Raw genomic sequence first — 226,456 nt, forward strand, 5'->3', positions numbered from 1 at the left:
ACGACTTAGGTGCATCGCCTTCCTGCGCCAGACCGAACAACATGCGGCTAGTAGAGAACACCCCGCTGTTGGCGGAAGAGGCCGCGGAGGTCAAGACCACAAAGTTGATTACGCTGGCGGCCGCTGGCAGGCCAATCAGTACGAACAGCTCAACGAACGGGCTCTTGTCGGCAACCACTGAGCTCCATGGTGTGACCGACATAATCACGATCAGCGCGAACACGTAGAACATGATGATACGGATTGGAATTGAGTTGATGGCGCGTGGCAGCACTTTTTCAGGATCTTTGGTTTCAGCCGCAGTCGTCCCCACCAGTTCGATGCCGACAAAGGCGAATACCGCGATCTGGAACCCAGCGAAGAAGCCACTGATGCCTTTCGGGAACATGCCACCGTCATTCCACAGGTGCGAGAACGATGCGACGGTACCGGTAGGCGACTGGAATTGCATGGCGATCATGACAAGTCCCGCAACGATCAGCCCAACAATGGCGACGATTTTGATCATCGCAAACCAGAACTCCATCTCACCAAACATCTTCACCGTTGCCAGATTCAGGCCCAGCAACAGCAAGATGCACAGCAACGAAGCGATCCACTGTGACAGTTCGGGGAACCAGAATTGCGCATAGGCGGTTATTGCCACGACGTCTGCAATACCGGTGACGACCCAGCAGAACCAGTAGGTCCAACCGGTGAAGAAACCAGCCCAAGGGCCGAGCAAATCGGCGGCGAAATCGCTGAAGGACTTGTATTCCAGATTGGAGAGCAGCAGCTCGCCCATGGCTCGCATCACGAAGAACAGCATAAAGCCGATAATCATGTACACGAAGATGATAGAAGGCCCGGCCAGACTGATGGTTTTGCCGGACCCCATAAACAGGCCTGTACCGATAGCGCCACCAATGGCAATCAGTTGAATATGTCGGTTAGTTAGGTTTCGCCGTAGATGATCTTCTGATTCTGGCGGTGCCTCTGCGGCTATTTTAGATTGATCTACCATCTTATGATGTCCTGTTTTACCTGTCATGAGTGAAATTGCGAGCTCTGAAGTGGCTCTTTTTTATACGATTATCCGGTTTTCCCGGCTTTAGTAAGGTAGTGCAATAACGCCACCTTTGTGCAACATGTTTACAACATTTATGCGAGGGATAAAAGTCGATTGTTCTTTACACTGCGGAGGCAAATCGGACGTCTTGGGGGCGGAAGATTACTCTGGCTCGTAGCAGATTAATAGCCCTAATGTGGCTTATCTCATTGATAAAACAAGAGGTTAAAAATATCGCATGAAAAAAACTAATGAGTGTAAGCGTTTGACATTCGGGGTGTGGAGGCGAATAATTTAACCCGTTGGGTCGTTAGCTCAGGTGGTAGAGCAGTTGACTCTTAATCAATTGGTCACAGGTTCGAACCCTGTACGACCCACCAACAAATCATGCAGTTAGCGTGTTTTCTTCCTTTCTGATTTTTCTTTGTGTGTCCTAATTGGGATACGCTTCGCAAAAATTGCATAAATCTAGCGTGAATATTCAGTTAAGTGATCTGGCGCAAGCCGGGTCTGTCTTCGCCCATTTCTATCGACTTCCTACCGCCGATTTCCTACAAAATTGATAATGAAACTTCTGATGGGATGAACCTGCCGGTTCGGCGTTCCGAGGGGCGCGAATTGGTTTGGTACGGGTTATACCCTGTCAATCAAGTGAATGTGTTCGCGGCTTTCATGGAATAGCCGTCGACAAAGAATACGGTAACAGTCTCGGTCGAATTCATCGGCCGGGAAACTGAGCTTTTCAGCTTCATGCAACGATGCCGCGGTACCGAGGTAGAACCAGTTACTGATTATATGGAAGGCCTTGAGTTGGCCTTGCCGTTCCTCGATGGCGATTCTCCCAGGGTATGGCCAGTGTCGTACCTGGGCTTGCTCCAGGGCACCGATCAGCCTGGTCTGATGGGCTTGTGGGGTTTCCTTCCCGCAGCATACGCCTGCGCACTTGCCTAATTGGTGGCGAAAACAGGGTTGACCGGGGCGGCCTTTTTCAATATCCAGATGTGTCAGGCAAAGTCGTTCCTGATCGGCAATATCGAGCAGAAAGTCGATGGCCGCCGTGCGCCGCAGAAACAGGCCGTATAAGTTTGGCGTTCGGGAAAAGTCCAGCGCATCGCTGTAAACGATACGCGTTTGGGAGTCTTGCACTTGTAACGCACAAAGCCGGCGAATTTTGCGCAGTCGCTTGTTGTAAAGTGGACTTTGTTGTTTGACCAAAGATGATTCAAGCAGTAGCGCACCAATCTCACCCACTGTCTCGATGCAGGTTATGCGACGGGTGGTGGCAAGTAATCGCGCTTCCCGCGGATTACGCAGGTGAGACTGAACACGGCGGCGAATATTGACGCTTTTGCCTATGTATAGCGGATGCGCGCAGTTGTCTCCGTGAAAGAAATAGACCCCACAGGTTTGTGGCAGATTGGCGACTTGTTCAGTCAGATGTTCAGGGTATTGATACATGGGCTATCAGGGACTCACCGTTTATGCAGACGTGGCGTTTCACGCCAACGTTAATATTGTCTCATTATAAGCGTATCACCTGCTCAGGTTGTGCTAAGAATCATCCCGAAGCGTATGTGCTTAACTACGTGGCCATCATCAATCATGCCGTTGACCTGTTCTGTAGTGACGACCACAAGAGGCAATAGCTTGCCGTCAGGCGTAAAGGGACGGTATCTGTCGCTGCGCTCATCACACTGAGATGCCTATTTTTGCTTTCAGATCCGTGCTTTATCTCGAAGTTGAGATTTGTTATCATTTGCACGAATTTTACCTATAGGGATATAGATATGCGTAAATCGCTACTCGTTGCTCTGGGCGTGATTGTGCTGTCAGGATGCGCGGACCAGAAAGATGATTATGAGTCGTTTAACAAGGTGTCTGCAGACCCGTTGAGCGGTAAAGAGTGGAAAGAGTTTGTCGCCCCTCTCTCAGTGAAAACGCAATCGCCGGGTGAGCGGGAAATGAAGCGCGCTATCCGCCAGAACTGAATGAGAATAAGCCCACCTGAGTGGGCTTTTGCTTTTTAGCCAGGCAATCATACGTCATAGCCAGCGAATTGGCGTCGTCTGCTATACCTTGGCCCATAAATCGGGCTGCCACAGGCTGTTTTAAAAGGAAGGGAATCGTGAGGAAAACACATTTAGGGTTTGACGTTAGCGTACCGGCATTAGTTTTCGTGATGGCCTCGCTGCTGTTGACGGGGTGCTCTAAGACCAGCGCGATTAAACAGGGGCCATCTGGAGACGAGGTCGATGCGCTTTTTGCTGGCTTGGAAGGTAAAGCAACGCCTGTACCTGGTGACGAGATCAATGCGTATCTCACGCAGATACGCGCGGCTATTCAAAGCCATTTCCACTTTGCCGATGCTTACGCCGGTAAGAAATGTTCTTTAAGAATTAAACTGGCTCCGAATGGAATGCTCATAGATGTTCAAGCCGAAGGCGGTGACCCCGCTCTTTGCCGCGCAGCGATAGTGGCAATCACAAATGCCAGCTTTCCCAAACCCCCTTCACCCGCTGTTTATCGTGTCGTTAAAAATGCCGCGTTGGAGTTTCGTCCCCAATAACCGGAATGGCGACAGGATTGTGGCAGCAAGGCGCTTTCCATCTCTTTGCCGTTCGACCATGCTTCCTTTAGCCTAGCCGCAGCCGGTTTCTCTGATGGGGCATTAGTCCTGGGCGATGAGAGCCGCCGGGTATTACGGCACTTAAAATAGCTGCCCTACAGACATCAAGGCGACGGACCAAACCCCGGCAGACAGCGCACTGGCGCAATAGACCTGCTTGCGTGGCAAAGAGATCATACCGGCGACCAAAGGTACGGTGTAGCGCATCACAGCTAAAAAACGCGATACAAACAAGAGCGGGATCCCATTCTTTTGTAGCGCGGATTTCGCTTTGTGCACTGCACAGTGGTAACGGGCCGGCAGCCAGTTTCCGCTTCTACGATGTTGAAGCCATGCGCCGCAGTGGAAGGATAAAATGGAGCCGAGTAGGGCACCGAGGGTAATTGCCGCCCAGACGTGAGTGTCGGCCAGTACCGGTTTACCGGCGACAATACCCAGCATCAGCGTCACTGAGGCGGGCGGCAGTACCGAAGAAATAAAAATGACCGACTTACCCAAGGCAAACAGGAAAATGAGCAGCAACAGGAAGCCGGGTTCTGGGCCATATTTGGCGAGAGTGGCGCTTAATGCCTCCATGGAAGACCTTCATAAAATGTGCCTGAGGGTCAGTGTCCCATTAACCGCTTCAATATAAGCTAAATCGAATGGCTTCAACGCCCAGATTATCTACTGATCTGAGCATGGCTTCTGGTGTTGTTCGCGGCCCATCCTTTTAAGGCGAAGATCAACGCGGCGCACAGCAAAGAGAACATTGCCAATACGATCAAGCCTGCATGCGGGCTATTGAAACGCAGTTCCGCCTCAGTCCGTATTAACGGTGCCAGGAAGCTGAACAGTGCGCCCAACGTGGTGCAAAAACCGATGCCGGCCGCCAACGCCGGGCCTGAAAGGATCTGTGCAGGCAGGGTCCAGAATATCGGTTGCACCGCCAGAAAGCTGACGGCGCAAAAACACAGCGCAATAATGGCAAGAATCGGACCGGCATAGGAAGAGACAACCAATCCCAGCGCGGCAATGAGCATGCAGCCGATGGCGATGGGTAAACGGCGAGCGGTTTTGCGATCGGCATACCGCGGGATGTAATAGACCCCAAATGCTGACACGGCCCAGGGGATTGCCGCTACCAGCGATGCTTTAAACCCAATATTGGTGCCCATTAGCGAGGCCACTTGCGAGGGCAGGAAAAACAACAGGCCGTACACGCCGACCTGAATGGTGCCGTAAATAAAAGCCAGGTGCCAAACCTTGGTATTCCTCAACGCATCCTTCACACTGCTGGTCTCGGTATTTTTTTGTTCCAGGGCTAACTGCGTCACCAACGCCTGCTTTTCTTCCGGAGTCAGATAGCGTGCTGTGGCTGGGCTATCGTCAAGATAGAAATAGGCGAAGATCCCCAGGCCAACGGCCGGCAAACCTTCCAAGACAAACATCCAAAACCAGCCTGGCTGCCCGAGTACGCCATGCATTTCAAGCAACGCGCCAGAAATCGGTGAGCCCAGGGTCAAGGCGGCGGGAACCCCGAGCACAAAGATACCTATCACTGAGGCTCGGATCTTGTTGGGGAAATAAATGGAAGCAAGCAAAAGGATCCCGGGGTAGAAGCCCGCCTCGGCCAGCCCCAGCAGGAAGCGTAGGGCGATAAATTGGTATTCGTTGCTGACGAAACCCGTGCAGGCTGACAGCCCCCCCCATACCGCCGTGGTGGCGCTGAGCCAAACCTTCGCACCCAGCCTATTCATCAGCAGGTTGGCTGGAATACCGAAGATGGCGTAAGCCGCGAAGAATATCCCTGCACCCAGTGCGAAGGCGGATTGTGACAAGGCGATATCAACCGACATCGCGTCTTTGGCAAAGCCCACATTCACGCGATCGATAAAGGCGACAAAATACAAAGAGAACATCAGGGGGATCAATCTGCGCCAGGTCTTCTTGATGGCTGAGTTGAGCGCGGGGCTGGTGTAGGTCGTATTGTTCACTGGGTTAAACCTCTCAAACAGGTTGAACGACGGAGAGCGACGCAAGACCGGCAGCTTTCTTGCCTCCATTGCCACTGCGGGAGCATTCACTGTCGGTATTCAGTTTTTGCCCAAAGGCCTAAAGGACTAATGGTCAGGCCTTTGTGGGCAAAAAAAATCGGCGATAAACGCGATCCTGGCCATGCGACTAGGGAAGAACTCTTGCGGACACCAAAAATTGACAATTGGTTAACTTGAAATTCACATATGGGCGGGGATGATTCAAGCCTGGTGATGAAGATCTGTGCGCGCAATCACTGAATGCCAAACTTTGCATTTAATAAAGGCAAACTCTGTTCTGCGCAGGTAGAGTGACCCCACATGATAGATATGCTGAAGGGAAAGGGCGACATGCTAAAGGTAATAGCAGAAGATTTTATCAAGCTCGATTGTGTAGACACGGTGATGCCGCTGTATCAGGAATTGGTCGAGAAAACCCGGCAGGAACCACGTTGCCTTTCCTATGAACTGTTTATTGATCATCAGGATCCGGGACATTTTATTTTCGTTGAGGAGTGGCCCGATCAAGCCGCGCTGGATACTCATTGCCAAACTGAACATTTCAAACGATTAGTGCCGTTGATCAATCAGCACCAAAGCAAACCTTGTACCTTTCTATTTATGCAGCCTTTCCCTTCAGCGGAGCATTGAAAGACCAAAAAATCCCCGCAGAGCGGGGTTAATGGCTTCTCAAATGCGGTCTTGTAGTGATTAAAAATTAGACGATCAATGGCGGGCCTACTCTAGGAATGCTCTCAAAAGAAAAGCTATCCAGCCAGTTTGACGGTATTCATTTTTCTGACAGAGGCGTCACGATTTTTTCTTTCTGGAAGCAAAACTGTATTAACAACAGGGCGAAGATCCCCAACGGCAACGACAATAGCGGCAGGCAGTAAATCGGTAAGGTATACAGCGTCAGGCCACCCAACATACTGCCTGCCGCAATACCGGCATACAAAACCGAACTGTTTAGTGAAACGGTCAACGCACCAACAGGTTTTGACAATGACAATAAGTGATGTTGAATGGGGACCAGATACATCCAGCCGCTAATGCCCCACACCAGGAAAATCGTGAGTACCCACCAAGGGGACGTGGCGTAAAACGTCAGCAGGAATAGCGAACCGGTTTGAACAGACACCGAAAGCAGCAGCACACACTTACTGCCGAAGGTATCGGTCAACAGGCCGGAAACGATGTTGCCGATGACTGCGCCAACCCCGAATACCAGCAGCGCGAGGGGCAAAACTGCCTCCTGGCCCAACTGCGTGTCTTTTAGCAATACGCTCACATAGCTGTAAACAATGTGCTCGGAACAAACGGCGAAGAAGGTGATCACTAAGGTTGTCAGTACTGCTTTTTTCCGCAGTGGGGCAAGCCGTTCTTTCAGCGTATGTTTACCCGGCGCCGTGATGGTATTGAGTGTCAGTGAAAGGCCCAGCAGCGAGAAAGCACCGAGCAGTGCGATCAGCAAAAAGATCTCTCGCCAGCCGATCAGCGTGGCCAAGAAGGTTCCAAAAGGAATGCCCAGGGCGATAGCCAGCGTCATGCCGCCATAAACGATCGCTATCGCCAGCCCACGGCGCTTTTCCGAGACGAGTCCAGCCGCAGCGGCGGCGGCCTGTGGCATATAGCAAGCTGCCCCTAGCGCTGCCAGTACGCGCCCTGCACACATTTGCAAAAAGCTGTCGGCATCAGTGCAGACCAGATTTCCGGCGATAAATAGCCCCAGAGCCAACTGTAAAACAGGCTTACGGTTGACGTTGCCCAGCAGCCAGGCTGTCAGAGGAGCAAACATCATGTAAGCCAGGGAAAAGACCGTGATTAATTGACCTGTCTGTGCGGGGCTCATTGCAAAGGTGTCAGATACCTCATTAAGTATGCCGGCGACGATAAACGCATCGGTACCTATGGCAAAGGTACCGGTCGCCATCAGGCACAGCATCAGGAAATGGCCATTATAATCTGTCATGGTAGCGGGCCCGATTCAGATGATTGCTGCTGTGATTGAAAAGTTGTGTTTGTACGTCATTCAGTACCCACGAATAAGAGATATCTCTGCTTATGGTGCGGGTCATTGCGAATAACCCTCTGCCATAAAAATCGCTGTGAGTTTTTTTATGTTTGCAAAGGCTGAGCCTTTTATTCGGGTTTAAATTTTTCCGGGTGTTACTGGCAAAAGTAATGGGGGGAGGACATTGGTGTCCACTGGTAGAAATGACAGGTTAACAACACGGATTTTTTTGTTCTCTGGGTAAAACCAGCAAGCAGCGGGTTTAACGTGGTTATATATTCACCCATGTATGGCATCGTTACTTTTAGTTATAGCCAGGGTGTTTATATTATATGAAACGGTCGTTGTCGCCCTGATATAGTGAACCTCACTTACTGATTGGCCTGCACTGTGCGCTGGAGAACCGCTTTATGGACACTCACATTCAGCCTTTGATGGATGATCTGCTCAGCAGCCTGTCTGACCGCGAGGTGTTTTTAAGTCGGTTGGCACCTTGCGCTCAGGCGCTGGGTTTTGAGTACTTTTCTTATACGGTCTTTTCCTGCTATCCGGCCAGCCGGCCAAAAATGTTGATAGAAAGCAATTACCCCGAGCCATACCTGGAGGACTACCGCAAACTGCGGGTGTACCTGCAAGACCCGATGGTTGAACGGGCTCACCACTCTACGCTGCAGTTTTATTGGGACGAGCAGTTCTATCAGAATAAGCCGGAGCTGTGGTGGCGTATGGCGCAATTCGGTCTTCGCGAAGGTTGGTCGCAGTCGATCAAGGATTGCTATGGTCGGCTGGGTATTCTCACCTTTGCCGGTAAAAAGATCCCTGACCAGTCACCGCAGGCCGGCGCACGCCACGAAACCTTTTTTCTGTGGCTGGCGCAGATTGCCCATAAAACGCTGCGTGAAGCATTAATATCGGTGAACGACGAGGCGATAAAAGACGTACTGACGCTGCGCGAGAAGGATATTTTACGCTGGTGCAGTGAAGGAAAAACCTCGGAAGAAACGGCGTTGTTAATGGGGTTGAGCGAGCGGACGGTGAATTTTCATATCGGCAATTCTATTAAAAAACTGTCGGTGGCCAATAAAACCGCCGCCACGGCGAAAGCGGTGTATTTACAGCTGATTTAGCCGACGCTGAAATAATTATTTGGCTAGCCGTTAGGGATGTTATGTTTATATTCTGTTAAACAGAGAGTCATTCCCTTTCGTTTATACTGCCGATCACAAAAGCGCGAGAAAGCGGTTCACCCTTATCCCTCTCGGCAGTACCCTGTAGGCACTGCGGTTACATAGAAGGGATGTGATATGTACAAGACAATATTAGTGCCGATAGATATTGAAGAAGACCTGCTGACCGAGCATGCGCTGAAGCATGTTGAGTATCTGGCGAAGCTTTCTGGTGCCAAAGTGCATTTCCTTCATACGTTGCCGGATGCTTCGGCGTTCGTCACTGCGTATTCGTTTGGCATTAAAGAGTTTGAAAACCAGGCGGAAGTGAAGGCCATCGATAAGCTGAAAAAAATCATGTCGGAAGTCGACATTCCGCTGGAGCGTCTGGATTATACCGTCAGTTTCGGTTCTCCACGCGATCAGGTACTGGAATTGGCGGAGGAAATTGACGCTGACCTGATCATCATCGGTTCGCGTCGCCCAAGTGTGAAAACCTATCTGCTGGGTTCCAATGCCGCGGCCATTGTGCGCCATGCCAACATCTCCGTGATGGTGGTCAGATAATCTTTTTATTCAGGCCCGCAATTCACGGTGCGGGCCTGCATCATTCAGCGGCAGAGAGCCACAATGTCGTCATACAGCGTCTGCGGTAAGGTAATGCCATGCTGCTCACTGTATTGTCTTTGTTGAAAACGCCGTTCCCCTGGAATACGTGCCCCTTGCTCGTTCATATCAGCAAATAACGCCTCCGCCCGGGCTAAATGGGCTGTTTTGTCTGTACCCAAAAAACGATCGGGATCCATCGCGATAATAAGCTCACCCCCATAGGGCGACGAACCGGTCTGCTTATCATAGGCCAGCGACTCTTTACTGGTCATATCACCAATCAGTGGCCCCGCAAGCAGTTCTACCATCGCCGCCAACGCCGACCCTTTATGGCCGCCAAAGGTCAGCATCGCGCCTTGCAACACGCTGGCGGCATCGGTAGAGGGTTCCCCCTGTTGGTCTATGCCCCAACCTGGCGGTAGCGGCGTACCCGCACGCCGATGCAGTTCAATTTCCCCGCGTGCAGCCGCACTGGTGGCCATATCAAAAATAAACGGCGGCCGCTGTGGCCGAGGCCAACCGAAGGCAATAGGGTTGGTGCCAAACAGCGGCCGGGTTCCACCCGCAGGCGTGACCCAGGCATGGCTGGGGGTACAGGCCAGTGCCACCAGCCCCTGATCGGTTAATGGCTCGATATCCGCCCACAGCGCGGAGTAATGCACACAGTGGTTAATCGCCAAGGCGGCGATGCCGTTGGTGCGTACCTTGTCGATAAAGGTTGGCAGTGCCGTACGATAGGCCAGCAACGAGAAAGCGTCGTGGGCATCCACGCGCAAAATTCCCGGGGCCTGATCGATCAGCGTGGGGGTGGCGTCGGCAGAGACTTTACCTGCCAACAGCGAACGCACGCAGCCGAGCACTCGGTACAGGCCGTGTGAGGCGCAGCCGTCACGTTCACCGGCAGTCACGTTCTGCGCGACGGCATCGGCATGTTCGGCGCTGAAGCCGTTGCTGTGCAATGCACGCAGTGCAAGATGATAAGCATCGTTTAGCGACAGGTGTTGGGTTTGCGTCATCAGATATTCCCTCCGCAGTTACTCTTCTTCATCGCCGGTAAAATTCGCCTGAGGTAAACAGGTATAGGCTCCCCAGTAATAGATAACTAACGCAATGACCGCCACAGTGAGGGTGTCCCACGGGTGGCCGATCGCGTTGATGCCGCCAAAACTGCCGAGGTAGGACGCGATAATAATCAGCGCATAGAAGGCGATCAGCCACAGTGAGGACCAAACTTGCTGCTTCAGGCTGACGGCGTGGGTTGGCACCTTGTTTTTGAACAGGATATAAACCACAAACATCAGGATTTGCAGGCCGAGTAGCCAGGAAACCGTGTCCCAGCCGGACCAATAGACGATTAACGCCGAGATAATAAAAGATACCGGGCCAAGCACGCAGAACCCACGCACGAAGAAGGGGCGCGGCAGATCAGGCGCGTTGCGGCGTAGGCCTGCGGCGGTAACAGGTGCAATGGCGTAACTCAGCACCAATGCGGCGGACACTACGCCGATCAGCCTCTCCCAAGAGGGGAAAGGCAGCGTCCAGAAGATCGACAGCGCAAAAGTCAACCACAGTGCGGGACGTGGGATGCCGGACTCTCCGTCGACGCGGGTAAAGATCTTAAAGAAGGTCCCGGCGCGCGCCCAGCCGTACACCACGCGCGGCGTGGCGTTCATATAAATGTTGCCGGTGCCGCTCGGCGAGATAATCGCGTCACTTACCACCAGAAATGCCAACCAACCCATGCCCAATGTGATAGCGATATCCCGGTAGGGCAGTGAAAATTGCTGACTGATGCCGGCCCAGCCACCGCTCAGCATTTCGCTGGGGATACTGCCGAGGAAGGCCACTTGCAGCAGTACGTAGATAATCGTGGACAACACCACCGACAGGATCAGTGCGATAGGGATAGTGCGCTGCGGGTTTTGCACTTCGCTGGCGACCGAGATAATGGGCGTCAGGCCTAAATAGGCGAAAATAATGCCGCCGGCTGAAATGGCCGCTTCCACCCCGGCAGAGCCGAAGGGAGCAAACCCCTGACTGTGCAGGTTTTCAGGCTTGAAGAAGCTGAACAGCACCACAATCACCAACAGCGGCACCACGAATTTAATCACGCTGATCAGATTGTTGGATTTCGCAAAGGTTTTGACACTGTAGTAGTTCAGGGCGAAGAAAAAACACAGCAACAGCAGTTGGACCAGCCAGCCGATCAATGTCGGGTTGCCCGAGCCGGGTTGGCTTAGAAAAGGAAACCAGGCGGCGGCATACTGGCGGGCAGCAACAATTTCTATCGATATCAGGCTGGAGAAGGCAATTAGGGTAATAAATCCCAGTAAATAGCCCATCAGTTCCCCGTGGGAGAACACCGGGTAACGAATAATGCCGCCGGCGCGTGGAAGTGCGGCGCCGAGTTCACAATAAACAATCCCGAGCAGTAAGACGGCCAGGCCACCTATCAGCCAGGAGTAAATACCGGCTGGGCCGGCGATGGAGGACACGTGGCTGGCGGCGAACAGCCAGCCTGAACCAAATATTGCGCCCAGGCCGATAAACGTTAAGTCGGTGAGCGTAAGCTGCTTCTTGAATTTGCCTTGGGTTGTCATGGTTTTACCCTTTTGTTATTAGATGGCATGCAGATGTGGTCTGGCTAATGGTTGGCGGATGAGTGGACTGGGTCACGGGTGTAAATACCGTTAACCAGCCGCAGCAGGCCAAGCGGATTACTGTCTTGTAACGGCGGTGGCAGCAGTGCCGCAGGATAATTCTGTAAGCAAACCGGGCGCAGGAAGCGTTCAATAGCCAGCGTGCCCACAGAGGTGCCGCGTGCATCGCTGGTGGCAGGATAAGGGCCGCCGTGCACCATGGCATCACACACTTCTACTCCAGTCGGATAGCCGTTGAACAGCACACGTCCCGCTTTGCGCGTCAACTGTTGCGCCAGCGGTGCGGCATCATGTAAATCGCCCTCGTCGGCCAGCAAGGTGGCGGTTAATTGCCCTTGCAGGCTATCGAGCGCGGCAGTCAGTTGTTGGTTATTTTCCACCGTTACCACAATGGCCACAGGGCCAAACACTTCCTCCTGCAACAGCGGGTTGCCGCTCAGCAGCAAGTCGATATCAGCCTGGTACAGCTGTGGAGCCGCCAGATAAGGTCGTTCCTCGCGGTTGCCGGCAAGGTGGCGAATGCCTGGTTGTTTTTCGAGTGCAGCCAACCCGCTGTGGAAATGTGTCAGCGTGCCGGCGTTCAGCATGGCCTGCGGCGCGGCAACGTTTACCTTCGAGGCGAGTTCCTGAATAAATTGATCAAATGCTTCTCCACGTGGGGCGATGATCAACCCCGGTTTGGTGCAGAACTGCCCACACCCCAAGGTGAAGGAGGCAACCAGTTCGTGCGCAATTTGCTCACCACGGCGGGCCAACGCCAGCGGCATCACGATCAGCGGGTTGATGCTCGACATCTCGGCAAATACCGGGATAGGGTGCGGGCGGCGCATGGCGAGATCGAACAGGGCCCTGCCACCCCGTAACGAGCCGGTAAAGCCCACCGCCTGGATGGCTGGGTGCTGGACCAGATCGGCACCGATGCGGTCGCCGTAAATCATGTTGAAGACGCCGGCCGGGATGTTTTGCTGTTCTCTTGCCCGTTCAATTGCCTGCGCGGTCAATTCGGCAGTGATCATATGGCTGCTGTGCGCTTTGAACACCACCGGGCAACCCGCCGCGAGTGCAGCGGCGGTATCACCACCGGCAGTGGAGAACGCCAGAGGGAAATTGCTGGCACCAAATACGGCCACCGGACCGATGGCGGTTCGATACTGCCGGAGATCGGGGCGTGGCAACGGTGTCCGCTGCGGCAACGCGCTGTCTATGCGCACGCCATGCATATCCCCACGGCGTAGCAAGGTGGCAAATAGCCGCATCTGGCCGCTGGTTCTGGCCCGTTCGCCACTGAGGCGAGCTAATGGCAGCGCGGTTTCCTGCATGGCGAAGGTAAAGAAATCCTCACTCAGTGCATCCAATTGGTCGGCAATCGCCTCAAGAAAATCGGCGCGGCGTTCGGCGCTGAATTGTGAATAAGCCGTGAAGGCTTGTGCGGCTGCGTCGGCAGCCGCAGCGGCTTCTGTGGCGCTGGCTGAGAAAAAAACATGACCGGTCGGCAGACCGTTATCGGCACGCAGGCTGATAAGGTCGGCCTCACCGCTGGCGTAGCGTTGGCCGCCGATAAACTGTCTGCCGCTGAGGGTATAGGCGTTGGGCATGGGTTCCCCCTGTTTAGCAAGTGGCTAGGCCCGGCAGTGAACCGGGCGAGTGAGAGCGGCGATTAAAGACCGACATTCGGCAATGCTGGGCGGTTTGCCAGCGCTTTTTTGACCACCGCAGTGACGTCGGCAAGCGTCTCGCCTTGCAGCGCTAAACGTGGCGGACGGGTGATAGCGCTGCCGCGGCCGACTAACTCTTCACACAGCTTGATGCACTGCACCAAATCCGGTCGCGCATCCAGGTGCAGCAACGGCATAAACCAGCTGTAGAGCGCCAGCGCTTCCTCAAAGCGTTTTTGCTTCGCCAGGCGGAATAGCGTTTCGCCTTCGCGTGGGAAGGCGTTAGACATTCCTGAGATCCACCCTTCGGCGCCGACGGCGATGCTTTCCAGTACGACGTCGTCCAAGCCTGCGAACAGCACAAAGCGGTCACCGACCTCATTACGCAAATCGATAAAGCGACGGGTATCACCGGAAGAGTCTTTGAAGCACACGATATTTTCGCAGTCGACCAGGGTCGTCAGGATGTCGGGCGTCACGTCGTTTTTATAAATGAGAGGATTGTTGTAGACCATGATCGGCAGATCGGTGGCGGTGGCAACGCTGCGAAAGTGTGTGGCGGTTTCATGGGGTTTGGCAGAGTAAACCAATGCCGGCATGACCATAATGCCGTCGACACCGACCTTCTGAGCTTCACGCGCCATATTCTTCGCGAAGGCGGTAGTGAATTCGGCGATGCCGGCAATGACGGGCACTTTGCCCTGTGCAGCATCACGTGCGACTTCAATGACTGACAGTTTTTCCTGCATTGTCAGCGAGGTATTTTCACCCACGGTGCCGCAGACCACCAGACCCGAAACGCCGTCCTTGACCAGGTTTTTGATCACCGTATGGGTGGCGTCGAGATCCAAAGAAAAGTCGCTGCGAAACTGAGTGCTGACCGCCGGGAATACGCCGCTCCAGCTAATGGCTTTATGGCTCATAGTGTTTGTCCTGTCGTCCAAGTTTGTTAATCAATGGTGAATTATTGGTAAAATCCAATCACAGATTGACCTGTATTGTTCGCAGGGGCTTGACGGTTTTCGCCGAATGCCATGACGAAATTGGCACAATTGGACAGAACATCAGATAGCCAAAACCCTGACGTTTACCACGCCTAAAAGGAAGAGGTTATTGATATGAGTCAATGCGTTATGGTGCGAGCGTGATGCGGAAATCGCGAGGTGTGGAGCCGGTCATCGCCTTGAACTGGCGGCTGAATGCGCTGTGATCAGTGTAGCCGCACTGCAAGGCTATGTCGGTAATGGGCAGATCGCTGGCCAGCAGTTCGGTGGCTTTTTCCAGGCGTACTTTGTGGATCATCTGGCGTGGCGTGAGATGAAAAATGCGTTTGCAGTAACGTTCGATCTGCGCCACGGAAAGCGCAGTGAGCGTCGTCAGTTCTTCGAGAGCAATTGGGCGGGCGTAATGCTGACGAATATAGACGTCTATGGCGGCTAAACGTTGATAGGCGGGGTGATTCGCTTTGGCCTCTTGCAGGTCATGCGATATGCCCGCCATGCCGATGATTTTGCCCTGAGTATCATACAGCGCCAGCTTTTGCGTCAGGCACCAGCCGGTTTCACGGCCACTGTACAGGTGCATTTCCAACTGATCCTGGATCATAACGCCATGGTGCAGTACACGCCGATCTTGCTCGGTATACCCCGAACCGAGCTGCGCTGGGAATACGTCCGCCGAGGTTTTACCCAGAAGCGGCGTGACGGTTTTAAATCCACAACGTTTAGCCAGTGTCAGGTTGGCCAACAGATAACGTGCCTGCACGTCTTTGATAAAGAACACGACGTTGGGAATGGCGTTGAGCAGCGGCACGATCAATGCCAGTGAATTCAGCAGGTCATGCAGGGTATTCGGGCGCTGTTGTGCCAGGCCATCGCACCAGCGAGACAGTTGTTCAATGGCAAAGACGTCCCCTTCCTGTTCGTCAACAAGGGGTCGGGGAGCAGTGATAACCGGATGGTCTTGGGCTAATCGCATAGCAATACCTTTTCCCGTCGAGTGACTCAAATCTGAGGCGGCCGGGCAGGCCATTTTTGAAGCGCTTAATCAATATTAACTTTCTTATAACTTTTCAAGCGTAGCTGCCAATTATGCGGAACACCGCATACTTTTGCATGCCACTGAGCGGGCATCCGGTAATCCGCCAAGCCGGAAATTGTGCTGATTTCTGCATTCCCCGCGCCGAAATGCATCAAGCCGTCATCAGCATATTCGGTCAGGCTAACGCTATCGGTAACATTTCATTAACCCAGGAGACTCCGATGGCTCTTACTTCGCAATTCACCCGGCTGCGCGCGATCGATTCCCATACTGGCGGTGAGCCAACACGGCTGATCGTCGATGGATTCCCCACATTGGGCACCGGCAGTATGGCGGAGCGCAAGGCACTGTTTGCCCAACAGTATGACGACTGGCGCAGCGCTATTATTCTGGAGCCTCGCGGCAATGACGTGCTGGTGGGGGCTTTACTGTGTGAACCCTGTTCACCACAGGCAACGGCAGGGGTGATTTTCTTTAATAACGCCGGTTATCTGGGGATGTGCGGTCACGGCACTATCGGACTGGTGGCCTCGCTGGCCTATCTGGGGCGGATTGGCGTAGGGGAGCACCTGATAGAAACCCCGGTGGGTACGGTGAATGCCACGTTGCACGCGGATGGCAGTGTAACAGTGGAAAACGTGCCCGCTTACCGATATCGCCGACAGGTTGAGGTTGAGGTGGCGGGGTACGGAACGGTGGTTGGCGATATTGCCTGGGGCGGGAACTGGTTTTTTCTGATCGGCGAGCATCATCTGGCTATCAATACGCAAAACCTGGAGGCCCTAACGGCCTTTTGTTGGGCTGTGCGTCAGGCTTTGGAGCTGGCGGGGATTTATGGGGAAGAGGGTGGCGTTATTGATCACATCGAACTCTTTGCCGCCGATATGCAGGCTGACAGCCGCAACTTTGTACTGTGCCCGGGCAAGGCTTATGACCGTTCCCCCTGCGGTACTGGCACCAGTGCAAAGCTGGCCTGTCTGGCCGCTGACGGAAAATTACAGCCAGGAGAAATTTGGCGTCAGGCAAGTGTGATTGGTAGCCAATTCAGCGGCTATTACCAGCATAACGGCGATCGCGTGACGCCGTTTATTCGTGGGCAAGCCTATGTGTGTGCTGACAGCCAACTGTTGTTAGATGAGCGTGATCCCTTTATTTGGGGGATCCGTTAATGGTTGCCTGCAGGCGTGCCGAGGCGATTGTGGTGGGAGCTGGCATCATTGGTGCTGCCTGCGCCTGGCAGCTGGCAAGGCAGGGGGTTCAAGTCCTGCTGGTAGACAATCAGCGTGCGGGTGCGACGGCAGCAGGCATGGGGCATCTGGTTTGTATGGATGATAACCCGGCGGAACTGGCCTTAAGCGCCTACTCGCTGCAACTGTGGCGCAGCGTGGTGGACCGGATGCCGGAAAGCTGCGCCTGGCGCGGTTGTGGTACGTTGTGGCTGGCAGAGCGGGACGATGAAATGGCCATTGCCGCAGGCAAGCGGCAACGTATGGCGGAATATGAGGTCGCCAGTGAAACATTGAGCTCCACTCAGGTTGTGGAGCTGGAACCTATGCTGCGTGCCGGGTTGGCGGGGGGATTACGCGTGCCGGGTGACGGCATCGTGTATGCCCCTAACGTTGCCCGGTGGTTAGTCGCTGACGCCGGGTCTGCGGTCAGGGTGATCACGGGTGAGGCGATCGCGCTGGAAGCGCAGGCCGTTGTGTTGGCCGGCGGTGAACGGCTAACGGCGCCGGTTGTCGTACTGGCCAGTGGCCTGCAGGCCGATAGGCTGTTGGAACACCCCTTATTACGTGCGAAGAAAGGGCATCTTGCGATCACCGATCGTTACCCCAGACGGGTGCGTCATCAATTGGTTGAACTGGGTTATGGCGCCAGTGCCCATGCCAGTGATGGCACTTCGGTAGCATTTAACGTTCAGGCTCGCCCAACAGGCCAGTTGTTGATCGGCTCGTCACGCCAGTTTGATGTCCCTGACAGCACTATCGATATGGCATTGCTGGCCGCCATGTTGGCACGTGCCAACACCTTCCTGCCTGAACTGGCTCAGATGAACATTATCCGCTGCTGGACCGGTCAACGCGCCGCGACTGCCGACGGCTTGCCGCTGCTGGGCCCGCATCCTCAACATCGCTGGTTATGGTTAGCGTTAGGTCACGAAGGGCTGGGTGTCACCACAGCGTTGGGTAGCGCAGCACTGATCGCGGCGCAGATCCATAATCATCGACCGGCCATTGATGACACGCCTTATCTGGCATCGCGCATGTTTCGGAAAGAGGTGTTGTCGGTATGAACAAGAAACAGACTCTACTTACGTTAACCCTTAACGGTGAAACTCTCTGCGTGCCGGAGGGCATTACCGTGGCAGCTGCGCTCAGCCTGAGTGGACAGGATGGGTGCCGTTTTTCTGTCAGCGGCCAATTACGTGCGCCGTTTTGTGGCATGGGTATCTGCCAAGAGTGTCGTGTCACGGTGAATGGGCTTCGGAGGCTGGCGTGTCAGACACTGTGTCAACCTGGAATGCATATTGAAAGGACAGAGAATGAGTGAGCTCACGTGTGATGTACTGATTGTTGGTGCTGGTCCTGCCGGGTTAGCGGCGGCTTGCGCTGCGGCAGAGAGTGGCCGGTCAGTGCTGGTGCTTGACGACAACCTCCGTCTGGGTGGGCAAATCTGGCGCGATGGCCCGAATGTAGCGCTGCCTACGCTAGCGCAGCAATACCGTCGGGCCGTTGAGGCACAGAGTAATATAACATTGCTTAATGGTGTCAAAATCGTAGCCCAGTGTGGGCCGCAAAGCATTCTCTACGAAGATGCGGCGGACAGTGGCATCGTGGAGTATCAAAAACTGATTTTGTGCTGCGGCGCTCGGGAACTGTTGCTCCCGTTTCCCGGTTGGACGTTGCCGGGCGTGACCGGCGCGGGCGGCCTGCAGGCGCAAATTAAGCAAGGGCTACCTATTAAAGGAGAGCGGGTGGTTATTGCGGGTAGCGGCCCATTGCTGCTGGCCGTTGCCAACAGTGTTGCCAGCGCAGGGGGGGAAGTGATAATGCTGGCGGAGCAAGCGCCCGTCTCGCAAATAGCGGCTTTTGCCGGCGGGTTATGGCGTTGGCCTGTGAAGTTACGCCAGTCTTTTGCTCTCGCCAATAGCCATTATCGTCCAGGCTGCCATGTGCTGGAGGCGTTAGGTGAACAGCGGCTAAAAGCGGTTAGGATTAAAAAAGGCGGGCGCGTGGTGACACTGGACTGCGAACGTTTGGCCTGTGGTTTTGGGCTGGTGGCGAATATCGAGCTGGCGATGCTATTGGGATGCCGTATCGACAATGACGTTATTGCGGTGGGCGATGACCAGCAGACCAGCCAAGCGAATATTTATGCAGCCGGTGAATGTACCGGTATTGGCGGCAGTGAACTGGCGCTGGCTGAAGGCGCCATTGCTGGATATGCCGCAACCGGCAATCTGGAGAATATGCAGGCATTAACGGCACAACGTGCCAAGTGGCAGCAATTTTCTGATGCGGTGGCGCGAGCCTTTGTGCTTAATCCAGCATTGAAAGCGCTGGCGACACCCGAAACATTGTTGTGCCGTTGTGAAGATGTGTCGCTGGGGGAGGTTAGTGGCTTGCCTGACTGGACGTCGGCCAAGTTGAGGAGCCGCTGTGGCATGGGGGCCTGCCAGGGCAAGATCTGTGCGACAGCGGCACGCCACGTGTTCGGCTGGCAGTTTTCAACGCCGCGCATTCCATTAACACCGGTAAGGGGGGCAACATTGGCGCGCTTGGGAAGGATAAAAACCGACGGATAAGCCTGCTACACTCAGACAGAGTGAGCGGAAAAATCGGGCGGAGAACGGATGACAAATGCACTGATTACACTGGGGCTGTGCCTGCTGCTAATGCCGCTGTTGTTGTGGCTGATTGGCCGGGCATTATCAGCGGCAAAAGATAAAAAGCCGGAAGGGGACAAGCGTAAACCTAGGTCCGGCATGCCGCACGGTGATGATGAATAATCTCCGGCGGCACGCGCTATCGGTGAAGGCGCCATGCCAACCCTGTCATTGGCATTCCTAATACTGTGGCCAATAATACGTTTTCTCATGCCAGCCTTTGCCGTACATGCAGGCTTCGATGGTTGCCGAACGGGCCCCCTCATTACGATCATTTTGCACCGTTTTAAACGAGGGTTGTTTTTCGTAGCGATAACCTGCCGGGCAGTTCTTCTTATCTTTCTCGCAAGTCTGATAGGTGTTTTCGTAGCTAAATTCAAAATCTCTCACCACGTCGGGTGGAAAACGCTCGAAGCCGCGCCCTTTACATTCGGCATATTCAGCATCGCGAGTGGCAGCGCCTGCACCCGCTCTTTCCCACTGTGTACAGGCATTCAATGCCATTAATGGTAATATAATCAAAAATCTATACGTCTTCATGGTGTCCCTGACTCTTCCTTTCGTCCTATACGCACTCCCTAGGAATTTTCCTAGCAGAGGAAGGGAGGAGTGTAATAAATTGGTGCCAAAAAAGGAAATGATAATAGTTATTGTTTAGATGAGGTTGATGTAGTCTGCCGGCCTGGATGGAGGCTGAGAAATTCACTGATGATTGAAATAATAATTAATTGTGATAATACACGCGCTAAGTTTTTTTTCGGGTTTTATATTCCTGCATTTTTAAGATATTTACCCAAGGGTTTTTCTTTATTCTTGGTTAAGAAAGGATATTTAAAGTATGCAAAATTGGTTGCAGGGTATTTATATTGCTTTTTATGGGTTTTCACAGTTAAAACTATTATTGAATTTTCAGGTAATGCGATTGCAATCCATGTGTAAATTTTCTAGATTCAGGATCGATAGATGATTGTCATGATAATGAAGACATTAAAGGGAGTTTTATTTTGGCGAATAAACCTGAAGTGCCTAAAGACAGTGCTGGTTTACCTTCATTATCAGATAATTATGATGGGTTGAGAAATCTTTCAGATGTGGGTGATTCATTGGGCTATGGCCGTACGCGTTTTTATCAGTGGTGTCGAGGACGGGGCTTTATCACCCTGATGAATGCACCCTCTCCGGAGATGATCAGTTCCGGTTATATGGTGACTGAATTATCGGAAAATGGGTATTCGCGAGTTTACGTGACAGATGAAGGCTTTAACTATGTGAGTGGCGTTTTTCAAGATGACATTAAGAAACGCATGGTTAAGCTTTAGATTATCCATAAAAATCCTATCTATTTCAATATAATAACACCAGAATATTCTTATGTTTCCGGTTGTTATACATAGAAAAATGTGGGTAAGCGGAGATGACCCTCTTTTCTATCCTCCCCAGCGCATTGGAAGTTATCTTATTTTTCTACCAACAGCGCTTCAGTGCTACGGCCGGCGGTTATTCTCTTGCTACTATGAGGATCGTTTTTTTTCAGGAGCTCAGGATGAAGCATTACGCCGCTTTACTCGTTACGGCCATGTTGTTGTCTGGCTGCGCCACCCAAAGTGTTCCATTACAACAGGCGGAGTTACCACCACCTAGCCGTTTGTTGCTTTATCAGAACGTGCCGCAAACGCCATTTGCAACGGTAGTCGTTGTTCGTGACAGCGGAATGCTGGCAGGGAGTTGCCGTACCGGGGTGTATATCAACGGAGAGTTTGCTGCATCACTGGCGGCCAAAGAGAAGGCCGAGTTTCGGATACCCGTAGGTAATAATGAAATTAGCATTGGGCAGGATATGATCGAAAATAGCCTGTGCATTTGGCGCGATACCAACGGCCGCTTACCGATGACGTTACGTGCCGGTGAGAGCCGTTATTTCCGAATCGCCGGCGATATGCAACGCGGATTTGTCCTGCAGGCCAGCAAGCCATGAATCTGGCGGGGGCCGTCAGCGCCCCTGCCACCACCCCCATAGGCTAACCAATAGCCACGCTGCGGCGATCCAACACAATACGGCAGCCAGCAGTGCCCAAGACAGCTTCATGCTGTTGATAAAGCAATACAGTGAGATCAGGTAGACCAGATAGGGTAACACGGCCCACATGCCGAAAATCAGCGTGGTTCTCAGGGCTTCTATCGAACGTTCGCTGCCGACAATGTAATGAGCAATCAGTGCAAAAGTGGGGAACAATGGCACAAGACCGGCAATATAGTAACTGCGACTTTTGGCAAGCAGCGCAATGAATACCACCACCAACGCGCCGATCAGCGCTTTAACCACGATGCCCATATGTCTCTCTGGCGTAAATAAAAAACACATTGCCTGAAATAACCAAGGGAATCAATTCGTCGGAAACCGCAGAGGGAGCGGGCCCGCCCTGACGGCAGGCCTGAAGGAGACAGATTATTGACGGTAGGCGTGCTTAATCTGCTGAATGCTGTTTTTAAAGATTTCGGCCTGGGTCGGATCTTCGATTTGTGCGATAAAGCGTTCCATGTTGATAATGACTTTCCCGGCATCAGCCTGGCCGATCGACTTCAGGATCAGCGTCAGCGTGGCTTTAAGACAGGCGACTTCTGTTGCCAGCGTTTCCGGGTTTGCAGACGTAGTGAAATCAACGTTGCTCATTTTCTCTCCTGATTTTTGAGGCCGAAGCCTGAAACAATATGCATTTTTGATGCGCACCCACACCGGCTTCATTCACTCTGGCGTGCAGATGCGTCTTTAACTGGGCGCGGAGTATAGCATAGCATGCAGAAATGCATCTGCACTGATGGGGCTGTGCCAGCACGGGGAGGAGGCTGCGGGATCGGGCTAAGGTGTCACTGTCGCCATATTAGGGCACGTACTCATTAGTGATTAATGCATCGGCAGCTTGCTGCCAGACATCAGGTTTGTTGGAGAATAATAGGTTAGTTATTTTTCCAAACTTAATAAGTATTTGATCGCTAACTCGCAGTTAACGTGCACAAGTTATTTAAAATATCAATGCTTTCTACCTGCCGTGTGTTGCCCGTAAGATAAGGAAATAATGTCTTCCATCGTGGTTACCCAAGGGGCAGATAAATGAATGGTTGCTATTTTGTTCATTTTCAATGAATTACAATGGTATTGTATTCGTGTTAATATTATCAATGTTGCGATTGCTTACACTGATTTTACCTGTAGTTAACCTTGGGTTCTGTATCATGGGGCAAAGGTATGCACCGTAATATTTACATCGCCTATTTTCATCGGCAGGCTGGCTTTTATCGGGCTGCGTTAGGGACTAAAATTCAAAAGTCAGGCCCACTGCGCAAAGTTAATCGGGAGTAAGTATTAATCTGTGTTCATTCTTGTCTGAAAAACAAGTAATATCTCAGGCTATAACAGAGGCTGATTGCGTTACTCCCTTCTTTTTGGAGATTTTTCCTTGATTAGCGTTCTTCTTGTTGATGACCACGAACTGGTGCGCGCAGGGATACGACGCATTCTGGAAGATATCAAAGGTATAAAAGTTGTCGGTGAGGCCCAGTGCGGTGAGGATGCCGTTAAATGGTGCCGTGGCAATGCTGTAGATATCGTTCTTATGGATATGAATATGCCGGGTATTGGCGGGTTGGAAGCCACGCGTAAAATTGTACGTTATGCGCCCGACGTTAAAGTCATCATGCTGACTATTCATACGGAAAATCCATTGCCTGCCAAAGTAATGCAGGCGGGCGCTGCGGGTTACCTGAGCAAGGGGGCGGCCCCACAGGATGTCGTCAATGCTATTCGTGCCGTGCAGGCCGGGCAGCGATATATCGCGTCCGACATCGCCCAGCAGATGGCTCTGAGCCAGCTGGAACCGCAGACTGAGACGCCGTTCAGCTGCCTGTCTGAGCGCGAACTGCAAATTATGCTGATGATCACCAAAGGCAAAAAGGTGAATGAAATCTCAGAGCAACTGAGCCTCAGCCCTAAAACAGTGAACAGTTACCGTTACCGCATGTTCAGTAAGCTGAATATCAGCGGCGATGTCGAATTGACACACCTGGCTATCCGACACGGATTGTTCAATGCGGAGACGTTGTTAAGCAGTGAGTGACCGTTTTGATGCCAAAGCATTTCTAAGCACCGTAACCAGCCAACCTGGCGTCTACCGTATGTATGACGCTAGTGGCACGGTTATCTATGTCGGCAAAGCCAAAGACCTGAAAAAACGCCTCTCCAGTTACTTTCGCCAGCAGGTTGGTAGCCGCAAAACGGAGACGTTGGTTAAAAATATCGCGCAAATAGACGTAACTGTTACGCATACCGAAACAGAAGCGCTGTTGCTGGAACATAACTACATAAAGTTATACCAGCCGCGATATAATGTTCTTTTGCGAGACGATAAATCTTATCCGCTGATCTTCCTCAGTGCGGACAGCCACCCGCGGCTGGCTGTGCATCGTGGTGCCAAACACGCCAAGGGCGAATACTTTGGCCCATTCCCCAATTCCTATGCCGTACGCGAGACGCTGGCGCTGTTGCAGAAACTGTTCCCGATACGCCAATGTGAGAACAGCGTGTACCGCAACCGCTCACGGCCTTGTCTGCAGTACCAGATCGGTCGATGCCTGGGGCCTTGTGTCGCCGGGCTAGTCAGCGAGGATGAATACCAACAGCAGGTGGACTATGTGCGTCTGTTCCTGTCGGGTAAAGATCAGCAGGTATTGCATCAGTTGATTGAACGGATGGAAAACGCCAGTAAAGCATTGAACTTTGAAGACGCCGCGCGCATACGCGATCAGATCCAGGCGGTTCGGCGGGTAACTGAACGTCAGTTTGTTTCTGGCAATAGTGACGATCTGGACGTGATCGGCGTGGCGTTCGAGGCAGGTATGGCTTGCCTGCACGTGCTGTTTATTCGCCAGGGCAAAGTGTTGGGCAGCCGCAGTTATTTCCCGAAAGTACCGGGCGGCACCGAAATGAGCGAAGTCGTACAAACATTTGTCGGCCAGTTCTATTTACAGGGTAGCCAGATGCGCACCTTGCCGGCGGAGATTCTGTTGGATTTCACCTTGCCGGAAAAAGACCTGCTGGCTGAGTCGCTCTCTGAACTGGCGGGTCGTAAGATTCAGATCCAGAGTAAACCGCGAGGGGATCGTGCGCGTTACCTTAAACTGGCGCGTACAAACGCGGCGACCGCGCTGACGACCAAACTTTCCCAGCAGTCGACGATTCACCAGCGGCTTGCAGAATTGGCTAAAGTGTTGAACCTGACCGAGATTAACCGCATGGAATGCTTCGACATCAGCCATACCATGGGAGAACAAACGGTCGCGTCCTGCGTGGTATTTGATGGTAATGGGCCGCTGCGTTCTGAATATCGGCGCTATAATATCACCGGTATTACGCCGGGGGATGACTATGCCGCGATGGCGCAAGTGCTGAAACGCCGTTACGGTAAGGCGCTGGAAGAGAAAAAAATCCCTGACGTTATCTTTATTGATGGTGGTAAAGGGCAACTGGGCATGGCGATTGATGTGTTTAACTCGCTGAATGTGACCTGGGATAAGAACAAACCTTTACTGATTGGCATTGCTAAAGGCGCCGATCGTAAAGCCGGGTTAGAGACGTTGTTCTTTGTACCGGAAGGCGAGGGCATTGCTCTGCCGTCGGATTCGCCGGCGCTGCATGTGATCCAGCATATCCGCGATGATTCGCATAACCACGCAATCACCGGACATCGCCAGAAAAGGGCAAAAGTAAGAAATACCAGCGCGTTGGAACTGATCGACGGTGTTGGGCCAAAAAGGCGACAGGTGTTGTTGAAGTATATGGGCGGACTTCAACCATTATTGAACGCCAGCGTGGAGGAAATTGCAAAAGTGCCGGGTATTTCACAAGCATTGGCAGAAAAGATCTACAATGCATTGAAACACTGAGGGCAATGTAGCAACATACTCTTAATTTCCACTCCAGCCAGATAGTTACCCTAGCATTATGCAATTGAATATACCGACTTGGCTTACTCTGTTCCGCGTAGTTCTGATCCCATTCTTTGTACTGGCATTTTATCTGCCATTCACTTGGGCTCCGATGCTATGCGCCGTTATCTTTGTGTTTGCTGCCATAACCGACTGGTTTGATGGTTTCCTCGCCCGTCGCTGGAAGCAAACTACCCGTTTCGGGGCGTTCCTTGACCCGGTGGCAGATAAGGTGATGGTGGCTGTGGCACTGGTGCTGGTGGCGGAACATTACCACACCTGGTGGATCACTCTGCCTGCGGCGACCATGATTGCCCGTGAAATTATTATCTCGTCACTGCGTGAGTGGATGGCGGAGATTGGTAAACGTAGCAGCGTGGCCGTATCCTGGATTGGTAAAGTAAAAACCATGGCGCAAATGATGTCGCTGGTTGGATTGTTGTGGCGTCCAGATCGCTCCGTTGAGTATGTCTCTTTTGGTTTGTTGTACATCGCAGCGGTGCTGACTTTCTGGTCAATGTTCCAATATTTGAACGCTGCCAGGAAAGATTTGCTGGAACCCTGATCAAAGCGGTGCAAAAATCGTCAAACAAACGTAATGAGACAACAATTTTATTGACTCATTACGTCAGGTAAGTAGAATGCATCGCATCAGACGGCAGCAGTGATTTGCCGAAAGATAGCAAAAAAATCAGTAAGTTCTGATTGATGCGGGAATAGCTCAGTTGGTAGAGCACGACCTTGCCAAGGTCGGGGTCGCGAGTTCGAGTCTCGTTTCCCGCTCCAAATTTGATAAAGCTGGTGTTTCACGAGCTTTAGCCTGAACAAGGCAAATAGAATTTAGGCGCGTTAACAAAGCGGTTATGTAGCGGATTGCAAATCCGTCTAGTCCGGTTCGACTCCGGAACGCGCCTCCAATTTTCCCGAGCCCGGGTGGTGAAATCGGTAGACACAAGGGATTTAAAATCCCTCGGCTTATGGCTGTGCGGGTTCAAGTCCCGCCCCGGGTACCAGGAAAATAAATTCAAGAATAACAAGCAATAAGTAGTAATGTCGTGACCGCCGGAAGGCGGTTTTTTTGTATCTGAAATTCCTCTTCATCATATCTCTTCATTTTCTCCTGTATGATTCCCCGCTGACAAAGCGCCAGATAGGGTTTGATGCATAAACCACCGTGGTGGCTATCGGCCATTTCATCAGCATTTCTATCGCCGGCTTACAATGCCGATCGATAAGCTTGTGCAATCTGCAAAAGAGTCATCATGTTAATTGCACTGATACGCAGATTTTTACATGAAAGTAGGCCATTTTTTAAAGACGGCCGGCGATAAGTGATCTATAACCAAATAGCGCAAATGAGAAGGAGGATGGGATGAGAGGGGGATTATTTTTGTTGGCTATTTTAATGCTATCCGGCTGCTCAGGGCCTTTGGGGTCAATCTTGGGCGTGATTCCCCAGCATTCTGACATTTGCCCACAGGGCAGAAACTCGATTACGGGTGAATGCCGTTAGTTATCAGGGTTTAAGATGCCGTATCTAAAAGGGTTTACCCGCTTCTGGCCTGCATGGTTTGGTCAACGCGTACATCTGCCCAACTCACAGCGCTGCCAGGATGCGGTTAACGTGACATAACGCCTGCCACACTCCGTTATGAAGACCCTATCCGGTTATGTAAACCGGATATTGCCTTTCAAAGCGTCAGATCTTAACTCCCGGCACCCAGTAGTGAAATATCACCCGCGCTACAGTTCGCCACTAACATCATGACTACGACGACGAGAATAGAGATGATGGTGCATAGATCCGACTTGCGCATGCTTCTCCTTAGCGGCCTGTTACCCCGATAACTTCGATTGCTGCTCTGTGCAGCTTTTGGCTGTAGTCATCGGGTTGTTTCTCGATCTCTTTGATCAGATAGGCGAGAATACTTTGCTTGGTGATGGGTGTGTTAGCGGAAAGCACATGAATGACACTTTTACCGACCAGATGATATATGTGCTCACGGTACGTCTCGATATCTTTATCGCAGAGACCGTAAAGGGAATAATCGATCATAGAATTTTACCGCTGGTGAAATTTAAAATGCCAGCCGAAGCTGGCAGAGAAGCCATATAAAAAATAAAGTCCTGCAAATTCCACTTAGGTTGATATCTATGTGGAAGGTTTACGATAACGTAGTAAGAATATTCCCATCAATAGGCAACGGCAATCCAGATGGTTAATTAGGAAAATCCTCAGGTTATGGGCATAGTGCGGGCTGTGCTGAAGGAGGAACCGAATGGTAAAGGGAGGCAGATTTAATCTTCCGTCTGCGAACTCAGGCTCTCAGGCAGTAGCTGCGCCAGCAGCAGATCGAGCGTTAACATTAGTCCATAACGTGCAGCGCTACCGCCACTGAGTGGCAATACTTTGTCGGCGAATCCAGCCAGCGTGCTGCCAACCGGGGCCAAGGCGATACGGTAAGCGCCAGTAGCGCCGGCCAACTTCGCGGCGTTAAGCAGATCAGCGTTTTCCCCACTCATTGACAGCAGTACAACGCATTGTTGCGTACTGAGCGTGGAGGCCGTCATACGCATCAGCGCGGCGTCCTGGCAGGCAAAGGCAGGATAGCCGAGTCCGACCAAGCGTTGCTGCAATTCATTGACGTAGAGTGCCATGCTATTTACACCAAAAATATGCACGCTTTTGGACTGGCTTAAGTGTTGGCTGGCTTCGATCAACGCCGCATGCTCTACCTGCTGCAGCTGTTGATGGAGCGTGGTTTCTATGTCATTAACGCGTTGCAACCACAGGCGTGGTGGCCCATTAGGCGCCGTTTGTGCGGTTAAATAGCGTGAGCCGCTTACGCTGGCCTGCGCCAATTTCATTCGCAAATCGCGAATATCATCGCAACCAATGGTTTTGGCAAAGCGCGTGATCGTTGCCGGACTGACCCCTGCCTGGGTGGCAAGTAGCTCGATGGTGGCGGAAGACGCGAAGGCGACATCGTCCAAAATGGTTTGCGCGACCTTTGCTTCCTGCTGGCTGAATTGATTTTGGCGTGCGCGGATCTGATAGACAATGTCACCAATATCTTCGCAACCAATGGATTTGGCAAAACGACTGAGCGTTGTGGAACTGACGCCCGGTAGCTTACCGATGCCGGCGGCTGATGCGAAAGCGATATCCATGCTGCCCAATACAGGTTGAGCCACCGCGGTAGCGGCGCTTGCTGGTACGGGTTGGGTGCGCATCAAAGAGACAAAGTCGTTAAGATCCTGGCAGCCAAGGGACTGAGCAAAATGCGCGACGATCTCGGTACTGACACCGGCACGTTCGGCCAGCTGCTCAATGGTTGCCGTTGACGTGAATCCGGGATTATCCAGGATGGTTCGGGCAATTTTCGCCTCCTGGCGATTGAACGGGCTTTGGCGAAACTGAATGTGGTAAACGAGATCCATGACTGCAGTGTCCCTTCTGTTATGCCAATCGGCGATCTGTGTTCCAAACTAGCCTGTTTTTCGCGCGGCATAAAGCCATAACCAGAAGAATAAATTAATGAAAATAATTTTCAATTCATCCTGTGTAAAAACGAGATGCTTCTCTCATCGTTTAGTTGCCAATAATTTATCTTGCTGTTTTTAAAGGTTAAATAGGATTTATGGATTTTGTCTGCGAATAAAAGTCTATCGTCGATCACAGTGTTGAAAAAAATTTTCATGATAATTTTTAGTTAACAATTTGTTTTTTAAAGATTAAGTGAAAATCATAATCAAATCGTATGGATCTAAGGTATTTACAAGCGTGTTACAGCACTGTTTTATATTTGCACAGCCAAGGTGGCTAGTCACAATCGAGGCACCCAAAAATGCAAACAATCGTCTTATGCTGCGCTGCAGGAATGTCTACCAGCATGCTGGTACAAAAAATGAAAACCGAGGCACAAAAGCGTGCTTTGGATATTGAAATTGAAGCCGTACCCGTAGCGGATTTTGAACGCATCGTTGAAAGGGCGGACATTGTACTGTTAGGGCCACAGGTGAAATATGAACACGCGCGCCTTTCGGAACTGGCTGCCCCATTAGGCAAAACCGTTGCGGTTATTGATATGTTGGATTACGGCACCCTGCGTGGGGATAAGGTGCTGGACAAGGCACTGGGCCTGCTGGGCTGATAACACCCTGTGGGGCATTGCCCCTCAAACCCTATTTTTGATTATTTTACAGCGGATTATTTTATTAATCCGTCGGGGCTTGCTGTGCCTGGAATCAGGCCAGGGGAGGTAATGATGGATTTGGAAACGAGTGTTATGGAACTGCTGGTTCATGCCGGGAGTGCACGCAGTTCTCTGCTGTCGGCATTGCAACTGGCACGCCACGGTGAGTTTGACGCCGCGGATGTCAAGCTGGAAGAGGCGAAGTCCGGCATCGGCCGGGCGCATAGCATGCAGACGGAACTGATAGGCATGGACGAAGGCTGTGGAAAAATACCGGTCAGTTTAATTCTGGTGCATGCGCAGGACCATTTGATGAACGCGATGCTGATCCAGGATCTGGCCACTGACATGATCGAGCTTTATCGTCGTTTACCTCAAGGGGCAGGCAATGACTAAAATAACCGTAATTGGTGGTGGCAGTAGCTATACGCCAGAGTTGGTCGAAGGGTTGATCGCGCATTATCAGGATGTGCCATTGACCGAACTGGCGCTGGTGGATGTTGAATCCGGTCGGGAGAAAGTGGGCATCATTGCTGAACTGACCAAAAGAATGTTCAAACGTAACGGGTTGGAACAGGTGGTCGTTTCGGTGCATTTTTCGCTGGAGCCGGCCATTCGTGGTGCCCGCTTTGTGTTAACTCAACTGCGGGTGGGGCAATTGGCTGCCCGCGCAGCTGACGAACGCCTGGGGCTGAAATATCAACGTCTTGGACAGGAGACAACGGGCGTCGGTGGTTTTGCCAAAGCGCTACGGACCATTCCGGTGATGTTGGAGGTGGCCCGCACGGTGGAAGCCGTTGCACCGGATGCCTGGATCATCAACTTCACCAATCCTGCCGGGATCGTCACCGAAGCGGTATCACGCTACAGCAAGGCGAAGATCATCGGCGTGTGTAATGTGCCGATCACGATGCACCACATGATTGCCGACATGCTGAAAGCGCCGCACGATCAGGTGGATCTGCGTTTCGCCGGGTTGAACCATATGGTGTGGGTGCACCAGGTGACGCAAAGCGGCAAGGATGTCACCGCCGACGTATTGAACATGCTAAGCAATGGCGAAACGCTGTCGATGAATAACATCAAAGAGCTGCCGTGGCCGCCTGCGTTTTTACAGGCTCTGGGGGCGATTCCCTGCCCATATCACCGCTATTTTTATCAAACGGCTGGAATGCTGGAGGAAGAGATAGCCGCAGCTGCTGCGCAAGGGACCCGGGCTGAGCAAGTGATGAAAGTTGAAGCGGAGTTATTTGCTTTGTATGCCGACCCCGCATTGGATAAGAAACCCGAACAACTGAGATTCCGTGGTGGTGCGTTCTATTCTGAAGTGGCGGTCGAGTTGATCCGCGCCATTCATAACAACAGCGGTAAGGTGCTGGTGGTGAACACCCGCAATAACGGCGCTATTCAGGGTTTGCCGGACGATGCGGTGATTGAAACCAACTGTGTGATCGATGCACAGGGCGCACACCCACTGAGTTTTGGCCCGATGCCGCTGGCAATGAACGGGCTGACTCAACAGGTAAAAGATTTTGAACGGCTGACAATTGAGGCCGCCGTGCATGGCGATCGTCAAAGTGCGCTGTTGGCGTTGGTCGTGAATCCGTTGATTGGTGGTGTCGGCATTGCACAACCGTTGTTGGATGAGGTGCTGAGCCTGAATCAAGCCTATTTACCGCAGTTTAATTAAGTCGAAATTCCATAATAACAATCACGACAGAGCCGGCTTTGCCGGGCAGGGGGGATGATGGCGGGTTTAAATAGCATTCTTGAACGTTACGTATTGCCTACGGCGTTAAAAATCGCGGGGCAAAAACACATTTTGTCGGTGCGGGACGGCATAATTCTCAATATGCCCTTTATGTTGATTGGGTCATTCTTTCTGATCTTCGCCTATTTGCCGATCCCCAGTTATGCCAATCTGATGGGGGAGATATTCGGCGCGGCCTGGCGCGACAAATTGCTGTACCCGGTTAAGGCAACCTACGACATCATGGCGATTATCTCCAGCTTTGGCATCGCCTACCGGCTGGCGGAAAAATACCGCGGCATGGACCCGCTCAGTACCGGTGCTGTTTCGCTGGTGGCGTTCATCATGACCATTCCCCAGCACACGTTGTTTGCGCCAGTGAAAGGCGCGGCCGAGCAGATCGTCAAAGGCGTGTTGCCGATGAATTTTATCGGCAGTCAGGGGTTGTTTGTCGCGATTGTCGTCGCGTTGCTATCGACGGAAATCTACCGTTTTGTGCATAACCGTAACCTGGTGATCAACATGCCGGAAGGGGTTCCGCCCGCGGTGGCCAAATCCTTCTTGGCACTGATCCCAGGTTTTTGCGTATTGGCGGTGATATTGCTGTTGCGCCTTATCGTTGAAGCCACGCCGTTTGGCGATATCAACACCATGATCGCTACGCTGATCGGGATTCCAATGCACCACGTGGGCGGAACACTGCCGGGGATGATTTTCTCGGTAATCCTGATTGGTCTGCTATGGACATTGGGGCTGCATGGCGACGCCATTGTATTGGTCTTTATTCAGCCGGTGTGGCTGGCAAATATGTCGGAAAATCTGGTCGCATTTCAGAACAATCAACCGATCCCACACATCATTACTCAGCAATTTTACGATCTGTGGATTGCCCCCGGTGGGACAGGAGCCTTATTGGGATTGGTGATCTTTATGCTGGTGCGCAGCCGTAGTGCGCAGATGAAACAGTTGGGAAAAATTGCTGCGCCAGGTTGCCTGTTCAACATCAGCGAACCCATGGTATTCGGTATTCCGTTGGTGATGAACCCGTATTTCTTCCTGCCCTTTATTTTGACGCCGGTAGTCTTGGTGATCGTGACTTACAGTGCGATGGCAACCGGGCTGGTAACGCCCCCAGTCGGTATCGCGTTGCCCTTCACCACGCCAATTTTCATTAGCGGTTATTTAGCGACCGGCGGCCATATATCGGGAACGGTGATCCAAGTCGTGAATCTTCTTATTTCAATGGCGATTTACTACCCGTTCTTCCGTGCCTGGGATAAGCAAAAATACCGTGAAGAAAACCATGCGGCTGCGTCGGTGCAAAGTACCGTGGCGGGTGAACAAACCTCGACACCGTAATTATGCATACCCGTCAGGGAGGCCATCGCCGCTTTTGTAGAGAGTGAAAAAAGTGGCGTGCCATAACACCAAAACCGCCGCCAGGCGGTTTTTTACTTGGCAGAGCGGGCGATGAAGCGTATTAGCGGAGGCTTTCGAGCCAGTGGAAAATGCGTGCAAGGTTGAGGGTAATATCGCCGATGTTAAATATCGCACCTACCCATACTGCAATCATGACAGCCACACCAATGACAACCGGCAGATCCATTTTATTCATTGGCTATCGTCTTCAATGGGTTAACAAGTTTTCAAGCCTAGCATTAATCGCTTCGGGGATAAAACCTCAGTCTAGGCTTGCCTGGATTTGGCATACCAAAAAAAGCCACCCGAAGGTGGCTTATCCAAAGAACGTTGTTTAGTCCAGTTTAGGGTGCTGGTCGATCAACGTTTGTCTTTTCTTTTCCAGTTCGGCGATCTGCTCATTGATGTCATCGACTTTCTGTTCGATGTTGTCGTAGTTCTCTTGCAGCAGCTCTTTGGCTTCCGACCGGTCCGATGCAGCCGGTGTGGCGCCGCGAAGCGGTTTATTGGCTGTTTCCTTCATGTACAACCCGGTGATCAGACCGATCACCGCAACGACCATCAGGTAGTAGGCCGGCATATAGAGGTTACCGGTTGATTCGACTAACCATGCGGCAGCCGTTGGCGTTGCACCGGCAACCAGTACCGAGATGTTGAACGAGATCGCCAGGGCGCTGTAGCGAATATGCGTCGGGAACATCGCAGGCAAGATAGAAGCCATCACGCCAGTGAAGCAGTTGAGCAACACGGCCAACACTAATAGGCCGACGAAGATCAAGCCAATTACACTGCTGTTGATCAGAATAAAGCACGGTATCGCCAGCGCCAACAGGCCGATGCTGCCGCCGATGATAAACGGCTTACGGCCGATGCGATCGCTGGTCAGGCCGATGACCGGCTGTACAAACAGCATACCGATCATGACGGCGATGATGATCAGGACGCCGTGGTCTTCCGAATAATGCAGATTATGCGACAGGTAGCTCGGCATGTAGGTCAACAACATGTAATAAGTCACGTTGGTTGAAATTACGATACCGACACAGACCAGCAAGCTTTTCCAGTGCTTGGCGGCAATCTCCTTGAATGAGGTCTTCGGTGGATTTTCGATGGCGTTGCGATCTTCCTTCTCCATCTTATCCACATGCTGCTGGAACGCGGGGGTTTCTTCCAACGCATGACGCAGGTAGAGGCCAATTAAGCCCAAAGGCGCAGCGATAAAGAACGGAATGCGCCAACCCCAATCGAGGAAATTAGTTTCACCCACGATGCTGGAAATCAGCACTACAACGCCTGCACCCATGACAAAGCCGGCAATGGAGCCGAAATCAAGCCAGCTTCCCATAAAGCCGCGCTTTCTGTCCGGTGAGTATTCGGCAACGAAGATGGCTGCACCAGAGTATTCGCCGCCCACTGAAAAGCCCTGCGCCAGCTTGGCCAGCAGCAGTAAGATCGGGGCCCAGATGCCGATCGACGCATACGAGGGGATCAGACCGATACAGAAAGTACTCACCGCCATAATAATAATGGTGATGGAAAGGACTTTTTGACGCCCGAACTTATCGCCCATGGCGCCAAAGAAGATGCCACCGAGCGGACGAACCAGGAAGGGGACAGAGAAGGTGGCCAGTGCGGCGATCATCTGTACGCCGGGAGTGGCGCCAGGGAAAAAGACTTGCCCAAGCGCGTAGGCCACAAAGCCATAGACGCCAAAGTCGAACCACTCCATTGCGTTGCCTAATGCAGCCGCGGTAATGGCCTTCTTGAGTTTGCTGTCGTCAATAATGGTGATGTCATTAATATGCATCGGTTTATGTCGTTTTTTTCTTAACTTCATATAATCATCCCTTAATCAATTTTAGTCGTACGTAAATTCGCAATCCTTCTGCCCAGTTATCAATTTGGCTAATCTAAGTGCTTTGCACAGAGATCGGCTATTGCCATTTTTTGTGTGACACGAATCACGTAATATCTCAATTTTCACCGAGAATATGTCATTTAGGTGACTAATTATTTTGCATGTATAGCTTAACGTTATATCTTGCAGCGATCAAATTTAGCAGTTTATCTTATGTATTTGCACCGAATTAGTGCATAAATCGATTAACTAATGTGCTGATTGGCGTTTTTTTGTCTGATCGTGGATGCGTAAAGTATAGGAAGAATTGCGAAAAAAACTGGCCATGTTTATGTATTTGACGGGCGTGGAAAAAGGCCCGGCGGAATGCCAGGCCGATGTGTTATTGCGGGGAACCCCCAAATTCCAGATAAAGTTGCGCCAGGTTTTGGTACTGGTCAAAGCGGTTTTCATCCAGAGCTAGCTCCGCCAGCCGGCGGCGGTTTTGCGCATCTAGCCAGAAATTGATAGGGACTGCCCCTTGCCGGTAACGGCTTTCATTGAGTTGTTCAGATTTACGTGCCAATGCCAGCGCAGCGCGAAGATGCTTCTCTTGCGCGAGTAATTGCGTTCGTAACGAGAGGGCATTATCGACGTCAGCCATGGCTTTATAGAGAGCCTGTTTGAACTCAAGGACTTGCAGTTCATAGTCGCTGCGCGCAATGTTGATGTCGACGTTCATTTGCCGCCATTCAAGGAAAGGCAGCGACAGACCAGCCCCCACGCTGGCAAGCGGATTGCGCAAAAATTCCAGCAGGGCGCTGCTGCTGGCGCCTAAAGAACCTGTCAGGCTAAACGCCGGATAGTACTGCGTGCGTTTTATGTCGACGTTGGCCAGCGATTCACGCAAGCGAAGTTCTTTGGCGCTGATGTCCGGGCGATGCTGCAGGACGCTGGCTGGAATACCTGCATTGATTTGGGGCAGCGGGCCGGTTGGCAGACGCGTGGGTTCAACCAATGCGCTACCCGGCGGTGCGCCTAACAGAAGCGTCTGTTCGTTCAACGCTTGCTGACGTTCACGCAACAGGGCCAAATGGGTGCTTTCTTGATTGATTAGGCTCTGCTCGGCATCCACGACGTCCAACGAAGAGACGCTGCCCGCATGGTAGCGTGCGTTCGCCAATTGCAGCGTTTGTCGGGAGTACGCGATGCTTTGTTGGCTGACGCCGATCCGTTGATTGATAAAGCCGATACGCCAATAATTTTTACTGGCGCTGGCGAGCAATGCCAAGCGTGCGCTTTGTAAATCCTGTTGGGTTGCTTGGCTTGCCCATTCTGCGGCATCCCGTTGCCGTGCCAATTTACCCCACAGATCCACTTCATAGCTGACACCAAGGTTAGCGCTGCTGCTTTTGTTCCAGGCAGATGAATCGGAAAGAGCCGTATTTGCGCCGGTATTGAGTGACGCGTTCACGCTCGGTGCCGTGCTGATATCGACGCGCTGCGCTGCCAACTGGGCACGGTAAACACGTAACGCAGCCGCAGCCACGTCGTTGTTGCTTACCATCACCTGTTGTAGCAGGCGGTCTAGCTGGGGATCGTGAAAATCCTGCCAGTCAAAGGGAACCGGTGTGGCTGCATCGGTTCCTGACTGCCAGTGAGCGGGGTAGTCCACCTTTGGTGGCTGATATTCACTTTTAAGCGTGTTGCCGCAGCCAGCACTGACGAGTGCTGCGACACATAATGCCAGGGGGGATAAAATTTTCATAAGTTACTCGCTGGCCAGTGAAATGACCGGATCCATCCGCGCCGCTTTTCGGGCAGGGAGATAACCAAAAATCATGCCGATCAAGGTGGAGCAGAAAAAGGCAATGGCGGCAGCCTGCCAGGAATAGATGGCGGTCAACATGCCACCTGCCAGCAGGGTAAACAGCGAGCCGGCGGCGAACGACAGTAAAATACCCAATACGCCGCCGATCAGGCAGACCAGCACAGCTTCGATCATAAATTGCTGCATTATGTCGCTACGTCTCGCCCCTACCGCCATACGCACGCCGATCTCATGTGTCCGTTCGGTTACTGAAACCAGCATGATATTCATCACGCCGAGGCTGCCGATGATCAGTGAGACGGAAGCAACCATCAGAATCAGCAGATTCAAGGTCATTGACGTGTGTTCGATCGATTTACGGTATTTATCGAGGTTGAACAGCATAAAGTCTTTGGCACCGTGGCGCTGGGTAAGTAACTGTTCAATGGCACTGACGGCGGCTTTATTGGAGACATCATCTTTCAACCTAATGCTGATACTGCTTAGCGTCGGTTTACCCACCATGCGGTACATCACAGTGGTGTAAGGCATCCAGACTCTGATGCGGTTTGGCGCGTAATCCTGGTTGCTTTGGACTACGCCAACGACCCGTGCGGGCACTGAGCCGAGAAACACGATTTGCCCCAGTGGCTCTACGCCGAACTCACCAAACAGTGAGCGGCGTGCGTTATCGTCAATGATCACTTCCTGTAACGCGTTGCGATCGTCCCGGAAAGTGCTGCCTTGTATTATCGTCAAGCCGTTAACGCGGAAGTAATCGCGCCCTACGCCGTTGATCGAGGCCGTGGCCGATTTGCTGCGAAAACGAATGCTGTCAGAAGCCGTAACCTCAGGGCTGACGCTGTCGACAAAGCTCTGGTGGGCCAGTGCGTCGGCGTCGGCGGGCACCAAGGTACGGATGCTGTCGATGGCGCCATCAAAAAAATCGCGCCCTGGATAGATGCTGACGACGTTAGTGCCCAACCCTTTGATATTCTCCAGCGTGCGTTGTTTAGCGCCTTCGCCCAGGGCAACTACCGTGACGACTGCGGCGATCCCGAAAATGATCCCAGTCATGGTCAGCGCAGTGCGCAGGCGATGGGCGTTCATTGCTTTGAGTGCCATGTGCAAGGATTCGCGGGTGCGATCGAGCAAGCTCTGCCAGTAACCTTGCGCCACTGGCTGGCTTTTTTGCAGGGAGGGCAGAGACCCTGGTGATTTACGGCCGCTGTCGGCGACGATCTCGCCGTCCTGCAGTTCGATGATACGTTGCGCATGCTGAGCCACTTTCATATCGTGGGTTACAATGACAACCGTATGGCCGCGCTGATTAAGTTCGCTAAGGATTTCCAGCACTTCCAGCCCGGATTTTGAGTCCAATGCGCCCGTGGGCTCATCTGCCAGGATGATTTCCGCACCGTTGATTAATGAGCGGGCGATGCTCACACGCTGTTGCTGGCCGCCGGAAAGCTGGCCAGGTTTGTGGTGTTCACGGCCTTCTAACCCGAGTCGAGCCAGCAGTTGTGCTGCGCGTTGGCGACGTTGGTCGCGTTTGCTGTTGGCGTAAATGGCAGGGATTTCAACATTCCCCAACGCGCTGATATCCGGCATCAAATGATAACGCTGGAAAATAAATCCGATATGTTCACGGCGCAGTTTGGCCAGTTCGTCTGGTGACAGGTGAGCGGCATTATGGCCATTGATGTAATAGTCGCCCTGGTCCGGCACATCCAGACAGCCAATGATATTCATTAGCGTTGACTTGCCTGAACCCGAGGCACCAATGATGGCGACCAACTCCCCGGCAGCGATCTTCAGGTTGATGTTTTTCAGTACGGTGAGTGGCTGACTGCTATTGGTATAGGTGCGGCCAATACCTTTCAACTCAATGATGGTATTCACAGTGATAGACCATCCTCGTCAGCTTTGGCACTTTCCTGTGCCAGCACGACGTTTTCACCGGCCGTCAGCCCGGACAAGATCTGAATATCAACGTTATTGGTAATACCGGTTTTTACGTCACGCATTTCTAACCGGTTATCACGGGTCAGTACCTGTACTTGCTGTTTTTTGTCGGCGGTTTTATGTACTGCCTGAGCGGGTATCAGTAATGTGTTTTTTGCTTCGCCCAGCAGTAACGAAACCTGAGCTGTCATGGCAATCCGTAGACGGTTGTCTGCGTTGGGCACGTCCAAAAGCGCGTTGTAATACACCGATGCATTGGATGCACCTGAGCCTGATGCGGAACTGCTGCCGGAGAGCGAGTCGTCTTTCATTACCGACTCAGGGGCCAACTCGACAGTTCGCAACGTGGCGTCATAACGCTTGTCTGGTTCGGAAAAAATCGTGAAGTAGGCTTTCTGTCCCGGAGATACACGCGTAATGTCGGCCTCGGAAATCTGCGCCTTGATGGTCATCACATCCAATTGGGCCAGTTTAACGATGGTCGGGGCGCTCTGGTTGGCATTCACCGTTTGCCCCTGCTGTGTAATTACCGCAATCACGATACCGTCCATCGGCGCCAGAATCCGGGTGTAGCTCAACTCCACCTTTTTCTTGTCCACCTCAATCTGTGCTTGCACGATGCGAGCATTCAGCGCGACCAGTTCGGCGCGGGTGGCGGCGAGGGTCGCCTCTGCCGTTTCAAAATCTTCACGTGAACCCGCTTCATCATCCAACATGCGCTTTTGGCGTTTAAAGCGAGACTCGGCTTGTTTTAACAGTGCCTGTTTGGCCAGCAAATCAGCCTTGGCAACGTTGAGTGCGGCTTCGGCGTTGCGCAGATTATTGCGTTGCGGCAAGTCATCAATGTCGGCGATGGGTTGGCCTTTGGTGACTCGCTCGCCCAGTTTAACCTTCAGGGATTTGACCTGACCGGACACCTGCGCACCCACGTTAACCCGCTCGAAAGCATCCAGCTTACCTGTGGCCAGTACGGCATTTTCAATATTGCCCTCACGTACGGGAGCGGTGACATAGGCAGCCTGAGAAGGGTTTTGCAGCGAGAACAGCACAACCAGGATAATGACGACCAGCAGAATACCGGCGAGGATAAACGCCAAATGGCGTGGTGTGACTTTCATTGTGTTATCCATAACAGAGGAAACGATGGCTCCAGAAAACCTAATAGTCGCATCCAGCGCTTTAACTAACAATAAACACGCGGCAGTCGATACTGCAAAAGTTTCACTTATTAACTATCGCGGGATGAAAGCAATAGGCAGGCATGAATATAAAGTGAGCGAAATTTTAAGAATTCTCTGTAAAATCAGTCGGTCATGCCTAGATAACTTGAATCCACAGCATTAATATGGATAATGACGCCCCGAAGCGAAGGAATGCGCTATTAACTCAGTTGGCAGAGTGATTGGTTTTATCATGCTTATTTGGCTACAAAATTGATAGACGCGGGTTCGAGTCCTGCATAGCGCGCCAGCTTCCTTCTAAGGAATTGCTATCGTAAAGCGCACCCGGGTTGATTTGCACTATCGGCTCCTTGTTGGGATTTTCGGGTGCGCTTTCCCGTAACCGTTTCTCTTCCTTTCTTTTATCTTCTTCTCTTGTGATCGATCTTTGCTAGACTGAGATCAGGCAGGTATGCTGCCCGGTAACAGGAGATCGCTATGTCTGAGTCCGATCAACTGCAGGAATTATTGCAACGTGTAGCGGCACTTGAAGCCAGAGAAAAGTCGCTAACGGCAGCTTCCAACGCTTATCAAGCGATCATCACCACCATGCTCGGAAACCTGGAACCCCAGGAGCGGGACAAAATTATTGCGATGATCGATCAGGCCCATGAGCTTGCTTATGCTCGTGCGATTCAACGGTGCAACGAGCCGCAAAAACAAAAAATCAAACAAGCTGATGATATCGCCCAGCGGATGTTTATGTTCGCCCAAGGCAAAAACTCTCTGCAGCGCTAATTGCCATAGGTATAACAGTTGCCGATTTTAAATTGCATAACTGATCTACCTGGGCAAACTGTACTTGTGTTAGTTTGTGGGAAGATTATTGCTATCAATAATGCCCCCCAGGCATAAGGTTGTAACGATGGACGCGATTAAGAGCATCTTGGTAAAAGAAATCGAGCGGATAAATCGACAGGAAGGGCGCGACGGTAAGCTGCGGTTTAACAGCGAATTTGCCCGCGATCACCGTTATCTGTGTCTCGCCATGTTTGCCGGTTATTTCGCTGTGATCGCCGTGATGTACCAAGTCCCTTATATGGGCTTCATTTCGTTTTTAGCATTCACTGCATTTGTTTTGTTCATGTTCGCGATGCTGCTGATTGAAATCAAACCGGTCTATCGTTTTGAAGATATCGGGGTGTTGGATCTGCGCGTATGCTATAACGGCGAATGGTATTTCACTCGTGCGCTCTCTCCGCAGTCGGTGAAGGCCCTGTTGGATGAGCCGATGATCGGTGCGGCGATGAAAACGCGCATGCAGGAAATCATCGCCAATAAAGGCGAGATCGATTTTTATGACGTTTACGATCTGGCGTACTCAAAGAAGCCGCAGGATGAACAACCGCAGGTGGCCGTGCTTAACTGAAGGGTTTCAGACTGCGTAGTTGTCGATTATACTCACGCTTTGAAGCCTGGTTAGCCTGTGGAGTTTACGATGAGTGATGATATTTTCGATTTTGATATCGATGCAGAATTAGCGCAAGCAGAAGAAAAAGCGGCGCAGAAGGCGAAAGAGCTCCCCGAGATCCTTGAGGATGAAGCGGACTGCGAAGGTTGTAAGATCTGAGCGCCATCGCCAATAAAAAAACCGCTGCGGCGGTTTTTTTTATGTCTAAATCGAGATGTTGCAGACAAAAAAAAGCCCGTTTCAGGCGGGCCAACACTTAAGAAGTATGAGGGCTTATTGTTATTACTGTCTGCACTGAGCATACGCGCAATGGTCTGCAAGAGATGTCGATATATTGTAACAAAATGGTTGTTGCTATGTGTCGCTGTTACTTGCGCCAGGCTAATGGTTTAATCCAGCAAAAATCCCCAAACCAGCAGCACTGCCACGATGATCAGGCAGAGCGCAGAGACGGTAACCAGTATTTTTCCTAGAATATCTTTTTCTTGTTGCTGCTGTGCCACGTTACAGTTATCCAATTAAGAGTCTATGGATCAAATCGGCGATACCCAGGTCCAGCACGATGATCGTCAGTGCAATACCCAGCATAGCCGATAGAAATTGAGTTTTACTGTTCAAATCAATTACCCATCACCGCGATGCGGCGTTCCCAGAGTAAAAGGTTAAAACGTCGGGCTGAACGCCCAGTTTTGATAATCACAGAGTTTAAGAACCTTTCTCAACCTATAAGTTCCGTCTGTTTTGAGGTGGCCGCTGCGGGTAGTGAGACGCAACGGCCTATGTTGCTCAAGGATCAGTCAGTAACAATTCTTACGCCAATCTTACTGATGGCATTGCCATCCATTTCAGCAATGGTCCAGGTCAGGCCATCCCATTCAACCTGATCGCCCACCACGGGCTCACCGCCAATCAGTTGAATCACGAATTGGCCAAGCGTTTGTTGCTCATCCACACCTTCATGCAGGTTAAGCCCATACACTTGCGAAATGTCGCTTAGGCGTGCGTCCGACTGCAAGATAAAGTCGCCGAAGAACCGCTCATCCAGCGTCACTACTGGCGCCTGGCTGAACAGTTTCCCCAGGACGGGCAAATCATGTTCGTGGCCGATAACGCACAGAATGTCATCCTCACGCAGCCGTGTACTGCCGCTAGGGTGCAACAATTCCTTCCCGCGGAAGAGTGCGGCAATACGCGTGCCGGGGGGCATTTTAAGTTCACGCAGCGCTGCGCCGACGCACCAATTTTCTGACGAGAGTTGATAAACAAACTGCTCCCACTGGTTTTCTGGGTGTACGTCTAACCCAACCCGGGAAATCGGTGCCAGTGCGGGTGGGACGATCACCTTGGCTTTTCTCGCAGCGAACGACAGCGTTGTGCCTTGCAGCAGCAATGAAACCAATACGACAAAGAAAGCCACATTGAAGAACAGCTGCGCATTGGGCAACCCAGCCATCATTGGGAAGACGGCAAGAATAACCGGTACGGCGCCGCGTAGACCGACCCAGGAGATAAAGCTGCGCTCGCGCAGGGTAAAGCTGCGGAACGGCAGCAACCCGATAAACACCGAAAGCGGCCTGGCGAACAAAATCATCCATAGCGACAGCAGCAGGGCAGGGATGGCGATAGGCAACAACTCGTGCGGGTTGAGCAGCAGGCCCAACACCAGAAACATGCCGATTTGGCTCAACCAAGCCAAGCCGTCAAAGGTTTGGACAATGCCATGCCGGTTGCGGATAGGACGATTGCCCAACATCAGGCCGCACAGATACACCGCCAGAATGCCGCTGCCGTCCAGTGCCGTTGTCAGCGCAAAGATTAAGATGCCGCCGCTCACGGCGAGCAATGGATATAAGCCTTCTGCCAGTTTGATATGGTTGATTAACGTCAGTAACAGCCAACCGCCGCCAAGACCAAATACGATCCCCATACCAAACTGTTGCAGTAGGTGGAGAGGGAACATCCAGCTCAGGGTGGTTTCGCCAGCGGCGATCATCGCAATCAGGGTGATGGTAAGAAACACCGCCATTGGGTCGTTGCTGCCAGATTCAATCTCCAGCGTGGCACTGACACGTTCGTTAAGCCCTTTACCGCCCAGCAATGAAAATACCGCAGCGGCGTCGGTAGAGCCGATAATGGCGCCAATCAGCATGCCCTGCAGCAGATCGAGGTTGAACAGCCAGGCGGCAGCGAGGCCGGTCAACCCCGCGGTGATCACCACCCCGATGGTCGCAAGAGAGAGCGCGGGCCAGAGTGCAACACGGAATGAACTGACGCGGGTACGCATCCCCCCGTCCAGCAGAATCACGGCGAGTGCCAGGTTGCTGACGAGATAGGCCACAGGATAATTACTGAATACGATGCCGCCCGGCCCATCGACACCTGCCAACATGCCTATGGCCAGGAAGATGACCAGGATGGGAATACCCAGACGCGAAGAAAATGAACTGAGAAGAATACTTGCTCCCACCAACACGGCACCGATGATGAACAAACTGTTAATGGTGCTGGCATCCAAAATAACGTTCTCCTGCAGGCTGGGGAAAAGGCGTTGCGCGCGGGCGCAGATACCCCATGATGATAGCCTGTTTTTTGGGTAAAACGCCAAGGCTGATTAGGAAAAGATTTTGCATTTATTGTCATTTAAGAGGGGAAGCATGAGGAAGGGCAGAGAAATGGGTGAACTTCTTACTTTTACCTATATTTATCAGAACACTGTAGTTCTATGCGTTCAATAATTCTGCTTTCTGTAGCGGTAGTGAGCAGGAAAAACCATTAAACCCCCGCGAGGAGGCTTAATGGTTTGCAGGCAGGGTGTCGTTAATGATCGAGTGATTGCAGGGCTCGCTTGATCAGCTCAGCCGCCAGTTTTCGTTCTGACTCTGAAATGCCATCAAGGTTGAGGCTGGAGAGCTCAGTGACCAGAATACTGCGATCCTTGCCGCTGATTGACGAATCCAGTGCGGAAAGTAACCGACCAAGGATTTTCAATAGGGTGGCATTTTCCGGTACGGCTTCCTGCGCCGAAGTGTCTTTATCATCAGTCATTAAAAAATCCTCTCTGTCGTGACGGAAGGGCGATACTGCAAGCTTTGCCGCGATAACGGCAATGCCGTCCCTCAGGGTTCATTGAGCCCAATCGCTACCGTAAGGCAGGGATGTGGATTTCCACTTATGCGTTGCAGTTATAACAACTAGCAACAATATGCTCCAGCATAACTTTGCCTTAACTTTCGCCATGGGTGTGAGCAATGTGTGCTCAGTATCGGAAATGGAGGGCCGCTCTGGCGTGGGAGAAATGATAGCGGTTCTGATGTACAGCGATATGACAGTGAAGGGCCCGGTAAGCCGAAACGATTACCGGGCGGTTGGCTTATTGCGGCTTACCGGAGAACAGGAAACGAATCAGCGGAATGCGCTTGTGCAACTCATATAAGGCGAAGGCGCAGGAGAAGACAAACACCAATCCTGCCAGAAAACCCAGTAGGTTATTGTTGATATGCGGCGTCACAAAAGCGCCATATATCAGAGTCAGCGGATGGTGCACCAGATATATAAACAGCGATGCATTGACCAGATAAGTGATTCGTGGCGAATGATAGTTCAACAGGTTATGCCCGAATGAGAAAATCACGTTGGCCATCAGGATCCCCAACAGGGTTTTGATCAGCACTTCCAGCTCGAACATATAGCTACTGTGGGCCAGATACTTCTGATTCAGCATGTAGGCTATGAACAACAGCAGGGAGCCCAGCAGCGACCAGGCCGAAGGTTTGAGGAAAATCTCTTTAAGCCACACGTACTTAAATGCGTAAGCGCCAAGGATAAAGAACGGCAGGTAGAACATCGTCTCCATCACCACGAAATTGAACATGCCGTTGGACAGTAAATGAGGGGCGACAATTAAAATAATACGGTGCGCGGCCGAATAGCATAACGCATAAATAAGAAAGAACAGTGAGATGTTTCCTAATCCAGTCATTTTATTTATGGGATAGGGAATGACCTGCGTTTTTTGCGCCTTGATCTTTTTGAAAAGATAAAAACAGGCGGTGGTCAGTAATGACAGCGTTAATAAAAACCACAGGTGAGAAATCAGTTCCCAAACCGTTACATTTATTTTCTGGTAGAGCGAAAAGTTGTCCCAGCCGTTTAATTTATCGGTGAAATATTTCAGCATGAAAAATTGGGGAACAGTTATTAACGGGATCGAGCTCAGTAATGGGATTGCGACGCGTTCCAGTCTGACCTTCAACCACTTATGGCGCTCATAGCGTTCATATAGCATGTAGGAGAAGTAGCCTGAAATCACGAAGAACACCTGCATGCGGAAGGCATGAATGAAGTCGTTCAGCACTGTCAGCGAGAATGAGGGCGTAGCGCTGTTTACTGCCCAGGCATGGCTTGAATAGATCAAGGAGAGATGAAAAGGGATGCCGAGCAACATCAAATAAGCCCGGATTGAATCGAGGAAAAACTCGCGTTGGTTGCTGCCGTTTGTCATATGTTACCGCTGGTGATTTTATCGAGAGGTCATTAACACGCTTAATAAGTCGGCAATGGTTAAATCGCAATCCCAAACCCTACTATACCGTTTCACATTTTTCCATAGCGTCTTGTTGCGCGGCTTGCTACGCTGGTGTTTAGTCAGCTGCTTAAACAATGAGCCATAAACATGAACCATCCATTTATCATGTTGTCGGAAAGCTGAATAATCCATTAATATGGATTTAAATGATTTGAGCACACGAATAGGGGGGGATGTGCTAGTTAATATATTATCCAAAAAGCCACGCGCCGCGAGCGTACGTTGGTTAGGTGCGACCGTTTTGTTCACGCTGTTTACTTCGCAAGCATGGGCTTTTTCTATCGATGATGTTGCCAAGCAGGCGCAGGATCTGGCAGGGAAAGGCTTTGAGGCTCCGAAGAGCAACCTTCCTTCTCAATTCCGTGAGATGAAATTCGCGGATTACCAGCAGATTCAGTTCAACCACGATAAAGCCTATTGGAACAAACTGAAAACCCCTTTCAAGCTTGAGTTTTATCATCAGGGGATGTACTTCGACACGCCGGTGAAAATCAACGAAGTCACCGCAACAAGTGTAAAAGAGATCAAGTACAGCCCTGACTACTTCAACTTTGGTTCGGTGAAGCACGATCCGGATTCTGTGAAAAACCTTGGCTTTGCTGGTTTCAAGGTGATTTACCCGATCAACAGTGCAGACAAGAACGACGAAATTATGAGCCTGCTGGGCGCGAGTTACTTCCGCGTGGTGGGTAAAGGGCAGGTGTACGGGCTGTCAGCGCGTGGCTTGGCGATTGATACTGCGCTCCCTTCTGGCGAAGAGTTCCCGCGTTTCCGCGAATTCTGGGTCGAACGTCCTAAGCAAGGCGACAAGCATCTGGTGATTTACGCGCTGTTGGATTCGCCGCGTGCCACCGGGGCTTACCGTTTTGTGGTCTATCCGGGCCGCGATACCACTGTGGACGTCGAGTCTAAAGTGTTCCTGCGCGACAAGGTCGGCAAGCTGGGCATGGCACCGCTAACCAGTATGTACCTGTTCGGGCCAAGTCAGCCGTCGCCAACCCTGAACTACCGTCCGGCATTGCATGACTCCAATGGTTTGTCGATCCATGCGGGTAATGGCGAATGGATCTGGCGTCCGCTGAATAATCCGAAGCACCTGTCAGTCAGCACTTATCAGGTCGAAAATCCTAAAGGTTTCGGTCTGCTGCAGCGTGGTCGCAATTTCAAGGATTACGAAGATCTGGACGATCGTTACGATCTGCGTCCAAGTGCCTGGATTGAGCCGCGCGGTGACTGGGGCAAGGGTAAAGTTGAGCTGGTGGAAATCCCAACGGCGGACGAAACCAATGACAACATTGTTGCCTTCTGGACGCCGGACGTCTTACCGGACGCTAAAACAGCGTTGACCCTGAGCTATCGTCTGCATTTCACGCGTGATGAAGACAAACTGCATTCGCAGGACATTGCGTATGTTAGCCAAACCATGCGTTCTACCGGTGACGTGAAACAGTCCAACCTGATTCGTGAACCCGATGGTAGCGTGGCCTTCCTGGTTGACTTCGTTGGCCCAGTGCTGAAAGGCCTGGACGGCGCTACACCGGTTGCCGCTCAAGTGAGTATCGGCGATAACGGGGAAATGGTAGAAAACAATGTCCGCTATAACCCAGTGACCAAAGGCTGGCGTTTGACGCTGCGTCTGAAAGTTAAAGACGACAAAAAGCCGGTAGAAATGCGCGCAGCGCTGGTCAATGGTGATAAGACCCTGTCTGAAACCTGGAGCTATCAGCTACCTGCCAATGAATAAGCCTACTCAACGTGCCCAGGATTATCTTGCGGCAATGCCTCTGACCGCTGAGCGGTCAGAGGCGCTTAAACCACAACCGGGTGCGGATGACGCTCAGGCACTGGAGGCGCTCCATCGTAAGATGGGCGCTACCGATGCCAACGTTGATACGCTGTCGGCGGATGACGTGGCGTTGGCCTCGGTCAAGGCGCGTATTGAAAGCGCCTGGCCGGATGCGGTCCGCGACGACGATTTTGATACCGATGTGGAAGGGCGCAGCATTCTTAAGGCCACGCCGCCGATTAAACGTACCAGTATGTTCCCCGAAGCGTGGCGCACGAATCCAGTGGCGCGTTTTTGGGATTCTCTGTTAGGTCGTACGCCGCACAATCGTCACGCGACCAAGGAAGAGGCCGACGCAGAAAACCGCTGGCGTGTGGTGGGGTCTATGCGCCGTTATGTGCTGTTGGTACTGATGCTGGTGCAGACCGGTATCGCCACGTGGTACATGAAAACCATCTTGCCGTATCAGGGCTGGGCGTTGATCGATCCAATGGCCATGTGGGATCAGGACCTGATGCAGTCAGTATTGCAACTGCTGCCTTATGTGCTGCAAACCGGCATTTTGATCCTGTTCGCTATTTTGTTCTGCTGGGTTTCTGCGGGGTTCTGGACTGCGCTGATGGGCTTCTTGCAGTTGCTGATCGGCAAAGACAAATACAGTATCTCCTCCACCATCAAGGGCGATGAGCCAATCAACCCGGCGCACCGTACCGCCTTGATTATGCCGATCTGTAACGAGGACGTCGAACGTGTGTTCGCCGGCCTGCGTGCGACCTATGAGTCCGTTGCCGCCACCGGTCAGCTCGAACATTTTGATATCTACGTGCTGAGCGACAGCTACGACCCGGATATCTGCATGGCGGAACAGAAAGCCTGGATGGAACTGTGCCGTGACGTAGACGGCCATGGTCGTATCTTCTACCGCCGCCGCCGCCGCCGTGTGAAACGCAAAAGCGGTAACATCGACGATTTCTGTCGTCGCTGGGGCGGTGAGTACAGCTACATGGTGATTCTGGACGCTGACAGCGTGATGAGCGGTGAGTGTTTGACCGGTCTGGTACGCTTGATGGAAGCTAACCCGAACGCCGGTATTATCCAGTCTGCGCCGAAAGCGTCGGGCATGGATACGCTGTACGCTCGGGTGCAACAGTTTGCTACCCGGGTTTACGGACCGCTGTTTACGGCAGGCCTGCATTTTTGGCAGTTGGGTGAATCTCACTACTGGGGTCATAACGCGATTATCCGCGTGAAGCCGTTTATTGAGCACTGTGCGTTGGCACCGTTGCCGGGTGAAGGCTCTTTCGCCGGTTCTATCTTGTCGCATGACTTTGTAGAAGCTGCGCTGATGCGCCGTGCCGGTTGGGGAGTGTGGATCGCTTATGATCTGCCGGGCAGCTATGAAGAATTGCCGCCAAACCTGCTGGATGAACTGAAACGTGACCGCCGCTGGTGCCACGGCAACCTGATGAACTTCCGTCTGTTCCTGGTCAAAGGCATGCACCCGGTACACCGTGCAGTGTTCTTGACTGGCGTGATGTCCTATTTGTCGGCACCGCTATGGTTTATGTTCCTGGCCTTATCTACCGCATTGCAGGTGGTGCATACCCTGATGGAGCCGCAGTACTTCCTGCAGCCACGTCAGCTGTTCCCGGTATGGCCGCAGTGGCGTCCTGAACTGGCGATCGCCCTGTTCTCTACCACGCTGGTGCTGTTATTCTTGCCTAAGTTGCTCAGTATCGTGCTGATTTGGGCTAAAGGGGCCAAGGAATACGGCGGTGGTGTACGTCTGTTCCTGTCAATGCTGTTGGAAATGCTGTTCTCGGTATTGCTGGCGCCCGTACGTATGCTGTTCCATACCGTGTTTGTGGTCAGTGCCTTCCTCGGTTGGGAAGTGGTGTGGAACTCGCCGCAACGTGACGATGATGACACGCCATGGAGCGAAGCCTTTAAACGTCATGGTTCACAGATGCTGCTCGGTCTGGTCTGGGCTGGCGGTATGGCTTGGCTTGATCTGCGTTTCCTGTGGTGGTTGTCGCCGATTGTCTTCTCCCTGATCTTGTCACCGATCGTTTCGGCTTTGTCGAGCCGAGCAACCTTGGGTATCAAGAGTAAGCGTGCCAAGCTGTTCCTGATCCCAGAAGAGTACTCGCCGCCGCGCGAACTGCTGGCGACGGAAGCGTATCTGCAGCTTAACCGTGAACGTGCGCTGGCGAATGGCTTTATGCATGCCGTGGTTAACCCGTCATTTAACGCGTTGGCGGCTGCGCTGGCGACCGCGCGTCACCACTTGCGCGGTGCTATCGAGCGCAATCGTGAAGAACGGGTGAATGAGGCATTGCAACTGGGGCCAGAGAAATTGGTGAAGGGCAAACGCCTGGAGCTGCTAAGCGACCCTGTTGCCCTGTCGCGGTTGCATCAACGTGTCTGGTTGTTGCCGGAGGGTGTCGCCTGGCGTGAACACTATCAGCAATTGCCACACAACGAAAAAGCTCATCCGGTTGGCCAGCGTTAAACGCTGAATCGGCTGTCTCAACGGGGAATACGCATAGCGTGTTCCCCGTTTTTTTTGGCTTGTCGCTGACGTAATGCTGATAATCTGAAAGGCAAAAACTATGTTAAAATTTGCTCCGGGCGTTGTTTATTTTCGGAACAACCAGGTCTAAGAGTCAATGTGGTGAATCTCTCTTCTTTTCTTCGGGTGGCATTATTGGCAACGGGTGTGACGCTGTTAAGCGGCTGCGGCAGTATTATCAGCCGCACAGTACCGGGCGCCGGGCACGGCCATCAATACTACCCGGGTGTGCAATGGGATCTGCGCGATACGCCCTGGCGCTATGTCACGGTGATCGATGTGCCGCTGTCGATGGTGGTGGACACCTTTATGCTGCCGTTTGATGCACAGCACGGGCCTTACGAATAAGGTTAGCTTTGAGTGGCAAACACCAACAGTTGATACCCTTGCCGGCCGCACTGGAATGGGGCCAGCACCGTCATTTTTAATCCCTGCTGATGAGCCGCCAACGAGTGCGGGTTGTTGTCGTCAATAAACAGGGCGCCCACATCAAATCTCTCACGGGTGTGCGTTTTGACGGCGGCGAACAACTGCTTCAGTACACCTTTGCCACGCCAGGCGGTATTCAGGCACACCGGGCCGTACATAAATACCCGCTGTTCACTCAACGGTCGTCCGTTGAAGGACTCGCCGGCAAGTTTTTCCAGCATTGCATCCACTACCGGCGGTCGCGGCTGTGCGTCCGTGGTCATCAGACAGACAAAACCGGCCAACGCCCGATCTTCAACCGCGACCAGAATACCGAGCCCCTGGTTAATGCGCGCCAATTGCGCTTCGTTCATGTTAGAAACAATAAAACCCTGACGCTTTTGGCTGTCGCTTAAATTGGCCGGGATATTTTGTGTTTGCAGCTGCAGAATGGCGGGGTAATCTTCGGGGCGTGCCTGACGGATAATCATAATGCCTCTTTGAAAATTATGGGGATTATGGGCGGGATTTTGCTTGCTCCCGCCCGTTATTATTCAACGTTCGTCCCACTCATCGGCCGCGGTCTGGCCCTCTTCGGTATCCAAGGGTGGGTCGAGTTGGAAATCACCTTCTTCCCACTCGTGCAGCGTATTTTCGTCTATCCATTCGGCGCTAATCTCGACTTCGTCATAATCACCGTCAAAAATGGCTTGGGCAGCGGCACCACTGCGTAATGTCAGACATTCAACCGATTCGCCTTCTTGCTCGAAAAACTCGGCCTGCCACATGGTCTCACCATCCAACATCACGTATTTTTGCAGATTGAACTGCTGCGGTACCGGGGGTTCATCATCGTCTCCCCCTTCTGCTGATTCAATAAATTCCTCGCGTGCTGCTTCAATCGCGTCTTCCAGGGTTGCATACAGGCTCATATTCTTCTCCCGTCCCATGAGGTTAATAAAGGATCTTTAAGGGCGCAACGCGCCATGGCTAACATCAGAATTAATTGTTGCCGCACTGGCGCAGGATGCAAATTTTTTATTGTCCGTTTTGCGACGAAGGTTGTCCGCTGAGCTGGAGCAGGGGATCACCCGGCGGGAAATAATACGCTATTGCTTATGACAGCCCAGGAGATCGCCATGTTAACCAATCCATCAATCAAATATCGCCCATTCCCTCCGGTGACGTTACCTGACCGCCAATGGCCAGGGCGTACCTTGCAGCAGGCTCCCCGCTGGTGCTCCAGCGATCTGCGTGACGGCAATCAGGCGCTGGCGGAACCCATGGATAATGTTCGCAAACGCCAGTTCTACCAGTTGTTGTTGGCGTGTGGGTTCAAAGAGATTGAGGTGGCATTTCCTTCTGCGTCACAAACGGATTTTGATTTTGTCCGTTCGTTGATTGATGAACGACTGATCCCGGATGACGTCAATATTCAGGTACTGACTCAGTCACGAGATGATCTGATTGATCGAACTTTTGAGGCACTGCGTGGCATCCCGCGCGCCATCGTTCATTTATATAACGCTACTGCGCCGATGTTCCGCGACATTGTGTTCAAGCAGGACAAGGCGGCGACGGTTGCGCTGGCGGTGAACGGTGCACTGCGCATCCGCCAGCAGTGCGAGCTGCAGCCGGAAACGGCCTGGTCTTTTGAGTATTCGCCGGAAACGTTTTGTTTTACCGAGCTGGAGTTTGCGCTGGAGATTTGTGAAGCGGTTGCTGATGTGTGGCAGCCTGGCCCAGGGCGGCCCATGATTATCAACCTGCCGGCCACGGTCGAAGTGAGTACGCCGAATGTTTACGCCGATCAGATTGAGTGGTTTTGTCGTCGCTTCAGTCAGCGTAACAGCGTGACCATCAGCGTGCATCCGCATAACGATCGGGGGACGGGGGTGGCCTGCGCCGAACTGGCGATGCTGGCCGGTGCCGATCGGGTGGAAGGTTGCCTGTTCGGCAACGGTGAACGCACCGGCAATGTCGATCTGGTGACGCTGGCACTCAATCTGTATACCCAGGGCATTGCGCCGGGGCTGGATTTCAGCCAGTTAAAGCATGTTGTTGAGGTGGTCGAACAGTGTAATCAGTTACCGGTACATCCGCGGCATCCTTATGCTGGCGAGCTGGTTTTCACCGCCTTTTCCGGTTCACATCAAGATGCGATCAAAAAAGGGTTTGCTGCCCAACAGCATCGACAGGACGGTCTGTGGCAAGTGCCTTATCTGCCGCTTGATCCGGCGGACGTCGGTTGCAGTTATGAAGCGGTGATTCGGGTTAACAGCCAATCAGGCAAAAGCGGGGCGGCTTGGTTACTGGAACAAAACCATGGGCTGTCGTTGCCGCGTGGGTTACAGATTGATTTCAGCAAGGTGGTGCAGCAAGCGACGGATGGCAGCGGCAAAGAGATGACCACTGCCGAGCTGTGGCGCTTGTTTCGTATCAACTATGGTCTGGTGGAGCAACCGCGTTTGCAATTGCTGAGCTATCAGACGGAAAGCCACGGCGTCGAGGCCTACAGCTTTAGTGCTCGGGTGTTGTTTGACGGGCATCAACAACGGTTACTGGGGGTTGGCAACGGCCTGCTGTCCAGTGCGGTGGATGCGTTGCGCCAACGGTTTGGCTTGAGTATGGCAATAGAAGACTACCATGAGCACACGTTAGGGCATCAGAGCCACAGCCGTGCGGTTGCCTATATTCGCTGTACTCTGGCGCATGGCGAGGCCGCTTACGGTGTGGGAATCGACGTCGATTCCGCCAGCGCCTCGCTGCAAGCGTTATTCAATGTTGCGGCGCGCTACCTGGTGAAGTAAGCGCTGGGTGCAACGCCCAATACGCGGCGAAACATGGCGCTGAAAGCACTCGGGCTGTCGTAGCCTAAATCCAGCGCCACTTCCAATACTGAATGCCCGGCAGCCAGGGCGTTCAGTGCGGCCAGTAAACGTGCACGGCGTACCCAATCGCCAAAGCGCAACCCTGTCTCTCGTTGGAATCGGCGCGACAGTGTGCGGCCGCTGACGTTGATGTAACCGGCGGCGTGCTCTAATTCCCAGGGGTGTGCCAAGGATTGCTGAATATGTCTGCACAACGACAGTAAAGCTTCACTGCGGGGTTCTGGCAAATTCAACGGCAGAATCGGCAGGACGCGCAACTCATCCAGAATCAGCTCCATGATCCGCTCCTCACGACCGCCTACGGGATAATCCACCGCAATATCCATCGCGCAGATAATCAGCTCGCGCAGCAGCGGTGAGATTTGTACCACCTCGCAGCGTGCAGGGAGATCGGCGCGTGCCAGCGGATCGACCAACAGGGCTCTTGCCGCCACTCTGCCGGTGATGCGTAGGCTGTGTTCAACCCGTGCAGGCAACCAGACACCCCGCCCAGGTGGCACCACCCAGCTTCCCTGACGGGTATTCACCTGTACCACGCCGCTAAGACTGTGAATTAATTGCGCACAGTCATGGTAGTGAGGCGGTTCGAAGTCGCCGTGTTGATAATCTTTGGAGACCGGCACAATTGAGCGATTGGCGGGCACAGCGCCATGGAAAAGCAGCATTATTGGGGCATCCCGATACGCGGAGAAATGATAACGGCAGCATGCCATGCTGAAACATTTCGTACCAGCCTATGGCAGAGTGATAAATTATAGTATATAAACATATAATATATAATTTAGTATATTGTTTGGGGTGAAGCAATGGATATCGGCAGTATGCGACAGGCGGCGGCACAGGCAGGAACGCTGCTGCGGGCGCTGGGTAATGAGGACCGTTTGCTACTTCTTTGCCAGCTTAGCCAGGGTGAAATGTCGGTAGGGGAATTGGCGCTGGCGCTGGATATTCGTCAGCCAACCCTTTCGCAGCAGCTTGGTGTATTGCGGCAGGAAGGGCTGGTGTCAACGCGTCGGGAGGGTAAGCAAATCTACTACGTCGTGAGTGATGAAAAAGCCTTGGCGGTGATCCATACGTTGTATCAGCTCTATTGTCCGCAACCGGGAGAGTCACGATGAGCATCGATTGGCAGCACTTTACGCCAGCGTCATCCCTGATTGGGGGGGGCATTATCGGTATTGCGGTGGCACTGCTGTTGCTGTTTAACGGCCGTATTGCGGGTATCAGTGGGATTACCGGTGGCCTGTTGACACCTCAAGGCAAAGAGAAGCGTTGGCGGGCCGCATTTCTTATCGGGTTACTGATTTCTCCCTGGCTGTACCGTATGGCGGTACCCTTACCGGTAATGCCGATCAGTGGCAGCAGTTTATGGCTGATTTCTGCGGGATTGCTGGTTGGTTTGGGAACGCGGTTGGGCGGTGGCTGCACCAGCGGTCACGGTGTTTGCGGCACGGCAAGATTAGCGCCGCGTTCGCTGGCGGCTACGGCGGTATTTATGCTGCTGGGCTTTATTACGGTATGGGCCGTCCGTCATTGGGTGGGGGCTTAACCGCATGTTCAAACTCCTGTTTGCTTTACTGAGTGGCGCTATTTTCGGTCTCGGTTTGATGATTGCCGGGATGGCTAATCCGGCCAAAGTAGTGGCTTTTCTCGATATTACCGGTCAGTGGGATCCGTCATTGGCTTTGGTCATGGTGGGGGCGATAGCCGTGGCGGCACCCGCATTCCTTTGGGCGCGTCGTCGGCAGCATGCTTTACTGGGTGAGGAGATGCAGATTCCCACCAACAGACGCCTGGATCGTCGTTTACTGATCGGCAGTGCGTTATTCGGGATTGGTTGGGGAATGGCGGGCATTTGCCCAGGGCCGGCCTGGGTACTTGCCGGAGCGGGATCCTTGGCTGGGGTGCAGTTTGTTGTGGCGATGTTGGTGGGAATGGCCCTGTATGAAACGATGATACTACGGAGAAAATAATGGCAACAGCTAACGTGGTGCTGCGTATTGCACGTCCGACCGACAGGTTACAGGAGATAGCGGCCCTGTACTGCCAAGGGCTGGGTTTCGAACGGCTGGGTGAGTTCGAGGATCATCAGGGATTTGACGGCGTGATGGTTGGGCATCCGGAGCATGGTTACCACCTGGAATTCACTCACCATCGCGGTGTCAACGTGGGGCAGGCGCCGACGCAGGACCATCTGCTGGTGTTTTATTTACCGGATGAAAAGGCGTGGCTGGCAGGATGCCAACGTATGTCGGCCGCCGGTTTTAGGCGCGTTGTGGCATATAACCCCTATTGGGATGTCAACGGACGGACATTCGAAGATCTGGACGGTTATCGGGTAGTGTTACAACAACGGGCGTGGGAAGCATAAAAAAAGCCAGCGCACCGGGCGCTGGCTGAAGGGTTAAGCGAAACCGTTATCAGGCATTGGTTGCCGGTTTCTGTGCGCTTTTACCCTGGGTATTTTCCAGCATGCGACGGATCGGTACGATCAGCAGCGTCAATACTGCGGCGCAGATCAACAGCGCAATAGAGCAGCGGGCAAACAGGTCAGGCAGCATTTCCAGTTGGTCGGCTTTTACATGGCCACCAATCAGGCCTGCGGCCAGGTTGCCCAGCGCACTGGCACAGAACCACAGGCCCATCATCTGGCCGCGCATTCTTTCTGGCGCCAACAGCGTCATGGTTGCCAGCCCGATTGGGCTAAGGCACAGCTCACCCAGCGTCAGCATCAAAATACTGCCAACCAGCCACAGCGGGGATACGCCTGCGCCAGCATTGCCCAGCACGTTCTGTGCTGCCAGCATCATCAGACCAAAACCTGCCGCGGCAAACAGAATACCGATAACAAACTTGGTGATGCTGCTCAGGCGCACTTTATTGCGTGCCAGAGCAGGCCATGCCCAGCTAAACACCGGGGCAAGCAGAATAATGAACAGCGCGTTGATTGACTGGAACCACACCGCAGGGATCTCGAAGTCGCCAATCATACGGTTGGTGTAGTCGTTGGCGAACAAGTTGAACGATGTTGGTTTCTGTTCGAAAGCGGACCAGAAGAACGCCGCAGATACCAGCAGAATAAAGCACACCAGCAGGCGCGCGCGTTCTTTGCGACTAAGGCCGGCAAACACGAACAGGTAAATAAAGTACAGGGTTACCGAGGCCGCAATGACGTATACCAGCATGCTGGCTACGGCGACAGGGTTAATCACGATGATGCCTTGGGCAATCAGGGTAACAACCACGGCGACGCCGATGGCCAATGCAATCAACCAGGCACCAACGCCATTTTTCTTGGTTACAGGGCTATTCCAGGTTGAGTCCAGGCCAAATTCGCTGTCATAGCGTTTCATCGCCGGTACCGCAAAGACGCGGAAGATCACCAGTGCCACCAGCATACCGATACCCCCGATGCCGAAGCCCCAATGCCAGCCGTGCGAACGGATCAACCAGCCAGAGATCAACGGGGCGATAAACGAGCCCATGTTGATGCCCATATAGAACAGCGAGAAGCCACCGTCACGGCGATTGTCGCCTTTTTTATACAGGGTGCCCACCATCACCGAGATACAGGTTTTAAATAAACCGGAACCCAGCACGATAAACATCAGACCAATGAAGAACAGGTTATTGCCCATGATGGCGGACAGGGCGATCGACAGATGACCAAGAGCGATCATAATCGAGCCGTACCAGACGGCTTTTTGCTGGCCAAGCCAGTTATCTGCTAACCAGCCGCCCGGCAGGGCGGCAAGGTACATACTGCCGGCGAAAATACCCACAATTGCCGAGGCATTTTCACGTGCGAGACCCATACCCCCGTCATAGACCGTCGCGGCCATAAACAGGATCAGTAATGGGCGAATACCGTAAAACGAGAACCGCTCCCACATTTCTGTAAAGAATAGGGATCCCAGCGGATAGGGATGGCCGAAGAATGTCCGACTTTCTTGTTTATTAACAGAGGATTGCATAACGTCTTCCCAATAAAATGCGCTGCATTGATGCAGCTTATACTGTGGTATGTATGTGTATTTAAGGAAGGTGACCCACCCAGTGCGGATTACCCGACAAAACCGCGGCCGCAGCGCCCGTTAACCGTGGAAAGCGCGTTGGTCTTTTTTCACTTGGCCAATGGTTTACATTGGGCGTGATATTATTTAACCATTTGATAACTGGATGATGGTTTTGTCTAGTCCCTGTATCCCATTTTTTAGATGAAAAGTCGACAAACATCTACTTTTCTGGTTTTTATGTTGGTTGGGAAGTGAATGTTATTGACAGGCGGTTTATTGCGCTAAAAGTTTATTATTTGTTTAAAAACAAATAATTAAAACGTGATTGTGTTTGTTGTCGTTGCAGAAGAGACTGCATGGGGTATCAATACTAAAAGTAGGGTAAACGGGCCATCGACCCATTTAGGTGAGGGAGTTGGTGATAAATACAGCTATTGCTCTTCCTGCAGGGTATCTTCTCTCATTCGTGCCGGACGCCGTTGTAAACACCACCAGGAATAAATGGCGTTGAATAGCACCACCAAAGCAGTGACGCAAAATACCGTACGGAAGCCATAACTGGCAGATACTGCTGCCCCTAACAGCGGACCGCTGACGTTGCCGATGTCGCGGAAAGACTGGTTATAGCTAAATATCCGTCCGGCGACCTGGTTGGTACAGTTGTAGATCAGCAGTGTTTGCACAGCCGGTAATAGCGCGCCGTCGGCAGCGCCAAGCAGGAAGCGTAATACACCCAACTGCCATGGCGTTTGCACAAAGGCCATGGGGATCAGCAACAACACCGAGACGATCAGCATAACGACCAGAATGCGTTCTGGACCGATCCTGTCACCGAGTTTGCCCAGCCGGGGGGCACTCATCAGCGCGGCGACGCCCGGCACCGAGGCGATCAAACCGCTGACAAAGGCCAGGTTATGGATATTGCCAGCTAAATCGCGGACATACAGCGTCAGAATAGGTGCAATGGACCCGGTGGCAATTTGAATAATCATGGTTGTGACAAACAGACTGAGGATCAGCTTGGGGCTTTTCAGCGCAGCGAACACCTGCCGGGCGTGCAGCATGTCCTTTTTCTGCACTGGGGTGAATTGTTCTTTTACGCACAGCAGCGTCAGGATAAAGCAGACCAACAGCACGGCAGCAGTGATATAGAACACAGGCCGCAATCCGTACTGATCGGCTAACAGACCGCCGATCAGTGGCCCAATCAATGCACCGCTGACGCCGCCTGTCGATAGCGTGCCCAAGGCCCACCCGCTGCGATTTCTTGGTACCTGCGTGGCAATTAGCGCGTTAGCATTGGGAATAAAGCCGCCGAGGAGACCCAGAACTGCTCGTAGCGCCAAAAACTGCCATATATTCTGCGCCATTCCCATCAACAGCATCACAATCGACATCCCCAACGCCGAACGTAGCAGCATGAGCTTACGCCCACGGCGGTCAGCCAATCCCCCCCAGAATGGGGAGGCAATTGCAGAAAACAGGAAGGTAATACTGAATACCAATCCAGACCACATATTCAGCGCTTCGTGACCGGTTACACCAAGGGTTTCCACATAAAGCGGAAGGAAAGGCATGATCAGGCTGAATGCGGCGCCGGTGAGGAAACACCCTAGCCAGGTGACAAAAAGATTGCGTTTCCAGTTGATGGGGTCTGGTGCCGAAGCCATAAGTGCCTGCTGCTGAGGAGGACGCTTTGCTTTTGTGTGGAGGCAAGGAGCAAAGCAAAAAAGTTAGCCTGGTAAGTATGCGCTTAATTATAGACGGCATCAATTGATGTGGTGGGGGATGCGAGGAAAATGAAATAAAGTTTTAAAAATAGCGTATTGGCAATATTCCGCGCTGTGCGCGCGGAAAAAGTCTATTTAAAGCCCGGCGAGTTGTTCGAAACCCTTGGACGTGGTCGAGAGGGCGACATCGGTAATCTCATAGTGGGCAACGGCATTGAAGGGATCTTGCGCCACAATGGCATCCAATTGCGAACGTTCGATGCCTTTCACCAGGATTACACCGCCGGTACGTGGGTTCTTGCGGCCGGAGGCGATAAAGGTGCCGTCCTCGAAATATTTCTTCAGCCAGGCGACATGCCCTTCAAGGTGACTGTCCACTTCTGCTATCGGGCGGTGGTAGGTGAGGTTAACGATGTACATAACAACTCCAGGATGAGCGACAAAGGCTTACCATCCCACCGTTGCCGACGTTTCTCAAGATCTGCGGTATAAAAAACCCGCCAAACGGCGGGTTAGGGGTCAATAGAGAGAAGGTTCGCCTTCCGGCCGGGTTTTGAAGCGGCGGTGTAGCCACATGTATTGATCCGGCGCCATCAGGATTTCCTTCTCTACCACTTTATTCATAAAAGCGGCAGCTTCGAGCTCATTATCCAGCGGGAAGTTTTCCACCGCCGGCTGCATAATCAACTCATACCCTTTTGCATCGGGTAAGCGGCGTGGAGTAAAGGGAATAATGGCAGGTTTACCCATCCGTACCAACACGTAGCTACCCGTGGTGGTGGCGGCTTTTTCCACGGCGAACAGGGGAGCAAACACGCTGCTGCGTGGGCCGTAGTCGTGATCTGGGGCGTACCAGATGATGTCACCTTGTTTCAGCGCCCGGATCATGCCTTTGACGTCTTTACGGTCCAACATGGACTTGTTGGAACGCATACGCCCCCAGGTCTGCAGCCAGTCCATCAGTTTGTTGTCATGCGGCCGGTAAACCCCGATGCCCGGATTGTGAATACCAAATATGCGGGCACCCAGTTCCAGCGTCAGAAAATGCAGACCGATCAGCAAAACCCCCTGATGGTTATCTTTCGCCTTCTGAATATGTTCCAGTCCACTGACCTGGAACCAGCGCTCGATTCGCCAGTTTGGCCAAAACCACGCCATACCAGTTTCAAATAGCCCCATACCGACAGATTCAAAATTCTGCACAACCAATGCATCGCGCTCTGCCTGCGGCATGTCTGGGAAGCACAGCACCAGGTTACGCTGAGCAATCGCTACTCGGCGCTTAAGAAAGCGCATGGAGAAACGACCCAGCGAGGTGCCAAGGCGATAGATGACGGGGTAAGGCAGCAGGACCAGCAAATAGAGCAAACCGATGCCGAACCAGGTAAGCCAGTAGCGTGGGTGCAATAAAGAGCGATTAAAAGAAGGAACTTGAGTCATGTGTTCTCAGCTTAGAAGCAGTCATTTGACAATAATAACAGAGTAATACCAGGGGCCATCACCCAAAGGCAATTTGCCAGGCATTCTTTTTCTGCCGTTTATAACCAACTATTGTGACATTTTTCTCACGCAACGTGAAAAGGCACCGCATTAAAACATCATTTTCGGTGATGAATCGATATCAATTGATGAATAATCCGACGATACCGCTCGAAAGGACAAAGCCTGTCAGCGACAGATGCGTATCATCCCGCGCAATTATTTAGGGGGTATTATGTTGGCATCATGGATAAGTGTAGGGCTGCTGGTCACGGGAACGCTGTTGGGCAGCCTTGGCGCACACCTCCAGTTTAACCCTTTGCTGGTCACGGCAGGAATCGTCCTGTTGGCGGGAATAGTGACTTCCGGGTTTACTGAATGCCGGGGTGGCCACTGAGCATCCACCCCGGATTTATCAGGCGTTTTTAAACAGACCTTTCAACACATGTGGTTCTGAACGCCAGTATTGCGGTGGTGCACTGACTTTCTCACCCAGTTTCGCCGCGGCATGCCATGGCCAGCGTGGGTTGTAAAGGATGCCACGCGCCAGTGCGATCATATCTGCCTGCCCGGTAGCGACAATCGCTTCCGCCTGTTCTGGCTCGGTGATTAGCCCTACCGCAATCGTCGGCAACCCGGTTTCCCGCTTGATGGTTTCGGCGAAAGGGACTTGATAATTAGGTCCAACCGGGATTTTTTGCAGCGGTGACGTCCCCCCGCTGGACACATGAATGTAGTCACAGCCCAGCGCTTTTAGCGCTTTTGCCAGCAGCACCGACTGCTGCTCATCCCACCCTCCGTCAACCCAGTCACTGGCAGAAATACGTACACCGAGCGCCTTGTGCGCCGGAAAGACTGCACGCACGTCGTTGAAAATCTCCAGCAACAGGCGCATGCGATTTTGCAATGAGCCACCATACTGATCGTTGCGCTGATTGGACAGCGGTGAAAGAAACTGATGCAGCAGATAGCCGTGCGCGCCATGCAGCTCAATCAGTTCAAAACCGAGTCGGTCCGCACGTTTTGCCGACGCAACGAACTGCGCTTTGAGTTGTTCAATCTCTTCCAGACTCATTGCCACCGGTTTTTCATCCTGTGGGGCAAAGGGCAGGGTCGAGGCAGATAATGTTTGCCAGCCTCCGTTTGCGGCGCTGAGTTGTCCACCGCCAGCCCAAGGTACGGCACAGGAGGCTTTGCGCCCTGCATGGGCAAGTTGAATGCCTAACGGCATGGTGGCGTGTTTTTTTACCGCGTTCACCACCTCAGCCAGTGCGAGTTCGGTGGCGTCATCCCATAAACCGAGATCGCTGGGCGTGATACGGCCTTCGGGAGCTATCGATGTGGCTTCCACAATCAGCAGGCCGGCGCCGGATAATGACAGGCTACCCAGATGCATGGTATGCCATTGTGTTGCTTTGCCGTTGTCGGCTGAATATTGGCACATTGGCGCGATAATAATACGGTTGGGCAAATTCAGTTTCCCCAGCGCAATCGGGGTAAATAACTGACTCATAATGTCCTCCAGGTCCGTGGTAAATAGGGTGGGTAAGATCTCCTTAGGCTTATCGGGATTCGTGAACAACGTCAAGTTTTCGCCCTCAACAGCGCCAGCGGGTTAATGCTGTGTTGAGCCGATTTTTCGGGTATTATGTGCGCCGCGCGTGGGCCAGCGGCCTGCGCGCGTTCAAATCAGTCACCTCCCGAAAGACAGGAAAGTACACCATGCCAGTGTTACATAACCGAATTTCTAATGAGGAACTGAAGGCGCGCATGCTGGCGGAAACCGAGCCGCGCACTACAGTTTCTTTTTATAAATATTTCACCATCGACGATCCTAAGGCGTTTCGTGACAGCCTGTATGTCCAATTCGACAAGCTAAAGGTCTTCGGCCGCATTTATGTGGCTAAAGAAGGCATCAATGCGCAGATCAGCGTGCCGCAAAATAAGTTTGAGGCGTTTAAGGCCGCGTTGTTTGCTTCGCATCCGGCACTGGACCAGGTTCGGCTGAATATTGCCCTGGAAGACGACGGTAAATCCTTCTGGGTATTGCGCCTGAAGGTGCGTGATCGCATTGTCGCTGATGGTATTGATGACGAAAGCTTTAACCCGGCTAACGTCGGTGAGTATTTGCAGGCCGATCGCGTTAACCAAATGATTGACGACCCGGATACGCTGTTTGTGGATATGCGTAACCACTACGAATACGAAGTCGGCCACTTTGAGAATGCCATCGAAGTGCCTTCAGACACTTTCCGTGATCAATTACCAATGGCCGTTGAAATGCTGCAGGACAATAAAGACAAAAATATTGTCATGTACTGCACCGGCGGTATCCGTTGTGAAAAAGCCAGTGCCTATATGTTGCATAACGGCTTTAAAAACGTCTATCACGTAGAAGGCGGTATTATCGAGTACGCACGCAAAGCAAAAGAGCAGGGGCTGCCGCTGAAGTTTGTCGGCAAGAACTTTGTGTTTGACGAGCGTATGGGCGAGCGGATTTCTGATGATGTGATTGCCAACTGCCACCAGTGCGGTGCTGCCTGTGATACTCACACCAACTGCAAGAATGATGGCTGCCATTTACTGTTTATTCAGTGCCCGAGTTGTGCCGCTAAATTTGAAGGTTGTTGCAGCGAGATCTGCCGCGAAGAGCTGAAGTTGCCGCGTGAAGAGCAGCGTGCACGCCGTGCCGGCCGTGAGAACGGCATCAAGATTTTCAATAAGTCGAAAGGGTTATTGCAGACCACGATGCATATTCCTGCACCGGAAGAAGATAAAGGCTCAGCCAGCTGAGCCCTAACAAGCGCGGCAGTCTTGCCGCGCTTTTGCATTACTTCGCGCGAACGCCTTCCACGGAAATAATCAGCTCTACGTCCTGAGACGCCGGGCCAAGATCGGTAGTGATGCCAAAGTCTTTCAGTTTGATCTTACCGTTGGCTTCGAAGCCTGCGCGGTATCCACCCCATGGGTCGTTACCCTGACCGATCAGCTTGGCGTCCAACGTAACCGGTTTGGTCACGCCGTTCAGTGTCAAGTTGCCGACAATCGCATAGCCTTCGCCGTTCTTTTTCACTTCAGTGGATTCAAATTTGGCCTGTTTGTTCTTTTCCACATTCAGGAATTCTGCACTGCGCAGGTGTTTGTCACGCTCAGCGTGGTTGGTATCGACGCTGGCAGTGTTGATAGTGACGTTCACCTGGTCTTTGGACGGATCTTTATCGTCGAAAGTGAAACCACCGTCAAAATCCTTGAAAGAGCCGTACAACCAGCTGTAACCCAGGTGCTGGATGCGGAATTCGATAAAGGCGTGCTGACCTTGTTTGTCAATTTTGTAGTCAGCAGCCAGTGCGGAACCGGCGCTCAGCAGCAGTGCGCCTGTCGCCAGGCCCAGTACGGTTTTCTTTAACATAGCAATCTCCATAAATCCAAAGGTTAATCGGCGCTGCTACCCAGCATCCGTTTCAAAGTAACATCACGATCAACGAAGTGATGTTTAAGCGCAGCCAAACCGTGCAGCACTGAAAGCACTACCACGGCCCAGGCCAGGTAAAGATGAACAGTGCCGGCGGTATCGGCCTGTTCCGCCATGCCAGTGACGGTGGCAGGGACGTCGAACCAGCCGAAAACGCTGATAGGCTGGCCATCGGCGGTAGAAATCAGGTAGCCGCTAATCAGGATGCTGAACAGCACCACGTAGAGTGCCAAATGCGCCAAGATTGCACTAACACGCGTGAAGCGACTGTAACTGGCCAACGGTTTAGGGGGCGGTGAAACAAAGCGCCAAATCACTCTGATCACCATGATGACAAACAGCAGCGTGCCGATGCTTTTATGGATTTCCGGTGCCTGGTGATACCAGACATCATAATAGCCAAGCGTGACCATCCATAGACCAAGGGCAAACATGCCGTACACCGTCAGCGCAACCAACCAGTGGATCAGCACTGAAATATGGCCAAACCGGTTCGCGGTATTTTTCCAGAGCATCGCGTTTCCTTACATTCCTCATTTTCTGGCTGCAATAATTAAACTTTAAGAAACATAAAATCAATAATAAATTTAACTATGTTACTTCTTATTAATATCAATCAGTGGATTTGGTTAAGATAGCGATAAGTCAATCAGTGAAATAGTTGGAGTTAATAGATGCTGTGGTAAATTAATTTTTTGTTATGGTTTGAAAAATAACGAATTTATTTATTATTGTCAGCTTTTGTCATTTTGCGTAAATATGCTGAGAGGTTTTGACAAATAAACCCTAGTCAAGATTGCCAACTATTTCCAGGTGATGTTTTGAAAAAGGGTATTTTCTATCCAACCTGCAATACCCGTGCTGCGCTGAGGCAGAGTTTGCTAACATAACGGGTATCGGGTGGTCCGTCGGGCCAGCGCTATTAACGCAAGGAAATGTCATGGGCCGAACAGAGTCGACCGATCGCAGCCTGCGCCTGGCCATTATGCTGGCGATGGTGGTGATTATTCTCGCGGGTGTCAAAGCCGCAGCGGATGTCGTGGTGCCATTCTTACTGGCGGTATTCCTCGCTATGGTACTGAATCCGCTCGTGACGCAGCTTGAACGTTGGCGGATACCGCGTGTGTTGGGCGTGACCTTGTTGGTGGTCGCCGTTGTCATCATATTGATGTTGTTCATCGGAATATTGGGTGCCTCGCTAAACGAATTTGCCCGCTCGTTACCGCAGTACCGCGGCATGATGATGGAAAAGCTGGGAGAGCTGCAGCATTACGCAGACCGCGCCAATATCACTATTTCTACCGAGGCAATGTTGCAGTATGTCGATCCCAGTGCGGCCATGAATATGGTTACCCGCCTGTTGAGCCGTTTTTCAGGGGCAATGACCAATATATTTCTGCTGTTGATGACAGTGGTATTTATGCTGTTTGAAGTACAACTCTTGCCTTACAAATTACAGCAAGCGCTCGACAAGCCGAGTGAAGGTATTGCCAATATTCAACGTGCACTGGATGGTGTTACCCGTTATTTGGTGATCAAAACGGTAATCAGTTTGGCAACGGGCGTTATTGTCTGGGGGTTCCTGGCTGCGGTCGACGTGCGTTTTGCGTTTATCTGGGGACTGCTGGCGTTCCTGCTAAATTATATTCCCAATATCGGCTCGGTGATTGCCGCTGTTCCTCCTTTGGTCCAGGCTTTGCTGTTTAATGGTTTTGGCGATGCACTGGTGGTGGCTGCGGGTTTTATCGCCATCAACCTGGTGATTGGTAATATGTTGGAACCGCGCGTTATGGGGCGGGGGTTGGGGCTGTCGACGCTGGTGGTCTTCTTGTCTCTGATTTTCTGGGGGTGGCTGATGGGGCCAGTGGGGATGTTGCTGTCGGTGCCACTGACCATTATTACGCGTATCGCACTGGAGACCACCGAAGGCGGGCACAAATTGGCTGTAATTCTCGGTGATGGGCAGCCAGTAAAACAGGTTACTCCGGAGTAAAGAAGATTTTCCCCTGCGTTTTGCTGTCGGCGGCATGCTGCAGCGCCAGTTTATAGTGCCGTAGGGGATAGACTGCTGCTGGGGGCTGCAGGGTCAGTTGGCCGCTACGGACCAAATGAAAAAGCTGCTGGAATGCAGCTTGCCACTGAGTCAGTGTGGCTTGTGCATTCCACTTGCGTAGATGAAACAGTGAGGTACGCAGCCGCAATTGCTGAGCAATGCGTTGCCAGTCAACCTGTTGGCCACTGAGTAACCCCAAGGCGACAAAATCACCGGAAGGGCCCACCGAACGTGCCAGCTGTAAACCCTCCTCACCACCAACACAGTCGATCGCTGCCTTCGCGGTATGGCCGGTCAGTAGCTGTAACTCATATTGCTGCAACAAACTCTTTTCGTAGACTCGCCATGCACCGGCATTCAGTAACGCCTGTCGATGTGCCGTATTGCGTACGACCACAATCAATTTGATACCGCGCAGCGCGGCCAATTGGCAAAACAGAAAGCTTATTGCCGATCCCCCAGCGTTTAGCAACAGGATGTCGCCAGCATTCAGTGACAGCCACTGTGTCAGCAATACCCAACAGGTGAGTGGGTTGATATAGATTTGTGCTGCACTGGCATCATCAATATCATCCGGCACCCAGACGACCCTGGCTTGTTCAATCGTGACACAGGTTTGCCAACTGCCATCACCCATGAACGCCAGCGCCCGCCTATCGGTAGAGTGACCATGAGAATCGATAGCAACGCCCATGCCTTCGTAGCCGGGTACCTGAGGCAAGGCGGTACGGTGTGCATACTGGCCGTGGATTGGGATCAGATCAGAGGGGTTGATCGGTGCATAATGCATCCGTAAACGCAGGCGGTTGGGCTGGTGCGCAGGAAGACGAGTGTGTTCCAAATCAATGACTTGCTCGGGGCTGCCAAAACGGCTAAAGCACAGGCGCGGAAGGGGAGATGGCATGCGTTTAAGCGATAAAGAAGAAATAGACGTCCAGCACCAATAACACCAGCCATAGACAGAGATACAGCACCAGATGTTCGCGCACGTTGTTGACGATCGCCGACAGTATTTTGTTTAACATTCTTAGAGGCCACAAGGTAAGGACGGGCAGATTATAGTATTTTTGCGGCCGGCGTTCATACTGTCGAGAGAACAAAACGTGGGACAGAGGCATACCTCAAGATTAACAGCAGCCTGCTATCGCAGGCTTTGGTTACACCGCCATCAAAGACAGTGGCATAGCGCTCGAAGGCACGCTTGGCGGATAGAAGTAGCGCAGCACGTTATACAGTGAATAAAATTCCAGCCGGTTACGGGCGTTGATTTTCTCTGTGATATGACGTTTGTGAACGTAGACCGTATGCGAACTGATTTGCAGTTTTTTCGCGATGCGGTAATTGGGCATTTCAGCCATCCAATGCTTCATTACCGTCAGCTCCTGTGGGCTGAACAGCGAATGTTCAACGCTGCAGTCCATCAGTGACACCGGCTTTTCGCGCATCATGCGCAAGGTCACCGGCAGAGTGGCTTTATTGAACAGGAATGCGTGGTCGGCGATACGCATCGGCGTTTCGCTATAGGGGTAGGGGGTATCCAGATAAATAAACAACAGTGCCGATGATGTAGCATCAATAAAGGCCTGAAGTTGGGCGTCATCTTCGCTATGGCGGCACTGTTTGGTCAGGTTCACCAGAATGTGGCTTGGCCGGTAGTGATCCAGCAGGGGGGTCGCCTGTTCAAGGCTGTGGCAACATTTTACCTGGGCGAAAACATTGTCAGTAAAATAGTTATCTATTCCGACCCGAGTGAAGCAGCATTCGTCCACGACAAGCAGTTTCATGGTGACGTCCTTGTTGATCGAAGAATTACTATGGCATATCAGCTGTAAAATAGAACTTACACCACAGCGGATCAATTCGGAAATCCGGATACTTACGACAGAAATTTCCGTTGAAATATTTTTTACATTAAATTTCAGATTGTTATGATAATTCTTGGTTGTAACTTAGGCACTCAACCGCCGCCCGCAGCGGGTGGCGGGCGCGATTGAGTGAAGCGAAGGGCTTAATCAAAGCGTTTTAATGAGAAGGGCAGGATGTCCACCGGGGGCGTTTTATCTTCGGCAAACAGTGCAGCAATTTCACCCAATACGCTGGCAAACTTGAAACCATGGCCGCTCAGGCCAGTGATAACCATTAAGCGATCGCAGCCTGGCAGCGTATCGATAATAAAGTCCTCATCTGGGCTCATGTCATAACTGCATGCTTCACCGTGTAAACATACCCCTACACCTGGCAAGAATTGGCGCAGGAAATGGAAAACTTCGGTACCGTCACTGGCAAAACTGCCAAAAGGTTTACGCTCTTCAGGCTTATCTATAGGTTGGCCACCATCGTGTTTACCCACCTTCAACCCGTCGTTATCGGCAGGGAAACCATAGTAATGGTTGCCGTCTTGCGCTTCGACAGTAAAGGCTGGGAACCGGTTATTGATGCTGTAACGGCCATCGGCCTGATGCCAGGAAAAAACTTTACGCAGCGGGGTAACTGGGAGCCGGGGTAGTAGCGCGTTTACCCAGGTACCGGCAGTGACTACGGCCTTGCGCCCCTGAAAGTGGCCTTCAGCGGTAATGACTTCAACCCCACCGTCGATAGGCTGCACTGCACTGACTGGGCAATTGAACAACTGACTGCAACCGGCGTCTTTCGCGAGCTTGATCAGGCTGGCGATGGCTTTTTCCGAGCGCAGGAACCCTGCATCCGGCTCAAATACGCCGACGTAGCCCTCAGGTGCATTGAATTCCGGCCAGCGCTGGTTTATCTCTTCCGCACTCAAGTTTTGCGTATTGAGTCGGAATCTTTGCGCGCTGTGCTGGGCATTACGAATAAATTCTGATTGCTCCGGCCCCATGTTCAGCACACCGCAATCCTGGAACAACTCTTCACCCGTTTGTTTAATCAGTGCGTTCCATAAGGCTTGGGCACGCAGAATCAACGGAACATATTTTTCGCCTTCGCCGTAGGCATGACGGATGATGCGCGTATCGCCGTGGTGGCTGCCGTTACGGTGTGGGGGCATCGCACTGTCTATCATTAATACTTTAAGGCCGGCCCGTGTCGCATAGTAACCCGCCGCTGCACCTACCGAACCGCTGCCCACAACAATTAAGTCATATTCCACGTGCCATAACCTCTCTGTGACATCTCTCTTATGCCGTCATGATAAAAGGTTGGGCGTCGCAATGCACTTGTTGCACGAGTTACAGGCAAATAAAAAGGCGCCAGGGATAAATACTGGCGCCTTAGGTTTTTGGGTAGAGTGAACTAGTGTTTTTTACGATCAAGGTCCTGGTAATCCGTTGCTTCAATCTTGGCGATGCCAGCTTCTAAGATATTGATTAATTGACGTGCGACATCTGTGGTTAGCCAAAGCGTTCTGTCTACTTGGGCGTCTTCGGGTGTCTGGTCTAGTGAAGACAGGTAATGAAGGCGTATCATCATGGCGTCATAAACGTCGACAGTACTGATATCCCAACCAACAAGCGGGTGTGTCTGAATTACTTCATCATTTCTGTCCATAAAGACCCCTTATTGAGTAGTGACTACCGTGAGTGACTAACGAGGATCAATGCGGCCCATCATCATGTGAGCAATTACAGTATACGCATCTGGTTTCGGTGGTGGAGCTTTTCCCACCTTCTTTTGCAAAATAAATATTTATTTGAGTGATTATTCTACAGGTTCGCTCGCGAAAGAGGGAAGACCGGGTGCTATGTAAGATCAGGTGGGGGGGCGTTTCCGTGTAGCCGTTTTTCTAACTCGGAGGCCAGATGGGCAAAGTGCTGCTGTGTTTCGGCATCGCGATTTTGATTTTGCGATTCCAGCTTTAGGCTGTGGATTAACAATTGATTGGCTTTGTCATCAAGACCAAAGGCCAGATAGGAGAATGCCACTTCCAACACGCTTAAACGTCGTTTTTGATCGGCGATCAGTGCCAGCAACTCGCCAAACGTCATCGCTTCTTCGTTTCTCACTTTGTCTGGGGCCATGTCAAATACCTCCTGTTAAAGCATTCAGTACAGACCAGATAAAGGGTTTCTTCCAGCAAAAAATTAAACCCCCTTCGCCAGGCTTCAAATACAAAAAAGCCGGAGAGCGACCCCCGGCAAAAACTACATTGCAGTATTATTCTGCGCTAAACCAATCGTCAGCACTTTCCCAGGTTTCCTGGAGGATGTCTGCGATCAGGTCTTTATCTGTTTTGAGACCGCCAAGTACCGAGAGCCCGTTTGAGCCGGCATAACGTACCTGAACCACGGTGTCTGGAAATTGGCGATTGACTCGCTTGCTCAGTTCGCCGGTCAGAGCCTCTATGGCCCCTGACGGTAGTGGTTTGGTTTTATCTATAGTGACTTCAACACGCATAATTGCCCCCGAAGCGATTTACTGGATATTTATACAGTTAACCGAGGCCGGGGGCAAGAGGCTACGTTAAAAAAAGATGCTTACGCCTTCACTGACCAGTTCAGGCTCTCTCCTGCCAGGAAGGGCACTACCGTTTCGTCACCCATGAGGATCTCTTCCGGCTGGGTGGTCGGGACGCGTTGCAGCTCGATAAAATCGGTATTGACCGGCAAACCATAAAAACGCGGGCCATTCAGTGAGCAGAATGCTTCCAGATGCTCTAGTGCGCCCAGTTGTTCAAATACGCTGGCGTAGGCCGGGATGGCGTTAGGGGCATTGAATACACCTGCACAGCCACAGCTTGATTCCTTACGGTGTTTGGCATGCGGGGCAGAGTCGGTGCCGAGGAAGAAGCGATCTGAGCCGCTGGCAACCGCTTTGCGCAATGCATCCTGATGAATGTTGCGCTTAAGGATTGGCAGGCAGAACAGGTGCGGGCGGATGCCACCAACCAACATGTGGTTACGGTTAAACATGAGGTGCTGTGGAGTGATAGTGGCGCCAAGGAATCGATTGCCTTCCTGCACATATTGGGCCGCTTCTTTGGTGGTGATGTGCTCGAAGACGATTTTCAGTTCTGGGAACTGTTGACGAATTGGCTCCATAACCTGCTCAATAAAACGAGCCTCGCGATCGAAAATATCAACGGCGGCATCGGTCACTTCACCATGAATCAACAGCGGCATGCCGATTTTCTGCATTTGTTCGAACAGCGGGTAGATAGCTTTCACATCGCTGACACCGTGGCTGGAGTTGGTGGTGGCATTAGCCGGATACAGCTTGGCGGCAGTGAAAACACCTTGTTCGAACCCCGTGACCAGTTCTGTGGCGGCCAGCGAATTCGTCAGGTAGCAGGTCATCAGCGGGGTGAAGCTATGCCCCTGAGGGACTGCTGCCAGAATGCGGTCGCGATAAGCGCGGGCGGCATCGACGGTCGTAATTGGTGGAGCCAGGTTCGGCATCACAATCGCCCGGCCAAAGACCTGACTGGTATAGGGCAAAACCGTTTTCAGCATGTCATCATCACGCAGATGGATGTGCCAGTCGTCAGGGCGGCGGATTTTCAGGGCTTGAGGTTGTGCGGTCATGTTGCAAGGCTCCGGCGGTTAGAAACGGGTCTACATAAAAGCGAATAATGGGGGTTATTCACGCCGGGGTGTAAGGATAAGCTGAAAGCGCTTGCGATGCATCTGTTTGTTCACAGCAAGTTGAAATCAATTGGCTATCAGGCGCATAGTGAGAAGGATTTTAATGGTTCCCGGGTGCAAACTGCCGGGTAATCAAGGTTATTCATGTGGAATGGGAGAAAAAAATGGAAGTGCGAGTAATTGCGACCCTACAGGCGAAACCTGAATTTGTATCTGCAGTGAGCGATACGGTACATGAGATTATCGAACCAAGCCGTCGGGAGTTGGGCAACCTGCAATATGATTTGCACCGCGAATTGGAACAGCCAGGCACCTTCGTATTTTTTGAACGCTGGGCAAGCGAAGAGGCATTGGAAAAGCACAATGCCACCGAGCATTTTAAGCAATTCGTCAGCCAGCTTGATGGCAAACTTGATTCGCTGGATATCAAACGCTTGAAGAAAATTGCCTGAGCCGATTTTGTTGCAATAAAAAACCCGCCTTATGGCGGGTTTTTTGATCGGAGCAGATTACGTTAATCGTTAACCGGCTGCGGTTTGGTTGCCGGTGCGGTGGCTTGGTTCGCCGCCGCATGGCCACCAGCGGAACCTTTACCTTCGAAGTTGAAGGTAGGACGCTGCCAATCGCTGTGTTGCTGCTGTTCCGGCACATAATCCGGTGCAGGAGCCTTGGTCATTGGTGCCGTTGCGATATGCTTGTACAGCGGTGCGGGTTGCTGCTGTACAACAGACACTTTATCTTCAACAACGGTTGGAGCAACAATGGCCTGCACAGGCTCGACAGCGGCTTCCGGTTCTGCGACCACGGATGCCTGCTCGGCAACAAACGTGTCTTCAGTAACGGTTGTCACTGCGGTGTCCACAACGGGCGTTTCTTCCACCTCTGGGGCAGTTTCAACTGTTGGCGCTTCTTCAACCACTGGAGCGGCCTCAACCACTGGCGCGACTTCAGCTGCAGCCGTTTCTTCTACGGCCGGTGCCTCAACCACAGGTGCTGCGGTGATTTCCTCAGCCTGAGCCGTGATAATCGGCTTAACGGTTTCAACAACCGGTTGGGTTTCTGCTTCAAGTGCTTCAACTGCAACGTCTGGCGCACTAACGGCTTGTACGGCGGTTTCAACGACCGCTGGTGCGGTTACGCTGACGGCTTCCGGTGCCATGACATTGTCAGTAGCGATCTCGATAGCTTCCGCCTGAACTTCAGCTTCTTCAATCACTTGCGCAGTCTGTGTGACAGGGTAACTTACCCAGACCTTGCCTGAGGCCATTTCCGGAGAGGCGAAAGCCCCAGCCAATGGCATTGGCGACTGAGTAGGGTAACGCTCATCACGGTAACGGCGACGACGTTGACCACTGACGCGCAGGTGGCGCGGAGAACGGCGTGAGCGGCGTGGCATGCCGTTTTCGCCGTTAGCGCGGTTATCACCTTGTGCATCATCTTCGGCCTGCGCCTCGAGGGTTTCAGGCAGCAGTTTAACGCTGTCTTCAACCTGGGCAGGCTTCACGTCCTGAGCTTTTGCTACTGGCGCTTTGGGTGCCAATAATTCTTCCGCTGCGCGATGCAGTTCTTCTTCCGCAGACAATACACGAACTTTCTGTGGCAGATTACGACGCTGACGGCGCTGCATGTTCTGCATCTGACGTTCTTCGAGATCTTCGTCATTGCTGGTGCTGGCCGTGGTGGTCTCTACGCTTTCAAGCGCGGCCACTTCCTGCTGAGCCTGACGTTTTTCTTCCTGACGACGACGCTGACGCTCGGCACGTTGATCACGGCGTTGTTGCTGCTCTTCACGCTGTGCTTTTGCGGCCTCTTCAGACTGTGGCTCATCGACCGGTGCAGTGGCTTGTGGCGCATTGCGGCGGTTGCGGCGCTGTTCATCACGTACTTCACGTGTTTCGCGGCCTTCGCGGTTGTCACGTGGTTCGCGATTTTCACGCGGTTCACGGTTATCGCGATCACGGTTGTCACCACGTTCTTTACGCTCGCCACGTTCTGGACGATCGCCACGCTCACCGCGTTCTTTACGACCAGTACCTTGACGGCGTTGACCGCGACGATCCTGGCGGCGGTTTTCACCGTTACCTTCTTGCTTCGGCGCTTCAACAACGGGTTTGGCTTCGACAACAGGCTGTTCTTCACCAGCAAACAGCGCTTTCAGGCCACCGAACAGACGGCCTAACAGGCCCGGTTTTGCAGCAACTGGCGCGGCTTGTTTGGTTGCAGTAACGGTGGCGGTAGACTTCGCCACTGCCGGTTCTTCAGCCGGTGGTGGTGCGTCAGCAGCCAGAGAGAACGAAGCCAGCGCTGGCTGCTCTGGGCGTTTACGCTCCATCGGAGCATCTTCCAGCGGCTGAGCCATTTCTTCTTCGTGCAGTTTCGGCAACAGGTAGCTCAGGGTTGGTGTCTCTTCACCCTTACGCACGCGCAGCACAGAGTAATGCGGGGTTTGCATTTGATCGTTCGGCACGATGATCGCTTTCACGCCACCCTGACGTTTCTCGATCGCGCTCACCGATTCACGCTTTTCGTTCAGCAGGTAAGAAGCAACCTGAACTGGCACGATAGCGTGAACTTCTTTGGTGTTTTCTTTCAGCGCTTCTTCTTCGATCAGACGAAGAATGGACAGAGCCAGTGATTCGTTATCACGGATGGTGCCGGTGCCGTTACAGCGTGGGCAGACGTGATGGCTGGATTCGCCTAACGACGGGCTGAGGCGCTGACGCGACATCTCAAGCAGGCCGAAACGGGAAATGCGACCGATTTGGATACGCGCGCGGTCTTGACGAACGGCATCACGCAGGCGGTTTTCCACTTCACGTTGATGACGAACCGGGGTCATATCGATAAAGTCGATAACGATCAGGCCGCCGAGGTCACGCAAGCGTAACTGGCGAGCGATCTCGTCCGCGGCTTCCAGGTTAGTGTTGAACGCCGTTTCTTCGATATCGCCGCCACGAGTTGCACGCGCGGAGTTAATATCGATAGCGGTCAGTGCTTCCGTGGAGTCGATAACAATCGAGCCGCCGGAAGGCAGGCGCACTTCACGCTGGAAAGCGGATTCGATTTGAGATTCGATTTGGTAGTGGCTGAACAGTGGGATCTCACCGCTGTACAGTTTGATTTTGCTGCTGAAATCCGGGCGACCCAAGGCAGCAATGTGCTCTTTGGCCAGATCGAGAATTTTGGGATTGTCGATCAGGATTTCGCCGATGTCTGGGCGCAGATAGTCGCGGAATGCACGCACGATGACGTTGCTTTCCTGATGGATCAGGAAGGGGGCAGAGCGGCCTTCAGCGGCTTTTTTGATGGCTTCCCAGTGCTTCAGGCGGAAAGACAGATCCCACTGCAGCGCATCGGCAGATTTACCAACGCCTGCGGTACGAACAATCAGACCCATGCCATCAGGCAGTTGCAGGGACGAAAGCGCTTCTTTCAACTCGGTACGGTCGTCACCTTCGATGCGGCGTGAAATACCACCGGCACGAGGGTTGTTCGGCATCAGTACCAAATAACTGCCCGCCAGGCTGATGAAGGTGGTTAAGGCTGCGCCTTTGTTGCCACGTTCTTCTTTATCAACCTGAACGATCACTTCCTGGCCTTCGCGCAGCACATCTTTGATGTTAGGGCGACCATGAGAAGAGTAGTTACTTGGGAAGTATTCGCGGGCGATTTCTTTAAGAGGGAGGAAACCATGTCGTTCGGCGCCGTAATCAACGAACGCTGCTTCAAGACTTGGTTCTATACGAGTGATTTTACCTTTGTAAATATTCGCTTTTTTCTGTTCATGACCCGGACTTTCAATATCCAAATCATACAGCCGCTGTCCATCTACGAGGGCAACACGCAACTCTTCCTGCTGAGTTGCGTTAATCAACATTCTTTTCATCTTAACTTACTCGTTATTTTTACATTATCGACAAAGCTGCGGGCAAAATAACCTCATGGCCGGATTAAAACCGAAAACCCCGTGTCTTCTCGCAAAGTCGTCAACCTCACGGTTGTCGCCTGCATAGGGGCGCATTATCTCGGTAAGCCTGTATTTCTTTGTGAAAAACAGCACTTTTACTAGGGGAATAGCCTCTGATTTACGTCGACAGATCTGATTCCGTTTGCCGGCCAAGCTGCAACCCGCAGCCCGCTAATTGTTTGATTTCACATTACGTCTTACGCCATTGCTGCGTTTTTGTGCCATCAGACAAATTTTATAATTCCACAGTTTTCCCTGTTTAACGAGAATCAACGTGGAAAGTAAACACATTATTCCACTGCTGATACGGTTATAGCAAGGTGACTTTTCCTTAACTGCGGAAGAAATCGCAAACGTTCAAACCGGCTTGCTGCCTTATTGTCCGCCAAGGTTTCCCCCACAGTCAGAGAGACAGTTAAGCACATAAAAAGAAGTGGCGCTATTTACGCGCTCTATTTAGAATCCTGCTCCATGAAAACGAACATTCCTGCAGTACAATTAATCACGATTTCCGATGACGAAGCTGGTCAACGAATCGACAACTTTCTGCTTGCTCGCCTCAAAGGCGTGCCGAAGAGCATGATTTACCGCATCGTGCGCAAAGGCGAAGTACGGGTCAATAAGGGGCGCATTAAGGTTGAATATAAACTGGCGCCTGGCGACATCGTACGTATACCGCCAGTGCGGGTAGCCGAGCGTGAAGATACCCCCGTTTCCGCCAAGCTGGACAAAGTCGCCGCATTGGCAGATTGCATTCTGTATGAAGATGATCATCTGTTGTTGCTGAACAAACCCTCAGGTACTGCCGTACACGGTGGAAGCGGCCTGAGTTTTGGCGTGATCGAAGCGTTGCGCGCGTTGCGTCCTGAAGCGCGCTTCCTGGAACTGGTGCACCGATTGGACCGTGACACCTCGGGTGTATTGCTGGTGGCGAAAAAACGTTCTGCATTACGTTCACTGCACGAACAGTTGCGGCTGAAAGGGATGCAGAAAGATTATCTGGCCTTGGTACGCGGTCAATGGCAGTCGCATTGCAAAGCTGTTCAGGCACCCCTGTTGAAAAACATTTTGCAAAGTGGCGAGCGCATTGTGCGTGTCAACAGCGAAGGCAAACCGTCGGAAACGCGCTTCAAGGTGGAGGAACGTTTTGAGCATGCAACGCTGGTCAAGGCTAGCCCAATCACTGGGCGTACCCATCAGATTCGTGTTCATGCCCTGCATGCCGGGCATCCGATAGCCTTTGACGATCGCTATGGCGATCGTGAGTTCGATCGCCAATTGGCAGGTACCGGGCTTAAGCGTCTGTTCCTGCACGCGGCTGCGCTACGTTTCGAACACCCGGGCACCGGCGAGACGATGCGTATCGAAGCGCCAATGGACCAAGAGTTACGCCACTGCCTGCAGGTATTGCGCAAGCAGTCAAAAGCCCAGTAAACCGTGTTTTATGCCAGCGGGTTGATACCTTCAGCCCGCAGCATCTCTAACAGTGAGATCAGTGGCAGACCAATCAACGCATTCGGATCCCGTCCTTCCAGTTTGTCGAACAATGCAATCCCCAAACCTTCGCTTTTAAAACTGCCTGCACAGTTGAGCGGTTGTTCAAGGCGCACATAGGTGGTGATTTCAAGGTCGCTCAATGTACGAAAATGCACATGGAAAGGTTCGCATATTGCTTGCAGGTGGTTATTGCGGCTGTTGTATAACGCCAGGCCGGTATAAAAGGTGACCGTTTTGCCACTGGCCTGACGCAACTGTGTGCGGGCGTTGTCCTCGGTGTGTGGTTTTCCGGTGATTTTTCCATCGAGCACGCAGACCTGATCGGAACCGATAATCAGAGTGTCAGGGTAGGCGAGGGCCAATGCTTGAGCCTTCGCGGCCGCCAATCGTAGCACCAGCGCCTCTGCGGTTTCTCCGGCCTGCGGGGCTTCATCGACGTGCGGTGCGGCACAGATAAAAGGCAGATGCAGCTTTTCCAGCAGCATCTTGCGGTAGCTCGAGGTGGAGGCAAGGAGTAGTCTCTGCATAATTTTTTTCGTAAACCGTAGCGTAAATAGAGTGGGCATTTTAAACTGTCCGCCGCTGAGGAAGCGAATATTGGTGAAAGGTGCCGTTTTACGGCCTTTTTCTTTGACTCTATGTCGTTACAAAGTTAATATGCGCGCCCTATGCAAAAGGTAAAATTACCCTTGACCATTGATGCGGTACGTACCGCTCAGAAACGATTGGACTATGTTGGTTCCTATTCGCCTGAGCAGGTTACACGTGTCGCCGCCTCTGTGGTCAGTGTGGACAGTGATGTTGAGGTCTCGTTATCTTTTAATATCGATAACCAGCGCCTCGCGGTGATAACAGGGCATGCGGACGTCCAGGTAATGCTGATGTGCCAACGCTGTGGAGTTCCGTTCGAGCATCATGTACACACAACATATTGTTTTAGCCCGGTCGTCAATGATGAGCAGGCTGAGGCATTACCGGGAGCGTACGAGCCGATCGAAGTCGATGAGTTTGGCGAAGTCGATCTGTTGGCAATGATTGAAGATGAAATTATTCTTTCACTGCCTGTCGTCCCGGTACATGAATCTGAACACTGTGAAGTGTCCGAAGCGGACATGGTCTTTGGCAAACTGCCTGCAGAGGCGGAGAAACCAAACCCATTTGCCGTATTAGCCAGTTTAAAGCGTAAGTAATTAAGGAGTAAGGTCCATGGCCGTACAACAAAATAAACCAACCCGTTCCAAGCGTGGCATGCGTCGTTCACACGATGCCCTGACCACCACCACTTTGTCTGTTGATGCGACTTCCGGTGAAACTCATCGTCGTCACCACATCACTGCCGACGGTTTCTACCGCGGTCGCAAGGTTATCGGCTAAGTAGCGGTACCTTGACTCGTCTAACCCTGGCGTTAGATGCAATGGGCGGGGACTTCGGTCCCTGCGTCACAGTGCCTGCTTCATTGCAGGCACTGGCCTCTAATTTACAGCTTCATCTTCTGCTGGTCGGCAATCCCGACACCCTCTCTCCTTTACTTGCCAAAGCCGATCCAGTTCTTCTGGAACGTTTGCAAGTCGTGCCCGCTGAATCAGTGATTGCCGGCGACGCCAAACCCTCACAAGCGATACGCGCCAGCCGTGGTACTTCTATGCGCGTTGCGCTTGAATTGACCAAAAATGGTGATGCGCAAGGCTGTGTCAGCGCGGGTAATACAGGTGCGTTGATGGGGTTGGCGAAAATGCTGATTAAGCCGCTGGACGGTATTGAGCGCCCTGCACTGATGACGGTGATCCCGAATCAGTTAGGCGGTAAAACCGTCGTGTTGGATCTCGGTGCCAATGTCGAATGCGACAGCACCATGTTAGTCCAGTTTGCGGTGATGGGCGCGGTGATGGCCGAAGAGGTCGTGGGGATTGCGCAACCACGCGTGGCGCTGCTGAATATTGGTGAAGAAGAAACCAAAGGCCTGGATAATATCCGCGAAGCGGCCGCCGTGCTAAAAAATACGCCGGCAATCAACTATATTGGTTACCTGGAAGGCAACGATCTTCTCACCGGTAAAACCGATGTGATGGTTTGCGACGGCTTTGTGGGTAACGTCACCCTGAAAACCATGGAAGGGGTGGTAAGAGTCTTTTTATCGCTACTGAAGTCATCCGGAGACGGTGGCAAACAGGCGTGGTGGTTAAAATTGTTAGGCCGTTGGTTGCAAAAGCGGGTGGTAAAGCGGTTCGGCCACCTGAACCCCGACCAGTATAATGGCGCATGTCTGTTAGGATTGCGCAGCACCGTAATCAAGAGCCACGGCGCTGCGAACCCACACGCGTTTGCAGTTGCAATCGAACAGGCTGTGCAGGCGGTGCAGCGGCAAGTCCCTGACAGGATTGCTGCGCGCCTTGAAGCTGTATTACCTAAGAGTGACTGATCGTACATGTATACAAAGATTCTCGGTACGGGGAGTTATTTACCCGTACAAGTGCGCACCAACGCTGACCTAGAAAAAATGGTGGATACCTCTGACGAGTGGATCGTCTCACGTACGGGTATCCGTGAACGCCGTATCGCCGCTGCTGACGAAACCGTTGCGACGATGGGCTTCCATGCGGCTGAAAAAGCGCTGGAAATGGCTGGTGTGGCTAAAGAAGATATCGGGTTGATCGTAGTGGCTACCACTACCTCGAGCCACGCATTCCCAAGTTCTGCCTGCCAGGTGCAGCAGATGCTTGGCATTAAAGACTGTGCCGCCTTCGATCTGGCCGCAGCCTGTGCCGGTTTTACCTATGCGTTGAGTGTCGCCGATCAGTACGTTAAGAATGGCGCGGTTAAACATGCATTGGTGATCGGCGCGGATGTGCTGTCGCGCACCCTGGATCCGCAAGATCGCGGCACTATCATCCTGTTTGGTGATGGTGCAGGTGCAGTTTTGCTGGGGGCCTCAGAAGAGCCTGGCATTCTTTCGACCCACCTGCATGCCGACGGCAGCTACGGTGGCCTGTTGACGTTACCGTTCAAGGATCGTCAGGAGCAGGACAAACCGGCTTACGTCACTATGGCCGGTAATGAAGTATTCAAAGTTGCGGTTACCGAGTTGGCTCACATCGTTGATGAAACGTTGCAGGCTAATAATCTGGATCGCAGCGCGCTGGATTGGTTGGTACCACACCAGGCCAATTTGCGCATTATCAGCGCAACGGCGAAAAAACTGGGTATGGGGCTGGATAAAGTGGTAGTGACGCTCGATCGTCACGGTAACACTTCTGCCGCCTCTGTCCCTGCAGCGCTCGACGAAGCGGTGCGTGATGGGCGGATCCAGCGCGGCCAACTGGTGCTGTTGGAAGCCTTTGGCGGCGGCTTTACCTGGGGCTCGGCGCTGGTTCGTTTCTGATTAACAGGAAGAAAAAATGACGCAATTTGCTTTTGTTTTTCCAGGTCAGGGGTCACAGACTCTTGGCATGCTGGCCGATTTGGCCGCTGAATATCCGATTGTTGAAGCGACCTTCAACGAAGCTTCTTCCGTCCTGGGTTATGACCTGTGGCAACTGGTGCAGCAAGGGCCAGCGGAAGAGCTGAACAAAACCTGGCAGACGCAGCCGGCACTGCTGGCCGCCTCCGTGGCAATTTTCCGCGTCTGGCAGCAACAGGGCGGTAAAATGCCTGCAATCATGGCCGGCCACAGCCTGGGTGAGTACTCGGCGCTGGTGTGTGCGGGCGTGTTGGATTTCCAGGCGGCAATCCGTCTGGTTGAGCTGCGCGGCAAACTGATGCAGGAAGCGGTACCGGAAGGCACGGGGGCGATGTCCGCCATTATCGGTCTGGACAACGCCGCGATCGCCAAAGCCTGTGAAGAGTCTGCCCAAGGGCAGGTTGTGTCCCCGGTGAACTTTAACTCTCCGGGCCAGGTCGTTATTGCCGGCAATAAAGAGGCGGTTGAGCGTGCAGGGGCTGCTTGTAAAGCCGCTGGCGCCAAACGTGCATTGCCGTTGCCGGTGAGCGTACCTTCGCACTGTGCACTGATGAAACCGGCGGCGGACAAACTGGCCGTTGCGTTGCAAGAAATCACGTTCAGCGCGCCGCAGGTTGCAGTGGTGAATAACGTCGATGTGCGCACCGAAATCGATCCTGAAGCGATCCGCAGTGCGCTGGTACGCCAGTTGTACAGCCCGGTACGTTGGACCGAGAGCGTTGAGTTTATGGCAGCAGAGGGCGTTACGTTGTTGCTAGAGGTTGGCCCGGGTAAGGTTCTGACCGGCCTGACTAAACGTATTGTTGACACCCTGACAGCAGCGGCCGTTAATGACACCGCCAGCCTGTCAGCGGCGCTTGAGCAATAAAGAGGAAAACAATGAGCTTCGAAGGTAAAGTTGTTCTGGTCACCGGCGCTAGCCGGGGTATTGGCCGGGCTATTGCAGAAACGTTTGTGGCACGCGGCGCTAAAGTGATCGGCACCGCCACCAGTGAAAGCGGCGCTGAGGCTATCAGCAGCTACCTGGGTGCAAACGGCAAAGGGTTTGCGTTGAACGTGGTTGATGCTCAATCTATCGACAGCGTTCTGGCATCTATTCGTGCTGAATTTGGCGAAATCGACATTTTAGTGAATAATGCCGGCATTACGCGTGATAACCTGCTGATGCGTATGAAGGACGATGAGTGGCAGGATATCCTGAACACCAATTTGACTTCCGTATTCCGTCTGTCAAAAGCGGTAATGCGAGCTATGATGAAAAAGCGGTTTGGCCGGATCATCACCATCGGTTCCGTAGTTGGTACCATGGGGAACGCAGGGCAGGCTAATTACGCGGCGGCTAAAGCCGGTTTGATTGGCTTTAGTAAGTCTTTGGCACGTGAAGTTGCTTCACGTGGCATTACAGTCAACGTCGTGGCACCTGGCTTTATTGAGACGGACATGACACGGGCGTTGACAGATGATCAACGTGCAGGCATTTTGTCATCAGTTCCAGCCAATCGGCTGGGGGATGCTAAAGAAATCGCCAGCGCTGTTGCATTTTTAGCCTCTGACGAGGCTGGCTACATCACCGGTGAAACGTTACATGTCAATGGCGGCATGTACATGATTTAAAAAATGCGAAAACTATTTGCGTTATTTGGGGTAAAAACCGCAGAATAGCGTAAAATCGTGGTTTGACCAGCCGGGATTTAGTTGCATCTTTTTCAACATTTTATACACTACGAAAACCATCGCGAAAGCGAGTTTTGATAGGAAATTTAAGAGTATGAGCACTATCGAAGAACGCGTTAAGAAAATCATTGTTGAGCAATTGGGTGTTAAACAGGAAGAAGTTTTAAATAACGCTTCTTTCGTTGAAGATCTGGGTGCTGATTCTCTTGACACTGTTGAGCTGGTAATGGCACTGGAAGAAGAATTCGACACTGAGATTCCAGACGAAGAAGCTGAGAAAATCACTACTGTTCAGGCAGCTATTGATTTCATCAACGCTAGCCAGCAGTAAGAGAACATATCTAGGCGGTCACTCGACCGCCTAAGTTTTTTCTATCCCTAGTGTTATTTTTTCCCTCCTTGGAGGACAAACGTGTCTAAGCGTCGAGTAGTTGTGACCGGACTGGGCATGTTGTCTCCTGTCGGCAATACGGTAGAGTCCACATGGAACGCTCTTCTTGCCGGTCAGAGTGGCATCAGCCTGATCGACCATTTCGATACTACTGCCTATGCAACGCGTTTTGCTGGCTTGGTAAAGAATTTTAACGTTGAAGATTTCATCTCCCGCAAAGATGCGCGCAAGATGGACGCCTTCATCCAGTACGGTATCGCTGCCGGCATGCAAGCTATGCAGGATGCTGGGCTAGATATCACCGAGGCTAACGCCACCCGCATTGGTGCCGCTATCGGCTCCGGTATCGGCGGCCTGGGTTTGATTGAAGAGAATCACAGTTCACTGGTTAACGGTGGCCCACGGAAAATCAGTCCGTTCTTTGTGCCGTCAACCATCGTTAACATGATTGCAGGCCATCTGACTATCATGTACGGCATGCGTGGCCCGAGCATTTCGATCGCCACCGCCTGTACTTCAGGTGTGCACAACATTGGCCACGCTGCGCGTATCATTGCTTACAATGATGCCGACGTGATGCTGGCCGGTGGGGCAGAGAAAGCCAGTACCCCATTAGGTGTCGGCGGCTTTGGCGCAGCACGCGCGCTGTCGACTCGTAACGAAGATCCTCAAGCCGCTAGCCGCCCTTGGGACAAAGACCGTGACGGTTTTGTTCTGGGTGATGGCGCTGGCATGATGGTGCTGGAAGAGTACGAGCATGCTAAAAAACGCGGCGCCAAGATTTATGCTGAAGTTGTTGGCTTTGGGATGAGCAGTGATGCTTATCACATGACGTCACCACCTGAGAACGGTGCGGGCGCTGCGCTGGCAATGGAAAATGCGTTGCTTGATGCCGGTGTGACCACGTCACAAATCGGTTATATCAATGCGCACGGTACTTCAACGCCGGCTGGCGATAAAGCCGAAACGCAAGCAGTGAAATCGGTATTTGGCAGTGATGCACAGCGCGTGTTGGTCAGCTCGACCAAATCGATGACCGGCCACCTGTTAGGTGCTGCGGGTGCGATTGAGTCAATCTTCACCGTACTGGCATTGCGTGATCAGGCCGTACCACCAACCATCAACCTGGATAATCCAGATGAGGGTTGCGATCTGGACTTCGTTGCACATGAAGCGCGTCAGGTGAGTGATATGCAGTATACGCTGTGTAACTCCTTTGGCTTCGGCGGCACCAACGGTTCATTGATCTTCCGCAAGGTGTAATACCTCTGCTGGCAGTCGACAAAAAGCCCGGTTTTTTAAACCGGGCTTTTTTTATGGCGCAGAAACGCGACTCGGAAAACTCTGCTTGCCGGTACCTTTGCTCAATAGCAAGCTGCTGCTAACGACATCGGTGCCTGTTATTCTGTACAGAAAGCTACAGTGGCCAGGGGGAGACTATGTACTGGATTAATGGACATCAGCACGATGCGCTCGCGCCAAGCGATCGCGGTTTGCAGTTTGGTGATGGCTGTTTCACTACCGCTCGGGTGACGGACGGCAAAATCGACTTATTGCCTTGGCATATCGAACGCCTACAGCTGGCGGCGCAACGGCTAATGTTGCCTGTTTGCGACTGGGATGCATTAGAACGTGAAATGGTGCACGCCGCAGAATCTATTTCTCTGGGTGTGGTCAAAGCGATACTGACGCGAGGCAGCGGTGGGCGAGGTTACAGTCCACAAGGGTGTGAAAATCCCACGCGTATCGTCTCCCGCAGCACTTTCCCTTTGCACTATCTGCAATGGCGTGAACAGGGTATCAGCCTGGCGCTGAGTCCGGTCGCACTGGCGCGCAACCCGCTGCTGGCAGGGCTGAAACACCTAAATCGTTTGGAGCAAGTGTTGATCCGCACGCATCTTGACCAGACGGCTGCCGACGAGGCGCTGGTGCTTGACACTGCGGGTATGCTGGTGGAATGCTGTGCGGCTAATTTGTTCTGGCGTAAGGGAAAAGCGGTGTTTACGCCAGATTTGAGTCAGGCCGGCGTGGCCGGGCTGATGCGTCGCCGGGTCATTGAGTTGTTGGCGGACAGTGGCTACAGGTTGCATTGCGTCAGCGAGCCGCTCGAAACGCTGGCCGACGCGGATGAAGTGCTGGTGAGCAATGCATTGATGCCATTGTTGCCGGTAAATATCGCGCAATCATGGCGTTATCCGTCACGCGAACTCTATGATTTTTTGCGCCCACATTGTTAACGATGGCTGATTGATGAAGAAAAGAAAGCTGAAGTTCGTTTCTATTACGCTTGTTCTGGTGTTAGGCCTGCTGTTTTGGGGGTATCAGAAGGTTGAACGTTTTGCTGATACCCCGCTGGCCATCCAGCAGGAAGCCATTTTTAAATTGCCGGCGGGCACCGGACGGGTTGCATTGGAAGGGCTGCTGGTGCGCGATAAGCTGATCCGCAATGGTACGTGGTTCCCGTGGTTGCTACGTCTGGAGCCACAGTTGGCGGAGTTTAAAGCCGGAACCTACCGTTTTACGCCGGGGATGACCGTGCGCCAGATGCTTAAATTGCTGGCCAGCGGTAAAGAAGCCCAGTTTAGTGCTCGCTTTATTGAAGGTTCTCGCCTGCGTGACTGGCTGACGGTGCTGCAACAGTCCAAATACCTCAAACATACGCTGGCAGGGAAAAGTGAGGCGGAGATCGCCGTGGCTTTGGGGATGCCTGAAGGCAGCAACCCAGAAGGGCGCCTGTACCCCGATACCTACTCGTACACCGCCGGCATGAGTGATTTGGCCTTGTTGAAACGTGCCCACCTGCGAATGACCAAGGCATTGGACGAAGCCTGGCAGGGGCGCGATACCACTCTGCCGTACAAAACGCCTGAAGACCTGCTAACCATGGCCTCAATCATTGAGAAAGAGACGGCTGTGCCGGAAGAGCGCACCAAGGTGGCCTCGGTGTTTATCAACCGCCTGCGCATTGGCATGCGTTTGCAGACAGATCCAACGGTGATCTACGGCATGGGCGATGGTTATAATGGCAACATTACTCGCAAAGATTTAGAAACGGCGACACCCTATAACACTTACGTGATCAACGGATTGCCGCCAACGCCGATTGCCATGCCGGGCCAAGCCTCGCTGGAGGCCGCGGCCAACCCGGCGAAGACGCCCTATTTGTACTTTGTTGCCGACGGCAAGGGCGGCCATCAATTTACCACTAACCTGGCCAGTCATAATCAGGCAGTGAAAGCCTATCGCCAGGCGTTAAAGGAAAAGAATGAAAAGTAAATTCGTGGTTATCGAAGGCCTTGAGGGCGCGGGTAAAACGACCGCGCGCGACACAGTCGTTAGCGTATTGCGCGAACATGGTGTCAACGAGATTGTCTTTACCCGTGAACCTGGCGGCACACCGTTGGCAGAGAAGCTCCGCGACCTGTTTAAACGTGGTGTGGACGGTGAGCTGCCAACGATCAAGGCCGAAGTGCTGATGCTGTATGCGGCCCGCGTACAGTTGGTGGAAACGGTAATCAAACCGGCGATGGCGCGTGGCGCGTGGGTCGTTGGCGATCGACACGATTTGTCTTCGCAAGCCTACCAGGGCGGCGGACGCGGGGTTGACCAACAATTGATGGCCTCGCTGCGCGAGACGGTGTTGGGGGATTTCCGCCCAGACTTGACGCTTTACCTGGATTTACCGCCATTAGTGGGCTTGCAACGCGCGCGCGCGCGCGGTGAGCTGGATCGTATCGAGCAAGAAGCACTGCCGTTCTTTGAGCGTACCCGCGCACGTTACCTGGCGTTGGCTGCGCAGGACGAGTCCATTGTCACTGTTGATGCTTCTCAATCGTTAGAGCAGGTAACCGCGGCGATTCGGGGTTGTGTCAGCCAATGGCTACAGCAGCAGGAAGGCGCGTAATGAACTGGTACCCGTGGCTGAATACGCCTTACCGGCAGTTGGTCGGGCAATATGCTGCCGGGCGCGGTCATCACGCATTGCTGTTACATGCTGCGGTAGGTAACGGTGAAGACGCATTGGCCTATGGCCTGAGCCGCTGGTTGATCTGTCAGCGCCGTAACGGTGAGAAAAGCTGCGGTGAATGCCATAGCTGCCGGCTAATGCTTGCAGGGAATCACCCGGACTATCACGTGTTGACGCCAGAAAAAGGCAAAAGCAGCCTGGGGGTGGAACCCATCCGTCAGGTGATTGAGATTCTTTATTCCCATGCGCAGCAGGGCGGAGCCAAGGTTATCTGGTTACCGCAGGCGGAGTTACTGACGGAAGCTGCCGCTAATGCCTTGTTGAAAACGCTGGAAGAACCGCCGGAAAAAACCTATTTCCTGTTGAGTTGCCGTGAGCCATCACGTTTGCTCGCGACGTTGCGCAGCCGTTGTTTGTACTGGCACCTGGCTAGCCCAGATGAGCAACTCAGCCTGCAATGGCTCAACCGCCAAACACCGGGTAATCAGGTTGATCTCCTGACTGCCTTACGTTTGCACGATGGCGCGCCGCTGGCTGCTGAACAATTGTTGCAGCCGGAACGTTGGCAGCAACGTGGAGCACTGTGCGCCGCGCTGCGTACAGCACTGCCACAGCGTGACATGTTGTCGTTGTTGCCGGTGTTGAACCACGAAGACGTCGCAGAGCGGCTACACTGGTTATGCGCGTTGCTCGTGGATGCCATGAAATGGCAGCAAGGTGCAGCAAGTTTCGCACTTAACCAGGATCAACAACCGCTGGTGCACCAACTGGCCAGTTGCTTGAGCAGCACCTCGCTGCAGCAAGTGGTGCAACAGTGGCTTAATTGCCGTCATCAGTTGCTCAGCGTGGTTGGCGTTAATCGCGAGCTGCTGCTGACCGAACAGTTACTCAGCTGGGAGCAAATGCTCGACGTGACCGGCTATTCTCATCCTCATTCGCTGTAAAGAGCTAAAAATATTATGTTGTTAGTAGATTCTCATTGTCACCTTGACGGCCTGGATTACCAAACACTGCACCAAAACGTAGATGACGCGCTGGCAAAGGCCAAGGCGCGCGACGTTGGCTATGTGCTGGCTGTCGCGACTACGCTGCCCGGCTATCAAGCGATGACGCAGTTGATCGGCGCACGCGACGACGTGGCGTTCTCCTGCGGTGTACACCCGCTTAATCTTGAAGGCGGTTATGATTACGCTGAACTGCGTCGTCTGGCGGCGGCAGAGCAGGTCGTAGCACTGGGTGAGACTGGGCTGGATTACTTCTATCAGAAGGACAATCTAGAACTGCAGCAAGCGTCGTTCCGCGAACATATTCGTATCGGTTGCGATCTGAATAAACCGGTCATTGTGCATACCCGTGATGCGCGTGAAGACACGCTGGCGATCCTGCGGGAAGAGAATGTCCAGAACTGTGGTGGTGTGCTGCATTGTTTCACCGAAGATTGCGCTACCGCAGAAGCCTTGTTGGATCTGGGGTTCTACATTTCATTTTCTGGCATCCTGACCTTCCGCAACGCCGAACAGTTGCGTGATGTGGCGCGTTACGTACCGCTGGACCGCATTCTGGTGGAAACCGACTCCCCGTATCTGGCTCCTGTGCCGCATCGTGGCAAAGAGAACCAACCTGCCTATGTGCGCGATGTGGCTGAATACATGGCGGTATTGAAGGGCGTGAGCCTGGAGACGCTGGCCGAAGCTACCACCGCCAATTTTTCACGCTTATTTCACATCGACCTCTGATCTTTGGCCTAGGCTATAGCTGTAGTCATCGAATCCGGAATTTTTTTTAAGCTCGTAATTAATCATCGAAACGGGTAATGTTCCCACCCGTTTTAGGACGAGGTGCGGGCGTTTTTTCCTCTTTTTTGCCAAAAAATAGGCAATTTAAGAAAAACACCCGGTTTTGTTCATCGAAACGTGACTGTCATCAAACATTGCGCAGCCTATTTATTTTACTCTGCGTAAAAATTCAAGGGGTGCTCAGACACCCTGAATTGCAGGGGTTTTTTCTCCCCCCCTTGCAACGCGAAGAATCGCGGAAAGTAGCAAAGCACTATTACTCAGGAGCACACTCAACTATGTTCAAGAACGCATTTGCAAACCTGCAAAAAGTAGGTAAGTCGCTAATGCTGCCGGTGTCCGTATTGCCTATCGCAGGTATCCTGCTGGGCGTCGGTTCCGCCAACTTTAGCTGGCTACCTGCGGTAGTCTCCCACGTGATGGCGGAAGCCGGCGGTTCCGTTTTCGCCAACATGCCGTTAATTTTCGCCATCGGTGTTGCCCTTGGCTTCACCAATAACGATGGTGTATCCGCACTGGCTGCAGTGGTGGCTTACGGCATCATGGTGAAAACCATGGCGGTGGTTGCACCTTTGGTGCTGCACTTGCCGGCTGAAGAAATCGCGGCCAAACACCTGGCAGATACCGGTGTACTCGGGGGGATTATCTCCGGCTCCATCGCGGCCTATATGTTTAACCGCTTCTTCCGCATTCAATTACCGGAATATCTGGGCTTCTTTGCCGGTAAGCGCTTTGTGCCGATTATCTCCGGCCTCGCGGCAATCGTTCTGGGCGTAGTATTGTCCTTCATCTGGCCTCCAATCGGTACGGCTATCCAGACCTTCTCCCAATGGGCGGCGTATCAGAACCCCGTAGTGGCGTTTGGTATCTACGGCGTGGTTGAACGTGCGCTGGTGCCATTCGGTCTGCACCACATCTGGAACGTACCGTTCCAAATGCAGATCGGTGAATACACCAACGCAGCAGGTCAGGTGTTCCACGGCGATATCCCACGTTATATGGCGGGTGACCCGACTGCGGGTAAACTGTCTGGTGGCTTCCTGTTCAAAATGTACGGTCTGCCTGCTGCCGCGATTGCCATCTGGCACTCAGCCAAGCCGGAAAACCGCGCTAAAGTCGGCGGTATCATGATCTCCGCTGCGTTGACCTCGTTCCTGACCGGTATCACCGAACCGATCGAGTTCTCCTTCATGTTCGTTGCGCCGATTCTGTACGTAATCCACGCCATTCTGGCGGGTCTTGCGTTCCCGATCTGTATCCTGTTGGGTATGCGTGACGGTACCAGCTTCTCGCACGGTCTGATCGACTTTATCGTACTGAGCGGCAACAGCAGCAAAATCTGGCTGTTCCCAATTGTGGGTATCATCTACGGTCTGGTGTACTACACCATCTTCCGCGTGTTGATTGCCAAGCTGGATCTGAAAACCCCAGGTCGTGAAGACACGGCTTCTGAGCAGGTTACTCAGGGCGGTTCTGAAATGTCTGCGGCGCTGGTTCAGGCCTTCGGCGGTAAAGAAAACATCACCAACCTGGATGCCTGTATCACTCGTCTGCGCGTTAGCGTGGCAGACGTGAGCAAGGTTGACCAGGCTGGCCTGAAAAAACTGGGGGCTGCCGGCGTTGTTGTCGCAGGCTCTGGCGTTCAGGCTATCTTTGGTACCAAATCTGATAACCTGAAAACGGATATGGACGAATACATCCGTAACCATTAATTCAGGCAGGGGAGTTTTAAGGGAGGCGAAAGCCTCCCTTTTTTATTGGTTTTAATATTGATTTGTAAGTGTTTTTTATTTTTATTGTCCACATTAAGACCTTTGTTTTCAGGCTGTGGATCTCTACAGTCATGAAAATAAATGATAAAACCCCGCGCATAGGCGGGGCGGGTCACAGTGATAGATTGAGTTGATCGCGCCCATAGTGGGATGTGGGGAAGGCGTCCTGCGGGATAAAGTCGGGCGGTAACACATCACTAGGGCCGCGCTTGGTTACCAATTTTTCAACGCTATTTAGTGTCGTGAACGTGATGCTACATTCGAAATTCTGACATTGGTGATATTGCCGTATTGTCATTTCACTGAGACGGCGACTGGTACGCGTGCGAGCGACGGCACCGCAGATTGGGCAAACAAACATGATGGCCTCCCATGGCGGGAGTTGAACTCCCTGACATTATGGCCGTCATTATCCACTTTCTGCAATCCATTCGGGTATTTTTGCTTCAAACTCAAGTCGAGTGGTAAAGCCGTTTCCATCAATAGAATGACTTGCCCTGGCGATAATCCAATCCTGATTATCGATATCCGTTTTAAATCCGGTAACAGTGCCGTGCATTTCAGGGTATAAATCGGCACGGCCGTAGGCCAGCGTGAGAGTAAATTCAGCAGCCCCGCGTTTTAGCTGTTGCCACTTTGCAGCAGCGGCTCGTTTTGCGGCTATTTCGTTATTGTAGGTTTTGCGCAGCACATAAACATTACCGTCCTCGCCGTCAAGATAATCACCTTCACGGTTGCTGCTACGTTCCACCTTCTTTTTCTCAGGTTTGCGTTTTTTTACTGTGACTTTCTTCTTTTTCCCAAACTCCAGATCCAGCCAATAAGCGCGCACCCCCGTATAGGCGTCGCGGTCTGCGATACGGAACGAATGGCGGTCGCCGCTGCTGCGGGTGATGGCGAACGAAGGTAATGCTTTACCGGTTGCACTGATGCCGCCACCGGGCAAGATAAACAGCAGGCTGCCGTTCTTCACCGTGGCGATGGCACCCAGCATTTCAGCCATGCGCGTCAGGAAAGACATATCACTTTCTTGCGTCTGGTCTGCGTGGTCGATCTCCAGTCCTATTAGCGACTCGGATATGATCGGTTTCAGGCTATACCGTCTGGCAATAGCAGACACTACTCGCTCGACCGTAACGTCATGCCAGGACACCTCACGCTTAACGTTAAACTCATCGCGAAAATCTGCACTGCGAGCGGTGATCGTCATGGTGTCTGGCGGCCCGGAGTGCGCCACTTCATCAACAATGAAAACGCCTTTGTAGACCAATGCCTCACCATGCCAGCCCAGCGATGCGGAAAGCTCAGCACCTCGCGGCGGCAGTTGGAGTTGGCCGTCACTGTCATCCACGGTGATCGTTAATTCATCCGCCTCAAAGCCGCGGTTGTCCGTCATTTCCAGTGACATTATCCGCTCATCCAATACAGCTAACGCCTTTCCGCCCAGCAATACGCCAAATGCTGGCACGCGGGACAACTCAGCCTGGTAATCCTTAATCGCCCCCGTTCCTTCATCCAGTAGTGATTTTGCCTTGTCGATTGAGTCTGTCATCAGTGCCATGGTTTACCCCTCTGACGCTGATGGTTTCATGCGCGCGCGATGGGGAAAACCGCGCGTTGTTGTCGCTGATGTATGACAACCGGCGTCACGTGTCGGGCCGACATTTTTCGGCGAATATTGCCCTGAACTCACAAGCATGATGGCGGTACAGTATGACCGACAATTTTTTTCATGGTGCACGCGTCAAGGAAAACACCGACCTGCAGACTGCGATCAATGACGTTGATTCAACGGTCATCGGTCTGGTCGCAGTTGCGGAAGATGCTGACGCTACCACTTTCCCCTTAAACACGCCGGTTTTGATCACGCGGGTTATCAGCGTGCTCGGCAAAGCAGGTAAAACCGGTTCCCTATACAAATCTCTGAAAGCCATTTCCGACCAGGTGAGCACGCGGGTCATCGTGGTGCGCGTGGCTGCTGCCGGCACAGAAGAGGGTGCGCCTACGCAATCCCAACTGATTATCGGCGGCTCCCAGGCTGACGGCAGTTATACCGGTATGTTTGCATTGCTGACCGCCGAGCAGAAAGTGGGCTACCGGCCACGCATTCTCGGCGTGCCAATGTATGACACTCAGGAAGTCACCGCTCAACTGCGAGTGATCGCCAAGCAACTGCGGGCGTTCTCCTACAGCTATTGTGATAGCTGCGAGACGATCGTCGAGGCAAAAGCCTATCGCGAGCAGTTCGCAGAGCGTGAAGGCATGTTGCTCTGGCCTAACTTCATCGCCTACAACCAGCTGTCCGGCGAAAATGAAGAGTTTCCGTCTGTGGCTTATGCGCTGGGGCTTCGGGCCAAGATCGACAATGAGCAGGGCTGGCATAAGTCACTGTCAAATGTGGCGGTCAGCAATGTGCTCGGTATTTCCAAAGATGTTTTCTGGGCGCTGCAGGCGGAAGATTCAGACGCCAACGAGTTGAATGCCAACGAGGTCACCACGCTGATTAAGCGTGACGGCTTTCGATTCTGGGGCAACCGCACCACGGATACGGAAAAGTACATTTTTGAGGTGTACACCCGTACCGCGCAGATCCTGGCAGATACGATTGCGGAAGCGCAGTTCACTACGGTGGATACCCCGCTAACGCCAGCCAACGTCAAAGATGTGGTCAGCGGCATTGATGCCAAGCTGCAAGGACTGGTCACCGCCGGCAAACTGATTGGCGCCGCGTGCTGGTTCGATATCGTGGATAACCCAACGACAGGTATTCGTCAGGGTAAGGCGGTAGTGCGTTACAACTACAGCCCGGTGCCGCCGCTGGAAGATTTGACCATGATCCAGACCTTCACCGATCAATACTACGAAGCGGCCTTTGCGTCGCTGGGAGGGGCATAAGTGGCTATCCCTAAGAAACTTCGGCTGTTTACGGTGTTTATCGATGGCACCAATCACATCGGCAAAGTTCCCAGCGTCACCTTGCCAAAGGTCACCCGCAAAACTGAGGATTATCAGGGCGGGGGGATGCTGGGTGCGGTAGCGGTGGATCTCGGCCTGGATGGCGGCGCCCTGGACGCATCCATGGTAGTCGGCGGCGTTGTTGAGGAACTGATCCTTAAATACGGCGGCGATATTGACGAAATGCGTCTGCGCTTTGTTGGCGAAATCTACAGCGGCGGTACCAGTTCGCTGATGGAAGTCGAGATGCGCGGCCGTATCACCGAAATTGATCCCGGTGAAGCCAAGCAGGGCGACGATACCAACCACACCTATGCCATCAAAAACACCTATTACAAGCTGTCGGTGGATGATAAGGCATTGCTGGAAATTGACTTGCTGAACTTTATCTATAAGCGCAACGGGGCAAACCTGTACCCGGACCGCATCACTTCAGCGCTTGGTATGGGTAGCTGATAGCGCCGTCTTAGTCCTTAACTTATTTTGAAGGCGGCACATGCTGCCGCCTGGAGAACTTTACAATGTCAGTCACTCTCACCACCCCGATTAAACGCGACAACAAAGAAATCAGTACTGTCGTTATTACCGATACCATCAAGCAGGCAGGCTCCCTGCGCGGTCTGCGCCTGGTCGATGTGCTCAACTTCGATTATGACGCTATTTCAACACTGTTAACCCGCGTGACCTCGCCGGCTTTGACCTCGCTGGAAATTTCCACGCTGGATACAGGCGATTTTGTTTCGTTCATCGAAGAGTTGACGCCTTTTTTGACCAAAGCGGCGCCGTCCGTACCGGGCGTGGCGGAGACGGAGAGCAAGTAAGGGAACCTCTGTTTTCAACCGTTGACGATCTTATCGCTGACGTAGCTGTAGTTTTTCACTGGCCGCCCTCCGAGATGTACGGCATGGAGCTGCGCGAGCTGATGGCCTGGCGCCAGCGCGCCGCCATCCGCAGCGGCAACCATGACGATGAAGACGAAGAGGACGACCATGGATCTTAGTATTCGCGTCGCGTTCAGCGCGATCGACAAACTTACCCGCCCGGTTAACGCCGCCAGCAAAGCAGTTGGCGGCCTTTCTGACTCCCTCAAGAAAACCCAAAGTGCCGTTAAAGACCTGGACAAACAGGCTGCCAGCTTCGATCGCCTACGTACTCAGGCCAACGACACTGCGCAAAAAATTAACCGTGCGAAACGCGAATTTACCGGCCTGAATCAAGTGGTGCGGGAAGGCGGACAACTTACCGACGCCCAGGCGGCGCACCTGGAAACCCTGCGCGGCAAACTCTCCCGGTTGACGCAAACCTACAGCCTGCAGACCGCCAAACTGCGTGATGCCGCTCAGGCGGTGCGTCAGCACGGCGTAAACCTGTCGGCCGGCAGCGGAGCGGTGCAAAGTGCCATCCGGCGCACTGAACAGTACAACCAACAGCTGGAGCGCGAACGGCACCAACTCGCCGCCGTCACTCAGGCGCAAGCCAGATATTCCCGCGCTAAAGATACTGCTGGCAAGTTGCGTGGCTCAGGCATGGGAATGGCTTTAGGCGCCACGGCTGCAGGCTATGGCGGCGGACGGTTCCTGGCACCGGCCGTGGGTTTTGATGCGGAAATGTCGCGCGTTCAGGCGCTAACACGGCTTGATAAAAATTCCTCACAGTTAGGCGATTTGCGCGCCCAAGCTAAAAAGCTTGGCGGTGAAACTGCGTTCACTACCCGCGATGCCGCCAGCGGTCAGGCATTCCTGGCAATGGCAGGTTTTACGCCGCAGGCAATTCAGGCTGCGTTGCCTGGCGTGCTCAACATGGCGTTGGCTGGCGGTATGGATCTCGGCGAGTCCGCGGATATCAGTTCGAACATCCTTTCTCAGTTCCGCCTTGATCCTAAGGAAATGGATCGCGTCAGTGATGTGCTGACGGGAGCTTTTACCCGCACCAATACCGACTTGCAGAACATCGGCGAAGCGATGAAATATGCCGGTACGGGGCTGTCTAACCTCGGTGTCAGCGTTGAGCAGACCACGGCCATGATCGGTGTGATGGCTAACGTGGGCTTGCGGGGAAGTATTGCGGGTACGGGCCTGCAAACGACCTTCTCGCGTTTGGCTGCCCCTACGGGGAAAGCAAAAGCCGCGTTGAAAGAGCTGGGTGTTACGGTTGCTGATGCCACCGGTAAGATGCGACCGGCTGAGGTTGTTCTGTCCGACCTCTACAAAAAAATCAAGAAATACGGCGATACCGATCAGCTCTCCTTCTTCAAAGATATTGCCGGTGAAGAGGCCGCAAAGGCATTCCAATCGCTGGTACTGTCTGCCGGCAGCGGCGAACTGCAGAAGCTGCTGAGTGATTTGAAAAAGGCTCAGGGCGAAGCGTTGAAAGCCGCGAAGGTGATGGCTGACAACCTTGGTGGTGATCTGAAGAACCTGGATTCAGCCTGGGAAGGGTTCCGCATTCAGGTAGAAGAAACTGCTGACGGACCGCTGCGCAAGCTGACGAAAGGGCTGAGTGAGGCGATTACCGCTGCGAGTGAGTGGGTGAAATTAAACCCACGGTTGGCGCAGTCGATTCTGTTGGTTGCCAGCGCGCTCATTGCCCTAGTAGCTGCGTTGGGGATCGCCAGTATTGCGACCGGCTTACTCATTGGCCCGCTGGCTAAGTTGCATCTTGGTTTTACGGTACTCACTGGCGGACGGGGCCTGAAGGGGACTATCGATATGTTCCGCGGACTCGGTGGGGCGTCCGGTGTTGCTTTGACCAAAATTGGCGGTTGGTCTCGCATATTGGGCTCGTTATCGGGTGGTTTCCGCGGTTTGACAGGTCTGCTGATGCCGCTACGCGGTATGTTGATGGGCATTTTCCTGGCCCCGGCTGCTGCTCTCGGCTCGCTCACGAGAGGCGTAGCCGGCCTAGTCTTAAGGTTGAGTGGCTTGCCGGCTATTTGGGGGCTGATCACCGGTGCCGTTTCTGTTTTGGGTGGGGTGCTGTCCTTCTTACTTAGCCCGATCGGATTGGTGGGAGCCGCTTTCGTGGCTGCTGGCGTGCTTATCTGGCGTTACTGGGAGCCGATCAAAGCCTTTTTTGAAGGTTTTGGCTCAGGGGTTATGGAGGCGCTGGCGCCACTGCGCGAGGCATTTGCCCGAGTTGCACCGATTTTTGGTGTGATTGGTGATGCAATTGGGCGTGTGTGGAATTGGTTTACCAAGCTGCTATCACCGATGCAGGTCAGCAAAGAGACGCTGGATAAATGCGCCAGCGCCGGAGAGACGTTTGGCCGGGTGTTAGGTACTGCGCTGCAAGTTCTGTTGTATCCGCTCACGAAGCTGATGGATGGCGTGGGGTGGTTGCTGGAAAAGATGGGGCTGATCCCAGATGCAATAGAGCAGGCGCGACGCAAAGCTGAAAGCTTACGTAACCAACCTGTGATGTGGGAGTGGGATCCCCAGCAGAAAAAAATGGTTAAGAAGGGGTGGAATTGGGCGGGCCCGGGTCTACCTACGGGGGCGGCCACAACAGATCCTAAGCTGGGGACACCGCCGCCCGTATTGACCGGTGACACTGGCACGCAACGCCGACTGAATGAAATAGCCGGCAGCACCAAGGCCACCGCGGACAATACCAAAGCCGCAACGAAACGGATCGGCCCTGGGGATATTGTCTTTAAAAATCTTCCGCAGGCACTGGCGCTGCGTGGGGCGTACCAAGAGGCGCGCGTCATGCCGCAGCCTGTATCACGTGTTGCGGCGGCCAGCGGCGGGGTGCTCTCGGTACCTGCTGCGACGCAGCCGGCCGCGATGACGCCGGTTTCCGCGTCCGGTGGTGGGGCGCCCATCTTCCAATTGATATTCAACGATGTGGGCAAGCGTTCGGATCAGGAACTGGAACGCATCGCCCGTAATGCTGTACGAGACGCGATGGCCAGCACAGCCAGAGGTAACCGCGGGTCATTCCGCGATCGAGATTAACGGAGGACAAAATCATGATGATGGTTTTCGGGATGTTTGTTTTTACGCTGCGCACGCTCCCGTATCAGCAATTGCGCCATTCACAGGAGTGGCGCCACGTGAAGAACGAGCGCATTAACCAGTCAGCCGCCTGGCAGTACATTGGTTCGGGAGAGGAAAGCATTACGCTTGACGGTGTTTTATACCCTGAAGTCACCGGCGGTGGCGTATCGCTGTATACGCTGGAGACTATCGGCTATGCCGGGCGCCCCTGGCCGCTGATTGAGGGTGACGGCCGGATCTACGGTATGTATGTCATGACGCGGCTGGAGCGAGGGAAGTCAGAATTTGACCGCTATGGAAATGCGAAAAAAATTGAGTTCACTATCAGCCTGAGCCGGGTCGATAGCGATTTCAGGGAGAAACTGCAAACAACATCCGCCAGCGACGTGCTGGGCGATCTACGCACCAGCGCAACCAAGGCGATTAACTCAGTGTCTGATTCGGTAAATGGTCTGTTCGGCTGATGCATAGCGCTGAATGACTGTACTGCAGGTAAAGAAAAAGCCCCGCGAGGGGCTTTCTTGTCGTTGATTAATGGGCTTTTACGCCACTCTGCGCCAGCACATTTGAAACATATGGCTTTCCACGATACTGATTGCCTGGCCTTGGCCTAATCGTTCGGTTTCTCCTGATACGGGGTGGCTATGTGGGCCTAATTCCATTTCGTGATTATGCTCGCCACCCTCATCGGTATCACCTTCTGCGTATGGGTCGAAGAACACACGGTTATTGCCCCCTAGCTCGTAGTTACTATTGCGTTGAGGTACACCGTGATGAACGTGCTTGCCGCCAAGTTTTGTTCTTTTCGTTCCAAGGTCGGTTTCACTAGCCGTTCCGGACACTTTGACTTTCTCGGCGGGCAGGTTAGATCTCGCAAGGGTTACTGTATCGCTGCCGCCGATTTTCCCGACGTTTGATCCGTCCCTTTTAGCAATGCGGACTGTTCGATCTTCGCCGGTATACTCCCATGTTGACCAGCTCCACAGCGTGTTAGGGTTCACGTTCTCGAAGAAAAACAGACTGAGTCCGATGGGGTGTGAAATCTCCCACGCCTGGCGCACGGCAGCCGCGATGGCGGCTTTAATTGCTTTCGGCGTTGCGGCCAGTTTTTCACTGTCGCTGTTTGTGGCACTGCTCAGTTGCGTGAACCCTTTCCCTTTCAATGTCGCATCAGGGTGATTTGTCGACTGTTCATGCTGACTTAATGCCTCATCTGTATAGTCTTTAGTCTCATTTCCTACCTTGATGACGTCTTCTACGGTGGCAACAATGATGCCCGGATCGGCAATAAGCTCTACGCTTGACGTACTGCTAACCGCAATCCACACCCGCAAGACGCTGACTCTCCCGGAGCCTTCTTCCAGCAATGGCTTGTAGGTTTCTGGCATGTTCGCCATCACAATGCAGGTATCACTGTCATCGAATATTGCAATTTCGCGCATGGTAAATCCGCCCACATTCGGGGGAATTATCATCTCGGCTTCAATAATATTTTTATCACTATCAACAATTTTTAGGCTGTTTAAATGAGAGCGATAGCATTCATTTATCAGCCCTTCATGCCGTTTTTCTGGCATAGACAAATTACCGCCACTGTCCCCTACTGCCATTTGTGTGAAAGTGACCTTATTCCCGTTGAGGGCAGCGTCAGCGATTTTCTCTTCCCCGGCAGAGGTGATCAAAGCGGTGTATTTTTTTTCCATGGTGCGCTCCAATATCCCGTTTAGGGGTTAACTCAATAAGTCTTTTATTTCATCATCCGGCTCCGGAAGATGGGCGCCCATGCTTTTCATCGCCTTCTTCATGACGGTTGCCGTGGCGTAATGAACAGACCAAAGCAGCTCCGTAATCCGTAGCCTGTACTCGGCACCGGCGGGACGGTATGCCTGAATTAACTCTCGACCGGCCTCTACGCGCTCTTTGATAATGAGCTTTTTCTCTGGCTCAGCCTCTGAAACAATCACGCCATTTTCTACAACGGCCGCTCTGGCAGGCTTGATGACAGAAATCTCGTCCTCTGCCTCCCATTCACGCCAGATTTCTTGCTCCTCCGGCCACGCGTCATGACCAAATGAACCGTATTTTTTCCATTCATCCTTTCCGACATATTTGTCAAATATTGCGATGCAATCTTGCACAATGGGGCCTGCATGCCAGCGGGCCTCATCGCCTTCTTCTTCAACGCGCGCAATCCATTTCCAAAATCCCGGCAGCTCGCCGATAAAGTAATACGCCAAGATTTCTTGCTCGTTAAACACCCGTTTCCCGTATTTTAATGTCCCATCGGATACTGTGGTGGGGGCATTTTGGAAATAACCGCCGCGCCACGGGTAGGCTGGCGTGCCGCAATCCAGCTCTTTTGAAATACGGTTGGTGAATCCCGTCGGTGTTAACATGACACCCGTAGTGAGGTTGTTGAGGTAAACAACGTTTGCATATCCCTTCAACGATGAACCGCGGCTGTCAAAACCCCAGCGTCGTATCGCATCCTCCAGCCTGCCATTATCTGGCACTGTCAAAAAATTAAAGCCTTTAGCATCTTCTTCACGGATTGCCACGAACAGACTGTCAGTGCCCGGACCTCGTACTCTCCCCATATACGGGAATGATCCGTTTATCATTCTGTCGGCCGCGTTAGGGTCGTATAGCGCCGGTTTACAGTCCGCCATTGTTGGATCGGTAAAATTACCAAATGGGCCGCCACGGTTGCTGAAAATAAACGTGGCGGGAACGCCCAGACGCGGTGGTACGGGCGCGTCAATAGTCATTGTGCCGTTGTAGTAAATTAAATCACCGTGAACATGCCACCAACTGTCGTCGGTGCATTTCAGTATGAAGTCCCCTTCACAGGTCATGGTTCCGAATGAGTTATCGCAGGTGAGGTTTTCTATATCCAATAACTTGCAACCCGGCCCACCAAAAGCACGAATGTCGAAACGGCTGTGATAAATATGTCCCCGGCGTCCAGCAGGGATATCTGATTTCATGCCAGAACCGCTATTGATTGGGTTGACCGGGTCTATATACATCTGCATTTGACACGAAATAAACTCAGTGCCATGAAATGAATTATCGCCATCCGTTATTTTGAATATCGCAGAATGTCGGCAGTTATGTAAACGCCAACCAATAAATCTATTGAATTCCGTAAAGCTTTTTTCCCGCTTATTATGAAACATGACTGCCGCATACATGTCTGTCGCAATGCAGTTATAACTCAGCGTCCCGCAAGAATCCCGGTTCTCATAAGCAATACCCATTCCGCGCGATGACGGGTGCGCGATAAACGTAATGCCATCGATGCCGCGAGACGTAAAGGAGCCGGAACCGCCTGTATTTACGATGCAGGTAGTCTCAGCCTCGGGAGATTTAACGAAAAACCGCGCCAGACCTTGCCCCACCGACACCAGCCTGACACCCCGTGCACCGGCCTGTGAGTTGTCGCCTTCGAAATCAATACCACCGAGATTTATGGGGCCGGATTGGGTTCTGTCGAGGAAATAATCATACCCTGCGGGGACGTGGACTTCTAAACAACCATTTTCCTTTGCTTTTTCTACTGCATTAATGATGGCCGGTAAGTCGTTAGTCCCGATCCCTGTTTCAGGGTTGTAGTCTCCCCGCGCACCCTCGGCGAAGATGCTGACATGCTTAATGGCATCACCGACGGTGCCGCCCCGCTCAAGGGCAACCATATGCCCCCCAGTGTCGCGGCTGCCCCGAGCCAGACTCTGACGCAAGGGGGCATCAGACGTATACGCCCAGGCCCCGGCACCAATGCCGCCTGTGGTTTCCGGCGTTGAAAAAGGCGGGATGACTTTTGGCACCGCCCCGGTCCAGACCAATCGGTAATTCCCATGGATAACTTCGTCCAGGGGCGATTCAATAATAGCGCCGTCAGTGAAGTATTTATTGGCGCTGACCTTTCCCGATAGCGCATCGTCAATTTCTTCCGTTTTTCCCTTCAAGAAATCCGTTCTGCTTTCGAGTTGTTTTATCGGGCGGTTACTCGCGCCATCCTTCCCGCCCAGGACTTTCTCAGCGCGTGAAATCAGATTGATTGATTCTTCCCATTCTGGTGTTTTATTAATGTCTGACATAAAACTCTCTCTTAGTAATCGAAATTACCGTCATGAAATATCATTCCGTCATATATCGTGTTTATTTCTGGCGAATAATCCGGCGGATAAACAGTGATAATGTCGCCACACGTGTGGGCCGTACCGATATGGGCGATTCCGCTGGTTCGTGCTGTAATACTCATTTGCGACATATGGCGACTCACTGGTTTTGCATCGGCAACGAGGCGGTTTAATTCAGCCAGCGTTTTTTCGGTGATCCCCACCTCATTAACGTCCACGTCCAGGCTGAATGTTCCAGGCTGACCGTCGGTGTCAAACCATTCGGCGAACGTGGCGGAAAACCCCATGCTCTCGATAACGCGGCGAACTGCCGCCCTGGTACCCTTGCGCCGATGCAGCCAATATGATCGCTGTATTGCCTCAATCTTCTTTGCCGCCGGCCAGTTCTTATCCCAGCGATCGACCGATAGCGCCCAGGCCAGATAAGGCAGCACATCCACCGGACTTTCGGTTGGCGTCCAGAGTGTGCGCAGCGCAACGGTGATCGCCGACAGCCGCGCAGTGACGGTTTCGCTGTGGCGCATCCAGTCGCTGGCTGACGGCGGAAGCAGGGTGTTACTCATCTGTTCCGCCGTTCTCTACCGCATAGCCGACGTTGCGTGCTGCCTGTATGTCGGAGATCGGTAGGTCAGCAGTTGGCGAGCGCAATATCACGCGCTGCACCCCTTGCACATGCAGCGAGGCGGAAATCGCTGAACGAGCCACATCCCGGCCGATCTTCTTGTCGTTAGCGGTAAGGAAGGCACGCAGCGACGCCATGGCGGCGTTGATGATGGGTTCTGACTCTGGGCCTGGATACAAAAACAGTTCAGCATCAATCAAATAGTCGACGATATCCGCACTGCGCACCGTTACGCGGTCGCCCAGCGGGCGTACTTCTTCGTCGTTGACGGCGGCCGTTACCGCTGCCAGCAGCTGCGGCGAGGCCGTACCGTCGCCATCGGTCGACAGGATGGCGATCACTACGTCCGCCGGCGCCGGACTGGTCGCCCTGGCATCGGCAACTTTACCGCTGGCGCTACGGGCAAAATATTCATAGGCGGCTGACGGCCCGGCGACGCTCATCCCCTCAAATGCCGATTGTGCACGTAGACGCAGCGCCTCATCACTTTCCATTACTGCGTCGGCGGTATCCGTTTCGAGGGTGATCGTCAGGCGTTTGGTGTCCAGGTTAGCGGCCAGATTGTCCAGATCTGTACCTTCGGCATGGCTTAGCATGCAGGCGGCGGCGCCCTCGTTGATGCGGCGGCGTAATAACAATTCACGGTAGGCCATTGCCTGCGCGATCACATTCAACGGTTCGGATTCCAGCGACAGGGCCGCGACGACCGATGCTTGCTGCTCAGCAGGGAAGGCGGCAACCATGACCGCCTTCACGTCGATAAGGATCGTCTCGAAATCGAGTTCCTCGATAATTTCAGGCGATGGCAGCTGTGACAGGTCAATCGTTGGCATCGTTGATACTCCTTAGCGTGACCGTGCCGGTGCTCTTTTCCATGTTCTCCGTCAGCAGGCCAGACATTTCGGCGGTGACGGCACCTGTCGGCGAATAGGTGACGTTGACGGTGTTCAGCGCTAAGCGTGGCTCCCAGGCTGCCAGTGCGATCACCACCGCGCTCATCAATTGCAGTCGAGTGACGTCATTCTGCGGGGCGTCAAGTAGATCAGGCACCAGTGAGCCATAATTGCGGCGCATCAGGCGTGAACCGATGGGGGTCAGCAAAATGTCATTCGCAGACTGCCAGACGTGATCCTCATCGGTCAGCGTGCCGGTGCCGGCAGCATTCATGCCGCGATATTTCTCGGTCATCGGGTGCCCTCCGTCCAACTTCCGCCACGTTCAACAGCGCCGTGATTATGATCGTCGACCTGCACGCCGTTAGAAGTGAAGGTGCCGCCGCTGTGGCTGAAGTTGCCGCGCATCTCGCCGCCTTCGGTAACGTCAAACTGTCGGGTCTTCAGCAACTGGGTACATTCAACGATCGGCGAATCAAGCGTTATCTTGACCTCGGCCGCTACTTTGGCCGTCTTGATACCGCTGACATCCAGCGCGCCGGCGTCCGCGTCATAGCGAAACTTTGCGCCATCCGGTGCAGTGATCACCATTTCATTTCGGGAGTTACCGGGAGCGGGGTGATCGTTGCTGTACAGGCTGCCGCCGATGATGGCCGTTTCCGGGTTACCGCCGATGCAGACCAGCCAGACCTGCTCACCGATGGACGGTGGCACCCAGATGCTGAAAGCGCCAGCGCGCTGTGCGTTCCAGCGCAGCCAGGTGGTATCCAGTTCGCCACTGGTAACGCGTACCCGCCAGGTGTCCTCGTCGATCTCGGCTACCACGCCGAAGCGGATCACGTTTTCCAGCAGGCGGATTAACTCGGCGATACCCACTATTTTACCCCCAGCGAGTCAATGACCGAACGGGCGATCGCCATGCGGTCGACCTTGGTCAGTCCCAGCAGTTCACGCCGCGGGTAGGTCGCCACCGCCCCGGATTTGTTCACCCGGTCGCGCAGGCCGTACTGGTGCGTGCGGGCAATACGGGCGGCAACACCGGTATAGCCCACCGTTGCGCCACCGGCATCGGCGCGCGCCTTCAAGAACCGGGCAGTACGCAGGCGCCGAAACATTGGGTCAGCCTTGGTGGTGTCTTTGCGGGTCCGATTAAAGTTGATATCGAGATAACGCTCGATATCCTCACGATAAAATGAGCGAATAGCACCGCGGCCCTCATCGAACCCGGTCAACATGCGGCCTCGACTGCCTTTTGTGGCTCGCCAGTTTCTGAGCCGGCGCGTTTCACCGTTCCAGATGAAGCCGATCCCCGCCTGGGAGTGCAGTACTTTGCGTCGGCGTTTCTCGAATTTCGAGCCGTCTGGGTTTTCCTGCCGTGCGATGCGGCGTGACTGGCTTTGGCGCAGCATGCGGCCCACCTCGCGCGCCGTGCGCAGACGGCCGGCGGGTGACATTCCGCCGAGAATGTCGGCGAACACCTGATCCAACTGGTGAAACATCGCAGCATCCGTCATGGCACTAACTCCCCACCTTGCTCAGGATCAAAGACCATTTGCCAATCTCCGCCGCCGAAGCGCGGCTTGCTTTCAGCCAGGTGCTGTGCAACAGGCTTGCCGTTCTCGATGGTCACCATGACGCGCTCCCAGACCGGCACTTTCAGCAGAATATCGGCGCTGTCGTCGCTCACGATATCGGCGTCGAATTCAATTTTTTTGTTGCTGTCCGGGTTCAGCAGCAGGTCGGGCTGGTTTTCCCACACCCAGGCCAGTAGCGGCAGCATCAGGTCATCCAACTGGCCGGGGAAGTCCATTGCCAGCACCTGAATGGGATACAGGTACATAAACGAGCTTTCCCCGGTGGCCTGGATCTCGATATGGCCTTTTTCCACCCACACGGTGAACTGTTCAGGATTGGCCTTGCACCATTGGTTACTGGCGATCAGCGCGTCGCGTAGCAATTCGGCTTTTTTCACTTGATCCCCCTGGCAATGCGCCTCAATTCCAATTCACGTATGGCTGCCTTGTCGGCGTTACAGCTGTCCAGTGCATCCAGCAGCGCATCAGACCACGGCGCAAGGCTGCCGTAAGTCATGGGTGACGGTGCTGCAGGTGCATCAGTGTTTGCTGTCCGGCTTGCCGGCAAAGGCTCCTGAATAATCTGCGGTGCGGACTTCGGCGGCGCGCTTTTGCAGGCTGCCAGCGACAGCAGCAGGCACAAGAGTAGTGGCGCACGTCTCGCCGGCCAGCGCGGTCTTGATGGTTTCACGTCGTTGCTCTCCGGTTGCGCCTCGCTTCTCGCTCAGCTTTTTCATGACCGCCTCGATATCACTGACGTCCGCGCGCAAGGCGCGAACCTCGGCCAGTACATCACCGGCTTGATTAAGGGCGCGCTCTGCATCGGCCCGGCCTTGCTCGGCCAACTCCCGTTGATGCTTTTGCCAGCCCAGACCGGCCAACGACGCCAGAAACAGCAGAATTAATATCGCTACTGTCTTCATTTGGCGGCCTTTAGTGCGGGGTCTGACAAGCACCAGGCTTTAAACTCTTCGCGGCGATTCACCAGCCCCTGAAGGCGCTTGCCGCCGGAATTCACAAAATCGGTCAGCCGGTCGCATACACCGGGCCAGTTCGCGGCTTGTGCGTATTTCCACAGAGTGGTGCGCTGCTTTTTGCCCTGACGATCGGTAAACCAACTGATCCCGGTGCAGCCGACGTTAAAGCTGACGTCGGTCAAGGCATCAAAAACAAACTGCGGGGCGGCGGCACCGTTCAAATTGCTGTTGATGCACTTTTCCGCCCGTACCAGGTCATTCACCCAGCGTTCGGCGATCTCTGCCTCCTGGTACTCGCGATTTTCTACGCGGGTCGTTGAACCCATGCCGATCGTGAGCACACCGGCGGGGCAGTAGTAGGGCGTTTTGCGGCAGTCCTCGTACTTCGCCATTTTCAACTGCGCCGCCTGGCTGGTGCGTACCTTCTCGGGCCACAGCGCACCGGCCAGAGCGATGACAGCGCCAACGCTGCAGGCGATAACACGTTTTTTCATCGGGTGCCCCCTTTCAGCGAGGTGATGAGTTCCTTCACTTCCTTCCGGTTCTCGGCGTCACTGCGCACCGCGGTGATCAACTGTGCCAGTAAGGCGTTGGTCGTTTCCTGCGTGCGGGCAACGCGACGGCGATGGATCTCGCCCAACGCGGCAGCGATCAGACCAATGACCAGCCCACCGGCCGCGAGCCATTCGCGCTGTGTCATCACACCGACACCCATTAGCAGGGTCGACCAGGTGTAGATAATCCAATTCCAGATACGGTCGATCACGTCCATAGCTGCACAGCCTCCTGTTGTGCTGACCGGTCGATCTCCGGCAACTCGACCACCTGGCCGGCGGTCAGGAATATCTGGCCGGCAATCCCTGGATTGGCAGCCAGTACGGCTTCGGTTACGCCCTGCGTGGTGCCGTAATGGCGCTGGCACAGTAAATCCAGCGTGTCGCCCTGCATTGCTCGCACTTTCACTAGAATGCCTCCGCGTAATTGCGCACTTCGTCGCGAATATCGGCGATAGCCCAGCGCGCATCGCGCCACAGATCAGCAGCCTGCAGGGTAAGTCCGGCGGCGTGTTTTTCGCCGGCGTCGCCGGTAGTGTCAACGTCGCGGTAATTCTCAATCAGATACGCGCGGGTGAGGCTGTACACCGCACGGCGATAACGGAATACCTTGATGCTTTCGCCATTGATTTCATCGGATGGAACGGCCGCCAGTGACGCATAGCCGGCTTTTAGCTGGACGGCTTGCCAGCGGGTCAACTGGCCGATCACATGGGCCACACCCTCGATCACGGCGTGCTTCAATCGGGTGGTGGTCACCGCGCCGTTGATGCGCATTTCCATGCGCACGGCTCTGAGTGTGATCTCAGGCCAGAAATGGCCGGCGGTGACCTTCTCGCCGTTATCATCGGTATCTGGCACATCGTCAGCGGCGGGGGTGACGGTACGCCCGGCAACAAGGCTCATGGCCCAATCTCCTCAAAAGGTGGCGGTGAGCGAGTGGAGAAAAGCACGCGCCAGGCACGGCAGATCTCCACCCGCGCCGCCAGCGCACGGGGCGCAAGTCGTTTTATTCAGTGGTTGGCGTCTTGGTTTTCTTTACTGGCGCCTTACCGGTTGTCTTCTTAGCTGGCGCTTTGCTCGGGGCGCGGCGTTGTCTGCTGGGTTTCGTGGCCACCGCAGTCGGTTCTGACGATGCTGCAGCGTCGGTACCTGGCACGGCGCTGGTATTACCATCGCCTGTTGCTGCATGAGTATCAGCGCCAGTTGTGTCAGTACCTTCAGCATTGCTTTCCCCTTCGCCGGCGGTTGCCAGACTGGCTTTTTTAACCAATCGCGCCAGGCGTTCGATCTCTTTTTTCACACCGGCGCCGGCGTCCAACTTAATCGCCTGGCGCAATAAACCCAGCGCGATAGCCTGGTCGGCTTCGGTGCCGCTGCGCAGTGCGAAACCGCGAACCTTGAACAGCTTGGCAAGCACCTGATCCGGCATATCCTTGCCCTCGACAATCTGTGCAAGGTCATCCAGCACTGACAGGTAAGGGGTCAGGTCTGCGGTTTCGTCGGCCTTCACCTGCACCAGAATGGGATCGCAAAGCTCTTCTACCAGTGCGGTGGCCGCAGTACGGCGGAAACGGTCAGGCATCGCGAGGTTGTGCGCGATGACATAGCGGCCAATGCGTACAGCAAGCGGATAATCAGCCGTATCAATTGCCCAAATCATGAGGGTGACGATCACTTCATCCTGGCGGCCGCTGTCACCCTCAAGGGTGCCGTCGATCCAGCCTTCGTAATGCGGCAGTAATTGCTTTTTCATCGCCGCTTTCGCCTGGTCAGACTGCACTTTTCTCAGTGCACTCTGATCCATACGCAGACGGTGAAGAATTTGTTCGTGCGCGGTGCGGGCGGCATCCGTATGTTCTTCGGTCTTGCCGTGGCGTTCCGCCATGACGCGTTGAAAATGTTTTTGTGCCGGTGTCAGCATTATCCTGTCCCCGAAGTGGGGCGGGCAGGTGCCCGCCCGGGTGATTAACCGCCGCTCGCAGGTTGCGCGAAGGTGATGCCGTCGATAAAGGCCACATTGCCGTAGTCCTCAATAACGAAATCGTCATTTGATGACTGGTAGGTCGCGACGCGGTTGTACTCCGGTTCTTCTTTGATGGTGCGACGCAGACCACCGCGCTGGTAATAGATCGACAGGTTTTTAAACGGTGTGATCAGGATGCCGTTGACCGGGAAGAACGGCGCAATGAAGGTGGGCATGTTCCCGACGCGCTCCTGCGCCACGATCAACTGACCGGCCAGCATTTCGGTGTTCGGGTTGGTCTGGCTCATGGCGTTGATTGCCGGGAAGTTGCTGGTTGTCAGCAGGTCGCCGGCCAGGATCACCACGTTATCCGGGTTACGCTTGTGCCATTCATCCATCAGGCTGTTTTTGGCGTCATAGACCGCGGCGGATACGTTGCCGTAAGTGCCTTTGGTGATGATCTTATTGTCCTCATCGCGTGAGGTGACCGTGATATCAGAAATCACGCGGTGCGGCGCTTCCCTGCGGATCTTCTCAAGGAAACCGATGCCGCAATCCTGCAACAGTGGGTTGGCTGCGCGGTCTGACGGGTCGACGTAACTGGTGCCGTTGAAACCGATCATGATGCGGTCAAGCGACATCTGGCGTGCCATCGCCGAGCTGATCAGCGGCTGGAAGTTCGGCTGATGTGCCCAGGCGTCCAACTGTTCGTAGCTGATGCCGTAGTCATAGTTGACCTTGCGGCACATGTAGTTGAACGGCTCCATTTTGTCGTTGGCGACAGGATTACGGCGGGCGCTCGTGCTGTTGCTCACCCCGGCCAGTGGGCCTTTGCTGCCGATAAGCACTTTCTGCCCGATCTGCTGGGTGACGCCGAACATATTAATTTTGCTCAGGAAGGAATCACTTTCCTGCGCTGCAGCTTCCAGTTTCTGCTGTACCGTTGGGTCAACAGCAAACTTTGCGGCGACAGCTGCCGGCGATACGCGGTTTAGCTGTGCCTGCCGGGCAACGTACTGATCAAACAGCTCGCGGGTAATATTTTCCATGCTCTATTTCTCTCGTTGTGATTATCAGTCGTTGGCTCAGTAGTCAGCCAGCTGAGCGTTGTTGCCACCACTGGCAGGCGGGCGTCGGCTGTAGTTGCCGTCCGTGCCTTCAACCTTCTGCTGCAGTGCAGCAAGGTCAGAGGTCAGCTTCTCTATAGCCTGTTTGTTGCTGGCTGCCGTTTGCTCGGCGCTGCTGAACTGGTCGGACAGATCGGCCTGGGATTGCGCCACCACCTCTACCGCCTGATGCACCTGACTGAAACGCTCGTCGTCGGTTTTCTTACCCTTGCCGAGGATGCCCATGACGCGGTTAAACCATTGCTTCCCTTCTTCACCACGCTGAGCGTTGAGTTCGATCACTTCCGCCTCAATGGCTTCGGTGAACATCGGCGGTTCTGCCTGCTGATTGTTGAAAGCCATCACCTGTGCGCGCTGCTGCGCTGCAAACTTCAGGCGCTCAGTGCCGAGGCTTGCCGGGGTGTCGGTCATCGCCAGCCCCACTACATAGGCTTTGCCGTTGAGAGCAAATTGCGGCGCCAACTCAATACTGGAGTAGACCTTTTGCCCCTTATCGGTCATCTGCACCATGCGATCAGAGGCTTCAATCTCTGCATAAAGCGCGGTGCGCCCGGCCAGCGCTCCTTCGGAAATGTCTTCGGTACTGAGTGCCGCTACATCCCCCATCGCACCAAAATCGCTACCTGGATAGGGCGATAGATAGTGCTCAATGTTGACGCGTGCGCCATATACCGCCGGGTCGTAACTTGCTGCCGCGTCGCGAAGGTGCTGCGGTTGAATTTCGCGGCCATCAACGGTGTTTCCGGAGACGGCAACACGGAATTTCTTACGTGGTTTTGCTGTGCCTGCCATGTTCGTTTACTCGCTCGGTTTCTGAGTTCCCGGTGATGATGGCAGGGCGCCCGGCTCCCTCTCAACGCGTTGTTGTTGTCGGAGAACGCTGACAGCCGGCACCGCAAGAAAGCCCCCACGCGCGCGGGTTAACCTCCCCGGCAGGACATGGGGGAGACTATGACGGTTCAGGAAACATTCACCCGACATCGGGCACGGCAGCTTTACTGGCAGGGGTATCCGCCGGCTGAAATCGCACGCCTGATGGGCATCAATCAAAACACGGTCTATGCCTGGAAGAAGCGCGACGAATGGGATGAAACGCCACCGATACAGCGTGTCACCACCTCGCTCGATGCACGCCTGGTGCAACTGACCGGCAAGGACAAAAAGAGCGGCGGTGACTTCAAGGAAATTGACCTGTTGACGCGCCAGCTGAAGAAACTGGACAACGGCACGCCGGCCACGCAGCCGAAGAAGAAGGTGCGCAAGAAACAAAACTTCTTCTCTGAAGCGCAGATCGCGCAGCTGCGTGAAAACATTCTGGGTTCGCTGCATTGGCACCAGCGAGGCTGGTATGACAACCATCATCACCGCAACCGTATGGTGCTCAAAAGCCGTCAGGTGGGGGCAACCTGGTACTTTGCCCGCGAAGCACTGGTGCGGGCACTCTCCGATGATGTGAAGTACAAGCACCAGCTCAACCAGATATTTCTGTCAGCCAGTCGCCGGCAGGCGTACCAGTTCCGCGGTTTTATCCGTTCTGCAGCAGCGGAAGTCGACGTCGAATTAAAAGGCGGCGACATGATCCAGCTTGCCAATGGCGCGGAGCTGCACTTTCTCGGCACATCCGCTGCGACGGCGCAGTCGTACACCGGCAACCTGTTCTTTGATGAGTTCTTCTGGGTGGGCCAGTTTGCCAACCTGAAGAAGGTGGCCGGCGCCATGGCGACGTTGAAAGGGCTGACGCGTACCTACTTTTCCACGCCTTCGGCGGAAAGCCATGAGGCTTACCCGTTCTGGACGGGGGAGGCATTCAACAAGGGGCGTGCAAGCGGTAAGCGTGTGGAGTTCGACACGTCCTGGAAGACGCTAAATAGCGGCCTGATGTGCCCGGATAAAATATGGCGCCAGATTGTGACCCTGCAGGACGCTATCGATCACGGCTGGGATTTGACGGATATCGATGAAATCCGCGAAGAGAACAGCCCTGAAGAGTACGACAACCTGTACGGCTGCCAGTTTATCCGCAACGGTGAGGCCGCCTTTGACTACAACATGCTGCTGACCTGTGGCGCCGACGGTTATGACGACTGGCTTGACTGGAAACCCTACGCCATGCGGCCCATGGCCGATCGCGCGGTATGGATTGGTTATGACCCCAACGGCGCCAGCGGGAAAGGGGACAGCGGCGGTATTTCTGTTAATGCGGTGCCGTTGGTCAGCGGCGGCAAGTTCCGCACCATCGAAACGCAACGTATCCGGGGCATGGAGTTCGAGGCGCAGGCCAATCTAATCATTGGCATGCTGGATCGCTACAACGTGCAACATATCGGCATTGATGGGCAAGGGATCGGTGAGGCTGTCTGGCAACTGGTCAAGAAGCGGTTTCCGGCGGCGGTCTGTTACCAGTTCAACCCGGCCAGCAAGCGCATGCTGGTACTGAAGATGCAACAGATAGTCCGTGGTGGTCGTTGGGAGTATGACCGCGGTGAGTATGACCTGATCACTGCCTTTAACGCCGTGCGTAAAGTGGTCACCCCCGGTGGGGTAATCACCTATGACACTGACCGCAGTCGCGGCGTGAGCCATGGCGACCTGGCCTGGGCGACCATGCTCGCAATCATTAACGAACCGCTGGGACAAGATGGCGGCAGCAACATGACGGTTATGGAGTATTAACGTGAGCAAAAGAAAATCACCACTGACGCGCCAACAGCCCGCAGCAGAAACGCAGACGGATCTGGCAGCCGAGCTGCAAAAAGTCCCTGGCCTGAGTACCTTCTCGTTTGATGGCCCCTGGCCAGTATCATCGTCCTATGATCTGCTGGACTCGATGTATTGTGCCGACAACGGCCGCTACTACGATACGCCGATCAGCTGGTACGGACTGGCCCGACAGTTCGGCCATGCTAGCTGGCATCAGTCGGCGCTGATCTTCAAACGCAATGTGCTGTCCGGTTGCTTCATCCCGCACAAGCTGCTGTCGCGTCAGGCGTTCTCGGCCTTCGCCATGGATTGGGTGGTGTTCGGCAACGCTTATCTGGAGTTGCGCCGCAATGTGCTCGGTGGGCCGCTGGCGCTGCATCACACGTTGGCGAAATACACCCGGCGTGGCTCCGACCTGGATACCTACTGGTTTATCCAGGCGGGTCTGGATGATTACCAGTTTCCGACTGGCGCCGTCTGCCATGTGATCAACCCGGACATTCACCAGGAGATCTACGGCATGCCGGAGTACTTCGCCGGCCTGCTGTCCGCTAACCTGTCTCACTCGGCTGACACTTTCCGCAAGCTGTACTACGACAACGGCAGCCATGCCGGTTGCATCGTCTACGTCAACAGCGCTATCGCTGACCAGGAAAGCCTGGACAAGCTAAAGAAGACACTGACCGACACGCGGCGGGGTGGAGCATTCAAAAACATCCTGCTGCACGCGCCAAACGGCGGCAAGGACTCGGTGCAGATCCTGCCGTTCAGCCAGATCTCGGCCAAGGATGAGTTTCTGGGCGTTAAAAGCGCTACGCGTGACGATATCCTCGCCGCTCACCGCGTACCGCCGCAGCTGATGGGCGCCATGCCGGAAGGTAACGGCACGTTTGGTGATGTGGAGAAGGCGGCGAGAGTGTTCGCCATCAACGAGCTGACGCCGATCATGGAAGCCATGAAGCATGTCAACGACTGGATGGGGGAGGAGGTGATCCGCTTCAACCCGTATGCGTTGCTGAACGCAGACTAACCCCATCGCTGCAGCATGGCCGCCGCCGTCTACGGTGGCCACCTCCCTATTGTTCGACCTCATTCCATCCGATCTAACGCTGGCATTCACAGCATCAATCTTTTTGCCGTCACCAGCCGCGCTATGTGGCCCTCTGGCGTGCTCGTAACGTATCACAGCGTCTACGCACCATCACAGTGCGCGCTTCACAGCGGCCCGCTCATGAAGCACATAGCCCCCTCCCCATGACCCAACGCGCGCGCTTACTCCCCCGCCTCGCCTGCGCGCCTCACACCCTCTTTTTTGTGCAAAATCCAAAGTGGCTCGAAGCCGCATCAGTACTGGCGCAGGTTCGCAATGGGGAAGGTCTAATTATTGTGCAAAACTGTGCACGCTTTTGCATTGCATTATTGGATTAATTTGATATGGTTTCGTTGGTAATATTCGCTAAAAACATAGATATTATTGAGTCATAATCAATGACTAAGAGGTCAGGTCTGCCTCGTAATGCTTGTTTCACTTCTTCATCGTTAGTATTTTCCATATTCCCAACTATTAGTATCTTTACTGGGTTGTTGGTTCTTACTCCATATTTTTCTTCGGCATGTTTCGCGTTTTCTTCAAACGTAAAATATTCCGCATAATTATCTAGTTGGGCTATCCCTTCGTTTACAGCGTCAATAAATCTTCTTCTGCGACGTTCTCCTTTTGTTAGATTCTGCTTATTGACTAATCCTTTTTTTAAATCACATATATCGTAAAAACCATCTTTTCTTTGAAGAAGAAAATCTGGGTTAATTGATTTGTCAGTATTATCAGGTGTTTTTTCTATCCAATTCAAAGTTGGTTCATATATTGACCTGGTGTGCCCAAGAGTGTTTAAGATAATGTCTTTATTTTCGTTAAGATAATCACCAATTGTAGTTTCATGTATTTCATTTCTTAGTATCATATTGTGCAGGTATGATATTTTTATACCTTTAAGATCTATGTCTTTGTTTATTTTTTGAATGCCAAGGATGGGATCTCCATCACTTGGGAATTCTAGGTATTCACTCAGGCTTTGCTGTAGTTCGTCTTCTGTTATTTCATTTCCGAATATTAGCATTTCATATATGTGTCGTGCTCTTAAAATGCTGTCTCTACATGTAACTATCACCGTGTTTGATAATCTTGCTGTTAAGAAATCATCATTAAATGAAAATGTGTTTTGTACATCTCGGTTTCCAAATATCTTTGTTTTGAACTTTTCTGTTATAGGGAATCTTTCTAATTCCTCTTCATTTGATTCATCGACGTTTGCGATAAATATATTTATCAGTCCACTTCCTTTTCTTGCGAATTTAAATTTGGCATTGGAGTTTTCAATTTTTTCATAATAACTAACCAATTTTTCAAAACTTAATTTAGAATATTTTTTTATTTTTAATGGGAAAGTTTTTTCAGATGCCCCGACTAATTCAACTGAGAATGCCTCGTCAGTTTTTGCGCATAAAATAGTGGTTGGGTAGAAAATTCCACCACGGCTTCCGTCTTCTGCGGCTAAATATCCATTATTATCAGCATCTCTGACATTTTTAAAATGCTGGTCTAATGCTCTTTTACATATAATTGCGAATCTTTCAATTTCCATTCATCGTTACCCCGGTGACAGTATATATGGTGCGTGGAAATATTCATGTTGGCAGAAAGAATCAAGCAATGGAAGTTTTATATGAGCAATGCTAGTGTTTTACGTGCAATTTTAATTATAATTATTCGGTGTGTTATTACTTATTAATATATGCATAATTAACACGATAGTGGTTGACGGTTTTCTTGCGGAGATTTTGGAATGCTTGCTTAAATCGTGAAATTAGCTCACTGGAAGTTTTCTCATTTGTATGTAACACCTGATACAACACACCATCCAGCCCGGCACGGTAACACTTGTCTCCGATATTGACGGTTTCTCCCAAAACCAGACGGCGTAGTGCTGCGCGACTGATATTGATCCCAAGTGTGTAAGCGTAGTCATCCAGCTTTTCGATCAGTTCGTTATGCCGCGGCGACAGTGCGCGTTCTCCCTGTGTGGGTTGCCGGTTTTGCGGCCTATCGCTTAGTGTTTTCTGGCCCGGGTTTCTCAACCGCTTCAGTAACTCGCGCCGTTCCTTGTATCCCAATAACTTAAAATTGACGCTTTGGGGCTCTTCATGTGTGGCAATTCCCGCCCCTGAACTGTTCGGATATTGTTCAATGGGACAGTTATTGCCACTAGTCCAAGGGGCGGAAGGGCCGCCCTGACGGTCAAGGTCAACCCCGACGCGATCGCCGCCTATGGCGTCGGTCGCTACGTTCGGGGCGTTGCTATCGGTCTTGCGTACCATTTTCCAATCACCGACATGGGTGCAGATACGGGAGTTAGTGCCCAGGCGCGGTGACCAGATGCCATAAATTTGCGTGCAGTGATCGCCGTAATCGTTTGGTGTTTCTGATGAGGTGTAAGCGGTGCGGACAATGTGGTACTTGCGCGGGATCAGTACACCACCTTGCTTGCTGATGTATGTGGCGAAACAACCGGCATCGGCAGCAGATAACACATCGTCAACGGCTTTGTCGTTGATACGCGGGGTCTTACGTCCGGTCACGCCCTTGCGCGACATCTGCCCGGCGAGCAACCGCAGTTCGCGGTAAGCCTGGCGGGAAGGAATGCCAAAAAAGCGGAACTGTTGCACGCGGTGAAGCGATGCCCAGGCGGTGACGTTCTCCACCGTATCTTTAAGGGATTTACCCGTTTCTTTGCTGACGGTATCTTTCAGCCCGCGACCGTCGATATTCTTGCTGACGTACTTGGCTATATAGCTGGTCGGGCTGCCTTTGCTTTTGGTGATAAGCTCAACGTCAAAGCGCGGTTTGATGTTTTTACCCAGGCCCGACCCAAGCTCAGCTCTATCTATACGAATGGCGAAATTTCGCATGATAGAGGTGATCTTCTTGCGGTCCTTTTTGCGCATGAAGCAAAGCAGGTGCCAGTGGACTGTGCCGTCGTGGTGGGGTTCGGCTACGCGAAGGCCATACCAGCGTAAACTCTGACGGTGCAATGCCTTGCGGATACTGGCAAAAAGATTTACCAGGTAATCACTGGTTTCACGCGGGGTGGTGTGATTCCACTTCGGATTGGGCATGCCACTCGATAGGGTCGCGTGATATTTCGATGGGCACGTGATCGTATAGAAAACAGCACAATCACCGCGTATTTCCGCCAACTGCTCCAGCCCTTTGGCGCACGCCATCATTTCGTTGCGGCGATGCTTTGGATTGCTGTTGCTGGCGGTGATCACGTCTTCCATGGACAGGGTGACACCATCTTCGTTGACCAGCTCATGCGCCTTGAAAAATTCCATTGCTTTGCGGCGCTGCTCGCGCTTGTGCACCAGGGCATCCTGGCTGATGTAAACGGAAGAATGCTTGTGTACCAGGCAAACGGCGCGAAGTTGCGCTTCACGCCATTCGCAGCGCAGGTGCCATAATTTGCGATACCACCAATTTGCGCAGCGAAGACGGGCCAGTGCGCCGGGGATCAGATGGTAGGGGATTTCTGCCCTACGGGTGCCTTCATGCAGCAAGACATGATATGCGGGCGGTTGTACAGAAAGCCTGGCCGCTTCATTGGCAACCAGACGATAGAGATGCAATAAATCGTCCTGCAGAACATTGTCTTCATCAATGACGATCTCGGCATACAGCTCGATGAATCGCATATCCATATACGCGGCGACCTTCACGGCCAGCCCTTTAACGTCATCTTGCAGCAGCTCCGGCAGATCTAGCAGGGCGTCCATGCCTTCGTGACGGGCCATATACCTATAACCAATAGTTTGCTGGCGGTTACGTACCGCCTCCAACCGTGCCAATTCGCTTTTGACGATATCACGCAAAAACGTATTGGCCCGATCGTCGCCATGCTCCCGGCGAAGGTAATCAACCCGTTGCTGCAGCGGTTGCCGGATAAACTTTGGCTGAGCACTCAGGTCAGCCTGCGCGGCCAGCGCCAGATCAAGTCGCTGCATTTCCTTAGCCAGTTTGACCTGGCTAAGGCGTTTATCCTGCATAAAGTCGCGCAGCTCTGGATCGCGCTCTTCGGTATTAAAGAATTTACTCCAAGCTGCCTCGGCCACGGCTTTTTCGTGTTCGGCAAGGTGGCGGCGTTCGTGAGCGTAAAGCGCGATGATGGCGGATAGTGATTGCGGGTCTGGTGTTTGTTGGGATGTCTCATTCAGACGAGGGTTAACTGCTGGGCGCGGTGCGTTCCAGGAGAAGGAAAGATTTGAAGCAACCGCACCGCTGCCCGGATAGGGTAGCGGCGGGGATGGCTGGCGTCGTCCGTGTGCGTTATTCGTCACTCGGAGTTACCTGTCCCTATCTTTTGATACCAGCCGATACCGGTATCTTGTGATCTCATGGTTGCGATGATCTCGCCAGCGTTTGCACGGCTGGCAGCTTTAGCGCTGACCGACCGGCGGGCAGTGAGCGTGGTGATAGCAAAATCGGAGTACAGCGCCTTGGCTGTGTCTGTCTCGCTGTTCGACGCTACGACGTGGCGGCCGCGTTTAGCGGCGATGCGCAGCATGCGGGCCAGCTTTTGCTGCTGCTCATTGGTAAAGCCGTCGGTGTGATAATTGGTGAAGTTGGCGGTGGCGCTGGCTGGGATGTAAGGCGGATCGCAATAAATCACGTCGCCGGCCTGGGCCATCCTAATCGCTTCCGGGAAGGTACAGCACAGGAAAATCGCTTTCTTTGCCTGCGCCTTTTCCGCGAAGGCTCTGATCTCGTCCTCTGGAAAGTAGGGCGCCTTTCGATGACCGAACGGCGAATTAAACTCGCCGCTCAGGTTATAACGGCAAACACCGTTGAAGGTGTGGCGGTTCAGGTAAAGGAACTGCGCTGCACGGTAGATGAAATTGCTATCACAGCGCAGATTGAAGTCAGCGCGCACGCCGTAATAGCCCTCCTGATCCTGGTGTGCGTTGAACAGATGGCGCGCTTCGCGGATCAGCACCTCAGGATGGTTTTTGGCGACGTTGTGGAAGTTGATCAGATCGCTGTTGATATCGCACAGCAGATAACTGTCATAGTCGGTATTGAGGAATACCGCACCGGAGCCGACGAACGGCTCAACCAGCCGTTTTCCTTCCGGCAGATGTTGGCGCAGTGTGTCGATGATACGGGCTTTGCTGCCGAGCCATTTAAGGGCGGGCTTGTTCATGGGTTACCTCTGATATGTCGTGCTTTGGCTTCATGGATTTCCTGGCAGGTAACGCAGCGCGTTACGCCATGAACGAGAGCGTGGCGTGCTTCTGGTATCGGTGCATCGCAGGTTTCGCAAGTGAACGCAGAAGGCCCACATGGCTGTGGACGAGCGCTGGCGATTTGAGACTCAAGAACCAGTTGATGCCGCTCCTGAGCTATGTCGATTTGATCGGCCATTGTTGTTCCTAGTCGTAATTGCGCTGTTCTGGCGGCAAACACTGCCGATTGAATGCACGGCAAAATTTGCAATAGCGGTAGATAACCCAGCCAACCAATCCCACGGAGATAACTGCCCAAACAGCAGCGAGTGAGAAGAAGAACGCCATCATTGCGTTGTCTCCGGCTTGGTTTTGTTGGAGGAGGGGCGGCGAAGGTTTATCCAGTCTTTCAGCGCACTGAATACCTGGTCGCGGGAGGCTTTATCTGCCGCAAGGCGGTCAAGTTTGCTCTCTAACAGCTCGAGTAATTGCAACCGTTCAGAACTGCGTGCATTCATAAATGCTGTGTGTAATTCGTCATCGTGCATAATCCCTCCTGAATTTAGGGTGTGAGAATCCCGCCACCTTGAAGCGACATTTTGTAGAGAACGTTATTTTTATATTCCAGTGAGCACGCTAAGTACTCACTGGAATATATGCCGGTTTTTAACCATGCCGGCTCATGGGAAGGGCAATCTATTTATCTGCTCTATTGCAGCCCATGCTTTTATAAGGACGCGACCAGATTTCAGTGATTGCCCTGAATGCTCCGGGATTACGCGCCCGGCCGCGTTGTGGTATCTTCGCCATGCCCACCACGTTCTGGCAGGAACATGGGCATGACAACCACCCACCACAAGAAGGAGCCTCTATGGGCGACAACGACAATTCGCAATCTCGCGATAAATCCGATGACTTCCACGTGTTGCATAAACCTGAGCCACCGGAGGATGATGACGAGGAGTAAATATTTATGGCACAACAACCGACTGAATATGCTTTGCGTTTCCGCATTTGGTACAGCTATTGGCTGGAGGTGATGACAGAAACCATTAACCGCAGAATTGATCTTACGGCTAATGCTGTGATGCTTATTCTTGGCGCTGGTATTTTTGCTAACAGTGGGCTCAGTCAGTTGTTTGGCGCTATAGTTGCAATTATTAGTGGTATTCGAGTTGCCTTTCAGCATGGAAAGAAATCCGAAGCTGCGCGTCAGCAGGCTAAGCGATATCTTTCGCTTATTAACGAAATGCATAACCTCAGTGTTGATGAGATGAATGCGCGCGTTAATATGCTCGAAGAGTTTGACAGTAATGCTCTCTCCAGCCTTTTTAACCCGGCAAGAAATCGAGCTATGATTTCGCTTGGTAAAAAGAAGCATCATGAAAAACTCTCCATTGTTGAACGTCTCGTTTCTGCTCTTGCTGGCGGCGTACCGCGTTAAACCTTTCCCCATTTGAGAGCGCACCCCGTGACGCCAGTCACCCACCGTTAATGGAAGGGATGCACTCTCAGATGGGCCGGGTTAACCCGGCTCATGCAGATAATCTAGGTTGCGGAATATCACCGTTATTGCAGCGCATGATCAAACGATCGATAACTGCGGCTGCAGGGCCATCGCCAGCGGCTTCTGCGGTGCTCAGTAAACCGGTCAGGCCAATACACAGGCGGAAAGCGTAATCGTTCAGTGATACCTGGCGAACCTCTGGCGCGGCGGCGGTCGCCATCTGCAAGTTGGCCGTTTTGGTGTGGTAGTGCTGCAGGAGCTCCTCAATGAGGATCTTGTAAGGCTGTTTCATTTTCTTCCCCGAGCTTTGACCATGTTGTCGACTGTGCGCATGGCTTCCGCCAATGCGAAATCACGACCGAAATAATCCCCGTTGCTCATCAGCTGGTAGGCCGTGCGGTTCGTTTCGCTATGGCGTGGGCACTTATGGATAGTGAACCCGCGGTAGACGAACGTGTGCTTCGAGAGCTGGATTAGGGCACGCGGCTGAATCTCCGTCATGAGCGACCTCCTCAAGAGCCCATATGCGCGACAAACTTCTCCGCGTGACGTTTGGCATTCAGGTAGATGGCGTAAAGATTGACCCGGCGCTTGGCGCCTGGACGAGCTTGTAAAATTGGTAGGGCGCCGGTGTCTGCCTGAGTGCGGATCGTCTGCGGATTCTTACCAATGCGGCGCGCGTAGTCAGAGATAGATTCCTCTAGCAGGTCACCGAATGGGTAATCTGCAGGTAATTGATTTTCCCTCACTCCAATCACCTTTTTTTGTCGGTTTTTGTTCATAGTGATACCCTTTAAGATCACGCAATTTTCGTTGTTTTAGGGTGCTTGTAAGTACCTTGAAACTGATTATGGGGTACTCATGAGCACCGTGTCAATGTCAGTTGGCGAAAAAATCAGAGCCATTAGGGAATCAGAGAAACTAACGAGGGATGAATTTGGTGCTGCTTTAGACATTCCGGTTGGTACGTTAAAGCGATACGAAACAAATCGAATAGGCACTATTGGCGGCGATGTGTTGATGAAAATCACCCAGCATGTTCAGTTCAAAAAATACACGATGTGGCTGATGACAGGGGATGTCGCGCCGGAAATCGGACAGATCTCTCCTGCTCTCTCCCCTGATGGGCACGACAGCACATCCAACCACCAAAAAGGCCAGAAGGCTGGTTAACTGCTTGGCGTATAAAGAATTCGTGGGGTAAAGGTGGGATTTGTGCTGAAAGGAGTCTCTGGGGATGAGCATTAAGTCTCTTGGCGCTGACGGTTACATGGTGGATGTGCGACCACAAGGTAGAGACGGGAAGCGCGTTCGCAAAAAGTTTAAGACGAAATCTGAAGCGCAGCAGTACGAGCGTTGGATTATCGCGACGCAGAACAACAAAGAGTGGCTTGATAAGCCTGCTGATCATCGACCATTAACCGACCTGATCGACCTGTGGTGGAGCCATCATGGCCAGCATTTGAAAGATGGAGTGAAGAGGGCGCAGAAATTGCGTGTCATGGCGAAGAAAATGGGGCTACCCAAAGCGAGCCAGATCACTCGCACTTTCTTCGCCGACTACCGGGCGCTGCGGTTTGCTGAAGGCAAGAAGGCCAAAACGGTCAACCTTGACCAAGAAATGCTGGGTGGCGTGTTCTCCGTTCTCATCGAACTGGGGCATTACCACGGCGAGCACCCGCTCAAGGCCATGAAGAAAATGAAGCTGCCGGCGCAGGAAATGGGCTTTCTTACCCAGGCAGAGATCGCCGTACTGCAGGCACGGCTCGATGGCGATCACCTGAAAGCTGTCCGTCTTTGCCTGGCGACGGGCGCCCGCTGGGGTGAAGTGGTGAAGCTACGGAAGGAGGAGGTGATCGGCAACAAGGTCACCTACCTGAACACCAAGAACAATAAGAACCGAACGGTGCCGATCTCGCCCGAACTCTGCAAAGAAATTACCAACGGCGTGAAGTCGGGACAGTTGTTCAAGGATCTGAATTATCCCTATGTCCGGCTATGCGTGAAGGAAGTCGCCCCTGGCCTGCCGGCGGGGCAAGCAGTGCATGTGCTGCGGCATACGTTCGCCAGTCATTTCATGATGAACGGCGGCAATATTCTGGCACTACAGCGGATTTTAGGACACTCAAGTATTTTACAAACAATGGTTTATGCGCACTTTGCGCCGGACTACCTGGAAGATGCGGTGAGATTTAACCCACTTGTAAACGTAAAGGCGAGCGTTACCCATGCCTGATAATATTGAAGTGCCTAAAGAAGGCTTGTATGTATCCACAACTCCGGATGGAGAACGTTTGGTTGTTGTTGATGTAAACGTGGTACAGGATGACGATGATGAAGAAGGGGATGAAATCTTTTTCTTGGTAACATTCGTTAATGAAGGTGATGAGAACGATATGTCAGCGCCAAGCTGGGAATTCGACTCCACTGAATGGCGGGAACATGTTGCGAGAGAGAAACTAGAATTTGTTGGCTAAGGCGTATTAACTCAGAGTTGAGCTGACACATACCCTAGTAGCACACAACCAAATCCGATAGTTCGCTCTGAGCTAGAAGCGGGCGTTCGCAAAGAATCACTTACATCGCTATGTATTGTTCAGCGAAAAGCGCGGCAGATTAGATCCACAGATTTCCTCTCTACTCTGGTACTTCACTGTGAAATTTCCCCTTGTTTCATAGCAGTGGTATCCTGTTGCAGGGCATTTCTGCTTCACTAGACGACTCTGATGTTGTTCGGACCAAGTTTGAATATTGTGATTCAGATTAAATGGATAGATACGAAAATGTTATATAAATATGTTGGGAACAATGATGTTGAAAAGGTTATAGATTATTTAAAGTGCTTTGTTGAACATGGCACTATATTTGCGAGTCGGCCTGTTTCTTTTAATGATCCGGCTGAATTTAAGATAATATTTGATTTTAATGCCAAAGTTGAAGTTATAAAAGAAAAGTATTTTTTAGATAACCAGAACCATTCAGATGTCGATTTTAAGAAATGGAATGACAGTTTTGATGAACAAGCTAAATGGTACATGGGATATTCAACTAGAGAAGAATATCTCACTCACAATGGCACGATCTGTTTAACAAGGGATAGTGATAATTATCTTATGTGGTCACATTATGCCCATTCTCATACAGGGTTCTGCATTGGGTTTGATGACCGCATCGTTAGTTGTATTGATGATTGTGCCGTTTTTGGTGACGTCAACTATACCAATTCGATTCCAAAATTCAATTACTTCACTGAGGATTTAGTGAAGTTTTCAAAAGCAATGTTCCTCCATAAAGGGTTGTCATGGGCCTATGAAAAAGAATTTAGAATTATTACGAATGAATGGGGCCCAAAGAACTTTGATAAAACATTAATTAAAGAAATAGTGATAGGCTGTCGAGCGCCAACAGAGCTTCATGATTTTGTTTGTGAATTAATTGGTGCTGGTATTAAGGTGAGTAAAATGAGGCTATCCCACGACACTTACTCTTTGAAAAAAACTCCATTGAAGAAAGGTTTTTATTTTCAAGGAGACGCTTAAAAGCGATGCGTTTATTCCCACAAATTAACACAAGCAAAGTTAGCTATATCCTTTTTGGTATTTATCAATAAGAACGAGGAGAGGGCTACTCAGATGAGCGAATGGGGGGCATTTCTTCCATTGTGATACAGTGAAAACATAATCGATTCATAACCGATGTATAAAAAGGCGAATATTCATGGCTCGTACTTATCCAACAGAATGGAAAAAGTTTTGCAGAACAATAAGCACACCCATTGGCTTTAATTATTACACCAAAAATATTAAAAAAAATGTCTCTTTAGGTGATTTCAATATGTTTTCGGCTAGGTATTCTTTGGCAAAAGACTTCATTGGTATAGATATTCAAAATGCTACTATGAAAACCAAGCTTGGTTATGAGGCATTAATGAATGCTCTACTTGTTTGGAGTGTTGTGGAGTATTACTATATAATATTTAAAACACAATCCAATTCACATTATGATCTTTTGACATATAATAAAAGTGAACTAACTGCCATTAGAAATAAAATTAATGCAATTGGATTTGACGTGGAAAAATTCTATAAATTCACAAAATTGCATTGTGACTCTAAGCATACACTCAATATAGATGAGTTCTTAAATAATCGCGATTATAATCCCGTAATGCTCTTATCAGCTATTCGCCACGTATTTTCCCATGGGAAATTAACCGCTAACGTGAGTAATGTTAAGTCTGCATCAGTAAACTCAATCGTCAATATCCTAAAGACATGTATTTTAAGTAAAATAGACGATGACTTTTCATCGATAGTTAAATCCCATCCGAATTATTTAATCGCATAGTATTGATTAAGAAGATTGCAATACTTTGATTAAGTGATTATGGCTGATTTTTAGCATTACGTAATTTCAATTAACTTATCGCTCTGAATGCTCGATAAGGTCCTACCTGGCATAGAGCATGATCCACAAATTGCCCCAAACGTCCACGCAGCATCCATTTTAAGCACGCAGTTACAGACATCTAACTCACTGATATTACTGTAACTGCTTGTTTTTGTTAGTGCTGAAATGGCGGCGAAAGCCTCCCTTTTTTATGGGTGCGGATTTACTTTGCTGCGTGCTTTTGCAAAAACTGTTCAAACACCGCCAGGGTGTCGCTAGAAATGTGATGCTCAATCCCTTCGCTGTCCAGCTCGGCGGTTTCATTCGGTACACCAAGACATACCAGCAGGTCGACGACAATCCGGTGGCGACGGCGTACCTTCTGTGCCAGCTGCTCGCCTTCTTCCGTCAGAAAAACCCCCCGATAAGGGCGTGACTCGACTAATCCAGCGCTTTTGAGCCGGGCGATGTTCTTGATCGCCGTCGGGTGCGAAACGCCGAAGCGTTTGGCGATGTCGGTGGTTCTGGCTTCGCGGGTGGTCATCAACAAGTCGGCAATCAGCTCGACATAATCCTCTATCAGCGCATTGGATTGCGCCTCACGAGCGCGGGTGAAGCGCAGGGCATGTTCAGCCTCGTCCGGCATTTCAGCCACCACGGGGCGTTCGGCGTCATCTGGTGCGCTTGTAGCCATATTCTGAGACGTCCTTTAAACGTTAAACCAGTAAGTTGCAGGTTACTGCAGTTCCGCCATACGTTAGTCCAAAGGCGACGCATTATCAATTCGGCGGGCGTATTCGCTGATAATAAGAAATATTTGTACACAAAGGCAGTGAATCTTCCATTTTGCATAAAGTGTAGCCGATGCTACATTGCAGTGAGTGTTGGGTGAAAAATAACCAGAAAAAGATTGAGGGTAAACCATGCGTGATGCGGCAACCACCACATCGTTAACCGAACGAACCAATACGGCGATTGGTAACGCACTTGCCGGGCGCAAGCGTGGAGCATTCACGCCGCTACTGTTCGCTGGGCCTGCTGTGATTGCCTCTATTGCCTATATGGATCCCGGTAATTTTGCCACCAATATTCAGGCGGGTTCGAAATACGGCTATAGCCTGTTATGGGTGGTGGTGATGGCTAACCTGATTGCCATGCTGTTTCAGGCGCTCTCGGCCAAGCTGGGTATTGTCACCAACCGTAATCTGGCAGAGATGTGCCGCGATCAATTCTCACGTCCGGTGGTGATCGGTATGTGGCTGCTCAGTGAAGTGGCCGCGATGGCCACCGATCTGGCGGAGTTCCTCGGCGGGGCTATCGCGCTTGCCTTGCTGTTTCATATGCCGTTGTTGCCGGGAATGGCGGTGACAGCGGTTATCACCTATGCATTGCTGATGGTCGAGAAAAAAGGTTTTCGCCCGGTAGAACTGATGATTGGCGGTCTGGTCGCGGTGATTGCACTGTGTTATTTGGTTGAAATGTTTATTGTGCCGGTGGACTGGGCGGCAGCCGGTATTGGTATGGTAACGCCGCAGTTGCCGGATGCGCAGGCATTGACTATTGCCGTCGGTATTATCGGTGCCACGGTGATGCCGCACGCTATTTTTCTGCACTCGGGCTTAACCCAGCACCGTGCGCCTGCCAGCGACAGTGGCGAACGGCGCAAATTGCTGCGCTTTTCGAATATTGAAGTGGTGATTGCACTGTCGATCGCGGGGCTGGTGAATATCGCTATGGTCATTATGGCCTCCAGCGCTTTCCATGCCGGTAATAGCGACGTGGCAGAGATAGGAACGGCTTACCATACATTGACCCCATTGTTTGGCGCTGCCGCGGCTGGCATCTTCCTGATGTCGTTGATTGCCTCCGGCATTTCCAGCTCGGTGGTGGGTACCATGGCGGGTCAAATGATCATGCAGGGGTTTGTGGGCTTTAGGATCCCTGTCTGGGTACGCCGTATGGTAACCATGATCCCGGCCTTCATTGTGGTGGCATTAGGCGTGAATGCGACAGACGCGCTGGTTTACAGCCAGGTGGTGCTGAGCCTGGCGTTGCCGGCACCGATGATTGCGTTGGTGATGTTTACCCGTCGCCGCGACATTATGGGCGAGTTTGTTAATAGCCGCCTGACCAGCCTGGTGTCGGTCATAGGTACAGTGATTATTCTCCTGCTCAACCTGGTTCTGCTGTTGCAGACGTTTGGTGTCGCCATCCCCGGTCTGGGGTGATCGATAAGCCGTGCAGCTTATGCTGTCACGGCTTGCCGCCTTTCTTTATCACGCTATCTCCCAGTGTGGCGTTATTTGGACGTTGGGTTTTGGCCATTGGTCAGTGCTTTCTCGTCGTTAGAAATACTGCCGCTATTTGCGGCCCATACGCCTTCCTGGGTTTTGGTGACCTTCTGATGTGCTGCATTCAGGTTCTGACCTACGGCGGCAATGTGATTGGATTCAACACCGCCGGTGTTTTCCCCCCAGGGAATGGTCTGATCATTGGCTTGAGCGATGCCGCCCAGCGCCAGGGGCATCAGCAGTAGCATGGCATTAATCAGGTATTTTACTCTCATCGTCTCAGTCTCCACTTTGTGCTCTGCACCTGACTGGCGGATGCATGGCACTATCAGGAACAAAAGTAAGAGGGTGAGGGATAGCTAGTGTCAGTCGGTTTTTGGCTGGCGAAAGGGATCCACAATACGCCCTGTTTAATCAGTGTAGGCAGCGCCGCCAGCCAGGGTGACAGCGCGAGTGTAAGCAGGATCCGTAATTGCTTTCGGGGTATGTTTGGTTGTTTCAAGTGAAATAATTAGCAAGAAAGCATTTGTGTTAATGGGCGATCCCCCCCGAATGTTCGCATGACGTAATTACAAATTTCCCACGCCACCGTCGATCAACAATTCACTGCCGACCATAAAGGCGGACTCATCGGATGCGAGGAACACTGCCGCCTTTGCCAATTCCAGCGACGTGCCCATACGACCGATGGGTACCAATTGGCGGATCTCGTCACGTAATGCCTGTTCATCGGCATCCTTCAGGCCGAGCTTACCCAGTGCCGGCGTTTCTGTTGGACCGGGGCTGAGGCCATTGACCCGAATGCCGCGTGGGTGCAGTTCACCGGAGAGGGTTCTGGCCAGCGACAGCAGACCAGCCTTGCTGGCGGCATAGACGTTACTTAACGGCAGGCCGATATGCGCACTGACCGAGCCGCACAGAATAATTGACGCGGGGTTAGCCAACTGCGGCAACAACGACTGGATCAGAAAGAAGGGCCCTTTAAGGTTAATGTCCATCACCCGTTGATAACTCTGTTCATCCCATTCTTGCAGAGGATGGTGGGTGACGTCGCCTGCATTGATGTACAGCACATCGAGGCGTGGCCAGTGGTTGGCCAATTGCTGCGCTAAAACCCGCTGCTGCTCAATATCTCCTGCATCACTACGCAACAGCAGTACCTTGCCCAGCGCTTTTCCTGCTGCCTCTAGGCTGTTCTGGTTGCGTCCGGTGATCGCTACGGTGGCGCCTTCAGCGATAAACTGACGCGCAGTTTCCAAACCAATGCCGCTGGTACCCCCGGTGATCAATGCGTACTTGCCTTTAAGTCGTGACATAACGTACTCCTGTTTATTGTCGGCACAGGCATTATTTGCGTTATAGTATCTTTTGCATAGTAGGCACCTTTTGGATACTAAAGGACAAGGTGGGATGAAATGACCAACGCAGAGCTGTCGACGGCGGAAAAAAATATAGCGGCATTGCCTACAGCGGGTGAACCTTGCCCAATGGTCGGCTTCGTGAATCTGGTCGCGGGGAAATGGGCTATTCCGATCCTCTACCGGCTGATACTGATTGATACCCCAATACGTTTTAGCGAACTGCAGCGCGCAGTCGCACCTATCGCCCAGAAAGAGTTGACGCGTCAACTGCGGCAGTTTGAGCAACGTGGTTTGGTCACCCGGCAGGTGTTCCCGGAGGTTCCGCCACGGGTTGAATATCAAATTACGCCACTGGGTAAAACGTTGCGTCCGACACTCGACTCTCTGGCCAACTGGATGCGCACCCACGCACCACAGCTGATTGACGGCTAGTCACCAATCCCCGGCGGATTGATGGCAGAACGTGGAACTTTCTCATCATGTTCACCCCAGCGATCCAAAACCTGGGCATATTCACCGCTGACGATCACACCATTGATGGCTGCGTTGATTGCGGTAACCAGGCCATTATCTTTTTTAGTGGTCACTGCCACATAGGCGACGTTCGGGCCGATGCCCACCATTTTCGTCCTGCCAGTCAGTGCTGCTTTGTAGGCTCCGGTGGAGTGGGGGCCAAAGAACGCGTCGGCGCGCCCGGACTGAATGCTCAGATTGGCGGCGGCGTCATCGGTGACATAAATGGGCTGTACCGGGGCCAGGCCATTAGCCTGATTCTGCTTATCCCAACCCAGTAAGATATTTTCCTGATTGGTCCCTGAACCGACAATAATCCGTAGCCCGGCAACGTCCGCAGGTTGGTTAATGGCGCTGATTTTGCTGGTGGACTTCACGTAAAAGCCCAGCGTATCTACGCGATAGGTGGCGAAATCAAACTTGGTTTTCCGCTGCTTGGTCACGGCAATATTGAAAATTGCAGCGTCATATTTACCTGAGCTGATGCCGAGCGGCCAATCTTCCCAGGAGGTCGGTATCAGGTTCAACTCTAGCCCCAGGCTGTCTGCTACCAGTTGCGCGATGTCCGGATCGCTGCCAATCAACGTTTTATTGTCTTCAGCAAACAGCGCCAGTGGGGGGGAATTTTCAGACGCCACTGCTATGGTTAGTTTGCCCGGTACGGCAAAATGATAATTGGCTGGGATCAGCGCGACGGCGGCCGGGTTTTTCTCCGCACGCAAATGTTGCTGGTTGGCTTGTAGATCAATAATGCTTTTGGTCTCAGCCGCAGAATGACCGCATATCAGCAATGCGCTCAGTGCCAGGGTTTTGAATCGCATGTTGTCCTCTATCCTTTTTTAATCATAGAGTTACTATTCGCGCCGATGGCAGGCAAGTAAAGCAACAATAGTGAATATCGAAAGTGAAAAAAATCAGATGATTGCCGCCGGACGGTAGCAATAGAGGGAGGATTATCCCGAAAGGTTGTCTGATTCTGCATCACTCAACGCGGAAAGTGCGCAATCAGGTTGAAAGCAGTAGAATTTGTCACTCATACTGCGTACAGCTTATTTTCCTCTACAAGGAACGCCAGATGGCCGAAGAAACGATTTTCAGTAAAATTATCCGCCGCGAAATCCCCGCTGATGTGGTCTACCAGGACGAACTGGTCACCGCTTTCCGCGATATTTCACCTCAGGCTCCGACGCATATTCTGATTGTACCCAATGTATTGATCCCCACCATCAACGATGTCACCGTTGAACATGAGGCTGCGCTGGGTCGTATGATTACCGCCGCGGCGAAAATTGCAGAACAAGAGGGCATTGCCGATGACGGCTACCGCCTGATTGTTAACTGCAATCGCCATGCAGGCCAAGAGGTCTATCATATTCATATGCATTTGGTCGGTGGCCGCTCGTTAGGGCCTTTGTTGTCTCGCTAATCGAGGAAAGTCATGCGCTATAGCAAATCCCTGCGTCTGATGGCGCTGGCGTTGCCCGCTGTCATTTTGATGGGTTGTAGCAGCCCACGCGGCATCGCGGTTAACGATCGGCAGACGGTAGTCATGGATTCGCCGGTGCTTACCGCAGGTATTCTGGCCGACAACCCGTCGATTTCGAATGCCTCCGGGCGCGTGATGGCCACGTCGGAGCTCAGCAACAGCCAACCTACGCCAGTGACGGTGCATTATCGCTTCTACTGGTATGACGATCAGGGGCTGGATATCCGGCCTTTTGAAGCGCAGCGCACCATCACTATTGCACCAAATTCAGACGCCACCATTTACTCACTCAACGGCAATCTCGATGCTAAACGCGTGCGTCTGTACCTATTCTTATAAACTCTTGGTTCAGTGGAGAGATAAATGAAAAAGTATCTATTTGTGGCACTGGCCGCGTTGATGTTAACCGGCTGTCTGTCGCGCCCGCCGGAACCCGAACAACCTCAACCGCCGGTAACGGTTGAGCCGGTGACGCCGCCCGTTGTTGAGCCGCAACCCCCCGTCACAGAACCTGTGCCTCAACCGCCGAAAATTCAGCAGCTCGATTGGCTGAGCAGTGTGCAGCCGCTGGTAAATCAGATGCTGAAAGCCGACGGTGTCAACCCAGGTAGCGTGTTGCTGCTGGACAGCGTAAAGAACAATACCAACGGTGCATTACAGACCGCGAAAGCCACATCTGCTTTGCATAAAGCGTTGGCGTCGAATCAAACGTTCTCCATCGTGCCAGAAGCGCAGTTGGCGACCGCCAAACAGACGCTGGGCTTGTCGGCGGATGATAGCCTGGGCTCACGCAGCAAGGCCATTGGCCTGGCGCGTATCGTCAGTGCGCAATATGTCCTGTATAGCGACGTCAGCGGTGATGTGAAGTCTCCGACTCTGGACATGCAACTGATGTTGGTACAAACCGGTGAAATCGTCTGGTCAGGTAATGGCGCAGTCACACACTGAAGCCGCACTGCGGAAACTGATTGAAAGCGAGCTGCCGGCGGTGAAAACCGCCGGTTGTCGTTTTAGCCCAGTGCAGGGGCTGACGGGCGAAAGTTGGCGCATTGAAGGTGAAGGTGTACAGCTTCTGGCGCGTCAACAAAGCGCAGAGAAAAGTGCGCTTGGCGTGAGTCGCCGGCGTGAGGCACGTATGCTTCGCCGTAGTGGAAGAGGGATCGGTCCGCAGGTTTTAGTGCAAAACAATCAGTGGATTATCCTGCAATGGCTTGATGGTGACGTTGTCACAAGTGCCGCTTTCAGTCAGTTAAATGAGCGTGGAAACCTGGCGGAATTGATGGCAGATTTGCATCGTCAGCCGCTCAGTGGCTACACGCTGAATCTGCAGCGACAGTTTGCCCGTTATTGGCAACAGTTGGATCGCCGACGCTTAACGCCCGCTTGGTTGCGGCTGCATCAGCGCTTTCTTCATTGCTGCCCGCCGACACCCTTGAAATTGGCACCGTTGCATATGGATATTCATCCGGGCAATCTGATAACACAGGCCGCAGGCCTGCGATTGATTGACTGGGAATATGCCGCTGACGGAGACATCGCGCTGGACATCGCTGCGCTGTTCCGCGGTAACGCCTGGTCGTCAGCCAGCCAACAGCGTTTTTTACAGCGTTATGCGCAAATCGGTTATCTCAATTTACGGGTGCTGAGCGCGCAGGTGCAACGCTGGCTGCCGTGGGTAGATTATCTGATGCTGTTATGGTTTGAAGTGCGCTGGCAACAGACCGGCGATCCTGAATTTTTGCGCTGGGGTACCGTGCTACACCGGCGTTTTTGTTTAACATCCCATGTTCTATACCTAGAATAATTGGCGTTGCGTTGAGGCGGCCGGTCTGTAACACCCCAGGAGCACAGATAACTCGGCGACGGGGGCGCACAGGCGCAGCCAACAAAGGTGCAGGTTCAAGTATGATAGGTATAAATGAATAATGAAGTGAGGTGGCCGTGGGCCCAGTAATGTTAGATGTCGCCAGCTATGAGCTGGATGCAGAAGAACGTGAGATCCTAAAACATCCGCTGGTGGGCGGTCTGATCTTGTTCACCCGTAATTTCCATGATGCCGAACAGCTGCGTGAATTGGTACGCCAAATCCGTGACGCTTCCCACGATCGACTGGTGGTGGCAGTGGATCAGGAAGGTGGGCGCGTTCAGCGTTTCCGCGAAGGTTTCACCCGGTTACCGGCGGCGCAGTCGTTCGCGGCACTAAACTCAGCCCATGAAGGTGGTCGGTTGGCGCAGGAGGCCGGCTGGCTGATGGCGGCGGAAATGATCGCGCAGGATATCGATATCAGCTTTGCGCCGGTGCTTGATATTGGCCATGTCAGTGCAGCGATTGGCGAACGTTCGTTCCACAGCGATCCGCAGCAGGCGCTGGTGATGGCCGAACGTTTCATTTTGGGCATGCACAGCGCCGGAATGAAAACCACCGGTAAGCATTTCCCAGGTCATGGTGCGGTGAGTGCGGATTCGCACAAGGAAACCCCCCGCGATCCGCGCCCGTTGGCACAGGTCCGTGAACATGATATGTCGATCTTCCGGGAGTTGATTAACCGTCAACTGTTGGACGCCGTGATGCCGGCGCACGTCATCTATACTGAAGCAGACCCGCGCCCAGCCAGCGGATCGCCTTACTGGCTAAAACAGATTTTGCGCCAGGAATTGGGCTTCGACGGTGTTATCTTCTCGGATGATTTGTCGATGGAAGGCGCGGCGATTATGGGCAGCTATGTCGAACGTGGTCAGGCAGCATTAGATGCTGGCTGCGACATGATCCTGGTATGCAATAACCGCGCAGGGGCGGTTAGCGTGCTGGATAACCTGTCCCCGGTCAAAGCAGAGAGAGTGAAGCGGTTATATCATCGCGGTCAGTTCACCCGTCAGGAGCTGCGCGATTCTGCGCGCTGGCAGCAGGCGCATAAAGAGCTGAATGCGCTCAGCGAACGCTGGGAGGAGCACAAACAGCGTAATGCGGGGTGAACCCAGGGCGTCGTAATACGGCGTAAATGATGAGGGCTGCGGCGCGGCCCTCAGCTTGTTGCGAGGATCCACATGATTATCTATTTGCATGGTTTCGATTCCACCAGTCCCGGCAATCATGAAAAGGTGTTACAGCTGCAGTTTATCGATCCGGACGTACGCTTTATTAGCTACAGCACCTTGCATCCACGCCATGACATGCAGCATCTATTGAAAGAAGTGGACAAGGCAGTTCAACAGGAAGGCGACAAACATCCGCTGATCTGCGGTGTCGGTTTGGGCGGATTTTGGGCCGAGCGCATTGGCTTTCTGTGTGGTATCCGCCAGGTGATCTTCAACCCCAATTTGTACCCTGAAGAGCATATGCAAGGCAAAATCGACCGGCCGGAAGAGTATCGCGATATTGCCACCAAGTGCGTGGACGATTTCCGGGAGAAAAACCGCGATCGCTGCCTGGCAGTGCTGTCTCGCCACGACGAAGTGCTCGACAGCCAGCGTAGTGCTCAATTGCTGCACAAGTATTATGAAATTATCTGGGATGAACAGCAGACCCACAAGTTCAAAAATATCTCGCCACATTTGCAACGTATCAAAGCATTCAAGACGCTGGCGTAACAGTTTCATAACGCCTGAATATGCCGCAATGATTGCTTTTTACCAGCAAAAATTGCGGCATCTCTTTGCCAAAATACCGGTTTTTGCCCCATAGGCGACAAAATTTAAAACTGTGACCCAGCGCTAACTATTTGAATCACAATCCTCAAAATCCCCCTTCGTCCAGCCTTTAACCAAAAAAGTTTGATGTACATCAATTTTGGTATGACCAAATAACCTCACATGCTATTCTGGCTTCAGATAGCAGGTTTATTTTAAGCGAACCCTATGTATTCTAAGGATATTATTTATTTACCCTTGGATAACAATTGGTTCACATTTAGGGGGTTATTTTGACAACGCCAAAGAAAAAAATCGTCATTGTGGGCGGTGGTGCCGGTGGTCTGGAACTGGCGACCAGCCTGGGCCATAAACTCGGTCGTAAGCACAAAGCAGAAATCACGCTGGTGGATCGTAACCACAGCCATCTGTGGAAGCCTTTACTGCATGAAGTCGCCACCGGTTCCCTTGATGACGGCGTCGATGCGCTGAGCTACCTGGCGCACGCACGTAATCATGCTTTCAGCTTCCAACTGGGTTCGCTGACCAATATTAACCGTGAGACGAAAACGATCCACCTGGCGCAAATCTGCGATGAACAGGGCGGTGAATTGGTGCCGGAACGCGAGTTGTCTTACGACATCCTGGTCATGGCGCTGGGCAGTACCTCGAACGATTTCGGCACGGCTGGCGTAAAAGATCACTGTATCTTCCTGGATAACCCTCACCAGGCGCGACGCTTCCACAACGAGATGCTTAACCTGTTCCTTAAGTTCTCGGCGCAGCCGGGGCAAAAAGAGCGGGTAAACATCGCTATCGTCGGTGGCGGTGCCACCGGTGTTGAGCTGTCAGCCGAACTGCATAATGCGGTGAAGCAATTGCACAGCTATGGTTTTGAAGGCCTGGACAACAGCGCGCTTAACGTGACCTTGGTCGAGGCGGGGGAACGTATTCTGCCTGCATTGCCGCCACGTATTTCTGCTGCGGCGCATCAGGAATTGAACAAGCTGGGTGTACGCGTACTGACCAACACCATGGTCACCAGCGCGGACGCCAAGGGTCTGAACACCAAAGGTGGCGAATTCATCGACGCCGATCTGATGGTGTGGGCTGCCGGTATCAAGGCGCCAGACTTTATGAAAGACATCGCCGGGTTGGAAACCAACCGTATTAACCAGCTGGTGGTAGTGCCAACGCTGCAGACCACGCGTGATCCGAACATTTTCGCCATCGGTGACTGTGCTTCCTGCCCGAAAGAGGGCGGCGGTTTCGTCCCGCCACGTGCGCAATCGGCACATCAGATGGCATCACGTTGCTTTACCAACATTCTGGCGCTGATGAATGGCCAGACGCTGAAGCCGTACGTGTACAAAGACCACGGATCCTTAGTGTCTCTGTCCCGCTTCAGTACCGTTGGCAGCCTGATGGGCAACCTGATGCGTGGTTCAATGATGGTGGAAGGCCGCATCGCGCGTTTCGTCTACATCTCACTGTACCGTATGCACCAGGTCGCTTTGCACGGCTACATCAAAACCGGTCTGATGATGCTGGTCGGTGGTATTAACCGGGTGATCCGCCCGCGTTTGAAAATGCACTAACAGCTTTCGTTATCGACTCTCACCCACGCCGGTTCGCCCGCGTGGGTTTTTTTATGGTCTCTTTCCGCGAAATAGGGCCGTTATGGACTGATTGTTCAGAACAATGTCCTGCATCAATAGGTAAAATTCTTAAGAATCCTCCTAAACACCGGGGGTAACCGTGATTTCCGGCATTTTTGGTCATATTGTCTTATTGCGAGGGTCTGGAACATTGTGCAGACTTTATCTCGTTTACAGACGGCGCGTCGCGCACGCCGTAAACCGGAATACCACGTGCCGCCAATGCGCAAAATAATAAGCGCGGTGCAATGTCGGTAAAGTCCCCGGTACAAATGCGTGGTAACACTTTCAGGAGGATTTCCTGTGAACAAGTCAATGTTAGCTGGTGTGGGTATTGGTATCGCTGCGGCTCTGGGTATTGCTGCGGTAGCCAGTCTTGATGTTTTCTCTTCCGGTCCGCAATACGCGCAAGTCATTGCAGCAACGCCGATCAAAGAAACCATCAAAACTCCGCGTCAGGAATGCCGTAATGTGACCGTGACTCACCGTGCGCCAGTGCAGGATGAAAACCGCCTTGCCGGTTCCGTGTTGGGTGCGGTAGCGGGTGGCGTAATTGGTCATCAGTTCGGTGGTGGTCGTGGACGTGATGTTGCGACGGTCGTCGGCGCGCTGGGCGGCGGCTACGCCGGTAATCAGGTACAGGGGGCGATGCAAAATAACGACACCACCACCAGTACGCAACAGCGTTGCAAAACGGTCTACGACAAATCACAGAAAATGCTGGGTTACGATGTGACCTACAAGATCGGTACTCAGCAGGGCAAGATCCGTATGGATCACGATCCGGGCACCCAGATTCCGCTGGATAAAAGCGGCCAGCTGGTGCTGAATAAAGCCTGATCACAGTTTACGAATTAAGCCCGCGTGCAGTGTTAGTTCTGATCGTTTAACGCAGTTAAGCGAGCGGCATTAATATTGACGCGGGTTTCTGCTATTTATTGCCCGCCGTTTTGCCATCAGGCCAATGCCGACGCTATTCTCAGCACTAATGTATCCGTGCGATTTATCCGGGCATACCTTCAATAGTGCAACAGTGTTTGTTATATTATTGTGCAGTTGAGTGGGTGTGGTGGCGTCATCTCACACTGACCCAGTCCAAGCATTTAGTCTCCCGGAGACAGAGATAAAAACATGTTAGATTTTCGCTTTCCGACTGCAATGCAAATGGTACTTAGCGTGGCCGTGGCTGAGAAGCTGGGCGTGCGTGCGACCAGCGCGGTGCTTGCCGCCAGTCTGGAAGCCAACCCCAGCTTTATCCGCAAGCTGATGGTGCCCTTGACCAAAAATGGCATCATTGTTTCGACCCTGGGGCGTAACGGCTCGATTCACTTGGGCCGCCCGGAGGAGCAGATCACCCTGCGGGATATCTATCTGTCAGTTATCGATGATAAACGCATCTGGGCCGCCCGACCGGAAGGGCCGGCGCGTTGCCTGGTCAGTGCCAACGCCTGCTGGTATTTCAAGTCGGTGGTGAACGAGGCGGAAGAGGCATCGCTGGACGTACTGGCACGCCACACGGTGGCAGATGCCTTGGCCGAGCTGGAGCGGGGCGATAAGCGAGCCTGCGCGGCCTATGCAATAGAAGACCTGAAAGACGCAGAGACAGCGGAAAAATAGTCTGAGGTATACGCGGTATAAAAGAATAAGACAAAAAAAGCCCGGTTTTTTAAACCGGGCTTTTTTTATGGTAGTGGCTGGCGAATTAGCCTGCCGCTTGTTGCCGCGTTTTACGCGTCACCATACGGCGCAACGTAACGTAGAACACCGGGGTCAGGAACAGCCCGAACAACGTGACGCCCAGCATGCCGGAAAACACCGTGATACCGGTGACGCCACGGACTTCAGCACCGGCTCCGTGTCCCATGATCAGCGGGATAGTCCCGGCGATAAAGGCGATGGAGGTCATGACGATCGGCCGCAGTCGCAGGCGGCAGGCTTCCAGCGCCGCCTCCATAATGCTTTTGCCTTGCAGCTCCAGCTCGCGGGCGAACTCGACGATCAAAATGGCGTTTTTACAGGCCAGCCCCATCAACACGACTAACCCCACCTGGACGAATACGTTATTGTCGCCGCCGGTAAGCCAGACGCCGAACAGCGCCGACAGCATGGTCATGGGGACGATCAAGATCACCGCCAATGGCAACGTCCAGCTTTCATACAGCGCCGCCAGCGCCAGGAATGCCAACAGCACGGCCACCGGGAAGACAATGATCGCCGAATTACCCTGAGTAGACTGCTGATAGCTCAGATCGGTCCACTGAATATTCATGCCGTTCGGCAGGAGTTTGTTAGCCATCACGGTTAATTCACTCATCGCCTGTGAAGAAGACAGCACGCGCGGATCGGCGTCACCAATCAGATCTGCCGCCGGGAAGCCGTTGTAACGGATCACCGGATCAGGGCCGTAAGTGGTGCTGATGCTGACCATACTGCCGATGGGCACCATTTCGCCCTTGTCGTTACGGGTGCGGAGGTTGGCAATGTCTTCCACGCTGTCGCGGAACTGACCGTCAGCCTGCGCCATAACTTTCCAGGTACGGCCGTAACGGTTGAAGTCATTGATATAAGACGAGCCGAGATAGGTTTGCAGTGTGCTGAACAAGGCGTTGAGTGGAACCCCTTGGGCTTTGGCTTTATCACGGTCAATTTTCGCATCCAGCTGTGGAACGTTGGCCTGATAAGACGAGATCGGGAACCCCATGCCCGGTGTTTGCATGATCGCGCCTGACATCGTATTAACCGCGGTTTGCAAAGCCCCATACCCCAGACCGGCACGGTCCTGAATATACAGCGAGTAACCCGAACCCTGACCAATACCGAGGATCGGCGGCGGCATAATGGAGAACGCAAACCCTTCCTGGACCTGCGAGATCTTGGCGTTAATCTCGGCATTAATCTGCGCAGCACTCCGCGTTCGGGTGCTTAATGACTCCAGTGCAAAGAATACGGTGCCGGTGTTAGGCGTATTGGTAAACTGCAACGCATTGAGCCCTGGGAATGACACCGCGTCCGTTACTCCGTCAACACTGAGGCCAATGGCGCTCATTTTGCGAATCACGGCATCAGTACGTTCCAGTGACGCTCCCTCCGGCATTTTCACCCCGCCAATCAGATAAAGCTTATCCTGAGTCGGAATAAAGCCGCCGGGCACAGTTTTAAACATGACCCCAGCAGCACACAACAACAGCACATACACCACAAATACCGCGCCACGTTTGCCCAGCGCACGTGAAACGCCACGTTGATACCGCTGTGAACTATTGGCAAAGAAGCGGTTAAAAGGACGGAACAGCCAACCAAACAGCCGATCAATCAGGCGCGACGGCATGTCTTTCGGCGCGCCGTGCGGCTTCAGCAGCAGCGCTGCCAAAGCCGGCGACAAGGTCAGCGAGTTGATCGCCGAGATCACGGTTGAAATGGCGATAGTGACAGCGAACTGTTTATAGAACTGCCCGGTGACGCCAGACAGGAATGCCATCGGCACGAATACGGCGCACAGAACGACGGCAATCGCAATAATCGGGCCGGATACTTCACGCATTGCCTGATGCGCTGCTGCAAGCGGCGATAAGCCTTCTTCGATATTACGCTCGACGTTTTCCACGACCACGATGGCGTCATCGACCACGATGCCGATAGCCAGGACCAGCCCGAACAGGCTCAGGGTGTTGAGCGAGAAGCCCAACAGATAAAGCGCGGCGAAGGTACCGACGATAGAAATGGGTACCGCCAGCAGTGGAATAATGGATGCTCGCCAGGTTTGCAGGAAGAGAATCACCACCAGCACCACCAGCAACACCGCTTCGAGCAGGGTATCTATCACTGAGCTTATTGAATCACGCACGAACACGGTGGGGTCATACGGTGATTGCCAGCTCATCCCTTCAGGGAAACGGGTCGACAGTTCGGCCATTTTGGCTCGCACCGCATTGGACAATTCGATAGCATTAGCTCCCGGTGCCTGGAAGATGCCGATCCCGACTGCGTCTTTATTATTCAACTGAGCACGTAGCGCGTAGCTGCCTGAACCCATCTCAATGCGCGCCACGTCGCGCAGACGAACCACTTCGCCGTTATCGCCGTTCTTGAGGATAATATTGCCGAACTCTTCTTCGGTCTGCAGGCGGCCTTGCGCATTAATCGAGAGCAAATAGTCGCTGCGAGTCGGCATAGGTTCTGCACCCAGTTGACCCGCGGAAACCTGCACGTTTTGCTCTTGCATGGCGGTGACCACGTCAGACGCTGTCAGCCCGCGTGAAGCGACTTTGTTTGGATCCAACCAGATGCGCATGGCGTATTCACCCGCGCCGAAAATCTGCACCTGCCCGATCCCCGGTAAACGGGCCAGTTCATCCTTGACCTTCAACGTGGCGTAGTTGCGCAGGTAGAGCGAATCGTATTTGCCGGAAGGGGAGACCAGATGCACCACGAGCGTCAGAGCCGGTGACTGTTTCTGGGTGGTTACCCCTTGGCGACGCACGTCTTCCGGCAAGCGCGCTTCGGCCTGCGCCACACGGTTTTGTACCTGTACCTGTGCCTGGTCCGGATCGGTTCCTGGGCGGAATGTCACGGTGGTGACCAGAACGCCGTCTGACCCTGCCACTGACTTCATGTACATCATGTTTTCGACGCCGTTGATCGCCTCTTCCAGTGGGGTGGCGACGGTTTCGGCGATCTCTTTCGGGTTGGCGCCGGGGTATTGGGCACGTACCTGCACGCTTGGGGGCACGACATCCGGGTATTCACTGATCGGCAGCAGAGGGATAGCGATAACGCCGCCGACAAAAATCAGGATCGACAGCACCGCCGCAAAAATCGGTCTATCAATGAAAAAACGGGAAAAGTCCATGGCTCAGGATCCTCTGCTGGGGCTTAGTTAAGCGCGGAGGCGTTGATCGCCACAGTTTTTGCATCGACCGGCATACCCGGCATAAACACTTTTTGCATGCCGTCGACAATGACCCGGTCACCTGCAGACAGGCCCTTTTGCACAATGCGCAGTCCGTCAGCGACCCGACCGATTTCAATATCGCGACGCTGTGCTTTACCGTCTTTATCGACGATATAAACAAACTTGCGGTCTTGGTCGGTCATCACCGATTTGTCGTTAATCAGCATGGCGTTGAACTCGGCACTGCCGGGCATCTGTACGCGTGCAAACAGCCCAGGGGTAAAGCGGCGTTCGGCGTTTTCCAGCAGGGCGCGCATACGGATGGTGCCGGTACCGGCATTAAGCTGGTTGTCGGTGAAATCAACGGTTCCTTGATGCGGATAGCCGTCCTCGCCCACCAACCCGACCTTCACCGGCAGTTTTTCCGCGCGTCGGCCATCATTCTGGTAACGCAGAAACGTCGCTTCATCCACGTCGAAATAGACATAGACCTTATCGAGTGACACCAATGTCGTGAGTACGCTGGCACTGTCGCCTGCGGTGACCAGATTACCTGCGGTGATCATCGCGCGACTGGCACGGCCGTCGATGGGCGCTATCACTCGGGTAAAGTCGAGGTTCAGCTGTGTCATATCGAACTGCGCCTGTGCCGCTAATACGTTGCTTTGTGCTTGAGCGGCTGAGGCTTTACGTTGTTCCCAGACTTCAGTCGAAATCGCTTGGCTGCCAATCAGTTTTTCGGTGCGGCCGGATTCGCTGCGTGCCAGCGCGGCTTGGTTACGTGCTCGCACAAGCTCGGCCTGGGCTTGTTCACGTGCAGCGCGGTAGGTGCGATCGTCAATGGTGAATAGCACCTGGCCTTTTTTCACTTCATCGCCTTCGGTGTAATTAACCTTGTCGATGTAGCCAGAGACACGTGGTCGCAGCTGTACACTTTGCACCGCCTCGATCCGGCCGTTAAAAGCATCCCACTGGCTGATGGGCTTTATTACCACGTCGGCAGTGCTGACGGCCGGTGGTGGGGGAGCCGCATTGTGAGCGACGCTGTTATCACATCCGGCCAGCAGTGCAGCCATCAGTGCAACGGCTGATAGATGTGCGCTGAAACCGAAACCGCGCTGGGGGCTGCGGGGATGGAGCGATGAAGCAGGCTGGCTTGGCATTATTTTTATTTCCAGTAGTAAGTGCGATCAGGCCACACACCCGGCCCTGTTATCCGGGTAACGTCCTGGCCTGAGACCGGCGGCAGAGCAGTTGCACCCGTCCTCGGTACAACGGTTAGGTTTTGAAACACATTGTTGTCACATTAATGTATTAATATCGGGTACATTAATTGGCTGGATTATAGAAGTGCCCCTTCGTTAAATGCAATAATAAAAATTGCATTTAGTGCGAAACTGCTGCAACGTATCCATATCGGGCAGCGGATCTACCTGCCAATGTCATGGGAGCGTCAGCATGAACAGCACGGGTTTTATTACGGATTTGATTGAGTGGATTGATAACAATCTGGAAGAGAAGCTGGATATCAATACTGTGGCGGGCCGCGCCGGGTATTCCAAATGGCATTTGCAGCGAATGTTCAAACGCCAAACCGGCTATGCGCTGGGGGAATATATCCGTATGCAGAAGCTGAGGGTCTCGGCAGAGCGTCTGGCTAACAGCGGGGAGCCGATCGTCAGCGTGGCGATTTCACTCGGCTTCGACTCGCAACAATCTTTCAATCGCAGTTTTAAACGCCACTACGGTCAAACACCGGGTGACTGGCGCCGTGCCGTGATGCAGCCATCTATGGCGGCTAGCCGCACGCACTGAGGCAGATTGCAGACAAAAAAAGCCTGGACGTTAATCCAGGCTCTCTCTTTAAAATATGGCGGTGAGGGAGGGCTTGATTCGCTGCGCTCACCCTGCGGGCCGCCTTTGGCGGTCCAAAACGCATGCGTTTTGTCGAACCCTGTCGAGGATTCTCGCCCCTCCCGGTCCGTATAACATGCAAAAAAAAAAGCCTGGACGTTAATCCAGGCTCTCTCTTTAAAATATGGCGGTGAGGGAGGGGTTCGAACCCTCGATACACTTACGCGTATACACACTTTCCAGGCGTGCTCCTTCAGCCACTCAGACACCTCACCGTATTTTGTCGTTGCGTACTCACTGCTGCAACGGGGCGGTACTATAGGGAGAGCGAGCGATCCGGTCAAGCAGAATTTCTGCGATTCGGCGCGTCCGCTTAACCTGTGTTCGCTTTGCTGAAAACTGCGGCAAACCGCATGTGCGGAGGATCCCCCGTCAGAATTCCCTGTAATGCAGACAACAAAAAAAGCCTGAACTTTCGTTCAGGCTTTCTCTTTAGATTAGCACGGTGAGAGAGGGCTTGATTCGCTGCGCTCACCTTGCGGGCGGCCTTTGGCGGTCCAAAACGCATGCGTTTTGTCAAACCCTGTCGAGGGTTCTCGCCCCTCTCGGTCTGTATAACATGCAAAAAAAAGCCTGGACGTTAGTCCAGGCTCTCTCTTTAAAATATGGCGGTGAGAGAGGGGTTCGAACCCTCGATACACTTTCGCGTATACACACTTTCCAGGCGTGCTCCTTCAGCCACTCAGACACCTCACCGTTTTACTTCATCGCTAACGCATTGCGTTGTCGACGGGCGCTAATGTAGGAGAATCTGATCCCAGCGTCAACCCTCTTGTGACATAACCATGACTGTTTAGCTAAACTTGCAGCAATTTGCTGATTTCCCGAGCGATAGACAGTCGGATGGCACAGATTTTCAAGATGATTACGGGGCTAAATTATCTTTAAGACTATTATTTGTACATTTCACTGTGGGTTAGCTCAATATACCAGCAATGGCATTAGCTCTGGTGCTGATATATGCATTAATACTGGATTATTAGTCATATGTGTCGCTAAATGGAAGGGTGCTGACGTGGGGTTTTGGCAAGGAATATCACACCCCGCGCAGGTTGCCGGGCATTGCACTGGCGATAACACAGACAGGGACTGATCTATCAAATAATAATGCAGCAGAGGTTCACTTTGACTTCATCGGACTCCACAACGGCGGCGCCGCAGCGTCATGCCATCCCCCCGGGTGCCGGGGCACTGTTTTTTATCCAAATCTTCGCCACGCTGGGTTTTGCCGTGTTGTACTCCACGCTGGTGCTTTATGCCACCAAGCGTCTGGGTTTCAGCGAAGGCAACGCCAACGCCATGATGGGCGTATTTGGTGCGTTCAACTATGGGTTGCATATGTTTGGGGGTTACCTGGGCGGGCGTTTCCTCAGTAACCGCAACTTATTCGTGTTGGGTATGGTGCTACAGGTGATCGGCTGCGCGTTGATCGCAGTGGCAGGCGTCTGGGGCCTTTACTGGGGATTGGCGATGTTCCTGACCGGCAGCGGGCTGAACGTCACTTGCATTAATATGATGTTGACCCAGCGCTTTAAGCCGGACGACGATCGACGTGAAGCGGCCTTTTTGTGGAACTACGCCGGGATGAACCTGGGGTTCTTTGTCGGCTTTACCGTAGCCGGCTATTTCCAACTGACCGAAAATTATCGCGCGCTGTTCCTGTTTGCTACCCTGGGCAACGCGGCGGCGATTATCGTTGCCGTCAGCCGCTGGCGCATCCTGGCCGATCTCAACACGCCACTGCACGATGCCACTCGTTCACAGTACCGCTGGCGCATGTTGGTCGGGTTAGCCGTGTTGGTGCTACTGGTGCCGATCATCCGCGTAATGCTGACCCATGCGGAGTTCAGTGGTCATTTTGTTATTGGCCTCGGTGCGTTGATTTTCCTGATGCTGGGTGTGGTTACGTTACGTCATCATCCGCGTGATGAACGTCGTCGGATGACTGCATATCTCATTCTGGCGCTGGGTTCTCTGGTCTTTTGGGCGCTGTATCAGTTGGCCCCGATGGGGTTAATGCTGTTCTCCGAACACAATATCAACCTGAACGTTTATGGTATTCAGGTGGCACCTCAGTGGATTCAGAACATCAATACGCTGGTGATCGTGGTGGGCGGACCCTTGATGGCCTGGTGGTTTAATCGCCTGCGAGCACGTGGTTGCAAGATTGATATCCCAATGCAGTTCTCCGGTTCGCTGTTCTGCATCGGGCTGGGCATGCTGGTGCTGCCGCTAGGCATCAGCCTGGCCGGTGGTGATGGGTTGGTGGCATTTAAATGGATTGTCATCAGCTATGTGTTGCAGAGCATTGGCGAACTGATGATTTCACCGATCGGCTACGCGATGATCGGCAAACTGGCGCCACCGCGTTATCAGGGCGTAATGATGGGATGCTGGATGATGGTTACCGGTGTTGCCTCGGTATTGGCTGGTTACGTCTCCGGACTAATGCCTGAGAACAGTGGCAGCACCCCTGCGCTGACCAACCCCGGTTACAGCGAGGTGTTCAGCGCGTTGGGTTGGGGAGCCGCAGGCGTTGGGGTGGTGATGTTAATCTTGATCCCACTGTTACGGCGGTTAATACGGCACGACGCTCCTGTTGCAGCCTGAGATCCCGCAGTCTAAAAAACAGCCCCACTGGTCGGGGCTGTTTTCATTTTGGGCTTTAACACTTGCATCTGGCAGCGAATCGCGGAAGTCTGGTTGCAAATACATAAAAACAGACAGGAGCTGTGCAGATGGACATCCTTTTTTATCACCCTTTCTTTAATGCCCAGGAATGGATAGCAGGTATATCGCAACGTTTGCCGCAGGTGAGGGTGCGCGCCTGGCAACCGGGCGACGATCGCCCGGCGGATTACGCATTGGTGTGGCGACCGCCGCACGAGATGTTGGCTCACCGTGGAGCCCTAAAAGGGGTCTTTGCCCTGGGGGCGGGCGTCGACGCTATCTTGGATCAAGAGCGCCAGCATCCCGGTACTCTGCCGGCAGGTGTGCCGCTGGTGCGTCTTGAGGATACCGGCATGGCACAACAGATGCAGGAATATGCACTGAGTTACGTGTTGCGTTATTTCCGCCGTTTTGACGAGTATCAATTGCTGCAGCAGCAGCAGGAGTGGCGGCCGCTCGATCCTCATCAACAGGATCACTTCACTATTGGCATCCTCGGTGCCGGGGTGTTGGGGAAAAGCGTGGCGCAGAAGCTGACGGCGTTTGGTTTTAACGTGCGTTGCTGGAGCCGCAGCCCAAAACAGATCGACGGCGTGCAGAGCTTTGCTGGAACAGAGCAGCGCGCCGCGTTTTTAGATGGTGTGCAATTGCTGATCAATCTCTTGCCCAATACGCCGGAGACCGCCGGGATCCTCAATCAACAACTGTTCGCGCACTTGGCTCCAGGGGCTTATTTGATTAACCTGGCTCGCGGTGCGCATCTGGTTGAAGATGATTTGTTGCAGGCGCTGGAGCAAGGTCAACTGGCCGCCGCTACGCTGGATGTGTTCGTCAACGAGCCACTGCCACAGACGCATCCGTTCTGGCGTCATCCGCGTGTCACCATTACCCCGCATATTGCTGCCATCACGTTGCCGGAAGTGGCAATGGATCAGATAGCGGCAAACATCCTCGCGCTTGAGGCCGGGCAAGTGCCTGCCGGGTTGGTGGATGTGGAACGTGGCTACTGATCTTTCGGTGATGCACCTGCTAAGCTAAATATAAGAAACCGCCGCCTGCTGTTGTACTCCAGGCAGGCCGCCCAGAAGGAGAAGCAATGTACCCCGTTGATTTACATATGCACACCGTCGCCAGCACCCACGCCTACAGCACGCTGCATGATTACATCGTCGAAGCCCAGCAAAAGGGCATCAAACTTTTCGCCATCACCGATCACGGCCCGGATATGGCCGATGCACCGCATTATTGGCACTTTATGAACATGCACGTGTGGCCGCGTCTGGTGGATGGCGTGGGCATTCTGCGCGGTATCGAGGCCAACATCAAAAATCTGCAGGGCGATATCGACTGCACCGGTCCGATGCTGGATAAAATCGACGTGATTATCGCCGGTTTCCATGAGCCGGTGTTCGCACCGCAGGATAAAGCGGCCAATACCGAAGCGATGATTGCCGCGATGGCACAGGGAGATGTGCATATTATCAGCCACCCCGGTAACCCAAGATACCCGATTGATATTGCGGCGGTGGCGGCGGCGGCGGCGAAGTACGACGTGGCACTTGAGCTGAATAACTCGTCGTTCACCCATTCGCGCAAGGGCAGCGAAGACAACTGCCGTGCGATTGCAGCCGCGGTGCGTGATGCCGGCGGCTGGCTGGCGTTAGGCTCGGATTCACACATAGCTTTCTCGCTCGGCGGTTTTGAACACTGCGAGCGCATTATTGCTGAGGTGGAATTCCCGCAGGAACGTATCCTTAACGTCAGCCCACGGCGTCTGTTGGACTTTCTCGAGCGGCGTGGCAAGCCGGCGATTGCGGAACTGGCCGATTTGTGACATCGTCCCGGCAAATTTTTCCGTATTGTATAAGGCATTATCATGAATGAGTTTTCCGTTGTTTGCCGCGTGCTGGGTACGCTGTTTTACCGTCAGCCGCAGGATCCGCTGTTGGTGCCGCTGTTCACGCTGATCAAAGAAGGCAAACTGAAACAACACTGGCCGTTGGAGCAGGATGAATTGCTGGTACGTCTGCAACAAGGTTGTGATGTCAATCAACTGTCCACTGATTTCAACGCGATGTTTGTCGGCAGTGAATGCAGTGTCTCGCCTTACCGCTCTGCCTATGTTGAAGGGGCGTCTGAAGCAGAAGTGCGTACATTCTTGCAGCAACGCGGTATGCCGCTGAGCGAAGCACCCGCTGATCATTTTGGTTCTTTGCTGTTGGCGGCTTCCTGGTTGGAAGATCAGTCACAGGAAGACGAAGTGCAGGCGCAAATCACGTTGTTTGACGAGTACCTGTTGCCGTGGTGCGGTCGTTTCCTCGGCAAAGTAGAAGCTCATGCCACCACCGGTTTTTACCGGACGTTGTCGCTGTTGGCTCGCGAGTCTATCCAGGCAATGCGTGACGAACTGGCAGAATACGAACAGGAAGACGAGCAGCCGGGTGAAGAGGACGAACAGCCTTAACACCCGCTGGCCGGCTTGCACTTAAGGGTGAAGCCGGCTTTTCCTCCCTCGCCAATGTCTTGCTACACAGGTTTTCATCCCCCATACGTAAATTGACAAAAAATCCCCTAATCTGACGGTTTACCGGCGGTCTGGGCTTCATATGCCTGCGCCTCGTTTCCTACGCAAAGGGGTGATTATGAAAAATAACTGGATGCAACAGATCCAATCGATGATTGGGCAAAAGGCCGGTTCAATTGGCGGGTCAGAAGGTATCGGCAAACTGCTGGCCCCAACCGCGTTGGGGGGCCTTGTCGGTGTCTTATTGGCGAATAAGTCTTCACGCAAGCTGGTGGGGAAATTCGGCAAGAACGCGTTGATTATTGGCGGCAGCGCAGCGGTGGGGGCGGTGCTGTGGAATAAATACAAACAGCGGGTGAAAGAAACGCATCAGAGTGAACCGCAGTTTGGTTTGCAGACCACGCCGGTGGACTTGCGCGCCAAGCGTTTGGTGCAAGCCTTAGTATTTGCCGCCAAGAGTGATGGCCATATTGATGCGGAAGAAAAACTCGCCATCGATCACAGCCTGGAACAATTGCAGGTAGGCGAGGAAGCGCAAAAATGGGTGCAAGAAGCTATCGATCAACCGTTGAACCCGGACCTGATCGCCCAAAGCGTGAAAAATGAAGACGAAGCACTAGAAGTGTATTACCTGAGCTGCATGGTGATCGACGTCGATCACTTTATGGAGCGCGGTTATCTTGACGCTTTGGCGCAGTCGTTGAAGATCCCGGCGGATGTTAAGCAGGGCATTGAAAACGACGTGAATGAGAAAAAACGCGAGCTGGCATAGCGCCGCTTGGCAAGCCGGGGGGAATCGTGTCACTCTTGCCGTAATCAAGGTAAGCGGATGATTTAGCAATGATGACACCCCCTAAGGCAGAGAAACGTCCTTATCCTATCACTACGCACGGCGACACGCGTGTTGATGACTATTATTGGCTGCGCGACGATGAGCGCGCAGACCCGCAGGTGCTGGATTATCTGCAGGCGGAAAATGCCTTTACTGACGCGGCATTGAAACCGCAACAGGCGTTACGCGAAACGTTGTATGAAGAGATGGTGGCACGTATTCCTCAGCAGGAACATTCGGTGCCTTACGTCAGACACGGCTACCGCTATCAGACGCGTTTCGAACCCGGCAATGAATATGCCATTTACGTCCGTCAGCCCGAGGCAGAAAACACACATTGGGATACGCTGATTGACGGTAATCAGCGTGCCGAGCAGCGCGAGTTTTATACCTTAGGTGGGCTGGAAGTCAGCCCTGACAACCAACAGCTAGCGGTTGCAGAAGATTTTCTCTCTCGTCGACAGTACGACATTCGTTTCAAAAACCTCAGCAACGATACCTGGGCTGACGAAGTGTTGGAAAACACGTCCGGTAGCTTTGAATGGGCCAACGACTCGTCCACCCTGTATTACGTGCGTAAACATGCCAAAACGCTGTTGCCTTACCAGGTCTATCGTCATGTGGTTGGTACGGATCCGCAGCATGACACGCTGATCTACGAAGAGCTGGATGACACCTTCTACGTCGGGCTGGAAAAAACCACCTCCGAACGTTTTATTTTGATCCACCTCAGCAGTACCACCACTTCGGAAATCCTGCTGTTGGACGCCGATCGCGCCGACAGCGCACCGCAGGTGTTTGTGCCGCGCCGTAAGGATCATGAATACGGTATCGATCACTATCACCAGCATTTCTATATCCGTTCTAACAAGGACGGCAAAAACTTCGGTCTGTATCAAAGCGAACAGGCAGACGAAGCGCAGTGGCAGACGCTGATTGCCCCACGCATTGAAGTGATGTTGGAAGGCTTTAGCCTGTTCCGTGACTGGCTGGTGGTGGAGGAGCGTAGCGAGGGCCTGACTCAACTGCGCCAAATTCACTGGCAGAGCGGTGAAGAGAAACGTATTGCCTTCGACGACCCGACCTACACAACCTGGTTGGCGTACAACCCTGAGCCAGAAACCGAGCTGTTGCGTTATGGCTACTCTTCGATGACCACACCGACCACGTTGTATGAGCTCAATCTCGACAACGGTGAGCGCGTGATGCTCAAACAGCAGGAAGTGAAAAACTTCACCCCGGAAAATTACCGCAGTGAGCGGCTATGGGTGAAGGCGCGTGATGGTGTCGACGTGCCGGTTTCACTGGTTTATCGCCACGATAGTTTTGTACATGGTAGCAACCCACTGATGGTGTATGGCTACGGCTCATACGGCAGCAGCATGGATCCCGCCTTCAGCGCCAGCCGGTTAAGCCTGTTGGACCGCGGTTTTGTCTTTGTTCTGGCACATATTCGCGGTGGTGGGGAACTGGGGCAATTGTGGTATGAAGACGGCAAACTGTTCAAAAAGCAGAATACCTTTAACGATTTTATAGACGTGACAGAAACGTTGATCGCCCAAGGTTACGGTGACGCTAAACGGGTGTTCGCCATGGGCGGCAGTGCGGGTGGATTGTTGATGGGTGCAGTGATCAATCAGGCGCCCCAGTTGTTTAATGGCATTGTGGCGCAGGTGCCGTTTGTCGACGTGGTTACCACGATGCTGGACGAATCTATTCCGCTGACGACCGGGGAATACGACGAATGGGGCAACCCAAATGAACCCGCGTATTACGACTATATCAAGCAATACAGCCCGTACGATCAAGTGAAGGCGCAGGATTATCCGCATATGCTGGTCACCACTGGGCTACATGATTCCCAGGTACAGTATTGGGAGCCGGCCAAGTGGGTTGCCAAGCTGCGCGATCTAAAGACCGACGATCGCCTGTTGTTGCTGTATACCGATATGGATTCAGGGCACGGCGGCAAGTCTGGGCGTTTCAAGGCCTATGAAGACATTGCGCTGGAATACGCCTTTATTCTGGCGTTGGCGGAGTAACCTTCAGGCGGGCAGCGAGTGCTGCCCGTTTTTTCAGCCGATCAGATAGTATTTCAGCGTGTGCTTCATGTCTGGGCTGAGATCTTCGATGGATTTCAGCATCCAGCGCAAATAGCCTGGATCTTCCTGCGCGATCCTGTCTATTTCCTGCCCACGATACTTACCGAACTTAAATTTCTTCAGCAGCACCGGCTGTTCAGTGATTTGCGCCATTTGCTCCGGCGTCCAACCTGAATCCTTGATAATGCGTTGCAGCAATGCGGCGGTCACATAACAATCATACAGTGCCCGATGTGGGTACAATGTGGTGTCTTGCGGCAGTTGCACGTCCAGGTTCAGCGCATAGCGCAGATATTGGTTGCCGTATTTGATGTCTGGGTACAGAGTCCGCGCCAGCTTCATGGTGCATATCCAGGCACCGCTCATTTCCGGCAGTACGCCGCGATCAAAAGCCGCATTGTGCGCAACATAGTAGGAACTGCCCAAATAGCGCCCGATTGCGACTGCGATACGCGGTTTCCCTTCAACCATTTGCTCGGTGATATGGTGAATGGCCATTGCATCAATGCTAATGGGGCGGTCGGGGCTGACCAGGTCACTCATTGGGTTGGCGATTTGTCCGTCGATCAGATCAACAGAGGCCACCTCTACCACGCCGCCTTCCAGCCCGCAGGTTTCAGTGTCTATTACACGTAAATTCATGGTTTCCTCAGGGTGACTGCACAGGTTTAGCTTAACTGCCAGACGCGGCTATGCCAACCGTTGAAAGGGGGCAGTTTCAGGCAATAAAAAACCCGCCATGGCGGGTTTAACTACGGTTAGAAGTTCGCTTACTCGCCGGAAGTCTGGCCTTTCTTAGCGCGTTTGTCTGCGCGTTTCTCTGCGGGGGTTTTCAACGGCTTCTTCTTCGCATTTTTTTTGCTATCCATTCCCTTACTCATGATGGCCTCTCAGTTACCTATGGTTGGGTGGGTTGCTCAACCATTAACCTCCTTATGCCTAATGGATGCAAGCATGAAAGCAGCTGATTTAACTAATTGGTTGTTTATCTGCGTAATTTTGTTTCTGATGAAGGGCTGCTTTAAAATTATGGTATGTTATAATATAACAATTAAGTAATAGCCGGAGAGCGCAATGAACGTTGTGACCTTGTTAAACCCGCAGCAGCTTTTGGCTATGCCGGAGTCTGATTACATGAATCCGGCGCAGCGGGCATTTTTCCGCCAGCGCTTGCTGGACGAGCAACAAAAACTGTTGCAGCACATTGATGCGCTGAAGCGGGATATCGACAGCGGTGAAGTGTCCGGTGACGAAGCAGACAAAGCTGCCCGCGAAGAGGATTTGCGGCTGTTATTCCGCCAGTTGGATCGTGAAAGCCGTCTGCTGCCGAAAATTAGCGCAGCGCTAACGCGTTTGTATAACGGCGAATACGGCTATTGCCGTGAAAGCGGAGAGCCTATTGGTTTGGCACGTTTGTTGTTGCGGCCAACAGCGGAACTAAGCATTGAAGCAAAAACTGCGCAGGAAATGCGCGAACCGCATTTGCGTAAAAGAGGTTAAGTTTACCTCTGGTTCTCTACGACCTGCCGTTATTTTGCCGGCAGGTCGTATTCATTTTAAGCAAACGAACCATAACTTGTTGGGTAGGGTAGGAGTTTTCGGGTTTTACCGTTGACCAAATGGGCGGCTTCAGCTTTTATGAGGGGATGACCCACTGAGAGACGGAAGCGCCATGGAACAATTACGAGGTTTGTACCCGCCGTTAGCAGCATATGACAGCGGTTGGCTGGACACTGGAGATGGCCACCGGATCTACTGGGAGCTGAGCGGAAACCCGAACGGCAAGCCAGCGGTCTTTATCCATGGTGGCCCGGGCGGCGGCATTTCGCCTTATCACCGCCAGCTGTTCGATCCCCAGCGCTACAAGGTGTTACTGTTCGATCAGCGCGGCTGTGGCCGTTCCAAGCCGCATGCCAGTCTGGATAACAACACCACCTGGCATCTGGTGCAGGACATTGAACGGCTGCGCGAAATGGCCGGTGTGGATCAATGGTTGGTCTTTGGTGGTTCATGGGGTTCTACGCTGGCTTTGGCCTATGCGCAAAGCCATCCACAGCGTGTCAGCGAAATGGTGCTGCGCGGTATCTTCACCCTGCGTAAGCAAGAGCTGCATTGGTATTATCAGGACGGCGCTTCGCGCTTCTTCCCGGAAAAATGGGAACGCGTGCTGTCGATTCTTTCAGCGGAAGAGCGCAAGGACGTGATTGCGTCTTATCGCCAGCGCCTGACGTCAACGGACCCTCAGATCCAACTTGAGGCGGCCAAGCTGTGGAGCGTGTGGGAAGGGGAGACCGTCACCTTGTTGCCAAGCAGTGAGTCGGCTTCCTTTGGTGAGGATGACTTTGCGCTGGCCTTTGCCCGCATTGAAAACCACTATTTCACTCATCTGGGTTTCCTGGACAGCGACGATCAGCTGCTGCGTAACGTCCCGTTGATCCGCCATATTCCAGCAGTGATTATTCACGGCCGCTACGATATGGCCTGTCAGGTGCAAAACGCCTGGGATCTGGCGAAAGCGTGGCCAGAAGCCGAGTTGCATATCGTCGAGGGTGCGGGGCACTCCTTTGATGAGCCGGGCATCCTGCATCAGCTGATGTTGGCGACCGATAAGTTTGCCGGCAAATGACCAAAAGCCCGCCATAAAGGCGGGCTTTATTATTTGGATTTCGGTTCGTACGGCAGACGTGAATACTTGTGTGATTCAACACGGTAGTGCGCCACGCGTTCGCGGAAATAGTCACGCAGATGCGCTGGCTGCTCGCGTTCGACCATTTCCGGGATTACCGGCATGTTATAGCGTTCTTTGAACGCCACGCCAGACGCCGCGAGATCAACGTTCACCTTGTCCATCTCTTCTTTGGAAAGCTCTGCCAGATTGTAACCCACCGTATTCTCCTTACTTGTTACCGCATTGGATCAGCGCAGAAGGTAATGCACCGAGAGGCACTTGGCAAGCCCGAAGCGCAGAGGGGGATATCCGCAGATAATAACGTAGGATACGGAAGGTTATTTATTGCACCAATGGCAATGCAATCTATTTATTTTTTCAAATAAGAATGATTCGTTTTTTGATTAAATGTACGGATGTAAATAGTTATCATAATAATTTAAACATATAACAGAAAATAAATTAACACGTTGATTTTTAATCAATTTAAAATTAAATCCTTGATGATGTAAATCAAGTGTTTTTATTTTGTTTTTACCAAGGCATAATGCGGAAAAATTAAATTGATACCTGCAAAATAAAGGAATGATTATGCTGACGCCTGAAATGACCAAGAAGCTGAATGAGCAACTGAACCTGGAGTTCTACTCCGCGAACTTGTACCTGCAAATGAGCGCATGGTGCAGCGATAAAGGCTTTGAAGGCGCCGCTGCATTCCTTAAAGAACACTCTCAGGAAGAGATGCAGCACATGCAACGTCTGTTCGAATACCTGAGCGACACAGGCGCTTTGCCACTGCTGGGTACCATTGCTGCGCCGCCTGTTGAATTTGCATCCCTGGCTGATGTATTCCAACAAACTTACGAGCATGAGCAACTGATTACCCGCCAGATCAACGAGCTGGCGCACGCGGCAATGTCTGCGCATGATTACTCTACCTTTAACTTCCTGCAGTGGTATGTTGCTGAACAGCACGAAGAAGAGAAGCTGTTCAAATCCGTGCTGGATAAACTGGCGCTGGTGGGCAATAGCGGCAACGCACTGTTCTTCATCGATAAAGATTTGAAGAAAATGGGTGCAGCTGGCGAGAACGGTAACGGCCAGGTCTAATTATTGTTGTTAAAACCGCGTCCCGGTCTGCCCGGTGCGCGGTTTTTTTATGCCCTGTAGTTGTCGTGGCTTTACAGCGATATGTGCTACTGGATCGCAAAATGCCAGTGTTCTGCTCGACTTGCTGAATGGCACTCGTTATCATTTGACGTGATACGCTACAGGGATGGTAGAGAGTTAAAACAGTGGGTTATCATAATCCTATTCTTCTTCTGTTTACCCGTGGCGCAATCATCTGCGGTGGGTTGGGGCTGCTGATACATCGCCCATGCGGTTAGCCTTAACCCTTATTACCCTCGATTATTGCTTTAAGGGATATCACTGTGATCGGTAAAATTCGTTCTTCTTATCGCCTGCTTTCCACCATTTTTGTGCTGTTTGTTGGTTTGTCTTCACAGCAGGCTTTAGCACATGCTCATTTGAAAGTTGAAACACCGGCAGCAGATGCCAGCGTGAGTCCGGCACCGAAAGTGCTGACGCTGAACTTCTCTGAAGGTATTGAGCCTAGTTTTAGCGGCATTAAAATCACCGGGCCGAACAACGCTGAAGTGAAAACCGGTAAATTGCAGCTCGACGCGAACAACAATACCCAGGTTAACCTGCCTATCGAAGGTGAGCTGGCTGCCGGTAAATACAACGTTAATTGGCACGTAGTCTCGGTCGACGGTCATAAAACCAAAGGCCAGTACAGCTTCACCGTAAACTGATCCATGAGTCTGGCGACCCTGTTTGTCCTGTGTCGCTTTGTGCACTTTGCGGCGGTGATGCTGATGTTTGGCACCAGCCTATTCACCGCCTTATTGTCGCCGCAGCGCCTTTCCCCGTATCTCACCCGTGATGTGCGTCCCTTGTTGGTCTCTTGCACCTGGCTTGCCGGGCTTTCCGCCGTGGCATTATTGGCTATTCAAGCCGGGCAGATGGGGGACGGTTGGGCCGATACCTGGCGCCTGGAGGTTTGGTGGGCGGTGCTGGGTACGACCTTCGGCGAAGTCTGGCGATGGCACCTGGGCATTTCATTACTGGCGCTGCTGAGCCTGTGGCTGGCAGAACCGCGTCGTACACAACTCTTGGCACTGCTTTCTACATTATTACTGGTTAGCATGGCGTTTATCGGCCACGCGGCAATGCATGAGGGAATACTCGGTGTCCTGCACCGTTTTAACCACGCATTGCACCTGTTGGCAGCCGGTTACTGGTTTGGCAGCCTGCTGCCGTTGTTGGTCTGCCTGCGTTATCTGGCCCAACCGCAGAGCCGCAGCGATGCCGTCACCACGCTGATTCGTTTTTCACGCTGGGGCCACCTGGCGGTAGCGCTAGTGGTGTTAACCGGTGTGATTAACAGTTTGATTATTCTCGGCAGTTGGCCGTTGAACGTGGACTCCCCATACCAACGCCTGCTGTTGTTCAAAACCGCATTAGTGGCGCTTATGGTGATGGTCGCACTGGCTAACCGCTATGCCATCGTCCCAGCGATGAGCAGCATGCCACGGCTGGCACAGCGTGGGCTGGTACTCGCCTGTTGGACTGAGGTGGGGTTGGGGGCGGGTGTACTGCTGCTGGTCAGTTTATTTGCAACTTATGCGCCGGTGTAACATTCCGGCTTGCCGGATGCCCCCCAACTGCGGGAAAATTGAATCAAATAGCAACCTTAAGGCCATAACATGAAATCGGTATTACTTGGCATGACGCTGCTGGCAACCGCGACCGGTGCGCTGGCGGCAGACCAACTGGTTAACATCACCAAACTGGAATACGGTAAGCAGTGGGCGTTCACCAAAGAAGAAGTGACGCTTCAATGCCGCAGTGGCGGCGCACTGTTCGTACTCAACAACAGCACACTGATGCAGTATCCGCTCAATGCGGCCGCAGAGGCGCAGGTGAAAGCAGGGCAGCAGCGTGCCCAGCCGCTGGATGTCATCCTGCTGGATGACGCCGCCAACCCCGGTAAGAAAATGAGTGTTGAGCCGTACCGTGAACGTGCCGAGAAGCTCTGCGCTAACTAATCGCTTATCACACAATGGCTTAGTTTGAGACAACTCTGTGGTGAAAAATTGTGCGGAATTAATTTCTTCATGAAACTATCACCGAGCCTGTGCTGGCTGGCAAAAATAGCGCGGTAAGCTACTCTTAAAGTGCACGGCTGAACAAGCTTTGCACAAAATGCCAACTTTTAGCGCACGGCTCTCTCCCAAGAGCCATTTCCCTAGACCGAATATAGGAATCGTATTCGGTCTTTTTTTGTGTGCTTGATTTATAAGGTAAAATTTCACCCACCCACGAAAATACACGAAATTTCCACGAAATCCTATATCCGGTCTTTTAGACAAATACGTATTCCTTTCCCCTGGGATCGAGATATTTCTTCGTCATGAGAGCTGATTTGTGGCCCAATAGGCGCTGCGCAAACTCTTCCCCTTTTTCCATACTGTATAGCCGTGACGCGAGACTGCGGATCTCGTGAAATGTTGGTGGATTGTCACCAAGATCCAACGTTGAGGTATTCCTGGCTTTCACAAACGCTTTGGTTAAAGCGTCAGGGTGCAACGATGTATCACCTTTCTTAGAACGCCGCGTGATGTTGATAATGTAGTTTGAAGCATGCGAGGCTCGGCAGCGCTCTATTACATCCCCCAAGCGAAGATTTGCCGCTTCAAGATGTGGGCTTAAAGGGATGGCAATGCGCATACCTGTTTTACCCTGTTCGACATGCAGTCGATCGTCGGTGATGTCTGTAAAACGCATGAGAACAACATCCTCTCGCCTTTGGCCGGTGATAAGTGCTATCTCCATGGCAAATCCCACCCATTGAGGTTGCTCACTCGCTGCTAAATATATTTTTGTGTACTCATCATAGTTTAGACGTTCACGCTTAACTTTAATGCGAGGGGCTCTAGTTGCTTCCACAGGATTTGTTTTTATTCTACCTTCCACGATTGCCTCCCTAAATATATCCGATAGAACTGAACGCATTGCCGTTGACATTGATTTTTTACCCTGAGAGTTAAATGACTCCAAATACTCAGCTATCTGGCGAGTGTCTATTTCTGGCAGCAGACAGTTGCCCATTAGTGACCTAATGATTTTTAACTGGTTAGTTCGAATTTTTATAGTGTTTGGTTTTAACTCTCTCCGGCTAAGTATTACCTCGTACCTATCTAGCCACGCATTAAGTGTTGAAATGTCTTTACGGCTTTTAAGGCGATCTATGAGTGCGTTAGGCAGATAGTTTTGCTCAAGGTAGTTGTTCGCTTCGATTGCCTGTGCAATGGCATCCTTTCTTGCAATTTGCCCCAAGGGAAGCTCTCGCTGCGTGATAGGGTGGCGCCAGTAGAACGATTTATACTTCTTACGATAAGTGAGATTCTTAGGTAAGTTAGCGTCGTATTTTTCTGGTCTTTTCGCCATTGATTATTCTCTCTATCAGCGTTGGAACTTCTATTGCTCCGGTTTTCTGCAATGCCCTGGCAAGATTAAATGACTTGGGTTGTATATAAATCGCATTCGGTTTCACCCGATATTCTCGCCCATGCTTTTCCGGCGCCGGGTAAATGTTGCCACTACGAGCCCAGCGGCGTAATGTTTTTATTGATGGCTGTTTGCTCTCATAGGTTTTTTCACTCCATTCTTCTAGTGTGAGTAACTTTGTCATTATATTCTCCTCAAAAGAGAAGGGCGTAACACTGTTACGCCCTTATTATGGTTTATCTAATGTGATTAGGAAGGGGCTATGGTCGATCGCGTGTGGGCTATACTTTGCCTATTATCGCAATGAGGTTTTTGTATGTGTGGTCGATTTGCCCAAGTACAAACAAGGGCTGACTATCTCGATGATTTGGCTTCTGAGCCCGAGTATGCAGATGCTCTGGATACTGTGCCTATTGGCCGCTATAACGTAGCGCCTGGTACCCATGTACTGCTCATCAATCAGCGCGATACCCTGCTCCATATGGATCCGGTTCTATGGGGATATGGCCCTGATTGGTGGCTTGAGATGAAGCGCCCGCCCGTAATCAATGCTCGTGTCGAAACGGCGGCAGGGAGCCGGATGTTTAAGCCGTTGTGGGAGCATGGCCGCATGCTGGTTGCAGCCGATGGCTGGTACGAATGGAAGAAGTCACCAGATGATCCGAAGAAGAAACAGCCGTACTTTATCCACGCTGGTGGGCCGATATTCTTTGCGGCTATCAGTCGATTTCATACCAGAGAGGCTGAGCAGAACGACGACGGCTTTGTCATAGTAACGGCGGCAAGTGATTCCGGGTTGTTGGATATTCACGATCGGCGGCCGGTAGTTTTGCCGCCGGCGGCTGCCCGCGAATGGCTAAACCCCGATACCTCTTCTGCGCGTGCCGAAGAGCTCGCCACTAGCGGCGCCACCCCTGCCGATAAATTCTCGTGGTATCCGGTTTCAAGGGCCGTTGGCAGCATTAGGAACGACAGCGCGGATCTCATAAAGCCGATCGATAATCCGCTGCTGTGATGTCAATACACGCGGGCGCGTGGAAGGTCTGACACCCGTGTTGTATATGCCGGCGAAAGCAACTCCCGCTTCATAGACCATGCTTGGTGATTACCCTGGCCGGCAAACCAGACCTTCGCACGTCCGGACTTGTTGATGTGGTCTAAAACCGTCATCAGCCGTTCGCTATTAGGTCGTGGCTGGAATTCATCAAACAGATTCAACTGGGCAATGCCTTGCGAGTAGAAATCCTGCAGCATAACGCCTGCTTTCTGATACCGGTGACCCGGTTGCCAGATGGCATCCAGACACCGAATAGCCGCGGCGATAATGTCCCGGGTATCTTGCGTCGGGGTGATGAGCTTGATGCTTGCCGTATTGCCGTAATACTCCTCGTTGATCGAGAACGGACTGGTTTTAACCCATGCATTGATATACCGGCAGTATTGGCGCTCTTCACGCAGTTTCTCCGCCGCGCGCGTCGCGTACATGCAGATCGCTTGATGCATTGCATCATATTCAGTGATGCAGTCACCGAACGACCTACTGCAAATAATTTGCTGTTTCGTCGGGGCGAACTCCTCAAGCGAAAGGCATGGCTCACCACGAAGTTCACGCACGGTGCGCTCAATCACGACACTAAAATTTTTGCGGATCATCGTCGTACTTGCATCAGCTAACTGCAGCGCTGTTTCTATCCCCATGAGCTGCAGTTTTTTCGATATCCGTCGGCCAATGCCCCAGACCTCCGCCGTTGGCACTAACGCCATTAATTTTCGCTGGCGTTCATGGTTAGACAAATCAACCACGCCCCCGGTTTGAAGCCATTTTTTAGCTGCGTAATTTGCCAATTTCGCGAGGGTTTTGGTTTGGGCAATTCCGACGCCCACCGTCAAGCCGGTATCGCGCAGCACTTTTGCGCGTACTTTGCTGCCGAAAGTTTCCAAAGCGATGCAGTTTCTGACCCCTGTCAAATCGAGAAAACTTTCGTCAATTGAATAAATTTCGACACGTGGCGCCATCTCTTCGAGCACAGACATCACGCGCATCGACATATCGGCATACAACTCGTAGTTGCTGCTGAATGCGATGCCACCGGCACGCTCAAAGTTTCGCTTAATTTGGAAATAGGGTTCTCCCATTTTGATCCCTAACTGCTTAGCTTCCTTGCTGCGAGCAACAACGCAACCATCGTTATTGGATAGAACAACTACGGGGCGGCCACGCAGGTCGGGCCGCCACAGCGTTTCGCAGCTTGCATAGAAGCTGTTTACATCTGCCAGGGCATACATTATTTCAGCCTTGTGATCGTTGAGACGACAACACCGACGATATCCAGATCTTCGCCGCCATCTGGCAGGGGGATCGGTTTGAACTTCGGGTTCATGGGCTCAAGCTGAGCGACGGGGTGCAGGCAAAGGCGCTTGACGGTGAATTCACCCGCGATGCTTGCGATCACTATGTCACCGTGGCATGCACCGATACTGCGATCGACAACGAGCATGGAACCATCGGTGATCCCGGCTTCGAGCATGCTTTCCCCGGACGCAATCAGAAAGTAGGTCGCTGACGGGTGACTAATGCAGTAGTCGTTGAGATCGATCCGTGCGTGCACGTAGTCCTGTGCTGGGCTGGGAAAGCCTGCTGGGACAGTGTCGTAGTAGAGCGGAGTGAACTGTTTCTCGGGTGTTGGTGTTGGGAAGAAGTGTTTCATGGTGCATTTCTCTATACTGTTTTTATATACAGTATTATCCCATTTTAGACGTTGCAACCATTAAGAAAGGGCGGGATAGAACGATCTAAAGCTATCCATTTGTTGAGCAAGATGATCCTCTCGGAATAATTTTACTTCGCTAGCTGGGGATACACACAAGCCGTGAGTCAGTCTCTTAAGTAAGGTCAAAAAGCCGGTACAGGTTTTTTGGTTTTTATAATCAACTCAATATCTTCGTCTTTTAGGCTAGCGCTACCATCGTCTTGAGTTGCTAAGTAATAGGTGTTTCCATTCACACTTGTAAATTCTGATATAGAAAAAGACTCATATAGATCAATTGGTTCAACAGGATCTTTACTTTCAGTATTACGTCGTCTTACAAGATTACCTGTGATGAAGGTAGCTATACCGTCTTGCATAGTACCAGACAAGATGCTTCCTTTATGACCAGCACCATAGACAATAAAATCCATAATCCTTCCTCCTTATATTTTGTTTACATCTAAACCAGCCTTGACCAACCTATCAACAATGTTGCGCATTTTGCCAATTTCAGCAGTATATGTTATTGATATTCCTAGTTCTTCACATATTGCTTTTCGGTCAATACTAGATAAATCTTGAGCATATTTGAGGAACTGGAGATGTAGTTCAGCCGTTTTTTCACCAAGCGGAGCTTTGCTTCTGGCGGATTTTATTGCTTTGTAGATTTCTTGTTCTTTCGTCATAACTTACTCCTTTATAAGAAAATTAAAGCTTGAAATGGCTACGTCGGTAGGTACAATATAACCACAGTTTTTTCTTCTTAGGCAATCATAAGGAGGCTAATTTTGGCCAAATTTTTGAATTGCTCCGCGGAACCTGTTTAGCTTTTTAAAGGTTCCCCTTCCCGGGGAAGATATCAAAAGAAGTACAGAGAAGGGGGCGCGAAAGCGTTCGTCAGCAAACTGGGCGCCGGAGAAATCCGGCGTTTTAATTTGTCCAGTTACATCATGACGGATATTTTACGAATTTGCCGTTCAGTCGTTTCAACAGTCAATTTCGCATTCAATGTTCTCGTCGATTTCAATATTTGATGCTTCTTCATTGAGTGTATCTCGGGCCTAACTCTACAACTGCTGAACCAACAGCTAAATTCTGGTGACCAGCCGTCGATCCCGTATTCGACCTTTGCGTTGTGTTCCGCCATTTCCGACACCATGCAATCGGCGGTAATGACAGCGGTACGCCGGATGTAGCTTTTGAGGTCTCGTTTGCGCCAGCACGGAGAAAGCTTGGAATCGCAGAGCGGTTCTTTCCAGCGCTGGATGCGGTGCCCTTTCAGTGTTTTGCTCATTGTTCCATCCCCGGTATCAGTGCTACGGTCTCGACCGGTTGGCAGGCGTAATCCGCTGTGGGCAACTTTTGATCTTCGATATCGAGATGACAGTTCACCTCGTCTGGGTATACCACGCCTTCAAAGCGGTAACACTCAGGCTGCCCGCTCAGGCAGAGCAGGAAGAAAAGTCCGTACATAGGGATCCTTAGCCGCGCTGGTATGCAGCGAGAGGGGAGTTAGTAGAGGTAATTTCCGATGGAGATGGATTTGATACCGAGCTTCTCAGCGATGTGGCGGGGGCGAACAACATCACTAAGCTGATTGCCGACAGAGTGCTGCAGCGTGTTGCTGCGCAGCGCCAGCGCCGCTTTGACGCTGAAGCCGTGAAAACAACGGAGGCTTAGCTCAATCACGTCATGGTGAAGGCCGGTTTCTATGACTTAGTCGCCAATCCGGATGGCGGAACGCTAAAACAGCGTTGGAGCATTACCTTCGTCAATATGAGCCAGGAGAAATTCGACAAGGTTTATAGCGGAGTCACCGGTGTCATCTGGAACGAGACGCTGCAGCAGCATTTCACCGATGAACGTGAGATGGATTTGCTAATTAGTCGGTTATTATACTTCTAAGTTCAAACGTTGAATGATATATTTACGAATGTGGATTTGTATAATTTTATTTTTTTTCTAGTAATCTTATGTTATTACCAGTTGATTGGATAAAAAATGGATGCTTTTGATGATTTTCTAAAAAACCTAAAAAATATTCTTACTAGTGTTGAGGATATGTGTTCAAAAAAATTATCACAGGATGAAATAAATGATGTCGTAGCTGTGCTCTCTGGTCGAAAAGATAATGTTCCAGATGATGCTCTGTTTTATACTTATTTTTTGTATTGTGGTAGAGTGCTGTCATTGTTATATGAGGCTCGCCCTTCAGTATTTGCGAGGCAAATGGAGTTCACAAGAATAAGCGTTAATAGTGAAAATTATGAATTGAATTCCGAGCTGTTAGAAAAAAATCCAATAAATGTCTTGTTTTATATGGTAATGATACTGGTTGAGTATTTTTCATTTACGGCAAATTCATCTTTAAATGAAACCTCTCGAACTAAGGATTACATTGAGTGTTTGCCTTCGATACAAAGCAGAATAAGTGAAATAAGCTTGATTGCCAATGATATATTTGGCTGGACTGGCATAAGGCTTAGCTATCTTGGTTTTGTTTTGATAGCGGACATAAATAGATATAAAATATCAAAAATTTCTGATGAATATAAACGGCTCGAAGATTCGAATATTAAGAAGTTGCTCGAAGACACCGTGAAGGCTGAGAGAAGTGTTAAAGAGTGCTTGAATAATCAGAGTGCATTTTTACAAGAGATCTCTATTGTAAATGATAAGCTGTCTGAACATAAGTCACAATTTAAATTTGTTGAATTAGGTGCTGCTTTCGAAAGTATGAGGAAGATAAAAGGTAATGAGAAGAACTATGCTTATGTTCGATTGTGGTTGGTATTAATCGCGCTGTTAAGTATACCAGTAATTCTTATTTTTTATCATGAGATTCCTGGTGAAGTTAAATGGAAAGATTTTCTATTTTATATTCCATTCGTAACATTGGAAATATTGCTATTTTATATAATGAGGTTGTTCTATTTGGAAGTCGGTTCAATTAAAGCTCAGATGCTTCAGATCGACATGAGGTTAAGTCTTTGTGAGTTTATTAAGAGTTATATTGAGACGAGAGAGAAAAATACAAACTCGGCTGATTCATGGGCGAGTTTCGAGAGCTTAATATTTAGTCCGATTCAAATGAAATCTGAAAATATACCATCAGTTTTAGATGGAGCTAATGCTGTCGCAGAGGTTTTAGGCAAGGTTATGCCAAAAAAATAGGTTTTCATGATGGCTTAGGTGATGTAGAGAAAGTAGTTATGAGAAAATCACCAGCATTTAGAAATAGAGCCCTGCGCGATTCAGCACGGGGCCGCTGCTGCACGCTGCTGGTCCCTGGCATTTGCAATGGGAACCCGGAAACAACGGTTCTTTGTCACCTCCCCAGTAGCACCCACGGCATGGGATACAAGAGCGATGATTACTTTGCTGTGTTTGGCTGTTCCAGTTGTCATGACGTTATTGATGGTCGGATACCGTATGACTGGCAGCCAGGCGAACTGGAGTAAACTTATCTGCATGCACTTCATCAAACGTTAAGAATATGGTTTGATATGGAGATACTTTATTTGAATAGGGATAACAAGTAGTGAATATTGAAACAATTATAGTTAGCGCACTAATAAGTATCGTTATTGCGTGGTTAACTATGAGACTTGCGTTATACAGATTTTATCGTGAGAAATGGTGGGATAAAAAAGCAACTGCATATCTTGAACTAATTGATGTCCTTTATGATTTTAAAAAAGATTATGAGATAGTGTATCAAAGTGCATTTGCTGAGAGATTTTTAGATCAAGACCCTAATCTTGCTTTCGATATTCTGAGTAGTGAAAAAGAGAAAAATTTTTGGATTAGAACGGAGGGTACACACGAGAAACTCAGTAAGATAATAGGGTTGGGACCATTAATATTTACTGAGGCAGCGTTAGAAAAACTTTCTGCATTTGACGAGCGAGGAGAAGAAGTAGCTAAGGCTTTTAATGATGATGAATTTGATAAATTAGATGCATATCAAGAGATAAGTGATAGTGCAGATAAGTTATATGATGACTTCAAAAACATTGCTCTTGTAGAGTTAAAGCTAAAGCCTAGGCATAAAGTTATATTAGAAAATGTCTGGGGTTGGATGCGTATTCAATATGTTCGCGCTAAAGATGATTACAATGCAAATTTTAAATAGCATTGACGCTATTTTAGCCGTAGGAACTAAAGCGAAGCTGGAAGTCCGCGGCGGGAAAATCAAGAAAGTGCGACGCCAGCCAGAGCTGGAGGAGCAAGCGGCGTTGATTGAATGGGCAGATAAAACGGTTATCGATGACATACGGATCGGGGATTACCTGATCCATATCCCCAATGAGGGAAAACGCGGGCCAAAGGCGGCAAGGGATGCGAAACGACTTGGGCTAAGGGCTGGGGTTCCTGATTTATTTCTGGCGCTGCCACGTGGAGGCTACGCGGGGTTGTGGATTGAGATGAAGTCAACAGAAGGGACCGAAACTAAAGAGCAAAAAGATTGGCGAAATAATTTGTGCAGTGCAGGGTACAAATCATCGGTATGTTTTGGGTATGATATGGCAGTGCAGTGTATTACAGATTATTTAGTTGAGTGATACTTAGCTATGAAATAATAACAGAATCATTAAAATAACAACAGAAGGCCTACATGAGCGAAAGCAACAACTTAGTCAACATATGCTATGAGGGGACTTCCGGCTCTAGCGATATTAGAACTTGTTATATTGAAGGGATTTTGCACTTCTCTCTTAAGGATATTCTTATAGTTCTAAATAAAGAGAATAGAGAGTTGGGTGATAGTAATCCGACAAGACACATACCTACTTTAATTAAATCTCTGATAGTAGATCTTGATACGGATGAGTACACCCCCATGCCTGCGGATAAAGCGGCATTTGATGAAGATAGGGAACTATTCGTTACTCAGCCAGGTTTAAACAGAATAATGGGGAATGATAAATCCAAAGCGGGGAGAAAATTCCAACGTTGGTTATATCATGAAGTTGTTCCATCATTGACGAAGCATGGTTTCTATCCGCCGCCACAAGCACCTCAAGGTTCTGCCTTATCGCAAACTGCGGAAATTATGGCGCAAAATGCTCGAGTATTGGCAGATACAATTCGTCGTCAAGATGAGTTGGAGCAGGTTGTTTCTGGCGTGAAAAGTGAAATTAAAGATGTTGCGAGTAGAGTGCAAAAACTTGAAGGCGAGTCAGATTCTGAATTTATTTCAACAGTTAGGCAATGGTTTGAAAAAAATAATTTAGACTTATCATCTGAAGATGAGTTGTCTGTTGTTGCATGGTGTGAAAAATTAAGTATTCAGGATGCAAAGCCTCAACAGCCTTGTCCTTCAGGCGAAAGGATTCGCACTAAATTCTATCAGATTGTAATTGAGAAAGCGAAATTAATGTTGGAAAACAGGCGGACTTAAAAATATTTTTATTATAATTTTATTTTTGTTTGGTTGTGATTAATTAGATGATGATGTCTTGAATTAAAAAGGTGATTGCATGTCAACGAGACTCTTTTTAAGTTGGTCGGGGGAACGCAGTAAGTTAGTAGCAGATCTTCTCGATGAGTGGGTTCAATGTGTATTACAAGCTTGCGAACCTTGGATGTCAAGTAAGGATATCGATAGAGGAGCTTTGTGGTTTACAGAAATTGCAAGTCAACTCCACACATCAACTCTCGGCGTGGTCTGTCTTACAAAAGAAAACAAGGAAAAACCATGGATTCTATTCGAGGCAGGCGCATTGGCAAAAGGACTTTCTTCTAGCCGAGTTTGCGTTTTTCTAGTTGACCTTGATCCAACAGATGTTGGAAACCCACTGGCTCAGTTTAATCATACGCTCCCAAATAAAGAGGGTGTGTATAGTTTAATTCGAACAATAAACTCATCATTGGGTGAGTTGATGTTGAAGGATCATGTGCTGGATAAAGTATTTGAAACGTATTGGCCGCAGTTTGAGCACGAATTCAATGAGGTAATTACTAGTACTCCAGATGCAGGTCAAGTTGCTGAACGTACAGAAAGTGATATCCTTAGTGAGGTTTTACAAACTTTAAGGTCTGTTGACAGAAGGGTTAGGGAACTTGAAAAACCAAAGAGTAGTGTTTTTAAATTTTCTTCTTCGGACGAAAATTCAAAGTCAAGTGACCCATACATAAAGAGTATAAATAAAATTATTTCATCCATGAGCCAGGAAGAACTCAAGGACTACATTAAAACTAACGGAAATACAGTTTTAAATGTAAAGTTTAAAAGCGATAGCCTAGATGAGGGTAAAGAATAATTATCTAAATTTAAAATTAATAAATTTATGAGTTTTTTGTAATTATAACTACACACCCTATTTATTTATATAAATGTCTATAAAATGAGTCCTGTGAACAAATCACAGGACTGACCAAAATGACCAACGCAATAGAACAACTCATAAAAATGCACGATCCGCGTTGTGTAAGTGCGGAGTCAATGAATGTAGGTCGTGGGCGTACCTCACTGACCAGGGAGCAGATTCTCGGAGCATTCGCCGCCGCGCAGCACCAGCATTCAGTCGGCCTTGACCTGCTGATGACGAAGTACCGCAACGAATTCAAGGCGGAACAGCGGCTACGCGCAGCGATCAATAAATGGGTGAATCAGCGCCCGCATCCCGAGCGCGCGGCTGCTGCATGTCAGTTAGCCCTGAGTATGGTACTCGAGCGTAAGCTCCAACAGGTTGCGCTGTTTACTGCAGCGAACCGCAACCGCTCATTCGTGAACGTGCTGACTGAGCAGCAGGAAGCGCCGAAGGCCGTTAACCCGGACAAGAAAGGCAGCATGCAGACCAGCTTTACTGCGCCTGTCGTCCGCATTACCGATCTGCAAAAACAGAAGGGTGATGAAGTTGATATGCAGATCGTCCATAAGCTGAGCAAGCGTCCGACCAGAGGACATGCAGGGCTTCCAGTTATGGAAATCCAAGAAGCAGGATGGCACTACTCCAGCAGCACCTGCCGCCACAACTCCACAGGGCTAGGCGCCGTCACAACTGCCCGATAATTCGTTTGCTGCAGGGTATCTGAGAGAGATGCGTCAGCAGTCGCAGCGGCAACAACAGTAAACATCAGGCGATGCATAAGCGTATTTAAATACTGCGCTTTTGCATTTTACGGTCATTTATTGGCGTATCCATCTGTTTTATTTGAATTAATTAGGTTGTAAATTATTGTTTCCTTAATGGTTAAGGATGCTTGCCATTGCTGAAACAACAAACTTTTCCGTAGTGTCGTTGACAGGAATGCAATAAAATAATACTGTGTTTACATACAGTTAATTGAAAAAAATCACTTAGATTCAGATTGATATGTTAAACCTCTGCTGGGGAGATTTTTGTGACACTGGGCAATGAAGATGCATTAGCCAGCTTAGCTGCACTTTTGGAATTACTTACACACTGCGATGAAGATACGAAAATTGAAACCGTGCAGACAACTGCGTTGCTCGGGTGGACTTTATTACAGCAAATAACTTTAGGAAATAAACAACCAATGAACTCTAAGTTAAAGTAGAGGGCTATTGTTGACGATTTTAAAATCGAGAGGTAATGTATATAATTATTTTAACTTAGAAAATAGATATTTTGAGATATAATTATGAGTGAAATAGTTTCAAGAATTAAACGTTTGCTGAGTGATGATTCCGTAATGCCTATGTATCTTATGACTGGGGATTGGGGAAGTGGAAAAACGTACTTTATAAAAAACACATTAACTGAAGAAATTAAAAGTGAAGGAAAAAATATAAAGTATTTGTCTGCATATGGGATTGAATCACTGTCTGATTTTAGAGATAAATATCTTTCAGTATTCATTACAGGTGAGGAAAGTTCGGCTTCATTTGGCGGGAGTGCACTCGACACCGCTTTAAGTATTTCATCGGAAATAGATAGTAAAGCTTCAGGTGTTTTTTCCTCGTTGGTGAAAGGATTTGGTGGAGTAGCAAAAAAAATAGCGATTAATAACTTGCCAAAATCAGTTGTAATCATAGATGATATAGAAAGAATAAAAGATAAAGATTTAATAAGTAAAGTTTTAGGTGAGCTGTTAAGCTTTGCTGAAGCTGGTAAGACAGATATTATCGTTGTATCCAACACAGATAAGTTAAGCGAGAATGTTGACGACATAGAGAAAGTATTCTCCGAGGTGATTACATTTAATCTCGGGTTTAAAGAGTCTATAGGAATAGCATTTGAGAAAAGTAATCTTAAGATAAAAGAGTTTGATGAAATCCTTAATTTATCTGTGTTGTTAAATGCAACTAATCTTCGCGTTTCTATAAAGGCAGCTAGACGGTTCAATGAAGTAATACAGAAAGTGTTATTGTGTTCAGAGATTAATCATGAATTAGCAAGAATTATTTTACTTAAAGCTATATTTATAATATGTCATGGTCATTATTCATTTTCATTTGATAAAAACAAAATAATTAAGTTATTTAATGTGTTCGACGGGAAGGATTTAACGGGAAATGAAAAGGTCATCCACTCAATAGTTAAAAATAACATTAGAACACCACCAGATGATTTAGTGTCTTATTGCTGTGGTTTGGGTTGCGATATTTTAGACCTTAATATCATCGACTATTTGCCAGTGTTAAATAAACCTGAGGATTACTTATCAAGTTGGCAGGATTTTTCTTTGAATGATGAAGAGTATATTAAGGCAGTGGATATATCAAAGGAGTACTTGTTCGGCGAGGGGGTTAAAGACCCAAATAAATGGGTGCGCCTGGCTGAGTTTATATATTACAAGGGTAAGAATGGGTACTTTGAAATTCCGGAGGGGACGGTAGATAAGTATATAGAACGTCTTCTTTTCGTAGTTGATAACGGTATCTTTGATAAAATAAGTAGGTTTTCAGAAATATATATATCACATAGTGTATGTGATGATATGAGACCGGTTTGTGAAAGGTTAATTACTAGGTTAAATAAAGACAGGGACAGATATAGTGTTGAGGTTCTAAAGGAAAGAATGAAAGCTTCATTCTCTTTAGTGAAAGTTGAATTAACTAGCGACTACTCTATTAAACCTATTTTAAATGAGATCGGAGCTGAGTTTGTTTTTGACTGTATAAAATCCTGGGGATATGAAGATTTATTCTCCATGCAACCATTTCTTAGAGCAAGGTATAATCCTGGAAATATAATGGATTACTTGTCTGATGAGGTTGTTTTTTTGAGCGAGTTACGCTATCTAATATTTAATTATAAAGCGTCACTAGAGAATGGTAGGAGTAAAGGTTATCTCAATGATATATGTGATGTCATAATTATTATTTTAAGAAATATTAATTAGTAAAGAAAATTTAAATATAGGTTTATTTTTTATTGTATTGATGTAAGTATGGGAATGATGCCAAGCCTCGCTCTAACCAGCGGGGCTTTTTTTATGCCTAAATTCTGGAGCCTCAAATGGCCTACGATCCGCAACAACAGCGACCTGAAGAGCAAGCATTAAACAACAACCGCGAAGCGCTGAACATCAGGCAGCCAGGTGAAATTGGCAGCACTGGTTTTGACTGGGAGCAGGTGCGTAAAGCGCGCGAGGCCTCCGGCCGAAAATCGATAGTTCCCGATCCAAGTGTAGGTATAAAAGATTTGGGACTATCAGCAGTATCCGCGCCATTTGACGCCGTTAGCGGCTTAACTCAGTTTGCTACCTGAACTCATTGCCGATCCGGTCGCGGTGATGCGATCTGCCACTGAGGGGGATGCTATCGTCTCATTGGTTGAGGCCAAGGATGTTTACGGTAACCCAGTGATTGCAGCCATTCATCTTAATGGGAAGGGCGCTGGGTTTGCTGAGATCAACAAGATTGCGAGCGTTTACGGGAAGGACAATAACGTAGCGTTACAGCGTCAGTTGGATAACAACCTGCTGTACCTGAATAATGGAAAAGCCGCTAAGTGGCTTCATGCAGTCGGGCTCCAATTGCCCGAGGCGAACACCCTTAGCGGCTCAAGTAAAAATATACTCTCTCCAGATGATATCCGCAAGAACACCGCGCTGTACTCCCGTACTGGTGAAGCCGCTATGGACGAGATCACCAACAGAAAAATGGGGTTCAACGTCGAAAAAGGGAAGGTCGAAAAGGCCAAAGACTTTTACGGCATGGTGAAGTCGAAGGACAGAACGGAGCTGAAAAGCTGGCTGCAGGAAATGGGCCGAAAACTGAACACCAAAACCTTCGACGGTATGGCACCGCTCAAGTATGCGGAAGACGCTGATGGCAAATCAGATGCCCGATCATCGGCATACATTGGCGCGCGTATGGCTGCCGGCGCTGGTTCAGTCACTGCGGCCACTCTGGAACATGGCCTGCCTAAATACAATAAAGCTGATGGTGTTGTAGAGCGGCAAGCGGGAACAGGTAAAGAGGATTCACTTATGGGTATTCTTGATGCCCTGGGTAATCATCGCGAAAACTTCCTGAAATGGATTGCCGGCCACCGGTCTGAGCGCCTGATGGCTGAAGGGAAATAAAACAACTTTACGGCTGACGAGATCGCCTACATGAAAGGGCTGAGTAAGGGCAATGAAACGCTGTTCGATGCCCAGAAGAAGAAATATGACGCCTTCATTAAGTCGATTCTGGATCTGCAGCAGGATATGGGCCTTATTGATCCGGAGAGTCGAGCCAACTGGGAAAGCGCCTGGTATCTGCCGTATTACCGTGAGGCGGAAGACGGCGAAGTGAAGGGGCCGTGGAGTACGAGGGGCATCGCCAACCAAAGCAGTACCGTCCGCAAGCTGAAAGGTAGCGAACTGACGATCAAGGATCCGATTGAGAACTTGTTCAACTACGTGGCCAAGTCAGTGGACGCATCGATGAAGAACGAGGCGATGCGCCGCGCCGTGGTTAACCTGGTTGACACCAACATGCTGGAGGTGATCGAGTCACCGAACAAAATGGACTTCGAGCGGATCGGCAAGGATGTGGTGAGGGTATTTACCGACGGTAAAGAGCAACTGGTGCAAGTTAATGACCCTGAACTTTACCGTGCATTCACCATGATCGACTTGGAGCGAAGCAGTTCTGCATTTATGAAAGCGGCGCGCCAAGCGAAGAAGGTGCTGACGATCGGCACAACCAGCATGCCGGACTTCATCATCCGTAACTTCTTGCGTGACTCCCTCCATTCGTGGGCTATTAATAAAGACGGTTTTAAGGCCGGTATTGATTCTTTCTCCGGGTTTAAAAAAGCACTTAAAACCGATGATAGTCTTATCGATATGATGTTCGCCGGCGCTACGTTTGGTGGCGGATATTCCAACGTCTATGATCCAGCTTCAACTGCGTGCTCAATCCGTGGCGTGCTGCGCTGTAAAGGGTATACCGACAGCCAGATTAAAGAGTTCGAGTCGTCCATTGTTAAAAGTGGCAACGATGTCATGGATAAATTGGGATCTGGGCTTGAAAAGTATCGTCACCTCAGTGAGGCGGCGGAGAACGCCAACCGTCTGGCCACGTATGAGGCGGCAATAAAATCGGGTAAGGGGAAGGCACAGGCGGCATTTGAATCGCGTGATTTGATGGACTTCAGCATGATGGGTGACAGCAAGATCATGATTAACCTCAGTGACATGTTGCCGTTCTTTAACGCCCGCATGCAGGGGTTGAGTAAGTTGGGCAGGGCGATTAAAGAGGATCCGCAATCGGTTCTCAAACGAGGTGGCATGATTACCGCCGCTTCACTGGCACTGCTGGCGCTTAACTGGGATGACAAGCGCTATGAAGAATTGCCAGACTGGGATAAAGACACCTATTGGCATTTCTTCCTTCCAGGTGGGCTACATGTGCGCTTACCTAAGCCGTTTGAGATAGGACTTTTGTTCGGTACGTTGCCGGAGCGGCTTGTTCGAACTTTCGGTGGACAAGATACCCCAGGTAAATTTGGTAAGCTGGTGGCCCACAACTTCATGGAGACAATGGCCTTCAACCCAATCCCACAGGTAGCAATGCCGATCGCCGAGGCGTATGTGAATTACGACTTCTTCAAAGGTGGGCCGATTGAGAACATGGCGGACAGCAACCTGATTGCTGGTGCCAGATATAACGACCAAACCAGCCTGCTGATGCGTGAAATCGGTGAAGCCACAAACTTATCCCCGAAGATGCTGGATCACATCATTCAGGGATATACCGGCAGCCTGGGCGCGTATGTTATGGGGGCGACCAATATTATGATGCGTGGCATGCAGGGTAATGGAGAAACGGCGTCTATGCGACTGGACGAAATGCCGGTAATTAAATCTCTTTTGCGCGGTTATGGTGATGATCCGGCAAAGTCTACTCAGTTCAGTGAGGACTTCTACCAGATGATGACGCAGGTGAATCAGATCAGTAGCACCATCAATTCTTACCGGAAGCAGGGGCGAATTGAAGATGCTCAAGAGCTGCAGGCGGAAAACAGGGAAAAGCTGTCACAACGGAAGGTGTTAACGGCGACGCAGACAGAGATCCGCCAGTTGAATAACCGGATTGAGCTGGTGCGTATTGATCGTATTCTGACGGCAGAGCAGAAAAGGGAAAGGGTTGACCGCTTTATGGCTCAACGAAACAAACTGGTGCAACAGGCGGTAGAAAGGGTGAATCCATATTTCAATTAGTGATGAAGCGTGCATTCCAGTTAGATAAAGGGTTGAGCTAACGTTGGTTCTGACATTTAACTTTTTAGCAGCATACAATAAGCACGACTCACAGATGTGACTTGTTTTTCTTTACTTTCCCTTGTTATGGAATGATGATGGTTTGATGAAAAATAACGTTAAGGTATCAATAGATGATTGACTTACCTGACAACAAAGAGCGTCAAGAGCAATTTATAGCGATCATTTTGTTGAATGAAGCCCGAGGCATGATGTCTGATCTCTCGGTTCAACCAGGACTGATGTTCGCTTTTATGGAAATAACAGAGGAAGAATATGAGAGCTGCCTGAATTATATATGCAGAATATTATTTGCTTGCTATAGAAATGGTGAGCTGAAATTCATAATTAACTGTACTGGTCAGAAATTAAACGGATACGCACTGATTTTCGAACATCCTGATCCATCGTATTCATGGTATTGCCACAAGATTTATGTTTTTGAAGAATTTCGTAATCAAGGGATTGGTAAAATATTGATTAATGGGCTGCTGGATGAATCACAAAATATTACTTTGTTATGCAATCCTAGTCTTGTTTCGTTCTATGAAAAATCAGGAATGAAATTCGCTGGGACGTATAAAATACCAGAAGATACAGTTGATTTTGAATTTACAAAAGAAATGTATAACGGATTAGCGATAATGAATGGAACAGGTGTGTCTGGACCAGCACCCATTTTCATGTTAAATGACAATGATGTAAAGAAAATGTTGTCGATTATTGGTAAGATATAATTCACTCTAGAGTGATAAGGAATCTAAATGGAAGATACACTAGAAAAATATTACGCTAGTTTTACGGAGAAATCGCTTAAGGAACTTCATGAGGGGGCGACCCGTGCTTACGATAATGATCGCAATTTGACTCCGCAACAAAAAGATAGTGCCAGATACTTCGGTAGTCCTTTTGCTTATTATGGCACTGATGAAGAAAAAGACTGGCCTGAACATGTGGAAGCAATTGAGAATGTTATGAAAGAGAAGGGTATTTCATTTACAAGAATAATTCGCTAGCTTGGCGGTTAACAGTTATCAAGTGCTGGCGTGAAAGGTATTGGCGTTGACTACTATTATGTCCAGTGCCTATACCTTTGTTATCACATTTTGTAATAAATGTGTTTTTATCCCATCAATAAACGTGAACGTATGCCCGAATGTGTCAATATGGATAAATTGGTTTTTTAAATAAAAACGTCTTCGAAACGCGTGGGCGTTTTATTTAATTAAGAATTTATAAAAATTAAGAAGGATTCCATGCGGAAATAGTAATGCTCAAACTATGCACACTATTCATATCAAACTACGATCGGATTTAATTGGTTTTTTTAGTACAAATTCAGGTCATATAAAGACTGAATACCGAATTATTTTGGGGTGTTTATTGATGAGTCTAGTAAGGTTATGTTCAGTTCATGTTTGCTTTATAGCATTCTATAGGCCGATAATTGATCCTTATTTTAGAGACTGACAGATAGCAGCGAAGATGAACAAAATAGTGATAAAACCAACGATTCCAATGATGATACTGGTATTGCTATTCAGTTCCATTCGGCCTTTCCCTGCTAGTATATAGACAGGAATGAGGAAGGGGATGCAGAACGCTGGGTGTATCATCACCATGACGGCGGCAAGAATTAGGCAAATAGTGAAGGCAGTTGAGGTCATTTTTCTTCCGAATTATCCACGAATATAAACGAAATATCAGGTAAATGTATGATCTTTAAGGGCCAGCATGGAGCGTGTTAAGCTGTTTTTTTGATGTAAAAATCATGCATTTAATTGATTTTAAAGGGAAATATACATTTTTAGCGGCTTTAGGAATCGCATTCGGTTTTTTTGTTTATCGTTTTAAAACAGTGAGCTACACCTAAATAAATCACTTATCCCACTTCCTGTTCTACCGTATTACCCCCTTTTTCTACCTGTGTAGTCACTCCCTTGGCCGAATTTGGCTAGCGGGTTTAATGCAATGCGTCTTACCAACGGTCCGTCGCGAAATGGGCGTAGCGCATCGTTACCCTGATACCCGAGAGGCAAGCAGTGCGTGACGTAGGCAAGGGGAGTGAGGCCATGCGTGGGATGCATTAAGCCCTACTGACCGAAATAGGGCTTGCCGTTCTGGCAGAAACTTTCTGTATTATTGATGACTATCAGCGGGCAGCCGCTCCGGCCTTAAAAGGATAGACGGCAAACAAGGCGGTCACCGCCTGCTGAATCTGGGCCTGGGTGGCGGGTTGTCCGTCGGAACTGAGCGTATTGCTGGCTGAACCGCGCCAAACCAATTGTTTTCTCTTGCTGTCCACCAGATCAACCGTCAGCGTACCTTCGGTATAGCTCCAGATGCTTTGATTATAACCCCCCCAGCCAGCATAACCTCTGCGGCCAACCGGCACGGGAGTATCGTTCACCTGCACTTTGTTTTCTTTCATTGTGCTGCTGTAGACCAATAAATCAGGGGTTGCGCTGGGTTGATAACCGCGCAGCTCCATCTGTTGTTTAAGCGCGCTTTGAATGTATTTACCGGTCAAGGTTTGGTATTGCCCCGCGTTTTCGGTGGCAAAACCGTAGGTATGATATTGGGTGAAGTTAGCGCTGTGGTCGTAGTCACTGGTCACTTTAGGTTGACTGGCACAGCCCGACAAGAAAGCCACCGAGCTCGCGATGAAAACATAAGAAAGTAAACGCATAGAAAACCCCTTTGGGATTATTGATTTCATAACGTTAGACGCAGAAGCTGCGGTTGGCAAATGGCGAGCTGACGTCATTTTTGCTGCAGCACAAGGCAAAAAGAGAGCAGGTTCACTATTGCTAATTTGTTCCGCTACAGTCAGTGGACATACGCAACCTATTCGCAATTCGGAACACGCTGATGGCGTTGGTAGCAGTCGTTTTGTTATTATCGCCGCACCTAAAGACTTAATGGTGTAGTACATTGAGAATCAAAGCGTTGTTATTGGTTGCCCTGGCCGGTTTGGCTGGCTGCAGCCAGGAGGGAGCGACAGTGAACCAACCCGTGAAGAAAGACGGAGACCATACGGAAGTGTTGCTGGTTAACAGCGCGCTGGTCAATTGTACGGGCGTTGCCCCAATGAAGTGCATGCAAGTGCGCCATTCCGCACAAGAGCCGTGGGGCTTGTTCTATACCGGGATTGACGGTTTTACTTTTGAACCGGGCTACAACTATCGCCTAAAAGTGCAGGTGACGGAGGTGGAAAACCCGCCTGCTGATGCCTCTTCACTGCGTTATACGCTGCTCGAGCAGTTGGAAAAGAACAAAGCCTGATTGGTTTTTAACGGGCCGGGCGCGCAATTGCCTGGCCTTGAGGCCCACCCTTAATTCCTCGCGCTTATCCCCATTTTCCTGTCACATGGGCAAGATTTTCACCGCTGCAACTGGTCTGTTCACTGTACTTGTTGCGATTCTGTCATGCGCCCAGCTTAAGTATATTGAGAAAATCAGGTATATTGTCCTTCGGTTTTTAGCTACCAAGAAAAAATTACTATGATTATCAAACCTAAAATTCGTGGTTTTATCTGCACTACCGCTCATCCGGCAGGTTGTGAAGCCAATGTCCGTGAGCAAATCGCCTACGTTAAATCACGTGGCGAACTGAAAAACGGGCCGAAAAAAGTGCTGGTGATCGGTGCTTCCACCGGTTACGGCTTGGCGTCACGTATCAATGCCGCATTCGGCAGCGGTGCGGCCACCATCGGCGTATTTTTTGAAAAGCCAGGCAGTGAAGGTAAAACCGGTTCTGCCGGTTGGTACAACTCTGCTGGTTTTGACAAGGCAGCTAAAGAAGAAGGCCTGTACGCGAAGAGCGTTAACGGCGATGCGTTCTCCAATGAATGCCGCCAAACGGTTATCGATCTGATCAAACAGGACCTGGGCCAGATTGATATGGTGGTTTACTCGCTGGCTTCGCCGGTGCGTAAAATGCCAGAAACCGGTGAAGTGGTGCGCTCTGCGCTGAAACCTATCGGCGAACCGTACAAATCTGTAGCACTGGACACCAACAAAGACGTGCTGGTTGAAGCCGTGGTTGAACCGGCCAACGAGCAAGAAATTGCTGATACCGTCAAAGTGATGGGCGGTCAGGACTGGCAGCTGTGGATGGACGCACTGGAAGACGCCGGCGTGCTGGCAGACAACGTGCAGGCAGTGGCTTACTCCTACATTGGTACTGACCTGACCTGGCCAATCTACTGGCACGGTACCTTGGGTAAAGCAAAAGAAGATCTGGATCGCGCAGCTCAGGCTATCGATCAGAAACTGAAAGCCAAAGGCGGCGCGGCTTATGTTGCCGTATTGAAGTCAGTGGTGACTCAGGCTTCTTCCGCTATCCCGGTAATGCCGCTGTATATCTCTATTGTGTTCAAAATCATGAAGGCACAAGGGATCCACGAAGGTTGCATCGAGCAGATCCAGCGCCTGTTCGCCACCAAGCTGTACAGTGGCACGGCACCGGATACCGATGAGCAGCACCGTCTGCGTCTGGACGACTGGGAACTGCGCGACGACGTGCAGAACACCTGCCGTGAAATCTGGGCACAGATCAATGACAGCAACATCAATGAGCTGACCGATTACCTGGGTTATAAGGCTGAGTTCCTGCGCCTGTTCGGTTTTGGTCTGCAAGGCGTTGATTACGACGCTGACCTGAGCGGTGAAGTTAAGTTTGATGTGGTTGAGTTAGTCTAAGCCTGTCGAGTATTGAGAAAAGGCCGGGAGATTTCCCGGCTTTTTTATTTGTAAACCTTGAGGAGTATTTGGCGGTAGATGAGTGCGACCTGAGGCGTTCGTGCGGCAGATTTCATCGGTTGTTCTGTTTATTTTCAGTTTAACGCTTTCCCACAGTATTTATAATCAATGCGGATCGGCCTCGTTCCAGCACGGCTGAATTAGCGTTAATAAACTAAAAAAAGTGATTTTCTATTTACTGTCACTGACGGTTGCGTCTATTTTAAAGGAGAACATATGATATTACGCCAGTGGATCCCTGGGCTATTAATCACCTTGAGCGGTTGCAGTGCTATTGAGCCTGGTATATCTCATACCGGTTGGGAGCAGCCTTCACCGGCGACACGGGAACAAAAGCAGCGCATCAGCGCCGGTGAGCCAGCCAGCGCGGTATTAAACCAGGGGCAGCCGAGTATTGGTGGAACGATAGACTGGTCAGCATTATGGGATCGTTAAGCAGCTAAATATATTTTATCTACCGATTATGCGCCTCAGTATCTTCTATTTCATTAAGGTTTAGTGTTTATCGCGTAATCTATTTTTTGACAGTGGGTTATTTAATTATCAAGGGAATTCTCATGGATGAAATGAGAATGCGCCTCCCCATAGGCATACATGGAGTTTAATATTTTGAAATTGTCTTCTGTGATGACGGCGGTATTAACGCTGCTGGCGTCTTCCTGTTGTTATTCGTTTGTCGACAGGCGCCCGCCAGCTTTACCCTCAGGAGAAAGTGACGTTACCGTTGATTATCGGCAGCGGCTAAATCGAGTGATGCGACATGTGTGGCATGTAGAGCAAATACGCATGGAACAGGCGCAGCTTGCGATTTTGCGCGCTCAGCGAAAAGCGTTGGAGGCTACCCGTCAGCAACGGGAGTGCGTAACGGCCTCGCTCGCAGAGCATCACGCGCTGGCAGATGTGTCGTTACCTGCACAACCCGATTAAATCTTAGGAATGCATCAATGAAACGGATTTTTCTTGCCTGCGTAGTGCAATGCTGTTCTTTCTCCGCACTGGCGTTGGTTGATTTGCAGTATCACGGCGAACAACCGTCGGATAATAAAATCTCTGAGAGTTATCAGCAAAAGCGCAGTGTGCTTAAGCACAAAATATGGAGTGCCGAGGCTGTGGCGCAGGCCAATGACGAGGCGATTGCGAAGGAACAAGCGCGAGCAATTGCGGAACATGCGAGCCGGCAGCAGCATAACACCCACTATGGTGAATACCGTTGTGGCAAAAACAAACAGCAGCATAGCAAACGTTGCTACCTGCCGGGCGGTGGGATGAGTTTCCCCGGTTTTAAAGGGTATCGCTAAAGCCTGCTGCGGGGGCTGTGCCAGTTGGTGCGGCCAACGGCCCATTACTCCCCGGCCTTTGCCGGGGATATTGTTAGCGGCAGTACTCTTTCAACATGGCAATCGCGTCTGGCTTTAACTGGTAAAGATAAACCGGCCTGCCGGTGGTGCCATAGAGGATCCGGGTGCCAAGAATGCCGCTCTCCGCCAAATAAATCAGGTATTTTCGACAGGACACCCGCGAGATGCCGATGGCGTTAGCCAGGTTATCGGTAGAAAACTCCCCGTCGTGCTGCTGTTCAATCCATTCGCATACCGTACTCAGCGTGATGCTGGTTAATCCCTTCGGCAGTTTTTTGCTTTCGCCGCTGTTGGGCTGACGGCGCAACAAACTGTCGACATCCCCTTGTGAGAATTCGCGCTGTGCCAGGATCTGCGACTGCTGTTGGTAGTTGCTCAGCGCCTCTTTGAAACGACTAAACTGGAAGGGCTTAATCAGATAATCCACCACGCCGTAGTGCAAGGCGCGTTGTACGGTGTCCACGTCGCTGGCGGAGGAAATGATGATGACGTCGGTTTTCTCACCCAGTTCGCGCAGGCCGGGCAACAGGTCCAGTCCATTCTCTTGCTGCATATAAATATCTAACAGCACCAGATCGATACTGACATCGGGGGAGGCCAATAGCGCACGCGCTTGCGCTAGCGTAGCGACCGTCGCCTGGCAGTGAAAGCCGCTGACCTGGCTCAGGTAGTATTTGTTCAGCTCCGCCACCATCGGGTCGTCGTCAATAATCAATACGTTAATCATGGTTCAGCCCTTGGCTTGATAGGGAATATGTACAAAAAATTGGGTCAATTCACCCGGTTCAGATTCGAAATCAATGCTGCCGCCCAGTTTCTCCAGGCTGCTGCGAATCAGCGCCAGACCGATGCCGCGCCCCGGTCCTTTGGTGGATACGCCTTGTTCAAAAATGCGTTCGCCGAGTGCAGGATCGATACCGGGGCCGTCGTCACTGACGATACAGTGTAAGTGATTATCATTGTGATGAAAGCTTAGGTTGATCTCATGCCCTTCAACGCCATCGATAGCGTCAATGGCATTTTCAATCAGGTTACCCAGTACGCTGATCAGTACGTGGGTCGTTTCCGCATCGTCGGTTTCGGGCAGCAGGCTGGTTTCATCAATGGTCAACTCAATACCGGCTTCATGGGCACGGCTGATCTTGCCAATAAAGAAGCCTGCCACTTCCGGCGACTGGATTTTCCGCAACAACGCGCCGATCTCTTCCTGATAATTACTGGCGGTGTTGATGATGTAGTTTTCCAGTTGCTGATAGGCCTTCATATGCAACATACCGAGGATCACATGCAGTTTGTTCATAAATTCATGAGATTGCACACGCAACGCATCGGCGTAGTGCGCCATGCCACTCAGGCGTTGCACCAATTGGCTGATCTCGGTTTTATCGCGGAAAGTGGCGATGGCGCCAATCACTTGGCCTTTGACGATCACCGGCACGGTGTTGGTTAACAGTTCACTGCCGTTAAAGTTGATCTGTTGGTCACGCAGCGGTTTGCCACTGGCCAAAACTTCCGCCAGATGCAGTTGAGCAGGCCAATACCGGCTGGCGGATTCCAGCAACAGGTTCTCGAATGGCCCGCTTTGGCGCAGAAGGCGCTTGGCTTCGTCATTAACAATGGTGATGCGTGACTGGTTATCGACCGCGATGACGCCTTCTTTAATCGATTGCAGCATGGCGTTGCGTTGCTCGAACAGGTTAGAGATTTCGTAAGGTTCAAAACCGAGCATGATGCGCTTCAGCGCCTTCACCAAAAAGAAGGTGCCGAGCGTACCGACCAGCGCGGCGAAGGCGATGGTCCAGTAGATTATCCAGCGGCTTTCGCCCACCACTCGGTGTACGGTGTCGAGCGCAATGCCGAGCGCCACCACGCCAATCTGCCGCCGTTCGCTGTCATAGACGGGGGCGAACACGCGCAGTGAGGGGGCTAATGCTCCGCGGCTGATAGCGCTGTTGGTTTTGCCTTGCAATGCAGGTTCCAAATCGGTCCCGATAAAATGTTGACCGATCAGCCAAGGCTTGGGGTGTGAATAGCGGATGCCCTTCATATCGACCACCACCACAAACAGCAATTCGTTTTGCTGGCGCACTTGCTCGGCAAAACGCTGGATTGCGCCGCTGTGGTCCTCGTGTAACAGGCCATCAATGACGTTGCTGGACAGCGCCAGGGTTTCGGCGATTGCCATTGCCTTCTGGCGTTGCTGATCCTGCCCCTCGTGATTCATCTGCACAAAAAACAGCGCATACACCACCAGCAATACCGAAGCGATGATGGCAGACACCATCAACGTGAGAGTAGTACTGAGCTTCAACGGTACCCGTTGTTTTGGCATAGCGGTTCTCCGAATGGGTATATCAGGATAATAGCGAGGAATGACGTGCAGGGCAGCGACCGGCAGCAGGTTATAACATGCTGCCGCCGGGTGAGGGATTATTTTAATTACAAAAGCCGGGTATCAGGGCTGATGATAGATTTCCAGTGCCTGTTGGCCGCTGGCACCCTGATGGATGATTGCCATAAGTGCGCTCACCACGTTGGACGGGTTGCTGTGCTGATACACATTGCGGCCGTAAACCATACCGGATGCGCCCTGTGCCATTAACGCGGCGGATTTCTCCAGCACCGCGCCCAGTTCGCCTTTACCGCCGCCGCGCACTAATGTCGGGCAGCGTGCCGCCTCAACGATACGATGGAAATCCTCCACTTGGTCAGTGGGATCAGCCTTGATGATGTCGGCGCCCAGTTCGCGTGCCAGGCGCACCAGCGGAACCATTTTTTCTACGTCGCCCAACGAGCCATAAGCCGAACCCTGACCAGCGGGGGCCATCACCAGGGGTTCGATCATCAATGGCATAGCATAGCGTTCACAGGCATGACGCAGGCGACCAATATTGTCTACGCACTGGCGGAAAATGCCGGGTTCATCGGGGATGAGGTACAGGTTAACCACCACGGCAGCGGCATCCATTTGCAATGCCGCAAGGATGGGCGCCTCGGGGTTATGCAATACCGCCCACATTTCACGGTGGCGTGCGGCGTTATAAGCGTTACCCACGTCGGTACGCATCACCAGCGCCGGTTTATCACGTTGCGCAGACCGTTGCAGCAAATCCGCTTGGCCATAGTTGACCTGAATGGCGTCTGGCCGGGCAACAATCAGGCTGTCCATCACGCGTTCGATATCTTCCAGACCGATTAAAAAATCGGGCTCATTGGCGATGCCATGGTCAATCGCCACGTCCAGGCACTTGCCGTTATTAAACAGCCGGTTCATCCGTACCTTACTGCTGAGCTGCATGTCAGATCCTCCTGAAAATACTGTCCATTCAGTATTGTCGAGTAACGCGGGGGATGAAACAGCGGATCCACAAACTGCGCGCTTGCTCGCATATTTTCGAAGAAATCGCGCCGCCATTTTTCATCGCTGTGGGGCTTCTGCGTAGCCTAACGCACTAAAGGAACGATCGCGCTGATGGCTTTTGCGTCATTTGTTAGATCCGTGTCATGTTTTTGTTACTTGGTTATTCCAAAACGCATGTTTCGCTTGTTTGGGTTAAAAAGTTTCAATAATCTAAATTATGAAATAAACATTTGATTGCGAGGTGGGAAGATAAACTCCCCTTAAGAGTGTTTGTTTTAACGTATTGTTTCTAATCTATTTTGAGACGTAGATCAAAATTTTACGCACCGCTTGGATACGGCGAAAATGCGATAAATCTGCCGTATCAAAGGGATAACATCGACCGGATTGTTGTTTGAATGTAAAAAATATTTTTCATTAGCTGTCAAATCAACAGGCCTCTTCACTCTAACAATTAAAGGGTACAGAACATGAAGCTGAAGAAACTGATCGTCACCTCGGTATTGATGTGCATGTTGCCGGCCACCGTATTGGCTAAAGACATCAAAATCGGCGTTTCAATGGCTTATTTCGATGACAATTTCCTTACCATCCTACGCCAGTCAATGCAGAACAAAATGAAACAGGACGGCAATGTCAGCGGTCAGTTTGAAGATGCTAAAGGGGACATTGCCCAGCAGATCCAACAGATCGAGAACTTTGTCAGCCAAGGAGTCGACGCCATCATTCTCAACCCGGTCGATACCCAGGGCGTGAAGCCGATGATCAAACTGGCGGAAAACGCCAAGATCCCGTTGGTGTTTGTTAACCGCCGTCCGGAAGTCACGCTGCCGGCAGGCATGGCCTACGTCGGTTCAGACTCCAAACTGGCCGGTAAGCTGCAGATGGAAGAGTTGGCCAAGCTGATGAACGGCAAGGGCAATGTGATGATCCTGATGGGTGAACTTTCCAATGAGGCGACCCGTGACCGCACCCGTGGCGTGGAAGAAGTGGCGGCCAAGTACCCCGGCATCAAAATCCTCGACAAGCAAACGGCTAAGTGGGGCCGTAAAGAAGCCGTCGACATCACCACCGACTGGGCGCTGACCGGTCAGAAAATTGACGCTATTGCCTCCAACAATGACGAAATGGCGATTGGTGCGATCCTCGCGCTGAAGCAGGCGAAGAAGAGCGGCGTGCTGGTGGCCGGCGTTGACGGTACACCGGACGCGCTGGAATTCATCAAGAAGGGCGATCTGGCGCTGAGCGTATTCCAGGACGCCAAAGGGCAGGGTGAAGGTGCGGTGCAAACGGCCATTCAGCTGGTGAAAGGCGAGAAAGTGGAAAGCAACGTACTGATCCCGTATCAGCTGATTACCAAGGCCAATTATCAAGAATTTGCCGACAAGAACAGAAAGTAAGCGTTAAGACAGCGCGGTTATACCTGATGAATTTCAAGCTGCAACTGGGGTAAGGAAAAGCAGGCAACAACACTGCAGCTTGAAGGCGATGGGTATATATCCTTTGCCGTATTTACCCGGCAAACGGCGGTAAATACGGCAGGGATGCATTGACGAACGGCGGAGGTTATTTGTATGTATCCTTATGTTCTTGAGGCTGAAGGCATCAGTAAGCAGTTTCCCGGCGTGAAGGCGCTGGATAAAGTCTCAATTAAAATCAAACCAGGCAGCGTACACGCGTTAATGGGCGAAAACGGCGCGGGTAAGTCCACGCTGATGAAATGCTTAATCGGCATTTATCACCCTGATGAAGGCACGATAAAAATAAAAGGCCAGCCTGTGACTTTCAGCGATACGCTGCAGGCACTGCATTCGGGTATTTCCATGATTCACCAGGAACTCAACCTGGTGCCTTATATGACGGTGGCAGAAAACATCTGGTTGGGGCGCGAACCGGCAAAGCTTGGGTTTGTGAATCATGACCAACTGAACAAGAAAACCCGCGAGTTGTTGGCCCGACTGAACATCAAGCTCAAGCCGGAAATGCTGGTGGGTGAATTGAGCATTGCTAACCAGCAAATGGTCGAGATCGCCAAGGCCGTTTCCTACAACGCGGATGTGCTGATCATGGACGAACCTACGTCGGCGCTGACCGAGGGCGAGGTCGTACACCTGTTTGCCATCATTCGCGAACTGCGCGAGCAGGGCAAAGGCATCATTTATATCAGCCACAAGATGGACGAGATTTTTGCCATCACCGATGAGGTGAGCATTTTCCGCGACGGTACGTTTATCGCCTGCGATAAAACCGAAAACCTGACTAAACAGTCGCTGATCACCATGATGGTTGGGCGCGAACTGACCCAGATGTTCCCCAAATTTAACAACAATATCGGCGAGGAAGTGCTGCGGGTCGAAGGGCTGCGTCGTGCCAACTGGTTCCATGATATTTCGTTCAGCGTTAAACGCGGCGAGATCCTCGGTGTTGCCGGGTTGGTGGGGGCCGGTCGTAGTGAGGTCATGGAAAGCCTGTTCGGTATGCACCCGGCGGACGGCGGCAGCATCTTTATTGAAGGCAAGGCCACCAAGGTGGATTCCCCGTCCCGCGCCATTGAGCTCGGGTTAGCGTTTCTCACCGAAGACCGCAAGAAATCAGGGCTGTTTCTGGTGCTGTCGGTGGTCGAGAACATGAGTATCGTCAACCTGTCGGAATACATTGGCAAAAATGGGTTTGTCAGCCATGTGCAGATGGCCAAAGACTGTATGGAGCAGATCAAAAAGCTCAATATCAAAACCCCGACCATGGACCAAATCATCAATAACCTGAGCGGCGGCAATCAGCAGAAAGTGTTAATTGCCCGTTGGCTGCTGGCACAACCGAAAATCTTGATCCTCGATGAACCTACGCGCGGCATTGATGTGGGCGCGAAGGCAGAAATCTATCGTTTGATCAGTGAGCTGGCGAACCGTGGCGTCGCCATTATTTTGGTGTCATCTGAATTACCGGAAATTCTCGGCATGAGCGATCGGGTGATGGTGATGCACGGTGGCCGTATTACCGGCATTTTGGATAAAGACGACGCGGATCAGGAAAAAATCCTGGCGCTGGCCTCTGAATAACGCAAAGGTGAACCACCATGAGTAATGTAAAAGTCGAGAAGCCGCTTGCGGGTAAAGCGCCACTGTTCTCTGGCCTGAGTGGCAAAATGCCGAAAGACACCGGTATCTTTATCGTGATGATCGGTATTGCGTTGGTGTTTGAAATTCTCGGTTGGTACATCCGTGACCAATCATTTCTGATGAACCCTAACCGCCTGCTGCTGATTGTGTTACAGGTGGCAATTATCGGTATTATCGCCGTGGGGGTGACTCAGGTCATTATCACTACCGGTATCGATCTCTCTTCCGGTTCGTTGATTGCCTTGACCGCCGTGGTCGCGGCCAGCCTGGCGCAAACGTCCGACAGTATCTCACCGATGTATCCGGCACTGCTTGATCTGCCCGCTGCAATCCCGATTGGTGCGGGGATCGGCGTGGGTATTCTTTGTGGCTTTATCAACGGATTCCTGATTACCCGCACCGGTATCCCGCCGTTTATTGCAACCTTGGGCATGATGGTGTCGGCACGTGGTCTGGCGCAGTACTACACCCAGGGTAACCCGGTCAGCTTCCTGTCAGACGGGTTTACGTCCATCGGCCAAGGTGCGATGCCGGTGATTATCTTCCTGGTGATAGCCGTGATCTTCCATATCGCCTTGAAACACACCCGTTACGGTAAATACATTTACGCCATTGGCGGCAACATGACATCCGCCAGAGTGTCCGGTATTAACGTCAATAAATACCTGGTGATGGTCTATACCATTGCCGGGGGGTTAGCGGGCCTGGCGGGCGTGGTCTTGGCGGCACGCGTCAGCAGCGGTCAGTCGAGCATGGGCATGTCTTACGAACTGGACGCTATCGCCGCAGCGGTGATTGGCGGCAGTAGCCTGATGGGGGGCGTCGGGCGTATTACCGGCACACTGATCGGCGCGGTCATTCTTGGGCTGATTAAAAGTGGTTTCACCTTTGTCGGCGTGGACTCCTATATTCAGGACATTATCAAAGGCGTGATTATCGTCGCTGCAGTTTCTATCGACATGCGGCGCAACCGCAAAAAACACTGATTGCCGTAAATCCCCGCCGGAGCAATTTGCCCGGCGTTTTTTTTTTACCTCAGGGGAATCGCCATGAAATACGTAAAAAGAATCGTGTTGGTCGCTGCGCTCAGTTGTTCCACGTCGGTGTTGGCCGAAACCATTGGTGTATCGATGGCCTATTTTGACCAAAACTTTCTGACCATCATTCGCCATTCGATCGACAAAGAAGCCAAGGTACGCGGTATCAACGTGCAATTTGAAGATGCACGTGGCGACGTCGGCCGCCAAACCGATCAGGTGCAGAACTTTATTAGCGCCGGGGTGGACGCGATTATTGTCGATCCCGTTAACTCAGCAGGCACGCCTGCTATCACCAAAATGGTGACTAAAGCCGGTATACCGCTGGTGTATGTGAATCGCACGCCGGGTGACGATAAACTGCCGTCTGGCGTGATGTTTGTTGGCTCTGATGAGAAGCAGTCCGGTACATTGCAGATGGAGGAGCTGGCGCGGTTGGCAAACTATCAGGGTAACGTCGCCGTGATGATTGGCAACCTGACCGATGCCGGTGCGCTGCAACGTACCAAGGATGTGGAGCAGGTGGTGGCGAAGTACCCGAAAATGAAAGTTGTGCAAAAGCAGAGCGCCAACTACTCGCGCAGTGAGGGCATGGATCTGATGCTCAATTGGATCACCAACGGTGAGCCTATCGATATTATCGCGGCCAATAACGACGAGATGGCGATTGGCGCGATCATGGCGTTACAACAGGCGGGCAAAAAGGACAGTAAGGTGTTGATTGGCGGCATAGATGCGACGCCAGACGGCTTGAAAGCGTTGTCTTCCGGCAAGATGCAGGTAACGGTATTTCAGGATGCTGTCGGCCAAGGCAAGGCCTCGGTTGACGTGGCACAGCGCATGATTAAAGGTGAAAAGCTCGATCCTTACTATTGGATCCCGTTCGAGCTGGTGACCCCAGCCAATATGCAGAAATACGTGGCGAAGTAACCGCGGTTTTACAACGCTGAAAGGGCGCTGCATGCAGCGCTTTTTTTTCGCGTCAATTGTATGTCCGCTTACAGCGAGCATCACATAACCTATTCCCCCACAATGTGGTCTCCTGACTTGATGAGGATGATAAATGAACACATTGGGCGGTAAGGTAGCGATTATCAGTGGTGCCAGTTCGGGCATCGGTAGGGCCGCCGCGTTGCTTTTTGCCCGGATGGGCGCCTCGGTGGTATTGGGGGCTCGGCGCGAGCAGCAGCTTGAACAGCTGGCGATGGACATTCGGTACGAGGGTGGCCTGGCCGAGTGGGTGGCAGGGGATGTCAGGGATGAAGCCTTTGCTAAAGCCTTGGTCGATACAGCGGTCGGCACGTTTGGTGGTTTGGACATTGCCTTTAACAACGCCGGTACGCTGGGGCCATTGCGCCCATCATTGGCGTTAAATGCGGATGAGTGGCACGAGGTGATCGAGACCAATTTGTCCAGCGCCTACTATGGCGCCCAATATCAAATCCCCGCCATGCTGGCCCGCGGGGCAGGGTCGATGATCTTCACTTCCACCTTTGTCGGCCATACTGCGGCCTTCCCTGGTACTGCTGCTTATGCCGCCAGCAAGTCGGGCCTGATTGGTTTGACGCAGGCTCTGGCGGTGGAGTTTGGTGGCCTGGGGATCCGGGTTAATGCACTGCTGCCCGGCGGCACGGATACCGCCATGGGGAGGCAAATGAGCAATACCCCCGAGGCATTGAGGCAAGTGGCTAACTTACATGCGCTTAAACGATTGGCCACCCCCGAAGAGATCGCCAGGTCGGCGCTTTATCTGGCCTCTGACGCGTCGTCATTTGTCACCGGCACCGCCATGCTGGTCGATGGCGGCGTATCCATACATCGCGGGCTTGGTGGGTGAAAAGTGAACAAAAATAGGGGGCAAAATCCCCCATGATGGTCACCATGGGGGGAGGTGCAGATTACCAGCCTTTAACCGCGTCGCCTTTGTAGATGTCGACAGCGCTGGCGGCAACTTCATCGGTCTGGTAGGCCTTGACCAGATTTTTCACGTTTTCATTGTTCTGATTATCCACCCGGCTGGCGAAGATATTGACGTAAGGCGAGTTCTTATCTTCGACAAACAACCCGTCTTTGGCCGGTGACAGGCCGATCTGGCTGGAGTAGTTGGTGTTGATAATCGCCAGCGCAATCTGTTTGTCATCCAATGCCCGCGGCAATTGCGGCGCTTCGATCTCGACGATGTTCAGTTTCTTCGGGTTGCTGACGATATCCAGCGCGGTTGGCAGTAGCCCAACGCCGTCTTTCAGCACGATCAGCCCCTGTTTTTGTAACAGGAGGAGCGATCGCCCAAGGTTAGTCGGGTCATTCGGCACGGCGACTTGAGCGCCGTCTGGCAGTTGGCTGATAGCGGTGATTTTTTTCGAGTAACCGGCAATGGGGAAAACAAAGGTATTCCCCACTGCGACCAGTTTGTAGCCGCGCTCCTGGCTCTGCTTTTCCAGATAAGGTTTATGTTGGAAGGCGTTGATATCAAGATCGCCATTATTCAGCGCTTCGTTGGGCAGCACGTAATCATTGAATGTCACCACTTCTACATCCAGATCGTACTTCTGCTTGGCAACTTTTTGCACCACCGCCCACAGTGACTGATCGATACCTGCACTGATGCCGACTTTGATATGGTGATCGTCTTGTGCCGTCGGCCCACAAGCAGTCAGCAGGAGGGTGCTGGCTATTGCCAGCGCCGCGGTGAGTTTTTTCAGAGTCAATGTCATTTCCCAGAGTCCTTGTCAAAATAGCCTGCTGGTTATCGCAGGCTCAATAGTGGCTGTGACTCTAGATAATCACCTGGCTAAAATAAAATACTGATTCACTATGATTAATAGCGATTTGCTATGAGCCGCATCAGGCTGTGTCAAACTTGCGCAAACCGCCTGAGTTCTGTGTCGATATCCTGTTTGTGCCCTTGGTAGTCAGTTTATTTTGACGCAGGTTCCACCGGCTCATTATGATGACGGAAAGCCCTCCTGGGGCGCAAATAGCCAAAGGAAAATAAAAATGCAATTTAACATGTGGCGCAAGGCGCTGCTGCCATTGGTGGTTTTGACTTGCGTATCAGCGATTCAGGTTCAGGCGGCGGAAACCGTGGCAGAACCGATCCCTAAAACGTTGTTGGGCAACTGGCACGTCAGCAAGATCTTGCCGACGCAAACGGTGGGGTGTTGGGACGAACAACAGGCGAAAAGCCTGATTGGCGGCAAAATCAGCTATAAGACCGATGGCTTCAATTGGAATGGCACCACGCTGAAAAGTGATGGTGCTACCGTCAGCACGGTAGAGGCGCAGGAGTTTGTCGAGGACAACTCCGGCAGCAGTTCTTATATCGACTTCCCAATGCTGGGGATCAGTACACCTGCGGTTGAGCGGGTCGTTATCCAGCATGCGGATACTGCGATCAAAGGCATCACCGATCAGGGCACTGACGGTGTCCCGGGGGACAATGTGCTGGTGAAAGACGCCAACACGTTGATCTTGTCGGTATGCAATGTGTGGTTTGAGGCACAACGCGTACGCTGAGCCTGCCTGGCCCCGGTAAAGGGGCCATTCCACCGCAATATCCTCGCTCATCCCACAGGGTTCTGAACTAAAATTATCCATAACGGGGCAACATAAGTGTTGCCGCGCAAGTTGGGGTCTCTATGAATCAATGACAGGAGGCGCTATGTGTTACCAACATATTGTGATTGCCACCGACCTGAGTGATGACGGCAAACGGCTGGTGGAAAAAGGCGCGAGGCTGGCCGACGCGTTGCAGGCAAAACTTTCTCTGATCTACGTCGATGTTCACTATGATACCTACCACGCGGCGATTGGCTTTTCAGAGAGAAATTACGATGGGGTGTCTTTTGAAGACAAGATCAAAAAAGAGATGGAGCCACTGACCCAAAACGTGAACTACCCCATCAACGAGGTGATTATTGGGCGCGGCGATTTCATTGAAGAATTGAAGAATGCCATCGTGGATAAAAACATCGATCTGGTGATCTTCGGCCATCATCACGACCTGTGGAACAAGCTCTTTTCCTCCACCCAGCATGCCATCAACCAGTTGAACCTTGACGTACTGGTGATCCCGATTAAGTCATAGTCTTCATACCCTGCCAGTCGCCTGTTCTGGCAGGGAAACGGTGGGTTTACTGAGTGAAAAAGTCGTTATGCCGCATTGAGAGCCGTGCCGAGTGGGGCGTAGGTGTTGAACGCACCGGGATTTTTCATCAGCTTCACTGCGACACGCGCCGCGATCATCGTTGTTCAGAGCAGCCAGCGTTTCTTCATGTTGTCCGCGCATTTTGGTCTGCTGTCCTGTTGTCAGGACAACTGTGAAAGCCATCTCTTTTCTGCGGGATGGCTTTTTTTCAGACTGCACCACAAATCGATTAAACTCTACCAACCAAACAAAAGTTAGTCTCTTAAGACAAAAACGCTATCCATTTGTTTTACTAGAATTATTGTCAGAATAAAATACTGTGTTATGGCTAATGATTATTTTAGGCTACTTCCTCCCCCCAAAACCGCATTTATAATTTGATGACTATCACAGAATTACTGCTGAAACTTCATTCATCCGCATTACGATCGCCTTCCCAAATCCTCGTTAAAGATATGAATCTCACTTTACTGAATTTCATGGTCGTTATAAAACAAACTCATGTTTAAAAACAAACAAGTGTCCAATATGACCAGCAGAGAAAAACAGATATTGCATATTCTGAGACGTGATCCTTTGATCCCACAGCAGGAAATTGCCGATGTTTTAGGTATTAGCCGCTCTGGTGTCGCCGGACACATAATGAACTTAATTAATAAAGGATATATAAAAGGCAAGGGCTATATATTGTCGGAGCACAGTTATGTGGTCACCGTCGGTTCGACAAATATGGACGTCTGTGGTTATGCCGCATCTAAATTGGTTTATGAGGATTCTAATCCAGGAAAAATAAAATGTACGCCAGGCGGTGTAGGCAGAAACATTGCACAAAATATCGCGTTGCTAGGCCGAGAATGCCACCTTATTTCCGTTGTCGGTAATGATTTTTATGGTGAAACATTGTTGGAGCAGGCAAAGCTGGCGGGAGTGCATATCGATAACTTCCATAAATTGCATGGCGAAAATACCTCAACCTACGTTTCTTTGCTCGATAACAGCGGAGAAATGCTGGTAGCCATTAATGACATGCGGATCCTTGAAAAACTCACGCCGGCATTATTGGCCACCTCTAAAGATCTGATCCAGCATGCGGGAGTGTTGGTAGTGGATTGTAATCTCACGGAGGATGCGCTGGCTTGGTTATTCGGCCATTCCGGCAGCGTACCGGTATTCGTTGATACCGTATCGGCATTTAAAGCGCCCAAAATCCGCCGTTGGCTCTCCCATATTCATACGCTCAAACCGAACCGCCTCGAAGCCGAAATCCTCAGCGGCATGCCCATTCACGGGCCACAGGACGCGCACCCGATTGCCCAATGGTTCCACCAACAAGGGGTGCAACGATTGGCGCTCAGCATGGGGCCCGAGGGCGTTTATTACAGCGAAATCGACGGGCAAAACGGTTGGTCACGGCCATTGGCCGTCAACATTGTCAACGTGACCGGTGCCGGAGACGCCATGATGGCGGGCCTGGCCCACTGCTGGCTGGAAGATATGACGCTGGCAGACAGCATTCGTTTTGCCCAAGGCTGTTCGGCATTAACGCTTTCTTGCGAGTTCACCAATAACCCTAACCTGTCGAATGGCAGCGTTCAAAAACTGTTGGAGCTACAATCATGAAAAACACCCTTATTTCCCATGACTATCTGGATATTTCGCCGGAAGTTGCCGAGGCCTTGGCCAATAAGCGCCCGGTTGTGGCTCTGGAATCCACCATCATCTCTCACGGCATGCCATACCCGCAAAACGTACAGACTGCGCTGGACGTTGAGCAAAAGATCCGTGACAACGGCGCGGTGCCCGCCACGATTGCCATTATCAAGGGCCGCATGAAAGCGGGGTTAACCCGCGAGGAAATCGAACTGCTTGGCAAAGAAGGCCATAAGGTGGCGAAAGTCAGTCGTCGTGACCTGCCATTTATCGTTGCTGCCGGTAAACAGGGTGCGACAACGGTGGCCTCCACCATGATTATCGCCGAGATGGCGGGTATCCACGTTTTTGCTACCGGTGGCATTGGCGGAGTACATCGTGGTGCTGAGCACACTTTTGATATTTCAGCGGATCTACAGGAACTGGCGCGCACTAACGTTGCGGTGATCTGCGCCGGCGCCAAGTCCATTTTAGATTTAGGGCTGACCACAGAATATCTTGAAACGCACGGTGTGCCGCTGATTGGTTATCAGACCCCAACGCTGCCTGCGTTCTTTTGCCGCACCAGCCCTTTCAGCGTGAGCATTCAGTTGGATGCTCCGGCGGAAATTGCCCGGGCGATGGCAACCAAATGGCAGGCGGGCCTGGAGGGCGGCATGGTGATTGCCAATCCGATCCCTGCGGAGTATGCGGTGCCGGAAGATAAAATTAACGCCGCCATTGAGCGGGCAGTGCGTGAATCGGTTGAACAGGGCGTTCAGGGGAAGGACAGCACGCCATTTTTACTGGCCCGGGTGGCTGAACTGACCGGTGGCGACAGCCTGACCGCCAATATTCAATTGGTGTTCAACAACGCCAAATTGGCAGCGCAGATTGCGTGCTGTTATCAGAAGGAAGCGGCCTAAGACATTGTGCGGGGATAGGATTGGGGCGCTTCACCCCGCTTGAGTGAATCGGGGCGAATTTATTCGCCCCTTACAGATGCGGCATGTATTGCCGTTAGCAACGCTGCGGCTTGAAATACACCGGATACAAAAGGATGGATTTATGGACTTGCTGCGCAGTCTGTTTGGTATCTGTATTCTTCTCCTTATTGCGTTTGTTTTTTCCAACAACCGAAAAAGAATCAGCCTAAGAACCGTAAGCAGTGCATTAATACTGCAAGTGCTTCTCGGCGCGATAATGTTGTATGTGCCCGCCGGTAAGTGGGTGATTAATGCGATTGCCGGTAGCGTCAATAAAGTTATTTCGTACAGCGATGCGGGCAGTGCATTTATTTTCGGTGGCTTGGTTGGGCCGAAAATGAATGTTTTGTTTGACGGCGCGGGTTTTGTTTTCGCTTTTCATGTTCTGCCGGCAATCATTTTTATTACTGCGCTGATCTCTATTCTTTATTACCTGGGCGTGATGGGCTGGGTGATTAACCTATTGGGTTATGTTTTCCAGAAAATGCTGCGGATCAGCAAGGTCGAGGCTTTTGCCGCGGTAACCACCATTTTTTTGGGGCAGAACGAGCTGCCGGCTGTCCTGAAGCCTTTTATTAGCAAGATGAACCGCAATGAGCTGTTTACCGTGATTTGCAGCGGAATGGCGTCGATCGCCGGATCGATGCTGGTGGGCTACGCCGGCCTTGGCGTACCTATTGAATATTTACTGGCGGCTTCGCTGATGGCGATCCCCGGAGGGATACTGTTTGCACGGATGCTGAGCCCGGCAACCGAGGTGTCGCAGGTCGAGTTCAGCCAAATGTCATTTAGCGAAAAACGTCCTGCCAGCATTATCGAAGCGGCGGCCGGCGGCGCAATGCTCGGGCTGAAAATTGCGGTAGGTGTCGCTACCGTGGTGATGGCATTTGTGGCGTTAATTGCGTTGATTAATGGCCTGATTGGGGGCGTGGGCGGCCTGTTGGGCTGGGAACACCTGAGCCTGGAAAGGCTGTTCGGTTATCTGTTTTCTCCGTTGGCATACATCATGGGGGTTAATTGGGACAACGCAGGCTTGGTTGGCGGCCTGATTGGGCAAAAGCTGGCCATCAACGAATTTGTCGCTTACGTAAATTTTTCTGCCTACCTTAAAGACACCGTTGCCGCGCTGGATCCAAAAACTGTCGCTGTGATTTCCTTCGCGCTGTGCGGGTTCGCCAACTTTGGCTCGATCGCCGTGGTGGTTGGGGCATTCAGTGCGGTAGCCCCTGACCGAGCTTCGGATATTGCCAGCCTGGGGCTGCGCGCGTTGCTGGCCGCCACATTATCTAATCTGATGAGCGCCACTATCGCCGGGTTGTTTATCGGTTTGGGGGCGTTGACTCTTGCAGGATGATTTTTGCCTGGTTTAACCATCAGCCGTTATCTTGCGCTGTAAACTTGCGCATTAGATAAGTGAGTACTAATGTTTAGTCATGAATGAAAATGACATCTTCAAAGCGCTGGCGGATCCCACCCGGCGCACCATCTTCGAGAAACTGGCCGCTGGCAGCATGAATGCCAGCGCGCTGCGTGAAGGTATGCCTATCAGCCAATCGGCGATGTCACAGCATTTGGCGGTGTTGCGGCAGGCTGGTCTGGTGTGCGAAGCGCGCCAGGGCCGTTTCGTCAATTATCAGGTGGATCCACTCGGACTGGCACTGATAGCCCAGTGGCTGGATAAATACCGTGCCTTCTGGCCGGCACGTATCGACAGGTTGAACGTGTTGTTAAAGGAGATGGACCAATGAACCCGACCGATGCCAACCCGCAGTCACTGGTGCTGGAATACCGTCTCGATGCACCGGTAGAGAAGGTCTGGCGGGCGATTGGCATCCCGGCATTGCGCGAACAATGGTTACCGAATACTACATTGGCCGATGCTGAACCTGTTGCGGTGACACCGGGCAAAGAAATCAGTTACCGGATGCGTGATGACCAACCTCCGTTCCTCGAAAGCACCGTGACGTTGCAAATTCAGCCCACCGCGGCGGGTGGCAGCCTGCTGCGTGTTATTCACCGGCTAAACGACGACCGGTTAACGGCAGCGAACGACAGCGGATGCCACCTGATGCGCGCTGCCTGACGTTCAATTTATCTTTCCAATCTGAAAACAGGAGTTCACCCATGCGTGAATCGATGCTGCTCGTCCCTATGGTGGTGGAACAGACCAGCCAGGGAGAACGTTCGTTCGACATTTATTCGCGCTTACTGCGTGACCGTATCGTTTTCATGAACGGCGAGGTAAACGATCAGGTGGCTGAAATGCTCTGTGCTCAGCTGCTGTTTCTTGAGGCTGAAAATCCAGAGAAACCGATCAATCTGTACATCAATTCGCCGGGCGGCGTGATCACCAGTGGTTTTGCCATTTACGACACCATGCAATACATCAATGCGCCAGTGCATACGTTATGTATGGGCACCGCGCGTTCGATGGGATCATTGTTGCTGATGGCGGGGGAAGCGGGGCATCGCATGGCGCTGCCCAATGCTAGCTTGCATGTGCACCAGCCACTGGGAGGTTTTCAGGGGCAGGCGTCAGATATTCTGATCCACGCTGAAGAGATGAAGCGCACCAAGCACACCGTGATCCGGCTGTACGCCGAACACTGTGGCCGTAGCTATGAAGAGGTCGAGCGTGTTCTCGATCGCGACCGCTTTATGAGTGCTGATGAGGCGGTAGAGTGGGGGTTGATTGATAAGGTGCTACGCGCTCGCGGATAACGTGTTCAGCAGACGATCAAGAGCCTGTTGATATTGCTTTTGTAGTGCCTGGACTTGTAGGGGCTCGCCGCGAACCGAAACAAGGGCCAAGCCACTGCCATGCGCGTGATCAATCAAAATATCGCGCCAAAGAAGGGGATCTGTCGTGATCTTGGCCAGCAAGGCCATGAGGCGATCGGTGATCTGACGGGTTACCCCGGCAAAGGCTTCGGGTGTAGCAAAAATCGCCAGCGTTAATTGGGGATGGTGACCCACAGCACGGTGGTAGCGAGTGAGCAAAGTGCGAATTTCTGCCTGATGATCTGGCAACCCGTCCAATCCTGCCAGCGTTTCCGCATAAACGCGATCCGACAAGGCGCGTAGCAGCCCGGCAAGGTCACCAATGTGGTGATACAGGCTCATTGGTGTGACGCCAAGCCGGGCGGCGAGGGCACGCATCGTCAGCCCTTGTCCGCCACTTTCATCCATCAGGCCAAGAGCGGCATTCAGAATGTCATCTCGCGCCACCCCTTTGCCGTTGGTCGGCCGTCCGCGTGGGCGCGTCACTGGGGTAGCACCCTATAGTGGGACTGCACCAGGCCCGAAGGGAAGCTTCGGCTTGATACCAGTGCTAAACCGATGTCTTGTGCCATATCGCCGAACAACGGCCGGCCCGAACCCAGTAGCACGGGAACGGTGGTGATCACCATATCGGCGATCAGCCCCTCGCGCAGGAAGGACTGTATTAATTGCCCGCCATCAACATACACCCGATGCACTCCCTGCTCGGCCAATGACTCAAGCGCGTGCTTTGGCGTGAGAGTGGAGAACCGGACTTTGCTCTCCAGAGCCAGAGGAACCGGTTCTTTGGCCAGCTGTTCGGACAGCACGAGTACCGGGAGGTTATAAGGCCAGCTATCGAAGGTGAGCACTTTTTCATAAGTGCCTCTTCCCATCAGGATCATCTCTTTGTCAGCGATAAAGTCGTCGAAACCATGATCTTCGGCCGAGGTGTCGCGTTGCAATAGCCAGTCGATGTCGCCATTTTGCCGTGCGATAAAACCATCCAGACTGCATGCGATGAAAACGTGTGCGGTAACCATTGAGCGCTCCATATTTATACGCTGTATATTATTGCGCTGACGTGGCTCAAAATCAATATCATCGGTTAAAACAAAAAATCCACGTTGGGGGGTGGATTGAGATAACTGACGAACTCTCAATTTCCGTACTCGCAGAACTATGCAGCAAAAATCGTAAAGCAGAGCAGGGGATGGTTGCCGCCTGTGGTTGTCATTCTGATTGCGCGTTTATTGTCGGGCGCTCAATTTACATGCTGACAATGCTGTTCGTTCGATAAGGTTTTATGTTCGTCCAGCTATGCAGCATTGCGCGTGATCCACGTAATCTCCTCCCTGAATTTTACTGACACCGAGGAGAATGACTAATGAAACGCTTTGAAAATAAAGTAGCCCTGGTTACAGGCAGTTCAAAGGGAATTGGCGCAGCGATTGCTAAACGCCTGGCGGCAGAAGGCGCCGTTGTTTTCATTAACTATTCCCGTGGGCAAGACGATGCCAATAGATTGGTTAAAGCGATCAATGAGCAAGGCGGCGTCGCTTTCCCGTTGCAGGCTAACGTCGGTATCGAAGCCGAAGTTAACGGGTTGATTCAAGAAATTGTCGAGCAATATGGCCGGTTAGACGTATTGGTCAATAATGCCGGGGTTTATGCGACGAACAGTCTGGAAGCGTTCAGCGATAGCGAATATGAGAGACATTTTAATCTGAATGTGAAAGGGCTGATTTATTGCTGCAAGGCGGCGGTCGCCGCTATGCCTGAATCTGGCGGCAGCATCGTCAATATTAGCTCTAGCGTAACTTCGTTTACGCCAGCCAATTCGCTGGTGTATACCGCGTCAAAAGCTGCGGTGGATTCAATCACCAAGACATTGGCTAATGAACTCGGTGGGCGAAATATTCGAGTCAATGCGGTCAATCCGGGGCTGGTTATAACCGAAGGTGTGCATGACAGCGGCTTCTTTGACACCGGGTTTAAAACGCACATTGAGTCAATTACGCCGCTGGGCCGGATTGGCACGCCTGAGGACATTGCGCCGGCCGTGGCTTATCTCGCGTCGGATGAGGCGGGTTGGGTGACGGGTGAGAACCTGATCGTCGGCGGCGGCTTACATTAATGCTTGTTGGAATGAATATGAAATTGAATAAAGCCTACGGGCCCCTGATTAACAACGTATTTGAGCTGGATGGCGCAGACATCCATCCTGTCATTTCGCCCTCGACTGGAGAACGTCTGGCGGATTTGCACTACTGCAACGAACAGGATGTTGAACGCGCCGTCCTGGCGGCACAAGCCGCTTTCCCAGCATGGAAAGCGTTAGGGCAACAGGCCCGCGCACGCCTGGTGCTGCAACTGGCGGATATGCTGGAAAGCGACATGGAAAGAATGGCACACATCGACGCGCAGGATGTGGGCCGTTGTATCAGTGAAGTCCGCCGTGATTACCAAACGGCGGTCAGGCACTATCGCTATTTTGCTTCGGTGATCATGGGGCATGAGGACACCGGAAGGGGGATTGCAGATGGCTACAGCCTGGCGAAGCGCGAGCCGCTTGGCGTGTGTGGACAGATTATTCCCTGGAATGCACCGGCCATTATGGCGGCATTCAAATTGGCACCGGCGTTGGTGACCGGTAATACGGTGGTGCTGAAGGCCGATGAAAACGCTTCGCTTTCGACCCTGGAACTGGGAAAGATGATTGCCAAGATTTTCCCCGCTGGCGTCGTCAACATCATTACCGGGTTGGGGAGCGTGGCGGGGGCGGCGCTCACCGGCAATAAAAAGGTGCGCAAGCTATCTTTCACCGGCAGCACGGAAGTAGGCAAGCTGGTCGCCAAGGCGGCGGCTGAACGGCTGGTGCCTGTCACGCTGGAACTGGGCGGCAAGAGCCCCAATATTGTGTTCCCTGATATCAGCGATATTGATGCGGTGGTGGATAACGTGACGTTCGCCGCCATCCACAATAACGGGCAGTCTTGCCTGGCGGGAACACGGCTGTTCGTTCATGCAGATATTTACGACAGTTTCTGTGCCAAGCTGGTGGCGTCTTTTGAACGCGTTCGTATAGGTTCGCCTTTAGAGGAGCACTCTCGCGTCAGCTGCCTGGTTTCTGAAAAACAGGGCATGCGGGTGCTCGCTTATATACAAACGGGCCTTGATGAGGGCGCAACGTTGCTAACCGGTGGGAAACGCCGCATCGTAGCCGGTTGCGAGCAAGGGTACTTCATCGAACCTACGATTTTTTCTGCGCAAAATACGATGCGTATTTGCCAGGAGGAAATTTTTGGGCCGGTACTGACGTTGATCAAATGGTCTGATTACGAAGAGATGATCGCGCAGGCTAACGATAGCGAATATGGCCTGGCATCAGGGATCTACACTACCAGTCTGAAAAACGCCATGGATACCGCCGACAGGCTGGAAGCGGGCTCCGTTTGGATCAACCGTTATTCAAATATTACCGATGGCACCGCCTTCGGCGGCTACAAGAACAGCGGGATTGGTCGAGAGTTTTGCAAAGAAACGCTCAATGCCTACACGCAAATTAAAACAATAACGTTGCAGACGGATCTCCCCGCTGTCTGGTTTGCAGAAAAAGCATAACAGCATAAGAAATGCACAGGGATGTGCCGCCGTTGGTTCGTCAGGGAACATGGTTACTGATGTAACTTCTTGGCGATTCCCCCATGCTTTTTTTGAACGCGGTGCTGAACGCGCTTTCCGATTCGTATCCCAGATCAAATGCGATTTGGGATATTTTTTCTTTATTGGTCACCATTCGCTCGATGGCCAGGCTAAACCGCCAGACGCGGATATACTCGTTGACGCTATAGCCGGCCAGCCTTCTGAACTTTGTGGTAAAGGCGGTGCGTGACATGCCGGCAACTTTGGCGAGATCATCCAGACGCCATTTCTTTCCCGGCTGATCGTGTATGCAGGTCAGTGCCAGTCCGATATTTTTGTCAGCCATCGCATAAAACCAACCCTCGCCACGGCCAAGCGCGCCTGAGGACAACAGCACTCTCAACGCCTGTGTAAAAATGATTTGTAAAAGATGTTCTGTGATTAACTCTGCACCGGGGCCCGGCTTTTCTATCTCCGATGACAGTCGGGTCAAGAAATCCTTAATGCCCTCGTTTTCTTCTCTTTGCGTTTTGATCACTATGGGTTCAGGAAGACTGGTAATAAAGCGGAAGGTGTCGTTGATTTGGAATACGAATCGACAACCCACAAATGAGAAAGCGTTCCCTCCATTGGTAAAGTAAGAGGATCTGTCCTTCATCACGTGGATTTTTCTTATATCGATAGACGGGGCATTGGCGTTATCGAAAATACTGAATTCTCGTCCGCTTGATAAAATCAGCACATCGCCTTGGTCAATTTGATAAGTGGCTGTATCCCCATCCATTTTGATGAAAAACGAGCCGCTCTTGGCAATGTAGATCTTCATGCCGGAATATTCTGGAAACAGCGCTTTGGTATTGATAGCCATGTCAAAAGTGACAATTTTCTGACTGCTTATTTTTAGCCTGGAAACAATATCGGATAACGGATCCATCATTACCTGCTCTGATAAAATTTATTATTGGAATAATAGCTATTTTGGACATGTCTGTACATACCGCCCTGCGGCTGTCGTGGGTGAATACATGGTGTGTGTTGGCGGCCGTCTTTCAATAGGCTATTTGGCTTTAATGTCCGAATGATAAGAAAAAAAGTGCGGGGGCGAAAGTTCACGGTCTTGTAGGGTGTTACCCTTTGGGTTTTCAATGACGGTGGTATTATGACTTACTCTCAGATAACCCGAGGCCATAAGGGCATATTGGCGGCGCTAACGGCCGCTTTGTTTTTTATCTTATTGAACAGTGGCTCTCCTACGCCGTTATATCCATTATATAAAGAAACCTTTGAACTGCGTAATATCGACCTGACATTCATTTTTTCTTCATACGGGTTTGGCGTGCTGCTGGCACTGTTTCTATCACGGAAGCTCAACATAACCGGTAAAAATGCCAAATTAATGCTGGTTGCCTCGCTGATGGTTGTGGTGGTGCCAACGCTGTGCTTTTCATTTGCCGGTTCGTTACACGCGCTCTGCGCTTTCAGGTTTATTTCCGGTTTGGGTGCTGGAATGGTGACGGCGATAATTAACACGCTGTTGATTAAGTTCAGCCAGGGTGACAGTGCAAAACGCGCCGCACAACTGGGCAGTTTGGCGTTGGTGACCGGTCTGGCGTTGGGGCCGATGATCAGCAGCGTTTATTCTCAGCTGGCGTTTTATCCCCTCGCATCGCCGTCGGTGACCATCGCCACACTTGTTTCTTTATCCGCTCTCGCCATCGTTATTTTTTGGCCGAAGCATACGCCACCGAGCGCCAGTGCAGTGGGGGCGAAAGCGACAGAAAATAATGACGCTGACTTTAGTAAAACCCGCTTTTACCTGCTTGCGTTGTGTGTATTCATCTCTTGGTCCTATGCCGCATTAATCCTTTCTCTGGGGCCGACGACGGCAATTGATGTGTTCGGGCTTCAGTCATCCGCTTACTTTGGCTATATCGCCACGAGTTATTTGTTGGTTGCCGGCGTGGTGCAGTTGACGCTCCCGCGTTTTTTGAAGCCTGAGTTCTCTTTGATACTGGGGCTGATTGCGCAAGTTTTCTCGATGGTGATTATGACTATGGCTTTGGAGGACGGTTCTGTTTTGAGTGCCGCAATCAGCCTGGCGTTGTCCGGCTTTTCGTATGGCGCGGTTTTTGTGGGGGGCGCCATTTTGGTGAATAAAATGTCTTTGGCGGCGCCGGATTGGCATGCGGTATCAAAGTTTTACTTTATCGTTTATTTGTTCAATGCCACGCCTTTGGCTGCAGGTTGGCTGGCGGATAAAATGGGTGTTTTTAGCGCGTTATTAGCCTCTATTTTCCTTTTTATGGCGATATATGCCGTGTTTTCCGCACTCGCATTGTGGCTGCTTTTATTGAGAAAGGCATGACATGTTCAAGAGCTGATACCCGGTGTTCGCGGATATTGTCAGGCGATATGAAAAGAAAAAACCACGCCGGAGCGTGGTTTTTTGAGTTTGAGGCTGGGGCTTAGACGTTGAACAAGAAGTTCATCACGTCGCCATCTTTAACGATGTAGTCTTTACCTTCTGAACGCATCTTGCCGGCTTCTTTGGCACCTTGCTCACCCTTGTAGGTGATGAAGTCTTCAAAAGCGATGGTCTGTGCGCGGATAAAGCCTTTCTCGAAGTCGGTGTGGATCTTGCCGGCCGCCTGCGGTGCGGTGGCGCCAACAGGGATGGTCCAGGCACGAACTTCTTTTACACCGGCGGTAAAGTAGGTTTGCAGGTTCAGTAGCTCGTAGCCGGCACGGATCACGCGGTTCAGGCCCGGCTCTTCCAGGCCCAGTTCGGCCATGAATTCTGCGCGGTCTTCGTCTTCCAGTTCGGCGATGTCTGACTCTACCGCGGCGCATACGGCAACCACTACCGAGCCTTCGCCCGCCGCGATTTCACGCACTTTATCCAGGTATGGGTTGTTCTCGAAGCCGTCTTCGTTGACGTTGGCGATGTACATGGTTGGTTTCAGCGTCAGGAAGCTCAGGTAGCGGATCGCTGCCTTATCTTCTTCGGACAGATCCAGCGCACGCAGCATACCGGCGTTTTCCAACTGTGGCAGGCATTTCTCCAGTGCGGCCAGTTCGGCTTTCGCGTCTTTGTCGCCGCCTTTCGCCTTTTTCTGCACGCGGTGAATAGCACGTTCGCACGTGTCGAGATCCGACAGTGCCAGCTCGGTGTTGATGACGTCGATGTCATCAGCCGGGTCAACTTTGTTGTTTACGTGAATGATGTTGTCATTTTCAAAGCAACGAACCACATGGCCGATCGCTTCGGTTTCACGGATGTTGGTCAGGAACTGGTTGCCCAGGCCTTCACCTTTGGACGCACCTTTAACCAGGCCCGCGATGTCAACGAATTCCATGGTGGTTGGCAGAATGCGCTGAGGCTTAACGATCTCGGCCAGCTGGTCCAGACGCGGATCGGGCATCGGTACCACACCGGTGTTAGGTTCAATGGTACAGAACGGGAAGTTGGCTGCTTCGATACCCGCTTTGGTCAACGCGTTGAACAGGGTGGATTTGCCTACGTTAGGCAGGCCGACGATACCGCATTTGAATCCCATGTTGTTCTCACCTTAAATATCTTAACTATCAGCCGGTTAGGTTTAACCCACTGCATAAAGGACGAAATAATGGCGCCATTATACACGTAATGACCGTTTTTCTCGATCTGGCTGTGTATCACAGGAAAATGGGGTGATGCGGCCGGTGAGTGAGTGACGTTCGACTACGCCTGGCCTGTTTTTTAACCGGCAATCAGCCTTAACAGGGGCCTGTCATCGGTTGTGTTGGCGGTGCCAAGCGGGTTCCGCCTTGTAGATGGGCCTTGATTTGCCAAAATTGGCATTGCGGAATGCGGTGTTTCCTGAGCATTGGCCTATTAGCGTGCTTTGTTGCATTTATCGTTGGCCCGTGGTTTTGCAATCACCGAATACAGCTTACACATAACATTTATGAGAGTCGTTGGACGTTTTTCGTTATCTAATCAAGTTGTTTTTTAATTATTAAATATCGCCTGCGGTGTTATTTTAAATTGAATTTATTAATTTTTCTTGGTCAGTCATCTTGATTTTCATATCACGAATGGGTTCTGTATTTTTATATTTCCGTTGTTGCCGTTATTACTGTCGTCATTTTCTTATTCATTTCCGTTGAAAGTTAGGGGGCGGGTGATGAATGTGAATCTATTGGCTGCCTCAGAGGGTCCTTTCTGCACGCCTGAACCCCAGGATGAAGGATTTGGCTTGAGAATTCAGTTGGCCGTTTTCATCAGCACACGCAATTCAATGGGCCGCAAAACGGACGACGCCATGGCGTTTTTTTCGCGAACGGGCGGTGAAGTGTGGCAACCCAGTCGGTTTTTATTGAGATTTAGATCACATTTACACATACTGACACTTCTGATTAACCTACAGGAAACGTGTCGGATGTACTTCTTGCCCAGTCCACCCTGAGTTACTCCCTCCTGAGGTTAGCCGCGCCATGCGGTTCTGCTTCCCGTGCTGCGGGAATGTGTTTTATCTGTCAGAAGTGATTATTCCATGTTTAACCTGAACAATTTCAGGCTGTCAGCCGTCAAGAACGAGGTTCTGGCGGGCTTTGTCGTGGCAGTTTCAATGATACCTGAGGCGGTCGGCTTTTCGCTGGTCGCCGGGCTTTCCCCCATCGTCGGATTGCACACCGCGTTTATTATCGGTCTGGTGACCGCACTGTTTGGTGGCAAGCCGGGCATGGTTTCGGGCGCAGCGGGTTCGATAGTGGTTGTATTGATGAGCCTGGCTGCACAACAGGGTATGGCCTATGTGTTGTGGGCGACGATTTTCGCCGGGGTTATCCAGATTCTGATCGGCGTGTTCCGTCTTGGTAAGTTTATACGGCTGGTGCCACTGCCTGCTATCCACGGCTTTGTGAATGGCCTGGCGATCGTCATCATGTTGGCACAATTGCATATGATTGCAGGGCAGGGGCTGCTGATGTACGGACTGGTGGCTCTGGCGATCCTGGTGGTGGTGTTATTCCCGCGGTTAACGCGGGTTATTCCAGCCTCGTTAGCGGCGCTGATTGTGGTTTCGGCTCTGGCTATTGGGTTTAACCTGCATACCCTGCGGGTGGGCGATCTGGCAGATATCTCCGGGGCGTTGCCGCATTTCAGCTTGCCGATGGCACCGTTCAACCTGGAAATGCTGAAAGTGGTATTGCCGTACGCGGTGGTTATCGCACTGGTGGGATTGATAGAATCGCTGCTAACCATGACAGTGCTTGATGAAATGGGCGGGAAGAAAGGCAACGGCAACCGTGAGAGTATCGCCCAAGGCGCAGGCAACGCGGTATGTGGCCTGTTTGGCTGTTTTGCCGGTTGCGCGATGATTGGTCAATCGATCATCAATTTCACCTCTGGCGGTCGCGGGCGCATTTCTGGTGCCGTCGGTGCGGTGCTGTTAATCCTTTTTGTCGTCAGCCTGTCGGGCTATATCGGCCTGTTGCCGGTAGCGGCACTGGCCGGAGTGATGCTGGTGGTGTGCTACAACACCTTTGAATGGAGCTCGCTGCGCCGCTTACGCCGAATGCCGAAAGCGGATGCGTTGGTGATGCTATTGGTCACCCTGATTACTATCTTTACCGATCTGGCGATGGCGGTGATCAGTGGGGTGATTATCTCGGCGTTGGTGTTTGCCTGGCAGCAGGCGCGTATTCGTGTGCGTCAGCATCAGGTGGAAGGCGAGGTTGCGGTATATCAGTTGGACGGTCCGCTGTTCTTTGGTTCCACAGCGGCCTTTGCCGAACTGTTCGAACCCAAAAACGACCCGCAAAATGTGGTGTTGGATTTTGCCGGTACCCGAGTGATGGATTCCAGCGGGGTTGAGGCGATTGATAAGCTGACGGCGCGCTATTTGGCGGCGGGGAAATCGATTCGGCTACGTCATTTGAGCAGCGACTGCGTACGCCTGTTGAAACAAGCTGGCCCGTTTTGCAGCCACGAACTGGACGATCCCCAATATTACGTGGCTGAGGAGGGTTACCAAACCGATGACGCGAATGTTGGCGAAGAAACCTTCAAATTGAGAACCTAACGCAGCCAGCAGCGGGCGCGATGCCCGCTGCAATTGTTCACTATCAGGCCTGCGCCTTGAAGCTGTGCAAGCGGCGAACGGTTTTTTCCAATCCGTCCGTCAGCAAGAGCTCGGTGCAACGCGCCGCTTCATCGATCGCTTCATCAATCATTTTTTGCTCGCTGGCCGGTGGCTTGCCAAGCACGAAACCCACCACTTTGTTTTTATCGCCCGGGTGACCAATACCGATGCGCAGGCGGTAGAAATTCGGGTTATTGCCAAACTTGTTCTGAATATCCTTCAGTCCGTTATGGCCGCCGTTGCCGCCACCCAGTTTGATTTTTGCGACACCGGGTGGAATATCCAATTCATCATGTGCCACCAGGATTTCGTCTGGCTCAATGCGGTAGAAATTGGCCATGGCCAGCACAGCTTTGCCGCTGAGGTTCATAAAGGTGGTGGGCACCAGCAGGCGTACGTCATTGCCCGCCAGATTCAGACGGGCGGTGTAGCCGAAGAATTTGCTCTCTTCCTTCAACTGCTGATTATGGCGCTGGGCCAGTAAATCGACGTACCAGGCACCGGCATTGTGGCGCGTCTGGGCATATTCAGCGCCTGGATTCGCCAGGCCGACTATCAATTTAATACTGCTCACTGGGGGATTCGCTTTGATCGACTTATTGGAAAGGGCATTAGTCTACCCGTCCACACACCGAATGACAAAATCCTGATGCATACTCAGCACCGATGTACGGTTATCGCGAGAAGAAAGATTAATTCATTAGCGGAACCATTCAATTTGTTAGCTAATGACTCGTATAGGGTAAAGATTTGTCATGTTTTCTTTACCATTTGTGATCACTTCCTCAATCATCTTGCCGGGGCAGAGGCTATACTCAACTTATCAAAGTGGGTTAACCAGTTAATGAGTTATCCCAGTTGGCAAATGGCACTATGGAGGTGGCATATGAAACGCAGAAACGCGGACAGAATGGGCAACTTTTTTATGGGGCTGGGGCTGATCGTGATGGTCGGCGGCGTCGGATACACCATTGTTGCTGAAGTATCTCAGTTCAATTTACCGCAATTTTTCGCCCATGGCGCAATCATGAGTATTTTCGTGGGGGCGTTGCTATGGCTGGTCGGTGCCCGTATTGGCGGTCGTGAGCAGGTGGCTGATCGCTACTGGTGGGTAAAACACTTTGATAAACGTTGCCGTAACGATAATCATCGTCCGTCACATTGATTAAAAAGATAAAAGGGAGCTAGCATTAGGCAAAGGACACCTGCCACGCATTAAGGTCTAAGGTCATGTTCGACTACCCGTAGAAAACCCGTTGCTGCATATGCACCAACGGGTTTTTCTTTTTCTGCTGTCGGGCAACTCATCAAGACGATGCGGCAGGGGGCCGCACCGAAAAGAGAAGTGATTAATGCTCGAACATTGCAGAAATTGACTCTTCATTGCTGATACGGCGGATGGCTTCAGCCAGCATGCCAGACAGCGTCAGAGTACGTACGTTTTTCAGTGCTTTGATTTCTGGTGACAACGGAATAGTGTCGCAGACAATCACTTCATCGATCACCGAGTTGCGAATGTTTTCCACAGCGTTACCGGAGAAGATCGGGTGTGTCGCGTAGGCAAATACGCGCTTGGCACCGCGTTCTTTCAACGCTTCAGCTGCTTTACACAAGGTACCACCGGTGTCGATCATGTCGTCGACCAGCACGCAGTCACGGCCTGCCACGTCACCAATGATGTGCATCACCTGGGAAACGTTCGCACGTGGGCGGCGTTTATCGATGATAGCCATATCGGTATCGTTAAGCAGTTTGGCGATAGCGCGGGCGCGCACTACGCCACCGATGTCTGGGGAAACCACGATTGGGTTTTCCAGATTCTGTTGCAGCATGTCTTCCAGCAGGATCGGGCTACCGAACACGTTATCTACCGGAACATCGAAGAAGCCTTGGATCTGTTCAGCGTGCAGATCCACCGTCAAAACGCGGTCAACCCCTACACTGGAGAGGAAATCGGCTACAACTTTGGCCGTGATTGGCACACGAGCAGAACGCACGCGGCGATCCTGGCGGGCATAACCGAAGTAAGGGATAACAGCAGTAATACGACCTGCGGAGGCGCGACGCAGGGCATCTACCATAACAACCAGTTCCATCAGGTTGTCGTTGGTAGGGGCACAGGTGGACTGGATGATGAAAATATCACCGCCGCGTACATTTTCGTTGATTTGCACGCTCACTTCGCCGTCGCTAAAACGACCTACAGCGGCGTCACCAAGGCTGGTGTACAAACGGTTGGCAATACGTTGTGCTAGTTCCGGGGTGGCGTTACCAGCAAAAAGCTTCATATCAGGCACGAGAAGAACCTCAGGCATGCGTCCAGAGAAGATATTATCATTCGGCCTCCGCTAAGGGGCAGTTAGCGACGCCGGCGCAATATCATACGGGTGTGTAAAAAAACAATTTGAACCGCAGCGGCGCAGGGATTACAGGGCCAGGTGTGAACGACTCTGCGCAGCGAAACGAGAACTACGGCTCAATCTGCCCGGAACGAATGCGATGTAGTGGAGAGACGTTAACGCCACGCGCTACAAAACCACGTATCCACTCCGGGGCTTGATTTAACACCTGACGGGCGGCGGTTTCTGTGTCGAATTCAGCAAACACACAAGCACCTGTGCCAGTCAGGCGTGACGGCGCGTATTCTAACAGCCAAGAAACAAGCTGTTCAACCTCGCGAAAACGTTTTCTTGCTATTGGTTCGCAATCATTTGCGTAAGTTGCCTGTAACAGCACATTTAACGGGCGAACCGGGGTGTCTCTTTTTAAATCGGCATCACCAAAAATGACGGGGGTAGGGATGCTGACGCCCGGATGGGCAACCAAATACCACTTTTCTTGCGGGTTCGCCGGTTGTAATTGTTCACCAATACCTTCGGCAAACGCGGCATGACCCCGAACGAAAACCGGCACATCGGCACCGAGGGTCAGCCCCAGTTCCGCTAATTGGTCATCGCTCAAGCCGCAGTGCCACAGTGCGTTCAACGCCACCAATACCGTGGCTGCATTGGAGGAGCCGCCGCCGAGCCCGCCCCCCATCGGCAGGCGTTTCTCGATGCTGATGTCGGCACCGCGCGGGGCGGTGTTCAGTTCGTGGCGATCGCAATACTGCTGCAATAACCGTGCAGCACGGACGATCAGGTTTTGTTCGTCCGGCACGCCTTCGACAGGCGTCAGCAGGCGGATATGTTCATCCTGCCGCACGTCGATGGTCAGCGTGTCGCCGTAATCCAAAAATTGGAACAGCGTCTGCAGCAGGTGGTAACCGTCGGCGCGTTGCCCTGTGATGTATAAAAACAAATTGAGTTTAGCGGGTGCTGGCCACTGACGGATCATTTGAGTGTCCAATTATCCATTTTCAGCTTGATGCGTTGGTCACCCTGTTTCAGCTCGAGGCGGCTTGGTAACTGTGGTGTGAGGCTGTTGTTGTAATCCTGGTAGTCCACGGTCCAGGTCTGGCTGCCTTGCTGGTAACTCAGCGAGTTCAAACGGTATTGGTCATCCAGCTTGAAGTCGTTGGCTTCACCTGGCAGACCGAGCATCCATTGGCGCAGGTTGTCCAGCGGAATGGCCATGCCGGTCAGTTTGCGGATCATCTCTTCGGCATTGTCACTGACATAGCGTTTGCCCTGGTTATCCGTCAACTGCACCACGTTTTTCTGTACGTTGAGATCAAGCTCAGTGCTGCCAAGCGGGTTGGTCAGCAGCAGGCGATAACGTTCAGGCGAATACTGTTGCCAGAAGAAACGAGCGTAGACTTTTTTCTGGTCTGACAGATAGGCAAAAGAACCACGGGTCTGATACTGATCAAGCTGTTGCACCGCTTGTTCATGGGCTCGCCACTGCGGCGACGTTGGGCTGGTTGCCGGGCCGGACGGTTTGGTGGTGGTACAGGCAGCCAGCACCAGGCTGGCCAGCGGGATCAGGCGTAGCAAACTAACTTTGCGGATTGGCATAACTTTCTCTTGTCCTTTTGTCCTTACGGGCACGCACAGCGAAACCGTGGTATCACCGTTTACGCTAGCGGGGCTGCGCAGGCGAGTCAATTTTTTGCTGCATCGCGTTGAATCTTCCCGGCTTTGTCACGGCGATGTGGCTCGGGGTTATGCGCAGCGTTTGCTATTAAGATTAACACAATCACTCAACCCTGCCGCTGCGAACACAAGAATATCTCTGGGCAGCCGATCGCTTGTCGTTGGCGTTTAGTTGATGTCGTGAAGGGTATGATGTGAGTGTTTATCGCCGGGAGGACACACGAGTATGAAGCTTTCAGTACGGATTATTATTTCGTTGTTATGCTTTGCGGGCTCTGCATTTTTCTACCTTCAGGCTAAACATGTTTTTTGCCAACAGGTCTCATTCCTTTTAGATCCTAGCTTTCGTTGCGGCACTTTGGGCTGGTAATCACCGGATGTTTGATCGCTACCGGTATACTCAGGGTGTATGTTTTACCGAATACTGTGCGCAATATCGCATGCTGCACTAAAATTCAGTATGATATATCGTCAAATTGTTATTTATCCTGCTGTATTTATTATAGATTAATCAATTGGTGCTGACTATTTCAGCGATTGAACGGAAGATGCGGTTGTGACTTTTATTGATCCCGCGCATCAAGTAGAATGCCGTTCAACGAGAACCCGTACCAAAAGAAGTATTACTCGAAGCAATGACCCTGCTGGCGTTAGGTATAAATCACAAAACCGCTCCGGTTTCTCTGCGTGAAAGGGTGACCTTCTCTCCAGAGTCAATCGAACAGGCGCTGACCAGCTTGCTCCAACAACCGTTGGTGCAGGGCGGTGTCGTGTTGTCTACCTGCAACCGTACCGAGCTTTACCTTAGCGTGGAACAACAGGAACATATTCACGAACAGCTGGTTGCCTGGCTGTGTGAGTACCACCATCTGCGCCCGGAAGAAGTGAGTAAAAGCCTGTATTGGCACCACGGTAATGACGCAGTTAGCCATTTGATGCGTGTGGCCAGTGGGTTGGATTCGTTGGTACTGGGTGAGCCGCAGATCCTCGGGCAGGTAAAAAAAGCCTTTGCTGAATCACAACGCGGTCAGTCACTGTCCGGTGAGCTTGAACGTCTGTTCCAAAAATCCTTCTCTGTTGCCAAACGCGTGCGCACCGAAACTGAAATTGGTGCCAGTGCCGTATCCGTGGCTTTCGCCGCCTGTACTTTGGCACGACAAATCTTCGAATCGCTTGCTGAACTGAATGTGCTGCTTGTCGGCGCAGGCGAGACGATAGAGCTGGTGGCGCGTCATCTGCGCGAGCACAAAGTACGGCACATGATTATCGCTAACCGTACCCGCGAACGTGCCCAACTCTTGGCGGATGAAGTCGGCGCAGAAGTCATTACGCTGCCGGAGATCGACGAACGTTTGGCGGACGCCGACATTATTATCAGTTCTACCGCCAGCCCGCTGCCGATCATCGGTAAAGGGATGGTGGAGCGGGCGCTAAAAGCGCGCCGTAACCAACCGATGCTGTTGGTGGATATTGCCGTACCTCGCGATATAGAACCCGAAGTGGGCAAACTGGCTAACGCCTATTTGTACAGCGTGGACGATCTGCACGCCATCATTCAAAGCAATCTGGCGCAGCGCAAGGCCGCGGCAGTGCAGGCGGAGTCGATCGTTCAGCAGGAAAGCACCAATTTTATGGCCTGGCTGCGCTCACAGGGCGCGGTGGAAACCATCCGCGATTACCGTTCGCAGGCCGATCAGATCCGTGCAGAAATGGAAACCAAAGCCTTGGCTGCCATTGCGCAAGGCGCCGACGTGGAACAGGTTATTCACGAACTGGCCCACCGGCTGACCAACCGCCTTATTCATGCCCCTACCAAATCCCTCCAACAGGCCGCCGGCGATGGCGACGTGGAGCGGTTGCAATTATTACGCGACAGCCTCGGGCTGGATCAGCATTAGTTTTCTCTTTTAACAGGGTTTAATACCACGCATGAAGCCTTCTATTGTTGCCAAACTGGAAGCGTTACAAGAGCGCCATGAAGAAGTGCAGGCGTTGCTCGGCGATGCCGGCGTTATTGCCGACCAAGATCGGTTCCGCGCGTTATCGCGCGAATATGCACAGCTGACCGACGTTAGCCGCTGTTTCCTGGAATGGCGTCAGGTGCAGGACGACCTGGCAACGGCGGAAATGATGCTGGACGATCCTGAAATGCGCGAAATGGCGCAGGAAGAGCTGAAGCAGGCCAAGGCGGCGACGGAAGAGCTGGAGCAGCAGTTGCAACTGCTGCTCTTGCCGAAAGATCCCGATGACGAGCGTGATTGCTTCCTGGAGGTCCGTGCCGGTACCGGGGGTGACGAAGCGGCGATCTTTGCCGGCGATCTGTTCCGTATGTACAGCCGTTATGCCGAAACGCGTCGCTGGCGTGTCGAGGTCATGAGCGCCAACGAAGGTGAGCATGGCGGGTATAAAGAAGTGATTGCCAAGGTTTCTGGCGACGGCGTTTTCGGCCAATTGAAATTTGAATCAGGTGGTCACCGCGTGCAGCGTGTACCGGAAACCGAGTCGCAGGGGCGAATTCATACCTCTGCCTGTACCGTGGCTGTCATGCCGGCCGTGCCGGAAGCGGAACTGCCAGAGATCAACGCGGGCGATCTGAAAATCGATACCTTCCGTTCTTCTGGTGCCGGCGGCCAGCACGTTAACACCACCGACTCGGCAATCCGTATTACTCACTTGCCGACCGGCATTGTGGTGGAATGCCAAGATGAGCGTTCACAGCACAAAAACAAAGCCAAGGCGATGTCGGTGTTGGGCGCACGTATCCGTGCTGCCGAGATGGCCAAGCGTCAGCAGGCGGAAGCATCAACGCGCCGTAACCTGTTGGGTAGCGGCGACCGTTCCGATCGCAACCGGACCTACAACTTCCCTCAGGGGCGAGTGACCGACCACCGTATCAACCTGACGCTGTACCGTCTGGATGAGGTCATGGAAGGCAAGCTGGACATGTTGATCCAGCCGATTGTGCAGGAATACCAGGCCGACCAGCTTGCTGCGCTGTCCGCAGAGCCCGAGTAATGGATTATCAATCTTGGCTGAGGGCGGCGGTTGCCCGTCTGACGCAAAGTGAAAGCGCCCGGCGTGATGCCGAAATCCTATTGGGTTTTGTGACGGGCCGGGCCAGAACCTTCCTGATGGCGTTTGGTGAAACGCTGCTGACGCATCAACAGCAGGAACAGTTGGAAAGGCTGCTGGTGCGCCGTGAACGCGGCGAGCCGGTGGCGTATCTGATCGGCGAGCGGGAGTTTTGGTCTCTGCCGCTGTCGGTATCCCCCGCGACCCTGATCCCTCGTCCAGACACCGAATGCTTGGTAGAACTGGCGTTGGAGCGTCTACCACCGTCCCCTTGCACCATCCTCGATCTCGGTACCGGCACTGGCGCCATTGCGCTGGCGTTGGCCAGCGAACGCCCGGACTGTAGCGTGACGGGCGTTGATTTGCAGCCTGAGGCGGTGGCGCTGGCACAGCATAATGCGCAGAAGCTGGCGATCGGCAATGTGCAATTTCTTCAAGGCAGTTGGTTTGCGCCCCTGACAGGCCAAACGTACGCTTTGATTGCCAGCAATCCTCCGTACATTGACGCAGCCGATCCACACCTGGCACAGGGCGACGTGCGTTTTGAGCCTAGCAGTGCGCTGGTCGCACAGCAGCATGGATTGGCAGATTTATCCGCTATTGTGCAACAGGCGCCACTGCATTTGCAGCCACAGGGCTGGCTTTTGCTGGAACATGGCTGGCAGCAAGGTGAGAGCGTACGAGCGTTGCTGCATGCCGCCGGTTTTATTTCGATCGCCACGCGCCGTGATTACGGTGACAACGATCGGGTGACGTTTGGTCAATGGCCGCAGCAGTAACTGAAAACCAACAAAACGCTGGCCTCTGGCTTTCACGGTATTACCTGGCAGCAAGTTTCGATCGTTTCCTGATGTTGGCTCAGGCAAGTCACCGGGATGCGTGAATGTAGATAACAACGCCGCAGCGTGAAAGACGGCGGGTATAAGCACACAGCGAATAAATAAAAGGAAGCAATATGGCAGTCTACTCGGCGTTAAAACATCTGCATTTGTTGACGGTAACCATCAGTATTGTCTTGTTTGTATTGCGTTTCTTCTGGAAGTGGCGCAATTCAGCTATGATGAACAAGCGCTGGGTGAAGATAACACCGCACATAAATGATACGGTGTTGTTCGTCAGTGGCATTGCGTTGGTCGTGATGTTCAAGTTTTATCCGCTGTTGGGTATGGACTCATGGCTGACCGAAAAGGTGTTTGGCGTTATTATCTATATCCTGCTTGGCTACGTCGCATTGGGCAAAAAGACCAAAAGCCAGAACCTGCGCACACTGGCGTTTGTGTTGGCGTTGGGTTGTTTGTACCTGATAATTAAACTTGCCACGACGAAAATACCGTTTCTGATGGGATACTTATGAGTAGCATTGCTGATTTTGAATTTAACACCTCGCTGCTGAGCGAGGGCGTGATCCTGGTATCGCAGTCCGTACGGCGTGATTTCCCCGCCGTCGAGGTCGAACGTAAGCTGCAACAGCTGGTCGACGACGCGCGAGCGGCGGTGCCGCAGGATCTCAGCCAGGAACAGCAACTGGACGCGCTCATTGAATTGTTCTTCAAAACCTGGGGTTTTGGTGGTGCCAGCGGCGTGTATCGTCTGTCTGACGCTATCTGGCTGGATAAAGTGCTGGAAGGACGGCAGGGGACGCCAGTTTCACTTGGCACCATTTTCCTGCATATTGCCGCGCACTTGGGTTTACCGCTGTTGCCGGTGATTTTCCCCACTCAGTTGATCCTGCGAGCAGACTGGCTGGATGACGAAATGTGGCTGATTAATCCGCTGAACGGCGAGACGCTGAACGAACACCAACTGGAAGTGTGGATCAAGGGCAACCTGGGTCTGGCCGCCGAGTTGGAAGACGACGATCTCGATGAGTCAGAAAACGTCATGGTGGTGCGTAAGATGCTCGATACGCTGAAAGCTGCCCTGATGGAAGAAAAACAGATGGAAATGGCGCTGCGCGCCAGCGAAACGGTGCTGTGCTTCGATCCTGATGATCCTTACGAAATTCGCGATCGCGGGCTGATTTACGCCCAATTGGAATGCAACCATATCGCCATTTCCGATCTTAACTATTTTGTCGAACAGTGTCCTGAAGATCCGGTCAGCGAAGTGATCAAAATACAGATCCACTCGATTGAACCGAAACAGGTTACGCTGCATTAATTCATTTGATTTAACATCAACAAAGGCGAAAGCATGAAACAGAAAGTGGTTAGCATTGGTGACATCAACGTAGCGAACGATCTGCCGTTTGTGCTGTTTGGCGGTATGAACGTGCTGGAATCGCGCGATCTGGCGATGCGCATCTGCGAACACTACGTCACCGTGACGCAGAAACTGGGTATCCCTTACGTTTTCAAAGCCTCTTTTGATAAAGCCAACCGTTCTTCTATCCATTCGTACCGCGGTCCGGGCCTGGAAGAAGGGATGAAAATCTTCGAAGAAATCAAAAAAACCTTCGGCGTGAAAACTATCACTGACGTGCACGAAGCTTCACAAGCGCAGCCCGTGTCCGAAGTCGTTGACGTTATCCAGTTGCCCGCTTTCCTGGCTCGCCAGACCGACCTGGTGGAAGCAATGGCCAAGACCGGCGCAGTGATCAACGTCAAGAAGCCACAGTTCGTTAGCCCTGGGCAAATGGGTAATATCGTCGACAAGTTCAAGGAAGGCGGTAACGATCAGGTGATCTTGTGTGATCGCGGCAGTAACTTTGGCTACGATAACCTGGTTGTCGACATGCTGGGCATCAACGTGATGAAAAATGTGACCGGTGGTCATCCGGTGATCTTTGACGTCACCCATGCGCTGCAAACGCGTGATCCGTTTGGCGCAGCTTCCGGTGGCCGTCGTGCGCAGGTTGCCGAGTTGGCGCGTGCGGGTATGGCGGTTGGCTTGGCGGGGCTGTTCATTGAAGCGCACCCAGAGCCAAACAGTGCCAAGTGTGATGGCCCGTCTGCGTTGCCGCTGGACAAGCTGGAGCCGTTCCTGGTGCAGATGAAAGCCATCGACGAGCTGGTGAAGAGCTTCCCAGAGCTGGATACCAGCAACTAAACGTGCTCTTTGCAGGGGCGTAGCTGCTGTGCCCGCTATGGTTTAAAGCCCGACTTGTCGGGCTTTTTGTTTTGTTAGGCTACGTGTGACGCCAATGCTTCAGGTAGCGTTGCGTAGAAATGCAGTCTCCCCTCAATGGGTTGTACCCGCGCCCGCGCCAGCGTTTTCAATGGTTGGAAAGGCATGTCGGTGATCGCCAACTGCTTGCCTGGCGGCAGGGCCTCGATAAAGCGCTGTAGGGCATCCAGGCCACCGGCGTCCAGCACCGGTACGGCATCCCACTGCAACACAATCACGTCATAGCTTTCGCTGCGCACCAGGAGTTCATTAAAAATGCGCTCGGCGGCGGCGAAGAACAACGGGCCATTTACGCGCAGCACCAGGCGGCCGTTTTCGGCGCTCAGTTCGCTCAGGCGGGTCATGCGTGCAATACGTCGCATAAACAGCAGGGAAGCCAGCACTATGCCTACGGTGATGGCAATCACCATGTCAAACAGTACGGTCAGTGACATGCACAGCAGCATCACCAGAATGTCATCTTTCGGTGCCCGTCGAAGCAGATAAACGACCTTATGCGCCTCGCTCATGTTCCAGGCGACCATCAGCAGCAGTGATGCCATGGCGGCCAGTGGCAGCCAGGAAAGCCAGGGTGCCAGCACCAGCAGTGCCAGCAACACCAGCAGCGCATGGATAATGGCAGATACCGGCGAGGTGGCACCTGCGCGCACGTTGGCCGCAGACCGCGCGATGGCGGCGGTTGCGGTAATGCCACCAAAGAAGGGGGCGATGATATTGCCGGCACCCTGACCAATCAATTCGGTATTAGAGTTGTGTTTCTTACCGGTCATACCGTCCAGCACGACGGCGCACAATAAGGACTCAATGGCGCCCAACATGGCCATAGAAAATGCCGCTGGCAGCAGAGCGGAGATGGTTTGCCAGCTTAGGGCCATGGGGTTGCCGTCGCCCGCAGGCAGATCCCAGGGGAGCATCAACTGCGGCAGGATAGGTGGGATGCCCTGGCCCTGAGTACCGTCGGCCAACAGGTAGCTGAAACGTGAGCCGATAGTGGCTACGGGGTGGTCAAACATCGCCAAAACGCCCATGACTGCCGTACCTGCCAGCAGGGCCGGCAGATGGCCGGGTACCCGCAGACCGAGTTTCGGCCAGAAGATCAGGATAAGCAGGGTCACTGCACCGATCAGCGTATCGCCAAGGTCCAACGTAGGCAACGCCTGCAACAGGGCGTAAACCTTACCCACATAGTGTTCAGGTACCACGGCCAATTGCAGACCGAAGAAATCCTTCACCTGCATCGTCGCAATGGTAATGGCGATGCCGGAGGTAAAGCCCAGCGTCACGGACAGCGGTATATATTCAATTAACCGGCCGAAACGGGCTAATCCCATCAGCACTAGAAACAAGCCGGAAAGCAGCGTGGCGATTAACAACCCAGAGAGCCCGAACTGCTGGGATACGGGGTACAGGATCACCACAAAAGCGGCGGTAGGGCCGGACACGCTGTAGCGTGAACCGCCACTGATGGCGATCACAATCCCGGCGACGGCCGATGTGTAAAGCCCGTATTGAGGGGGGACGCCGCTGGCAATGGCCAGCGCCATCGCCAACGGGATGGCGATAATGCCGACAGTAACGCCGGCAATGGCGTCTTTAAGCAGGCGTTGCAGAGAGTAAGGTTCCCGCCAGCAGGCATCTACCAGCGCGCTGAACGGCCGGATGCCGTTAATTTCATGCGTTTTCATCTAAGGTGCAAACCAAGTCTATAAAAGAGAACGGAATGGCGGGCCGGAAAAGGTCCGTCTCGAATAGCTGATAGACACCATACGCCTGTTATGGCAATGATTCATAGATGTACATCAATGCCGTGCTAAAAATCGGAGTTATACTCTTTTAGAATGCCGATTAACACCCGATAGTAGACTGGCCGTGGCTTAAACGGCCAGTCTAAATTGAATAATGCTATTTTTACCCCTTAATGCACGGCGGGCAAGGATAACCCAAGAAAGCGGGCTAAGGTGCCAACCAGCAGATTATGGTCTTCCAGCTGTGGTGCGCCAGAAATGCTGATGGTACCGATGCAGCCGAGACCCGTTAAATTGACGGGGAAGGCACCGCCATGAACCGAATAGTCGCGAACACTCAGCCCGTATCGTTCTTCCAGTGTTGATTGCCGCTGCTGCAAACGCAGGCCAATAGCATAAGAGCTCTTGTGAAAATGGTTTACCACGTTGCGTTTACGCCGCACCCAGTCTGCAATATCAGGGGTAGTGCCAGGCATGGCATAGTAAAAGAGAGTCTGCCCCGCCAACTGGATTTCTATGGCGATCGACAGACTGCGTTGTTCTGCGGCGGATTTCAGTGCGGAGCCCAATTCCCAGGCAGTATTATGATCAAAATGGTTAAAGGCTAACGCCGTTTCCTGTTCAGTAAGCGCGTGCAATTCATCATCAGTATTCATGGTTTTCACCCCCCTCATTTGGTCGCTAACAGACTATCCTGAACCGGACGCAGGGGATAGATACCTTGGAAATAACATAGAACTGCTAATCTATTATTAATCTGTGTAATATCTCCGATGCTGAGCTGGATGAGACAGGGATTGGTTCTCAACATTTATTGTTTAATCACCCTGTTATTCTCGTGGAGCATAGCGAATATTTATGACTTACGTTGTGTCAATTCCCGCCTTGTATAGTGACGCCTGCATTACCTATGCCACACTGTCCATCAGCTATTTTGCTCTCAGCAAGAACGCCCCCTTTTCCTACCATTCCGAGCTGTGGAAACGCCTGCTTTTTGGCGTGCTGGCTGGCCTGGCGGTTTTTTTTCTCAATCAGGACAAGTTGGAGTTGGTCGGTGACGTGCATTACAGCTTCGCCATGATCCCGATGATATTAGTGACGTTTTATGGTGGTGCCGTCAGTGGGCTGGCCTGCTATCTGATGTCGCTGGTGTTGAGTGGGGGTTTTACCGTTGATAACCTGTTTATCGGCTCGATCATTCTTCCATTAATGCTGTCGCGCGTTTGGTTGAGAAAGACGAATCGGGTGTTCTATCTCACCATTTGCATCATTGCACTGTATCGCATCGCGGTAGTCTGGTTTTTTGTGGATATGTGGGAACTGTGGCCAGACGTATTGCTGTACCAGGCTATTTCTGCCCTGTGTTTGGCCATTTGCTACCATGCGATCAACTTCAAGGAACGGCACATCCACGCGTATTTCTCTATGCGTGATAAAGCCACCACCGACAGTCTTACTCATCTCAGTAACCGCGCCAGTGTGGACTACCGACTGATGTTACAACACGTGGAGCGTCGTCCCTGTGGGTTGATGATCCTCGATTTGGATGATTTCAAACACATCAACGATACCTATGGCCATTTGGTTGGGGACATACTGTTGGCGCGAGTGGGGGCGTTGTTAAAAAACAGCGTACGCAGCGACGATTTCGTCGGCCGTTATGGCGGTGAGGAGTTTATTGTTATTACGGCCAGCTACGATCCGGCGACGATTGGTAGGGTAGCGGAGCGTATCCGACGTAGCGTTGAGGCCACCGCGTTTGTACTGGACGACGGTGATGAGGCACACATCACGGTGTCTATCGGTGCGTCGTTGTATCTGCCCGGTATGGTGGTTGATAAAGCGATTGAGGTCACGGATGAAGCGCTGTATGACGCCAAACGCAGGGGGAAAAATCAGGTGGTGTGCAGCCGGCTGATGCAACTCTCACCGCTTGGTGCGGGTTTCCGCCACGAATGATCCCCTCCTGATATTCACAGGAGGGGAGTGATTCAGGCTGCCAAGGTATGCTCGCGGAACGCGGTCAGTAACTCTTCGGTAAACTTCAGGCGTTTCTGACGGTCGGCCAGGTCCAACATAAACTTCAGCTTGGTTGGTCCATCCAGACGATAGATTTGCGGATGACTCTGTAGCAGACCAATCAAATAACCCGGGTCAACCAGGTTTTTCTCACCAAACTCAATAAACCCGCCGCGTTCATTACCTTCTATGCGTTTGATACCCAGTTTTTGGGCGTGTTGACGCAGAGCCGCACATTGCAGCAGGTTACGTGCCGGATCGGGGAGCAGACCGAAGCGGTCAATCAGCTCCACTTTCAGCTCTTCCAGTTCACCGTCGTTTTTCGCGCTGGCAATACGTTTATAGAACGACAGGCGGGTGTTAACGTCGGGGATGAAATCATCCGGCAGCAGGGCAGGCATACGCAGCTCCACTTCGGTTTGGTTGCTGGTGAGATCTTCCAGCGAAGGCTCACGCCCATGCTTAAGCGCATCAACCGCACTTTCCAACAGTTCCATATACAGTGAAAAACCGACGGTGGTCATCTGGCCGCTTTGATCTTCACCCAACAGTTCACCTGCGCCACGGATCTCAAGATCGTGAGTGGCTAGCGCAAAGCCGGCACCCAGATCTTCCAGTGACGCGATGGCCTCCAGGCGTTTATGGGCGTCGGTGCTCATGGCTTTTGGATTTGGCGTCAGCAAATACGCGTAAGCTTGATGGTGCGAACGCCCGACGCGGCCGCGTAGCTGGTGTAACTGCGCAAGCCCAAAGCGATCCGCACGCTCAATGATAATGGTATTGGCGCTGGGGATATCGATGCCGGTTTCAATAATGGTGGTACAGACCAACACATTGAAACGCTGGTGGTGGAAGTCGTTCATCACGCGTTCCAGGTCGCGTTCGCGCATCTGGCCGTGACCGATGGCAATGCGCGCCTCTGGCACCAACTCTGCCAGTTTTTCTGCTGCCTTTTCAATGTTTTCTACATCGTTGTACAGGTAGTAAACCTGGCCTCCGCGCAGCACTTCTCGCAGGATGGCTTCGCGGACGACCAAACTGTCGTACTCGCGGACAAAGGTTTTTACTGCCAAACGGCGGGCAGGTGGGGTGGCAATAATGGACAGGTCACGCATGCCGCTCATGGCCATATTCAGCGTGCGCGGGATCGGCGTGGCGGTCAGCGTCAGGATATCCACATCGGCACGCATCGCCTTGATGCGTTCTTTATGGCGAACACCGAAACGGTGCTCTTCGTCAACGATAAGCAGCCCCAGATCTTTCCAGCGCAGTTCACTTTGCAGCAATTTGTGGGTACCAATGATAATGTCAACTTTGCCATCAACGGCGTCGTCCATCACTTGCTGCTGTTCTTTAGCGCTGCGGAAGCGTGACATCATCTCGATGCGGATTGGCCAGGTGGCGAAGCGATCGCGGAAGTTGTCAAAATGCTGCTGCGCCAGCAACGTTGTCGGCACCAATACTGCAACTTGTTTGCCGTTTTCAACGGCCAGAAACGCGGCGCGCATTGCCACTTCGGTTTTGCCGAAGCCGACATCGCCACATACCAGGCGGTCCATCGCCAGGGGTTGGCACATGTCGCTCAGTACGGCGTTGATCGCCTGCTCCTGATCGGGTGTGGTTTCAAACGGGAAGCTCTGACAGAACAGCTGATATTGCTCACGGTTATGTTTAAACGCGAAACCGGTTTTAGCCGCGCGTTGGGCGTAGATATCCAACAGCTCTGCTGCCACGTCCCGTACCCGCTCGGCCGCTTTCTGTCGTGCGCGCGACCAGGCATCACCGCCCAGTTTATGCAGCGGGGCATTTTCGTCTGCGCCACCCGCATAGCGGCTGATCAGATGCAATGAAGAAACCGGTACGTACAGTTTGTCTTCACCGGCATAGGACAAGATCAGGTATTCGGCCTTGATGCCACCGGCCTCCAGCGTGGTTAACCCCACGTAGCGCCCAACGCCATGCTCCAGATGTACCACCGGTTGACCCGGGTGCAGTTCTGCCAGGTTGCGGATCAGAACGTCGGTATTAATGGTCCGTCGGTTGTCCTGCCGACGGCGGCTGACGCGTTCGCCGAGCAGATCGCTTTCGCAGATCAGGGCCCGGTTACGCATACCGTCGAGGAAGCCGCGTTCGGAAGCCCCGACCATCATGTAACGGCCGGCCGGCTCGGCCTGATCGAGATGCTGGATCAACGAGGTGCCGAGCTTGATGCGGCCTAGCAGGTCTTGCAGCGTTTCCCGGCGGCCTTCACTTTCCACTGAGAAGATAACGCTGCCGTCAAAGCTTTCAATAAAGCGGCGCAGATTGTCCAAGGGGGCTTTCTGCTGGGCCTGCACCGCCAGATCCGGCAGGGCGCGGTAATCCAGATTGGTGTTACCGGCCTTGGCTGGCAATTCCTCGGTTTTTAGCGCCATGCGCGGCCAGGCTTTTAACTCGCTAAACAATGCATCAACCCGCAGCCACAGGCTGTCCGGCGCCAGCAGCGGGCGCATCGGATCGACACGGCGGCTCTCGAAACGTTGGTTAACGTCCTGCCAAAAGCGTTCGGCGGCGCTTTCCAGATTGCCGGTATTGACGATCAGCGTATTGCCTGGCAGGTAGCTGAACAGCGACGGCAGCGGTTGGTTGAAGAACAGCGGCTGCCAGTATTCGATACCGGCAGGCCAGGTGCCTTTACTCACCTGTTGATAAATATGTTCGGCGTCGCGGCGCACTTCAAACTGCTCGCGCCACTGGCTGCGGAACAGCTCGATGGCATTTTTATCGGTTGGGAACTCATGGGCCGGTAGCAGGTTGATCGCGTCGACTTCGCTCAGAGTGCGCTGGTTGTCGACATCAAAGGTGCGCAGGCTGTCGATTTCATCGTCGAAGAAATCGATGCGATAGGGCTCTTCGCTCCCCATCGGGAACAGATCAAGTAACGCGCCGCGCGTGGCGAACTCACCGTGCTCCATCACCTGATCGACACTGCGGTAGCCCGCTTGCTCGAGTTGGGCACGCAGTTTGTCGCGTGACAGGCGCTGGCCTTTTTTCATGACCAGCGCGTGGCCGTGCAGGAATTCGTGCGGGCAAACACGCTGCATCAGCGTATTGACCGGCAGGATAATGACGCCGCGCACCATGGTCGGCAAGTGGTACAGGCTCGACAGGCGTGCGGAGATGATTTCCTGATGCGGTGAGAAGCTGTCGTAGGGGAGGGTTTCCCAGTCCGACAGAGTGGTCACCATTTGATCGGTAAACTGCTGAATTTCGTCGCGCAGCCGCAGGGCATTTTGCATGTCCGGGGCGATCAACATCACCGGCCCGTTATGTCGTTCGATGATCTCGGCGCACTCTACGGCGCAGGCCGAGCCGGTCAGTTGCCCCAACTGGCGCAAGTCGCCAGCACGCTCAGGCAAAGAATAACGGGAGGATGAGGATGCAGCACGCTTAGGGTTATCGGAGATGCTCATTAAGGTATCTTTAATCAATGTATTAAATTTCGCCCCGGCAGAAATAACACCGCGCCTTTAGCCGGTAATACTAGCCCACTGGGCAATAAACTGACATAGATAAAAGCGCGGCGCGGCGGTCTAATGGCGAATGTTTAACCACTCAATGGCATTACTCTTGTGCAGCCAGGGCGAGATAGTCGTGGATTTTATCGACGTCAACGTTACCGCCGCTGACGATCACCCCCACTTTTTTGCCGCGCAGATCCAGTAGCGAATTCATTGCTGCCGCTGCGGCCAGGCAACCGGTCGGTTCGACCACCATTTTCATCCGTTCCATAAAGAAACGCATCTGCCGGCAGAGTTGCGGGTCACTGACCGTCAAAATATCGTCAACGTACTCTTGAATGATGGGGAATGTCAGCGCACCCACCTGCTGGGTCTGAGCGCCGTCGGCAATCGTTTTCGGTACGGGGATGTGTACCGGTTGGCCACTGCGAAACGCCTGTTGCACGTCGTTGCCTGCCTGCGGTTCAACGCCGAACACCCGACAGTGCGGTGACCAGTGTTTGGCTGCAACCGCGCTACCGGCCAGTAGACCACCGCCACCGGTGCACACCAACAGCACATCCAGTGGCCCGACGTCCTCAATCAGTTCTTTGGTGGCGGTGCCCTGGCCTGCAATCACCTGTGGGTAATCGTAGGGGGGCACTATCGTCAGGCGGTGTTCAGCAGCCAGCCGTTGGGTAATGGCTTCACGGTCTTCGCTGTGGCGCTGGTAAATCACCACGTTGGCACCGTAACCGCGGGTTGCCGCCAGCTTGGTTGCCGGTGCGTCGTGCGGCATCACAATGGTCACATTGACCCCAAGTTCGCGTGCCGCCAGTGCCATTGCCTGGGCATGGTTACCTGAGGAAAAGGCAATCACGCCCGCTTTGCGTTGCGCAGCACTCAATTGGGCAATGGCGTTATAGGCACCGCGAAACTTGAAGGCGCCTACGCGTTGGAAATTTTCACACTTGAAGAACAGCTGCGCACCGGTGAGGTTATCGGCCTGCCGAGATGTCATCACCGGTGTACGGATGGCATGTCCAGCCAGAATTTCTGCGGCGGTAGAGATATCGGCGGCGGTGATGCAATGGGGAGTTGAACTCATGACGACCTCGCGCTGGTGAAAGGTTGATTGATTACCCGGAGATTTTAATTTACTCTTTGTAAAGTTATTGTCAAATGGTTAAGTTGATGAGTGATATCAAGCAGGAAAACGCACTGTTGCTGCGTGAAGCGGAAAAAATAGTTCAGGCGCTGGGGGCCATGTTTGCACCGAGCTGCGAAGTGGTGCTGCATGATCTCACGCAACCGGGGCGAGCCATTGTCGCCATCGCCAATAATCTGTCTAACCGCAGTATTGGCGATGCTGCCAGCGAAATGGGGCTGGAACGTATTGCCTCGCCGGATTTCCCTGATGTGGTACAGAACTATGCCAATGCTTTCCCCGACGGTCGGCCGGCCAAGAGCACGTCAATCGGCTTGCGTAACAGCCAGGGGGTTTATGTAGCAGCCATCTGCCTCAACCTGGATGTTTCAATCTTCAACAGCGTCAACGCCATCCTGCAACAGCTGACTGCGGTGGTGCAGAGCGCGCCGCAGGTTGCGGACGAGGGCGCGCGTTCATTGTCGGACATCGCCTCAGTGATCAACACTTTTGCGGCTTCTTGTGCCACTGCGCCGCGCGCGCTCTCTTCCGAACAGCGTTTTCAGGTGATCCAATTGCTTAAGCAGCAGGGCTATCTGCAACTGCGTGGTGCGGCCACTATGGCCGCGGAAGCATTGGGTATTTCGCGGGTCTCGGTTTACAACCTGTTAAAGCGAGATGCCGGGTGACCTGCTGCGGTTAGCCCGAACGGCGGAATAAAAGGCGTCAGGGTGGTTCCCTAAACGAGGTATAGCCTTTATTATCCTTGATCACTTTGCTTAAGCTACGGCCACAAAACGGATTTCATGTATCAACCTGTCGCGTTATTCATTGGCCTGCGCTATATGCGCGGGCGGGCCTCAGATCGCTTCGGGCGGTTTGTTTCCTGGCTTTCCACCATCGGCATTACGCTGGGGGTGATGGCGTTGGTCACCGTATTGTCGGTGATGAACGGTTTTGAAAAGGATCTGGAGAACAACATTCTCGGCCTGATGCCGCAGGCGTTGATCACTAGCCCTCAGGGGTCGATCAACCCGCAACAAATTCCTGCCTCGGTGGCGCAGGGGCTGCAGGGCGTTAACCGCGTTGCACCGTTAACCACCGGTGACGTGGTGCTGCAAAGCGCTCGCAGCGTGGCGGTGGGGGTTATGTTAGGGGTAAACCCGGACGAAGCTGATCCCTTGACGCCGTTTCTGGTGAACGTCAAACAGCAGCTGTTACAGCCGGGCCAGTACAATATCATCCTTGGCGAACAGCTTGCCGGGCAGCTTGGCGTCAAACGCGGCGATCCGCTGCGGGTGATGGTGCCGAGCGCCAGCCAATTTACGCCGATGGGCCGCATTCCCATTCAACGTCTGTTTACTGTGGTCGGCACTTTCCATGCGAACAGTGAAGTTGATGGTACCCAGATGCTGGTCAATCAGCAGGATGCTTCACGCCTGCTGCGCTATCCGGCAGGCAATATCACGGGGTGGCGTTTGTTCCTGCAACAGCCGCTGACGGTTGACACGCTGAGCCAACAAAAATTGCCTCAGGGCACCGAATGGAAAGACTGGCGCGAACGTAAAGGCGAGTTGTTCCAGGCGGTGCGCATGGAGAAAAACATGATGGGGCTGCTGCTCAGCCTGATCGTGGCAGTGGCGGCGTTCAACATTATTACGTCACTCGGTCTGCTGGTTATGGAAAAGCAGGGTGAAGTCGCCATTTTGCAAACACAGGGCCTGACACGTCGACAAATCATGGCGGTGTTTATGGTGCAGGGCGCGAGTGCGGGCATTATCGGCTCGTTGCTCGGCACGCTGTTAGGCGTGCTACTGGCCACCAACCTGAATAATCTGATGCCGATTCTTGGCGCATTGATTGACGGCGCATCGTTGCCGGTGGCGGTTGACCCGTTGCAGGTGACGATCATTGCCGTGGCGGCGATGGCGGTTTCCCTGTTGTCCACGCTTTACCCTTCATGGCGCGCTGCCGCCGTACAACCCGCTGAGGCTTTACGTTATGAGTAACCATCTTTTGTTGCAGTGCGACAACCTGTGCAAGACCTATCAGGAAGGCAACCTGCATACCGACGTACTGCGCAATGTCAGTTTTGCTATGCAGCCGGGCGAGATGATGGCGATTGTCGGTAGTTCAGGCTCCGGCAAAAGTACCTTATTGCACCTGTTGGGGGGGCTGGACTCCCCAACCTCCGGCGAGGTGATCTACAAAGGTCAGTCAATGAATACCTTGTCTTCGGCGGCCAAAGCCGAGCTGCGCAACCGCCAGCTTGGCTTCATCTATCAGTTCCACCATCTGTTGCCGGACTTTACTGCAC

General features: G+C 52.1%; 240 protein-coding genes, 7 tRNA genes, 1 other RNA gene and 1 pseudogene (2 of these 249 running past the window's edge). 143 read left to right on the top strand and 106 right to left on the bottom strand.

The window, feature by feature from the left end; all coding sequences use genetic code 11:
- Positions 1–1,003 carry the 5' portion of a D-serine/D-alanine/glycine transporter gene (gene cycA, locus JOE25_RS02985; RefSeq protein ID WP_209632661.1) on the bottom strand. Its footprint begins 398 nt before the window's first position, so the window shows 1,003 of its 1,401 coding nt (coding positions 1–1,003); it begins with the start codon at positions 1,001–1,003; its stop codon lies off the left edge, out of view.
- A gap of 349 nt (positions 1,004–1,352) precedes the next feature.
- On the opposite strand from cycA, the gene JOE25_RS02990 reads away from it, so the two are divergent.
- Positions 1,353–1,428 (top strand) — tRNA-Lys (locus JOE25_RS02990).
- Positions 1,429–1,681: 253 nt separating this feature from the next.
- On the opposite strand, the gene JOE25_RS02995 is transcribed toward JOE25_RS02990, so the two are convergent.
- Positions 1,682–2,506, bottom strand: coding sequence for an endonuclease (locus tag JOE25_RS02995; RefSeq protein ID WP_209632662.1), 825 nt, complete (start codon positions 2,504–2,506; stop codon positions 1,682–1,684).
- A 329-nt stretch (positions 2,507–2,835) separates the two neighbouring features.
- Here JOE25_RS02995 and JOE25_RS03000 point away from each other — a divergent pair, with 329 nt between their 5' ends.
- Both JOE25_RS03000 and tolA read left to right on the top strand, forming a co-directional pair.
- Positions 2,836–3,036 carry a lipoprotein gene (locus JOE25_RS03000; RefSeq protein WP_209632663.1) on the top strand — a complete coding sequence of 67 codons (201 nt, stop codon included), beginning with the start codon at positions 2,836–2,838 and terminating at the stop codon, positions 3,034–3,036.
- 188 nt (positions 3,037–3,224) lie between these two features.
- A complete protein-coding gene (tolA, locus tag JOE25_RS03005; protein WP_314587369.1) occupies positions 3,225–3,614 on the top strand; it encodes a cell envelope integrity protein TolA in 390 nt (129 codons plus the stop codon).
- Between the two features lie 141 nt (positions 3,615–3,755).
- On the opposite strand, the gene JOE25_RS03010 is transcribed toward tolA, so the two are convergent.
- A complete protein-coding gene (locus JOE25_RS03010) occupies positions 3,756–4,250 on the bottom strand; it encodes a VTT domain-containing protein (RefSeq protein ID WP_209632664.1) in 495 nt (164 codons plus the stop codon).
- 86 nt (positions 4,251–4,336) lie between these two features.
- Positions 4,337–5,575 (bottom strand): MFS transporter, encoded by a 1,239-nt coding sequence (locus tag JOE25_RS03015; protein WP_314587372.1) that lies wholly within the window; start codon positions 5,573–5,575, stop codon positions 4,337–4,339.
- Positions 5,576–6,040: 465 nt separating this feature from the next.
- Between JOE25_RS03015 and JOE25_RS03020 the strand changes: the two genes are divergently transcribed.
- Positions 6,041–6,340 (top strand): putative quinol monooxygenase, encoded by a 300-nt coding sequence (locus JOE25_RS03020; RefSeq protein ID WP_209632666.1) that lies wholly within the window; start codon positions 6,041–6,043, stop codon positions 6,338–6,340.
- 139 nt (positions 6,341–6,479) lie between these two features.
- On the opposite strand, the gene JOE25_RS03025 is transcribed toward JOE25_RS03020, so the two are convergent.
- The gene (locus JOE25_RS03025; RefSeq protein WP_209632667.1) at positions 6,480–7,661 is read right to left on the bottom strand and encodes an MFS transporter; all 1,182 of its coding nucleotides are present in this window, start codon (positions 7,659–7,661) and stop codon (positions 6,480–6,482) included.
- A gap of 452 nt (positions 7,662–8,113) precedes the next feature.
- Here JOE25_RS03025 and JOE25_RS03030 point away from each other — a divergent pair, with 452 nt between their 5' ends.
- Together JOE25_RS03030 and JOE25_RS03035 are read left to right on the top strand one after the other, a co-directional pair.
- Entirely contained in the window at positions 8,114–8,830 is a 717-nt protein-coding gene (locus JOE25_RS03030; protein WP_209632668.1) for an autoinducer binding domain-containing protein, read from the top strand.
- 177 nt (positions 8,831–9,007) lie between these two features.
- Entirely contained in the window at positions 9,008–9,436 is a 429-nt protein-coding gene (locus JOE25_RS03035; RefSeq protein ID WP_209632669.1) for a universal stress protein, read from the top strand.
- Positions 9,437–9,480: 44 nt separating this feature from the next.
- Here JOE25_RS03035 and JOE25_RS03040 read toward each other — a convergent pair whose 3' ends face one another.
- The 5 genes from JOE25_RS03040 to JOE25_RS03060 form a co-directional block, all read right to left on the bottom strand.
- On the bottom strand, positions 9,481–10,494 hold the full coding sequence (locus tag JOE25_RS03040) for an Ldh family oxidoreductase (protein WP_209632670.1): 1,014 nt from the start codon (positions 10,492–10,494) through the stop codon (positions 9,481–9,483).
- A gap of 18 nt (positions 10,495–10,512) precedes the next feature.
- Entirely contained in the window at positions 10,513–12,078 is a 1,566-nt protein-coding gene (locus JOE25_RS03045; protein WP_209632671.1) for an APC family permease, read from the bottom strand.
- Positions 12,079–12,122: 44 nt separating this feature from the next.
- Positions 12,123–13,733: an aldehyde dehydrogenase (NADP(+)) gene (locus JOE25_RS03050; RefSeq protein WP_209632672.1), complete on the bottom strand. Its 1,611-nt coding sequence runs from the start codon at positions 13,731–13,733 to the stop codon at positions 12,123–12,125.
- A gap of 62 nt (positions 13,734–13,795) precedes the next feature.
- Complete coding sequence (locus JOE25_RS03055) at positions 13,796–14,716, bottom strand: dihydrodipicolinate synthase family protein (protein WP_209632673.1); 921 nt, start codon at positions 14,714–14,716, stop codon at positions 13,796–13,798.
- 208 nt (positions 14,717–14,924) lie between these two features.
- Entirely contained in the window at positions 14,925–15,770 is an 846-nt protein-coding gene (locus JOE25_RS03060; RefSeq protein ID WP_209632674.1) for an AraC family transcriptional regulator, read from the bottom strand.
- 284 nt (positions 15,771–16,054) lie between these two features.
- On the opposite strand from JOE25_RS03060, the gene JOE25_RS03065 reads away from it, so the two are divergent.
- Genes JOE25_RS03065 through JOE25_RS03085 form a run of 5 tightly spaced genes read left to right on the top strand, consistent with a single transcriptional unit; the run spans position 16,055 to position 19,842 of the window.
- Entirely contained in the window at positions 16,055–17,002 is a 948-nt protein-coding gene (locus JOE25_RS03065) for a 4-hydroxyproline epimerase (RefSeq protein WP_209632675.1), read from the top strand.
- Positions 17,002–18,126, top strand: coding sequence for an FAD-dependent oxidoreductase (locus tag JOE25_RS03070; protein WP_209632676.1), 1,125 nt, complete (start codon positions 17,002–17,004; stop codon positions 18,124–18,126). The genes JOE25_RS03065 and JOE25_RS03070 overlap by 1 nt, the downstream gene beginning before the upstream one ends.
- The gene (locus JOE25_RS03075; RefSeq protein WP_209632677.1) at positions 18,123–18,383 is read left to right on the top strand and encodes a (2Fe-2S)-binding protein; all 261 of its coding nucleotides are present in this window, start codon (positions 18,123–18,125) and stop codon (positions 18,381–18,383) included. The genes JOE25_RS03070 and JOE25_RS03075 overlap by 4 nt, the downstream gene beginning before the upstream one ends.
- A complete protein-coding gene (locus tag JOE25_RS03080) occupies positions 18,376–19,638 on the top strand; it encodes an FAD/NAD(P)-binding oxidoreductase (protein ID WP_209632678.1) in 1,263 nt (420 codons plus the stop codon). The genes JOE25_RS03075 and JOE25_RS03080 overlap by 8 nt, the downstream gene beginning before the upstream one ends.
- A 48-nt stretch (positions 19,639–19,686) precedes the next feature.
- Positions 19,687–19,842: a hypothetical protein gene (locus JOE25_RS03085; RefSeq protein ID WP_209632679.1), complete on the top strand. Its 156-nt coding sequence runs from the start codon at positions 19,687–19,689 to the stop codon at positions 19,840–19,842.
- Positions 19,843–19,899: 57 nt separating this feature from the next.
- On the opposite strand, the gene JOE25_RS03090 is transcribed toward JOE25_RS03085, so the two are convergent.
- A complete protein-coding gene (locus JOE25_RS03090; protein ID WP_209632680.1) occupies positions 19,900–20,259 on the bottom strand; it encodes a hypothetical protein in 360 nt (119 codons plus the stop codon).
- A 168-nt stretch (positions 20,260–20,427) separates the two neighbouring features.
- Here JOE25_RS03090 and JOE25_RS03095 point away from each other — a divergent pair, with 168 nt between their 5' ends.
- From JOE25_RS03095 to JOE25_RS03105, 3 genes are all read left to right on the top strand, one after another.
- Positions 20,428–20,658, top strand: a complete 231-nt coding sequence (locus JOE25_RS03095) for a hypothetical protein (protein ID WP_209632681.1) — start codon at positions 20,428–20,430, stop codon at positions 20,656–20,658.
- A 65-nt stretch (positions 20,659–20,723) separates the two neighbouring features.
- Positions 20,724–21,038 carry a hypothetical protein gene (locus JOE25_RS03100; protein ID WP_209634229.1) on the top strand — a complete coding sequence of 105 codons (315 nt, stop codon included), beginning with the start codon at positions 20,724–20,726 and terminating at the stop codon, positions 21,036–21,038.
- 224 nt (positions 21,039–21,262) lie between these two features.
- Positions 21,263–21,694, top strand: coding sequence for a hypothetical protein (locus JOE25_RS03105; protein ID WP_209632682.1), 432 nt, complete (start codon positions 21,263–21,265; stop codon positions 21,692–21,694).
- A 15-nt stretch (positions 21,695–21,709) separates the two neighbouring features.
- On the opposite strand, the gene JOE25_RS03110 is transcribed toward JOE25_RS03105, so the two are convergent.
- Both JOE25_RS03110 and JOE25_RS03115 read right to left on the bottom strand, forming a co-directional pair.
- On the bottom strand, positions 21,710–22,051 hold the full coding sequence (locus JOE25_RS03110) for a GlpM family protein (RefSeq protein ID WP_209632683.1): 342 nt from the start codon (positions 22,049–22,051) through the stop codon (positions 21,710–21,712).
- A 114-nt stretch (positions 22,052–22,165) separates the two neighbouring features.
- Entirely contained in the window at positions 22,166–22,390 is a 225-nt protein-coding gene (locus JOE25_RS03115; RefSeq protein WP_020826235.1) for a DUF2594 family protein, read from the bottom strand.
- A 784-nt stretch (positions 22,391–23,174) separates the two neighbouring features.
- On the opposite strand from JOE25_RS03115, the gene uvrY reads away from it, so the two are divergent.
- From uvrY to JOE25_RS03145, 6 genes are all read left to right on the top strand, one after another.
- Positions 23,175–23,831: a UvrY/SirA/GacA family response regulator transcription factor gene (uvrY, locus tag JOE25_RS03120; protein ID WP_012006273.1), complete on the top strand. Its 657-nt coding sequence runs from the start codon at positions 23,175–23,177 to the stop codon at positions 23,829–23,831.
- Complete coding sequence (uvrC, locus tag JOE25_RS03125; RefSeq protein WP_209632684.1) at positions 23,824–25,656, top strand: excinuclease ABC subunit UvrC; 1,833 nt, start codon at positions 23,824–23,826, stop codon at positions 25,654–25,656. Before uvrY ends, uvrC begins: the two co-directional genes overlap by 8 nt.
- 58 nt (positions 25,657–25,714) lie before the next feature.
- On the top strand, positions 25,715–26,263 hold the full coding sequence (gene pgsA, locus JOE25_RS03130; RefSeq protein WP_209632685.1) for a CDP-diacylglycerol--glycerol-3-phosphate 3-phosphatidyltransferase: 549 nt from the start codon (positions 25,715–25,717) through the stop codon (positions 26,261–26,263).
- A 145-nt stretch (positions 26,264–26,408) separates the two neighbouring features.
- Positions 26,409–26,484 (top strand) — tRNA-Gly (locus JOE25_RS03135).
- Between the two features lie 57 nt (positions 26,485–26,541).
- Positions 26,542–26,615 (top strand) — tRNA-Cys (locus tag JOE25_RS03140).
- Between the two features lie 10 nt (positions 26,616–26,625).
- A tRNA-Leu gene (locus tag JOE25_RS03145) sits at positions 26,626–26,711 on the top strand.
- Between the two features lie 812 nt (positions 26,712–27,523).
- On the opposite strand, the gene JOE25_RS03150 is transcribed toward JOE25_RS03145, so the two are convergent.
- A complete protein-coding gene (locus tag JOE25_RS03150; RefSeq protein ID WP_209632686.1) occupies positions 27,524–27,754 on the bottom strand; it encodes a hypothetical protein in 231 nt (76 codons plus the stop codon).
- Positions 27,755–27,996: 242 nt separating this feature from the next.
- Positions 27,997–29,139, bottom strand: a complete 1,143-nt coding sequence (locus tag JOE25_RS03155) for a MurR/RpiR family transcriptional regulator (protein ID WP_209632687.1) — start codon at positions 29,137–29,139, stop codon at positions 27,997–27,999.
- 407 nt (positions 29,140–29,546) lie between these two features.
- On the opposite strand from JOE25_RS03155, the gene JOE25_RS03160 reads away from it, so the two are divergent.
- From JOE25_RS03160 to celB, 4 genes are all read left to right on the top strand, one after another.
- On the top strand, positions 29,547–29,852 hold the full coding sequence (locus JOE25_RS03160; RefSeq protein ID WP_209632688.1) for a PTS sugar transporter subunit IIB: 306 nt from the start codon (positions 29,547–29,549) through the stop codon (positions 29,850–29,852).
- A gap of 111 nt (positions 29,853–29,963) precedes the next feature.
- A complete protein-coding gene (locus JOE25_RS03165) occupies positions 29,964–30,290 on the top strand; it encodes a PTS lactose/cellobiose transporter subunit IIA (RefSeq protein ID WP_209632689.1) in 327 nt (108 codons plus the stop codon).
- The gene (locus tag JOE25_RS03170; RefSeq protein ID WP_209632690.1) at positions 30,283–31,584 is read left to right on the top strand and encodes a 6-phospho-beta-glucosidase; all 1,302 of its coding nucleotides are present in this window, start codon (positions 30,283–30,285) and stop codon (positions 31,582–31,584) included. Before JOE25_RS03165 ends, JOE25_RS03170 begins: the two co-directional genes overlap by 8 nt.
- Positions 31,585–31,641: 57 nt before the next feature.
- Positions 31,642–33,003 (top strand): PTS cellobiose transporter subunit IIC, encoded by a 1,362-nt coding sequence (celB, locus tag JOE25_RS03175; RefSeq protein WP_209632691.1) that lies wholly within the window; start codon positions 31,642–31,644, stop codon positions 33,001–33,003.
- A 121-nt stretch (positions 33,004–33,124) separates the two neighbouring features.
- Here the strand turns inward: celB and JOE25_RS26645 are convergent, their stop codons facing one another.
- The 5 genes from JOE25_RS26645 to JOE25_RS03195 form a co-directional block, all read right to left on the bottom strand.
- Positions 33,125–33,259 carry a hypothetical protein gene (locus tag JOE25_RS26645; protein ID WP_265555009.1) on the bottom strand — a complete coding sequence of 45 codons (135 nt, stop codon included), beginning with the start codon at positions 33,257–33,259 and terminating at the stop codon, positions 33,125–33,127.
- A 138-nt stretch (positions 33,260–33,397) separates the two neighbouring features.
- Complete coding sequence (proP, locus tag JOE25_RS03180) at positions 33,398–34,900, bottom strand: glycine betaine/L-proline transporter ProP (protein ID WP_209632692.1); 1,503 nt, start codon at positions 34,898–34,900, stop codon at positions 33,398–33,400.
- 403 nt (positions 34,901–35,303) lie between these two features.
- Positions 35,304–36,668: an efflux transporter outer membrane subunit gene (locus JOE25_RS03185; protein ID WP_209632693.1), complete on the bottom strand. Its 1,365-nt coding sequence runs from the start codon at positions 36,666–36,668 to the stop codon at positions 35,304–35,306.
- Positions 36,669–36,671: 3 nt separating this feature from the next.
- Complete coding sequence (locus tag JOE25_RS03190) at positions 36,672–38,612, bottom strand: MacB family efflux pump subunit (protein ID WP_209632694.1); 1,941 nt, start codon at positions 38,610–38,612, stop codon at positions 36,672–36,674.
- Positions 38,609–39,793: an efflux RND transporter periplasmic adaptor subunit gene (locus JOE25_RS03195; RefSeq protein ID WP_209632695.1), complete on the bottom strand. Its 1,185-nt coding sequence runs from the start codon at positions 39,791–39,793 to the stop codon at positions 38,609–38,611. The genes JOE25_RS03190 and JOE25_RS03195 overlap by 4 nt, the downstream gene beginning before the upstream one ends.
- 257 nt (positions 39,794–40,050) lie before the next feature.
- Here JOE25_RS03195 and JOE25_RS03200 point away from each other — a divergent pair.
- The 4 genes from JOE25_RS03200 (at position 40,051) to JOE25_RS26650 (ending at position 41,465) form a co-directional block, all read left to right on the top strand.
- Positions 40,051–40,145 (top strand) — tRNA-OTHER (locus JOE25_RS03200).
- A 188-nt stretch (positions 40,146–40,333) separates the two neighbouring features.
- Positions 40,334–40,633 (top strand): sigma-S stabilization anti-adapter protein IraP, encoded by a 300-nt coding sequence (locus JOE25_RS03205; RefSeq protein WP_209632696.1) that lies wholly within the window; start codon positions 40,334–40,336, stop codon positions 40,631–40,633.
- Positions 40,634–40,760: 127 nt separating this feature from the next.
- Entirely contained in the window at positions 40,761–41,264 is a 504-nt protein-coding gene (locus tag JOE25_RS03210; protein ID WP_037419616.1) for a YlaC family protein, read from the top strand.
- A gap of 69 nt (positions 41,265–41,333) precedes the next feature.
- Positions 41,334–41,465, top strand: a complete 132-nt coding sequence (locus tag JOE25_RS26650) for a hypothetical protein (protein WP_017892391.1) — start codon at positions 41,334–41,336, stop codon at positions 41,463–41,465.
- Positions 41,466–42,099: 634 nt separating this feature from the next.
- Here JOE25_RS26650 and JOE25_RS03215 read toward each other — a convergent pair.
- From JOE25_RS03215 to mdoC, 3 genes are all read right to left on the bottom strand, one after another.
- Positions 42,100–43,821, bottom strand: a complete 1,722-nt coding sequence (locus JOE25_RS03215) for a potassium/proton antiporter (RefSeq protein ID WP_209632697.1) — start codon at positions 43,819–43,821, stop codon at positions 42,100–42,102.
- A 302-nt stretch (positions 43,822–44,123) separates the two neighbouring features.
- Complete coding sequence (locus JOE25_RS03220; protein ID WP_209632698.1) at positions 44,124–44,351, bottom strand: hypothetical protein; 228 nt, start codon at positions 44,349–44,351, stop codon at positions 44,124–44,126.
- Positions 44,352–44,676: 325 nt separating this feature from the next.
- Positions 44,677–45,807, bottom strand: a complete 1,131-nt coding sequence (gene mdoC, locus JOE25_RS03225) for a glucans biosynthesis protein MdoC (RefSeq protein ID WP_209632699.1) — start codon at positions 45,805–45,807, stop codon at positions 44,677–44,679.
- A gap of 259 nt (positions 45,808–46,066) precedes the next feature.
- Between mdoC and mdoG the strand changes: the two genes are divergently transcribed.
- From mdoG to JOE25_RS03240, 3 genes are all read left to right on the top strand, one after another.
- Positions 46,067–47,635, top strand: coding sequence for a glucans biosynthesis protein MdoG (gene mdoG, locus JOE25_RS03230; protein ID WP_209632700.1), 1,569 nt, complete (start codon positions 46,067–46,069; stop codon positions 47,633–47,635).
- Complete coding sequence (gene mdoH / locus JOE25_RS03235; RefSeq protein ID WP_209632701.1) at positions 47,628–50,189, top strand: glucans biosynthesis glucosyltransferase MdoH; 2,562 nt, start codon at positions 47,628–47,630, stop codon at positions 50,187–50,189. Before mdoG ends, mdoH begins: the two co-directional genes overlap by 8 nt.
- Before the next feature lie 162 nt (positions 50,190–50,351).
- On the top strand, positions 50,352–50,597 hold the full coding sequence (locus JOE25_RS03240; protein ID WP_209632702.1) for a YceK/YidQ family lipoprotein: 246 nt from the start codon (positions 50,352–50,354) through the stop codon (positions 50,595–50,597).
- A 2-nt stretch (positions 50,598–50,599) separates the two neighbouring features.
- Here the strand turns inward: JOE25_RS03240 and JOE25_RS03245 are convergent, their stop codons facing one another.
- Both JOE25_RS03245 and JOE25_RS03250 read right to left on the bottom strand, forming a co-directional pair.
- Positions 50,600–51,148 (bottom strand): N-acetyltransferase, encoded by a 549-nt coding sequence (locus JOE25_RS03245; RefSeq protein ID WP_209632703.1) that lies wholly within the window; start codon positions 51,146–51,148, stop codon positions 50,600–50,602.
- A 63-nt stretch (positions 51,149–51,211) separates the two neighbouring features.
- Complete coding sequence (locus JOE25_RS03250) at positions 51,212–51,589, bottom strand: MysB family protein (RefSeq protein WP_209632704.1); 378 nt, start codon at positions 51,587–51,589, stop codon at positions 51,212–51,214.
- A 207-nt stretch (positions 51,590–51,796) separates the two neighbouring features.
- Between JOE25_RS03250 and leuA the strand changes: the two genes are divergently transcribed.
- A complete protein-coding gene (gene leuA / locus JOE25_RS03255; protein ID WP_209632705.1) occupies positions 51,797–53,467 on the top strand; it encodes a 2-isopropylmalate synthase in 1,671 nt (556 codons plus the stop codon).
- Here the strand turns inward: leuA and JOE25_RS03260 are convergent.
- Entirely contained in the window at positions 53,452–54,213 is a 762-nt protein-coding gene (locus JOE25_RS03260; protein ID WP_209632706.1) for a helix-turn-helix transcriptional regulator, read from the bottom strand. The two genes, leuA and JOE25_RS03260, sit on opposite strands and share 16 nt — an antisense overlap.
- Positions 54,214–54,354: 141 nt before the next feature.
- On the opposite strand from JOE25_RS03260, the gene JOE25_RS03265 reads away from it, so the two are divergent.
- Genes JOE25_RS03265 through JOE25_RS03280 form a run of 4 tightly spaced genes read left to right on the top strand, consistent with a single transcriptional unit; the run spans position 54,355 to position 55,919 of the window.
- Positions 54,355–54,666 carry a metalloregulator ArsR/SmtB family transcription factor gene (locus JOE25_RS03265; protein WP_209632707.1) on the top strand — a complete coding sequence of 104 codons (312 nt, stop codon included), beginning with the start codon at positions 54,355–54,357 and terminating at the stop codon, positions 54,664–54,666.
- Positions 54,663–55,097: a YeeE/YedE family protein gene (locus JOE25_RS03270; protein WP_209632708.1), complete on the top strand. Its 435-nt coding sequence runs from the start codon at positions 54,663–54,665 to the stop codon at positions 55,095–55,097. The genes JOE25_RS03265 and JOE25_RS03270 overlap by 4 nt, the downstream gene beginning before the upstream one ends.
- 4 nt (positions 55,098–55,101) lie before the next feature.
- Positions 55,102–55,521, top strand: a complete 420-nt coding sequence (locus JOE25_RS03275) for a YeeE/YedE family protein (RefSeq protein WP_209632709.1) — start codon at positions 55,102–55,104, stop codon at positions 55,519–55,521.
- Positions 55,521–55,919, top strand: a complete 399-nt coding sequence (locus tag JOE25_RS03280; RefSeq protein WP_209632710.1) for a VOC family protein — start codon at positions 55,521–55,523, stop codon at positions 55,917–55,919. Before JOE25_RS03275 ends, JOE25_RS03280 begins: the two co-directional genes overlap by 1 nt.
- Before the next feature lie 49 nt (positions 55,920–55,968).
- Here JOE25_RS03280 and JOE25_RS03285 read toward each other — a convergent pair whose 3' ends face one another.
- From JOE25_RS03285 to JOE25_RS03300, 4 genes are all read right to left on the bottom strand, one after another.
- A complete protein-coding gene (locus JOE25_RS03285) occupies positions 55,969–57,522 on the bottom strand; it encodes a peptide MFS transporter (protein WP_209632711.1) in 1,554 nt (517 codons plus the stop codon).
- Between the two features lie 473 nt (positions 57,523–57,995).
- Positions 57,996–59,234: a multidrug efflux MFS transporter MdtG gene (mdtG, locus tag JOE25_RS03290; protein WP_209632712.1), complete on the bottom strand. Its 1,239-nt coding sequence runs from the start codon at positions 59,232–59,234 to the stop codon at positions 57,996–57,998.
- 195 nt (positions 59,235–59,429) lie between these two features.
- Positions 59,430–59,714, bottom strand: coding sequence for a YciI family protein (locus tag JOE25_RS03295; RefSeq protein WP_209632713.1), 285 nt, complete (start codon positions 59,712–59,714; stop codon positions 59,430–59,432).
- Positions 59,715–59,813: 99 nt separating this feature from the next.
- The gene (locus tag JOE25_RS03300; RefSeq protein WP_037423910.1) at positions 59,814–60,734 is read right to left on the bottom strand and encodes a Kdo(2)-lipid IV(A) acyltransferase; all 921 of its coding nucleotides are present in this window, start codon (positions 60,732–60,734) and stop codon (positions 59,814–59,816) included.
- 274 nt (positions 60,735–61,008) lie between these two features.
- Between JOE25_RS03300 and JOE25_RS03305 the strand changes: the two genes are divergently transcribed.
- The gene (locus JOE25_RS03305) at positions 61,009–61,170 is read left to right on the top strand and encodes a histidine kinase (protein ID WP_209632714.1); all 162 of its coding nucleotides are present in this window, start codon (positions 61,009–61,011) and stop codon (positions 61,168–61,170) included.
- 18 nt (positions 61,171–61,188) lie between these two features.
- Here the strand turns inward: JOE25_RS03305 and JOE25_RS03310 are convergent, their stop codons facing one another.
- Positions 61,189–62,286, bottom strand: coding sequence for an NADH:flavin oxidoreductase/NADH oxidase (locus JOE25_RS03310; protein ID WP_209632715.1), 1,098 nt, complete (start codon positions 62,284–62,286; stop codon positions 61,189–61,191).
- A gap of 209 nt (positions 62,287–62,495) precedes the next feature.
- On the opposite strand from JOE25_RS03310, the gene JOE25_RS03315 reads away from it, so the two are divergent.
- A complete protein-coding gene (locus tag JOE25_RS03315) occupies positions 62,496–63,566 on the top strand; it encodes a rhodanese-related sulfurtransferase (protein WP_209632716.1) in 1,071 nt (356 codons plus the stop codon).
- 37 nt (positions 63,567–63,603) lie between these two features.
- On the opposite strand, the gene JOE25_RS03320 is transcribed toward JOE25_RS03315, so the two are convergent.
- Positions 63,604–64,182 carry a YceI family protein gene (locus JOE25_RS03320; RefSeq protein WP_209632717.1) on the bottom strand — a complete coding sequence of 193 codons (579 nt, stop codon included), beginning with the start codon at positions 64,180–64,182 and terminating at the stop codon, positions 63,604–63,606.
- Between the two features lie 23 nt (positions 64,183–64,205).
- A complete protein-coding gene (locus JOE25_RS03325; protein ID WP_209632718.1) occupies positions 64,206–64,760 on the bottom strand; it encodes a cytochrome b in 555 nt (184 codons plus the stop codon).
- A 425-nt stretch (positions 64,761–65,185) separates the two neighbouring features.
- Here JOE25_RS03325 and JOE25_RS03330 point away from each other — a divergent pair, with 425 nt between their 5' ends.
- Entirely contained in the window at positions 65,186–66,238 is a 1,053-nt protein-coding gene (locus JOE25_RS03330) for an AI-2E family transporter (protein WP_209632719.1), read from the top strand.
- Here the strand turns inward: JOE25_RS03330 and JOE25_RS03335 are convergent.
- The 8 genes from JOE25_RS03335 to pyrC form a co-directional block, all read right to left on the bottom strand.
- Positions 66,225–67,202, bottom strand: coding sequence for a zinc-dependent alcohol dehydrogenase family protein (locus tag JOE25_RS03335; protein ID WP_209632720.1), 978 nt, complete (start codon positions 67,200–67,202; stop codon positions 66,225–66,227). The two genes, JOE25_RS03330 and JOE25_RS03335, sit on opposite strands and share 14 nt — an antisense overlap.
- A 4-nt stretch (positions 67,203–67,206) precedes the next feature.
- Entirely contained in the window at positions 67,207–67,323 is a 117-nt protein-coding gene (locus tag JOE25_RS03340; protein WP_209632721.1) for a DUF2770 family protein, read from the bottom strand.
- Positions 67,324–67,455: 132 nt separating this feature from the next.
- Positions 67,456–68,082, bottom strand: coding sequence for a LuxR C-terminal-related transcriptional regulator (locus JOE25_RS03345; RefSeq protein ID WP_209632722.1), 627 nt, complete (start codon positions 68,080–68,082; stop codon positions 67,456–67,458).
- A gap of 224 nt (positions 68,083–68,306) precedes the next feature.
- Positions 68,307–69,422 carry an N-methyl-L-tryptophan oxidase gene (gene solA, locus JOE25_RS03350; protein ID WP_209632723.1) on the bottom strand — a complete coding sequence of 372 codons (1,116 nt, stop codon included), beginning with the start codon at positions 69,420–69,422 and terminating at the stop codon, positions 68,307–68,309.
- Positions 69,423–69,565: 143 nt separating this feature from the next.
- Positions 69,566–69,820 carry a biofilm formation regulator BssS gene (gene bssS, locus JOE25_RS03355; RefSeq protein WP_037423884.1) on the bottom strand — a complete coding sequence of 85 codons (255 nt, stop codon included), beginning with the start codon at positions 69,818–69,820 and terminating at the stop codon, positions 69,566–69,568.
- A 191-nt stretch (positions 69,821–70,011) separates the two neighbouring features.
- On the bottom strand, positions 70,012–70,290 hold the full coding sequence (locus JOE25_RS03360) for a hypothetical protein (RefSeq protein ID WP_209632724.1): 279 nt from the start codon (positions 70,288–70,290) through the stop codon (positions 70,012–70,014).
- Positions 70,291–70,426: 136 nt separating this feature from the next.
- Positions 70,427–70,666, bottom strand: a complete 240-nt coding sequence (gene dinI / locus JOE25_RS03365; protein ID WP_037423878.1) for a DNA damage-inducible protein I — start codon at positions 70,664–70,666, stop codon at positions 70,427–70,429.
- Positions 70,667–70,746: 80 nt separating this feature from the next.
- Complete coding sequence (gene pyrC / locus JOE25_RS03370; protein ID WP_209632725.1) at positions 70,747–71,793, bottom strand: dihydroorotase; 1,047 nt, start codon at positions 71,791–71,793, stop codon at positions 70,747–70,749.
- A gap of 224 nt (positions 71,794–72,017) precedes the next feature.
- On the opposite strand from pyrC, the gene JOE25_RS03375 reads away from it, so the two are divergent.
- On the top strand, positions 72,018–72,305 hold the full coding sequence (locus tag JOE25_RS03375) for a putative quinol monooxygenase (RefSeq protein WP_209634167.1): 288 nt from the start codon (positions 72,018–72,020) through the stop codon (positions 72,303–72,305).
- Positions 72,306–72,367: 62 nt separating this feature from the next.
- Here the strand turns inward: JOE25_RS03375 and rne are convergent, their stop codons facing one another.
- Positions 72,368–75,739, bottom strand: coding sequence for a ribonuclease E (rne, locus tag JOE25_RS03380; protein WP_209632726.1), 3,372 nt, complete (start codon positions 75,737–75,739; stop codon positions 72,368–72,370).
- Positions 75,740–76,291: 552 nt separating this feature from the next.
- Between rne and rluC the strand changes: the two genes are divergently transcribed.
- The gene (gene rluC, locus JOE25_RS03385) at positions 76,292–77,254 is read left to right on the top strand and encodes a 23S rRNA pseudouridine(955/2504/2580) synthase RluC (RefSeq protein ID WP_209632727.1); all 963 of its coding nucleotides are present in this window, start codon (positions 76,292–76,294) and stop codon (positions 77,252–77,254) included.
- Positions 77,255–77,262: 8 nt separating this feature from the next.
- On the opposite strand, the gene JOE25_RS03390 is transcribed toward rluC, so the two are convergent.
- Complete coding sequence (locus JOE25_RS03390; RefSeq protein WP_209632728.1) at positions 77,263–77,844, bottom strand: nucleoside triphosphate pyrophosphatase; 582 nt, start codon at positions 77,842–77,844, stop codon at positions 77,263–77,265.
- A gap of 141 nt (positions 77,845–77,985) precedes the next feature.
- Here JOE25_RS03390 and yceD point away from each other — a divergent pair, with 141 nt between their 5' ends.
- From yceD to ptsG, 14 genes are all read left to right on the top strand, one after another.
- The gene (yceD, locus tag JOE25_RS03395; RefSeq protein ID WP_037423869.1) at positions 77,986–78,507 is read left to right on the top strand and encodes a 23S rRNA accumulation protein YceD; all 522 of its coding nucleotides are present in this window, start codon (positions 77,986–77,988) and stop codon (positions 78,505–78,507) included.
- Positions 78,508–78,523: 16 nt separating this feature from the next.
- Entirely contained in the window at positions 78,524–78,691 is a 168-nt protein-coding gene (rpmF, locus tag JOE25_RS03400) for a 50S ribosomal protein L32 (protein WP_004943042.1), read from the top strand.
- Positions 78,692–78,702: 11 nt separating this feature from the next.
- Positions 78,703–79,737, top strand: coding sequence for a phosphate acyltransferase PlsX (gene plsX, locus JOE25_RS03405; protein ID WP_209632729.1), 1,035 nt, complete (start codon positions 78,703–78,705; stop codon positions 79,735–79,737).
- A 6-nt stretch (positions 79,738–79,743) separates the two neighbouring features.
- A complete protein-coding gene (locus tag JOE25_RS03410; protein ID WP_037423865.1) occupies positions 79,744–80,697 on the top strand; it encodes a beta-ketoacyl-ACP synthase III in 954 nt (317 codons plus the stop codon).
- Positions 80,698–80,713: 16 nt separating this feature from the next.
- Positions 80,714–81,643 carry an ACP S-malonyltransferase gene (gene fabD, locus JOE25_RS03415; protein WP_209632730.1) on the top strand — a complete coding sequence of 310 codons (930 nt, stop codon included), beginning with the start codon at positions 80,714–80,716 and terminating at the stop codon, positions 81,641–81,643.
- A gap of 11 nt (positions 81,644–81,654) precedes the next feature.
- The gene (gene fabG / locus JOE25_RS03420; protein WP_020826338.1) at positions 81,655–82,389 is read left to right on the top strand and encodes a 3-oxoacyl-ACP reductase FabG; all 735 of its coding nucleotides are present in this window, start codon (positions 81,655–81,657) and stop codon (positions 82,387–82,389) included.
- A gap of 154 nt (positions 82,390–82,543) precedes the next feature.
- A complete protein-coding gene (acpP, locus tag JOE25_RS03425) occupies positions 82,544–82,780 on the top strand; it encodes an acyl carrier protein (protein ID WP_004719003.1) in 237 nt (78 codons plus the stop codon).
- Positions 82,781–82,861: 81 nt separating this feature from the next.
- Complete coding sequence (gene fabF / locus JOE25_RS03430; protein WP_209632731.1) at positions 82,862–84,103, top strand: beta-ketoacyl-ACP synthase II; 1,242 nt, start codon at positions 82,862–82,864, stop codon at positions 84,101–84,103.
- 176 nt (positions 84,104–84,279) lie between these two features.
- A complete protein-coding gene (gene pabC / locus JOE25_RS03435; RefSeq protein ID WP_209632732.1) occupies positions 84,280–85,077 on the top strand; it encodes an aminodeoxychorismate lyase in 798 nt (265 codons plus the stop codon).
- A 13-nt stretch (positions 85,078–85,090) separates the two neighbouring features.
- A complete protein-coding gene (gene mltG / locus JOE25_RS03440) occupies positions 85,091–86,116 on the top strand; it encodes an endolytic transglycosylase MltG (protein ID WP_209632733.1) in 1,026 nt (341 codons plus the stop codon).
- Complete coding sequence (tmk, locus tag JOE25_RS03445) at positions 86,106–86,744, top strand: dTMP kinase (RefSeq protein ID WP_209632734.1); 639 nt, start codon at positions 86,106–86,108, stop codon at positions 86,742–86,744. The genes mltG and tmk overlap by 11 nt, the downstream gene beginning before the upstream one ends.
- Entirely contained in the window at positions 86,744–87,751 is a 1,008-nt protein-coding gene (gene holB / locus JOE25_RS03450) for a DNA polymerase III subunit delta' (protein WP_209632735.1), read from the top strand. Before tmk ends, holB begins: the two co-directional genes overlap by 1 nt.
- A 15-nt stretch (positions 87,752–87,766) precedes the next feature.
- Entirely contained in the window at positions 87,767–88,543 is a 777-nt protein-coding gene (locus JOE25_RS03455) for a metal-dependent hydrolase (protein ID WP_209632736.1), read from the top strand.
- 338 nt (positions 88,544–88,881) lie between these two features.
- On the top strand, positions 88,882–90,315 hold the full coding sequence (gene ptsG / locus JOE25_RS03460) for a PTS glucose transporter subunit IIBC (protein WP_209632737.1): 1,434 nt from the start codon (positions 88,882–88,884) through the stop codon (positions 90,313–90,315).
- Positions 90,316–90,487: 172 nt separating this feature from the next.
- On the opposite strand, the gene JOE25_RS03465 is transcribed toward ptsG, so the two are convergent.
- Positions 90,488–90,736 (bottom strand): ogr/Delta-like zinc finger family protein, encoded by a 249-nt coding sequence (locus JOE25_RS03465; protein WP_209632738.1) that lies wholly within the window; start codon positions 90,734–90,736, stop codon positions 90,488–90,490.
- A gap of 48 nt (positions 90,737–90,784) precedes the next feature.
- Positions 90,785–91,936, bottom strand: coding sequence for a phage late control D family protein (locus tag JOE25_RS03470; protein ID WP_209632739.1), 1,152 nt, complete (start codon positions 91,934–91,936; stop codon positions 90,785–90,787).
- A gap of 152 nt (positions 91,937–92,088) precedes the next feature.
- Between JOE25_RS03470 and JOE25_RS03475 the strand changes: the two genes are divergently transcribed.
- The 6 genes from JOE25_RS03475 to JOE25_RS03500 all read left to right on the top strand — a co-directional run bounded on the left by JOE25_RS03475 (position 92,089) and on the right by JOE25_RS03500 (position 97,792).
- On the top strand, positions 92,089–93,270 hold the full coding sequence (locus JOE25_RS03475) for a phage tail sheath subtilisin-like domain-containing protein (RefSeq protein ID WP_209632740.1): 1,182 nt from the start codon (positions 92,089–92,091) through the stop codon (positions 93,268–93,270).
- Positions 93,271–93,786, top strand: a complete 516-nt coding sequence (locus JOE25_RS03480) for a phage major tail tube protein (RefSeq protein WP_209632741.1) — start codon at positions 93,271–93,273, stop codon at positions 93,784–93,786.
- Between the two features lie 65 nt (positions 93,787–93,851).
- Positions 93,852–94,151: a phage tail assembly protein gene (locus tag JOE25_RS03485; RefSeq protein ID WP_209632742.1), complete on the top strand. Its 300-nt coding sequence runs from the start codon at positions 93,852–93,854 to the stop codon at positions 94,149–94,151.
- A gap of 32 nt (positions 94,152–94,183) precedes the next feature.
- The gene (locus JOE25_RS26655; protein ID WP_198639845.1) at positions 94,184–94,330 is read left to right on the top strand and encodes a GpE family phage tail protein; all 147 of its coding nucleotides are present in this window, start codon (positions 94,184–94,186) and stop codon (positions 94,328–94,330) included.
- Positions 94,320–97,286: a phage tail tape measure protein gene (locus tag JOE25_RS03495; RefSeq protein ID WP_209632743.1), complete on the top strand. Its 2,967-nt coding sequence runs from the start codon at positions 94,320–94,322 to the stop codon at positions 97,284–97,286. The genes JOE25_RS26655 and JOE25_RS03495 overlap by 11 nt, the downstream gene beginning before the upstream one ends.
- A 14-nt stretch (positions 97,287–97,300) precedes the next feature.
- Positions 97,301–97,792, top strand: a complete 492-nt coding sequence (locus JOE25_RS03500; protein ID WP_209632744.1) for a phage tail protein — start codon at positions 97,301–97,303, stop codon at positions 97,790–97,792.
- Between the two features lie 78 nt (positions 97,793–97,870).
- Here the strand turns inward: JOE25_RS03500 and JOE25_RS03505 are convergent, their stop codons facing one another.
- The 17 genes from JOE25_RS03505 to JOE25_RS03580 all read right to left on the bottom strand — a co-directional run bounded on the left by JOE25_RS03505 (position 97,871) and on the right by JOE25_RS03580 (position 109,975).
- Positions 97,871–99,031, bottom strand: coding sequence for a phage tail protein (locus tag JOE25_RS03505; RefSeq protein ID WP_209632745.1), 1,161 nt, complete (start codon positions 99,029–99,031; stop codon positions 97,871–97,873).
- 27 nt (positions 99,032–99,058) lie between these two features.
- Positions 99,059–101,428 (bottom strand): hypothetical protein, encoded by a 2,370-nt coding sequence (locus JOE25_RS03510; RefSeq protein WP_209632746.1) that lies wholly within the window; start codon positions 101,426–101,428, stop codon positions 99,059–99,061.
- Positions 101,429–101,439: 11 nt separating this feature from the next.
- Positions 101,440–102,033 carry a phage tail protein I gene (locus JOE25_RS03515; protein WP_209632747.1) on the bottom strand — a complete coding sequence of 198 codons (594 nt, stop codon included), beginning with the start codon at positions 102,031–102,033 and terminating at the stop codon, positions 101,440–101,442.
- Complete coding sequence (locus JOE25_RS03520) at positions 102,026–102,925, bottom strand: baseplate J/gp47 family protein (RefSeq protein WP_209632748.1); 900 nt, start codon at positions 102,923–102,925, stop codon at positions 102,026–102,028. Before JOE25_RS03520 ends, JOE25_RS03515 begins: the two co-directional genes overlap by 8 nt.
- Positions 102,912–103,280 carry a GPW/gp25 family protein gene (locus JOE25_RS03525; RefSeq protein ID WP_209632749.1) on the bottom strand — a complete coding sequence of 123 codons (369 nt, stop codon included), beginning with the start codon at positions 103,278–103,280 and terminating at the stop codon, positions 102,912–102,914. Before JOE25_RS03525 ends, JOE25_RS03520 begins: the two co-directional genes overlap by 14 nt.
- Positions 103,277–103,861, bottom strand: coding sequence for a phage baseplate assembly protein V (locus JOE25_RS03530; RefSeq protein ID WP_209632750.1), 585 nt, complete (start codon positions 103,859–103,861; stop codon positions 103,277–103,279). Before JOE25_RS03530 ends, JOE25_RS03525 begins: the two co-directional genes overlap by 4 nt.
- Positions 103,861–104,499, bottom strand: coding sequence for a phage virion morphogenesis protein (locus JOE25_RS03535; protein ID WP_209632751.1), 639 nt, complete (start codon positions 104,497–104,499; stop codon positions 103,861–103,863). Before JOE25_RS03535 ends, JOE25_RS03530 begins: the two co-directional genes overlap by 1 nt.
- Positions 104,496–104,957 carry a phage tail protein gene (locus JOE25_RS03540; RefSeq protein WP_209632752.1) on the bottom strand — a complete coding sequence of 154 codons (462 nt, stop codon included), beginning with the start codon at positions 104,955–104,957 and terminating at the stop codon, positions 104,496–104,498. The genes JOE25_RS03535 and JOE25_RS03540 overlap by 4 nt, the downstream gene beginning before the upstream one ends.
- On the bottom strand, positions 104,954–105,076 hold the full coding sequence (locus JOE25_RS26660; protein ID WP_260329157.1) for a hypothetical protein: 123 nt from the start codon (positions 105,074–105,076) through the stop codon (positions 104,954–104,956). Before JOE25_RS26660 ends, JOE25_RS03540 begins: the two co-directional genes overlap by 4 nt.
- A gap of 22 nt (positions 105,077–105,098) precedes the next feature.
- Entirely contained in the window at positions 105,099–105,482 is a 384-nt protein-coding gene (locus JOE25_RS26535; protein ID WP_245209687.1) for a DUF2570 domain-containing protein, read from the bottom strand.
- Entirely contained in the window at positions 105,479–106,030 is a 552-nt protein-coding gene (locus JOE25_RS03550) for a lysozyme (protein ID WP_209632754.1), read from the bottom strand. Before JOE25_RS03550 ends, JOE25_RS26535 begins: the two co-directional genes overlap by 4 nt.
- Positions 106,027–106,308: a hypothetical protein gene (locus JOE25_RS03555; RefSeq protein ID WP_209632755.1), complete on the bottom strand. Its 282-nt coding sequence runs from the start codon at positions 106,306–106,308 to the stop codon at positions 106,027–106,029. The genes JOE25_RS03550 and JOE25_RS03555 overlap by 4 nt, the downstream gene beginning before the upstream one ends.
- On the bottom strand, positions 106,299–106,499 hold the full coding sequence (locus tag JOE25_RS03560; RefSeq protein ID WP_209632756.1) for a tail protein X: 201 nt from the start codon (positions 106,497–106,499) through the stop codon (positions 106,299–106,301). The genes JOE25_RS03555 and JOE25_RS03560 overlap by 10 nt, the downstream gene beginning before the upstream one ends.
- A complete protein-coding gene (locus JOE25_RS03565; RefSeq protein WP_209632757.1) occupies positions 106,499–106,996 on the bottom strand; it encodes a head completion/stabilization protein in 498 nt (165 codons plus the stop codon). The genes JOE25_RS03560 and JOE25_RS03565 overlap by 1 nt, the downstream gene beginning before the upstream one ends.
- A 103-nt stretch (positions 106,997–107,099) precedes the next feature.
- A complete protein-coding gene (gpM, locus tag JOE25_RS03570; protein WP_209632758.1) occupies positions 107,100–108,014 on the bottom strand; it encodes a phage terminase small subunit in 915 nt (304 codons plus the stop codon).
- 44 nt (positions 108,015–108,058) lie between these two features.
- Complete coding sequence (locus JOE25_RS03575; RefSeq protein ID WP_209632759.1) at positions 108,059–109,105, bottom strand: phage major capsid protein, P2 family; 1,047 nt, start codon at positions 109,103–109,105, stop codon at positions 108,059–108,061.
- A gap of 36 nt (positions 109,106–109,141) precedes the next feature.
- On the bottom strand, positions 109,142–109,975 hold the full coding sequence (locus tag JOE25_RS03580; protein ID WP_209632760.1) for a GPO family capsid scaffolding protein: 834 nt from the start codon (positions 109,973–109,975) through the stop codon (positions 109,142–109,144).
- A 159-nt stretch (positions 109,976–110,134) separates the two neighbouring features.
- Between JOE25_RS03580 and JOE25_RS03585 the strand changes: the two genes are divergently transcribed.
- Positions 110,135–111,856 carry a terminase family protein gene (locus JOE25_RS03585; RefSeq protein WP_209632761.1) on the top strand — a complete coding sequence of 574 codons (1,722 nt, stop codon included), beginning with the start codon at positions 110,135–110,137 and terminating at the stop codon, positions 111,854–111,856.
- A 1-nt stretch (position 111,857) separates the two neighbouring features.
- On the top strand, positions 111,858–112,913 hold the full coding sequence (locus JOE25_RS03590) for a phage portal protein (protein WP_209632762.1): 1,056 nt from the start codon (positions 111,858–111,860) through the stop codon (positions 112,911–112,913).
- A 394-nt stretch (positions 112,914–113,307) separates the two neighbouring features.
- Here JOE25_RS03590 and JOE25_RS03595 read toward each other — a convergent pair whose 3' ends face one another.
- The 5 genes from JOE25_RS03595 to JOE25_RS03615 all read right to left on the bottom strand — a co-directional run bounded on the left by JOE25_RS03595 (position 113,308) and on the right by JOE25_RS03615 (position 118,707).
- Positions 113,308–114,525, bottom strand: a complete 1,218-nt coding sequence (locus JOE25_RS03595; RefSeq protein ID WP_209632763.1) for a Shedu anti-phage system protein SduA domain-containing protein — start codon at positions 114,523–114,525, stop codon at positions 113,308–113,310.
- Positions 114,526–114,661: 136 nt separating this feature from the next.
- The gene (locus JOE25_RS03600; protein ID WP_209632764.1) at positions 114,662–117,274 is read right to left on the bottom strand and encodes a replication endonuclease; all 2,613 of its coding nucleotides are present in this window, start codon (positions 117,272–117,274) and stop codon (positions 114,662–114,664) included.
- Positions 117,271–118,137 (bottom strand): Dam family site-specific DNA-(adenine-N6)-methyltransferase, encoded by an 867-nt coding sequence (locus JOE25_RS03605; RefSeq protein WP_209632765.1) that lies wholly within the window; start codon positions 118,135–118,137, stop codon positions 117,271–117,273. Before JOE25_RS03605 ends, JOE25_RS03600 begins: the two co-directional genes overlap by 4 nt.
- Positions 118,134–118,358, bottom strand: a complete 225-nt coding sequence (locus tag JOE25_RS03610; RefSeq protein WP_209632766.1) for a TraR/DksA family transcriptional regulator — start codon at positions 118,356–118,358, stop codon at positions 118,134–118,136. The genes JOE25_RS03605 and JOE25_RS03610 overlap by 4 nt, the downstream gene beginning before the upstream one ends.
- 148 nt (positions 118,359–118,506) lie before the next feature.
- On the bottom strand, positions 118,507–118,707 hold the full coding sequence (locus JOE25_RS03615) for a hypothetical protein (RefSeq protein WP_209632767.1): 201 nt from the start codon (positions 118,705–118,707) through the stop codon (positions 118,507–118,509).
- A gap of 260 nt (positions 118,708–118,967) precedes the next feature.
- Between JOE25_RS03615 and JOE25_RS03620 the strand changes: the two genes are divergently transcribed.
- Both JOE25_RS03620 and JOE25_RS03625 read left to right on the top strand, forming a co-directional pair.
- Positions 118,968–119,126, top strand: a complete 159-nt coding sequence (locus JOE25_RS03620) for a hypothetical protein (protein ID WP_209632768.1) — start codon at positions 118,968–118,970, stop codon at positions 119,124–119,126.
- A gap of 6 nt (positions 119,127–119,132) precedes the next feature.
- Positions 119,133–119,603 carry a hypothetical protein gene (locus JOE25_RS03625; protein ID WP_072271152.1) on the top strand — a complete coding sequence of 157 codons (471 nt, stop codon included), beginning with the start codon at positions 119,133–119,135 and terminating at the stop codon, positions 119,601–119,603.
- A 91-nt stretch (positions 119,604–119,694) separates the two neighbouring features.
- On the opposite strand, the gene JOE25_RS03630 is transcribed toward JOE25_RS03625, so the two are convergent.
- From JOE25_RS03630 to JOE25_RS03640, 3 genes are read right to left on the bottom strand one after another with little or no spacing between them, the layout of a single operon-like run.
- Positions 119,695–119,958 (bottom strand): hypothetical protein, encoded by a 264-nt coding sequence (locus JOE25_RS03630; protein ID WP_209632769.1) that lies wholly within the window; start codon positions 119,956–119,958, stop codon positions 119,695–119,697.
- A complete protein-coding gene (locus tag JOE25_RS03635) occupies positions 119,955–120,167 on the bottom strand; it encodes a DUF4761 family protein (RefSeq protein WP_164098142.1) in 213 nt (70 codons plus the stop codon). Before JOE25_RS03635 ends, JOE25_RS03630 begins: the two co-directional genes overlap by 4 nt.
- An 11-nt stretch (positions 120,168–120,178) precedes the next feature.
- The gene (locus JOE25_RS03640; RefSeq protein ID WP_048233866.1) at positions 120,179–120,448 is read right to left on the bottom strand and encodes a hypothetical protein; all 270 of its coding nucleotides are present in this window, start codon (positions 120,446–120,448) and stop codon (positions 120,179–120,181) included.
- A 94-nt stretch (positions 120,449–120,542) separates the two neighbouring features.
- On the opposite strand from JOE25_RS03640, the gene JOE25_RS03645 reads away from it, so the two are divergent.
- From JOE25_RS03645 to JOE25_RS03665, 5 genes are all read left to right on the top strand, one after another.
- Positions 120,543–120,839, top strand: a complete 297-nt coding sequence (locus JOE25_RS03645; RefSeq protein ID WP_164268240.1) for a helix-turn-helix transcriptional regulator — start codon at positions 120,543–120,545, stop codon at positions 120,837–120,839.
- Positions 120,840–120,903: 64 nt separating this feature from the next.
- Positions 120,904–121,902, top strand: coding sequence for a tyrosine-type recombinase/integrase (locus JOE25_RS03650; RefSeq protein WP_209632770.1), 999 nt, complete (start codon positions 120,904–120,906; stop codon positions 121,900–121,902).
- Entirely contained in the window at positions 121,895–122,143 is a 249-nt protein-coding gene (locus JOE25_RS03655; protein ID WP_209632771.1) for a hypothetical protein, read from the top strand. Before JOE25_RS03650 ends, JOE25_RS03655 begins: the two co-directional genes overlap by 8 nt.
- Positions 122,144–122,449: 306 nt before the next feature.
- Positions 122,450–123,205, top strand: a complete 756-nt coding sequence (locus JOE25_RS03660) for a DUF2971 domain-containing protein (RefSeq protein WP_209632772.1) — start codon at positions 122,450–122,452, stop codon at positions 123,203–123,205.
- Positions 123,206–123,383: 178 nt separating this feature from the next.
- A complete protein-coding gene (locus JOE25_RS03665; RefSeq protein WP_209632773.1) occupies positions 123,384–124,013 on the top strand; it encodes a hypothetical protein in 630 nt (209 codons plus the stop codon).
- A 265-nt stretch (positions 124,014–124,278) separates the two neighbouring features.
- Here JOE25_RS03665 and mntR read toward each other — a convergent pair whose 3' ends face one another.
- A complete protein-coding gene (gene mntR, locus JOE25_RS03670; protein ID WP_209632774.1) occupies positions 124,279–124,749 on the bottom strand; it encodes a manganese-binding transcriptional regulator MntR in 471 nt (156 codons plus the stop codon).
- Between the two features lie 229 nt (positions 124,750–124,978).
- Between mntR and JOE25_RS03675 the strand changes: the two genes are divergently transcribed.
- Complete coding sequence (locus JOE25_RS03675; protein WP_209632775.1) at positions 124,979–126,283, top strand: Nramp family divalent metal transporter; 1,305 nt, start codon at positions 124,979–124,981, stop codon at positions 126,281–126,283.
- Positions 126,284–126,354: 71 nt separating this feature from the next.
- Here JOE25_RS03675 and JOE25_RS03680 read toward each other — a convergent pair whose 3' ends face one another.
- Positions 126,355–126,621 (bottom strand): hypothetical protein, encoded by a 267-nt coding sequence (locus tag JOE25_RS03680; RefSeq protein ID WP_209632776.1) that lies wholly within the window; start codon positions 126,619–126,621, stop codon positions 126,355–126,357.
- Between the two features lie 294 nt (positions 126,622–126,915).
- Positions 126,916–127,662, bottom strand: a complete 747-nt coding sequence (locus JOE25_RS03685; RefSeq protein ID WP_209632777.1) for an SDR family oxidoreductase — start codon at positions 127,660–127,662, stop codon at positions 126,916–126,918.
- A gap of 99 nt (positions 127,663–127,761) precedes the next feature.
- Here JOE25_RS03685 and JOE25_RS03690 point away from each other — a divergent pair, with 99 nt between their 5' ends.
- Positions 127,762–128,139 (top strand): helix-turn-helix domain-containing protein, encoded by a 378-nt coding sequence (locus JOE25_RS03690; protein WP_209632778.1) that lies wholly within the window; start codon positions 127,762–127,764, stop codon positions 128,137–128,139.
- Here JOE25_RS03690 and JOE25_RS03695 read toward each other — a convergent pair.
- On the bottom strand, positions 128,136–129,041 hold the full coding sequence (locus JOE25_RS03695; RefSeq protein WP_209632779.1) for a transporter substrate-binding domain-containing protein: 906 nt from the start codon (positions 129,039–129,041) through the stop codon (positions 128,136–128,138). The genes JOE25_RS03690 and JOE25_RS03695 overlap by 4 nt on opposite strands.
- Before the next feature lie 254 nt (positions 129,042–129,295).
- On the opposite strand from JOE25_RS03695, the gene hinT reads away from it, so the two are divergent.
- The 9 genes from hinT (at position 129,296) to JOE25_RS03740 (ending at position 136,608) form a co-directional block, all read left to right on the top strand.
- Positions 129,296–129,646, top strand: coding sequence for a purine nucleoside phosphoramidase (gene hinT / locus JOE25_RS03700; RefSeq protein ID WP_037423826.1), 351 nt, complete (start codon positions 129,296–129,298; stop codon positions 129,644–129,646).
- Between the two features lie 12 nt (positions 129,647–129,658).
- Positions 129,659–130,045 (top strand): YcfL family protein, encoded by a 387-nt coding sequence (locus JOE25_RS03705; RefSeq protein WP_130380234.1) that lies wholly within the window; start codon positions 129,659–129,661, stop codon positions 130,043–130,045.
- A 24-nt stretch (positions 130,046–130,069) separates the two neighbouring features.
- Positions 130,070–130,654, top strand: coding sequence for a penicillin-binding protein activator LpoB (lpoB, locus tag JOE25_RS03710; protein ID WP_037423820.1), 585 nt, complete (start codon positions 130,070–130,072; stop codon positions 130,652–130,654).
- Positions 130,635–131,510 carry a thiamine kinase gene (gene thiK / locus JOE25_RS03715; protein WP_209632780.1) on the top strand — a complete coding sequence of 292 codons (876 nt, stop codon included), beginning with the start codon at positions 130,635–130,637 and terminating at the stop codon, positions 131,508–131,510. The genes lpoB and thiK overlap by 20 nt, the downstream gene beginning before the upstream one ends.
- A 149-nt stretch (positions 131,511–131,659) precedes the next feature.
- Positions 131,660–132,679 (top strand): beta-N-acetylhexosaminidase, encoded by a 1,020-nt coding sequence (nagZ, locus tag JOE25_RS03720; protein ID WP_209632781.1) that lies wholly within the window; start codon positions 131,660–131,662, stop codon positions 132,677–132,679.
- Between the two features lie 72 nt (positions 132,680–132,751).
- The gene (gene ycfP, locus JOE25_RS03725; protein ID WP_209632782.1) at positions 132,752–133,294 is read left to right on the top strand and encodes an alpha/beta hydrolase YcfP; all 543 of its coding nucleotides are present in this window, start codon (positions 132,752–132,754) and stop codon (positions 133,292–133,294) included.
- Between the two features lie 332 nt (positions 133,295–133,626).
- Positions 133,627–134,931, top strand: coding sequence for an NAD(P)/FAD-dependent oxidoreductase (locus JOE25_RS03730; RefSeq protein ID WP_209632783.1), 1,305 nt, complete (start codon positions 133,627–133,629; stop codon positions 134,929–134,931).
- A gap of 363 nt (positions 134,932–135,294) precedes the next feature.
- Positions 135,295–135,831, top strand: a complete 537-nt coding sequence (locus JOE25_RS03735) for a glycine zipper 2TM domain-containing protein (protein ID WP_209632784.1) — start codon at positions 135,295–135,297, stop codon at positions 135,829–135,831.
- A gap of 291 nt (positions 135,832–136,122) precedes the next feature.
- Positions 136,123–136,608, top strand: coding sequence for an Rrf2 family transcriptional regulator (locus JOE25_RS03740; RefSeq protein ID WP_209632785.1), 486 nt, complete (start codon positions 136,123–136,125; stop codon positions 136,606–136,608).
- A gap of 85 nt (positions 136,609–136,693) precedes the next feature.
- On the opposite strand, the gene sdeB is transcribed toward JOE25_RS03740, so the two are convergent.
- Together sdeB and JOE25_RS03750 are read right to left on the bottom strand one after the other, a co-directional pair.
- Positions 136,694–139,840 carry a multidrug efflux RND transporter permease subunit SdeB gene (gene sdeB / locus JOE25_RS03745; protein ID WP_209632786.1) on the bottom strand — a complete coding sequence of 1,049 codons (3,147 nt, stop codon included), beginning with the start codon at positions 139,838–139,840 and terminating at the stop codon, positions 136,694–136,696.
- A gap of 23 nt (positions 139,841–139,863) precedes the next feature.
- Positions 139,864–140,958 carry an efflux RND transporter periplasmic adaptor subunit gene (locus JOE25_RS03750; RefSeq protein ID WP_245209765.1) on the bottom strand — a complete coding sequence of 365 codons (1,095 nt, stop codon included), beginning with the start codon at positions 140,956–140,958 and terminating at the stop codon, positions 139,864–139,866.
- Positions 140,959–141,340: 382 nt separating this feature from the next.
- Here JOE25_RS03750 and JOE25_RS03755 point away from each other — a divergent pair, with 382 nt between their 5' ends.
- Positions 141,341–141,697, top strand: coding sequence for a helix-turn-helix domain-containing protein (locus tag JOE25_RS03755; protein WP_037423795.1), 357 nt, complete (start codon positions 141,341–141,343; stop codon positions 141,695–141,697).
- A gap of 56 nt (positions 141,698–141,753) precedes the next feature.
- On the opposite strand, the gene JOE25_RS03760 is transcribed toward JOE25_RS03755, so the two are convergent.
- The 3 genes from JOE25_RS03760 to JOE25_RS03770 form a co-directional block, all read right to left on the bottom strand.
- A non-coding RNA gene (locus JOE25_RS03760) (RtT sRNA) lies at positions 141,754–141,874 on the bottom strand.
- A gap of 47 nt (positions 141,875–141,921) precedes the next feature.
- Positions 141,922–142,011 (bottom strand) — tRNA-Ser (locus JOE25_RS03765).
- 391 nt (positions 142,012–142,402) lie between these two features.
- A tRNA-Ser gene (locus JOE25_RS03770) sits at positions 142,403–142,492 on the bottom strand.
- 411 nt (positions 142,493–142,903) lie between these two features.
- Between JOE25_RS03770 and JOE25_RS03775 the strand changes: the two genes are divergently transcribed.
- The 6 genes from JOE25_RS03775 (at position 142,904) to JOE25_RS03800 (ending at position 149,864) form a co-directional block, all read left to right on the top strand.
- Positions 142,904–144,406, top strand: coding sequence for a peptide MFS transporter (locus JOE25_RS03775; protein ID WP_209632788.1), 1,503 nt, complete (start codon positions 142,904–142,906; stop codon positions 144,404–144,406).
- A gap of 128 nt (positions 144,407–144,534) precedes the next feature.
- Positions 144,535–145,476: a glyoxylate/hydroxypyruvate reductase GhrA gene (gene ghrA, locus JOE25_RS03780; protein WP_209632789.1), complete on the top strand. Its 942-nt coding sequence runs from the start codon at positions 144,535–144,537 to the stop codon at positions 145,474–145,476.
- Between the two features lie 86 nt (positions 145,477–145,562).
- Positions 145,563–146,300: a phosphatase gene (locus tag JOE25_RS03785; protein ID WP_020826369.1), complete on the top strand. Its 738-nt coding sequence runs from the start codon at positions 145,563–145,565 to the stop codon at positions 146,298–146,300.
- A gap of 42 nt (positions 146,301–146,342) precedes the next feature.
- Positions 146,343–146,930 (top strand): molecular chaperone, encoded by a 588-nt coding sequence (locus JOE25_RS03790; RefSeq protein ID WP_209632790.1) that lies wholly within the window; start codon positions 146,343–146,345, stop codon positions 146,928–146,930.
- A gap of 178 nt (positions 146,931–147,108) precedes the next feature.
- On the top strand, positions 147,109–147,762 hold the full coding sequence (locus tag JOE25_RS03795) for a DUF533 domain-containing protein (protein ID WP_209632791.1): 654 nt from the start codon (positions 147,109–147,111) through the stop codon (positions 147,760–147,762).
- Positions 147,763–147,830: 68 nt separating this feature from the next.
- A complete protein-coding gene (locus JOE25_RS03800) occupies positions 147,831–149,864 on the top strand; it encodes a prolyl oligopeptidase family serine peptidase (RefSeq protein ID WP_209632792.1) in 2,034 nt (677 codons plus the stop codon).
- Between the two features lie 33 nt (positions 149,865–149,897).
- Here the strand turns inward: JOE25_RS03800 and exoX are convergent, their stop codons facing one another.
- Complete coding sequence (exoX, locus tag JOE25_RS03805; RefSeq protein ID WP_209632793.1) at positions 149,898–150,566, bottom strand: exodeoxyribonuclease X; 669 nt, start codon at positions 150,564–150,566, stop codon at positions 149,898–149,900.
- A 432-nt stretch (positions 150,567–150,998) separates the two neighbouring features.
- Between exoX and dksA the strand changes: the two genes are divergently transcribed.
- Together dksA and pip are read left to right on the top strand one after the other, a co-directional pair.
- Positions 150,999–151,424 (top strand): RNA polymerase-binding protein DksA, encoded by a 426-nt coding sequence (gene dksA, locus JOE25_RS03810; protein WP_209632794.1) that lies wholly within the window; start codon positions 150,999–151,001, stop codon positions 151,422–151,424.
- A 172-nt stretch (positions 151,425–151,596) separates the two neighbouring features.
- Positions 151,597–152,550 (top strand): prolyl aminopeptidase, encoded by a 954-nt coding sequence (gene pip / locus JOE25_RS03815; RefSeq protein ID WP_209632795.1) that lies wholly within the window; start codon positions 151,597–151,599, stop codon positions 152,548–152,550.
- Positions 152,551–152,579: 29 nt separating this feature from the next.
- On the opposite strand, the gene JOE25_RS03820 is transcribed toward pip, so the two are convergent.
- The gene (locus JOE25_RS03820) at positions 152,580–152,810 is read right to left on the bottom strand and encodes a DNA polymerase III subunit theta (protein WP_037420309.1); all 231 of its coding nucleotides are present in this window, start codon (positions 152,808–152,810) and stop codon (positions 152,580–152,582) included.
- 373 nt (positions 152,811–153,183) lie between these two features.
- Here JOE25_RS03820 and ftnA point away from each other — a divergent pair, with 373 nt between their 5' ends.
- From ftnA to JOE25_RS03840, 4 genes are all read left to right on the top strand, one after another.
- Positions 153,184–153,702 carry a non-heme ferritin gene (gene ftnA / locus JOE25_RS03825; RefSeq protein ID WP_209632796.1) on the top strand — a complete coding sequence of 173 codons (519 nt, stop codon included), beginning with the start codon at positions 153,184–153,186 and terminating at the stop codon, positions 153,700–153,702.
- A gap of 323 nt (positions 153,703–154,025) precedes the next feature.
- On the top strand, positions 154,026–154,409 hold the full coding sequence (yobA, locus tag JOE25_RS03830; RefSeq protein ID WP_209632797.1) for a CopC domain-containing protein YobA: 384 nt from the start codon (positions 154,026–154,028) through the stop codon (positions 154,407–154,409).
- A gap of 3 nt (positions 154,410–154,412) precedes the next feature.
- Positions 154,413–155,294, top strand: a complete 882-nt coding sequence (copD, locus tag JOE25_RS03835; RefSeq protein ID WP_209632798.1) for a copper homeostasis membrane protein CopD — start codon at positions 154,413–154,415, stop codon at positions 155,292–155,294.
- 69 nt (positions 155,295–155,363) lie between these two features.
- On the top strand, positions 155,364–155,705 hold the full coding sequence (locus JOE25_RS03840) for a YebY family protein (RefSeq protein WP_037420318.1): 342 nt from the start codon (positions 155,364–155,366) through the stop codon (positions 155,703–155,705).
- Positions 155,706–156,021: 316 nt separating this feature from the next.
- On the opposite strand, the gene JOE25_RS03845 is transcribed toward JOE25_RS03840, so the two are convergent.
- Entirely contained in the window at positions 156,022–157,107 is a 1,086-nt protein-coding gene (locus JOE25_RS03845; RefSeq protein ID WP_209632799.1) for a tyrosine-type recombinase/integrase, read from the bottom strand.
- A complete protein-coding gene (locus JOE25_RS03850) occupies positions 157,076–157,351 on the bottom strand; it encodes an excisionase (protein ID WP_209632800.1) in 276 nt (91 codons plus the stop codon). The genes JOE25_RS03845 and JOE25_RS03850 overlap by 32 nt, the downstream gene beginning before the upstream one ends.
- A gap of 132 nt (positions 157,352–157,483) precedes the next feature.
- Between JOE25_RS03850 and JOE25_RS03855 the strand changes: the two genes are divergently transcribed.
- Complete coding sequence (locus JOE25_RS03855; protein WP_209632801.1) at positions 157,484–158,182, top strand: SOS response-associated peptidase family protein; 699 nt, start codon at positions 157,484–157,486, stop codon at positions 158,180–158,182.
- Positions 158,183–158,184: 2 nt separating this feature from the next.
- On the opposite strand, the gene umuC is transcribed toward JOE25_RS03855, so the two are convergent.
- The 6 genes and pseudogenes from umuC to JOE25_RS03885 all read right to left on the bottom strand — a co-directional run bounded on the left by umuC (position 158,185) and on the right by JOE25_RS03885 (position 161,390).
- On the bottom strand, positions 158,185–159,453 hold the full coding sequence (gene umuC, locus JOE25_RS03860; protein WP_209632802.1) for a translesion error-prone DNA polymerase V subunit UmuC: 1,269 nt from the start codon (positions 159,451–159,453) through the stop codon (positions 158,185–158,187).
- Positions 159,453–159,875, bottom strand: coding sequence for a translesion error-prone DNA polymerase V autoproteolytic subunit (umuD, locus tag JOE25_RS03865; protein WP_209632803.1), 423 nt, complete (start codon positions 159,873–159,875; stop codon positions 159,453–159,455). The genes umuC and umuD overlap by 1 nt, the downstream gene beginning before the upstream one ends.
- Positions 159,876–160,060: 185 nt before the next feature.
- Positions 160,061–160,348, bottom strand: coding sequence for a hypothetical protein (locus tag JOE25_RS03870; protein WP_209632804.1), 288 nt, complete (start codon positions 160,346–160,348; stop codon positions 160,061–160,063).
- A 12-nt stretch (positions 160,349–160,360) separates the two neighbouring features.
- Complete coding sequence (locus JOE25_RS03875; RefSeq protein WP_209632805.1) at positions 160,361–160,603, bottom strand: transcription factor; 243 nt, start codon at positions 160,601–160,603, stop codon at positions 160,361–160,363.
- A gap of 300 nt (positions 160,604–160,903) precedes the next feature.
- Positions 160,904–161,211, bottom strand: a pseudogene (locus tag JOE25_RS03880) (hypothetical protein).
- On the bottom strand, positions 161,208–161,390 hold the full coding sequence (locus tag JOE25_RS03885) for a hypothetical protein (protein WP_209632806.1): 183 nt from the start codon (positions 161,388–161,390) through the stop codon (positions 161,208–161,210). Before JOE25_RS03885 ends, JOE25_RS03880 begins: the two are co-directional and overlap by 4 nt.
- A 219-nt stretch (positions 161,391–161,609) precedes the next feature.
- Here JOE25_RS03885 and JOE25_RS26540 point away from each other — a divergent pair, with 219 nt between their 5' ends.
- The 15 genes from JOE25_RS26540 to JOE25_RS03965 all read left to right on the top strand — a co-directional run bounded on the left by JOE25_RS26540 (position 161,610) and on the right by JOE25_RS03965 (position 173,602).
- On the top strand, positions 161,610–161,822 hold the full coding sequence (locus JOE25_RS26540; protein ID WP_245209688.1) for a DUF1367 family protein: 213 nt from the start codon (positions 161,610–161,612) through the stop codon (positions 161,820–161,822).
- 96 nt (positions 161,823–161,918) lie between these two features.
- On the top strand, positions 161,919–163,091 hold the full coding sequence (locus JOE25_RS03895; protein ID WP_209632807.1) for a hypothetical protein: 1,173 nt from the start codon (positions 161,919–161,921) through the stop codon (positions 163,089–163,091).
- 38 nt (positions 163,092–163,129) lie between these two features.
- Complete coding sequence (locus JOE25_RS03900) at positions 163,130–163,378, top strand: DUF1364 domain-containing protein (RefSeq protein ID WP_209632808.1); 249 nt, start codon at positions 163,130–163,132, stop codon at positions 163,376–163,378.
- Between the two features lie 80 nt (positions 163,379–163,458).
- Positions 163,459–164,052 carry a hypothetical protein gene (locus JOE25_RS03905; protein ID WP_209632809.1) on the top strand — a complete coding sequence of 198 codons (594 nt, stop codon included), beginning with the start codon at positions 163,459–163,461 and terminating at the stop codon, positions 164,050–164,052.
- Positions 164,036–164,482: a VRR-NUC domain-containing protein gene (locus tag JOE25_RS03910; RefSeq protein WP_245209689.1), complete on the top strand. Its 447-nt coding sequence runs from the start codon at positions 164,036–164,038 to the stop codon at positions 164,480–164,482. The genes JOE25_RS03905 and JOE25_RS03910 overlap by 17 nt, the downstream gene beginning before the upstream one ends.
- Before the next feature lie 53 nt (positions 164,483–164,535).
- Entirely contained in the window at positions 164,536–165,321 is a 786-nt protein-coding gene (locus JOE25_RS03915) for a hypothetical protein (RefSeq protein ID WP_209632810.1), read from the top strand.
- Between the two features lie 79 nt (positions 165,322–165,400).
- Positions 165,401–166,183, top strand: coding sequence for a toll/interleukin-1 receptor domain-containing protein (locus JOE25_RS03920; protein ID WP_209632811.1), 783 nt, complete (start codon positions 165,401–165,403; stop codon positions 166,181–166,183).
- A gap of 119 nt (positions 166,184–166,302) precedes the next feature.
- Positions 166,303–166,935 (top strand): TIGR02642 family protein, encoded by a 633-nt coding sequence (locus JOE25_RS26665; protein WP_314591984.1) that lies wholly within the window; start codon positions 166,303–166,305, stop codon positions 166,933–166,935.
- A 332-nt stretch (positions 166,936–167,267) separates the two neighbouring features.
- A complete protein-coding gene (locus tag JOE25_RS03935; RefSeq protein WP_209632812.1) occupies positions 167,268–167,444 on the top strand; it encodes a hypothetical protein in 177 nt (58 codons plus the stop codon).
- Positions 167,445–167,528: 84 nt separating this feature from the next.
- The gene (locus JOE25_RS03940; protein ID WP_209632813.1) at positions 167,529–169,232 is read left to right on the top strand and encodes a hypothetical protein; all 1,704 of its coding nucleotides are present in this window, start codon (positions 167,529–167,531) and stop codon (positions 169,230–169,232) included.
- Between the two features lie 116 nt (positions 169,233–169,348).
- On the top strand, positions 169,349–169,600 hold the full coding sequence (locus tag JOE25_RS03945) for a hypothetical protein (protein ID WP_209632814.1): 252 nt from the start codon (positions 169,349–169,351) through the stop codon (positions 169,598–169,600).
- Entirely contained in the window at positions 169,590–170,420 is an 831-nt protein-coding gene (locus tag JOE25_RS03950; RefSeq protein ID WP_245209690.1) for a hypothetical protein, read from the top strand. Before JOE25_RS03945 ends, JOE25_RS03950 begins: the two co-directional genes overlap by 11 nt.
- A 30-nt stretch (positions 170,421–170,450) precedes the next feature.
- Entirely contained in the window at positions 170,451–172,547 is a 2,097-nt protein-coding gene (locus tag JOE25_RS03955; protein WP_245209691.1) for an LPD38 domain-containing protein, read from the top strand.
- 173 nt (positions 172,548–172,720) lie between these two features.
- Complete coding sequence (locus JOE25_RS03960; RefSeq protein WP_209632815.1) at positions 172,721–173,323, top strand: GNAT family N-acetyltransferase; 603 nt, start codon at positions 172,721–172,723, stop codon at positions 173,321–173,323.
- A 27-nt stretch (positions 173,324–173,350) separates the two neighbouring features.
- Positions 173,351–173,602 carry a hypothetical protein gene (locus tag JOE25_RS03965; protein WP_197765855.1) on the top strand — a complete coding sequence of 84 codons (252 nt, stop codon included), beginning with the start codon at positions 173,351–173,353 and terminating at the stop codon, positions 173,600–173,602.
- Between the two features lie 1,136 nt (positions 173,603–174,738).
- Here JOE25_RS03965 and JOE25_RS03970 read toward each other — a convergent pair.
- Positions 174,739–175,275, bottom strand: coding sequence for a DUF4136 domain-containing protein (locus JOE25_RS03970; protein WP_245209692.1), 537 nt, complete (start codon positions 175,273–175,275; stop codon positions 174,739–174,741).
- A 245-nt stretch (positions 175,276–175,520) separates the two neighbouring features.
- Between JOE25_RS03970 and JOE25_RS03975 the strand changes: the two genes are divergently transcribed.
- The 5 genes from JOE25_RS03975 to JOE25_RS03995 all read left to right on the top strand — a co-directional run bounded on the left by JOE25_RS03975 (position 175,521) and on the right by JOE25_RS03995 (position 178,648).
- Positions 175,521–175,871, top strand: coding sequence for a DUF4377 domain-containing protein (locus tag JOE25_RS03975; RefSeq protein ID WP_209632816.1), 351 nt, complete (start codon positions 175,521–175,523; stop codon positions 175,869–175,871).
- Positions 175,872–176,090: 219 nt separating this feature from the next.
- Positions 176,091–177,290, top strand: coding sequence for an enoyl-ACP reductase FabV (gene fabV / locus JOE25_RS03980; RefSeq protein WP_209632817.1), 1,200 nt, complete (start codon positions 176,091–176,093; stop codon positions 177,288–177,290).
- A 276-nt stretch (positions 177,291–177,566) separates the two neighbouring features.
- Positions 177,567–177,785, top strand: coding sequence for a hypothetical protein (locus JOE25_RS03985; RefSeq protein WP_209632818.1), 219 nt, complete (start codon positions 177,567–177,569; stop codon positions 177,783–177,785).
- Positions 177,786–177,959: 174 nt separating this feature from the next.
- Positions 177,960–178,277 carry a hypothetical protein gene (locus JOE25_RS03990; protein WP_209632819.1) on the top strand — a complete coding sequence of 106 codons (318 nt, stop codon included), beginning with the start codon at positions 177,960–177,962 and terminating at the stop codon, positions 178,275–178,277.
- 17 nt (positions 178,278–178,294) lie between these two features.
- Complete coding sequence (locus JOE25_RS03995) at positions 178,295–178,648, top strand: hypothetical protein (protein WP_209632820.1); 354 nt, start codon at positions 178,295–178,297, stop codon at positions 178,646–178,648.
- Between the two features lie 73 nt (positions 178,649–178,721).
- Here the strand turns inward: JOE25_RS03995 and dcuR are convergent, their stop codons facing one another.
- The 3 genes from dcuR to JOE25_RS04010 form a co-directional block, all read right to left on the bottom strand.
- Positions 178,722–179,435, bottom strand: a complete 714-nt coding sequence (gene dcuR / locus JOE25_RS04000) for a two-component system response regulator DcuR (protein WP_209632821.1) — start codon at positions 179,433–179,435, stop codon at positions 178,722–178,724.
- 3 nt (positions 179,436–179,438) lie between these two features.
- Positions 179,439–181,040 (bottom strand): sensor histidine kinase, encoded by a 1,602-nt coding sequence (locus tag JOE25_RS04005; RefSeq protein WP_209632822.1) that lies wholly within the window; start codon positions 181,038–181,040, stop codon positions 179,439–179,441.
- Positions 181,041–181,163: 123 nt separating this feature from the next.
- Positions 181,164–182,006 (bottom strand): aldolase, encoded by an 843-nt coding sequence (locus tag JOE25_RS04010; RefSeq protein WP_209632823.1) that lies wholly within the window; start codon positions 182,004–182,006, stop codon positions 181,164–181,166.
- Between the two features lie 533 nt (positions 182,007–182,539).
- On the opposite strand from JOE25_RS04010, the gene JOE25_RS04015 reads away from it, so the two are divergent.
- The 5 genes from JOE25_RS04015 (at position 182,540) to JOE25_RS04035 (ending at position 188,062) form a co-directional block, all read left to right on the top strand.
- Complete coding sequence (locus tag JOE25_RS04015) at positions 182,540–183,469, top strand: sugar ABC transporter substrate-binding protein (protein ID WP_037420357.1); 930 nt, start codon at positions 182,540–182,542, stop codon at positions 183,467–183,469.
- A 174-nt stretch (positions 183,470–183,643) separates the two neighbouring features.
- The gene (locus tag JOE25_RS04020; RefSeq protein ID WP_209632824.1) at positions 183,644–185,128 is read left to right on the top strand and encodes a sugar ABC transporter ATP-binding protein; all 1,485 of its coding nucleotides are present in this window, start codon (positions 183,644–183,646) and stop codon (positions 185,126–185,128) included.
- Positions 185,129–185,145: 17 nt separating this feature from the next.
- Complete coding sequence (locus tag JOE25_RS04025) at positions 185,146–186,174, top strand: ABC transporter permease (protein WP_209632825.1); 1,029 nt, start codon at positions 185,146–185,148, stop codon at positions 186,172–186,174.
- Positions 186,175–186,237: 63 nt separating this feature from the next.
- Positions 186,238–187,155, top strand: a complete 918-nt coding sequence (locus JOE25_RS04030) for a sugar ABC transporter substrate-binding protein (protein ID WP_209632826.1) — start codon at positions 186,238–186,240, stop codon at positions 187,153–187,155.
- Between the two features lie 133 nt (positions 187,156–187,288).
- Positions 187,289–188,062: an SDR family oxidoreductase gene (locus tag JOE25_RS04035; protein ID WP_209632827.1), complete on the top strand. Its 774-nt coding sequence runs from the start codon at positions 187,289–187,291 to the stop codon at positions 188,060–188,062.
- Between the two features lie 61 nt (positions 188,063–188,123).
- Here the strand turns inward: JOE25_RS04035 and metQ are convergent, their stop codons facing one another.
- The gene (gene metQ / locus JOE25_RS04040; RefSeq protein WP_209632828.1) at positions 188,124–188,939 is read right to left on the bottom strand and encodes a methionine ABC transporter substrate-binding lipoprotein MetQ; all 816 of its coding nucleotides are present in this window, start codon (positions 188,937–188,939) and stop codon (positions 188,124–188,126) included.
- Positions 188,940–189,222: 283 nt separating this feature from the next.
- Between metQ and JOE25_RS04045 the strand changes: the two genes are divergently transcribed.
- From JOE25_RS04045 to JOE25_RS04080, 8 genes are all read left to right on the top strand, one after another.
- On the top strand, positions 189,223–189,741 hold the full coding sequence (locus JOE25_RS04045; RefSeq protein ID WP_209632829.1) for a hypothetical protein: 519 nt from the start codon (positions 189,223–189,225) through the stop codon (positions 189,739–189,741).
- A gap of 145 nt (positions 189,742–189,886) precedes the next feature.
- Positions 189,887–190,312, top strand: a complete 426-nt coding sequence (locus tag JOE25_RS04050; RefSeq protein ID WP_209632830.1) for a universal stress protein — start codon at positions 189,887–189,889, stop codon at positions 190,310–190,312.
- A gap of 561 nt (positions 190,313–190,873) precedes the next feature.
- Positions 190,874–191,992: a PfkB family carbohydrate kinase gene (locus tag JOE25_RS04055; protein WP_209632831.1), complete on the top strand. Its 1,119-nt coding sequence runs from the start codon at positions 190,874–190,876 to the stop codon at positions 191,990–191,992.
- A complete protein-coding gene (locus JOE25_RS04060; protein ID WP_209632832.1) occupies positions 191,989–192,927 on the top strand; it encodes a pseudouridine-5'-phosphate glycosidase in 939 nt (312 codons plus the stop codon). The genes JOE25_RS04055 and JOE25_RS04060 overlap by 4 nt, the downstream gene beginning before the upstream one ends.
- 142 nt (positions 192,928–193,069) lie before the next feature.
- A complete protein-coding gene (locus JOE25_RS04065; protein WP_209632833.1) occupies positions 193,070–194,341 on the top strand; it encodes a NupC/NupG family nucleoside CNT transporter in 1,272 nt (423 codons plus the stop codon).
- A gap of 79 nt (positions 194,342–194,420) precedes the next feature.
- Positions 194,421–194,735: a metalloregulator ArsR/SmtB family transcription factor gene (locus tag JOE25_RS04070; RefSeq protein ID WP_209632834.1), complete on the top strand. Its 315-nt coding sequence runs from the start codon at positions 194,421–194,423 to the stop codon at positions 194,733–194,735.
- On the top strand, positions 194,732–195,070 hold the full coding sequence (locus JOE25_RS04075; RefSeq protein WP_209632835.1) for an SRPBCC domain-containing protein: 339 nt from the start codon (positions 194,732–194,734) through the stop codon (positions 195,068–195,070). Before JOE25_RS04070 ends, JOE25_RS04075 begins: the two co-directional genes overlap by 4 nt.
- A 41-nt stretch (positions 195,071–195,111) precedes the next feature.
- Complete coding sequence (locus JOE25_RS04080) at positions 195,112–195,708, top strand: ATP-dependent Clp protease proteolytic subunit (protein WP_209632836.1); 597 nt, start codon at positions 195,112–195,114, stop codon at positions 195,706–195,708.
- On the opposite strand, the gene JOE25_RS04085 is transcribed toward JOE25_RS04080, so the two are convergent.
- Positions 195,691–196,254, bottom strand: a complete 564-nt coding sequence (locus tag JOE25_RS04085) for a TetR/AcrR family transcriptional regulator (protein WP_209632837.1) — start codon at positions 196,252–196,254, stop codon at positions 195,691–195,693. The genes JOE25_RS04080 and JOE25_RS04085 overlap by 18 nt on opposite strands.
- Entirely contained in the window at positions 196,251–196,790 is a 540-nt protein-coding gene (locus JOE25_RS04090) for a dihydrofolate reductase family protein (RefSeq protein WP_209632838.1), read from the bottom strand. The genes JOE25_RS04085 and JOE25_RS04090 overlap by 4 nt, the downstream gene beginning before the upstream one ends.
- 344 nt (positions 196,791–197,134) lie before the next feature.
- Here JOE25_RS04090 and JOE25_RS04095 point away from each other — a divergent pair, with 344 nt between their 5' ends.
- A complete protein-coding gene (locus tag JOE25_RS04095) occupies positions 197,135–197,884 on the top strand; it encodes a glucose 1-dehydrogenase (protein WP_209632839.1) in 750 nt (249 codons plus the stop codon).
- 17 nt (positions 197,885–197,901) lie between these two features.
- Positions 197,902–199,371, top strand: coding sequence for an aldehyde dehydrogenase family protein (locus JOE25_RS04100; RefSeq protein ID WP_209632840.1), 1,470 nt, complete (start codon positions 197,902–197,904; stop codon positions 199,369–199,371).
- A gap of 40 nt (positions 199,372–199,411) precedes the next feature.
- Here JOE25_RS04100 and JOE25_RS04105 read toward each other — a convergent pair whose 3' ends face one another.
- The gene (locus JOE25_RS04105; protein ID WP_245209693.1) at positions 199,412–200,329 is read right to left on the bottom strand and encodes an AraC family transcriptional regulator; all 918 of its coding nucleotides are present in this window, start codon (positions 200,327–200,329) and stop codon (positions 199,412–199,414) included.
- Between the two features lie 222 nt (positions 200,330–200,551).
- Here JOE25_RS04105 and JOE25_RS04110 point away from each other — a divergent pair, with 222 nt between their 5' ends.
- Positions 200,552–201,757 carry an MFS transporter gene (locus JOE25_RS04110; RefSeq protein ID WP_209632841.1) on the top strand — a complete coding sequence of 402 codons (1,206 nt, stop codon included), beginning with the start codon at positions 200,552–200,554 and terminating at the stop codon, positions 201,755–201,757.
- Between the two features lie 100 nt (positions 201,758–201,857).
- Here the strand turns inward: JOE25_RS04110 and ychF are convergent, their stop codons facing one another.
- The gene (ychF, locus tag JOE25_RS04115; protein ID WP_209632842.1) at positions 201,858–202,949 is read right to left on the bottom strand and encodes a redox-regulated ATPase YchF; all 1,092 of its coding nucleotides are present in this window, start codon (positions 202,947–202,949) and stop codon (positions 201,858–201,860) included.
- Between the two features lie 978 nt (positions 202,950–203,927).
- Between ychF and JOE25_RS04120 the strand changes: the two genes are divergently transcribed.
- Positions 203,928–205,457 (top strand): SulP family inorganic anion transporter, encoded by a 1,530-nt coding sequence (locus tag JOE25_RS04120; RefSeq protein ID WP_209632843.1) that lies wholly within the window; start codon positions 203,928–203,930, stop codon positions 205,455–205,457.
- Between the two features lie 43 nt (positions 205,458–205,500).
- On the opposite strand, the gene pth is transcribed toward JOE25_RS04120, so the two are convergent.
- On the bottom strand, positions 205,501–206,091 hold the full coding sequence (gene pth / locus JOE25_RS04125; RefSeq protein ID WP_061807756.1) for an aminoacyl-tRNA hydrolase: 591 nt from the start codon (positions 206,089–206,091) through the stop codon (positions 205,501–205,503).
- A gap of 312 nt (positions 206,092–206,403) precedes the next feature.
- Here pth and ychH point away from each other — a divergent pair, with 312 nt between their 5' ends.
- Positions 206,404–206,682 carry a stress-induced protein YchH gene (gene ychH / locus JOE25_RS04130; protein ID WP_037420452.1) on the top strand — a complete coding sequence of 93 codons (279 nt, stop codon included), beginning with the start codon at positions 206,404–206,406 and terminating at the stop codon, positions 206,680–206,682.
- Positions 206,683–206,866: 184 nt separating this feature from the next.
- On the opposite strand, the gene prs is transcribed toward ychH, so the two are convergent.
- From prs to lolB, 3 genes are all read right to left on the bottom strand, one after another.
- Positions 206,867–207,814, bottom strand: coding sequence for a ribose-phosphate diphosphokinase (gene prs / locus JOE25_RS04135; RefSeq protein WP_041414469.1), 948 nt, complete (start codon positions 207,812–207,814; stop codon positions 206,867–206,869).
- A gap of 172 nt (positions 207,815–207,986) precedes the next feature.
- The gene (gene ispE, locus JOE25_RS04140; RefSeq protein ID WP_209632844.1) at positions 207,987–208,853 is read right to left on the bottom strand and encodes a 4-(cytidine 5'-diphospho)-2-C-methyl-D-erythritol kinase; all 867 of its coding nucleotides are present in this window, start codon (positions 208,851–208,853) and stop codon (positions 207,987–207,989) included.
- Positions 208,850–209,473 (bottom strand): lipoprotein insertase outer membrane protein LolB, encoded by a 624-nt coding sequence (gene lolB, locus JOE25_RS04145; protein WP_209632845.1) that lies wholly within the window; start codon positions 209,471–209,473, stop codon positions 208,850–208,852. Before lolB ends, ispE begins: the two co-directional genes overlap by 4 nt.
- Before the next feature lie 713 nt (positions 209,474–210,186).
- Between lolB and hemA the strand changes: the two genes are divergently transcribed.
- The 6 genes from hemA to kdsA all read left to right on the top strand — a co-directional run bounded on the left by hemA (position 210,187) and on the right by kdsA (position 215,671).
- Positions 210,187–211,449 (top strand): glutamyl-tRNA reductase, encoded by a 1,263-nt coding sequence (gene hemA / locus JOE25_RS04150; RefSeq protein ID WP_209632846.1) that lies wholly within the window; start codon positions 210,187–210,189, stop codon positions 211,447–211,449.
- 31 nt (positions 211,450–211,480) lie between these two features.
- Positions 211,481–212,566 carry a peptide chain release factor 1 gene (gene prfA / locus JOE25_RS04155; protein ID WP_209632847.1) on the top strand — a complete coding sequence of 362 codons (1,086 nt, stop codon included), beginning with the start codon at positions 211,481–211,483 and terminating at the stop codon, positions 212,564–212,566.
- A complete protein-coding gene (prmC, locus tag JOE25_RS04160) occupies positions 212,566–213,402 on the top strand; it encodes a peptide chain release factor N(5)-glutamine methyltransferase (protein ID WP_209632848.1) in 837 nt (278 codons plus the stop codon). Before prfA ends, prmC begins: the two co-directional genes overlap by 1 nt.
- Positions 213,403–213,578: 176 nt before the next feature.
- Complete coding sequence (locus JOE25_RS04165; RefSeq protein WP_209632849.1) at positions 213,579–213,977, top strand: SirB2 family protein; 399 nt, start codon at positions 213,579–213,581, stop codon at positions 213,975–213,977.
- Complete coding sequence (gene sirB1, locus JOE25_RS04170; protein ID WP_209632850.1) at positions 213,974–214,783, top strand: invasion regulator SirB1; 810 nt, start codon at positions 213,974–213,976, stop codon at positions 214,781–214,783. Before JOE25_RS04165 ends, sirB1 begins: the two co-directional genes overlap by 4 nt.
- Positions 214,784–214,816: 33 nt before the next feature.
- Positions 214,817–215,671 carry a 3-deoxy-8-phosphooctulonate synthase gene (kdsA, locus tag JOE25_RS04175; RefSeq protein WP_209632851.1) on the top strand — a complete coding sequence of 285 codons (855 nt, stop codon included), beginning with the start codon at positions 214,817–214,819 and terminating at the stop codon, positions 215,669–215,671.
- Positions 215,672–215,745: 74 nt separating this feature from the next.
- Here kdsA and dauA read toward each other — a convergent pair whose 3' ends face one another.
- Together dauA and JOE25_RS04185 are read right to left on the bottom strand one after the other, a co-directional pair.
- Entirely contained in the window at positions 215,746–217,434 is a 1,689-nt protein-coding gene (gene dauA / locus JOE25_RS04180; protein ID WP_209632852.1) for a C4-dicarboxylic acid transporter DauA, read from the bottom strand.
- Positions 217,435–217,664: 230 nt separating this feature from the next.
- Positions 217,665–218,150 (bottom strand): heme-degrading domain-containing protein, encoded by a 486-nt coding sequence (locus tag JOE25_RS04185; protein ID WP_209632853.1) that lies wholly within the window; start codon positions 218,148–218,150, stop codon positions 217,665–217,667.
- A gap of 202 nt (positions 218,151–218,352) precedes the next feature.
- On the opposite strand from JOE25_RS04185, the gene JOE25_RS04190 reads away from it, so the two are divergent.
- Complete coding sequence (locus JOE25_RS04190) at positions 218,353–219,453, top strand: GGDEF domain-containing protein (RefSeq protein WP_209632854.1); 1,101 nt, start codon at positions 218,353–218,355, stop codon at positions 219,451–219,453.
- 32 nt (positions 219,454–219,485) lie between these two features.
- Here JOE25_RS04190 and mfd read toward each other — a convergent pair whose 3' ends face one another.
- Together mfd and JOE25_RS04200 are read right to left on the bottom strand one after the other, a co-directional pair.
- A complete protein-coding gene (mfd, locus tag JOE25_RS04195; protein WP_209632855.1) occupies positions 219,486–222,965 on the bottom strand; it encodes a transcription-repair coupling factor in 3,480 nt (1,159 codons plus the stop codon).
- 151 nt (positions 222,966–223,116) lie between these two features.
- Entirely contained in the window at positions 223,117–224,100 is a 984-nt protein-coding gene (locus JOE25_RS04200; protein ID WP_209632856.1) for a threo-3-hydroxy-L-aspartate ammonia-lyase, read from the bottom strand.
- 86 nt (positions 224,101–224,186) lie between these two features.
- Here JOE25_RS04200 and JOE25_RS04205 point away from each other — a divergent pair, with 86 nt between their 5' ends.
- The 3 genes from JOE25_RS04205 to lolD form a co-directional block, all read left to right on the top strand.
- Positions 224,187–224,828: a PAS domain-containing protein gene (locus tag JOE25_RS04205; RefSeq protein WP_209632857.1), complete on the top strand. Its 642-nt coding sequence runs from the start codon at positions 224,187–224,189 to the stop codon at positions 224,826–224,828.
- A gap of 117 nt (positions 224,829–224,945) precedes the next feature.
- Entirely contained in the window at positions 224,946–226,148 is a 1,203-nt protein-coding gene (gene lolC, locus JOE25_RS04210) for a lipoprotein-releasing ABC transporter permease subunit LolC (RefSeq protein ID WP_209632858.1), read from the top strand.
- A protein-coding gene (gene lolD / locus JOE25_RS04215) for a lipoprotein-releasing ABC transporter ATP-binding protein LolD (RefSeq protein WP_209632859.1) crosses the window boundary here: on the top strand, positions 226,141–226,456 show its 5' end (the start). Its footprint extends 389 nt past the window's final position; only the first 316 of its 705 coding nucleotides appear in the window; it begins with the start codon at positions 226,141–226,143; the stop codon falls past the right edge of the window. Before lolC ends, lolD begins: the two co-directional genes overlap by 8 nt.

The organism is Serratia sp. PL17 (genome assembly GCF_017832355.1).
GTDB lineage: Bacteria > Pseudomonadota > Gammaproteobacteria > Enterobacterales > Enterobacteriaceae > Serratia.

Coding starts and splice junctions, on each gene's coding strand:
- JOE25_RS03025 (WP_209632667.1), bottom strand. CDS start 7,661: ATGACAGATTATAATGGCCATTTCCTGATGCTGTGCCTGATGGCGACC.
- acpP (WP_004719003.1), top strand. CDS start 82,544: ATGAGCACTATCGAAGAACGCGTTAAGAAAATCATTGTTGAGCAATTG.
- JOE25_RS03525 (WP_209632749.1), bottom strand. CDS start 103,280: ATGACCGAGAAATATCGCGGCATGAATGCTGCCGGCACCGGCACGCTG.
- JOE25_RS03615 (WP_209632767.1), bottom strand. CDS start 118,707: ATGCACGATGACGAATTACACACAGCATTTATGAATGCACGCAGTTCT.
- JOE25_RS03345 (WP_209632722.1), bottom strand. CDS start 68,082: ATGAAACTGCTTGTCGTGGACGAATGCTGCTTCACTCGGGTCGGAATA.
- JOE25_RS03680 (WP_209632776.1), bottom strand. CDS start 126,621: ATGAGAGTAAAATACCTGATTAATGCCATGCTACTGCTGATGCCCCTG.
- JOE25_RS03580 (WP_209632760.1), bottom strand. CDS start 109,975: ATGGCAGGCACAGCAAAACCACGTAAGAAATTCCGTGTTGCCGTCTCC.
- JOE25_RS04005 (WP_209632822.1), bottom strand. CDS start 181,040: ATGCCAAAACAACGGGTACCGTTGAAGCTCAGTACTACTCTCACGTTG.
- hinT (WP_037423826.1), top strand. CDS start 129,296: ATGGCCGAAGAAACGATTTTCAGTAAAATTATCCGCCGCGAAATCCCC.
- JOE25_RS04030 (WP_209632826.1), top strand. CDS start 186,238: ATGAAATACGTAAAAAGAATCGTGTTGGTCGCTGCGCTCAGTTGTTCC.
- JOE25_RS03565 (WP_209632757.1), bottom strand. CDS start 106,996: ATGAGCCTTGTTGCCGGGCGTACCGTCACCCCCGCCGCTGACGATGTG.
- JOE25_RS03995 (WP_209632820.1), top strand. CDS start 178,295: ATGAAACGGATTTTTCTTGCCTGCGTAGTGCAATGCTGTTCTTTCTCC.
- JOE25_RS03470 (WP_209632739.1), bottom strand. CDS start 91,936: ATGGCACTGATGACAGACTCAATCGACAAGGCAAAATCACTACTGGAT.
- JOE25_RS03065 (WP_209632675.1), top strand. CDS start 16,055: ATGGCTCTTACTTCGCAATTCACCCGGCTGCGCGCGATCGATTCCCAT.
- ychH (WP_037420452.1), top strand. CDS start 206,404: ATGAAACGCAGAAACGCGGACAGAATGGGCAACTTTTTTATGGGGCTG.
- dksA (WP_209632794.1), top strand. CDS start 150,999: ATGAACGTTGTGACCTTGTTAAACCCGCAGCAGCTTTTGGCTATGCCG.
- JOE25_RS26650 (WP_017892391.1), top strand. CDS start 41,334: ATGAGTGATGATATTTTCGATTTTGATATCGATGCAGAATTAGCGCAA.
- JOE25_RS03645 (WP_164268240.1), top strand. CDS start 120,543: ATGTCAGTTGGCGAAAAAATCAGAGCCATTAGGGAATCAGAGAAACTA.
- JOE25_RS03515 (WP_209632747.1), bottom strand. CDS start 102,033: ATGAGTAACACCCTGCTTCCGCCGTCAGCCAGCGACTGGATGCGCCAC.
- JOE25_RS03000 (WP_209632663.1), top strand. CDS start 2,836: ATGCGTAAATCGCTACTCGTTGCTCTGGGCGTGATTGTGCTGTCAGGA.
- JOE25_RS02995 (WP_209632662.1), bottom strand. CDS start 2,506: ATGTATCAATACCCTGAACATCTGACTGAACAAGTCGCCAATCTGCCA.
- JOE25_RS03550 (WP_209632754.1), bottom strand. CDS start 106,030: ATGAAAAAACGTGTTATCGCCTGCAGCGTTGGCGCTGTCATCGCTCTG.
- JOE25_RS03335 (WP_209632720.1), bottom strand. CDS start 67,202: ATGCCATCTCCCCTTCCGCGCCTGTGCTTTAGCCGTTTTGGCAGCCCC.
- JOE25_RS03310 (WP_209632715.1), bottom strand. CDS start 62,286: ATGAGTCAGTTATTTACCCCGATTGCGCTGGGGAAACTGAATTTGCCC.
- JOE25_RS03640 (WP_048233866.1), bottom strand. CDS start 120,448: ATGAACAAAAACCGACAAAAAAAGGTGATTGGAGTGAGGGAAAATCAA.
- lpoB (WP_037423820.1), top strand. CDS start 130,070: ATGAAAAAGTATCTATTTGTGGCACTGGCCGCGTTGATGTTAACCGGC.
- JOE25_RS03690 (WP_209632778.1), top strand. CDS start 127,762: ATGACCAACGCAGAGCTGTCGACGGCGGAAAAAAATATAGCGGCATTG.
- JOE25_RS03050 (WP_209632672.1), bottom strand. CDS start 13,733: ATGCCCAACGCCTATACCCTCAGCGGCAGACAGTTTATCGGCGGCCAA.
- ghrA (WP_209632789.1), top strand. CDS start 144,535: ATGGACATCCTTTTTTATCACCCTTTCTTTAATGCCCAGGAATGGATA.
- JOE25_RS03955 (WP_245209691.1), top strand. CDS start 170,451: ATGAAAGGGCTGAGTAAGGGCAATGAAACGCTGTTCGATGCCCAGAAG.
- JOE25_RS26645 (WP_265555009.1), bottom strand. CDS start 33,259: ATGAATAAAATGGATCTGCCGGTTGTCATTGGTGTGGCTGTCATGATT.
- JOE25_RS03900 (WP_209632808.1), top strand. CDS start 163,130: ATGAGAAAATCACCAGCATTTAGAAATAGAGCCCTGCGCGATTCAGCA.
- JOE25_RS03265 (WP_209632707.1), top strand. CDS start 54,355: ATGGATATCGGCAGTATGCGACAGGCGGCGGCACAGGCAGGAACGCTG.
- JOE25_RS03705 (WP_130380234.1), top strand. CDS start 129,659: ATGCGCTATAGCAAATCCCTGCGTCTGATGGCGCTGGCGTTGCCCGCT.
- JOE25_RS03595 (WP_209632763.1), bottom strand. CDS start 114,525: ATGGAAATTGAAAGATTCGCAATTATATGTAAAAGAGCATTAGACCAG.
- JOE25_RS03465 (WP_209632738.1), bottom strand. CDS start 90,736: ATGTTTGTTTGCCCAATCTGCGGTGCCGTCGCTCGCACGCGTACCAGT.
- JOE25_RS04015 (WP_037420357.1), top strand. CDS start 182,540: ATGAAGCTGAAGAAACTGATCGTCACCTCGGTATTGATGTGCATGTTG.
- JOE25_RS03845 (WP_209632799.1), bottom strand. CDS start 157,107: ATGGCGAAAAGACCAGAAAAATACGACGCTAACTTACCTAAGAATCTC.
- JOE25_RS03300 (WP_037423910.1), bottom strand. CDS start 60,734: ATGACTCAAGTTCCTTCTTTTAATCGCTCTTTATTGCACCCACGCTAC.
- JOE25_RS03260 (WP_209632706.1), bottom strand. CDS start 54,213: ATGCTGCTTTTCCATGGCGCTGTGCCCGCCAATCGCTCAATTGTGCCG.
- JOE25_RS03075 (WP_209632677.1), top strand. CDS start 18,123: ATGAACAAGAAACAGACTCTACTTACGTTAACCCTTAACGGTGAAACT.
- JOE25_RS03390 (WP_209632728.1), bottom strand. CDS start 77,844: ATGCAGAGACTACTCCTTGCCTCCACCTCGAGCTACCGCAAGATGCTG.
- JOE25_RS04165 (WP_209632849.1), top strand. CDS start 213,579: ATGGCAGTCTACTCGGCGTTAAAACATCTGCATTTGTTGACGGTAACC.
- ftnA (WP_209632796.1), top strand. CDS start 153,184: ATGCTGACGCCTGAAATGACCAAGAAGCTGAATGAGCAACTGAACCTG.
- JOE25_RS03285 (WP_209632711.1), bottom strand. CDS start 57,522: ATGCAATCCTCTGTTAATAAACAAGAAAGTCGGACATTCTTCGGCCAT.
- fabG (WP_020826338.1), top strand. CDS start 81,655: ATGAGCTTCGAAGGTAAAGTTGTTCTGGTCACCGGCGCTAGCCGGGGT.
- JOE25_RS03895 (WP_209632807.1), top strand. CDS start 161,919: ATGGATGCTTTTGATGATTTTCTAAAAAACCTAAAAAATATTCTTACT.
- fabD (WP_209632730.1), top strand. CDS start 80,714: ATGACGCAATTTGCTTTTGTTTTTCCAGGTCAGGGGTCACAGACTCTT.
- JOE25_RS03910 (WP_245209689.1), top strand. CDS start 164,036: ATGCAAATTTTAAATAGCATTGACGCTATTTTAGCCGTAGGAACTAAA.
- leuA (WP_209632705.1), top strand. CDS start 51,797: ATGTTAACCAATCCATCAATCAAATATCGCCCATTCCCTCCGGTGACG.
- mntR (WP_209632774.1), bottom strand. CDS start 124,749: ATGGCTACAAGCGCACCAGATGACGCCGAACGCCCCGTGGTGGCTGAA.
- JOE25_RS03685 (WP_209632777.1), bottom strand. CDS start 127,662: ATGTCACGACTTAAAGGCAAGTACGCATTGATCACCGGGGGTACCAGC.
- JOE25_RS03695 (WP_209632779.1), bottom strand. CDS start 129,041: ATGCGATTCAAAACCCTGGCACTGAGCGCATTGCTGATATGCGGTCAT.
- dinI (WP_037423878.1), bottom strand. CDS start 70,666: ATGCGTGTTGAAGTCACTATAGATAAAACCAAACCACTACCGTCAGGG.
- JOE25_RS04200 (WP_209632856.1), bottom strand. CDS start 224,100: ATGAGTTCAACTCCCCATTGCATCACCGCCGCCGATATCTCTACCGCC.
- JOE25_RS03250 (WP_209632704.1), bottom strand. CDS start 51,589: ATGAGCCTGTATGCAACCCTGGAAGACGCGATTGAAGCAGCACGCGAG.
- JOE25_RS03945 (WP_209632814.1), top strand. CDS start 169,349: ATGGCCTACGATCCGCAACAACAGCGACCTGAAGAGCAAGCATTAAAC.
- JOE25_RS03775 (WP_209632788.1), top strand. CDS start 142,904: ATGCAGCAGAGGTTCACTTTGACTTCATCGGACTCCACAACGGCGGCG.
- JOE25_RS26660 (WP_260329157.1), bottom strand. CDS start 105,076: ATGACTTACGGCAGCCTTGCGCCGTGGTCTGATGCGCTGCTGGATGCA.
- JOE25_RS03635 (WP_164098142.1), bottom strand. CDS start 120,167: ATGACGGAGATTCAGCCGCGTGCCCTAATCCAGCTCTCGAAGCACACG.
- JOE25_RS04045 (WP_209632829.1), top strand. CDS start 189,223: ATGCAATTTAACATGTGGCGCAAGGCGCTGCTGCCATTGGTGGTTTTG.
- JOE25_RS04185 (WP_209632853.1), bottom strand. CDS start 218,150: ATGAATACTGATGATGAATTGCACGCGCTTACTGAACAGGAAACGGCG.
- JOE25_RS04090 (WP_209632838.1), bottom strand. CDS start 196,790: ATGGTTACCGCACACGTTTTCATCGCATGCAGTCTGGATGGTTTTATC.
- JOE25_RS26540 (WP_245209688.1), top strand. CDS start 161,610: ATGGTGAAGGCCGGTTTCTATGACTTAGTCGCCAATCCGGATGGCGGA.
- copD (WP_209632798.1), top strand. CDS start 154,413: ATGAGTCTGGCGACCCTGTTTGTCCTGTGTCGCTTTGTGCACTTTGCG.
- JOE25_RS03660 (WP_209632772.1), top strand. CDS start 122,450: ATGTTATATAAATATGTTGGGAACAATGATGTTGAAAAGGTTATAGAT.
- JOE25_RS03840 (WP_037420318.1), top strand. CDS start 155,364: ATGAAATCGGTATTACTTGGCATGACGCTGCTGGCAACCGCGACCGGT.
- JOE25_RS03115 (WP_020826235.1), bottom strand. CDS start 22,390: ATGAGCAACGTTGATTTCACTACGTCTGCAAACCCGGAAACGCTGGCA.
- pyrC (WP_209632725.1), bottom strand. CDS start 71,793: ATGACCGCACAACCTCAAGCCCTGAAAATCCGCCGCCCTGACGACTGG.
- JOE25_RS03205 (WP_209632696.1), top strand. CDS start 40,334: ATGTCTGAGTCCGATCAACTGCAGGAATTATTGCAACGTGTAGCGGCA.
- JOE25_RS03185 (WP_209632693.1), bottom strand. CDS start 36,668: ATGAAAATTTTATCCCCCCTGGCATTATGTGTCGCAGCACTCGTCAGT.
- JOE25_RS03630 (WP_209632769.1), bottom strand. CDS start 119,958: ATGAAACAGCCTTACAAGATCCTCATTGAGGAGCTCCTGCAGCACTAC.
- JOE25_RS04035 (WP_209632827.1), top strand. CDS start 187,289: ATGAACACATTGGGCGGTAAGGTAGCGATTATCAGTGGTGCCAGTTCG.
- sdeB (WP_209632786.1), bottom strand. CDS start 139,840: ATGGACTTTTCCCGTTTTTTCATTGATAGACCGATTTTTGCGGCGGTG.
- JOE25_RS03295 (WP_209632713.1), bottom strand. CDS start 59,714: ATGTACATCGTTAACCTCACCTACCACCGCCCGATAGCAGAAGTGGAC.
- JOE25_RS03315 (WP_209632716.1), top strand. CDS start 62,496: ATGCCAGTGTTACATAACCGAATTTCTAATGAGGAACTGAAGGCGCGC.
- prmC (WP_209632848.1), top strand. CDS start 212,566: ATGGATTATCAATCTTGGCTGAGGGCGGCGGTTGCCCGTCTGACGCAA.
- JOE25_RS04065 (WP_209632833.1), top strand. CDS start 193,070: ATGGACTTGCTGCGCAGTCTGTTTGGTATCTGTATTCTTCTCCTTATT.
- mltG (WP_209632733.1), top strand. CDS start 85,091: ATGAAGAAAAGAAAGCTGAAGTTCGTTTCTATTACGCTTGTTCTGGTG.
- JOE25_RS03360 (WP_209632724.1), bottom strand. CDS start 70,290: ATGGCCCCAGACAAAGTGAGAAACGAAGAAGCGATGACGTTTGGCGAG.
- mdoC (WP_209632699.1), bottom strand. CDS start 45,807: ATGACAAACGGCAGCAACCAACGCGAGTTTTTCCTCGATTCAATCCGG.
- umuD (WP_209632803.1), bottom strand. CDS start 159,875: ATGAAACACTTCTTCCCAACACCAACACCCGAGAAACAGTTCACTCCG.
- celB (WP_209632691.1), top strand. CDS start 31,642: ATGGCGGGTTTAAATAGCATTCTTGAACGTTACGTATTGCCTACGGCG.
- JOE25_RS03080 (WP_209632678.1), top strand. CDS start 18,376: ATGAGTGAGCTCACGTGTGATGTACTGATTGTTGGTGCTGGTCCTGCC.
- JOE25_RS03110 (WP_209632683.1), bottom strand. CDS start 22,051: ATGGGCATCGTGGTTAAAGCGCTGATCGGCGCGTTGGTGGTGGTATTC.
- rluC (WP_209632727.1), top strand. CDS start 76,292: ATGAAAACGAACATTCCTGCAGTACAATTAATCACGATTTCCGATGAC.
- JOE25_RS03855 (WP_209632801.1), top strand. CDS start 157,484: ATGTGTGGTCGATTTGCCCAAGTACAAACAAGGGCTGACTATCTCGAT.
- proP (WP_209632692.1), bottom strand. CDS start 34,900: ATGAAGTTAAGAAAAAAACGACATAAACCGATGCATATTAATGACATC.
- rne (WP_209632726.1), bottom strand. CDS start 75,739: ATGAAAAGAATGTTGATTAACGCAACTCAGCAGGAAGAGTTGCGTGTT.
- JOE25_RS03160 (WP_209632688.1), top strand. CDS start 29,547: ATGCAAACAATCGTCTTATGCTGCGCTGCAGGAATGTCTACCAGCATG.
- JOE25_RS03475 (WP_209632740.1), top strand. CDS start 92,089: ATGACCGACAATTTTTTTCATGGTGCACGCGTCAAGGAAAACACCGAC.
- JOE25_RS04055 (WP_209632831.1), top strand. CDS start 190,874: ATGTTTAAAAACAAACAAGTGTCCAATATGACCAGCAGAGAAAAACAG.
- JOE25_RS03575 (WP_209632759.1), bottom strand. CDS start 109,105: ATGGAAAATATTACCCGCGAGCTGTTTGATCAGTACGTTGCCCGGCAG.
- JOE25_RS03010 (WP_209632664.1), bottom strand. CDS start 4,250: ATGGAGGCATTAAGCGCCACTCTCGCCAAATATGGCCCAGAACCCGGC.
- lolB (WP_209632845.1), bottom strand. CDS start 209,473: ATGCCAATCCGCAAAGTTAGTTTGCTACGCCTGATCCCGCTGGCCAGC.
- JOE25_RS04205 (WP_209632857.1), top strand. CDS start 224,187: ATGAGTGATATCAAGCAGGAAAACGCACTGTTGCTGCGTGAAGCGGAA.
- JOE25_RS03275 (WP_209632709.1), top strand. CDS start 55,102: ATGTTCAAACTCCTGTTTGCTTTACTGAGTGGCGCTATTTTCGGTCTC.
- JOE25_RS03850 (WP_209632800.1), bottom strand. CDS start 157,351: ATGACAAAGTTACTCACACTAGAAGAATGGAGTGAAAAAACCTATGAG.
- JOE25_RS03325 (WP_209632718.1), bottom strand. CDS start 64,760: ATGCTCTGGAAAAATACCGCGAACCGGTTTGGCCATATTTCAGTGCTG.
- JOE25_RS03885 (WP_209632806.1), bottom strand. CDS start 161,390: ATGTACGGACTTTTCTTCCTGCTCTGCCTGAGCGGGCAGCCTGAGTGT.
- JOE25_RS03675 (WP_209632775.1), top strand. CDS start 124,979: ATGCGTGATGCGGCAACCACCACATCGTTAACCGAACGAACCAATACG.
- mdtG (WP_209632712.1), bottom strand. CDS start 59,234: ATGGCTTCGGCACCAGACCCCATCAACTGGAAACGCAATCTTTTTGTC.
- JOE25_RS03320 (WP_209632717.1), bottom strand. CDS start 64,182: ATGTTAAAGAAAACCGTACTGGGCCTGGCGACAGGCGCACTGCTGCTG.
- JOE25_RS03620 (WP_209632768.1), top strand. CDS start 118,968: ATGCCCACCACGTTCTGGCAGGAACATGGGCATGACAACCACCCACCA.
- JOE25_RS03030 (WP_209632668.1), top strand. CDS start 8,114: ATGGACACTCACATTCAGCCTTTGATGGATGATCTGCTCAGCAGCCTG.
- exoX (WP_209632793.1), bottom strand. CDS start 150,566: ATGAATTTACGTGTAATAGACACTGAAACCTGCGGGCTGGAAGGCGGC.
- JOE25_RS03750 (WP_245209765.1), bottom strand. CDS start 140,958: ATGGCTGCACTGCTGGCCGGATGTGATAACAGCGTCGCTCACAATGCG.
- JOE25_RS03195 (WP_209632695.1), bottom strand. CDS start 39,793: ATGAAAGTCACACCACGCCATTTGGCGTTTATCCTCGCCGGTATTCTG.
- JOE25_RS03665 (WP_209632773.1), top strand. CDS start 123,384: ATGGCTCGTACTTATCCAACAGAATGGAAAAAGTTTTGCAGAACAATA.
- JOE25_RS03035 (WP_209632669.1), top strand. CDS start 9,008: ATGTACAAGACAATATTAGTGCCGATAGATATTGAAGAAGACCTGCTG.
- JOE25_RS03625 (WP_072271152.1), top strand. CDS start 119,133: ATGGCACAACAACCGACTGAATATGCTTTGCGTTTCCGCATTTGGTAC.
- ycfP (WP_209632782.1), top strand. CDS start 132,752: ATGATTATCTATTTGCATGGTTTCGATTCCACCAGTCCCGGCAATCAT.
- JOE25_RS03070 (WP_209632676.1), top strand. CDS start 17,002: ATGGTTGCCTGCAGGCGTGCCGAGGCGATTGTGGTGGGAGCTGGCATC.
- JOE25_RS04105 (WP_245209693.1), bottom strand. CDS start 200,329: ATGATGGATCCGTTATCCGATATTGTTTCCAGGCTAAAAATAAGCAGT.
- JOE25_RS03535 (WP_209632751.1), bottom strand. CDS start 104,499: ATGACGGATGCTGCGATGTTTCACCAGTTGGATCAGGTGTTCGCCGAC.
- JOE25_RS03040 (WP_209632670.1), bottom strand. CDS start 10,494: ATGACGCAAACCCAACACCTGTCGCTAAACGATGCTTATCATCTTGCA.
- JOE25_RS03330 (WP_209632719.1), top strand. CDS start 65,186: ATGGGCCGAACAGAGTCGACCGATCGCAGCCTGCGCCTGGCCATTATG.
- JOE25_RS03755 (WP_037423795.1), top strand. CDS start 141,341: ATGAACAGCACGGGTTTTATTACGGATTTGATTGAGTGGATTGATAAC.
- JOE25_RS03270 (WP_209632708.1), top strand. CDS start 54,663: ATGAGCATCGATTGGCAGCACTTTACGCCAGCGTCATCCCTGATTGGG.
- JOE25_RS03280 (WP_209632710.1), top strand. CDS start 55,521: ATGGCAACAGCTAACGTGGTGCTGCGTATTGCACGTCCGACCGACAGG.
- JOE25_RS03220 (WP_209632698.1), bottom strand. CDS start 44,351: ATGACTGATGATAAAGACACTTCGGCGCAGGAAGCCGTACCGGAAAAT.
- JOE25_RS03105 (WP_209632682.1), top strand. CDS start 21,263: ATGAAGCATTACGCCGCTTTACTCGTTACGGCCATGTTGTTGTCTGGC.
- JOE25_RS03095 (WP_209632681.1), top strand. CDS start 20,428: ATGATTGAAATAATAATTAATTGTGATAATACACGCGCTAAGTTTTTT.
- holB (WP_209632735.1), top strand. CDS start 86,744: ATGAACTGGTACCCGTGGCTGAATACGCCTTACCGGCAGTTGGTCGGG.
- ispE (WP_209632844.1), bottom strand. CDS start 208,853: ATGATCCGTCAGTGGCCAGCACCCGCTAAACTCAATTTGTTTTTATAC.
- bssS (WP_037423884.1), bottom strand. CDS start 69,820: ATGGACAGAAATGATGAAGTAATTCAGACACACCCGCTTGTTGGTTGG.
- JOE25_RS03510 (WP_209632746.1), bottom strand. CDS start 101,428: ATGTCAGACATTAATAAAACACCAGAATGGGAAGAATCAATCAATCTG.
- JOE25_RS04010 (WP_209632823.1), bottom strand. CDS start 182,006: ATGCAGCTCAGCAGTAAGGTACGGATGAACCGGCTGTTTAATAACGGC.
- lolC (WP_209632858.1), top strand. CDS start 224,946: ATGTATCAACCTGTCGCGTTATTCATTGGCCTGCGCTATATGCGCGGG.
- JOE25_RS03605 (WP_209632765.1), bottom strand. CDS start 118,137: ATGAACAAGCCCGCCCTTAAATGGCTCGGCAGCAAAGCCCGTATCATC.
- JOE25_RS03785 (WP_020826369.1), top strand. CDS start 145,563: ATGTACCCCGTTGATTTACATATGCACACCGTCGCCAGCACCCACGCC.
- JOE25_RS04095 (WP_209632839.1), top strand. CDS start 197,135: ATGAAACGCTTTGAAAATAAAGTAGCCCTGGTTACAGGCAGTTCAAAG.
- JOE25_RS04110 (WP_209632841.1), top strand. CDS start 200,552: ATGACTTACTCTCAGATAACCCGAGGCCATAAGGGCATATTGGCGGCG.
- JOE25_RS03150 (WP_209632686.1), bottom strand. CDS start 27,754: ATGATCGATTATTCCCTTTACGGTCTCTGCGATAAAGATATCGAGACG.
- JOE25_RS04190 (WP_209632854.1), top strand. CDS start 218,353: ATGACTTACGTTGTGTCAATTCCCGCCTTGTATAGTGACGCCTGCATT.
- JOE25_RS03650 (WP_209632770.1), top strand. CDS start 120,904: ATGAGCATTAAGTCTCTTGGCGCTGACGGTTACATGGTGGATGTGCGA.
- JOE25_RS04080 (WP_209632836.1), top strand. CDS start 195,112: ATGCGTGAATCGATGCTGCTCGTCCCTATGGTGGTGGAACAGACCAGC.
- JOE25_RS03500 (WP_209632744.1), top strand. CDS start 97,301: ATGATGATGGTTTTCGGGATGTTTGTTTTTACGCTGCGCACGCTCCCG.
- JOE25_RS03015 (WP_314587372.1), bottom strand. CDS start 5,575: ATGTTCTCTTTGTATTTTGTCGCCTTTATCGATCGCGTGAATGTGGGC.
- JOE25_RS03790 (WP_209632790.1), top strand. CDS start 146,343: ATGAATGAGTTTTCCGTTGTTTGCCGCGTGCTGGGTACGCTGTTTTAC.
- JOE25_RS03090 (WP_209632680.1), bottom strand. CDS start 20,259: ATGAAGACGTATAGATTTTTGATTATATTACCATTAATGGCATTGAAT.
- ptsG (WP_209632737.1), top strand. CDS start 88,882: ATGTTCAAGAACGCATTTGCAAACCTGCAAAAAGTAGGTAAGTCGCTA.
- JOE25_RS04020 (WP_209632824.1), top strand. CDS start 183,644: ATGTATCCTTATGTTCTTGAGGCTGAAGGCATCAGTAAGCAGTTTCCC.
- metQ (WP_209632828.1), bottom strand. CDS start 188,939: ATGACATTGACTCTGAAAAAACTCACCGCGGCGCTGGCAATAGCCAGC.
- JOE25_RS03520 (WP_209632748.1), bottom strand. CDS start 102,925: ATGCCAACGATTGACCTGTCACAGCTGCCATCGCCTGAAATTATCGAG.
- JOE25_RS03170 (WP_209632690.1), top strand. CDS start 30,283: ATGACTAAAATAACCGTAATTGGTGGTGGCAGTAGCTATACGCCAGAG.
- dcuR (WP_209632821.1), bottom strand. CDS start 179,435: ATGATTAACGTATTGATTATTGACGACGACCCGATGGTGGCGGAGCTG.
- JOE25_RS03020 (WP_209632666.1), top strand. CDS start 6,041: ATGCTAAAGGTAATAGCAGAAGATTTTATCAAGCTCGATTGTGTAGAC.
- fabV (WP_209632817.1), top strand. CDS start 176,091: ATGATTATCAAACCTAAAATTCGTGGTTTTATCTGCACTACCGCTCAT.
- tmk (WP_209632734.1), top strand. CDS start 86,106: ATGAAAAGTAAATTCGTGGTTATCGAAGGCCTTGAGGGCGCGGGTAAA.
- JOE25_RS03505 (WP_209632745.1), bottom strand. CDS start 99,031: ATGGAAAAAAAATACACCGCTTTGATCACCTCTGCCGGGGAAGAGAAA.
- JOE25_RS03495 (WP_209632743.1), top strand. CDS start 94,320: ATGGATCTTAGTATTCGCGTCGCGTTCAGCGCGATCGACAAACTTACC.
- JOE25_RS03740 (WP_209632785.1), top strand. CDS start 136,123: ATGTTAGATTTTCGCTTTCCGACTGCAATGCAAATGGTACTTAGCGTG.
- JOE25_RS03555 (WP_209632755.1), bottom strand. CDS start 106,308: ATGGACGTGATCGACCGTATCTGGAATTGGATTATCTACACCTGGTCG.
- JOE25_RS03870 (WP_209632804.1), bottom strand. CDS start 160,348: ATGGATTTTATTGTCTATGGTGCTGGTCATAAAGGAAGCATCTTGTCT.
- JOE25_RS26535 (WP_245209687.1), bottom strand. CDS start 105,482: ATGAAGACAGTAGCGATATTAATTCTGCTGTTTCTGGCGTCGTTGGCC.
- JOE25_RS03305 (WP_209632714.1), top strand. CDS start 61,009: ATGTTGGCATCATGGATAAGTGTAGGGCTGCTGGTCACGGGAACGCTG.
- JOE25_RS04100 (WP_209632840.1), top strand. CDS start 197,902: ATGAAATTGAATAAAGCCTACGGGCCCCTGATTAACAACGTATTTGAG.
- JOE25_RS03965 (WP_197765855.1), top strand. CDS start 173,351: ATGGAAGATACACTAGAAAAATATTACGCTAGTTTTACGGAGAAATCG.
- nagZ (WP_209632781.1), top strand. CDS start 131,660: ATGTTAGATGTCGCCAGCTATGAGCTGGATGCAGAAGAACGTGAGATC.
- kdsA (WP_209632851.1), top strand. CDS start 214,817: ATGAAACAGAAAGTGGTTAGCATTGGTGACATCAACGTAGCGAACGAT.
- rpmF (WP_004943042.1), top strand. CDS start 78,524: ATGGCCGTACAACAAAATAAACCAACCCGTTCCAAGCGTGGCATGCGT.
- umuC (WP_209632802.1), bottom strand. CDS start 159,453: ATGTATGCCCTGGCAGATGTAAACAGCTTCTATGCAAGCTGCGAAACG.
- JOE25_RS04070 (WP_209632834.1), top strand. CDS start 194,421: ATGAATGAAAATGACATCTTCAAAGCGCTGGCGGATCCCACCCGGCGC.
- JOE25_RS04060 (WP_209632832.1), top strand. CDS start 191,989: ATGAAAAACACCCTTATTTCCCATGACTATCTGGATATTTCGCCGGAA.
- JOE25_RS03155 (WP_209632687.1), bottom strand. CDS start 29,139: ATGGATCTCGTTTACCACATTCAGTTTCGCCAAAGCCCGTTCAATCGC.
- gpM (WP_209632758.1), bottom strand. CDS start 108,014: ATGCTGACACCGGCACAAAAACATTTTCAACGCGTCATGGCGGAACGC.
- JOE25_RS03800 (WP_209632792.1), top strand. CDS start 147,831: ATGATGACACCCCCTAAGGCAGAGAAACGTCCTTATCCTATCACTACG.
- pabC (WP_209632732.1), top strand. CDS start 84,280: ATGTACTGGATTAATGGACATCAGCACGATGCGCTCGCGCCAAGCGAT.
- JOE25_RS03585 (WP_209632761.1), top strand. CDS start 110,135: ATGACGGTTCAGGAAACATTCACCCGACATCGGGCACGGCAGCTTTAC.
- yceD (WP_037423869.1), top strand. CDS start 77,986: ATGCAAAAGGTAAAATTACCCTTGACCATTGATGCGGTACGTACCGCT.
- JOE25_RS04120 (WP_209632843.1), top strand. CDS start 203,928: ATGTTTAACCTGAACAATTTCAGGCTGTCAGCCGTCAAGAACGAGGTT.
- pip (WP_209632795.1), top strand. CDS start 151,597: ATGGAACAATTACGAGGTTTGTACCCGCCGTTAGCAGCATATGACAGC.
- dauA (WP_209632852.1), bottom strand. CDS start 217,434: ATGAAAACGCATGAAATTAACGGCATCCGGCCGTTCAGCGCGCTGGTA.
- JOE25_RS03920 (WP_209632811.1), top strand. CDS start 165,401: ATGTCAACGAGACTCTTTTTAAGTTGGTCGGGGGAACGCAGTAAGTTA.
- JOE25_RS03165 (WP_209632689.1), top strand. CDS start 29,964: ATGATGGATTTGGAAACGAGTGTTATGGAACTGCTGGTTCATGCCGGG.
- JOE25_RS03375 (WP_209634167.1), top strand. CDS start 72,018: ATGGAAGTGCGAGTAATTGCGACCCTACAGGCGAAACCTGAATTTGTA.
- ychF (WP_209632842.1), bottom strand. CDS start 202,949: ATGGGATTCAAATGCGGTATCGTCGGCCTGCCTAACGTAGGCAAATCC.
- JOE25_RS03245 (WP_209632703.1), bottom strand. CDS start 51,148: ATGATTATCCGTCAGGCACGCCCCGAAGATTACCCCGCCATTCTGCAG.
- JOE25_RS03210 (WP_037419616.1), top strand. CDS start 40,761: ATGGACGCGATTAAGAGCATCTTGGTAAAAGAAATCGAGCGGATAAAT.
- JOE25_RS03085 (WP_209632679.1), top strand. CDS start 19,687: ATGACAAATGCACTGATTACACTGGGGCTGTGCCTGCTGCTAATGCCG.
- JOE25_RS03655 (WP_209632771.1), top strand. CDS start 121,895: ATGCCTGATAATATTGAAGTGCCTAAAGAAGGCTTGTATGTATCCACA.
- JOE25_RS03055 (WP_209632673.1), bottom strand. CDS start 14,716: ATGAGCCATAAAGCCATTAGCTGGAGCGGCGTATTCCCGGCGGTCAGC.
- mfd (WP_209632855.1), bottom strand. CDS start 222,965: ATGAGCATCTCCGATAACCCTAAGCGTGCTGCATCCTCATCCTCCCGT.
- JOE25_RS03915 (WP_209632810.1), top strand. CDS start 164,536: ATGAGCGAAAGCAACAACTTAGTCAACATATGCTATGAGGGGACTTCC.
- JOE25_RS03045 (WP_209632671.1), bottom strand. CDS start 12,078: ATGACAACCCAAGGCAAATTCAAGAAGCAGCTTACGCTCACCGACTTA.
- JOE25_RS03455 (WP_209632736.1), top strand. CDS start 87,767: ATGTTGTTAGTAGATTCTCATTGTCACCTTGACGGCCTGGATTACCAA.
- thiK (WP_209632780.1), top strand. CDS start 130,635: ATGGCGCAGTCACACACTGAAGCCGCACTGCGGAAACTGATTGAAAGC.
- mdoH (WP_209632701.1), top strand. CDS start 47,628: ATGAATAAGCCTACTCAACGTGCCCAGGATTATCTTGCGGCAATGCCT.
- JOE25_RS04050 (WP_209632830.1), top strand. CDS start 189,887: ATGTGTTACCAACATATTGTGATTGCCACCGACCTGAGTGATGACGGC.
- hemA (WP_209632846.1), top strand. CDS start 210,187: ATGACCCTGCTGGCGTTAGGTATAAATCACAAAACCGCTCCGGTTTCT.
- JOE25_RS03985 (WP_209632818.1), top strand. CDS start 177,567: ATGATATTACGCCAGTGGATCCCTGGGCTATTAATCACCTTGAGCGGT.
- JOE25_RS03970 (WP_245209692.1), bottom strand. CDS start 175,275: ATGCGTTTACTTTCTTATGTTTTCATCGCGAGCTCGGTGGCTTTCTTG.
- JOE25_RS03485 (WP_209632742.1), top strand. CDS start 93,852: ATGTCAGTCACTCTCACCACCCCGATTAAACGCGACAACAAAGAAATC.
- prfA (WP_209632847.1), top strand. CDS start 211,481: ATGAAGCCTTCTATTGTTGCCAAACTGGAAGCGTTACAAGAGCGCCAT.
- JOE25_RS03410 (WP_037423865.1), top strand. CDS start 79,744: ATGTATACAAAGATTCTCGGTACGGGGAGTTATTTACCCGTACAAGTG.
- pgsA (WP_209632685.1), top strand. CDS start 25,715: ATGCAATTGAATATACCGACTTGGCTTACTCTGTTCCGCGTAGTTCTG.
- JOE25_RS26665 (WP_314591984.1), top strand. CDS start 166,303: ATGACCAACGCAATAGAACAACTCATAAAAATGCACGATCCGCGTTGT.
- JOE25_RS03795 (WP_209632791.1), top strand. CDS start 147,109: ATGAAAAATAACTGGATGCAACAGATCCAATCGATGATTGGGCAAAAG.
- JOE25_RS04075 (WP_209632835.1), top strand. CDS start 194,732: ATGAACCCGACCGATGCCAACCCGCAGTCACTGGTGCTGGAATACCGT.
- JOE25_RS04025 (WP_209632825.1), top strand. CDS start 185,146: ATGAGTAATGTAAAAGTCGAGAAGCCGCTTGCGGGTAAAGCGCCACTG.
- JOE25_RS03960 (WP_209632815.1), top strand. CDS start 172,721: ATGATTGACTTACCTGACAACAAAGAGCGTCAAGAGCAATTTATAGCG.
- JOE25_RS03940 (WP_209632813.1), top strand. CDS start 167,529: ATGAGTGAAATAGTTTCAAGAATTAAACGTTTGCTGAGTGATGATTCC.
- sirB1 (WP_209632850.1), top strand. CDS start 213,974: ATGAGTAGCATTGCTGATTTTGAATTTAACACCTCGCTGCTGAGCGAG.
- JOE25_RS03060 (WP_209632674.1), bottom strand. CDS start 15,770: ATGCGATTAGCCCAAGACCATCCGGTTATCACTGCTCCCCGACCCCTT.
- JOE25_RS03875 (WP_209632805.1), bottom strand. CDS start 160,603: ATGACGAAAGAACAAGAAATCTACAAAGCAATAAAATCCGCCAGAAGC.
- JOE25_RS03610 (WP_209632766.1), bottom strand. CDS start 118,358: ATGGCCGATCAAATCGACATAGCTCAGGAGCGGCATCAACTGGTTCTT.
- JOE25_RS03340 (WP_209632721.1), bottom strand. CDS start 67,323: ATGTTAAACAAAATACTGTCGGCGATCGTCAACAACGTGCGCGAACAT.